We start from the raw sequence: 230686 nt of genomic DNA, 5'->3' as shown, positions 1-230686 counted from the left end.
ATGCCGTGATTCGGCCAGATCGGATCCCAGTTGATCAGGCCTTCCGTATAGTGCCACATGCGGTCGCGGTTGATCACGGCCGCGCCGGATGCCTCGGCAATGTCGATCATCCGGCCATCGACATGCGCCGGCACGCCGCAGACCATATGCTCGGGCGGGGCACCAAGCCGTTCCTGCGGCCAGTTGCGCCGCACGCGTTCCAAATTGCCGCCGATACCGCCCGACGCAAGAATGACGGCGCCGGCAGACAGTTCGAAGGCGCCCACCGCGGTGCGCGAACTGGTCTGGCCGCGCGGCACCGCATCCTCCTGCAGCAGGCTGCCCGCAATGCCAGTGATGCGCCCGCCCGTCGATACCAGCCGGTCCACCTGATGACGGTAGCGGATCGTCAGCCGCCCGGCGGCCTGCTCTTCGCTGGCGCGCTGCACGAACGGCGCCAGCACGCCCGGCCCCGTGCCCCAGGTGACATGGAAGCGCGGCACGGAATTGCCGTGACCATGCGCATGGCCGCCGCCACGCTCCGCCCAGCCGACCACCGGAAACCAGCGCAGGCCGAGCCCGTGCAGCCAGCTGCGCTTTTCCCCGGCGGCGAAATTCAGATAGGCCTCGGCCCAGAGTCTCGGCCAGTGATCCTCCGGCCGGTCGAACCGTGCGGCCCCCAGCCAGTCCTGCCGCGCCAGATCCAGGCTGTCGCGGATGCGCATGCGGCGCTGTTCCGGGCTGTCGACAAGGAACAGGCCACCCAGTGACCAGAAAGCCTGCCCGCCAAGATTCTGCGGCCCTTCCTGATCAACAAGGCAGACCCGCCTGCCCCTTGCCGCCGCCTCCGTTGCCGCAACCAGGCCGGCCAGACCGCCGCCGACCACGATCACATCGAATTCTTCCATGCTGCCCCTCCCAAGGTCTCGGAATTTACTTTTACGCAAAGGTAAGACTTCGGCAAGTCATGGCTGCAGGAAGACGCGCGGCGAACAACCGGCATGGGCAAGAGAATGAGGCAGGAGAGGAACAGCTATGCGCAGAGGCAGAAGCGCCGGGCGAACCGGGCGCCGGAGCACGTGCGACGAACGCGGGTTCCCGGATGCACCTTCCCCTGCGGTTTGCACCGGTTTGCGGATGGAAGGGGCGCCGCGGCGGCCGTCCTGGGGATGCGCAGGCTGCGCCTGCGCCGGCGAAGCGCGCCTGCTGCGCGCCGCAAGGCATGATCCCTTTCCCGCACGACCGCCTGCGGTAGCCATGCAGCAGGACGGACTGGAAGCGACTTGCGCCGCTCAGCGTTCCGTCAGTTTCAGCTCGATGCGCCGGTTCTGAGAACGGGCCTCGGGTGTATCGCCCTCGGCGATCGGCTGATACTCGCCAAAGCCCGCCGCCACCAGGCGGTTGGCGGGAACGCCCTTGGAGATCAGGTACTTCACCACCGAGGTCGCGCGGGCGGAGGAGAGTTCCCAGTTGTCGCGATAGCGGCCGGTTCCGGAAAGCGGCGAATTGTCCGTATGGCCGTCGACGCGCAGCACCCAGTTGATTTCCGAGGGAATTTCCTGGGCAAGTTCGATCACGGCGCTGGCGAGCTTGTCCATTTCCGCGCGGCCTGCCTCATCCAGCTCCGCGCCGCCCACCGGAAACAGCACCTCGGACTGGAAGACGAAACGGTCGCCGACGATGCGGATGTTCTGGCGGTCGGAGAGAATCTCGCGCAGGCGGCCGAAGAAATCGGAGCGATAGCGGTTCAGTTCCTGTACACGCTGGGCAAGCGCAACGTTGAGCCGTCGGCCGAGATCGGCGATCTTTGCCTGCGAGGCATCGTCCTTGGCTTCGGAGGCCTGAAGGGCGGCCTCCACTGCGGCAATCTGCGCGCGCAGGGCGGCAATCTGCTGGTTTAGCAGTTCCACCTGGCTCATGGCACGCGCACTCACCTGCTTTTCCTGATCCAGCTGCTCGGAGAGCGTGCCGATGCGCTGGTTGGCGGCGTCGCTGGTGCCGGCACCACGCTCCAGCAGTGCCTGCAGACGCGAGCGCTCGCTTTCCGATTGCGCCAGCGAGGCCTGCAGGTTGGCCAGCGCGTCATCGGAATCCTGCTTGCCGCTCTTTTCCAGCGCCAGTAGCTGCGTCAGTTCGGCGATCTGGCTGTTCAGCCGGTTCAGCACCTCGTCACGGCCGGAAATCTCGCGGCCCAGGATGAACTGGGCCAGCACGAAGACCGTGAGCAGGAACATGATGGCGAGAAGCAGCGTCGACAGGGCATCGACGAAACCGGGCCAGTAATCGACGCCGCGTTCACGCCGGCGGTTGCGGCCGAGCGCCATGGATCACTTCCCCCCGATCTTGTCGGAGAGACGGTCCAACGTGCGCCGCATGGCCTTGGATTCCTCCTGCTGCGCCTCGATCCAGTCGCGCAGCATCTGCTGCTCGTTGCGCATGTTCTTGACCAGACCCTGGATGCCTTCCGCAAGATTGCTCATGGCGGCCAGCGATTTCTCATGCTGGGCGGCCTCGCCCTTGGTCTGGGCAGCGATCAGCTTGCGCAACTGGTCGGCGACGCGGCGCAGCTCATCGGAGGCGCTGTCGCCGGCAACCGGACCGGCAACGGGCAGCTCGCTGCCGACCTCGGTCACGGAAGACAGCCAGTTTTCCAGTTCCGTATAGAAGCGGTTCTGCGCGCGGCCGGCCTGCAGGTCGAGAAAGCCGAGGATCAGCGAGCTGGAGAGGCCGAGCAGCGAGGAGGAAAATGCCGTGCCCATGCCCGCAAGCGGCGCCGTCAGGCCGCTCTTCAGCGCAGAGAGGATGTCGCTGTTGTCGCCGGAATTCGGGTCCAGCCCCTGGATGACCTCGCTGATCGAACCGATGGTGCCGATCAGGCCCCAGAAAGTGCCGAGCAGGCCGAGAAAGACGAGAAGGCCGATGAGATAGCGCGAGATATCGCGCGATTCGTCGAGCCGCGTGCCGATCGAATCGAGGATGGAGCGGAGCACGGTGGCAGACAGCGCCACCCGCTGGCTGCGGCCGAGCAGCGAGGCCATCGGCGCCAGAAGCCGCGGCTGGCGCCCCACCCGATCGGCACTGCCGGCGGCCCGGAAGGAATTGAACCAGCGCACTTCCGGGATGAGGCTGATGACCTGGGTGAAGATCAGCAGAACGCCGATCGCCAGAACGCCGAGAATCAGGCCGTTCAGCCCCGGATTGGTCATGAAGGCGGTGTGGGCCTGCCGGTAGAGGATCGCCACGATGAAGCCCACGATGATCAGGAAGATCAGCATGGTCCACAGGAAAGGCACCGGATTCGACAGCTTGTACCCTTGAGGCCGGGGTGCCAATTCAGAACCGTTCACATCCCCGAGGGTGTCATTCGCCATGGGTTACGCAAGCCTCCGCATCACAATGCGCCGGAGGCTAGTGCAAAAATGAGACGAATTGAAGTGATGCAGGCTCGCAAACCTCCAAGATTTCCAAGCCTTTCATCAATCATTCACGAAGAGCGACCCGGCCAGACCGGCAGGGAGTGCCGGCAAGGCGCATCGGGCCGCCGTGGAACCGTTCCGGCTCAGCGGGTCGGGATCGGGCGGTTCGCCACCTCGAGAAGCTGCTTGTGAATCAGCTCATTGCCGGCTGCCACGCTGCCATCGGCAAGCATGTCGTTGCCGCCCTTGAAGTCGCTGACGAAACCGCCGGCCTCGCGGATCAGGATCAGACCTGCCGCCATGTCCCAGGGGGAAAGACCGGTTTCCCAGAAGCCATCGAGGCGGCCGGCCGCCACATAGGCAAGATCGAGCGCAGCCGCGCCGAAACGGCGCACGCCGGCCACTTCGCCCATCACATGGCGCAGTTCGACGAGAAACTTGCCGTGATTGCCGCGGCCGAGATGCGGCACGCCGCAGCCGATCACGCAATCGGACAGCACGCGACGGGCGGCCACGCGGATGCGACGGTCGTTGAGGAAGGCGCCGCCGCCCTTTTCGGCGGTGAACAGCTCGTCGGTGGCCGGATTGAAGATGACGCCGGCCACCATTTCCCCATGGCGTTCAAGGCCGATCGACACGGCGAACTGCGGAATGCCGTGCAGGAAGTTTGTGGTGCCGTCGAGCGGATCGACGATCCAGCGATGCGCGCCGTCGGTGCCCTTCTCCTCGTCCCCCTCCTCGCCGAGGAAGCCATAGGTGGGGCGCGCCTTCATCAGCTCGTCATGCACGATCTTCTCGGCCTTCAGGTCGGCCTGGGAAACGAAGTCGCTCGGGCCCTTCACCGATACCTGGAGGTTCTGCACTTCGCCGAAATCACGCGCGAGCGACTTGCCGGCCTTGATGGCGGCCTGAACCATGACATTGAGAAGGGCTGAACGAGCCATAGAGGCAATCCTTGGGGTATGGGGCGGCTGTCCCTGTCCGACAGGAACGAACGACGATCTGAACTTTTATGAGTAGGGGCGTTCAGAACCACAAAACCCCGAGGAATTCAAGTCGCGACGGCCCGTGCGAGGCCGGAAAGGTTGACGGACAGCGACCACGGCAGCGGTCAGCTGGGACGAAAGCGGTTTGCCGCCTCGATCGCCTTCTTCTGCTGATCGTCCTCGATGCCGAGATAGAAATCCTCCAGCACAGGGTCCGGCAGGCCGGCACGGCGCGACAGCACATACCACTTGGCCGCCTCGACCGGATCCGGCCGGGTGCCGAGCGCGTTGATGTAGAGATGGGCAAGCTTGTTCTGCGCCACGACATTGCCGCGCATCGCCGCCACCTTCAGCCACTGGAAGCCTTCGTCATAGTCGCGCGGGCCACCGACGCCGTTGACGAGCCAGATGCCCATGTCGAGCTGCGCCGTGTCGTAGCCCGCCCGGGCGGCGCGCTGCAGCCATTCGCGAGCCTTGGCCTTCTTGGCCGGTTCGAGATCCTTGATCGCGATGTAGAGCTGGGCAACCGCATATTGCGAATCGGCCACTCCCTGCTCGGCCGATTTCTCATAGAAGGGCAGCGCCAGCTTCAGGCCCTTGTCGCCCGGATGGTCGGCGATCAGGATCTGCGCCCAGTTGAACTGCGCGGATGCATTGCCCGCCTCCGCTGCGCGGCGCATGTAGTCATCCGCCTTGGTCTTGTCGCGCTGGACGTAGCGCCCCTCCATCAGAAGCAGCGCATACTGGAACATGGCGGCGGGATCGCCGCGCTGGGCGGCCTGCCCGTACCAGAAGGCCGCCTCCTTCGGATCGTGCAGGATGCCGAGGCCGCGGCTCATCATCTCGGCAACGAGTGTCTGCGCCGCCGCATCGCCCGCCTGGGCGCGCGGCAGCGCCTTGTCGAGGGCGGTCACGTAAAGGCCGCGCTGGAAGGCGCCATAGGCCTCGTCGATCGGGCCGTGATAGGGTTTTTCGCGCGGGGCCGGCGGAAGGGTGGAGCCCATGCGCTCGTAAAGCGTGATGCCGGACGAGGGAAAGGGATCATCGCCAGGCCGCGCCGACTTGTCGTCTGCCGTCGTTCCGGAACCGTCTTCGCCTGCGGGCGGCTTCTGGAAGCCGCCGGTGGCGGGTGCCACGGGCCGCGTTACAGCCCGCTCCACGCCGTCAGCGGCGGCAAGGCGCGCCAAAGGCACCGCCGCAAGCGCGGTGGACAGGACGACAAGGGACAGGTTCAACAGACCGGGTAGACGACGCATGCCGCTCTTCAAGCGCCAAACCGTGGCGCTTTTTCGTCCAGGATCGCATTGATTTCGGAAACCGCAGCGGCGGTGCCGGCCGGATGCTCGAAGACGGCCCGGCAGAGCGCGACGAATTCCGCTCCGGTTTCGGCAACCGCCAGGGCGGATTCGAGAGACGCCCCGCCCATGACGATGCAGGGAATTTCCACCAGGGCTGCCCACCACTCGCCGAGATCGAGGTTCTTCGGATGCGCCTCGGGCTTGATGTCGCCGTCGAACTTGCCGAAGAAGATGTAGTCCGGTCGCACCTCGCCCACCTCGAGCGCCGTGTGGCGATCGGCGGCGGAGCCGGCACCGACGATCAGCTTCGGCGTGAACTTCTCGACGGCCTCAGCCAGGTCCTCGACCTTGCCGGTCACGTGCAGGCCGTCTGCCCGGGCGCGGCCGGCAACGCGGCTGTCGCCGGCAATCAGCGCCGCGGCTCCGGCCGCCTGCACCAGTGGCACCAGCCGCTCGGCGCGTTTCTGGAAGTCGGTATCGTTCGACGCATATTGCGGCAGGATGACGGATGCCACGTCACCACCGCGCAGCGCATGTTCCAGCTTTTCCGCCAGGGCGGCCTCGTCGGCATCGTCGGGCACGATCAAAACGAGGCGGCAGCGATCTTCCGGCAGTGTCATGGGTCTTGTCCTCTTCGCGCCGTCACGCCGTCGCGCCCAGGGCGCATCCGGTTGCGGCATCCTCTTCGGGTGACATCCGATCAGGTTCCTGCAGCAGATGAAATGCAAGTTGATCCGGTTCGGGCTCGTCTTCCCGTCCCAAGTCCGATAGACCGGTCGGGCCTTTCGATCAACTCTCCTCAGTGCGCATGTTCGGCTTCGACATCCCCAGCCTCACCTTCTTTGCCGCCGCCATACCGGCCGTTGCGCTTGTCGGCCTGTCCAAAGGCGGCCTCGGCGGCGCCTTCGCGCTGATCGGCGTGCCGCTGATGGCGCTGGTGGTGAGCCCCGTCGATGCCGCGGCGATCTTCCTGCCCATCCTCATCCTGATGGATCTGGTGGCGCTGTACGCCTGGCGGCATCACAACGACCGCAAGCTGCTGCTGAAATTCCTGCCCGGCGGCCTGATCGGCGTTGCCCTCGGCTGGGCCACCTCGGCGCTGGTGCCCCCGGATGCGTTGCGCTTCGTCATCGCCGTGTCGATGATCCTGTTTGCGGGGCGCTATTTCTACCAGACCTATGGCCCGCATGCCGGAACCCCGGTGCCGGCCGCGCAGCACCGCACCGGCCCCGCCCTGTTCTGGGGAACGCTGTGCGGCTATGGCAGCTTCGTCGCCCATGCGGGCGGCCCGCCCTTCCAGATCTACGCGCTGCCGCTGAAACTCGATCCCAAGGCCTATACGGGCGCCAGCGTGCGCTTCTTCGCGCTAATCAATGCCATCAAGGTCGTCCCCTATGTGGCGCTCGGCGCGCTGGACATGCACAACCTGAAGGTTTCCCTCACCCTGCTGCCGGTCGCGCTGGTGGCCACCATGGCCGGGGCGGTGGTGGTGCGGCACATGAAGCCGGCTGTCTTCTATCCGCTGGCCTATGGTCTTGGCCTGATCGCGGCACTGAAGCTGTTGTGGGATGCTCTGCCTTTTTAAGTAACGCGAAAAATACGCACTGGATATTGCGGCGCACAAAAATATTGTTGCCGCCGTTCCTTACTTAGCGTAAGTTGTGCTCATGACGAGCTTTGACCCCTTTGCAGCCATTGCTGATCCGAACCGGCGTCATCTGCTGGAAGAGCTTCGTCGTGCGCCGCGCACGGTGAATGAACTGGCCGAAGGGCTGCCGATCAGCCGTCCGGCGGTGTCACAACACCTGAAGGCACTGCTCGACAGCAACCTCGTCAACGTGACGGCAGAGGGAACCCGGCGCATCTATTCACTGAACAGCAAGGGCTTCCACAAGCTCAACCTGTGGCTGGATCAGTTCTGGAAATAGACCGGACGACGAAGCCAGACTTCTTCCCCGCCAGAACCTGCCCGCCTGCTGCAGCACGGTCGCGCCGACCCTGCCTTGACCTGCAGGCCGGCATGGCCGACTTGCCGGACTTCCGCCGCCGGTGGCGCCCTGCGCCCCTCCGTTCCGGCGACGGACTGTGCTTCAGACATTCGTGTCAGAAACTCATAAACGCGTTCGAAAGCACTAGTGGCGCGTGGCCTCTCTCAGGCGCTCCATCTGATCCTTGATCTTCAACTTGCGGCGCTTGAGGTCCGCGATCTCGCGGTCGTCAGAGGATGGGGACGCAAGTACGGCCTGGAGCTCCTCCTCAAGAGCGCCATGCTTCTTTTCGAGCGATGCGATATGAGCCTGAATGGTCATGTGGCACGTCCTTCCCTTTTTCCCGCCACCGGCTCCCCATGAGCCCGCAGCTTCAGGTTTGCGAAGGAATTGTGACACGAAGAAGCCCCTTTGTCGAAGGCGAAATCGTGACATCTCGAAGGCCTTTCGTTGGAACTCCTTAAGCGCGCATGAAGGCGGGGCCCCGCTGCACCGTCACAGAACAGCGCGCATGCAGGCCGCAGGATGCGATTAGGCGTTGATTAATCGGCTTCTTTCTGGCTCGATTGGCGGCGGAGATTTGCCGTTCACCGCTCTAGTCGTTCGCAAGGTTTGATGGTAGGAGCTTGCGGGCATTCCCCGGCGATACAAAGACCGGAATTTAGAATGGGGACGAAACACATGGCCGATCAGGAACAGGCGGACATCAGGCTGGCGCTGGCACGGCTCCGTCAGGAGCACGAAGACTACGATGCGGCCATCAACGCCATGATCGAGACCGGCTGCGAGGCCTTGCGTATCCAGCGCATGAAGAAGAAGAAGCTCGCCATCAAGGACAAGATGAGCCAGCTCGAAGACCAGATCGTTCCAGACATCATCGCGTGAGGACGGAGGACGCAAGATTGCCGCAGGAGAGACCGCCGGTTGCCATCATCATGGGAAGCCAGTCCGACTGGGAAACCATGAAGAATGCCGCAGACACGCTGGATGCGCTGGATGTGGGGTATGAGGCCAGGATCGTCTCCGCGCATCGCACGCCCGATCGCATGGTGGCCTTTGCCAAGGGCGCGCGCGAGGAAGGTTTTCAGGTGATCATTGCCGGCGCCGGCGGCGCGGCCCACCTGCCCGGCATGGTCGCGGCGCTCACCCCCCTGCCCGTCTTCGGCGTGCCCGTGCAGTCGAAATCCATGTCCGGCCTCGACAGCCTCTATTCCATCGTGCAGATGCCGGCCGGCATTCCCGTCGGCACGCTTGCCATCGGCCGCGCCGGCGCCGTCAATGCAGCCCTGCTGGCTGCCGCCGTGCTGGCGCTCTCCGACGACGATCTCGCCGACCGGCTGGACGAATACCGCACCCGCCAGACGGCATCCGTTGCAGATTACCCCATAGACGAGGCGCCATGACGCTTTCCACCATTGGCATCATCGGCGGCGGCCAGCTGGGCCGCATGCTGGCGATGGCCGCCGCCCGGCTGAACTTCCGCACCATCATTCTGGAACCGCAGGCCGATTGCCCCGCAGCCCAGGTGGCGAACCGGCAGATCGTCGCCGCCTATGACGACCCGCAGGCCCTCGACGAACTTGCCGCGGCCTGCGACGTCATCACCTACGAATTCGAGAACGTGCCGGTGGCCGCCGCCGCGCATCTGGCGCTCAGCCGGCCGGTCTATCCGCCACCGAAGGCGCTCGACGTCGCGCAGGACCGCCTGACGGAAAAGCGCTTCCTGAACGACTGCGGCATCGAGACGGCACGCTTCCATGCGGTCGATTCCCAGCAGGCTCTGGAGCGGGCGCTCGCCGATTTCGGCGGCCGCGGCGTACTGAAGACCCGTCGCCTCGGCTATGACGGCAAGGGCCAGCGCGTGTTCCGCGCGCACGAGGACGATCCGGCCGGCGCCTTTGCCGCGATGGGCGGCGTGCCGCTGATCCTCGAAAGCTTCGTCGCCTTCGAGCGCGAGGTGTCCGTGATTGCCGCCCGCGGCACCGACGGCACGGTGAAGGCCTTCGACGTGGCGGAGAATGTGCACCGCAACGGCATCCTGCACACCTCCACCCTGCCGGCCCGAATCGGCGCCGCAACCGCCGGGGCCGCCTTCGGCGCGGCCGAGCGCCTGCTGGCCGCGCTCGATTATGTTGGCGTGATCGGCATGGAATTCTTCGTGATGGCGGACGGCGCGCTGATCGCCAACGAGATTGCGCCCCGCGTCCACAATTCCGGCCACTGGACGGAGGCTGCCTGCGTCATTTCGCAGTTCGAGCAGCATATCCGCGCAGTGGCCGGCCTGCCGCTCGGCAATCCTCGGCGCCATTCCGACTGCGTGATGACGAATCTGATCGGCGACGACATGGCCGAGCTGCCGCAATGGCTTGCCACCCCGGATGTGCTGGTGCATCTCTACGGCAAGACCGAGGCCAGGGCGGGCCGCAAGATGGGCCACGTCACCCGGCTTTTGCGGTGAAATGCCCTGCCCCGCCGGGCTCCTGCGGTTGACAGAGGTGTGACGAACCTGTATCAGCCTCCCATCCTAAAGAAGGGCGCCTCAGGCGCTCTTTTGATTGTCAGAGACATGAGTGGGCCAAGCGCCCGTCGAATACGCGGATCAGAACAATGAAGATCAAGAACTCGCTCAAAGCGCTTAAGGCCCGTCATCGCGATAACCGTCTGGTTCGCCGCAAGGGCCGCGTTTACATCATCAACAAGCAGAACCCGCGCTTCAAGGCTCGCCAGGGCTGATTGCAGGTTGAGCTTCGGCTCGCCGGATCACTTTGTCGAAACCTGTTGAATTTGGGTTTCCCATCAGGCGCATGCGGTTTAATCTAACCGCATGCGCTTTTTCCGTTTGCCTGCCCTGCTGATTCTTGCCGCCCTCTCCTCGGCCCCTGCCCTGGCGCAGGATGCCGGAACGGAAACAGGCGCGAGTTCCACGCCGACGCCCGAAAGCACCGAGCAGACGCTGTTCGAGGCGCTGAAGCGCGAGCGCGATCCCGACAAGGCACGCAGCATTGCCAGCCAGATCATGAGTGACTGGAAGGATTCCGGCAGCGCCACCATCAATCTGCTGATGCAGTGGGCCGACCGGTCCATCGACCAGAAGAAGAACGCCGCCGCTCTGGATTTCCTCGACCAGGTGACGGTGCTGCAGCCGGACTATGTCGAGGCCTGGAACCGCCGGGCCACGCTGCACTACGCGATGGGTGACACGCGCAAGTCCATGGCCGATATCAACGAGGTCCTGAAGAAGGACCCGCGCTATTTCCCCGCCATCGCCGGCATGGCGACGATCCTGACCGAAGCGGGCGAGGATGAACCGGCCCTGCGGGCCTGGGAGCGTTTCCTGGACATCTATCCCGCCGACCGCGACGCGCAGGAGGCCGTGGAAAAGCTCTCCGAAAAGCTGGCCGGCAGCCGCACCTGACGCCCGGATGCCGCTCGTGCTGCCGCTCCTCCTTTCCCTAACCGGACTTCTCCTCGCCTGCGCCTTCGGCTTCACCGCCTGGCAGGCCGCCCGCATCGAGCGCCGCTTCCCCAATATCGGCGACCTTACCGATATCGGCGGCTACCGGCTGAATGCCCTGCACGTGCCGGAGGGCCCCGCATCCGACCTTCCTCCGATTGTCTTCATCCACGGCGCGAGCGGCAATCTGCGCGACCAGGAGGCGGCGTTCCTGGCTCCCCTGAAGGACCGCGCAGAACTGCTCTTCGTGGACCGTCCCGGCCACGGATATTCCGAACGCGGCGGCAAGGCGAATGCCACGCCGGACGGACAGGCTGCGGCGATCGCGCGCCTGATGGAAAAGCGAGGCATCGAGCGGGCGATCATCGTCGGCCATTCCTTCGGCGGCGCGATTGCGGCGAGTTTGGCCCTCTTCCACCCGGACAAGGTGATCGGAACCCTGTTCCTTGCGCCCGCCACCCATCCCTGGCCGGGCGGCATCGACTGGCATTACCGGCTGGCCTCGACGCCGGTGCTCGGCTGGCTGTTCAGCCACACGCTCGTGATGCCCGCGGGCCTTGCGATCATGGACAAGGCCACCCGCGGCGTGTTTTTCCCCAATCCGCGCCGGGACAGCTATCTCGAGGAAGGCGCGCCCGCACTGGTGCTGCGCCCGGCAACCTTCCGCCATAATGCCCGCGATGTCGCAAGCCTGCTCGCCTATGTGACCCGTACCGCGCCACGCTATCGCGAAATCGGCAGCCCCGCCGTGATCGTGACCGGCGACAGCGATCCGGTCGTGCTCGCCAATATCCATTCGACCGGGCTCAAGCGGGACCTCGCCCGCTCCGAACTCGTCTGGGTAAAGGGGCTCGGCCACAAGCCTGATTACATGGCGACGGATCTGGCCATTGCTGCCATCGAAAAGCTCGCCGGCCGGGAGCGGAATCTGGACACAATGGCGCGGCAGGTGGAGGAACGGATCGCCGCGGAAAACGCCGTTCGCTGACAGGTATCGGCACCGGGCCCCTCAGCCCGGCCAACAAAAAAGGGAGCCGAAGCCCCCTCTTCCATTGCATCCTGATGCTGGCGGCAATCACACGCCCGACTGGCCGTCCGGGCCGATATAGGCGATGCGCAGCATGTTGGTGGCACCCGGCGTGCCGAGCGGAACGCCGGCCGAGATGATGATGCGGTCGCCCGGCTTGCCAAAACCTTCGGAGGCTACGATACGGCAGGCCTTGTTGACCATGTCGTCGAGATCGGTCGGCTCCTGCGCCACCACGCAATGCATGCCCCAGCAGACGGACAGGCGGCGCGCGGTCTGCACGATCGGCGAGAGCGCTATGATCGGCACCTGCGGACGCTCGCGCGAGGCACGCAGACCGGTGGTGCCGGACGAGGTGTAGGTGACGATGGCCGAGAGGTTCAGTGTCTCGGCGATCTGACGCGCGGCAAGCGAAATCGCATCGGCGCCGGTTGCTTCCGGCTGCGGGCGCTGCGCATAGATGATGTTGGAATAGTAAGGATCGCGCTCGACGGTGCTGGCGATCGAGGCCATGGTCGAGATCGCTTCGACCGGATACTGGCCCGAGGCCGATTCGGCCGAGAGCATGATCGCATCGGCGCCTTCGAACACGGCGGTGGCCACGTCCGACACTTCGGCGCGGGTCGGAACCGGGGCGGTGATCATCGATTCCAGCATCTGGGTGGCAACCACCACCGGCTTGCCGGCGCGGCGACATGCGCGCGTCAGCTGCTTCTGCAGGCCGGGAACGGATTCCAGCGGCATTTCCACGCCCAGATCGCCGCGTGCCACCATCAGCGCGTCGGACAATTCGATGATTTCCTCGATCCGGTCGATCGCCTGCGGCTTTTCGATCTTCGACATCAGGCCGACGCGACCGCGCGAGATCTTGCGCACCTCGGCCAGATCTTCCGGACGCTGCACGAAGGAAAGCGCAACCCAATCCACCTCTTCGGTGGCAAGCACGGCATCGAGGTCGGCACGGTCCTTGTCGGTGAGAACCCCGACGCCGAGCAGGGTGTCGGGCAGGCTGACGCCCTTGCGGTCGGAGATCGAGGTGCCGGCAATCACGGTGCAGACGATGCTCTTGCCGTCGCACTGTTCGGCGCGCAGCTGCAGCTTGCCGTCATCGATCAGCAGGCGATGGCCGGGCTTCACGGCTTCCAGGATTTCCGGATGCGGCAGGAAGACGCGCGTTTCATCGCCCAGCGTCTCGTTATTGTCGAGCGTGAAGGTCTGGCCGGGCTCCAGCGTCACCTTGGTGTTGGCAAACTTGCCCACACGCAGCTTCGGTCCCTGCAGGTCGGCGAGAATGCCGATCGGGCGACCGTTGCGGGCCTCGACGGAGCGGATACGGGCAATCAGCGTGCGCATCACGTCATGGCTGGCATGGCTCATGTTGATGCGGAAAAGATCGGCGCCGGCCAAATGCAGCTTCTCGATCATCGCCTCTTCGGAAGATGCCGGCCCGAGCGTTGCGAGGATCTTTACTTTGCGGTTGCGCTTCATCAGTTCTGGCCTTCTTGCGTGCCCGGCGTATCGGACAGCTGGACCATCCAGCTCCCCTGGCGACCGGTGTCATATTCCTTGAATCCCATGCGCTGGTACCCCCGCGCGAAGCAGTCGCCGACACCCACGATCTTGAACTCGTTTTCCGCGACGCACATGTTCACGTCACCTGTCCAGCGGCCGCCGCGCGCGGCGTCCTCGGCATAGAGATAATAATAGCGGGACTGCAGCTCACCCTCGATCAGCGTGGCACAGCTGGAGGCGGGAACCTGCCACCAGCCTTCCGACACCCAGCCATCGCCGGCGCGATAGCCGATCGCCACGCCGACGAGATTGGGTGTGCCATTGCAGACACGGAAATCCGCATGCGCAACATTGGCAAACAGGATGACGGGGGCACTGACCACGGCAAGGGCAAGCGACGGCAGCAATCTCAGAGAGATTTTCGACAATAGGCTTTTCGACACGGCTTCCGTTGGGACTCCATGAGATTTGATATGCACTGTCTTCGCCCGCCGCCTCTCGAAAGTCAATGAAATCTAATCGATTATAATCGCTTGGTTACCGGTTGACTTCGCTCGGTTGCGGCTTGCGCCGGCCCCCTGCGACATGCGAACAGCAAGGCCAGACACATGCAAATTCGGGCAAGCGAATGGCAATGCAGACTTTCCCTTCTCACGAAATCATAGCCGGACATCATGACAGGGGCATGGTGCTGCTCGCCGATCATGCAATGAACCGGCTGCCGCCCCAGTATGGCACACTCGGCCTCGACCCCGCTGCCTTCGCCCGCCACATTGCCTATGATATCGGTGTGGAGGGGCTTACGCGCCGGCTTGCCGAACGTCTTGGCGTGCCGGCTGTGCTTTCCTGCTTCTCGCGCCTGCTGATCGATCCCAATCGCGGCGAGGACGATCCGACGCTGATCATGCGCATTTCCGACGGCGCGATCATTCCGGGCAATCACCCGCTGTCCGCCGACGAATGGCAGAACCGGCTCGACACCTACCACCGGCCCTATCACCGCGCGGTGGAAGCAGAGATTGCGGCCGTGGCAGCGGCCAGCGGCAGGGCGCCGCTGGTGCTGTCGCTGCATTCCTACACGCCGGCCTGGAAGGGCGTGCCACGCCCGTGGCATGCCGCCGTGCTGTGGGACACGGATGACCGCGCCGTGCTGCCGCTGCTTCGCGCCCTTCGCGCGCCGGGCGACATCCTTGTCGGCGACAACGAGCCCTATGACGGGGCGCTGAAGGGCGATACCATGTATCGTCACTGCATGATGAAGGGCATTGCGCATGCACTGCTGGAGGTGCGTCAGGATCTGATCGGCGACGAGGCCGGCATCGATGCCTGGGCCGAGCGGCTGGCGCCGGTGTTTTCGACGCTGAATGCCGATCCGGCCCTGCACGAATACCGTATTTTTGCCTCACGCACCGGGCCCTATGCCTGAGAGACACCACCCCGCACGGAGGACACCGATGAGCGACCTGACCGAACAGCAGCGCCTGGAACTGGAAGCCGCCGCCTTCCGCCGTCTCGTCGCACATCTGCGCGAGCGCACCGACGTGCAGAACATCGACATGATGAACCTCGCCGGCTTCTGCCGCAACTGTCTGTCCAACTGGTATCGCGAGGCGGCCGAGGCACGCGGCCTGCCCGTCAGCAAGGATGCCTCACGCGAAATGGTCTATGGAATGGCCTACGAGGACTGGAAGCGCCTCTACCAGACCGAGGCGAGCGACAGCCAGAAGGCCGCCTTCGCCGATAGCAAACCGCACAAATGACCTTACGCCGCCGCGAAACGCCTTGACCTTGCCTTCCGTTCGCGGCAGGTGACTGCACCCACTCAAATTGTCAGAAAGACAGGAGGCCCCGATGTCTGATGCCCATGGCGTCGCCCGCGACCAACTCCGCGCCTTTGTCGAGCGCATCGAAAGACTCGAAGAGGAAAAGAAGACCATCGCCGACGACATCAAGGATGTCTATGGCGAGGCGAAATCCATGGGCTTCGACACGAAGATCCTCAAGAAGGTGATCGCGCTGCGCAAGAAGGACGAACAGGAGCGGATGGAAGAGGACCTTATCCTCGACACCTATCTGCAGGCGCTCGGCATGGTGGTGGCCCCGGACGAAGACGCCGCCTGAGCCGCGACGGCCGAACCGGAAACGCAAAAAATCCCGTCCTCGCCTGCCGGTGTGGACGGGATTTTCGTTTGAAGGCTGCCGGCAGGGAGGGACCCGGGCGCCTCAGGGCTTGGCCGGGTTTGCGCCACTGAAGCGGTTGGGATCGATGTTCGCGGTCGTCGAGACCGGCTTGAACCCTTCGCTGTAGGCTGCGGAATAATCGCTGCTGATCGCACGGGTGATCAGGCGCGGTGCCTTCATCGAGGCAACCGCATCCGTGCGCCTGGTCGCCGTCGCCCAGGCCGCCAGCATGTTGCCGGTCAGCACCTTGGTGCCGGGATTGGCGGGTGTTCCGCCAAGCTTCGTCACCGCACCGCCCTTGACCACCTTGCCGGGCGCGCCGACGCCCGAAGCCTTGGGCGGATCGAAGCCGTCGTTGAAGATCATGCGGCCGACCTCGTCATTGGCGGAGGGTTGCTCGGCCGAGGCGACCTCGACGCTGGGCTCGGCGGGCGCGGGCTGATGCGCGGCCGTACGGTAATAATTGGCGCTGCGTGCCACCTCGACCAGCATGGTGGGTGTCAGCACCGGCTGGCGCGACAGAGGCGGAACGGGCTGCGGACCGGAGGCGGCAGCGGTTGCCACGGACGGTGCCGGCGGCGCGACAGAGTCCGGACGATGCGCCGGAACCGGAACGGAGGCCAGCAGCACGCCCGCCGCCTCCCCCCCATTGACGGATGCGGTCACGATGCCGCTCGGCTCGGCATCGCCCTGCATGCGACGCGGGCCAAGCAGGGTCGGTACAGGCACCGCCACGCCTGCCAGATCGACGGGCTGGGCAGCACCGTCATCCGGACGCGCCATCGGCATTGCCGGCGCAACCGGCAGAGCCGCCTGCAGCGCTTCCTGGGCGGCGTTGCGCGACGACGGCAGCAGCGCGGTGGCAAGCCCGCCATTGGCGGCCGCATCCCTGAAGGCAGGCCGGGCCAGCGGCACCGGCGCGGTCACGTCCGGCGCAAGCGCGGCAACCGCGACGGGTGCCGTGGCAACGGGAGCGGCAGGCGCCGTTTCCTCTTCCGGTTCGGCGGCCTGCTGCACCGGCGCACGAACGGCCGGGCGCTGCGGCGCAGCCTCCGGCGCGGCGATGGATTCGGCATCCTCGTCTTCGTCGCCGCTGCCGCCGAACAGCATGGCCATCAGGGTATCCGGCCGCTTGCGCTGGCTGGACGAGGCCGCACCGCCGGCCGTGCCGGCGATCTGGATCGATTCGGAGCCGACGCGACGCTTGTAATCGGCAACCGCCTGTTCGTAGCCGGGCAACGGCTTGCCATCGGCGGGAATGTGCATGGTATTGCCGTTCGGGAAGAGCTGCACCAGCTCGTCACGCTGCATGCGCGGCCAGGCGCGCACGCTGCCGACATCGAGATGCACGAAGGGCGAGCCGGAGGTGGGATAGAAGCCGACACCGCCCACCTGCATCTGCATGGCGGTGCGGCGCAGGGTGGCAAGCTTCACGCCCGGGATGAAGAAGTCCATGGCCTTGCCCAGCATGTGCTGGCTGTTCTTCGCCACGCCCTTGGTGCGCGAACGCAGCATGCCGTTGGTCGTGGGCGAACGATAGGCGGAGACGACATGGATGTAATCGGTGGCGCCGACGCGGCGATAGACCTCCCACACCAGATCGAACAGGCGCGGGTCCATGCGGGTCGGCTCGTTGCGCCGCCAGTCGCGCAGGAAGCGGTTCAGTTCCTGCAGACCCTTGGGGTCGAAACGACCATTGCGCTTGAAGGTGATTTCGGCACGCTCGCCGGTATGGACGAAATAAAGCTTCAGTGTGCGGGTCTCGCCAGCCGCGGCGGCGGAACGCACCTGCATGGAAACGGCCGAGACACTGAGCGCCAACGAGAGGAAGGCAACCGCGACGCGCTTCAGGAATTCCTGAGCCAAGCGCCTTGCCGGCCGCCATCCGCTGTCACCCGAAGGCGTTGAAACTGCATACTGATACGGCAAGTCGTTCCCCGTCTGACAGACAACATCAGGCGTTGTCTCACATGACCGTGAATTGCGGTTACACGATGGCAAATCTGCCACACGTGCACAAGTCCTTCCTTCATAGTCAACAAATCCCTACTGAAAGGTTGACGAAGGGTGACCGACCATACTTGCCCGAAGATGAATATGCGAATTTTCGAACGGCCAGATCAATAGGAGCGAGGCGGCGTGGGGGTTACGCCGCCTCCTTCAAAGGGTCGTCAGGATCGATCCCGTAATCCTTGAGCTTGCGATAGAGCGTCGAACGGCCGATGCCGAGCTTGCGCGCCACCTGGCTCATCTGGCCGCGATAGAATTTCAGCGCGAAGCGGATGAGTTCCTCCTCCACATCGGCAAGCTTGCGAACCTCTCCCGTCTCGTCGGTGCTCACGATGATGTTCTCAGGTCCCCCGAACATCGGATGCGCGAGCGCCGAATCGGCGCGGGATTGGCGATAGGCTTCGGCAAAACCGGCATCTGCCTCGTCGGCATCCTCCGCCCTGGCCGGCTCCACGGCGGTGGCCAGAAGTTCCGGGCTCTGGAAGTCCGGAATCTGGGCCGCGATCTGCGGAAAGTCCTTCTCCGTCAGTTCCGGCCCTTCGGCCAGCACCACGGCGCGGAAAATTGCGTTTTCCAGCTGGCGGATATTGCCCGGCCAGTCATAGGCGGTCAGAAGCGCAAGCGCGCCCGGTCCGACCTGCAGCGCATGTTCCAGCTTCTGTTCGGCCGAGAAGCGCTCGGTGAACACGCGGGCGAGATGCGGAATGTCCTCCTTGCGCCGGCGCAGCGCCGGAATGGTGATCGGGAACACGTTGAGCCGGTAGTAGAGATCCTCGCGGAAGCGACCGGCGCGCACCTCCTCGATCAGATCCTTGTTGGTGGCGGAGACGAGGCGCACATCCACCTTCTGCGTCTTTCCGGCCCCGACGATCTCGATCTCGCCCTGCTGCACGGCGCGCAGCAGCTTGACCTGCACGTCGAGCGGCAGATCGCCGATCTCGTCGAGGAAGAGCGTGCCGCCATCGGCCTCGACGAACTTGCCCACATGGCGTTCGGTCGCACCGCTGAAGGCGCCCTTCTCATGGCCGAACAGCACGCTTTCAACCATGTTGGAGGGGATTGCGCCGCAATTGACGGTGATGAAGGGCTTGGCCGCCCGCTCGCCGCCGGCCTGGATGGCGCGTGCGATCATTTCCTTGCCGACGCCCGATTCGCCTTCCAGTACCACGGGAATGTTCGACTGGGCGGCGCGCTGGGCGAGATCGATGACCCGCAGCATTTCGGGGCTTGCCGAGACGATATCGCCGAAGCTGACGCTGGTGCTGCGGTCGCCGCGCACGGCACGCACCTTCGCCTCGCGATGATCGACCTTCAGCGCATTGGAGATGGAGGCGGCGATTCGCTCCGGGGAGACGGGCTTGACAACGAAATCGAAGGCGCCGGCCCGCATGGCCTGCACGACGGTATCGATGCCGCCCTGCCCGGTCTGCACGATCACCGGAATATCGATGCCCATTTCGCCGGCCGCCTGCAGGAAGCCGAGGCCATCGAGCTCCGGCATCATCAGGTCCAGCACGATCACGTTGAACTGGCTCGGGTTCCGCTTGAGGAACTCCAGCGCGATCCGGCCGTTCTCGGCCAGGTGGGCCGCATGCCCATAGCGCTCCACGGCGTTCTTCAAGAGGCGCCGCTGAACGGGATCATCGTCGACAACAAGAATATGGGCCGTCATGCTCGCTCCAGAATCATGTCTTTGTCCCACAGCGGGACCCAGTATGCAAGGTTGTCTCAGGCAGGCTTAAACATCCCGTTTTGAGAAATGCTTGCATTTTACCCGCCAGCCATGAAAACAACCAGACACCTGAATATATCAGAGATTACAAGGGAGCCAGATCGTGCCATCCGCCTTTTCCGCCAGTCGCAGCAACCTTTTCAGGCAGATTCCCTTTGTATCGAATGGAGCCAGCGCCGCAAGTCCGTCCGATGCCGATCTTGGCGATTTGCCGGTCTGGAAGCTCGAGGACCTCTACCCTTCGCGCGACAGTACCGAATTCGTTAACGATCTTTCCCGCGCCATGGAGATGGCGCTTGCCTTCGAAACCAGGTGGAAAGGCAGGCTTTCGGATGCTGCGGCCCGCACGGGCGACGAAGGGCTGGGGGCTGCGATCGCCGCATACGAGGCGCTGGACGACCTGGTCGGCCGCATCGGCTCGTTTGCCGGCCTTACCTACTATTCAGATACCGCAAGTCCCGCCAACGGCAAGTTCTTCGGTGATGTGCAGGCAAAACTGACGGATCTTTCCGCCCACCTGCTGTTCTTCCCGCTCGAGCTGAACCGCATTGATGATTCGCAGATCGACGCCTGCCTGAAGGCCGACGAGCGGGCCGCCCATTACGCGCCCTGGCTGCTCGACCTGCGCAAGGACAAGCCCTTCCAGCTGGACGACCGGCTGGAGCAGTTGTTCCTCGAAAAGTCCATGACCAGCGCCGGCGCCTTCAACCGTCTGTTCGACGAGACCATGGCGGATCTGCGCTTCGACCTCGACGGCGAGAAACTGCCGCTGGAGCGCACCCTGAACCTGCTGCAGGAGCCCGATGAGGAAACCCGGCGCAAGGCAGCGGCCGCCCTGTCGAAGACCTTCGGCGAAAACCTGCGCGTCTTCACGCTGATCACCAACACGCTGGCGAAAGACAAGGAAATCGGCGACCGCTGGCGCGGCTTCGAGGACATTGCCGATTCGCGCCACCTCGCCAACCGCGTCGAGCGCGAGGTGGTGGATGCGCTCGCGGCGGCCGTGCGCGAGGCCTATCCGCGCCTCTCCCATCGCTATTATGCGATGAAGGCCAAGTGGCTCGGCATGGAGCAGATGAATTTCTGGGACCGCAATGCCCCGCTTCCGGAAAGCCCGAACGCGCTCATTCCCTGGAACGAGGCAAAGGAAACGGTGCTGGCCGCCTATGGCCGGTTCGCGCCGGAAATGGCCGCGATTGCCGGCCGCTTCTTCGACGAGGGCTGGATCGACGCGCCCGCCCGCGCCGGCAAGGCGCCCGGTGCCTTCGCCCATCCGACCGTGCCTTCCGCCCATCCTTACGTGCTCGTCAACTATCTCGGCAAGCCGCGCGATGTCATGACGCTCGCCCATGAACTGGGGCATGGCGTGCATCAGGTGCTGGCCGGCGAGCAGGGCGCGCTGATGTGCCAGACACCGCTGACGCTGGCCGAAACCGCCTCCGTGTTCGGCGAGATGCTGACCTTCCGCGCACTTCTGGAGCGCACCACCGACCGGCGCGAGCGCAAGGCCATGCTTGCCCAGAAGGTGGAGGACATGATCAACACCGTCGTGCGCCAGATCGCCTTCTATGATTTCGAGCGCAAGGTGCACACGGCGCGCCGCGAGGGCGAACTGACCGCCGAGCAGATCGGTGAACTCTGGCTTTCGGTGCAGAGCGAGAGCCTTGGCCCGGCCATCCGCATCTCGGAGGGCTATGAAACCTGGTGGACATACATCCCCCACTTCATTCATTCGCCCTTCTACGTCTATGCCTATGCCTTCGGCGACTGCCTGGTGAACTCGCTCTACGCAGTCTACCAGAACGCCGAAAGCGGCTTCCAGCAGAAGTATTTCGACCTGCTGAAGGCCGGCGGCACCAAGCACCACTCGGAACTGCTTGCCCCCTTCGGCCTCGACGCCACCGATCCCGCCTTCTGGAGCAAGGGGCTTTCGATGATCGAGGGGCTGATCGACGAGCTTGCGGCGCTCGACCAGGTGTAACGCTCCACGAGAACCCGCCAGCGAGCCGGCGCCAACAACGACGAGGCCGGCCCCCTCCATTGGCGGCCGGCGCTTCTCTTGCTTGTTGACCTTGCCGCCATCTCTCGCCAAGGGAAGACCGCAAGCAACAGGAAACCGCACGATCGCCCGCATGACAGACGACCTCCGCTACGCCCTGTTTCGCGATGACCGGGACGAGAAGAGCCTGCTGTTCACCAGGCCGGTGGAGGTCGTCACCGCGCACCGGGCGGACGAGATCCTGCCGGCGCTCGAACGGCTGGAGGCGGCGCGACGCCGGGGCCTCTGGCTTGCCGGCTATATCTCCTATGAGGCCGGCCATATCTTCGAGGAGAAGCTGCGGCATCTGATCGTGCCCGATCGCGAGACGCCGCTGATCTGCATGGGCCTGTTCGAAGGCCCCGAAGCGCCCGGCCATCCGCTGGCCGTGCCGCCCGAGGGGGTGAGCGGCGAGGACGAAGCCGCCCCCTTCCTCACAGAGCCGCGGGCCGCCTGGGATTTTCCGGCCTACCGGGCGCGCTTCGACCGCCTGCACCGCCATCTCAGACAGGGCGACTGCTATCAGGCGAACCTCACCATGCCGATCGCCGCCCGCTTTCGCGGCGATCCGCGCCACGCCTTCTGGTCGCTGGTCGAGCGGCAGCCGGTGCGTTACGGCGCGCTGATCGATCTTGAGGCGGCACGCGGCGGCCCGGTGATCCTGTCCCGTTCGCCGGAGCTGTTCTTCAAGGTGGACGACAGGCGGATGATCGAGACCCATCCGATGAAGGGCACCGCCGCGCGCGGCGCCACGGCTTCAGAAGACGAGGCAATCATTGCCGCCATGCTGGCCGACGAGAAGACCCAGGCCGAAAACCGCATGATCGTCGATCTTTTGCGCAACGACATCTCGCGCATCACGGAGGTCGGCACGCTCTCGGTGCCCAGGCTGTTTGCCATCGAGACCTATCCGACCGTGCACCAGATGGTCAGCCATGTGCAGGCCAGGCTGCTGCCCGAAACAGGCCTGCCGGAGATCCTTGAGGCGCTGTTTCCCTGCGGCTCGGTCACGGGCGCGCCCAAAATGTGGGCCATGCAGATCCTCGGCAGACTGGAAACGGGTCCGCGGGATGTCTATTGCGGCGCCATCGGCTGGTGCGATCCGGCCGGGCCGATGCGTTTTTCGGTGGCCATCCGCACGCTGACCCTTTTCAAGACGGGCAATGCCGTCTTCAATGTCGGCGGCGGCATCGTGTTCGATTCGAAGGCCGAGACGGAATATGAAGAATGTCTGCTAAAAGCGCGCTTCGCAGTAAACCGGCAGCGGATTTCTCGCTGATCGAAACGTTGCGCTGGGAACCGGATCAGGGCTTTCTCAGGCTCGACCAGCATGTGCGGCGCCTGACCCGCTCGGCCGATGCACTGGGTTTTCGTGCGCCGCAACAGGTACTGGAACAGCTGAAGGAGCATGTGAGCGGCAGCGAGCCGCTGCGCGTGCGGCTCACCATGACCTATCGCGGCAAGATCGAGGTGGCCGCAACACCCTTCGTGCCGGAACCCGAGGGCAGGGTGTGGCGCCTGCGGATCGCCAGCCACCGGATGGTGTCCGATGATGCGCTCTACCGTCATAAGACGACGCGGCGCGAGCCTTACGAGGCGGCGCGCGCCGAATTTTCGCCGGAGGAAGCCGACGAGGTTCTGCTGCTCAACGAGCGCGGCGAGGTCTGCGAAGGCACCATCACCAACGTGTTCGTGGAAGCGGCCGACGGGCAGCTGGTCACCCCGCCACTCAGCAGTGGTCTTTTGCCCGGCGTGCTGCGCGCCGAACTGATCCGCGAGCGCAAGGCCCGCTCGGAAGTGCTCCTGCCGAAGGACCTGGAGGGTGCAAGGCTCTTCGTCGGCAATTCGCTGCGCGGGCTGATTGCTGCCGAGCTTGTCGGCGCCGGCTGACGACACGGCTGCCGCCGGAGGAACGCCATGCCCACCTATACCCCCTATGACGGCTCCGCGACGCCCTTCACCATCGGGCTTGCGCAGCTCGATCTGGCCGACTGGATCGAGCCGGATGGCGATCTTGCCGCCTATCTCGCAGAAAAGCGCCGGCTGCTCGAAAGCCACCGGGAGATGATCTTCAAAGCGGAAGCCGGCACGGAGGAGGCGCAGGCCGAGGTGCTCGCGCTGCTGGCCGCCTACCTGCCGGAGCGCCACCCCGATCTTTACCGCAGGATCGGCAACCGCATCGAGATCGAGGCCGCACCGGCGGTGAACCTTGCCGACGAAGCCCGCCCCGCGCTCGAGATGGCAGGACTTCTGGTGCAGGACGATCTTGTCCTGATGCGCCGGGGAGATGCCGGCTGGCGCATCGCCGCCGCCTTCGTCGCCTTCCCCTCCTCCTGGTCGCTTGAAGAGAAATTCGGCCGGGTGATGGACGAAGTGCATGCGGAGGTGCCGGATTTTCAGGGCGGCAGCCGCAATGCGGAACTGATCAACCGCATGTTCGACCGCCTGCCGGTCGATCGCGCGGTCAAGCGCCTCAACTGGTCGCTGAACTGGACCGACCGGCTGTTTCTGCCAAAGGCGAAGAGCCAGCGCGTGATGCCGGACCTGCCGCCGGAACAGGCGGTGCTGCGCGTCGAGCGCCAGACGCTGCGCAAGCTGCCCGAAAGCGGCGACATCCTCTTCACCATCCGCATCTATCTCGATCCGATCACGGCCCTTGCCCGCGAGCCGGACGGCGCTGGCCTGATGCGCGCGCTCGCCCGCCAGCTTGGCGAACTGACCGAGGAACAGGCAGCCTACAAGGGGCTTTCCCGCAAACGCGAGGCGCTGATTACGCGACTGAGCGGGGCGGCCGACAGGCTTCAACTTTCACAGGTTCTGCCATAGCCCTGTTGTGTTCGCCCTCTTTATTGTGGGCGCGATTTGTGGTCTAGGGTCGAAACCCGATGAGGATGGGTCTCGACCCCGCCGAAAGCGCACGCAACCATTGCCGCAACACGGCCCTCACTGCTTGATCATCCGAGGGGCCGAAGGAGCTCAACATGACTGAAACCACCCATCCGGTTTATGCCGAAATCACCGGTCCGATCGTCATGATCGGCTTCGGCTCCATCGGTCGCGGCACGCTGCCGCTGATCGAGAGGCACTTCAAGTTCGACAAGAGCCGCATGGTGGTCATCGATCCGCGTGACGACGACAAGGCGATCCTGGAAAAGCATGGCGTCAAGTTCATCCAGGCGCATGTCACCAAGGACAATTACAAGGAACTGCTGAAGCCGCTTCTGACCGAAGGCGAAGGCCAGGGTTTCTGCGTCAATCTTTCGGTCGATACCGGCTCGCTCGACCTCATCAAGTTCTGCCGCAAGCTGGACGTGCTCTATATCGACACCGTCGTCGAGCCCTGGCTCGGCTTCTACTTCGACAAGAGCATGAAGAATGCCGACCGCACCAACTACGCGCTGCGCGAGACCGTGCGCCAGGAAAAGAAGAAGAACCCCGGCGGCACCACTGCCGTTTCCTGCTGCGGCGCCAATCCGGGCATGGTTTCCTGGTTCGTCAAGCAGGCCCTGCTGAACATCGCCAGGGATGTCGGCATCGACGTAGAAGAGCCGGCCTTCGATGATCGCGAAGGCTGGGCCAAGCTGATGAAGAAGGTCGGCGTCAAGGGCATCCACATCGCCGAGCGCGATACCCAGCGCACCAAGAACCCGAAGCCGCTCAACGTGTTCTGGAACACGTGGTCGGTCGAAGGCTTCATCTCGGAAGGCCTGCAGCCCTCCGAACTCGGCTGGGGCACGCACGAGAAGTGGATGCCGAAGAACGCCAAGAAGCACAAGAAGGGCTGCAAGGCGGCGATCTATCTGGAGCAGCCGGGCGCCAATACCCGCGTGCGCACCTGGTGCCCGACGCCCGGCCCGCAATACGGCTTCCTCGTCACCCACAACGAATCGATTTCCATCGCCGACTTCTTCACCGTCGAGAAGGATGGCGAAGCCGTCTACCGCCCGACCTGCCATTATGCCTATCACCCGGCCAATGACGCGGTTCTGTCGCTGCACGAAATGTTCGGCAATGGCGGCAATGCGCAGCCGGTTCTGCATGTTCTCGACGAGAACGAACTGGTCGACGGCGTCGACGAACTCGGCGTGCTGCTCTACGGCCACGAAAAGAACGCCTACTGGTATGGTTCGCGCCTGTCGCTGGAAGAGACCCGCCAGATCGCTCCCTACCAGAACGCAACCGGCCTGCAGGTAACCTCCGCCGTCCTCGCCGGCATGGTCTGGGCGCTGGAAAACCCGAAGGCCGGCATCGTCGAAGCCGACGAGATGGATTACAAGCGCTGCCTTGAAGTGCAGTCGCCCTATCTTGGCCCGGTTGAAGGCCACTATACCGACTGGACGCCGCTCGACGGTCGCCCGGGTCTCTTCCCGGAAGATCTGGACGAGAAGGACCCGTGGCAGTTCAAGAACATTCTGGTGCGCAACTGATGCATGCGCCCGCCGGCCGAGCCTTCGGGAAGCGGTCGTGAGTGCCCGCAGGGCGGCCCCTGTCAAAGCGGCCGCCTTGCATTAGATTAGCGTTCGCGCCATCGTCGGTTCCTGATGATGCTTGCGTCCGAATCGCGGGAGACGAAAGAATGAAGACAAAAGGGAGCCTCGCGCTCGTTGCCGCCGCCATGATGCTGTCGGCCTGTGTATCCTCGCCGGAGCCGCGCCCGCTGCCACCCGCGCAGCCGCAGGGCGTCGAAGGCAGCTGGGTCGATCCGAACGGCATCGTGTCCACCTTCCAGGGCGGTACGTTCAACACCCGCTCGACCGACAACAACGCGCTGCTTGCCACCGGCACCTACATCAACACCTCGCCGACGCTGGTGGAAATCAACATGACCTCGATCGTCCGGCAGACCCAGTCGCGCGTCAACTGCGCGCTCGTCACGCCGAACCAGCTGAACTGCACCTCCGATACCGGTTCGCAGTTCTCGCTGATGCGCCATCAGGGCTGAGACAACCTTCAGAGGTTATCCACAAGCCGACCTGCAGCAAAACCCCGCTCCGGCGGGGTTTCCTGTATCAGTTGCAGCACATGGAAGATGCACCTTTGTCATATTTCTCTTGAAGTCGCCTGACGCCGATGAAAACATGGCTTATGACATGCGTGTCACAAAGCACAATTATAAGCAGGCGGAACGGGCGCAAGGGACGTCGCCCAAGCAACAGGAGAAAACCAGGATGATCAGAAGAGTCGGTTTCAGTGTCGTCGCCGCGGCGACCTTTGCCCTGTCCGCAGGCGTTGCCTTTGCGGACTACCAGCTCGACATCCTCCACATCAACGATCTGCACTCGCGCATCGAGGCGATCAACAAGTACGATTCGACCTGCACCGCCAAGGAACAGGACGCCAAGGAATGCTTCGGCGGCATCGCCCGCGTGAAGAGCGCCGTCGATGGCTTCCGCAAGGACAATCCGGGCGCCAACCTGCTGGTTCTCGATGCCGGCGATCAGTTCCAGGGCTCGCTGTTCTACAGCACCTTCAAGAGCGCCCCGGTGGCCGATTTCATGAACGGCATCGGCTTCGACGTCATGGCCATCGGCAACCATGAATTCGATGATGGCCCGCAGGAACTCGACAAGTTCATCGGCGCACTGAAGTTCCCGATCATTTCCGGCAACACGATTCCGGCCAAGGGCTCGCTGCTCGACGGCAAGTACAAGGGCTATGTGATCAAGGAGATCGGCGGCCAGAAGGTGGCCGTGGTATCCGTTCTGGCAACAGACACCGCCGAAACCTCCTCCCCCGGCCCGGACATCAAGTTCGAAGACGAGATCACCTACCTGAAGGCTGCGGTGAAGGAGATCCAGGCGCAGGGCGTCAACAAGATCATCGCGCTGACCCATGTCGGCTACAACAAGGACCAGGAAATCGCCGCTGCCGTGGACGGCATCGACGTCATCGTCGGCGGCCACAGCCACACCTACCTCTCCTCCACCGATCCCAAGGCCTCCGGCCCCTATCCGACCCTCGTGAAGAACCCGTCGGGCGTCGAGGTTCCGGTCGTCACCGCCTATGCCTATTCCAAGTATCTCGGCGAGCTGAAGGTCACCTTCGACGACAAGGGCGTGGTGAAGTCCGCGACCGGCGCGCCGAAGCTGCTCGATGCCTCCGTCACGCCGGACGAAGCCTACAGCGCCAAGGTCAAGGAACTCGGCGCTCCGCTGGAAGAGCTGAAGAAGAAGGTGGTCGGCTCGTCCGAAACCACGATCGATGGCGATCGCAAGTCCTGCCGCGCCGTGGAATGCACCATGGGCAATCTGGTGGCCGATGCCTCGCTTGACCGCGTCAAGGGCCAGGGCATCACCATTGCCATCGTCAATGGCGGCGGCCTGCGGGCTTCGATCGACCAGGGCGACGTCACCATGGGCGAAGTGCTGACCGTGCTGCCGTTCCAGAACACGATCGCCACCTTCCAGATCAAGGGTGCCGACATCCAGGCCGCGCTCGAAAACGGCGTCAGCCAGATCGAGGACGGCGCCGGCCGCTTTGCCCAGGTTGCCGGCCTGAAGTACACCTTCGACCGTTCCAAGCCGGTCGGCAGCCGCGTCAGCAACGTCATGGTCAAGGAAGGCGATGCCTTCGTGCCGCTCGATCCGGCCAAGACCTACGGCGTCGTCACCAACAACTATGTCCGCGGCGGCGGCGACGGCTTCAAGATGTTCGCCACCAATGCCATCAACCCCTACGACTTCGGGCCGAACCTGGAACAGGCCGTGGCCGAGTATCTGACGGCGCACAACCCCTACAAGCCCTACACCGACGGCCGCATCACTGATGCCACGCCGGCCGGTTACGTGGCTCCGAAGAAGTAAGACCTTTTGTCACGACATTGCCGTCGGCCCGGGGCTTCCCCGGGCCGTTTTTTGTTTCTAGATAGAACCATTCGCATCCGTTGCGCGTAGTGAAGCCGGATAGACCACATGCTCCCAGGAAAACCGAAATGATGAACGCCCCCGCCACCCATCTGCCCGCCGATCATCCGGAGGTCCGCTTCGGCAAGGTGGGCGTTCTGCTCGTCAACCTCGGCACGCCGGACGGCACGGACTACAAGTCCATGCGCCGCTATCTGGAAGAGTTCCTGACCGACAGGCGCGTGATCGAGTGGTCGCGGCTGTTCTGGTATCCGATCCTCTACGGCATCGTGCTGAACAAGCGGCCGCAGAAGGTGGGCAAGGCCTATGAATCGATCTGGAACAAGGAACTCGACGAGAGCTTCCTGCGCACCTACACGCGCAACCAGGCGGAAAAGCTCGCCGAGCGCTTCCGGGACATGCCGCATGTGCATGTGGACTGGGCAATGCGCTATGGCCAGCCGGCGATCCAGGCCAAGATGAACGAGATGCAGAAGGCGGGCTGCGAAAAGATCCTGCTCTTCCCGCTCTATCCGCAATATGCGGCGGCCACCACTGCCACCGTCAATGACGAGGCCTTCAAGGCGCTCCTGAAGATGCGCTGGCAGCCGGCGCTGCGCACGGTGCCGCGCTATCACGACGACCCGGTCTATATCGACGCGCTGGCAACCTCGATCGAGAAGCATCTCGCCACGCTCGACTGGGAGCCGGAGATCGTGCTGACCTCCTATCACGGCATTCCGATGTCCTACTTCAAGAAGGGCGACCCCTATCACTGCCAGTGCTACAAGACGACGCGCCTGCTGCGCGACCGGCTGGGCTGGCCCAAGGAGAAGCTGATGGTCACCTTCCAGTCCCGCTTCGGACCTGAGGAATGGCTGCAGCCCTATACCGACAAGACCGTCGAGAAGCTGGCGAAGGAAGGGGTCAAGCGCATCGCCGTTCTGAACCCCGGCTTCGTCTCCGACTGCCTGGAAACGCTCGAGGAAATCGCCGAGGAAGCCGGCGAGGATTTCCTGCACAATGGCGGCGAGAAGTTTGCCCACATTCCCTGCCTGAACGACAGCCAGGAAGGCATGGCGGTGATCGAGCATGTGGTGCGCCGCGAACTGATGGGCTGGGTGTAAAGGCCACCCGCCGCCCTCATGCGGAGAGGTAGTGCGTGAGCCGCAGGAATTCGGTGAGCCCCAGAGCACGGGCGAGCGCCAGCGATGGCCCGTTGCTCTCCTCCACCACATAGCGCCCCTGATATCCGCGCGCATCGAGTTCGGCAAAGGCGGTGCGCACGATCCGCGCGGCAAGGCCCCGCCGTCGCGCGGCCGGATGGGTGGCAAGACCGCCCACCTCCCAGATGCCCGGGCTGTTTTCGAAGGCAAAGCAGACCGACAGCGTCTCGCCAGCCTCCCCTGCCTCCACCACGAAGGCCTGCCCCCCATCGATCAGCCGCCGCAGCCACTCGGCCGCATAGCCGCGCTGCTCGAACAAGCGCCAGCCGGCGGCACTCGGCGCCATTCGGACGAGATCGCGCTCCGCCTGCCAGCCGCAGCCGGAAGGCAGGCGGAAGCTGTGGAAGCAGGTGGTGCGTGTCAGGGCGAAGTAATCGGCGACCACCGCATGATCGGCCGCCCGCGACAGCTTGAAGACAAGGGGGGCGCCGCGCGGCACATGGCCGAGCAGCCGGCGCGTGAGGCCCGGACCGTCACTTGCGATGAAACAGACGAGCCGGGCGCCCGGATAGGTCGAGCGATCATAGGCGCTGGCGGCCACCTGCAGCATCACCAGAACCGCCTCGCCCTCCTCTCCGCGCACATGAAAGCTCTCGGTATGCTCCGGATGGGACTGGAGATATTTCAGGAGGGAAATCGACTTGAGCCGATCACGGCTCAGATAGGCGTGAACGTCGTTCATGATGGGTCCCGGCATGGCTTTGGGGCAGACTGCGCCGGACGCCGTTGATGCACCAATCAAGAGATGGAATGAGAGCGCGTTCACACGCCGCGCCGGTTTCCCCACAGCAGCACATGCAGTTGCGGCAGAACGGTCGCCGTAAACCAGCCCTCCGCCATCACCCGGTCCACCAGCCAGTGCATGCGGCCCATGATGCCGTCGAGGTCGATCACCGCATCCTCCGCTTCCGGCGGCGGTGGTGTGTGGTTGCCGGGCTGGAGATAGACAGGCAGCGCCGGACAGAGGCCTGCCACCTGCCGGGCAAAGGCAAAATCCGCCTCGTCGAAGATCACGAATTTCAGCACCGTGCGCGGACCGCTTGCCGCCGTCTCGACACAGGCCTGCAGCGCCTGCGCGTCAAAGGCCATGCCGCTGGAGGGCGGCTTCGGCGAAAGCACAAGCACGTCGAGATCGGCAAACCACGCGCGTGCGACGGAGCCTTGCGTTTCCAGCGCGAAGCGATAGCCGCGGGCGTGGCCGTGGGCGATCAGGCCCCCCAGCGGCTGAATGGCTGGATTGCCGCCGGAGAGCGACACCATCAGCGGCCTGCCGTTCGACAGCGCCTCAACCTCCGCCCAGATCGCCTCCACCGTCATCGGCTGCCAGTCGGCGCGGAAGCGGCTTTCCACCGCATGCAGGCTGTCACACCACGAACAGCGAAAATCACAGCCGCCGGCGCGCACGAACACCGTCGGCTGGCCGATCAGCACGCCCTCGCCCTGGATGGTTGGCCCGAAAATCTCGCTGATGCGGATCAGCGATCCTTCCGCTGTCGTCACGGGCGATACTCCGCCCAGGTCTTGGGCGTCTCGCTGACCCGCACGGCCGCCGTTTCCGGAAAGCGCGCCTTGCACCAGTCGTAGAAATGCCGGGCGAGGTTTTCCGCCGTGCTCATCGTGGAACCCAGCACGTCGTTCAGATGCCGGTGGTCGAAGTGGTCGTCGATATAGGCCTTCAGCACCTTCAGCTCGTGATAGTCGCGCACGAAGCCGTCGGCATTCAGCGTCTCGCCGGCCAGTTCCACCACCACGATGTAATTGTGGCCGTGCAGGCGGGCACACTGGTGATCGGCCGGCAGGTGGCCAAGCTGATGCGAGGCGGAAAAGTGAAATTCCTTGGTGATGCGGTACATGGGCTGTCAGACCTCATCCGCCCGGAAGCCGGCGGTTGCCGCTTTCCAGAAATCCGGATCGTCATAGACGGTCGGATCTTCGACGCCGGCCAGATGGAAGGCCTCGCGCCGCTCGACGCAGGTGCCGCAACGGCCGCAGTGCCGCTCGCCGCCCTTGTAGCAGGACCAGGTTTCGGCAAAGGGCGTGCCGACGCTGGCGCCTTCGGTCACGATGTCGGCCTTCGAGCCCATCACGAAGGGGGCATGCAGCACCACATCGGCATAGCCTTCCAGCGCATGGTCCTGCATCACCTGGAAGCTGTCGATGAAACCGGGGCGGCAGTCGGGATAGATGAAGTGGTCGCCGCCATGCACGGCAATCGCCACCGCTTCCGCCTGGCGGGCGGCGGCAAGACCGAAGGCAATCGCCAGCATGATGGCATTGCGGTTCGGCACCACGGTGATCCGCATGGTCTCTTCCGCATAATGCCCGTCCGGTACCGCCACGTCATCGGTGAGTGCCGAGCCGGACAGATGCCGGCCGATGTTGGAGATGTCGATGATCTCATGCGGCACGCCGAGCCGTTTCGCCGCCAGCGCGGCAAATTCCAGCTCCTTGCGGTGACGCTGACCGTAATCGAAGGAGATCAGGCCGATAAGGGTATGTTCCGCCGCGACCTTGTAGGCCAGCGAAACGGAATCCAGTCCGCCGGAGCAGACGACGAGGGTTTTCATGACAGGTATCCTTGTTTTGACCGGGTAGGCTGCGACCGGAGGGTGACCCGAGCGGCTGATAGCGGAATTCCGCAATCCGCGCAATTCACGATGGGGATGTCGATTGGCTCTGGTGCCGGGCAGTTGGAGACCATACATCTCTGGCACCCACAGGAACCCTTGGAGGGACACATGGATCTGTCCGGCTTCGACATTCTCGTCATTGCGCTCGTGGTCTTCGTCATTCTGGTGCTGTTTGCCGGGATCAAGACGGTGCCGCAGGGCTATCGCTATACGGTGGAACGCTTCGGCCGCTATACCCGCACGCTCGATCCCGGCCTCAACCTGATCGTCCCGTTCATCGACCGCGTCGGCGCGCAGATGAACGTGATGGAGCAGGTGCTGGACGTGCCGACCCAGGAGGTCATCACCAAGGACAATGCCAGCGTCTCGGCCGATGCGGTGGCCTTCTACCAGATCCTCAACCCGGCCCAGGCAGCCTATCAGATCGCCAATCTGGAAAATGCGATCCAGAATCTCACCATGACCAATATCCGCTCGGTGATGGGCTCGATGGATCTCGACGAACTGCTGTCCAACCGCGATCTGATCAACGAGCGCCTGCTCAGGGTGGTGGACGAGGCTGTCGGCCCCTGGGGCATCAAGGTCACCCGCGTCGAGATCAAGGATATCCAGCCGCCGCGCGATCTGGTGGAGGCCATGGCCCGCCAGATGAAGGCCGAACGCGAGAAGCGTGCGCAGGTGCTGGAGGCGGAAGGTTCGCGCAATGCGCAGATCCTGCGCGCCGAAGGCGCCAAGCAGGCCGCGGTGCTGCAGGCCGAGGGCGAGCGCGAAGCCGCCTTCCGCGAGGCGGAAGCGCGCGAGCGCCTGGCCGAGGCCGAGGCCAAGGCAACGCTGGTGGTTTCGCAGGCGATTGCCGGCGGCGACGTCAACGCCATCAATTACTTCGTCGCCCAGAAATACACCGAGGCAATGGCCGCAATCGGCACCGCCGCGAATGCCAAGATCGTGCTGATGCCGATGGAGGCCTCCTCGCTGATCGGGTCGCTCGGCGGCATCGGGGCGATTGCCCGCGAAGTGTTCGGCGAGCCGGCGCAGGCCGGCCAGCCATCGCCGCCGCGCGGCGTGGCTGCCCCGCGCAGCACGCCGGCCGTCAATCCGTTCAACCGGCCGGGCAGCGAGAGCTGAGGCGATGATCCAGCAGCTGGTCATCACCCTCGGCCCGTGGAGCTGGTGGATCCTCGGACTGATCCTGCTGGCGGCGGAACTGGCCGCCCCCGGCGTCTTCCTGATCTGGGTCGGGCTTGCCGCCATGGTGGTTGGGGCCGCCTCGCTGTTGCTGTGGGATCAGGCCGCCTGGAGCTGGCAGGTGCAGCTCATGCTGTTTGCCGCGCTTGCCGTCGCAATCACGCTGGCCGGCCGGCGTGTGTTTGCCCGCACGGATGGCGAAAGCGACGAACCCTTGCTGAACCGGCGCGGCGAGAGCCTTGTCGGCCGCACCGCGACGCTTGCCGAGCCCATTCGCGAAGGCCGCGGCCGCATCAGGCTGGATGATACCTGGTGGTCGGTTTCCGGACCGGACCTGCCGGCCGGCATGCGGGTCAGGGTCGCCGCCTGGACGGGCAACGAACTCATCGTGGAGCCGGTGGCCGGCTGACCCTTGGGCTTTGCGAGACGACGTCGCCGTCAGGCGACGCCGATCCGGAGCAAATCGTGGAAATGCACGAGGCCGATCGGCCTGCGCGCCTCGTCAACGACGATCAGCGCGCCGATATTGTGCTTGTTGATGAGGCCGAGCGCGGCCGTTGCCAGCGTGGTGGGGGCAATGGTCTTCGGCGTTGTCGTCATCACGTCATCGACGCAGAGTTCGCCGAGATTGCGGTGCAGGTTGCGCGCCATGTCGCCTTCGGTGACGATGCCCGCCAGCGTGCCGTCCTCATCGAGAACCACGACGCAGCCGAAATGCTTGCGGGACAGCGTGCGCACCGCCTCCGGCATCGGCGTGCCGCGCGGGACCAGCGGCAGACGCTCGCCGGTATGCATGATGTCGCTCACATGGGTGAGGCTCGCGCCCAGCTTGCCGCCCGGATGGAAGACGTGGAAATCCGTCGCGGTAAAGCCGCGCGCCTCCAGCAGTGCAACGGCCAGCGCATCGCCCAGCGCCAGTTGCATCAGCGTCGAGGTGGTGGGCGCCAGCCCGTGCGGGCAGGCTTCCTGCTCGGCCGGCACCAGCAGCACCACATCGCTCTGGCGCGCCAGCGAGGACTGCGGCGCGCAGGTGATCGACACCAGCGGAATGGAGAAGCGGCGCGTATAGGCGATGATGCTCTTCAGCTCCGCGCTTTCGCCGCCCTTGGAGATCGCCAGCACCAGATCATTGCCGGCAATCATGCCGAGATCGCCGTGATTGGCTTCGGCCGCATGCACGAAGGAGGCGGGCGTGCCGGTGGAGGCAAAGGTCGCGGCCATCTTAGCGCCGATATGGCCGCTCTTGCCGACGCCGGTGACGATGACGCGGCCGGTAATGCCTGCAATGAGCGCAATGGCCTGGCGCATGGGCTCCGCCAGGCCATTGCCAAGCGCTGTCTCGAGCGCGGTCAGCCCGCGCTTTTCGATGGAGATGGTGCGCAGCGCCGAGGCAATCACATCGGCCTGATCGGGAAGAATGGCTTTGCTGTTCATGCGGCCTGCCATAGCGCGGCCGGCGACGGAAGTCCATGCGGCACCCGGTCCCGCCGGTGCAAGGAACCACAAGCGGCCCGCAACCAAGGATTAACCCTGTTCCTTTAGCCTTTGCTCATCATGGCATTCCGCCAGGATCCGCATCGCATAAGGCCGTTCATGTCCCGCATCCCTCTCCGTCACGGCAAACCGGACCGGCGCGCACGGCCGGCGGCGCTGGTCGTGACGGCGGCGGTGCTGCTGGTGCCGATGCTTGCGCCCGCACAGTCTCTCGTGACGGAGGGCAGCGACATCGTCACCACGGACGAAGCCGCAACGTCGGCCGCCGGGCGCAACCCGAACCCGATTGGCGCCGCCACCCTGCGCACCGGCCTGCGGCAGGACGTGCCACTGGGTGTGGACGGCACCGATGCCGACGATCTGAACACGCTGATCGAGGGACCGCAGAACCTGCCGGAGGCGGCTATTGACGGCGGCGATGCAGCGCCTCGCTTCTCCGACGATGGCAGCGGCATCCGGCTTGGCAGCTTCATGTTGCGCCCGACGATCAACGAGAGCATCAACGGCGAGCGCACCCGAAGCGGCGGCAGCGAGACCCGCCGCACCTATGCCGCCACCGCCGTCAACGGCACGCTGACATCCGACTGGTCCCGTCACGCCCTGACGGTGACGGCGGAAGGCACGCATGAGCGCAATCTGAGCGGCAGCGCCAGCACGAAACCGGAGGGCCGCATCGATGCCGATCTGAGGCTCGATCTGGCCGACGAAACCGTCGCGCATCTGACCGGCGGCTACGCCTTCGAGCGCGAGGATACCAGCGACCCGAACGCCATCAGCGGCGCCACCACCCAGGCCGGCGTCAACCGCTACAGCACGGGCGCCTCCATCGCCCGCGACTTCGGCATCCTGCGCGGCACGGCCAGCCTTGCCGCCGTACGTTCCACCTATGGCGCGGCCCGATTTGCCGATGGCAGCCGCCTTTCGCTCGGCGACCGCGACCGCTGGGCGGTGGAAGGCCGGCTGCGTCTCGGCTACGAACTGTCCCCCGCCCTCATCCCGTTCATCGAGGCAAGCCTCGGCCGGGCGATCTATGACGAGACGCGCGACGTCTCCGGCTATGCCCGTTCCTCGCACAGCTATGGCGGCCGCGGCGGTCTTCAGGTCGATTTCGGCGAGAAGCTGCGCGGCGAATTGGGCCTCGGTTATGCCGTGGTCGACTACGAGGATGCGCGCCTCGCCTCGCTCGGCGCCATCACGCTTGATGGAAGCCTCTTCTGGTCGCCGCACCGGGGCACCGACGTCGATTTCGGCCTGCGCACCACGCTGCAGGATTCGACCACCGCCGGGGTCAACGGCTGGCGGGAATATCAATGGACCGCCGGCCTGTCGCATCAGGTGATGAGCCGCCTGACGGCACGCCTCACCGGCTCCGTCACGCAAAGGGATTTTTCCGCTGGTCCTGACGAAACCGACTGGCAGACCGGCTTCGGCCTGATCTGGAACCTCAACCGCTGGTTCGATGTCACCGCCAATCTCGGCTATGAGCATACAGGCAATGCAAGCGGCCCTGACAGCAATCTGGTGCGCGCCGGCCTTGGCGTGAGCCTGCGGCGGTGACAGGCGCGCCCTCATCCGGCGCGACCGGCAGGGCAGCAACAGAAAACCCCGCGGCGCAAGCCACGGGGTTTGAAAATCGACCAGACGATTCCGATCAGAGGCCGGAGGTCAGGGCCTTCAGCGGGCCTTCGATCAGCGGGCGGATATCGCCGCGCTTCAGCGCGAAAGCGAGGTTTGCCAGGATGAAGCCGTCCTTGGCACCGCAGTCGTAGGTCTCGCCCTTGAAGTGATAGCCGGCGAACTCCTGCGACTTGGCGAGCGTCAGCATGCCGTCGGTCAACTGGATCTCGTTGCCGGCGCCACGCTCCTGGGTCTCCAGGATCTTGAAGATTTCCGGCTGCAGGATGTAGCGGCCGTTGATGAAGAAGTTCGACGGTGCGGTTCCCTTGGCCGGCTTCTCCACCATTTCGGTGATCTTGAAGCCTTCCTCGCCAACCTTCTCGCCGACGCCGACGATGCCATACTTGTGCGCCAGTTCCGGTGCACATTCCTCGACGGCCAGAACATTGCCGCCGGTCTTGTCGTAGAGTTCGACCATGCCCTTGAGGCAGCTCTTCTCCGACGACATGATCATGTCGGGCAGCAGGACGGCGAAGGGCTCGTCGCCGACGATGTCACGCGCGCACCAAACGGCGTGGCCGAGACCGAGCGGAACCTGCTGGCGGGTGAAGCTTGCCGTGCCTGCCTTGGGAAGAAGATCCGCAAGCAAGGTCAGCTCGGCATTCTTGTTGCGCTCGCGAAGCATCTGTTCGAGTTCGAACTGAATGTCGAAATAATCTTCGATGACACCTTTGCCGCGACCGGTAACGAACACGAAATGCTCGATCCCTGCTTCCGCGGCTTCATCGACAACGTACTGGATGACCGGCTTGTCGACGACCGTCAGCATTTCCTTCGGTACAGCCTTCGTGGCTGGAAGGAAGCGGGTTCCCAGTCCAGCGACGGGGAATACGGCCTTACGGATTTTCTGTTGTCCCACTCATGCCTCCTAAAGCACTTACAATCATTGCGGTGCGGAATCGCTGTTATCCGAAAATCACCACATATTCACAAACAATGACAGAGCAGTGTAGTGATGGTAAAGAATTTGTTGACACTGTCTGCCGTATCCTGCCGTGACGGCCAGGGCGTGGTTCCCGATCCTGGCGAATTTGAGACCGGAAAGCACAAGGAACACGACAGCCGATGAGATTTTTCAGCCCACATCGTTTCGCCGGACTTGCCCTCTCCGTGATCGCAGCCATGACGCTGGCGAGCACTCCATTAGATGCCAGAGCCGATAACGGTTTCAAGACATGGGTCGCCAATTTCTATCGCACCGCAGCAGAAAACGGCATCACGCGCTCCACCTACAACAAGGCCTTTGCGGGCGTGAAGGGTCCGGATGAGGACGTGTTGCGCAAGGCCAACTACCAGCCGGAGTTCAAGACCGAGATCTGGCAGTATCTGGATTCGCGCGTCAATCCGTTCACCGTGCGCAACGGTCGCGAGATGCTGGCGCGCCACGGCCGGCTGCTGGAGGCGCTGGAGCATCGCTTCGGGGTGGACAAGCACGTGCTGCTCGCCATCTGGTCAATGGAATCCAATTACGGCGCCGTTCTCGATCAGCCGGAGCGGCTGCACCACATTCCACAGGCGCTTGCCACGCTGGCTTGGGCTGATCCCCGGCGGGCGAAGTTCGCTCGCACGCAGCTGATCGCCGCCCTGAAGATCCTCCAGACCGGAGAAATCTCGCCGAAGCACCTGACTGGCTCCTGGGCGGGCGCCATGGGCCATACGCAGTTCATTCCGACGAGCTACCTGCTCTATGCCGTCGATGCCGATGGCGACGGGCGGCGCGACATCTGGAGTTCGGTTCCGGATGCGCTGGCGACGGCCGCCAATCTTCTGGCGGAAAACGGCTGGCAGGCGGGCAAGACCTGGGGCTACGAGGCGGTGCTGCCGCCTGGCGCCGCACGCTATGCAGGCCAGACGAAGACGCTCGGCCAGTGGGCAGCGCTCGGCTTCATCCGGCCGAACGGCAAGGATTTTCCACGCCCCGGCGATCGAGCGGAGCTGAAGCTGCTGGCCGGCGCCGAGGGACCGGCCTTCCTGATGCTGCGCAACTTCTTCGTGGTGAAGCGCTACAACGCCGCCGACAGCTATGCGCTGGCCGTCGGCCTTCTCGCGGACGAGATCGCCGGCTATGGCGGCATGGTGCAGCCCTGGCCGCGGCCGCATGGAACGCTGGACGTACGGGAAAAGCTCGAACTGCAGAGCCGCCTCAAGGCCATGGGCTATTACGACGGCGAAATCGATGGCAATCTGGGTTCCGGTTCGCGCGCCGCCATCAGCGCCATCCAGTCGCGGCTCGGCATGGAAGCGGACGGGGAGCCGTCCCAGACGCTGCTGAAACGGTTGCGCAACTGACATCGTGGAACGGGCGGTCCGGCTGCCCGTTTCCGCCTCCGATCTGCGGGACGCGGTTCGGCCGGCATGCTGGATACGGAAAGATGGGCACATGACACAGGGCGGCAGAGGCGGGCAGCGGACATGCATCATGATGCTGTGCGCCCTCATGATGCTGCCGCTCGACGGCGCCCCCGCCGCCGCCCAGGAACGCCGCACCCTGATGGACATGCTGTTCGGCGACCGCCGGCAGGTTGAGGAGCGGGTGATCGTCAAGCCGGAAAACCAGAGGCAGCGCCGCCGCCAGCCGGCCCGGGTCACCGCGCCCGAGGCGGCACGCACCGTCGCCCCCGCCCCGCGCGCCGAGGAGCCTGCGCCGGTGGAGAAGATGGAAAACGCCCGCAAGATCCTGGTGATCGGCGACTTCACCGCCATGAGCCTCGGCAAGGGGCTGAACGCTGCCTTCTCGCAGGATCCGTCCGTCGCCGTGATCGAACAGGGCTCCGGCTCCTCCGGGCTGGTGCGCGAGGATCATCTGAACTGGCCGCAGCGGCTGCAGCAACTGCTGGCGGAGGAACGGCCGAAGCTGGTCGTGGTGATGATCGGCGCCAATGATCGCCAGGCCATGCAGGTCGAGGGCGGGCGCGAGCGTTTCCGCACCGATGCCTGGCTTGCAGCCTATGAGGCGCGCGTCGCGCGCCTTGCGGCCATGGTCACCAAGGCGGGCCTTCCCCTGCTCTGGGTCGGCCTGCCCGCCTTCGAGTCCCCGTCGCTCACCACCGATGCCGTGACGCTGAACGGCATCTATCGCCAGCAGGTGGAGAAGGCGGGCGGTGAATTCGTCGACATCTGGGACGGCTTCGTCAGCGAGGGCGGCAAGTTCATCGTGACGGGATCCGACATCAACGGCCAGCCGGTCAGGCTGCGCAGCGCCGATGGCATCGGCTTCACGGATGCGGGCAAGCGCAAGCTCGCCTTCTATGTGGAAAAACTCGCCCGCCGGCATCTGGGCGATCTCAGCATTGCCGACATCATCCGCGGCGATGCCGCCGACCTGCCCCAGCTTTCCAGTCTGCCGCCGGAGGCGGAGACCAGCGTGAAGACCCAGCCGATCAGCCTGACGGACCCGGATCTGGACGGCGGAGAGGAACTGCTGGGCAAGGCCCCTTCCCCGCCGGCCCCGGCCGTCGACAAGGAAACGCCGCGCGACCTTCTGGTGAAGCGCGGCGAGCTGCCGGAAGCGCCGATCGGCCGCGTCGACTATTATCGCACGGAGATCACCGGCGCGACGCGCTGACGCCCTGCCTCACGCCGCCTGCCCGTCGCGTCGGCTCGCAAGCACCGCAAGGCACTGCTCGAAGGCCGCAAGGTCGGTGTAGAGGGCATCGGCCGGTGCCGCATGGATGGCAATGTGACCGCCGCGCCGCTCGATGCCGCCATGCAGCATCAGGTTTTCGATCATGTCGAAATCTTCGAGCGACATGCCGTCCGGCCCGCGCTTGCGGCCATCGGCGCCTTCGCGCACCTCGTCGCCGTAGAAGCCGGCGGTGCGGGCGTAATGATTGGCGGTCACATTGGTATAGGCCGCCACCAGCTTGCCCTGTGCGCACATGTAGCCGAGTTCGAAGGCGGTTCCGACATCGGCGGCAATGCCGCGAAACGGCGTCAGGTTGGCGATCACTCCATCGGCGCGGTTCATCATGCCTTCGTCCACCGCGCTGATCTTCAGGCCGAATTCATGGCGGGTCGGCGCAGGCTCGATGAAGATGTCGCCGGGGCAGATCGGCTCGAAACCATGCGCGCGGGTGAGCGCCGCCTTGGCATCCAGAATATCACGGGCATTGGGGAGAAAGACCTCCGGCCCGGCAAGATAGAGTTTCAATGTCATTGGCCGTCAGTCCGGTAAATTTCACGCAGAAACGGATCGGCCCGGTTTCCCGGGCCGATTTCGCTGTTGCATCTCAGGCCGGCAGAACCGTGCTGCCCATCAGGGCCTCGTCCACGGCGCGCGCCACCTGGCGGCCCTCGCGGATCGCCCAGACGACCAGAGACTGACCACGACGCACGTCGCCGGCCGCCCAGAGCTTGTCGACCGAGGTCTTGTAGTCCTTTTCGCTGGCGACAACATTGGTCGAGCCGCGACGGTCGACATTGAGGTTCAGCTTGTCGCCCAGATCCTTCAGAACGCCATCCTGGAACGGACCGGAAAAGCCGATGGCGATGAAGGCGAGATCGGCCTTGATGATGAAATCCGTGCCGGCGATCGGCTTGCGGCGCTCATCGACCTGGCAGCAGCGCACGCCGGTCAGCTGACCGTCTTCGCCGACGAATTCCAGTGTCGCGACCTGGAATTCGCGGATCGCTCCCTCGGCCTGGGAGGAGGAGGTGCGCATCTTGGTGGCCCAGAACGGCCAGACGGCGAGCTTGTCTTCCTTTTCCGGCGGCATCGGGCGGATGTCGAGCTGGGTCACCTTCACGGCACCCTGGCGGAAGGCCGTGCCGACGCAGTCGGACGCGGTGTCGCCACCGCCGACGACGACGACATGCTTGGCACCGGCCAGGATCGGTTCGGACGGCCAGCCGACGCTGTCGATGTTCTCGCGACCGACACGGCGGTTCTGCTGAACGAGATAGGGCATCGCATCATAGACGCCGTGCAGGTCGACGCCGGGAATGCCGGCAGGGCGCGGGGTCTCGGAGCCGCCGCAATAGATGACGGCATCATGCGCGTCGAGCAGCGTCTGCATCGGGATGTCGACGCCGATATTGGCGCCGTAATGGAAGGTGACGCCCTCGCCCGTCATCTGCTCGACGCGGCGGTCGATGAAGTTCTTCTCCATCTTGAAGTCCGGAATGCCATAACGCAGCAGGCCGCCGGCCTTGCTCTCGCGCTCATAGACATGCACCTCGTGACCCGCACGCGCCAGCTGCTGCGCAGCCGCCATGCCGGCCGGACCGGAACCGATCACGGCAACCTTCTTGCCGGTCTTCACGGTCGCCGGCTGCGGCACGATGTAACCAAGCTCGTAGGCCTTGTCGGCAATCGCCTGTTCCACCGTCTTGATGGCGACGGGCGCATCTTCGAGGTTCAGCGTGCAGGCTTCCTCGCAGGGAGCGGGGCAGACGCGGCCGGTGAATTCCGGGAAGTTGTTGGTGGAATGGAGGTTGCGGATCGCCTCTTCCCACTTGTTGTTGTAGACGAGGTCGTTCCAGTCCGGGATCTGGTTGTGCACCGGACAGCCGGTCGGGCCATGGCAATAGGGGATGCCGCAGTCCATGCACCGCGCCGCCTGCTTGGTGACTTCCGCATCCGACATCGGGATGAGAAACTCGCGGAAATGGCGAATACGGTCAGAGGCCGGCTGATACTTCGCCACCTGCCGGTCGATTTCCATGAAACCCGTAACCTTGCCCATCTTTCATCCCTCAATCTTCGCCGCTAGCGCAGCCAATTTTCAACCTTCAACCCCGGCACGCGGGAAAACTCACTCTCGTCGTTCGTCACCAGCACAGCGTCCAGTGCCAGTGCATGGGCAGCGATCCATAGGTCGTTTGGCCCGATATTCTTTCCTTGCCTCAACGCCAGCCGGACCTCGGCATACCGCTGATCACCCGGAAGCTGCAGCGGCGCCACATAAAGCCGCCGCGTTACCGCTGAAACCTTGCGCGCCAACTCCTCGGAGCCGTTTTTCTTCACGCCGTACCAGATCTCCCCATGGGTGATGATACTGATGAAGGCATTTTCTTCCCCGATCTCAAGAAGCCGTTCGAGGACCGTTCCACGCGGATCCCTGACCATCGCCGAAACGACGTTGGTATCAAGCATATACCGCATCAGATCTCGACCTCGTGGAGCGGTTCCAGATCGTCGTCGTTGCCAACGAACTCTTCTCCACTCCAGGCTTCCGCCTGATTGAGATACTCGATCAGGCCCGCAGTCACCGCGGTTCGCATCAGGATCGAGCCATCCGGCTGCTGCACCAAGACGGCACGATCACCATCGAACTCGAATTCCTTCGGTATGCGAACCGCCCGGCTTCGGCCGTTTTTGAAGATGGCTGCTGCGACCTCGCCATCTCCAATTGCGTCTTTCACATGCTCGTTCATATTTGCCTCCACTATTGGCATATGCTGGCAGCATATCACAAAGGTGGAACATGTCGAACTATTCCGCCGCAACGCCCATGCGCATGCGTTCCATTTCCTCCAGCGCACGGCGGTACTCGACCGGCATGACCTTGCGGAACTTCGGACGATACTCGCTCCAGCGATCCAGGATCTCCTTGGCGCGGGTAGAGCCCGTGTAGTGGAGATGGTTGGAAATCATCTGGTAGAGGCGCTCCTCGTCGTGGCGCGTCATGTCTTCGGAAACGTCCACACGTCCCTTGTGCATGAGGTCGCCACCGTGATGGTGAAGCTTCTCCAGCATGTCGTCTTCTTCCGGCACCGGCTCCAGCTCGACCATGGCCATGTTGCAGCGCTTGGCGAAATCGCCCTTCTCATCGAGAACATAGGCCACGCCGCCAGACATGCCGGCTGCGAAGTTGCGGCCTGTTTCTCCGAGAACCACCACAATGCCGCCCGTCATGTATTCGCAGCCGTGATCGCCCACGCCTTCGACAACGGCAATCGCACCGGAGTTGCGCACCGCAAAGCGCTCGCCCGCCACGCCGCGGAAGTAGCACTCGCCGGTGATCGCACCGTAGAGCACGGTGTTGCCGACGATGATGGAGTGCTCTGCGGCGAGCTTCGAGTTTTCCGGCGGACGCACGATGATGCGGCCACCCGAAAGCCCCTTGCCCACATAGTCGTTGCCGTCACCCACCAGATCGAAGGTGATGCCGCGTGCGAGGAAAGCACCGAAGGACTGGCCAGCCGTGCCGCGCAGCGTCACGTGGATGGTATCGTCCTTGAGACCCTTGTGACCCCAACGCTTGGCGAGCGCGCCAGACAGCATCGCGCCGGCAGAACGGTCGACGTTCTTGATCGGCACTTCGAAGACAACCGGCTCCTTGTTCTCCAAGGCAGGCAGCGACTTCTCGATCAGCTTGCGGTCGAGAATATCGTCGATCGGGTGCTTCTGGCGCTCGGTCCAGTAGGTTGCTTCCTTGGGAGCCTCGACCTTGTGGAAAATCCTCGAGAAATCGAGACCCTTGGCCTTCCAGTGTGCCAGCATCTCATCCTTTTCGAGCAGTTCGGAAGCGCCGATGATCTCATCCAGCCTGGTGAAGCCAAGCGAAGCGAGGATTTCACGCACTTCTTCGGCCACGAAGAAGAAGTAGTTGATGACGTGCTCCGGCGTGCCCTTGAAGCGCTTGCGCAGAACGGGATCCTGCGTGGCAACGCCCACCGGGCAGGTGTTGAGATGGCACTTGCGCATCATGATGCAGCCGGCGGCAATCAGCGGCGCGGTGGCGAAGCCGAATTCGTCGGCCCCCAGAAGCGCACCGATGATGACGTCGCGGCCGGTCTTCAGACCGCCATCCACCTGAAGGGCAATGCGGGAACGAAGGCCGTTCAGCACCAGCGTCTGCTGGGTTTCGGCAAGGCCGATTTCCCAGGGGCTGCCGGCATGCTTCAGCGAGGTGAGCGGGGACGCCCCGGTGCCGCCATCGAAGCCGGCCACCGTGATATGGTCGGCGCGCGCCTTGGCAACGCCGGCGGCAACCGTGCCGACACCCACTTCCGACACCAGCTTGACCGAGATATCGGCGGCCGGGTTGACGTTCTTCAGGTCGTAGATCAGCTGCGCCAGATCTTCGATCGAATAGATGTCGTGGTGCGGCGGCGGCGAAATCAGGCCGACGCCCGGCGTGGAATGGCGGGTCTTTGCAACCGTCGCATCCACCTTGTGACCGGGCAGCTGACCGCCTTCGCCGGGCTTGGCACCCTGCGCCACCTTGATCTGCAGCATGTCGGCATTGACGAGATATTCCGTCGTTACACCGAAGCGGCCGGATGCAATCTGCTTGATGGCAGACCGTTCCGGGTTCTGCGACCCGTCGGCAAGCGGCATGTAGCGGTCGCTCTCTTCGCCGCCCTCACCCGTGTTCGACTTGCCGCCGATGCAGTTCATGGCGATGGCGAGCGTGGTATGCGCCTCGCGGCTGATCGAGCCGAAGGACATGGCACCCGTCGAGAAGCGCTTGACGATATCGACCGCCGGTTCGACCTCATCAATGGAGACCGGCTTGCGGCCAATCGCTTCCGCCGACTTGATCTTGAACAGGCCGCGAATGGTGTTCATGCGCAGCGACGTCTCGTTCACCATGGCCGCGAATTCGCGGTAGCGATCCTGGCTGTTGCCGCGCACGGCATGCTGCAGCGAGGCCACCGCATCCGGCGTCCAGGCATGGCTTTCGCCGCGCATGCGGTAGGCATATTCGCCACCGATATCGAGCGTGGATGCGAGAATCGGGTCCTTGCCGAAGGCAGCCGTATGGCGGGCAACGGTTTCCTCGGCGATTTCCTTCAGGCCGACCCCTTCGATGGTGGTGGCCGTGCCGAAGAAATACTTGTTGACCAGTTCCGACGACAGGCCGATGGCATCGAAGATCTGCGCGCCGCAATAGGACTGGTAGGTCGAGATGCCCATCTTGGACATGACCTTCAGGATGCCCTTGCCGACCGCCTTGATGTAGCGATAGACCACTTCGCTCGCATCGACTTCCTTGGGGAATTCGCCACGGGCATGCATGTCGGTCAGCGTATCGAAGGCGAGATACGGGTTGATCGCCTCGGCACCGAAGCCGGCAAGGCAGCAGAAGTGATGGATTTCGCGCGGCTCGCCGGATTCCACCACCAGACCGACCGAGGTTCTGAGGCCCTTGCGGATCAGGTGATGGTGCACGGCAGCCGTCGCCAGCAGTGCCGGAATGGCAATGCGATCCGGGCCGATCTGGCGGTCGGAGAGCACGATGATGTTGTAGCCGCCCTTGACGGCCGCTTCCGCCCGCTCGCACAGACGGTCGAGCATTTCCGGCATGCCTTCGGCGCCGCGCTCCACATCATAGGTGAAGTCGAGCGTCTTGGTGTCGAAATGGTCTTCCATGTGGCCGATGGAGCGGATCTTTTCGAGATCGCCATTGGTCAGGATCGGCTGGCGCACTTCCATGCGCTTGGCCTTCGCCATGCCTTCATGGTCGAGAATGTTCGGGCGCGGGCCGATGAACGACACGAGGCTCATGACGAGTTCTTCGCGGATCGGGTCGATCGGCGGGTTCGTCACCTGGGCAAAGTTCTGCTTGAAATAGGTGTAAAGCAGCTTCGACTTCGACGACATGGCCGAAATCGGCGTATCGGTCCCCATGGAGCCCACGGCTTCCTGACCGGTCGTTGCCATCGGCGACATCAGGATCTTGGTGTCTTCCGAGGTGTAGCCGAAGGCCTGCTGGCGGTCGAGCAGCGATACGTCGCGGCGCAGCGCACGCGGCTCCACCGGCTTCAGCTCTTCCAGAATGATCTGGGTGCGATCCAGCCAGTTGCGGTAGGGATGCTTGGTTGCGAGCTCGCTCTTCACTTCCTCGTCGGAAACGATGCGGCCCTTCTCCATGTCGATCAGCAGCATCTTGCCGGGCTGCAGACGCCACTTCTTGACGATGGTTTCCTCCGGAACCGGCAGAACGCCGGCCTCAGACGCCATGATCACCCGGTCGTCCGAGGTGACGACATAGCGGGCCGGACGCAGTCCGTTGCGGTCGAGCGTCGCGCCGATCTGCTTGCCATCGGTAAAGGCAACGGCTGCCGGACCATCCCACGGCTCCATCAGCGCGGCGTGATATTCGTAGAAGGCCTTGCGTTCCGGGCTCATCGACTGGTTGCCGGCCCAGGCTTCCGGGATCAGCATCATCACGGCATGCGCCATGGAATAACCGCCGCGCACGAGGAATTCGAGCGCGTTGTCGAAGCAGGCGGTGTCCGACTGGCCTTCGTAGGAAATCGGCCAGAGCTTGGAGATGTCATCGCCGAAGAAGGGCGAGGAGACGGATGCCTGGCGCGCCGCCATCCAGTTGACATTGCCGCGCAGCGTGTTGATTTCGCCGTTATGGGCGACCATGCGGTACGGATGCGCCAGCTTCCACGACGGGAAGGTGTTGGTGGAGAAGCGCTGGTGCACGAGGGCGACCGCGGATTCGAAACGCGGATCCGACAGGTCCTTGTAGTAGGCGCCGACCTGATAGGCCAGGAACATGCCCTTGTAGACGATGGTCGAGGACGACAGCGAGACCGGATAGAAGCCGGTTTCCTGGCCGCCGAACTGGTCGTAGATGCGGTTGGAGATCACCTTGCGCAGCAAAAACAGCTTGCGTTCGAAATCGTGGTTGGTCGCCGCATCGCGCCCAGCCCCGATGAAGACCTGACAGTGATAGGGTTCGGTTGCAGCAATATCCGGCGCCTTCGACAGCGAGGAATTGTCGACCGGCACGTCGCGGAAACCGAGGAACTGCTGCCCCTCTTCCGCAATCACATCGACCATCACCTTCTTGAAGTGCTCGATCTGCTCGGGATCGCGCGGCATGAAGACATGGCCGACCGCATATTCACCGGCCTTCGGCAGGGTCACGCCCTGCTTGGCCATCTCCTCGCGGAAGAAACGGTCCGGGATCTGCACCAGAATGCCAGCACCATCGCCCATCAGCGGATCGGCACCGACGGCGCCGCGATGGGTGAGGTTTTCAAGAATGAACAGACCGTCCTTGACGATCTGGTGCGACTTCTGCCCCTTCATATGAGCAATGAAGCCCACGCCGCAGGCATCGTGCTCGTTGCGCGGATCATAAAGCCCCTGCGCGAACGGCATGCCCGAGGCAGAGAGACGGGCCGGAATGACGGCCTTCACGGTCTCGCCTTCGGCACCATGGGGTCTTTCAGCCTGCGTCATCATTCTTCCTCCTTATCGGCCGCCGAAGCGGGCAAGGGTTGATCTCATTCACCGCCCGGAGGCGGCCCGTAGCCATACACAGCGCAAGTGAACCGCAGACGACAATACCTCCCGGAGCGGGAGGTTAACAGTTCCTTGCAGCCATTCTCGACAAATTAGGACAGGATGACTGTCCTAGTTCGCAATTTCTATGACAGAAAACCGGTTCCCGCGCAAGGGCGCCCACGGGAAAAACAGCACCACCTTAAGCCGGAAAATTGCCTTTTCCGCCACCATTGGCGCAAGAATATTATCGAAAGCGGAGCGGTTCTTTCCACTTCATGCGGCAAAATCGGGTCCGCCGGCGCACGCGCGAAAAGTCTATTGATCGGCAGGCTGTTCGGCTTAATCTGCCGCACCTATCCTGACCCATCTTGCGAGAAATCCCTCATGTTCTTTGCCTCGGACAACTGGGCTGGCGCTCACCCCGCCATCAACGAACGCCTGCTGAAGGAATCAACACGCTTTGCCGCCGCCTATGGCACCAGCGAACTCGACCGCACCATCGAGCAGCGTTTCAACGAGATCTTCGAGCGCGAGGTCGCCGTCTTCTTCGTCGCCACCGGCACGGCGGCCAATTCGCTGGCGCTTGCCAGCCTTGCCAAGCCCGGCGGCGTGACCTTCGCCCATTCCGAGGCGCATGTGATCGAGGACGAATGCGGCGCACCGGATTTCTTCAGCGGCATGCGCATGTCGCCGGTCGAAGGGCCACGCGGCAAGATGGATCCGGCCCATCTGAGAAGCCGCATTGCACGCTATCCGCAGGATGCCGTCCATCATGGCCGCGCCACGGCTGTAACGATGACGCAGGCCACCGAAGTCGGCACCATCTATTCCCTGCAGGAAATCGAGGCCATTGCGGCGATCGCCCACGAACACGGCCTGCCCTTGCACATGGATGGCGCCCGCTTTGCCAACGCGCTGGCGCATCTCGATGCCACGCCGGCCGAGATGACGTGGAAGCGCGGCGTCGACGTTCTGTCCTTCGGCGGCACCAAGAACGGCTGCTGGTGCGCGGAAGCGATCATCTTCTTCGATCCGGCCATGGCCAGGGAACTGCCCTTCCTGCGCAAGCGCTCCGCCCAGCTGTTCTCAAAGTCGCGCTTCATCGCCGCCCAGTTCGAGGCCTATCTGCAGGACGGGCTGTGGCTCGACCTTGCCCGCCATGCCAACACCATGGCCGATCGTCTGCGGGCCGGCCTCGATGCCTCCAACAATGCAAGGCAGGCCTGGCCGACCACGTCCAATGAAGTCTTCGCCGTCATTCCGAAGACGACGGCCCGCGCTGCGGAGGCCAAGGGCGCAAAGTTCTACGACTGGCTGGAACCGCACGACATGCCGGAACCGGTTGGCGACAACGACATGCTGATCCGTCTCGTCACCAGCTTTGCCACCGAACCGCAGGATGTCGACGCATTCCTCGACGTGATCGCCGCCGGCTGAGGATCCGGCAACGGAGGCGCCGGCCATCCGGCCCGGCGTCTCCGCTCTCCAGAACAAGGAACCGAAGCACGCGCGCCTCAGACCGTGCCGTGCGGCCGGATTCGCTGGGAAATCAGGCTGGAGAGCGCCTCTGCCAGCGCCGCATCGGCACCCCGGCGCTGAACCAGCACGAATTCCACATCCTCGAGCACCGGCAGGCGGTCGCCCGTCACTTCCTTCAGCCCTTCCGGCGCCATGCTGCGCGGCTGCACCAGGACGCCCATGCCGGCCCGGGCGGCCGCCGTCAGGCCGGCTAGGCTGCCGCAGGTGCAGACGATCCGCCAGGGCAGCTTTGCTCCGTCGAGCGCATCCTGCGCCACCTTTCGGGTGATACTCGGTGCCGGAAAGGCAATCAGCGGCACCGGATACCCCGGTCCGAACTGCAGGAGATCCGGGTCGCGCGCCAGCCAGACCAGCGGTTCGCGATAGAGCAGACGGCCATGCGCCTCGCCGATGTGGCGCTTGGCGAGCACCAGATCCAGATCGCCCACATCCTGCATCCGGTAGAGCTCGACACTGAGCGCCACGGTCAGCTCCAGGTCGACCAGCGGATAAAGCCGGATGAAATCCTCCAGGATGCCCGTCAGGCGATTGGCGACCACATCCTCGGAGACACCGAGGCGAAGGCGACCGCGCAGGCGGCTTTCGCCGAATATCGACATCACCCGGCCATTGAGGTCCAGCATGCCGCGCGCATAGCTGAGCAGCGCCTCGCCCTCCGTCGTCAGCTTGACCCGATGCGTGGTGCGATCGATCAGCTGGCGCCCCAGGCTCTGCTCCAGCCGCTGGATGTGATGCGTCACCGTCGACTGGCCGATGCCGAGCTGCTCCGCGGCAAGCGTGAAACTGCCGGTTTCGTGCAGGCGCACGAAGCTGGCCAGGTGGACAAGATTGAGCATTTTATCATGAACCGTGATAACTGTTAGTCTTTGCATTCTGTTTCATGATGGCGCATGCGTAAAGGCCATATGAGATCACAGGACCGACCATGCGCCGATTTTTGCCCGACTCCTTCACCCTGATGCTGGTGACGACGGTCATCATCGCATCCCTGCTGCCCGCCCAGGGCATGTTTGCCACCTATTTCGGCTATGCGACCGATTGCGCCATCGCGCTTCTCTTCTTCCTGCACGGCGCAAGGCTGTCGCGCGACGTGGTGATCGCCGGCATCCTGCACTGGCGCCTGCACCTGACGATCCTTCTCGTCACCTATGCGATCTTTCCGCTGCTGGGGCTCGGCGCCGGCTTCATTCCGCAGACAATCCTGAAGCCGGAACTCTATGCCGGACTTCTGTATCTCTGCGTGCTGCCCTCCACGGTACAATCCTCGATCGCATTCACCTCGATTGCCGGCGGCAATGTGCCGGCCGCAATCTGCTCGGCCTCGGCCTCCAACCTGTTCGGCATGTTCCTGACGCCACTGCTCGTCGGCCTGCTGATGACGACGAGCGGCAGCGCCGGCTTTTCGCTTGATGCGCTGGAAACCATCCTGCTGCAGCTGCTCGCGCCCTTCATCCTCGGCCAGTTGCTGGAGCCGTGGATCGGCGGCTGGGTGCGTGGCCGCAAGAAGCTGCTGATGCCGGTCGATCGCGGATCGATCCTGATGGTGGTCTATCTCGCCTTTTCCGAATCCGTGAACGAGGGCCTGTGGCACACTTTCTCCGTCACCGATATCGGCGTGGTTATCGTCATCGACGGGCTGCTTCTGGCGCTGGTTCTGTGCATCACCATGTTCGGCAGCCGCCTGCTCGGCTTCAACAAGGAAGACGAGATCACCATCACCTTCTGCGGTTCGAAGAAGAGCCTCGCCTCCGGCGTGCCGATGGCCGGCGCCATCTTTGCCGGCCAGAGCATCGGCGCAATCGTGCTGCCGCTGATGCTGTTCCACCAGATCCAGCTGATGACCTGCGCGGTGATTGCGCAGAAATATGCCGCCAAGCGGGCGGCGCGCCAACAGGCAGACGCCGTCACGGCCGCCGCCTGAGGCCGCCCCCTTCGACACCAGACGGAAAGGCCCCTCCCGAAACGCTCGGGAGGGGCCTTTTCATTCACGGGGTCACGTCAGGCGGACGATGAGGCCGTGCTGCAATCCGCTCAGTTGACCTTCTGCGGATCCGGCTGGGCCTCGATCGTCTTCGGCGTGCTGACGGCATCGGCGGCAATCGCGATGCGGCGCGGCTTCAGCGTTTCAGGGATGTTGCGCAGCAGGTCGATGTGCAGCAAACCGTTCTTCAGCGAGGCGGCGCGCACCTCGACATGGTCGGCCAGCTGGAAGCGGCGCTCGAAGGCGCGCTTGGCAATGCCGCGATAGAGATATTCGGACTTCTCCGAGGTTTCCTCCTCGGATTTCTCGCCCTTGACAGTCAGCATGTGGGCATGGGCCTCGATGCTGAGTTCCTTCTCATCGAAACCGGCCACAGCCATGGTGATGCGGTAGGTGTTTTCGCCGGTACGTTCGATGTTGTAGGGCGGATAGGTCTGGGCCTGCTCCGGCTGCCCGACGCCGTCCAGCATGGAAAAGAGACGGTCGAAGCCGACGGTGGAGCGATAGAGCGGCGAAAAATCGATGTGACGCATGGTGTCCTCCTGTGAAGCGACGTTTGCGGTTTTCTCAGTTCGGGCCCGGTGCCCCGTCTGGCTGCACCGGCCCCTGGTGCGGACCCTTGCGGCGTCCGTGCCCCTGAGATGGGAGCGGCAAAAATGCGCTTCAAGACCTGCGCCATCGAAAAACGACAGGGGTGCCAGAGCGCGAAACAACATCGCTGAACGCGGCCTGAACGACCGGTTCCACCACCATTCAGGCGCCGGCTGCCAGATTGGCGACCGTCGGCAAGGCCCGGTGCCTGTCGGCGGCTGAAGTCCCGTCCCTTCTCTTCAGCCTTGCTGCCGGTGCCGGAAAACCCTCCGGTTCCGGCTTTTTTCTTTGACGCGGACGGATGCAGATCCTATCCGTTGACGGCACAGCAGATGGCGAGCCGATGGACGACATTCTCTTCCCCACGCCGGACAATCCGCTGCCGGAGCAGTTCAGCGCCGGCTTCCTGACGGCCCATGACGGCGTCCGGTTACGCTATGGCCTGTTCCGCTCGGCCGTGTCGCCCGCGCATGGCACCGTGGTGCTGCTGCAGGGGCGCAACGAGTTCATCGAGAAATATGCCGAGACGATCCGCGATCTCAACGCCATGGGGCTTTGGGTCGCGACCTTTGATCTGCGCGGCCAGGGCGGATCGGGCCGGCTGCTGAAGGATCCGCGCAAGGGCCATGTGCGGCGCTTTGCCGATTATGAGCGCGATCTCGAACTGTTCCTGCATAAGGTCGTGCTGCCGGATGCACGCCTGCCGTTCTTCCTTCTGGCCCATTCGACCGGTGCGCTGATCGCCCTTTCGGCCGCCCCCCGGCTTGCCAACCGCATCGATCGCATGGCGCTGCTTGCCCCTTACGTGGCGCTGGCGAACCAGCAGCTGCCGGAACCGTGGATCCGCCGCATCGCAGCCGGACTTTCCACCATCGGTCTCGGCAGAAAGTCGATGGGGCAGGATCGCAGCCGGCGCCCCTTCCCGGACAATCCGTTGACGGGCGACGCGCGCAGGTTTGCCCGCAATGCCGCCATCATCGCCGCGCATCCGGAACTGACCATCGGTGCGCCGACCGCGCGCTGGCTGCATGAGACGCTGACGGCGGCAAGCCGCGTCAGTCAGCAGGCGCACCTGACGCACATCACCATTCCAACTCTGCTGATTGCGCCGATGCGCGATGGCGTGGTGCCCTATCTGGCGCAGGAGAACCTGTCGCGCAATTTCCGCGCGGCACAGCTGATCCCGGTCACCGGCGCCCGTCACGAGATCCTGCAGGAACGCGATGTCTACCGCGCCCAGGCGCTCGCCGCCATCAGGGCCTTCATGCCCGGCAGCGAGACCATGCCGCCGCTCTCCGACGCGGTTGCCTGAAGGCGCGGATCAGGCGAGCAGCGCGCGCGCCTCCTCATAGACCTTGCGGCTGCCGGCGGCGATGATATCGCCGCCCTGTTCCGGCCGGCCGCCATCCCAGGTGGTGATGATGCCACCCGCCTGCTCGATGAGCGGGATCAGCGCCCCGACATCATAAGGCTTCAGGCTGTTTTCGATGACGAGATCCACATGACCGGCCGCCAGCAGGGCATAGGCATAGCAATCCACGCCGTAACGGAAGAGCCGCACCTTTTCCTCCACGGCGCGGTAGCGCGCCAGCGCCTCGGCCTCGAAGATATGCGGCGAGGTGGTGAACAGGATGGCATCCGAGAGGCTGCCGCAATCGCGGGTGCGAAGCTGGCGCTCGCCATCCGGCCCGCGATACCAGGCGCGCTCGCCATCGGCGAAATAGCGCTCGCCGGTGAAGGGCTGGTCGACCATGCCCATGTGTCCGCGGCCATTGGAATAGAAGCCGATCAGCGTGCCCCAGACGGGAACGCCGGAGATGAAGGCCCGCGTACCGTCGATCGGATCGACCACCCAGACATGCTCGCGGTCGAGACCGAAGCTCTCATGTTCCTCGCCCAGCATGCCATGCTCGGGAAAGCGGCTCGCAACCTTGGCCCGGATGGCCAGTTCCGCGGCACGATCGGCCTCGGTCACCGGATCGAAGCCGGCGGCAAGCTTGTTGGTTATGGAGGTGCCGGTGCGGAAACGTGGCAGGGTCTCCTGGCTGGCGGCATCGGCAAGGTCATCGAAAAAGGCGCGATCAGGCAGCATGAACATTTCCGCAGGCGGTGAGACACTCCTCTCCTTCTAGAGTTTGTCGAGCAAAAGTGGAACCCGGTTTCCCCGAAAAGACAACCTTCGGGACATCGAAAGCCGGCCGGCTTCCGATGCAGCGCTTCGGCAATATGCCTGCCGAATAATCAATGCGATTCATTGCTTGACATTTGGGCAATTCGATTTTAACAATTTGGTTACAGTCGTTTGACTGTAAATACCCTCCTTGGGTGTTTCCTCCCTAGACTTAGCCGCGCCCACAGGCGCGGTTTTTTTTGCCCGCGCACAGGGTTGCGAGGCGAAAAGGCCTTGGGATTCAGGGAGAAAGGAAGCGCCTATTCCGCAGCGAGCGCCGAATCCAGGCTGAAGCCGATGGAGAAATCCACCATCTGCCGGATGAAGGTGGAGAGTGCGGCGGCGATCAGATCGAATTCCGGCTTCTTGTCCAGCGTCATCTCGTCCACGTAGAGCGCGCGGTTCACCTCGATCTGCAGCGCATGCAGCCCGCGCACCGGGCGACCGTAATGCTCGGTGATGAAGCCGCCCGCATAGGGCTTGTTGCGCACCGCGTTGAAGCCCATGTCCTGCAGGAAATGCAGGGCCGCGCGCGACAGCTCCGCCGAAGCGCTGGTGCCGTAACGATCACCAATGATGAAATCCGGCCGGACATCGGAGCCGGACAGCCGGATGCTGCCCGGCATGGAATGGCAATCGATCAGGATCGCCAGTCCGAAACGGGCATGGGTGCGGGCAATCAGCCGGCGCAGGCAGGCGTGATAAGGCTTGTAGATGCCTTCGACTCGCGCCAGCGCCTCATCCACCGGCAGGCGACGCGCATAGATCTCCATGTTTTCGGCCACGATGCGCGGCACGGTGCCGAGACCGCCGGCAACGCGCATCGAGCCGATATTGGCATAGGAGGGCAGCGGCCCCTCGAACATGCGCGGATCAAGCTCATAGGGCTCGCGGTTGACATCGAGATAGGCGCGCGGAAAATGGGCCAGCAGGAACGGCGCCCCGAAGGCGGGCGCATCGGCAAACAGCTCGTCCACGTAATGGTCTTCCGAGCGGCGGATCGAGAGCGAATCCAGCCGCGACGCAGCCAGAAACTGCGCCGGATAAAGGCGTCCGCTATGCGGCGAGTTGAAGACGAAGGGGATGGACTGCGTTTCAGGCTCCCGCACCTCAAAGGGGTCAAAATCGCCCGTCACCCAATCCATGCGGCCTTTACCATGTCGTGAACTTGTCGTAACGCCATGTTGCCAGTTGCACGCTGGGAAGTCCATACTATCTAACAGCCCCATTCCGCGTTGCTGGCGGCCCGCCATTCACCGGTTTTTTACGGCGAATGGGCTAGGGCTCGACCAGGCATAACCAAGAGAACCCACAAACGGTCCTGACGATGCACAAAATCCTTCTTGCCGAAGATGACAATGACATGCGCCGCTTCCTTGTGAAGGCGCTCGAAAAGGCCGGCTACAACGTGGCGTCCTTCGACAATGGCGCAAGCGCCTATGACCGCCTGCGCGAAGAGCCCTTCGCCCTGCTCCTCACCGATATCGTCATGCCGGAAATGGATGGTATCGAACTGGCACGTCGCGCCACCGAACTCGACCCGGACCTGAAGGTGATGTTCATCACCGGCTTTGCAGCCGTGGCACTGAACTCCGATTCGAAGGCTCCGAAGGACGCCAAGGTGCTGTCCAAGCCCTTCCACCTGCGCGACCTCGTGGACGAGGTGAACAAGCTTCTCGCCGCCTGAGCCCGGATTTCCGGGCTTTTTCGTGGGGCCTTCAAAAAACAGTCACACGAGGCGAAAAAACTGGTTGACGGGCCGACCGCATTATGGTCTATCCGCCGCCACGGAAGGGCGTGTAGCTCAGCGGGAGAGCACTACGTTGACATCGTAGGGGTCACAGGTTCAATCCCTGTCACGCCCACCATTCCATTCTAAACGTTGAGAAATCCGCTTCGGCGGATTTTTCCGTTTCTGGGGCATGCCGCTCTCGGGCACCCCCTTTTTCCACCAGCTGCAAGCCGCGAATCAGAAGGCGTCCGCGCCTGATCCGGGCACGTGCCGCAAGCCGCCGCAGCAGCACTGCCCCCACTTCCTTTTCGGCCGGCGCTTCCTACATGCACCGAAGCATCGAAAGGGAGACAACGCCGATGGGATTGTTCGACGGCTTGCTGGGACATGGATCCAGCGTCGATCCGGCCGACCTTGGCCGACGCCTGCACGACATACTGATCGAGGGCGAGGAAGCGCGGCTGGCCTTCCGCATCGTGCGCGATTTCTTCGTCTTCACCCAGCACCGGCTGATTCTGGTGGACATTCAGGGCATGACGGGCAGCAAGGTGGAATATACCACCATTCCCTACCGGGCGATCACGCGCTTTTCCATCGAAACCGCCGGCACATTCGATCTCGATTCGGAACTGAAGATCTGGGTTTCGGGCAGCAGCACGCCGATCCAGCGCACGCTCGGCAAGGGCAGCGATGTGCGCGGCATTCAGCGGGCGCTTGCCACGGGAATCTGCCGCTGATGGGCGGAGCCAGCCCGACGGATCGACACGGCGTCGCGATGCCTCACGTCCTCCCCGCAGTTGCAGTCGCGGCGAGCGGCGGCGCCTGCCGGCCGTCACGTTTGCGTGAAGTTCCATCACGACCGAAACAAGAAGAAGCACGGCTTTCCTCTCCTGCACGATATGCAAGATGGGGGAGACCATGCGTAAATCCCTGATCCTGTTGATGATCCGCTGTCGCTCGGTCGATGCGGCAAGCTATGACCCCGGTCTGGTCAATCTCTGTCGCCTGATGCGGCAGACCGCATCACGCTGACGATCGTGCAGCACCCCGGCTGCCCTGTGTGGCCGGGGCCGGCATGTCCGGCGAGGGCGGCGGCCCCGCGCCCGCTTCGGGCCAAGAGACTACCAGCGCGGCCCACCCCAATGCGGTGGCGGCGGTGGAGGCGGGCCCCAGCCCCAGGCGGGCGGCGGGGGCGCGCGCCAGTGGCGGGGCGGCGGGCCCCAGCCCCAGGCCGGCGGCGGGGGTGGCGGCGGCGGACGATAGTAGCGGGGCGGCGGCGGCCGGCGCGGCACGCAATCGCCCCAGCTGTTCAAACGCCAGCCGGGACCGCAGGCATAATCGACCTGCTGGACCAGTCCCGGCGCTGCCTGCGGCAGCGGGATGGCAGAGGGCGCGACGGGACCGGCAAGCGCCCCACCAGCACCAGCCAGCGACAGGAGGAAGGCAGACACGACTATCTTCATGGAATGGACCTCAACTCGGAGATGGCAGGCGGAGAATCCGCGCCCTCGCCTGAACATCCGCTGAACCGTCCGTTCATCAGATTGCAGCCTTTCCTCCTCTATAAGGAGGCATGCCTATGGCTGCTTCGGCACAAGACCAAAGGCCGGCACCGACCGACCGGAAACCGGGGCCAGCGGCGCAGGCCGGCCTTTCGAATTGCAATCAGGCTTGAAACGACGACGCCCTTCATGCTTTTACCCGCTGAGGATATTCCGGGCGAGACGCCCCCGAACCACACCGCCTCGCCGGCGGATGCGGACCGCAGCCCGTCGCGGTCCCCGTTCGCCGAAGATCACAGCAGGAGGGCACGACGCCCGATGAAGACCCTCTCCCACATGCCGCTGCTGCGCCTGTTCCATGCGTGGGGCAAGCTCGCCAAGAAGAAGGCGTTTGCGCGCGGCAGCGAGGTGGGGCTGATCTTCTCCGCCATGCTGATCGGGCTTGCGGCCGGTGCGGCCGTCAGCGGCATGAGCTGGATCTCGCGCAGCCTGCACAGCCTCATCTTCGGCATCGGCAAGCTGGACTGGCTGAGCGCCTCGACGATCGAGAACAAGCTGATCGTGCTGACAGCGCCGATCATGGGCGGCGTTCTGCTCGGTATCGTCCTCTTCATCCTGGCGCGGCGACGCAAGCGCGCCATCGTCGACCCGATCGAGGCCAATGCACTCTATGGCGGGCGCATCTCGCTGACCGACAGTTTCATCGTGGCCGGCCAGAACCTGATCTCCAACGGCTTCGGCGCCTCGGTGGGCCTGGAAGCAGGCTACACGCAGCTTTCGGCAGGCCTTGCCTCCAAGCTCGGCAGCAAGCTGAACCTGCGCCGCGAGGACATGCGCATTCTCGTTGGCTGCGGCGCAGCCGGTGCGATTGCCGCCGCCTTCAACGCGCCGCTGACCGGCGCATTCTATGCCTTCGAACTGATCATCGGCACCTACAGCATGGTGGCGCTGGCACCGGTGGTGATCTCCGCCATCATTGCGACCTTCGTGGCACGCGCGCTCTCCGGCAACAGCTTTGTCATCGAGGTGGGCGAGATCGGCGTCATCACGCCGGCCGACTACGTACCGGCCATCGTGCTTGGCGCCATCTGCGCCGGCGTCGGCATCGTCATCATGCAGGGCGTGGCCTTCATCGAGGAACTGGCGCGCAAAAGTTCGATCCCGCCCTATGTGCGCCCGGCGCTCGGCGGCATCGTCGTCGGCCTGCTCGGCATGGTGACGCCGCAGGTGCTGTCGGCCGGCCATGGCGCGCTGCATCTCAATCTGGACAGCGACGCACCGGCACAGATCCTGATCGGCATCCTCCTGCTCAAATCGCTTGCCTCGGCCGTCTCCATCGGCTCCGGTTTCCGCGGCGGCCTGTTCTTCGCCTCGCTGTTCATGGGCTCGCTGATCGGCAAGATTTTCGGCACGCCGGCCGACATGATCACCACCGGCTCGCTGACGCCGACGGTGCTGGCCGTGGTCGGCATGAGTGCGCTCGCCGTCGCCATCATCGGCGGCCCGCTGACCATGACCTTCCTGGCACTGGAGATCACCGCCGACTTTCCGATCACCGCGCTGGTGCTGGCCGCCGTCATCACCTCCTCGCTCGTGGTACGCACCACCTTCGGCTATTCCTTTGCCACCTGGCGCTTTCACCTGCGCGGCGAGAGCATCCGCAGCGCCCATGACGTGGGATGGATCCGCAATCTCACCGTCGAGAAGCTGATGCGTGCCGATGTGAAATGCGCAAAACTCGGCGTCTCGCTCGACGAGTTCCGCGAGGCCTTCCCCCTCGGAGCCGCCAAGCGCGTCATCCTGCTCGATGCATCCGATCGCTATGCCGGCCTCGTCTCGCTGCCCGACGTCTATGCCGAGGAGGCCGATGCGCCGCGGCCCCGCACGCGGCTGGAGGAATTCCTCGTCCACCAGAACGATTTCCTGCTGCCGCAGATGAACGCGAAGCAGGCGGTGGAGATTTTCGACCAGTCCCGCGCCGAAGCGCTGCCGGTGATCAACAACCTGATCGACCGCCGCGTCATCGGCCAGTTGAGCGAAGCCCACACGCTGCGCCGCTACAGCGAGGAACTGGACCGCCGCCGCCGCGAGGCCGTGGGGGAAGCCTGAGCGTCTGCGAGGGCATCCGAAGGCCTCGTGCCCAACCTGCCGCTGCCGCCCGATTTGCGAAGAACCATTACCCATACGAAAACGGCACCGGATCGCTCCGGTGCCGTTCGTCATTTCGGTGATGCCAGGGCTCAGGCGGCGGCGGAAGCAGCCGTCGGGACTTCGGCGATCGTGGCGAGAACGCGCGAGGCGATCGCGTAGGGGTCGCCCTGGGAGTTCGGACGACGATCTTCCAGATAGCCCTTGTAGCCGTTGTTTACGAAGGAGTGCGGAACGCGGATCGAGGCGCCGCGGTCAGCCACGCCGTAGGAGAACTTGTTCCACGGAGCGGTTTCGTGCTTGCCGGTCAGACGCAGGTGGTTGTCCGGACCGTAAACGTCGATGTGCTCCTTCCAGTTCTTGGCGAAGGCGGCCATGAGGGCTTCGAAATATTCCTTGCCGCCCACTTCGCGCATGTACTGCGTGGAGAAGTTGCAGTGCATGCCCGAGCCGTTCCAGTCGGTGTCGCCGAGCGGCTTGCAGTGGAATTCGACGTCGATGCCGTACTTTTCGCAGAGGCGGAGCAGCAGGTAGCGTGCCATCCAGATCTGGTCGGCGGCCTTCTTGGAGCCCTTGCCGAAAATCTGGAATTCCCACTGGCCCTTGGCCACTTCGGCATTGATGCCTTCGTGGTTGATGCCGGCAGCGAGGCAGAGGTCGAGATGCTCTTCGACGATCTCGCGGGCAACCGAACCGACGTTCTTGTAGCCGACGCCGGTGTAGTAGGGGCCCTGCGGGGCCGGGTAGCCCTGTTCCGGGAAGCCGAGCGGACGGCCGTTCTCGTAGAAGAAGTATTCCTGCTCGAAGCCGAACCAGGCGCCTTCGTCGTCGAGGATCGTGGCGCGGCTGTTGGACGGATGCGGCGTGACGCCATCCGGCATCATGACTTCGCACATGACGAGCGCACCGTTGGTGCGGGCCGGATCGGGATAGATCGCAACCGGCTTCAGGACGCAGTCGGAGCTATGACCCTCGGCCTGCATCGTGGAGGAACCGTCGAAGCCCCACAGCGGCAGCTGCTCCAGCGTCGGGAATTCGTCGAATTCCTTGATCTGGGTCTTACCGCGAAGATTCGGCACCGGCTTGTAGCCGTCGAGCCAAATATACTCGAGCTTGTATTTCGTCATAGTCATCTCTCGTTTCTATGCTGCGAGGTGTGAGCACATCCCAACCCGCAGCGCCGCCTCATGGGCGCCACCGCCGGGACTGCCAGATGAAATGCATTTTGCGTGCCAGATGCGCATGGTTCGGCAAAATCGCCGCTTGCCGGTCTTGCGGCGCCCGCACCCGCCGCGTCCGACGCCCCGAAGACCCGATCCGGAATCCGGAACCCATCCGCGTCGATTGTGTTGTGAGAGAACGGCAAGCGACGCGCGCGCCCGCCAGCCCTTAATCCTCAATCCTCAGTTATCGCAGTTGCGGATTGACCAGATTCTAGGCATAATGCACACACAGTAACCAGACGATAAGATGCAATTTAATGCATCAAGCACAATATGTAGGCATATTAGCGCCTGGAATGGACGAATGAACAAAGGATAAGACCATGACCCCAGCAACCGAACGACCCACGGCCCAGATCATTCCCTTCCCCGTCGGCGGCATCCGTCGCCTGCGCGAACGCGCGGACCGGCAGGAGGCGAAACGCCCGGAGGAAGCGGCACGCTACTCCGACCTGGCCTTTGGCGGATGCTGGTATCATGAGGAAGCACTCACGCCGCCGCCCCAGCCGAACGGCAAGATCAGCTGAGCCCTTCTGCACAGCAGGCAGGCATCGACGCACAAATATTAGGCGAAAGCCTCAGCGATAAGCAGCATGGACGGCGCCATATAAGGCGCCGCCTTTTCAGGGGCGGTTGCCAGCCTGTTTAAGGGGCAGCACGAAGCAATATCAGGCAGCCAGGACGCCCCGGCAAGGATTGACCGCCGCGGCGGAAATGCAGCGAAGCCTGTCGCGGGCCGCATTTCTGCCTCTCTCTTCGACATTGCTTTATCAGCATTTTCCGGCACGGCGGGATAAGCACGAAACCGCCTTGCTTTATTCCCGTGCATTGCACAAACTCCGGTCCTTCGTGCGCGCCGGATCCATGAGAGCGGGTCCGACTAGGAGTTCCATGTCGATCAAGGCCAGTATTTATCACCTGACGCATTACAAATATGACAGGCCGGTCCGCCTCGGGCCCCAGATTATCCGGCTGAAGCCTGCCGCCCATTCCAGAACCCGCGTCATCAGTCATTCATTGAAGGTCTCGCCGGCCAATCACTTCGTCAACCTGCAGCAGGATCCCTACGGCAATTACCTTGCCCGCTATGTCTTTCCCGATCCTGTGACCGAACTGAAGATCGAGGTCGATCTTGTCGCCGACATGACGGTGTACAATCCCTTCGACTTCTTCGTGGAGGAAGAGGCCACGAAATGGCCCTTCGACTATCCGGAGACGCTGGCCGAAGATCTGTCGATCTATCGCAGGCCCGAACCGGCCGGAGAGAGGCTGAAGGCCTTCCTCGATACGCTGGACATGAGCCCTGAGCAGCCGACCGTCGACATGATCGTCGGCTTGAACGCCCGCCTGCAGCGCGAGATCGGCTATGTCATCCGCATGGAACCCGGCGTGCAGACGCCGGAGGAAACGCTTGAAGCCGCCCGGGGCTCCTGCCGCGACACCAGCTGGCTTCTGGTGCAGGCGCTGAGGCATCTCGGCCTTGCCGCCCGCTTCGTCTCCGGCTACCTGATCCAGTTGACGCCGGACCTGAAGGCGCTCGACGGCCCCTCCGGCACCGAGGTGGATTTCACCGACCTGCATGCCTGGGCGGAGGTCTACCTGCCGGGCGCCGGCTGGATCGGGCTCGACCCGACCTCCGGCCTGCTGACCGGCGAAAGCCACATTCCGCTGGCGGCCACCCCGCATTTCCGCAATGCCGCGCCGATCTCCGGCGGCTATTACGGCGAGGCGGAAACCGAATTCGCCTTTGACATGAAGGTGGAGCGGGTTGCCGAACATCCGCGCATCACCAAGCCGTTTTCCGATGACAGCTGGCATGCCCTGAACGAGCTTGGCGAGCAGGTCGATGCGGTTCTGGCGACAGAGGATGTTCGCCTGACCATGGGCGGCGAGCCGACCTTCGTGTCGATCGACGATTTCCAGTCCGACGAATGGAACACGGCGGCCGTCGGCCCCACCAAGCGCGACCGCGCCGACGTGCTGATCCGCCGGCTGCGCGAACGTTTTGCGCCGGGCGGCTTCCTGCATTACGGCCAGGGCAAGTGGTATCCGGGCGAAAGCCTGCCGCGCTGGACCTTCTCGCTCTACTGGCGCAAGGACGGCCTGCCGATCTGGAGCGATCCCTCGCTGATTGCCGTGGAAGGCCGCCGCTATGAGGTGACGGAGGACGACGCCGGCCGCCTGCTGACCGCCATTGCCGGCGAACTGGACATCACGCCCGACATGGTGGTGCCGGCCTTCGAGGATCCGGCCGAATGGATCCTGCGAGAGGCGGACCTGCCGGAAAATGTCGATCCGGCCAATTCGAAGCTGAAGGACCCGGAAGAGCGCAACCGCATCGCCCGCGTCTTCGAACGCGGCCTTACCCGGCCATCGGGCTACGTTCTGCCGGTACAGGCCTGGAACAGCCGGGCGAGCGGCCGGCGCTGGATCAGCGAGAAGTGGCGCACACGCCGCGGCCGCATCTTCCTGGTGCCGGGCGACAGCCCGGTCGGCTATCGCCTGCCGCTCAATTCGCTGCCGTGGATCCCGGCCTCGCAATATCCCTACATCAATCCGATGGATCCGAGCATCCCGCGCGATCCGCTGCCGAATTTCCAGGAGGATGCCGGGCGCCCGCTGCAGGCGGCGCATTTCGAGCCCTTCGCACCGGATCACCAGCCGCAGCAGCGCAGCACGGAAGAGATCGGCGGTTACGTACGCACCGCCATGTCGGTGGAGCCGCGCGACGGCCGGCTCTGCGTCTTCATGCCGCCGACGGTGTCGATCGAGGATTATCTCGATCTCGTCGCCTCGGCTGAACGCGCCGCCGCCCAGCTCGGCCTGCCCGTGCATATCGAGGGCTATGCGCCGCCGCATGACGAACGCATCAACGTGATCCGCGTGGCGCCCGATCCCGGCGTGATCGAGGTCAACATCCATCCGGCTTCCAGCTGGAAGGACTGCGTCGACATCACCACGGCGATCTATGAGGAGGCGCGCCAGAGCCGCCTCGGCGCCGACAAGTTCCTGATCGACGGGCGCCATACCGGCACCGGCGGCGGCAACCACGTGGTGGTGGGCGGCGCCAACCCGAATGACAGCCCCTTCCTGCGCCGGCCGGACCTGTTGAAGAGCCTGGTGCTGCACTGGCAGCGGCATCCCTCGCTCTCCTATCTGTTCTCCGGCCTGTTCATCGGCCCGACCAGCCAGGCGCCGCGCATCGACGAGGCAAGGCATGACAGCCTCTATGAGCTGGAGATCGCGCTCGCCCAGGTGCCGGCGCCGGGCGAAGGCCTGCCGCCCCTGCCCTGGCTGGTGGACCGCCTGTTCCGCAACCTTCTGACCGACGTCACCGGCAATACCCACCGCTCGGAAATCTGCATCGACAAGCTGTTTTCGCCGGACGGGCCGACGGGCCGCCTCGGACTTGTGGAATTCCGTGGTTTCGAGATGCCGCCGAATGCCCGCATGTCGCTGGCCCAGCAGCTTCTGGTGCGCGCGCTGATCGCCCGCTTCTGGAAGAACCCGGCCAAAGGCTCCTTCGTGCGCTGGGGCACGGCGCTCGCCGACCGTTTCATGCTGCCGCATTACGTCTGGGCCGATTTCCTCGACGTTCTGCGCGACCTGCGCGAAAACGGCTTCGACTTCCGTCCGGAATGGTTCGCCGCGCAGCTGGAATTCCGCTTCCCCTTCTTCGGCGAGGTGGAATACGAGGGCGCGAAGCTGGAACTGCGACAGGCGCTGGAGCCCTGGCACGTGATGGGCGAACAGGGCGCCATCGGCGGCACGGTGCGCTATGTCGATTCCTCCGTCGAGCGCCTGCAGGTGAAGCTCGAAACCAGCAATCCGGAGCGCTACCGGGTGGCCTGCAATGGCCGCGCGGTGCCGCTTGCCGCCATCGGCGCCTCCGGCACGGCGGTGGCGGGCGTGCGCTTCAAGGCCTGGCAGCCGGCCTCCGGCCTGCATCCCGTGCTGCCCGTTAATTCGCCGCTCACCTTCGACATCTATGATGCATGGTCGCAGCGCTCCATCGGCGGGTGCGTCTACCATGTGGCCCATCCCGGCGGGCGCAATTACGAGACTTTCCCCGTCAATGGCAACGAGGCGGAAGCCCGCAGGCTTGCGCGTTTCGAGCCGTGGGGGCATAGGGCGGGCCGATATGCACTGATGCCGGAACAGGTCTCGCCGGAATTCCCGATGACGCTCGACCTGCGCCGGCCGATAGGAGTCTGACGTGGCAGTAAACCCGGCAAGCGATATCCGCGAGGAAGACGAGGCCATCGGCGACGATCCGATCCTCGGCTACCACGCCCTGCCGGGTATTTCCGACGAGATGCTGGATCGCGACGGGCAGATCCGTCCGGTGTGGCAGCACCTGATCGATTCGCTCGGCCACATGTCGGAAGCGGAACTGCACGAGCGCTTCGCCCGCGCCGACCGTTACCTGCGCGATGCCGGCGTCTTCTATCGCAGCTATGGCGGCCAGGGCAGCAGCGAACGCAACTGGCCGATTTCGCATATTCCGGTGCTGATCGACGGCAAGGAATGGGAGAAGGTCTCCGCCGGCCTCGTGCAGCGCGCCGAACTGATGGAGAAGATCGTCGCCGACATCTATGGCGACAACATGCTGGTGCGCGAGGGCATCCTGCCGCCGGCGCTGATCGCCTCCAATCCGGAATTCCTGCGGCCGCTGGTCGGCGTGAAGCCGGCCAACGGCCATTACCTGCACTTCTGCTCCTTCGAGATCGGCCGCGGGCCGGACGGCAACTGGTGGGTACTGGCAGACCGCACCCAGGCGCCCTCCGGCGCCGGCTTTGCGCTGGAAAACCGCGTGGCCACCACCCGCGCCTTTTCCGACATCTACGGCGAAAGCCATGTGCACCGGCTTGCTTCCTTCTTCGGTGCCTTCCGCAACGCGCTGCAGGCACACAAGAAGAGCCCGGACGATCGCATTGCCGTTCTGACCCCCGGCCCGGCCAACGAAACCTATTTCGAACATGCCTATATCGCGCGCTACCTCGGCTTCATGCTGCTGGAGGGCGAGGACCTGACGGTGGTCAACGACCGCGTGATGGTGCGCACAGTGGCGGGCCTGAAGCCGCTCGGCGTGCTGTGGCGCCGCCTCGATGCCTCCTATGCCGATCCGCTGGAACTGAACCAGAATTCGCATATCGGCACGCCCGGAATGGTGCAGGCGCTGCGCGCCGGCACCGTCACCATCGTCAACGCGCTGGGCTCCGGCGTGCTGGAAACCCGCGCACTGCTTGCCTTCACCCCCACCATCTGTCGCCGGCTGCTGGGAGAGGACCTGAAGCTTCCTTCGATCGCCACCTGGTGGTGCGGCCAGAAGGCGGAGCGCCAGCACGTCGCCGACAATTTCGAGCGCATGGTGATCGGCCCCGCCTATTCCTGCGCACCCTTCTTCGATGACAACGGCCAGTCTGTGCTCGGCACCCGCCGCAAGGGCACCAAGGCGAGCATCGAGGAATGGCTGGCGAGCGAGGGCAACCGCCTGGTCGGCCAGGAGGTGGTGACGCTTTCCACCACGCCGGCTTACGTGGACGGCAGGCTGCGGCCACGGCCGATGTCGCTGCGCGTCTTTGCCGCCCGCACGGAGAAGGGCTGGCAGATCATGCCGGGCGGCTTTGCCCGCATCGGGTCGGGCGACGACGTGGCGGCGATCGCCATGCAGGCCGGCGGCACCGCCGCCGATGTGTGGATCGTCTCCGACAGGCCGGTGGAACGCCAGACGCTGCTGCCGCCGGAGGAAAGCTTCTCGCGCAACATGCCGGGCAGCCTGCCGAGCCGCGCGGCCGACAATCTCTACTGGCTCGGCCGCTACATCGAACGCGCCGAAGGGGCACTGCGCATCCTGCGCTCCTGGCACATGCGCTATGCCGAAAGCGCCGATCCCGACCAGCCGCTGCTGGCCGACGTGACGCGCTACCTGAAGAGCATCGACATGGACATGGCCAAAGCCGTGCCCGAACCGCTGATCCGCAACATCGACAGCGCCATCTATTCCGCCAGCAATATCCGCGACCGCTTCTCGCCGGATGGCTGGCTGGCGCTCAACGATCTCGCCAAGACCGCCAAGCGCTTCCACGAGGCGGTGCAGGCCGGCGACGACGCCGCGCATGCCATGACGGTTCTGTTGCGCAAGCTCGCGGGCTTTGCCGGTCTCGTGCATGAAAACATGTACCGTTTCACCGGCTGGCGCTTCCTGTCGATTGGCCGCTATCTGGAACGCGGCCTGCATATGACGCGCCTGCTTGGCCACATGTCCGGCCCGGATGCCCCGGACGGCGCGCTCGACATGCTGCTGGAGATCGGCGACAGCGTGATGACCCATCGCCGCCGCTACAATGTCAACACCGCGCGGCTGACCGTCACCGACCTTCTGGCGCTCGACCCGCTGAACCCCCGCTCGGTTCTCTTCCAGCTGAACGAGATCCGCACCGAGGTCGAGCAGCTGCCGCACCCCTATGGCACCGGCCAGATGTCGGCGCTGGACCGGGAGGCCATGCGCCTGCATTCCGGTCTGGCCGTGATGACGCCGGAAGCCATGAACGAAGAGATTTACCGCAAGCTGGAGACGGAGATGGAAAAGCTTTCCGATCTCATCGGCCAGACCTATTTCGGATAGCCCATGCTTTACGACCTTTCGCTGCACATGGGTTATGTCTACGACGTGCCTGCCTCCGGGGCGCGCCACCTGTTGCGCGTCATGCCGCTGTCGCTCACCGACCGCCAGCGGCTGATCGCCGGTTCGCTGAGCGTCTCGCCGACCGCCGACGAAAGCGGCACCTTCACCGATTTCTTCGGCCAGCAGACGACGTCGATCCTGTTTCGCGGTCCGCACGAGGCCCTCGACATCCGCATGCAGGCGCGAGTGCAGGTGGACAGCACGCCGCTGACGGCCGATCTTTCGCCGGAACTGCCGAAACTCGGGCAGGAACTGGCCGATCTGTGGTCGATCGATCCGGATTCGCCGCACCATCTGGCGGGGCCAAGCCCGCGGCTTCCGAACAATCCGGATATCGCAGCCTATGCGCGCGAATGCGCAAGGCCCGGCCGAACGGTGCGCGAGATCGCGATCGCGCTTTGCGCCCGCATCCACAAGGAATTCAAGTACGATCCGGAGGCGACGACGGTCGATACCAGCCCGCGCGAGGCCTTTCAGCTGAAGCGCGGCGTGTGCCAGGATTTCAGCCATGTGATGATCACCGCGCTGCGCAGCCTCGGCATTCCCGCCGGCTATGTCAGCGGTTTCCTGCGCACCATTCCGCCGCCCGGCAAGGAGCGGCTGGAAGGGGCGGATGCCATGCATGCCTGGGTGCGCGTCTGGTGCGGCAAGGCGGCCGGCTATATCGAACTCGATCCAACCAACAACATCCCCGCCAGCTCCGATCACATCGTCGTCGGCTATGGCCGCGACTATTCCGATGTCGCCCCCGTCATCGGGGTGCTGAAGAGTTATGGCAGCCACCGCACCGTGCAGGCGGTGGACGTGATCCCCGTCAAGGGGTGAGGCCGCGCCGGCCGGCGCACCGTGCCGCCCCGCTCTGTCGCCCCGCTTTCGGGCGCTTCGCTCAAATGCCACCGGTTTTCCTGAGGTTTCGTCAAGGGATGCCGCTTATCCAGAAGCCCGTGTGCTGACGCGATGGAACGGGTTCGACGACGATGACCGGCTTTTCCCTGACCCGGCTGCTGCGCGATCGCAGCGGCAATTTCGGCATGATGACGGCCATTCTGGTGCCCGTGCTGATCGGCGGCGCGGGCATTGCTGTCGATCTGACCAATGTGCTGCAGAAGAAGGCCGCGCTGCAGGCCGTCGCCGATTCCGCCACGCTGGCCGCTGCGTCCAGCATGTCGAACGACGATATCAGCGAGGCGGAGGCCATGGCGCTGGCGCGTCATTTCCTGATCTCCCAATATATCGAAGACATGCGGCGCAGCGGCGCCGGCCAGACGGAGATCGATACAGCAAGGGCCGCCATCGAGGACAATACCGAGGCGCTTGCCACCACCACCGCCAGTTCCGGCGCCACCAAGGCCTTCGAGGTGACGCTCGACACCACCACGCGGGTGGAACTGAGCGCGCTGACCCGCATCCTCGGCTTCGAGAGCGTCCCCGTCAGCGTTCACAGCGTCGCCCAGAGCGCACGCGAAGGCCATGCGCTGTCGATGTATCTGGTTCTCGATGAATCCGGCTCCATGGGCGAGGACACGACCACCGTCGATCCGGTCCTCCCCACGACGACCAGGACCCGGACCGTGGTGGGCTATTACGATTGCGGCCGCCGGTACCAGTGCTACGGCCAGCACGTCGAAACAGTCACGGAAACCAATTACGTGACGAAGATCGCGGCGCTGAAATCGGCGGCCGCCGTCATGTTCAGCGAGTTGAAGGCGGCGGCGGCGCCGGATGCGACTGTCCCGTCCGCGCAGGAAGCGGCGGCCCGCGAGATGATCCGCATCGGCGCCGTCTCCTATACGCACGAGACGAAGACGCCGCAGCGGCCGGCCTGGGGCACGACGGCTGCGGCAGACTACGTGAACGCTCTGCCTCCCCTGCCCTCCGGCGGCACCGATGCCCGCGGCGCCATGGCCATCGCCAGCACGGATCTCGCCTCGACCAACCCGACGGAAGCCGATGCGCACAAGGCGAAAGGCAATGCCGGCTTTGCGCGCTTCATCGTGCTGATGACCGATGGCGAGATGACCGGCTACAGCGCCAGCTGGAACAAGTCGATCGATGATGCGGTGCGCTCGGCCTGCGCCGCAGCCAAGAAGGACGGAATCACCATCTTCACGGTCGCCTTCATGGCGCCGGATCGCGGCAAGGCGCTGCTCAAGGCCTGCGCCAGCAGCAACGAAAACTATTACGAATCCGACGACATGAGCGATCTCGTCACCGCCTTCGGCGAGATCGGCCGCAAGGCCGCCAAGAGCGCGGTGCGCCTGACCAACTGAGGCCGGGCCTGCCCCCGGCACGACAGCCCAGAGCACGCCGAGTGCCCAAGCTTTGGCCAGGGCCGCATTTTGCCTTTTTCTCCAGCGGCTTGCCGACAAGCCATGCACTGGACGCAGGAAGTCCGCAAAGATTGCACAGGATGATTGCATGTGTCTGGGAACGATGCATAAACTGTAATCCGACAGAGTGCCGCATCGTTTTCAAAGACCATTCCCTTCTCGTTCAAGACAGCAAAGTGGGCGACCTTATGAACAACACTCTTTCCCCGGTCGATATTCCTCAGCCGGCCCCCCGCAGTTCGAACCCCAAGATCATGGCGGAAGAGATCATCGAGCGGCTGACCTACCGGATCGGCAAGGATGCCAAGGTTGCCAAGCCGCATGACTGGCTGACCGCCACCATTCTGGTGGTGCGCGACCGCGTCATCGACCGCTGGATGGAATCCACCCGCAAGGTCTACCGAACCGGCGACAAGCGCGTCTATTACCTCTCGCTGGAATTCCTGATCGGCCGCCTGATGCGTGATGCCGTCAGCAATCTCGGGCTGATGCAGGAAATCAAGGATGCGCTCTCCTCGCTCGGCGTCGATATCGAGGTGATCGCCGGGCTGGAGCCCGATGCGGCGCTCGGCAATGGCGGTCTCGGCCGCCTCGCAGCCTGTTTCATGGAAAGCATGGCAACCGTCGACATTCCCGCCTATGGCTACGGCATCCGCTATGTCCACGGCCTGTTCCGCCAGCAGATGGCCGATGGCTGGCAGGTGGAACTGCCGGAGACCTGGCTCGCCCATGGCAATCCCTGGGAATTCGAACGACGTGAAAGCTCCTACGAGATCGGCTTCGGCGGCTCGGTGGAAAGTGTGGGCGCCTATGACGAGCCGCCGCGCTATGTGTGGAAGCCGGCCGAGCGTGTCATCGCCATGGCCTATGACACGCCGATCGTCGGCTGGCGCGGGGCGCGCGTCAACACGCTGCGCCTCTGGTCGGCCCAGCCGATCGACCCGATCCTGCTCGATGCCTTCAATGCCGGCGACCATATCGGCGCGCTGCGCGAAAGCAACAAGGCCGAGACGCTGACCCGCGTTCTCTATCCGGCCGATGCGAACCCGGCCGGACAGGAACTTCGCCTCAGGCAGGAATACTTCTTCTCCTCCGCCTCGCTGCAGGACATCCTGCGCCGCCACCTGCAGCAGTATCCGGACTTCACCAATCTGCACGAAAAGGTGTCGATCCAGCTGAACGACACCCATCCGGCCGTATCCATCGCCGAAATGATGCGCCTGCTGTCGGACGTGCACGGGATGGATTTCGACGAGGCCTGGAACATCACCCGCCAGACCTTCTCCTACACCAACCACACGCTTCTGCCCGAAGCGCTGGAAAGCTGGCCGGTGCCGCTGTTCGAGCGGCTCCTGCCACGTCACATGCAGATCATCTACACGATCAACACCAAGATCCTGCTCGATGCGCGCAAGGAAAAGAAGTTCGGCGACCAGCAGATCCGCGCCATCTCGCTGATCGACGAGAATGGCGATCGCCGCGTGCGCATGGGCAACCTCGCCTTCGTCGGCTCCCACTCGATCAACGGCGTCTCGGCGCTGCACACGGAACTGATGAAGGAAACCGTGTTCGCCGACCTGCACGCGCTCTATCCGGCGCGCATCAACAACAAGACGAACGGCATCACGCCGCGCCGCTGGCTGATGCAGTGCAATCCGGGCCTCACCGAGCTCATCCGCGAGGCGATCGGCGACGCCTTCGAGGACGATACCGAAAAGCTGACGGCACTCGATGCCTTTGCCGGCGACACGGCCTTCCAGGAAAAGTTCGCCGCGGTAAAGCGCGCCAACAAGGTGAAGCTCGCCAACCTGATCGGCAGCCGCATGGGCATCCGGCTCGATCCCTCGGCCATGTTCGACATCCAGATCAAGCGCATCCACGAATACAAGCGCCAGCTGCTCAACATCATCGAGGCGGTGGCGCTCTACGACCAGATCCGTTCGCATCCCGAGCTGGACTGGGTGCCGCGCGTGAAATTCTTCGCCGGCAAGGCGGCGCCGAGCTATCACAACGCCAAGCTGATCATCAAGCTGGCCAATGACGTGGCGCGCGTCATCAACAACGATCCGGCCGTGCGCGGCCTGCTCAAGGTCGTCTTCGTGCCGAACTACAACGTGACGCTGGCCGAGACCATGGTGCCCGCCGCCGACCTGTCCGAGCAGATCTCGACGGCCGGCATGGAGGCTTCCGGCACCGGCAACATGAAGTTCGGCCTCAATGGTGCACTGACCATCGGCACGCTCGACGGCGCCAATGTCGAGATGCGTGACCATGTCGGCGCCGACAATATCGTCATCTTCGGCATGACGGCGGAGGAAGTGTCGCGCGCCCGCGCCGATGGCCACAATCCGCGCGCCATCATCGAGGCCTCGCGCGAGCTGTCGCAGGCGCTGTCGGCGATCGCCTCCGGCGTGTTCTCGCCCGACGACCGTTCGCGCTTCGCCGAACTGATCGACGGTCTCTACAACCACGACTGGTTCATGGTTGCCGGCGACTTCGATTCCTATGCGAAGGCACAGCGGGACGTGGACCAGATCTGGTCCGACCCGGCTCTGTGGTACGAAAAGACCATTCGCAACACCGCACGCATGGGCTGGTTCTCGTCCGACCGCACCATCCGCCAGTATGCCTCGGAGATCTGGAGAGCCTGATGAACCAGACGCCCAAGGAACTCGGCACGGACGGACAGAACAGCCTGGAACTTCCGCTTGCCGAGATCGAGGCGATCATCGGTGGTTCTCATGGCAATCCCTTTGCGGTCCTCGGCCCCCACAAGATCGGCGGCGGTACCATTACCCGCTGCTTCATTCCCGGCGCAGACGGCGTAACCGCCCTTGCGCTGGACGGTTCGGAAATCGGCGAGCTGACGCTGCGCCACGAGGCAGGCTTCTTCGAGGGCATCGTGTCTCTCGCCCAGCCGAAACCCATCCGCTACCGCGCCCGCCGCGGCGATGTGGAATGGGCGCTGACCGACCCCTACAGTTTCGGCCCGGTTCTCGGGCCGATGGACGATTACTTCGTCCGCGAAGGCTCGCATCTGCGGCTCTTCGACAAGATGGGTGCCCACCCGATGAAGCATGAGGGCGTCGAGGGCTTCCACTTCGCGGTCTGGGCCCCCAATGCGGCGCGCGTCTCGGTGGTCGGCGATTTCAACGGCTGGGATGGCCGCCGGCACGTGATGCGGCTGCGCGTCGATACCGGCATCTGGGAAATCTTCGCGCCGGATGTACGCGCCGGCGCCACCTACAAGTTCGAGATCATCGCCGCATCGGGCGCCATGCTGCCGCTGAAGGCAGATCCTTACGCCCGCCGCGCCGAGCTTCGCCCGGCCACAGCCTCCGTCACAGCGCCGGACCTCACGCAGAAATGGGAGGATACGGCGCATCGTGAATTCTGGGCCAAGGCGGATCACCGCCGCCAGCCGATCGCCATCTACGAGGTGCATGCCGGCTCCTGGCGCCGGCGCGAGGATGGTACCTTCCTGAGCTGGGACGAGCTCGCCTCCGAGCTGATCCCCTACGTGGTCGACATGGGCTTCACCCATATCGAATTCCTTCCCGTTACCGAACACCCATACGACCCCTCCTGGGGCTACCAGACGACCGGGCTTTATGCACCTACGGCCCGCTTCGGCGAACCGGAAGGCTTTGCCCGCTTCGTCAATGGCTGTCACAAGGTCGGCATCGGCGTGATCCTCGACTGGGTGCCGGCCCACTTCCCCACCGATGCGCACGGGTTGAAGGAGTTCGACGGCACTGCGCTTTACGAACATGCCGATCCGCGCCAGGGCTTTCACCCGGACTGGAACACGGCGATCTACAATTTCGGCCGCATCGAGGTTCTCTCCTACCTCATCAACAATGCGCTCTACTGGGCGGAGAAATTCCACCTCGACGGGCTGCGGGTCGATGCGGTCGCCTCCATGCTCTATCTCGACTATTCCCGCCGCGACGGGGAATGGGTGCCGAACGAATATGGCGGGCGCGAAAATCTGGAGGCCGTGCGCTTCCTGCAGAAGCTGAACACGCTGAGCTACGCCACCCATCCGGGCGTGATGACAATTGCCGAGGAGAGCACCTCCTGGCCAAAAGTCTCGCAGCCGGTGCATGAAGGCGGCCTCGGCTTCGGCTTCAAGTGGAACATGGGCTTCATGCACGACACGCTGAGCTACCTGAAGCGGGAGCCCATTCACCGCAAGCATCACCACAACGAGCTGACCTTCGGCCTGCTCTATGCCTATTCGGAGAATTTCGTGCTGCCGCTCTCCCATGACGAAGTGGTGCATGGCAAGGGATCGCTGATTGCCAAGATGGCCGGCGACGACTGGCAGAAGTTCGCCAACCTGCGCGCCTATTACGGCTTCATGTGGGGCTATCCCGGCAAGAAGCTGCTGTTCATGGGCCAGGAATTCGCGCAGTGGAGCGAGTGGAGCGAGGCGCGCGGTCTCGACTGGAACCTGCTGCACTACCATCCGCATGAGGGCATGCGCCGCCTGGTGCGCGACCTCAATTTCACCTACCGTTCCAAGAAGGCGCTGCACCAGCGCGACTGCGAGCCGGAAGGCTTCGAATGGCTGATCGCCGACGATGCGGAAAACTCCGTCTATGCCTGGCTGCGCAAGGCGCCCGGCGAAAAGCCGGTGGCGGTGATCACCAATTTCACGCCTGTTCTCAGGGAAAGCTACCGCGTGCCGCTGCCTTCGGCGGGACGCTGGCGCGAGGTGCTGAATACGGATGCGGAAATCTATGGCGGCAGCGGCAAGGGCAATGGCGGCCGGGTGCAGGCGGTTTCGGCCGGCGGCAGCATCCATGCCGAGGTAACCCTGCCACCGCTTGCAACGATTATGCTTGAACCGGAAACTTAATGGCATAGAGGGAGGATATTCCATGACGACAAAGAGAGTTCAGCCGCTGGCGCGCGATGCCATGGCCTATGTACTGGCCGGCGGCCGCGGCAGTCGCCTGAAGGAACTGACGGACCGGCGCGCCAAGCCTGCCGTCTATTTCGGCGGCAAGGCCCGCATCATCGATTTCGCCCTCTCCAATGCCCTGAATTCCGGTATCCGCCGCATCGGCGTCGCAACCCAGTACAAGGCCCACTCGCTGATCCGCCACCTGCAGCGCGGCTGGGACTTCTTCCGCCCGGAACGTAACGAAAGCTTCGACATCCTGCCCGCCTCGCAGCGCGTCTCGGAGACGCAGTGGTATGAAGGCACCGCCGATGCCGTGTTCCAGAACATCGACATCATCGAGCCCTACAATCCGGAATACATGGTCATCCTGGCCGGTGACCACATCTACAAGATGGACTACGAGCTGATGCTGCAGCAGCACGTGGATTCCGGCGCCGACGTGACGATCGGCTGCCTGGAAGTGCCGCGCATGGAAGCCACCGGCTTCGGCGTCATGCATGTGGACGGCACCGACCGCATCATCGACTTCGTGGAAAAGCCGGCCGATCCGCCAGGCATGCCGGACAAGCCGGATTTCGCGCTGGCCTCCATGGGCATCTACGTCTTCCACACCCGGTTCCTGATGGAATGCCTGCGCCGTGACGCGGCCGACCCCAATTCCAGCCGTGATTTCGGCAAGGACATCATTCCGTGGATCGTCGCCAACGGCAAGGCAGTGGCGCACCGCTTCACCCAGTCCTGCGTGCGCTCGGACTTCGAGAAGGAAGCCTACTGGCGCGACGTCGGCACGATCGACGCCTACTGGCAGGCCAATATCGACCTGACGGCGATCGTTCCGGAACTCGACATCTACGACAAGTCCTGGCCGATCTGGACCTATGCCGAAATCACCCCGCCGGCAAAGTTCGTGCATGACGACGAGGACCGCCGCGGTTCCGCCGTCTCCTCCGTCGTCTCGGGCGATTGCATCATTTCCGGCTCTTCGCTCTACAACAGCCTGCTGTTTACCGGCGTGCGCGCCAATTCCTATTCGCGCCTGGAAGGGGCGGTGATCCTGCCCAATGTGCGCATCGGCAGGCGCGCCCAGCTTCGCAATGTCGTCATCGATGCCGGTGTAACCATTCCGGAAGGACTGGTGGTTGGCGAGGATCCGGACCTTGATGCCAAGCGCTTCCGGCGCACCGAGAATGGCATCTGCCTGATCACCCAGCCGATGATCGACAAACTGGACCTCTAGGGTTTGTCTGGCAAACGCGGAAACCGGGTTTCCCGAACAGGCAAACGACAACAAAGGAAACCAGAGTCTGCCCGGTTCAGATTGAACCTGACAGACTCGAGGACGGGCAGCAGACACACGATGAAGGTTCTCTCGGTCGCCTCCGAAATCTACCCCCTCATCAAGACCGGAGGGCTCGCCGATGTGGCGGGCGCTCTGCCACTCGCGCTGTCGGGCCAGGGGGTGGCGATGCGAACCCTCGTGCCCGGCTACCCGGCGGTCAAGGCGGCACTTGCCACGACACGGCATGTCCTGCACATCAAGGACCTGCTCGGCGTGCCGGCCGATGTGCTGGAGGCGCATGTGGCGGGGCTCGATCTGCTGGTTCTCGATGCGCCGGCCCTTTTCGACCGGCCGGGCGGGCCCTATCTCGATACCGATGGCAAGGATTACAGCGATAACTGGCGGCGCTTTGCGGCCCTTTCGCGCGTCGGCGCCGAGATTGCCTGGGGGGCGCTCGGCGACTGGAGCCCCGATCTCGTGCATGTGCATGACTGGCAGACGGGCCTCGTGCCCGCCTATCTGCGCTATGGCGAACGACCGGCGGTGCCGAGCGTGATGACCATTCACAACATCGCCTTCCAGGGCAATTTCTCCGCTGCCATCTTTCCCGCACTCGGACTGCCGCCACATGCCTTCGCCATGGAAGGCGTCGAATATTACGGGCAGGTCGGCTATCTCAAGGCCGGCGTGCAGACCGCCTGGGCGGTCAGCACCGTCAGTCCCTCCTATGCCGAGGAGATCCTGACCCCGGAATTCGGCATGGGGCTGGAAGGCCTGCTGAACCGCCGCGCCTTCGAACTGCACGGCATCGTCAACGGCATCGATGCGGATGTGTGGAACCCCGGAACCGACAGCCTGATCGCCGCCAACTACACGGCGGCCGACTTCAAGAACCGCAAGGCCAACAAGCGGGCGGTCGAGCGGCATTTCGGCCTCGTGGAGGATGACGGGCCGCTGTTCTGCGTGATTTCCCGCCTCACCTGGCAGAAGGGCATGGACTTGGTGGCCGCCGTCGCCGATGACATCGTGGCGCAGGGCGGCAAGCTTGCCGTGCTGGGGTCCGGCGATGCGACGCTGGTGGCTGCGCTGCAGACGGCGGCGGCGCGCCATCCCGGCCGCGTGGCGATCACCGTCAGCTACAACGAACCGCTCTCGCATCTGATGCAGGCGGGTTCGGACGCCATCCTCATTCCCTCGCGCTTCGAACCCTGCGGGCTGACGCAGCTTTACGGCCTGCGCTACGGCTGCGTGCCGGTGGTCTCCCGCACCGGCGGCTTGAACGATACGGTGATCGACGCCAATCCGGCCGCGATTGCCGCCAGATCCGCCACCGGCATATCCTTCGGGCCCGTCACGCTCGACAATCTGAGACGCGCCATCCGCCGCACAATTCGTCTGTATGGAGATGCCAGAATCTGGACGCAGATCCAGAAACAGGGCATGAAGTCCGATGTATCCTGGGACAAGAGTGCCGCCCTTTACGCAGACTTATATTCCAGCCTTCTACCGAAAGGTGAGTATTGACCATGAAGACCGTTTCCACCACGCCGTATAACGACCAGAAGCCGGGCACGTCTGGCCTGCGCAAGAAGGTCCCGGTGTTCCAGCAGCCGAACTATGCCGAAAACTTCATCCAGTCTATTTTCGATAGTCTGGAAGGCTTCGAGGGCAAGACGCTGGTGATCGGCGGCGACGGCCGTTACTACAACCGCGAGGTGATCCAGAAGGCGCTGAAGATGGCCGCCGCCAGCGGCTTCGGCAAGGTGATGGTCGGCAAGGGCGGCATCCTGTCGACGCCGGCGGCCTCGCATGTCATCCGCAAGTATGGCGCCTTCGGCGGCATCGTTCTCTCCGCCAGCCACAATCCCGGCGGCCCCACCGAAGACTTCGGCATCAAGTACAATATCGGCAATGGCGGTCCGGCCCCGGAAAAGATCACCGACGCGATCTTTGCCCGCACCAAGGTGATCGACAGCTACAAGATCGTCGAGGCCGACGACATCGACCTCGATACCGTCGGCAGCATCGATCTCGCCGGCATGACGGTCGAGATCATCGATCCGGTCGCCGACTATGCCGATCTCATGGAAACCCTGTTCGACTTCTCGGCGATCCGCGCCCTGATCGGCTCCGGTTTCCGCGTGGTGATCGACAGCATGAGTGCGGTCACCGGCCCCTATGCCGTGGAAATTCTCGAAAAGCGTCTCGGCGCGCCGCAAGGCTCGGTACGCAATGCCGAACCGCTGCCGGATTTCGGCCACCACCATCCCGATCCGAACCTGGTGCATGCCAAGGAACTCTATGACGATGTGATGAGCGCCGACGGCCCGGATTTCGGCGCCGCCTCCGATGGCGACGGGGATCGCAACATGGTCGTCGGCAAGGGCATGTTCGTCACGCCCTCCGACAGCCTGGCGGTGATCGCCGCCAATGCGACGCTGGCGCCCGGTTATGCGGGCGGCATCGCCGGGATCGCCCGCTCCATGCCGACGAGCGCCGCCGCCGACCGCGTGGCCGAAAAGCTCGGCATCGGCATGTACGAGACGCCGACCGGCTGGAAGTTTTTCGGCAACCTGCTGGATGCCGGCAAGGCCACCGTCTGCGGTGAGGAAAGCTTTGGCACCGGCTCGAACCACGTGCGCGAGAAGGACGGCCTGTGGGCCGTGCTGTTCTGGCTGAACATCATTGCCGCCCGCAAGGAAGGCGTGAAGGAGATCATCACCAGGCACTGGGCGGAATACGGCCGCAACTATTATTCGCGCCACGATTACGAGGAAGTGGATACGGATGCCGCCAACGGCCTGATGGCCAACCTGCGCGACAAGCTGGCAAGCCTTCCGGGCCAGAGCTTCGGCGCCCTGACCGTCGCTGCCGCCGACGATTTCGCTTATAACGACCCGGTCGACGGGTCCGTCTCCAAGAACCAGGGCATCCGCGTCCTGTTCGAGGGCGGCAGCCGCGTGGTGTTCCGCCTGTCCGGCACCGGCACGTCGGGCGCCACGCTGCGCGTCTATGTCGAGCGCTACGAGCCGGACGCTGCCCGCCACGGCATCGAGACGCAGGAGGCGCTCGCGGACCTTATCGCGGTGGCCGACGAGATTGCCGAGATCAAGGCGCGTACCGGCCGCGACGCACCGACGGTCATTACCTGATCAATCTGATGGGGGAGGTCTTCGGGCCTCCCCTTTTTTTCATCGGCTCAGCGAATCTCCGGCTCCACCAGCAAGGCGAGCAGGTTAAGCGATTCCTGCCAGCCGAGATAACAGGCGGCTTCCGGGATGACGTCCGGAATGCCCTCCTGCGTCACGGTCAGTTCCGTGCCGACGGAGACTTCGTGAAAGGTGATGGTGGAGATCATTTCGCCGGGCAGCGCCGGATCGTCGAACTGGTCGGTGTAGCGGATCGTCTGGTTCGGCACGATCTGAAGGTAGCGCCCGCCGAAGGAATGCGTTTCCTGCGTGGTGAAATTGGTGAAGGACATGCGGAATTCGCCGCCCTCCACCGGATCGAAGACATGCATGCGGGCCGTGAAGCCATGCGGGGGGTTCCATTTCACCATGGCATCCGGATCCATGAAGGCGCGGAACACGCGATCGACCGGGGCCTTCAGCACCCGATGCAGACGAACTGTGAAAGGCACGGCTTTTCCTCCTCGTTAAGCGCGTCACTCTATCGTCGCCAGATAGGGCGAATGCCGGCAAAGTCCCTGCCCCAGCGGCCAGAAAGAGACCAGAATCGGACCAGACGCGCGCAAGCCGTCCCCCCATTGCCGGAGTGTTCATGACCGAGCCGAGACAGGATGCCATGCCAGGCGCCACGCCCCATGCCGGAGGCGTGTTCTTTGCCGTGCACTCCGCCCATGCCGAGGCGATCGATCTCTGCCTGTTCGAGGCAGAAACAGAGACCCGACTGCGGCTTGAAAGAACCGGGACGGATCTCTTCACGCTCGACGTGGCGGGCCTGAAACCCGGCGCCCGCTACGGTTTTCGCGCGCACGGCGTTTACGATCCGGATCGCGGCCTGTGGTTCGATCCGTCAAAGCTTCTGGTCGATCCCCATGCCCGCGAACTCGATAGACCGTTCCGCCACGATGCGCGCCTTGCGGCCTTCGGCGTGGACACCGCATCGCTGGTGCCGAAAGCGATCGTCACCAAAGACCGCCCGGTTGAGCATACGGCGGCGCGCCTGAAAAAAGGTGGCTTCATCTATGAACTGGCCGTGCGACCGTTCACCATGCTGCATCCGGAGGTGCCGGCTGCGCTGCGCGGCACGGTCGGCGCGCTCGCGCATCCCGCCGTGATCGCCCATCTGAAGCGCATCGGCGTCGATGCCGTGGAGCTTCTGCCGATCACCGCCTGGATCGATGAGCGGCATCTGCCGCCGCTGGGGCTCAGCAATGGCTGGGGCTACAATCCCGTCGCCATGATGGCGCTCGATCCGCGCCTCGTGCCGGGCGGCATGGCCGAGCTGGCGGCAACCGTCGCCACCCTGCATGACAACGGCATCGGCGTCATTCTCGATCTCGTCTTCAACCATAGCGGTGAAAGCGACCGTTACGGCGCGACCCTTTCCATGCGCGGGCTGGACAACCTCACCTATTATCGCCACGTGCCGGATGCGCCGGGGCAACTGGTCAACGACACCGGCACCGGCAATACGCTTGCCTGCGACCATCCGGTGGTCCGCCGGCTGATCCTCGATACACTCCGCCACTTCGTGCTGCATGCCGGCATCGACGGTTTCCGCTTCGATCTCGGCACCATTCTCGGCCGCAGCGCGCAAGGCTTTTCGCGCGACAGCGACACCCTGCGGGCAATCCTCTCCGACCCACTGCTGGCCGACCGGGTGATGATTGCCGAGCCCTGGGACATCGGCCCCGGCGGCTACCAGCTCGGGCACTTTCCGCCCCCCTTCCTCGAATGGAACGACCGCGCCCGCGACGACCTTCGGCTCTACTGGCGCGGCGACGGCTGGAAAACCGGCAGGCTTGCCCATGCGCTCGCCGGCTCCTCGGAGATCTTTTCCGCGCATGGGCTGACGGACACGCGCAGCGTCAACTTCCTTGCCGCGCATGACGGCTTCACGCTGATGGACCTCGTCTCTTACGCCCACAAGCACAACGAGGCGAATGGCGAGGACAATCGCGACGGGCATAACGACAACCACTCTTGGAACAATGGCACGGAAGGCGAGACCCGCGATCCGACGGTGCTCGCCAACCGCCGCCGCGATGTCAAGGCCTTGCTCGCCACGCTGTTTGCGACGCGCGGCACGGTGATGCTGACGGCCGGCGACGAGGGCGGCCGCAGCCAGCAAGGCAATAACAATGCCTATGCGCAGGACAATGCCATCACCTGGATCGACTGGGCGTGGATGGATGACGACCTGATCGCGCATACCGCCTGCCTTGCCGCGCTGCGCCGCCGCTTTGACGTATTTTCGCACAGTAGCTTCTTCACCGGGCAGGATGGCGATGTGCTCTGGCTCAACGAAAAGGGCGAGCCGATGACGACGGCGGACTGGGAGCAGCCCGACAGGAACCAGCTGACCATGATGTTGAAAACCCGTGATCGCAAGGAGGATTACCCTACCCGCCTCGTCGTGATCTTCAACCGCAGCCATGGCGCCCTTACCGTGCATCTGCCGGACGGTGCATGGCAGGATCTCTTCTCAGGCGAACAGGGGAGCAGCCGGCAGGTGCCGCCGCGTTCCGTCATCTGGTGCAGGGAGCTTGCCGATCCCTCCCCACGTGCTAAGGAAGCGAGCGAAAGCTGACGCAACGTTGGCTGCAATGCAGTGTCAGGGGTATTCATGCCGCGTGAGATCTCTCTGAGGGACGTGAAGGATCTGGTCGGGCAGGAAATCGGGGTATCGGACTGGATCACCGTCGACCAGACGATGATCGACCAGTTCGGCGATGCAACTCTCGACCACCAGTTCATCCACACAGACCCGGCGCGAGCCGCGGCGGAAAGCCCGTTCGGCGGCACAATTGCCCATGGCTTCCTGACGCTGTCGCTGCTCTCAGCGATGAATTTCGGCTCGCTGCCGCGTATTCGCGAACAGACCATGGGGCTGAACTATGGTTTCGACAAGGTCCGCTTCGGTTCGCCGGTGCGTACCGGGCGACGCATCCGCGGCCGCTTCACGCTGACCGAAGCCCGCCTGCGTGGCGCCGGCATGCTGATGACCACCTATGACGTGACCGTCGACATCGAGAACGAGCGCAAGCCGGCCTTGACGGCGCACTGGATCACCATCGTGCAGTTCGATCCGAAGGACCGGCCGGACGACTGGTGACACCGCCGCCCCGCACGGTGTCGCCCCGCCGCTGGCGGATAGCCGCCACGCTCATCTGCCGACGGCTGGCCAGCGCAGACGGCAAAAGACCAACCGGGCGCTGCAACCATTTCCAGCCCCACACGCGATAGCGAAATTTTTTTCTGGGACTTAAGTCTAAAGACGGCGGAAACCATCGCCTGCCCGCAGGCAATAAAAGCCCTCAAAAACAAGGGGTTCCGTGCAGTTTCCCGTGGTCGGCCTGACATTTGTCAATTAACGATCGCTAAAACATAAGTACCTGAAATCTGCACCAGACAAACCATGGGGCAGACACAATGCAATTTCGTTCCATCAAGATGAAGATCGCGGTGCTTTCGGGCCTCAGCGTTCTGTCCGCCGTCGGTGGACTGCTGGGCTATGGCATCCTGGCCGCATCCAACAGTCAGCAATTCGTCAGCCAGAACATGTCCGAACTGACGCGATCCATGACGATCAAGAGCCTGAAAAGCATCGCCGCCACCCAGGCCGGCGCGATCCAGGGCACTCTCAACGAGGCCTTCGATGCGGCACGAAACATGGGCCGCAGCTTCGAGGCGATGGCCGCCAGCGGCGCCATCCCGGCCGAAGAGCGGCGCAGGCAGTTCAACGCCGTTCTGCTGAAGGTGCTGCAGGACAATCCGCAGTTCAACGGCACCTACAGCGCCTGGGAGCCGAACGCGCTCGATGGGCAGGACGAGGCCTATCGCAACAACCGGAAGGCCGGCTCCGATGCAACGGGCCGCTTCCTGCCTTACTGGACGCGCGGCGCCAATGGCGGCATCGAGATCCAGCCGCTGGTGGAATATGACAGCCGCGATCTGCACCCGAACGGCGTGATGAAGGGCGGCTGGTACATCGGTCCGCAGACGGGCCAGGGCGAGAGTATTCTCGATCCCCTGCCCTATATCGTCCAGGGCAAGAATGTCTATCTCGCCACCATGTCGGTGCCGCTGACGATCAACGGCAGGTTCGCCGGCGTCGCGGGCGCCGATTTCGATCTCTCCTTCGTGCAGAAGCTGGCCGAAACGGTGAAGGCCGGCCTGTTCGGCGGCAAGGCCTCCGTCAGCATCATCAGCCACAAGGGACTGGTCGTCGCTTCCAGCGAGCGGCCGGATCTGGTCGGCGCCTCCATGGACAGGATCGATCCATCGTTGAAGAACCTGCTGCCGAAGATTCAGTCGGGCAGCGAGGAAGCCTCGGAGGACGGAAAGATCTTCCGCGCGCTGGCCCCGATCAACCTCGGCCGCACGAAGACGCCATGGTCCGTGCTGATCGAAGTGCCGGCCGAGATTGCACTTGCCCAGGCAACGGCACTCGATCACGCGCTGATTGCCCGCAACACCTCCGATGCCTGGACGCAGACCGCCGTTGGCCTTGGCGTGCTGCTGGCCGGCGTGATCGCCATGTGGCTCGTCTCACGCTCGATTTCGCAGCCGATCGCCACCATGACCGGCGCCATGCAGAAGCTGGCGGAGGGAGATCTCGGCGTGGACGTGCCGGGCACCGAGCGGGTGGATGAAATCGGCCGGATGGCCGCCGCCGTGCAGATCTTCAAGGACAACGGCCTTCGCGCCCGCGCTCTGGAGCAGGAAGCGGAGCACAACCGCCATCTGAGCGAGGAAGAACGCAGCCGTGTGGCGGCCTTGGACCGCAAGCGCGCCGACGAGATGCAGCATGCAACGACGAGCCTTGCACATGGGCTGAAGCGCATTTCCTCCGGCGATCTGACCTTCAGCTTCCAGGAGGCCTTCGCCCCGGATTTTGAAAGCCTGCGCAACGATTTCAACGCTGCCGTCCTGCAGCTTCGCAATGCCATGAACTCGGTCGCGACCACCACGTCGGCGATCGACAGCGGCTCGCGCGAACTGAGCCAGGGGGCGAACGACCTTTCCAAGCGCACCGAGCAGCAGGCGGCAGCGCTGGAGGAGACGGCGGCGGCCCTCGACGAAATCACCGCCAACGTGTCGAACTCCACCAGGCGCACCGAGGAGGCACGCAGCGTGGCGCAACGGGCAACCCGCGCCGCCACCGAATCGGCCGAGGTCGTCTCGCAGGCGGAAGTGGCCATGTCCAAGATCGAGGACTCCTCGCAGCAGATTTCCAACATCATCGGCGTGATCGACGAGATCGCCTTCCAGACCAATCTGCTGGCATTGAATGCCGGCGTGGAGGCGGCACGGGCCGGAGACGCCGGCAAGGGCTTCGCCGTCGTCGCCCAGGAAGTGCGCGAGCTTGCGCAGCGGGCGGCCACGGCGGCGCGGGAGATCAAGGGGCTGATCCAGAACTCGTCGGCGGAGGTGGAAAACGGCGTGGATCTGGTGCGCAATGCCGGCAGCGCGCTGAAGACCATCGGCGCGTTCATCCTGGAGATCAACGGCCATATGGAAGCGATCGCCACCTCCTCGCGGGAGCAGTCGACCGGCCTGATGGAGGTCAACCAGGCCGTCAACGCCATGGACCAGACGACCCAGCAGAATGCCGCCATGGTCGAACAATCGACGGCAGCCTCCACTGCGCTTGCCGCCGAGGCGGCGAGGCTGCGCGGGCTGGTGGAGCAGTTCCAGCTGACGGATCAGCACGGCGACGCACAGGCCCTGCGGGAGGCGGGGCGCAGCATGGCGGCCGCCACAGGCAGGACCACGCCCAACCGGGCGCCCCGCCGGCTTGCCGCCACGGGCACCGGGGGTGCGCAGGCGCAGGAATGGGCCGAATTCTGATCGGCACAAGGGGCGCCGGCCGTTCACGACGGGCGCCCCTGCGATGGCGTCAGGCGGAGAAGAGGCCCTGTCTCAGGCCTCGGCATCCCGCGCCGCCTCGGCCAGCAGGCCGAAGGCATAGTCGGAGAAGGAGCGCCAGCACTCCAGCCGGAACGCATCCGTGCCGGTGCGCAGCAGTACCACCTCGATCTTGCCGAACAGGGTGCGGGCGCAGGCGCCGACCGGAAAGGCCTTCAGCGACAGGTCGAGCGGGCAGCCGGCGTTCAGCGCATTGGCTGCCCCCGGACCGGAAACGAGAATGGCCGTGTTGCGGTGGGAGACGTCGGTCGCCGAATGCACGGCGCCGGAAGCGGCGGCCGCCGCCTGCATCAGGCCGCCATCGCCTTCATCGATCACCAGCCATTCATCCGGGCCGAGCCAGAGGGCCGTGCGGCCACCAGCCGTGGCCGAGGTTTTCGGCGCGGTCGGCAAGGAAAGCCCGAGAGCGACCGAAAGGGCCTCAACGGCCTCGGCACGGGCGCGCAGCGAAATGCGCTCGGCCGGACGTGCGGCCTGCAGCTGCACGGTGGCAGAGCCGCCATAGGCGCCGGCAAGCGGCAGGGTGCGGGTGGCAAGCTCAGCCATGGATGCGGCCTCCTTCCTTGTCGAAGAACACCATGTCGGTCACTTCGACGGCAATCGTCCTGTCCTTCATCGGCACGTAGAGCGTCTCGCCCATGCGCGCCCGGCCGTTGGCCACAAGGCCGATGGCAATCGAACGGCCGAGATTTTCCGACCAGTAGGCGGAGGTGACGTGGCCGAGCATGGTCATCGGCTTGACCTGGTTCGGGTTCTCGACGATCTGGCCGCCCTCTTCCAGCACCTCCGTCGGGTCCGTCGTCAGAAGGCCGACCAGTTGCTTGCGGCCCTCACGCATCAGGTCGGGGCGCTTCAGGCCGCGAATGCCGACGAAATCCGTCTTCTTCTTCGAGACAGCCCAGCCATAGCCGGCATCGTCCGGTGTCACCGTGCCGTCCGTGTCCTGGCCGACGATGATATAACCCTTCTCGGCGCGCAGCACGTGCATGGTTTCCGTACCGTAGAGGCAGGCGCCCAAGGCCTGGCCTCGCTCCCAGATGGCCTTCCAGACAGCCGCACCGTAGTCGGCCGGCACGTTGACCTCGAAGCCGATTTCACCGGTGAACGACACACGGAACAGCCGCGCCGGCACGCCCATCACCGTGCATTCGGCCACACTCATATGCGGGAAGGCCTCGTTGGAGAGATCGAGCCCCTCCACCAGCGGTGCGATGATCTCGCGCGCCTTCGGCCCCTGTACGGCAATCACCGCCCATTGTTCGGTCGTGGAGGTGAGCCAGACCTTCAGATCCGGGAATTCCGTCTGGAGATAATCCTCCATGTGATGCAGCACGCGCGGCGCACCGCCCGTCGTCGTCGTCACATGGAAACGGTCTTCCGAGAGCCGCCCGACGACGCCGTCGTCATAGACGAAACCGTCCTCGCGGGTCATGATGCCGTAGCGGCATTTGCCGGGCTTCAGGTTGTCCCAGGCATTGGTGTACATCAGATTGAGGAACTTCGCCGCATCGGGACCGACCACCTCGATCTTGCCGAGCGTCGAAGCGTCGAAAATCCCGGCCACCTCGCGCGCGGTCCTGCACTCGCGGTTGACGGCGGCATGCATATCCTCGCCGCGACGCGGGAAATACCACGCGCGTTTCCAGTTGCCGACATCCTCGAACTCGGCACCCTGCTTCACCAGTTCAGCATGCAGCGGCGTCTTGCGCGCCGGGTCGAACAGGTCGCCACGCGAATGGGCAATCAGCGTGCCATAGGTCACCGGCGTATAGGGTGCCCGGAAGGTGGTGAGGCCCACCTGCGGGATCTCCTTGCCGAGCATTTCCGCAGCAATCGCCAGACCATGCATGTTGGAGAGCTTGCCCTGGTCGGACGCCATGCCGTTCGTCGTGAAGCGCTTGATATGCTCGATCGAATGCATACCCTCGCGCACGGCAAGACGGATGTCCTTTGCCGTCACATCATGCTGGAAATCGACGAAGGCCTTGACGATCTTGTCCTTGCCGGCGCCTTCGGCCGCGCCGATCATGCCGCCGGTCCAGGCGAAGGCCACCTCGCCCGATACGGAGAACTCGCCGCCGCCGGCGGCGGCCGCTTCGGAAAGCAGCGCATTGAGGTCATCCGTGCCGTTGCAGGCGCCGACAGAGACACAGTCCTGCACATGGACATCCGGCAGGAAGCGTTCGCTCGCCGCATCGAATTTCAGCTTGCCGCGCGACTGCGAGAAGAGATGCACCGAGGGCGTCCAGCCGCCGGACATCAGCAGCGCATCCACCGGGATCTTGCGGTTGTTGCTGGAGCCGTTGCGCGCAACGGTCATCGAGGAGATGCGCAGGCGGCCGCCCGTATCGATCACCGAATAGCCGGTCAGCACCTCGATGCCGAGGCTGCGGGCGGCAGAGACCACCGCCTCGCCCGGCTTGGCGCGGCAATCGACAATCGCCACCACGTCCACGCCGGCGCGCTTCAGGTCGATTGCCGCTTCGTAGGCGGAATCATGGGCGGTATAGACGCCGACCTTCGAGCCGACGGCAACGCCGTAATGATTGAGATAGAGGCGCGCTGCCGAGGCCAGCATGATGCCGGGGCGGTCATTGTTGGCAAACACCATGTGGCGCTCGATGGCGCCGGTGGCGAGCACCACCTTCCTGGCCCGCACCTGCCACAGCCTTTCGCGCGGCAGCGACGGATCAGGATTGGCCAGATGGTCGGTCACCCGTTCCACGAGGCCGAGGAAATTGTGGTTGTAATAGCCGAACACGGTTGTGCGGGTAAGCACGCGCACATTGGGCATGGCCTTCAGCTGCTGGAACACATCCTGCGCCCAGTCATAGCCCGGCTTGCCGTCAATGGTCGTGGCCGTATCGAACAGCAGCGCGCCGCCGACCTCCGCCCGCTCGTCGACGAGGATCACCTCGGCACCGGTCTTTGCTGCCGAAAGCGCCGCCGCGAGGCCCGCCGCGCCGGCACCTGCCACCAGCACGTCGCAATGGGCAAAACGGTTGGCATAATGATCGGGATCGGCCTCCTTCGGCGCCACACCGAGACCGGCGGCCCGACGAATGATCGGTTCGTAAAGCTTCGCCCAGGCCTCGCGCGGCCACATGAAGGTCTTGTAGTAGAAGCCGGCCGGGAAAAAGGCGGACAGCAGGTTGTTGAAGGCGCCGATATCGAAGGACAGGAAGGGCCAGCGGTTCTGCGAGCGGATGATCGCGCCGTCGAACACGTCCTGCACGCTGGCGCGCACGTTCGGCTGCCGGCGGGCGGCATCGCGGGAGACATCGAGCAGCGCATTCGGTTCTTCCGGCCCCGCCGTCAGGATGCCGCGCGGACGGTGATACTTGAACGAGCGGCCCATCAGGTGCACGCCGTTGGCAAGCAGCGCAGAGGCGACCGTATCGCCTTCCAGCGCCGTATAGATCCTGCCGTCGAAGGTGAAGCGGGCGGTGCGGGCCGGCGTCAGGCGTCCGGCACCCTTGATGCGGAAGTTGCTCATGCGGCACCTCCTTCCACGACAGACGCGACGGAAGGCTCGGCGACAGCCTCGGCGCCGGGCACCGGCTGGCGCGGCAACCCGGCCTTGTAGGTCAGCAGGAACTTGTCGCTGACGGTATCGCGGATCGCGTTGAAGAAGCGGCCGCAGCCATGGATATGGCGCCAGCGCTCCCAGGCAATCCCCTTGGTATTATCACGCATGAAGAAATATTCGGCAAATTCCTCGTCGGAGATCGCGGAAATGGTGTCCGGCCGCGCGATGTGCGCTTCGCCGGCCCAGCGGAACTCCAGTTCGGAGCGGTTCTCGCCACAGTAGGGGCAGTGGATCAGAAGCATCGTGGTCCCCTCGTCAATGCGCGACGGCGGCAGCGGCCGCTTCGTCGATCAGGCGGCCGGTGCGGAAGCGGTCAAGCGTCAGGCCGGCGGCCAGCGGGTGCGGCTCGCCGCGAGCAATCAGGTGGGCAAACAGGTTGGCCGAGCCCGGCGTCGCCTTGAAGCCGCCGGTGCCCCAGCCGCAATTGACGAAGAGGTTCGGCACGGGCGTCACACTCTGGATCGCCGAACGATCCGGCGTGTTGTCGGTGATGCCGCCCCACTGGCGCATCATCTTGACGCGGCGGAAGATCGGAAACAGCTCGCAGATCGCATCCAGCGTGTGGGTGATGATCTGCAGGCCGCCGGTCTGCGAATAGGAGTGATACTGATCGGTGCCGGCGCCGATGACGAGTTCGCCCTTGTCCGACTGCGAGATATAGGCATGCACCGTGTTCGACATGACCACGCAGGGGAAAATGGGTTTGAGCGGTTCGGAGACCAGCGCCTGCAGCGGATTGCTGGTCAGCGGCACGCGAACCCCCGCCATCTGCATGACGACGGAGGAATGGCCGGCAGCGGAAACGCCGATCTTCTTGGCGCCAATGAAGCCGCGACTGGTCTCGACGCCGGTGACTTCGCCGTTCGGGCCGCGGCGGATGCCGGTGACTTCGCAGTTCTGGATGATGTGCACGCCGCGATCGGAGGCGGCGCGGGCATAGCCCCAGGCCACCGCATCGTGACGCGCCGTGCCGCCGCGCTTCTGCAGCGCCGCACCGTTGATCGGGTAGCGGGCGGTCTTGGAGATATCGAGCGGCGGACAGAATTTCTTCGCCTGTTCAGGCGTCAGCCACTCATTGTCGATGCCATAGAGCCGGTTGGCATTGATGTGCCGCTTGAAGCTCTGCATGTCGTGCGTGTTGTGCGACAGCATCATCACGCCGCGCGGCGAATACATGACGTTGTAATTGAGATCCTGGCTGAGCCCCTCCCATAGTTTGAGGGAGTGCTCGTAGATGTCCATGCTCTCTTCATAGAGATAGTTGGACCGGATGATCGTGGTGTTGCGGCCGGTATTGCCGCCGCCAAGCCAGCCGCGCTCGATCACCGCGATATTGGTGATGCCGTGTTCCTTGGCGAGATAATAGGCGGCGCCGAGGCCATGTCCGCCACCGCCGATGATGATCACATCGTAGGAGGACCGCGGTTCGGGCGAGACCCAGTGCGGCTCCCATCCCTTGTGGCTGCGCATGGCCTCTTTGACCAGCGCGAAGACCGAATATTTGCGCATATGTGCCTATAGCTCCGTCGAACCCAAGCCCGTGGGTAGAGCCATACTGATCGCAAATCAACTGGCGTCGCAATGGCTGCTTTGCGACGCATTCAAGCCCTTGTTTCGACACGCGGCACCTTTCCTCCGCGCGCCGGCCGATCGCACTCAGTCGCCGAGGCGCAGCAATACCTTGCCCTTGCGGCCACTCTCGGCGGCGGCGCGCATGGCATCCGCCGCGTCGGCCATGGCAAACACGGCGTCGGTCTGCAGCCTCATCTCGCCGCTGGCAGCGCGCGCCACCAGTTCGCCCACCAGGCGACGCATTTCTTCCGGCGGCATGGTCTCCATCATCTTTCCCAGCCAGAAGCCCTTGACCACCGCCTGCTTGAAGATCATCTCGCCGGCGGAAATCTGCATCGGCTGACCGGACATGGCGCCGAAGGCGATCAGCTGGCCACGCTCGCCCAGCACGGAGAGCAGATCGCCCGATGCCGCGCCGCCGACGCCATCGACGGCCACCGCAACCGGCGCACCGCCGGTCAGCGCAGCCACCTCCTTCTTCCAGTCCCCCGCGGTCACCACGACATTGCCGATGCCGAGCGCCTCCAGTTCCGCCACCGCCTCGGTGCGCCGCACGAGATTGACGACATGCACGCCGCGCACCCGAGCAAGCTGTGCCAGCACCTTGGCGACGGCACCGGTCGCCGCATTCTGCACCAGCCAGCCTCCCGGCTGGATGCCGGTGAACTCCAGCAGGGTGAGAGCGCTGAGCGGCATCGCGATGAGCTGCGCGGCCGTCTCGTCGTCCACCGCATCCGGCAGCGGCACCAGCGAGGCGGCGCGGGCAACGACATCTTCCGCCCAGGCGCCCTTCAGCCCGCTGACCGCCACGCGCTGGCCGGGCGCCAGGCCGGAAACGCCCTCGCCCAGCTGCTCGATGACGCCGAACCCCTCGCTGCCACCGATCGCGGGCAGCGGCGGCCTGTATCCGTAATTGCCGGCAATGGTGATGAGATCGTGATTGTGGATCGGCGACAGGCGCATGCGCAGCCGCACCTCGCCGGGTCCCGGCTCCGGACGCCGGGTCTCGGCAAGGTTCAGCACCTCATCCGGCTTGCCGAAACGGGAATAGGACAGGACACGCATGACAGGCTCCTTCAGACTCGGGGTTTCCGTGTGCCGGAAACATGGGGAAGACTGCGCGAAAAGCCAATGGAAAAGCAGGGCGAACGGGTGCTGGCGGCAGCGCGGAAAGCCCGGTTTGCAAGGCTTCCGGCGGTTTTCAAAGAATTTCGGCAGCCCCGCTTTCAGCCCGCTGGACTTCACCAAAACCTTCTGTTATGTGCCTTCTCCAATTGCACGGCTGTTGGCCGCGCTTAACCCCTTATTGTTTCGTTCTGGACTGGACAGTTCCGGGGCGGTCAACTCGAAAAAACCAAAGGATCGGGATTCACGTGCAGGTACTTGTCCGCGACAATAACGTCGATCAGGCTCTCCGCGCTCTCAAGAAGAAGATGCAGCGCGAAGGCATTTTCCGTGAAATGAAGATGCGCGACTACTACGAGAAGCCGTCTCAGAAGCGCGCCCGCGAGAAGGCTGAAGCCGTTCGTCGCGTTCGCAAGCTGGCCCGCAAGCGCGCCCAGCGCGAAGGCCTGATCGCAGGTCCCCGCGCCGGCCGCTAATTGGCCGTCTTTTCGACGTTTTTTCGTGCTTTCAAGGCGGGGGCGAATTATTTCGCCGCCGCTTTTTTGATGTTCCGGACCTGACCTTCCGCCGATTGACACGAGGATCTGCGCCTGATGGCCGTCACGACCACAGCACTTTCGCCTGCTGCCCGCTTCCTGCCCACGCCTGCCAGCCGCGGCCGGCAGACCACCACCATGCGATCGGGTGTCGCCCTTCTTCTGGCGGGACTGGCGCTTGCAGGCTGCCAGACGCAAGGCTCGACGGACCTCATCCGTCTCGACCGCGCGCAGGGCTCGGAGCAGAACATCGCGTCGCTGTCCTCGGTGATCAATTCCAATCCGCAGGATCCGGAAGGCTACAATGTGCGCGGCACCGCCTATGGGCGCGCCGGCGAGTTCCGCAAGGCCGTGGATGATTTCAACCGGGCCATCCAGCTGAACCCGCGCTTCTACCAGGCCTATGCCAACCGCGCCCTGGTCTATCGCAACATGGGCAAGCCGGCCGATGCGGTGAACGACTACAACACCGCCCTGCAGATCAACCCGAACTATGACGTGGCCCTGATCGGGCGCGGCAACATCTATCGGCAGGCCGGCCGCATCAACGATGCCTTCAGCGATTTCAACCGGGCGATCCAGCTGGAAACGACCGATGGTCGCGCCTTCCACAATCGCGGCCTGATCTACCAGATCCGCGGCCAGCACAGCCAGGCGATCGAGGACTTCTCCAGGGCGATCTCGCTGTCGCCCTCCTCGCCGGAACCCTATAACGGCCGGGGCGTCTCCTATCTCGCGCTGAATGACGACGAGAACGCCTTCGCCGATTTCAACCATGCGATCGAACTGGATGACAAGCGGGCGGAATCCTGGACCAACCAGGCGCTGGTCTATGAGCGGCGCGGCGATCTGGTGAAGGCCTTCAAGTCCTACAACCATGCTGCCCGTCTCGACCCGAACTACAAGCCGGCACAGGACGGCGTGGCACGGACGCGTTCCGCCGTCAGCAACGGCGCCTGAGCCGCGGGAAAATCCCAGACGGAACCCGCGCCCGCCTGCAGCGTTGGCTCTCCAAACGATGGAGAGCCGGATGCAGAAGCGGATGTCGCCCACGATCATCACCCTGATCGCCCTTGCCGGACCGGGGCTTTTTTCCTCGGCCGGCGCGCAGATGGAGCCTCAGCTTCAAGATAGCGGTCGCGTCGCGGTCGGCACGCTTGTCTGCACCTCGCCGGATGCCGAGGCGCAGGCCTTCGATCCGGGCACGCCGCTGATGTGCAACTACACCCCTGCAGGCAGCAATGACCGCCAGACCTACACGGGCACGATCCGGCAGACCTCGTCCGATGCTGCCCCGCAGGGACGCGGCGTGATGAGCTGGTCGGTTCTGGCAAGAAGCGAGGCCGGCGTGGCCGGGCTGGCATTGGCCGGCACCTATACCCGCGCAAACGACGCGCAACAGGGCAAGGGCCCCGCCTCCGGCAGACAGGCTCTGGTCGGCGGCACCCAGGGGGCCTTTGAACTGCAGCCGCTGAATGCACAGGGCGCCGAAGGCACGGATCTCGATCCGGCAATCGAACGCCTGATTCTCGAACCTGCGCCATAAACGCCGCATCAGAGGGCGGCCGGCATCATCCGGATATCAGGGCAAGACATGCGCGGCGGTTTGCGTCAGCGCAGCAGATAGAAGCCGGCGGCATTCAGGATGATGAACAGCAGGAGGCCGCCGAGCAGCCCGCCGCCGGCATAGAAGCCACCCACCATGGCCAGAAGCAGCACCACGACGATCATCGTGCCCCACTTGGCGCCGGCCAGGAACAGGGCATAGGTCTTCTCATGCTCCCGGTAGTCCATGGGTGCTCCGGTCTCGACCGGCCCGCCGTGATGATGATCCATTTCGCTGCTCTCCCCACAGTCTAGCATGCCCAGGCGCAAGCCGCATGCCACAACGATCCTACCTCGCCGCCAGAATTACACAAACCGGCCGGAAAGCGCAATGCGGCAGCGCCACGCCGGCCTCCCCCGATTTCCAGCATCCCCGAAAAACAGGGATATACGCCAGATTGCTTTTCTTTCCTTGCGCGCCTAGACGATTAGGCGAAAGGAACGACAAAAGGCGTGACCCGCGACGTTCGTAGCGTTGCGCCAGAAGGCGTTTTAGACTTAGAGAAGATACAACAAGACAAAAGGTTTCGGGGGAAAAGACATGAGCGCTCTGCTTGCCTTGAGCCGCATCATCGATGCGGTGACGGGCTTTGTTGGCCGGTGGGTATCCTGGCTGCTGCTGGCCGCGGTCCTGATCAGCGCCGGCAATGCCATCATGCGAAAGGCATTCGACATCTCGTCGAACGCGTGGCTGGAAGTGCAATGGTATCTCTATGGCACCGTCTTCATGCTGGCGGCTGCCTATGCGCTTCTGAAGAACGAACATGTGCGCATCGACATCCTGTCATCCAGCTGGAGCAAGCGCACGCGCGACATCGTCGATCTCGTCCTGCACATCCTGTTCCTGCTGCCCTTTGCCAGCCTGATGACCTATCTCGCCTGGCCCTGGTTCTGGCTGTCCTACCAGTCCGGTGAAATCTCCTCCAATGCCGGCGGCCTGATCATCTGGCCGGCCAAGCTCGTCGTGCTGATCGGCTTCGCCCTGCTGCTTGCCCAGGCCGTTTCGGAGATCATCAAGCGCTTCGCCGTCGTGACCGGCCGCATCGCCGATCCGCGCGAAGCGCCCGACGTCGACACCAACCAGGCTTCGGAGGCGTAAGATGCTGGCGGAAATCATCCACCTCGTTGCGCACAACCTGCCCTTCGTGATGTTCACGACGGTCATGGCCATGCTGCTCCTCGGCTATCCGGTTGCCTTCACGCTGGCGGCCGGCGGCCTGATCTTCTTCGTCTTCGGTGTCGAGCTATCGCATATCTCGCCGGATATCCGGTTGTTCTGGCCGCTGCTGCAGTCGCATCCCGAGCGCATCTACGGCATCATGTACAATGACACGCTGCTGTCGATTCCCTTCTTCACCTTCATGGGAATCATCCTGGAGCGGTCGCGCATGGCCGAGGACCTGCTCGACACCATCGGGCAGCTGTTCGGTCCCATTCGCGGCGGCCTCGCCTATGCGGTCATTCTGGTGGGCGCGCTGCTCGGCGCCACCACCGGGGTCGTTGCCGCCTCGGTCATGGCCATGGGCCTGATCTCGCTGCCGATCATGATGCGCTATGGCTACAACCGCCCGCTCGTCTCCGGCACGATCGCCGCCTCCGGCACGCTGGCGCAGATCGTTCCGCCCTCGCTCGTCCTCATCGTGATGGCCGACCAGCTCGGCCGGTCGGTCGGCGACATGTATGTCGGCGCCCTCTATCCCGCCCTGCTGATCGTCGCAACCTACTGCCTCTACATCTTCGTCGTCACGCTGGTGAAGCCGGAATGGGCGCCTGCCCTGCCGCAGGAGGCCCGTACGCTCGGCAGCGGCGTCACCTCGCTCATCGTGATGATCGGCATATCGGTGGCGCTCTATTTCCTCGGGATCGAGCTGCTGTTCACCGGCATCCAGAGCCCGGAATGGCGCCTGGTGGCCGCTCTGGCCTTCAGCGTCTTCGCCTGCTACGGCGTGGCGATCCTCAACAGCCGCATGGACAAGAAGATCATCTCGCGCCTGGCGGAACAGGTGATCATCGTGCTGATCCCGCCGCTGGCGCTGATCTTCCTGGTGCTCGGCACCATCTTCCTCGGCATTGCCACTCCGACGGAAGGCGGCGCGATGGGCGCCACCGGCGCGCTGCTGCTGGCGCTTGCCAAGGGCCGCCTGACGCTCGGCTCGATCAAGACCGCGCTGGATTCGACGACCCGCCTCTCGGCCTTCGTCATGATGATCCTGATCGGCGCCCGCGTCTTCGGCCTCACCTTCTACGGCATCAACGGCAATGTATGGATCGAGGAGCTGCTGCTGGCGCTGCCGGGTGGCGAATACGGCTTCCTGTTCGTCGTCACCATCATCGTCTTCATCCTGGGCTGCTTCCTCGATTTCTTCGAGATTGCCTTCATCATGGTGCCGCTGCTTGCGCCGGTGGCTGACAAGCTCGGCATCGACCTCGTCTGGTTCGGCATCATCCTCGGCATCAACCTGCAGACCTCGTTCCTGACGCCGCCCTTCGGCTTCTCGCTGTTTTTCCTGCGCTCCATTGCCCCGACGGGCAACTGGGTGGACAAGGTGACGGGCAAGACCATGCCGCCGGTGAAGACGACAGAAATCTACCGCGGCGTCTTCCCCTATATCGTCATCCAGTTTGTCATGATCATGGTGGTCATCGCCTTCCCGGGCCTGGTGATGCACTACAAGGCGGAAGAGCAGAAGGCCGATCCGGCCGACATCCAGATCCAGCTGCCGGGTTTCAATCCGCAGGGAAGCCAGACGCCGGCCAATGGCGGCCTGCCGCCGCTCGGTCTGCCGCCGCTCAATCCGGGTGGAGCAAGCGGTGGCGCAGCCCCGCAGATGGGCCTGCCGCCGCTGAATTTCGGTGGCCCGGCCGCTTCCGGCAGCGGCGCGGCGCCTGCGGCACCCGCCTTCGGCCTGCCGCCGCTCAACGGCCTGCCCGGGCAGCAACAACCGCAGACACCGGCAGCCCCTGCCGCCCCTGCCGCCAAGCCGCAACCAGATCTCAGCCAGCCGCCGAAGTTCTGAGAACCGTCTGCGTCCTTCGCAGCACTGCAATCGCAAAGCCCCGCACCCTGCGGGGCTTTGTCGTTCAGGCCCTCGCTTCCGCAGAGGCCGGGATGGCAACAAAAAGCCCCCGGCGTTCACGAACGCCGGGGGCCTGGCAATGCCGAAAGCTGGCGAAACGGCTCAGAGCTTGCCGTTGCGCTGCTGGATCATCATGAAGGTATCGTAGGTATATTCCGACAGCTGGGTCCAGAGATAACCTTCGCGCTTGTAGGCCACCTGATCCTCGTAGATCTTCTTGAACCACTCGTTCTTCGAGCTGATATCGGCATAGACTTCCATCGCCGCCTTGAAGCAGGCCTCGAGGATTTCCTGGCTGAAGGGGCGCAGAACAGTGCCCTGCGAGACGAGTTCCTTGATCGCGATCGGGTTCTTCGTGTCGTACTTCGCCATCATGTTGGTGTTGGCAAATGCGCATGCATCTTCGATGACGGCCTGATAGGCCTTCGGCAGGGCCTCGAACTTCTGCTTGTTGACGAAGGCATGGATGACCGGGCCGCCTTCCCAGAAGGCCGGATAGTAATAGTACTTGGCAACCTTGTAGAAGCCGAGCTTCTGGTCGTCATAGGGACCGACCCATTCGGCCGCGTCGATGGTGCCCTTTTCGAGCGAGGGATAGATGTCGCCGCCGGCGATCTGCTGCGGCACGACGCCGAGCTTTTCCACCACGCGGCCGGCCAGGCCCGCAATGCGCATCTTCACGCCCTTGAAGTCATCGACCGTATTGATCTCCTTGCGGAACCAACCGCCCATCTGCACGCCGGTATTGCCGGCGATGAAGCCCTGCAGGCCATGCGTGGCGTAGAATTCGTTGAGCAGCTTGTTGCCATTGCCCTGATAGAACCAGCCATTGGTCAGGCGGGCATTGAGGCCGAAGGGAATGGCGGTGCCGATGGCAAAGGTCGGGTCCTTGCCGACATAGTAATAGGAGCAGGTATGGCACATCTCCACCGTGCCGGCGGAGACGGCGTCCGCTGCCTGCAGGCCCGGCACGATTTCGCCAGCCGCAAACACCTGGATCTGGAAATTGCCGTCCGTTGCCGCGGAAACCCGCTTGGCAATGTCTTCCGCGCCGCCGAAGATCGTATCGAGCGATTTCGGGAAAGACGAGGTCAGACGCCAGGTGATCTTCGGCATCGACTGGGCAATGGCCGGAGCCGCGAGCGTGGTGACAGCGGCGGCACCCGCACCGGTGGCAGCCGCTTTCTTGAAGAATGAACGACGATCCATGAAAAACCTCCCGTTGTTGCAAGCCGCAGGCAGTCCCGTTCCCCTATCCCCGGCCTTGAACCGAAGTAATCATGCCGACACACGCCATGCAAGCAGGCGGACAATATTCCTGCGCAGGTAACGCCTCCGAATGTCCGCTACTTTCGTCTAATAAGCCTTTCCTGTTCGAAAGATACGCGCCGGCGCGACACTGCTCTGCCGGCCGCCGGCACCCTCCCGCCACAACCGTTCGGCGCTTGACTTGGTTGTCACGGAGGATCAAGAACGCGGCGCCCGTTCTGGAGAAGCCCGATGTCTGCCCCGATCATTGCCATTCCCGCCGATATTCGTCATCTCGACAAGGCCGACTGGCACGCGGCGCAAACGCAGTATGTCAATGCGGCGGTAAAGGTTGCGAAGGTCATCCCGCTGATCGTGCCGGCCCTTGAGGAAGGGCACGATCTCGACGCTGTTCTCGACCGGGTCGATGGGGTGCTGGTTTCCGGCTCCGCAAGCAATGTGCACCCCTCGCTCTATGGCAAGGCCGCGACCGAGGCAGACGGCCCCTTCGATCCGGCCCGCGATGCGACCAGCCTGCCGCTGATCCGCAAGGCGATCGAGCGCGGCATTCCGCTGCTGGCCATCTGCCGCGGCCTGCAGGAACTCAACGTCGCGCTCGGCGGCACGCTGGCAAGCGAGATCCAGGAACAGCCCGGCATCTGGGACCACCGCAAGCCGCCGGTGGAAAACCGGGACGAGATGTATGCGATCCGCCAGCCGGTCTTCGTGCAGGAGAATTCCTGCATTGCGCGGCATCTCGGTCTGTCGGGCGAGGTGCAGGTCAACTCGCTGCATCGCCAGGCGATTGCCGAGACTGCACCGCGCCTCCAGGTGGAAGCAACCGCCGCAGACGGCACGATCGAGGCGGTTTCCGTCATCAATGCCAAGGGCTTTGCGGTGGGCGTGCAATGGCATCCGGAATACTGGGCGGAGACGGATTCACCATCCCGCGCCCTGTTCGAGGCCTTCGGCGAGGCTGTGCGGGCCTATGCGACCCGCCGCTGAGGCTCAGCCCTTCACCGGCGTTTCCGCGACCGGCGTCAGCACTTTGCCATCCGTGAACCAGCCGATCAGATTGTCCACCACCAGATCGGCCATGTCGTTGCGCGTCGGCACGGATGCCGAGGCGACATGCGGCAGCAGCGAGACATTCGGCAGATCGAGCAGGCCCGCCGGCACCTTCGGTTCGTGATAGAAGACATCGAGGCCGGCGGCGGCAATCGTGCCGGCCTTCAGCGCCGCCTCAAGAGCCGCCTCGTCCACGCTGGTGCCGCGGCCGACATTGATGAAGACGCCGTTCGGCCCGAGCGCTTCGAGCACCCCGGCATTGATGATCTTGTGGGTTTCGGGCGTCGCCGGCACGATCGAGATCAACGTATCGACCGAGCGCGCCAGATCGATCAGCGAGGCGGCATAGGTATAGGACACACCGTCGCGCGGCGTGCGGGTGTGGTAGCTGATCTTCACCTTGAAAGGTTCCAGCCGCTTGGCGATCTCAAGCCCGATGCGGCCAAGCCCCAGAAGGCCGACATGGCGGTTCTTGAGCGAGAGCGGCGTCAGCGGGAAAGGACCTTCCTTTTCCCAGCGCCCCTCGCGCAGCCAGCTTTCGGCCACGGGCAGCCGGCGCACCGTGTTGAGCAGCAGGCCGATCGTGGTGTCCGCCACCTCGTCGTTCAGCACGTCCGGCGTATTGGTGACGAGGATACCCTTCGATCCCGCATGACCGGCATCGACACCATCATAACCGACGCCGAAATTGGCGATCACCTCGAGCGCCGGCAACTGGTCGATCCAGGCGGCCGGCATGCGGTTCAGCGTCGCCACCCCGCGAATGCGGCCCTTCTGCTCGTCTGACAGGTCCATTTCCGCACCGGCTGCGGTCTGGATGATGTCGAAGGCCGCCTGAAGGCGTTCCAGAGCGCGCGGATGCATGCGGCCCGGAACGAGCACGGTGATCTTGGTATCGGTCATCTGTCTATCCTGTCGTGTCAGGCGCGGGGATGGCAGGGCCCGGTGGACTGCCGGATGCGCATTTCGGGCTTGATGAGGTGGATGCCATCGGGTTCGTGGCTTCCTGCCAATCTATCCAGAAGTGCGCGCGCGGCAAGACGTCCAACCTCCGTCTGGCCGTTCCAGACGGTGGTGAGCGCCGGCGTGGCGATGGAGGCCTCCTCCAGATCGTCATAGCCCGTCACAGAAATGTCGCGACCCGGCTGCAGGCCTGCGCGCGCGATGCCGTTCATCAGGCCGATGGCGACCAGATCGTTCCAGCAGACAGCGGCCGTCGGCTTCTGCGGCAGCGAGAGGAAGTTGACCGCCGCCTCGAAGCCGCCCTGCTTGGAGCGCGGACCGGGAATGCGCAGGTTCGGATCCACCTCGATGCCCGCCTTGCGCAGCGCGTTGACATAGCCCTGGTAGCGGTCTCGGCCGGTCGACGTCTGGTCGGTGCCGCCGATCATCGCGATGGTGCGATGCCCGAGCCCGATCAGGTGGTTGGTGGCGAGCGAAATGCCGTAGGAATCATCGCCGCGATAGGTCGGCAGGTCGACGCCATCCATGGAACGGGCCACGAGGATGGCCGGCATGCCATTGGCTTCCGCAAGCTTCACATCCTCCAGCGGCGTGCCGATCGCCGGCGACATGATCACGCCATCGCCGCCAAGCTGCAGCAGCGTCTCGATGAAGGTGCGCTGCTTGTCGACCGAATCATAATGATTGGACAGGATGAAGGTGTGGCGGCTGCGGTCCAGTTCGCTTTCGATGGCTTTCAGGATTTCGCCGTAGAACGGGTTCATGATGTCGTGCACAACGACGCCGATGATGCCGGAGCGCGAGGTTCTGAGACTGGCGGCCCGGCGATTGTAGATATAGCCGAGCGCGCGCGCCTGCTCCTTGATCTTCTCGCGCGTGTCGACCGCCACCAGCGGGCTGTCGCGCAGGGCGAGCGAAATGGTTGCCGTCGAAAGCCCGAGGCTTTCGGCGATGGTGGAAAGCTTGACCTTTTGAACCACGACCCCTCCCTGGTGGATCCGTCCTGCTGTTCTTAAATTTTATTTAAACAGTTTAATCAGAGGAGGCAATCCTTCGTCACAATTGCGTCACGATTTGAAAGGCGCGGGCAAGACGGCTCAATCTTCCTCCGGCTCCGGCCCCTCCAGGCCATGCAGGTTGCGGTCCAGCGCCTTGAGGAGCTTCAGAAGCGTGCGCACTTCCTTGTCGGAAAAGCCCTGCAGCGCCAGCTGGCTGCTATCATCGATCGCCCGGTGAATGCGCTCGACGCTCTGGCGCCCCGTCTCGGTCAGATGCACCTTGATCAGGCGCCCGTCGCTGCCATCCGGCTTGCGCTCGAGAAAGCCCTGCGCCTCCATGCGCCCGACCGTCCGGGTCATGGTGGGAGCCTTCACCCCGAGGCGCTGGGCCAGCTGGCCGGGCGTGAGCCCCGGTTCCTGCGACAGCTGAAGAATGACGCCGTCCTGCCCGGCATAGAGCCCGCCATCGGCGAGATTGCGTGACAGGGCCGTGCGCAGCGAGCGGGCCGCCTGTGTCAGCACCGGTGCCAGTTCGCCAGCGGAAACGGGTTCCTTCTTCCGGGCGCCCTTGTCCTTCTTCTCGTCCTTCTTGTCGCCCTTCTTCTTGCTCATTCGCTCCGCCCGGGTTTTCCGCCATGCCCTGGACCGCTATATGCTGTCCCTATGCCCATCCATAGCGAATGCAGGACATGACCGCCAGATGCCGTTGCCCAGCCCCCGCTTCGACGACAACGACCGCCAGCTGACGCCGGACGACCGGGCCGACTGGATCGCCGTCCTGCCGCTTGGCGCGCACGAGCAGCACGGCCCGCACCTGCCCTTCGAGACCGACAGCCTGATCGCCGCTGGCCTGGTGGCGCGGTTGATCGCGGCAAAGCCGCAGCACCTGCCGGTCACCTTCCTGCCGGTGGAGCGCATCGGCTATTCCATCGAGCACATGGATGTGGCAGGCACCCGCACGCTCAGCTTCGCGCAGGCCGTCAACCGCTGGCTTGCGATTGCCGAAAGCCTTTCGGAACTCGGCATCCGCAAGCTGGTGATGCTGAACGCCCATGGCGGCAATGCACCGCTGATGACCATCGTGGCGACCGAAGCCCGCGTGCGCTTCGACATGCTGGCTGTCGCCACCAGCTGGACCCGGTTCGGCCAGCCGGAAGGCTGGATAGGCCCGCAAGACAAGGCAATCGACATTCATGGCGGCGACATCGAGACCTCGGTGATGCTGGCACTGTGGCCGGAGAGGGTGGATATGTCGAAAGCCGCCGCCTTCTCGTCGCGCCAGTCGGACTTTGCTCAAAACTTCAAGCATCTGCGCGCCTATGGTCCGCATGCCTTCGGCTGGAAGATGACCGATCTCAACCCGCTGGGAGTCGCCGGCAACGCTTCTGCGGCGACCGCCGAACGCGGCGAGGCGCTGGTCGCGCATGCTGTCACCGGCATTCTGGAATTGCTGGACGACGTGCATCGGTTCGATGTGAGAACGCTGAGCAAGACATGATCAGCAACCACGGAAAGCTGGCGAGTTCACACTCTCATGAAGGCACGACATCGGGGCGAATTGGTTGCAGTTACAGCCTATTTCACTGATAATATGCCGAGAACCACCAAGGAAACCTGTCATGCGCATATCGGTAGCGGAACAGCGGAGCGCTTAACGGAGCTGACCCAGAGCGTGCCGATCGGGGCGAGGAAATCGTGCTGACTGAAAATGGCCGACCGGCATTCCGGTTGGTGCCCCTCGCACGGACACCTCTGCCTCCGGAAGAGAGAAAGAAGGTGTTTGACGAGATCCGCAACAAGCCGCCAGCATGGTCCTCTGCGTTTGACACCGATGCCGCACGGAGCCAGGACTTTCTCTACGACGAGTTCGGCCTGCCGAAATGTTCGTCGTCGATACCTCTGCGCTGATTGCAATCATCAAGCAGGAACCACTCGGAGACCGGTGTGCTGCAATCCTGACAGCGGCGCCTTGCGCCATCATATCGGCGGGGACATTGGTGGAGGCGCGCATCGTGGCCCATTCTAGCGGCAGAATCGAGGATCTCGACAGGATTGTCGCTGCCTCGATTTCAGAGATCGTACCAGTCACGGAGGAAAGATCACGGCTCATCTCTGCCGTCTATTCCTGCTGGGGCAAGGGTATTCATCCCGCCAGCCTCAACTTCGGCGATTGCTTCGCCTATGCGACCGCCAGGGAATTCGGCTGCCCGCTGCTTTACATCGGCGATGACTTCGCAAAGACCGCTATCGTCTCCGCCCTGGCGTTTGCCCAGCCGTGATCTTATAACATATAATTGCCCTTTGAACTGCCGCGGCGTTGGCCTTATATGATCGCCAACCGCTGCCGCTCCATTCGTCGAGCGCACCCACTCCCGGAGGTTCCCATGGCCGATACCGCCCCCCATAAGCCCATTCCCGTGACCGTTCTGACCGGCTATCTCGGCGCCGGCAAGACGACGCTGCTGAACCGTATTCTCTCCGAAAGCCACGGCAAGAAATACGCCGTCATCGTCAACGAGTTCGGCGAGATCGGCATCGACAACGACCTGATCGTCGAGTCGGACGAGGAAATCTACGAAATGAACAATGGCTGCGTGTGCTGCACGGTGCGTGGCGACCTGATCCGCGTCGTGGAAGGCCTGATGCGCCGCCCCGGCCGTTTCGACGGCATCATCGTGGAAACCACCGGCCTTGCCGATCCGGTGCCGGTCGCCCAGACCTTCTTCATGGATGACGATGTCCGCTCCAAGACCGAACTCGATGCGGTCGTGGCGCTCGTCGATGCCAAGCACCTGCCGCTGCGCCTGAAGGACAGCCGCGAGGCCGAGGACCAGATCGCGTTTGCCGATGTGGTCGTGGTCAACAAGACCGATCTCGTGACGCCGGAGGAACTGGCGACGATCGAGGAGATCGTCCGCGCCATCAACCCGACCGCCCGCATCTACAAGACCACCCGCTCGGGTGTCGATCTTGCCCGCGTGCTGGATCAGGGCGCTTTCAACCTGGAGCGCGCGCTGGAAAACGATCCGCATTTCCTCGAACATGGCCACGAGGATCATGTCTGCGGCCCGGATTGCGACCATCACCACCACGATCACGACCACCATGATCATGATCACCACCATCACGACCATGATCATCACCATGACCACGGGCACGACCACCATCACCATGCGGCGCCCTCTGCAATCCATGACGTGACGGTGAAGTCGATCTCGCTGCGCGGCGGCGAGATGAATCCGGATCGCTTCTTCCCCTGGATCCAGAAGGTCACCCAGACGGACGGCCCGAACATTCTGCGCCTCAAGGGCATCATCGCCTTCAAGGGCGACGAGGAGCGCTACGTCGTGCAGGGCGTGCACATGATCATCGAGGGCGATCACCAGCGCCCGTGGAAGGACGGCGAGAAGCGCGAAAGCCGCCTCGTCTTTATCGGCCGCGACCTCGACCGCGAGAAGATCGAAAAGAGCTTCCTCGCCTGCCAGGCAGACCAGACCTGATGCCGACGGTTGCTCCCCTGGATCTGGAGGGCCATGTCGTCGCGGTTCACTTCCTCGGCGACACCCCCTTCTTTGCCACCGCTGCCGGAGAGATCCGCCGCCTGGATGGCGGCGAGAAGGTCACCGAAGCGCATAACGGCCTGCTGACCTGCATCAAGGACCCCTTCAGTGCCTCGTTGCTGACCGGCGGCGAAGACGGCCGGGTGATGCGCATTGCCGCCGACGGCAGCACGACGCAGATCGCCGACGCGCCGCGAAAGTGGATCAATGTCGTGGCCGGCGGCCCGCAGGGTGCGGTTGCCTATGCGCACGGCAAGTCGAGCGTCGTGGTTCTTGCCGACGGAACGGTGAAGGAATTCGCAGAGGAACGCACGGTGGAGGCGCTGGCCTTTGCGCCGAAGGGCCTGCGCATTGCGGCCGCCCGTTATAACGGCGTCTCGCTGCACTGGGTCAACACCCAGCTGCCCGCCGCCGATCTGGACTGGAAGGGCGCCCATACCGGCGTGACCTTCTCGCCGGATGGCCGTTTCCTCGTCACCACCATGCAGGAAAACGCGCTGCACGGCTGGAAGCTGGACGGCAAGGCCGGCGAAGCGCGCCACATGCGCATGACCGGCTATCCGGCCAAGGTGAAATCCTATTCCTGGTCGCCCAAGGGCAAGTGGCTTGCCACCTCCGGGGCGCCGGCCGCCATCGTCTGGCCGTTCTCGGCCAAGGACGGCCCGATGGGCAAGGCACCGCTGGAGCTTGGCACCCGCGCCAATATTCTCGCGACCTGTGTCGCCTTCCATCCGGTGGAAGAGGTGCTCGCCATCGGCTTCATCGACGGCATGATTCTCGGGGTCCGGGTGGGCGACGGCAAGGAAGCGCTGCTGCGCCGCCCCGGCAAGGGCGCTATCACATCGATGAGCTGGAGCGGCAACGGCAAGCTCGTCGCTTTCGGCTCCGAAGCCGGCGATTGCGGCGTGATCGACATTTCGGCGTAACGGCAATTCGGCTGTTGGGTAGAATTGCCATTCGGGGCCTGTTCGGGCGGAGCTTCCCCCTCTGGCTGCCGCCATCTCCCCCACAAGGGGGGGAGACGGATGGAGCCTGCTCCCTGCCCCGTCTCAACACGCGCGCTGACAGATACCTGTCAAGCGGTGAAGGTGAGGGAATAACCTCCAACTGTTGTGATCCCAGACTCCGCTGACTGGGCGAAGGTCCTGCCGTTCTGCGGTCTCCCCCCTTGTGGGGGAGATGGCGGCAGCCAGAGGGGGCCGCCCCCGACGCTCAAGACGCCCGCTATGCCGCGTAGATCATCTTCTTGGTCATGCCGCCGTCGAGCACCAGAACCTCTCCGGTCATGAATCCGGCACCGGCAAGATAGAGCACCGCCTCCGCGACATCCTGCGGGCGGCCCACCCGGCCGGTGGGGTGCTGCGCGTGATCCTCCGGCCGGAGTTCCCCGTCACCGGATATCCAGCCCGGCGCGATGGCATTGACGCGGATCGTCGGTCCGAGGCTGATCGCCAGCGCATGGGTGAGCGCCACAAGCCCGCCCTTGGCCGCCGCATAGGCTTCCGTCTGCGGCTCGGACATGAAGGCGCGGGTAGAGGCCATGTTGACGATGCTGGCCCCCTCACCCATCAGCGGCACCGCCGAACGGGTCATCAGGAAGGCCGCCGTCAGATGGCTGTCGGTAACGCGCCGCCAGTCGTCGAGCGACAGATCCTGGATCGGCCCATTCGCCGGCCCGGCGACGCCGGCATTGTTGACGAGCAGATCGAGGCGTTCCCAGCCGAGTTCGGCAAAGGCCCCTGCAACCGAGGCTTCGTCGCCGACATCGCAAAAGATGTGCCGCACACCCTCTGCCTGCAGATCCTCGGCCGTATCCTTCATGTCGAAGGACGCCACCTTCCAGCCGGCCTCCGACAAGGCCCGGCAGATCCCCGTGCCGATGAGGCCGGCACCGCCTGTGATGATCGCGTGTCTCATGCGCAAAGAGATAGGAAGCTTCGCATCCATGTCCAGCCATTCACCCCCGGCGCACCGCCGCGATGATATCCGCCAGTAGAGCGTGCAACTGGTCGCGATAGCCGTTGGCGGCCGATGGCGAATCGGATTCGGAGGTCATGGTGACGGTGAGCGCCAGCGACGGCACGATGTAGAGCATCTGCCCGCCATAGCCCCAGGCAAAGCGCACCGGCTCGCCGCCGATATCCTTCAGGAACCAGCCGTAGCCATAGCCATCGCCGGAATAGCGGGAGGTGGTACGGGGTTCCCAGGAGGTCCGCACCCAGGTCTCGGGCACCACCTGCACGCCGTCAGCCGTGCGGCCGCCGCGGCGATAGAGTTCGCCAAAGGCATGCAGGGAACGCGTTGTCATGGCCATCTGGTTGCCGCCGATCGGGATACGCTGCGGATCGCGCGACCAGGCGCCGATGCGAAACCCCTCGACAGGTTCGAACCAGTCCTCGGCGAGTTTTTCCGTCGACCTCCCCCCGACGCGCATCAGGATCGCGGACAGCAAATGCGTGGAGGCGGTCGCATAGACCATGGGGCCGCCGGGGTCTTCCACGAAAGGTTCGGACAGCGTGAAGCGCACCCAGTTGCGGCTTGCGGTGAGCCGGCCATAGCTCGGGCCGAGCCCCGATTGCATGGACAGGAGATGGCCGATGGTGACCCGCGACAGGCGCGGATCCGGCCTCTCCGGCAAGTCGCGGCGAAGCAGGGGAGCGATCGGCTGGTCGCCCCCCTCCAGCAGCCCGCGCTCGATCGCGATGCCGACCATGGCGGAAATGATCGATTTCGACGCGGATTTGATGTTGGTGGACCCGCCCGGCGAATAGCCATGGTATCCGCGTTCGGCCAGCAGAGCCCTTTCCCGCGAAACGATGACCGCCTTCAAGGGCGCCAGCCCTTCCGCCCGGGTCAGGACGGTCTGCAGCGTATCGTCCCCGGCAGACGATGCGGCCTGTCCTTCCCACACCTGTGGGCCGCCCGCAGGCGGATCTTCGGCGAGGGCAAGGCGTGCGGCAGCCAGGAGGGGAGCGGCGGCAAGGATATGGCGGCGTGTCAGCATACCTGTTCAGATAGGGCAGCACGCCGCCGCTGCGAGACACGCAACGGCACCCTCACGGGCATGTGAGAGAGGCGCCCGCATGCAAACGGGGACCAGTGCGGTCGAAGCACTGGCCCCCGTCTCTTTCCCTCATTCGAAGAAACCTGCCACGGTGCCGGATGCCCCCATCCGGACGATCCTTCGAAGAGGTATCGCTGCGGCTTCGATCAGAAGCGGTAGGTCACGCCGGCGCCGATCAGCCACGGATCGAGCTTGGCCTTGCCGGAAATGGGCGTGCCGCCCATGTTGGCGCTCCAGTCGGTTTCCAGGAACAGCTTCTTGACGTCGAAGTTCACACCCCAGTGCTCGTCGATCATGTAGTCGAAGCCGACCTGCAGGGCGGCACCGACATGGCCGTCGACCTTCAGGTTGCTGAAGCCGGCGCGCTCCGATTCGTTATAGAAATAGGTGTAGTTGATGCCGGCACCGACATAGGGCTTGAAGGCGCCGAAATCGGTGAAGTGATACTGCAGCGTCAGCGTCGGCGGCAGCAGCCAGGCCTTGCCGACCGGGGTGCCGGCCAGCGAACCGTCGCCGGAAATCTTCGAGCTGGTCGTGCCGAGGATGAGTTCGGCTGCGATGTTGTCGGTGAAGAAGTAGGAGATGTCGAGTTCGGGAGTGACCGAGTTCGAATAGCTGAGGTCGGAGCCGGCCACGCCGTTGACCGAACCCTCATCATTCGGCACCACGCCCAGCGCACGCACGCGGATCTGCCACGGGCTCTTGCTGGATGCCGCCTCCTGGGCAACCGGCGCCTGCGGCGCGGCAGCCGTCAGGTCGGCCGCCTGGGCAGCGCCCGACAGAAGGACCGATGCGGCACCCATGAGGGCGGCGAAGACGGGTCCGTTCTTGATCATGTCACTCTCCTTGAAAGATCATCTGCACTTGATGACGCAAGGGGTAGCAACCGGGCCGGACGGTTCCGTTGATCTCGATCAAATCGTCCTGACGTTGGTCACCACAATGACATGATCGCGTCACGAATGCTGCGCACCCATGCACAAATGTCACATTTCAGACCACCCTAAAACAAACGACCCTCCCCCGCGTGGATGCGGAGAAGGGTCACGACTGGAGACGTCGAAGAGGGATCAGGCGGCGCGGCGCAGCACCGGACGCGACAGCTTGCGACCGCTCGCAACCAGCATGCCGGCGGCACCGGACAGCCAGCCGGGCGTGAGTTCGAGTGCGAGGAAGCGGTCGCGCGCGAAGGGGCCCGGCATCATCAGATGCTGCGTCTTTTCGGCAAAGAAGCCGAAGCGCTCGTAATAGGGCGCGTCCCCCACCAGGAGGATCGCACCATGGCCGCGGGCCTGTGCCTCGGAGATCGCCGCACGCATCAGCGCGCCGCCGATGCCCTTGCCTTCATGCGCCGAATCGACGGCGAGCGGGCCGAGCAGCAGCGCATCGATCGGCGTGCCGGAGGCGGAAACGCCGGCCTCGACATTCCACAGGCGCACCGTGCCGATCACGTGGCCGTGCGAATCGCGCGCCACCAGCGCCAGGCCCTCGGCCGGCACACGGCCGCGACGGAGCTTTTCCGACGACTTCTTGCGACGATCGGCGCCCATGGCGCGATCGAGCAGGGCCTCGCGGGCAACGACATCAGCCGGGGTTTCCTCGGTGATGGTGAAAGTATTGGGCGCAAACAGAGCGCGCACAGCGTCAAGAACAGCGGCCATCTTGGCCTCCGAAGCTCAAAACCGTTCAAGCGGCACGAGAGAAAGGGGTGGTTTGCGGCTCCGGTCAAAGGACCGGAGCCGGCAGAACGTCAGATGACGTAGGCCTTCAGCGGATCGAAGCCGTTGAAGGCAACCGCCGAATAGGTCGTCGTGTAGGCGCCGGTGCCCTCGATCAGAACCTCGTCGCCAACCGTCAGCGTGATCGGCAGCGGATACATGTTCTTCTCGTAGAGCACGTCGGCCGAATCGCAGGTCGGGCCGGCGATCACGCAGGGCTCCATCGCATCGCCGTCCCGCTCGGTGCGGATCGGGTAGCGGATGGCCTCGTCCATGGTTTCGGCCAGACCGCCGAACTTGCCGATGTCGAGGAAGACCCAGCGATGCTCGTCATTGTCCGACTTCTTCGACACCAGCACGACTTCCGCCTTGATGACGCCGGCATTGCCGACCATGCCGCGACCCGGCTCGATGATCGTCTTCGGCAGGTTGTTGCCGAAATGCTTGCGCAGCGAGGCAAAGATCGCCTGGCCGTATTCCTCGGCCGACGGGATGTCGCGCAGGTAACGGGTCGGGAAACCGCCGCCCATGTTCACCATCTGCAGGTAGATGCCCTGCTTGGCGAGCTGTGCGAAGACGCGCTTGGCATCGGCGAGCGCCGAATCCCAGGCATCGACCTTGGTCATCTGCGAACCGACGTGGAACGAGACGCCGTAGGATTCCAGGCCCAGCTGATGCGCATAGACCAGAACATCGACGGCCATCTGCGGCACGCAGCCGAACTTGCGCGACAACGGCCATTCGGCGCCTTCGCCATCGGTCAGCACGCGGCAGAACACGCGGGCGCCGGGGGCTGCGCGGGCAACCTTCTCGACTTCCTCGTGGCTGTCGACGGCAAAGAGACCGACGCCCAGCTCGAAGGCACGCGCAATGTCGCGCTCCTTCTTGATGGTGTTGCCGAAGGAAATGCGGTCTGCCGTTGCACCGGCAGTCAGCGCCATCTGGATTTCGGCAACCGAGGCGCAGTCGAAGTTGGAGCCGAGCGATGCCAGCAGCTTGAGGATTTCCGGCTCGGGATTGGCCTTGACCGCATAGTAGATCGCGCTGTCCGGCAGGGCGTGACGGAAGGCAGTGTAATTGTTGCGCACGATGTCGAGGTCCACGACGAGGCACGGGCCTTCCGGACGTCGGGTGCGGAGGAAATCGAGGATGCGAGCGGTCGTCATTGGTCTAATCCCTATGGAGCTTCTCCGGCGAACCGAAGGACAAAGACGCGCAGACAGGTGAGCGAGGCCCGGCCGGTGGAAATCCCGGAGCATCGTTCGCGCCTGATAGCGCAGGGTTTGGACCAACGCCCTGCCAAGAGCATTGATCCGGCTTTGTCTGCCATGGATTGGAGGGGATTATCCCAACCGCACTTCCGGCAATGATGGTGTGCCTCTTCAGTATTGCAGGCTGATGGAAAGCCTGCAGAGACCAGAAAGGCCCGCACCGTCGTTGCTTCAAGATGTCCTCGCATTTTCCGGTTGGCCGGAATAGCGACTGGAGGGGTTAGTTCCAGGTACCTTACCGATTTTCCTCACCACTCGAGGGTCGGCGGACACCCACAGGCACGTGCGACTTTGGGCAGCCACGGAGATAAGAGCATCGCCCTTCACAATCAAGCGGTTTTTTTGGCTGAACGCAAATTTTGCATTGCAGAAGATGTCGCCCCGTTCCACCTAGGACGGGCAACAGGAAAAGGGGCCCGACATGGATACTCTGACGCGCATGCGTGCCTTCATCGACGTGGTGGAAGCGGAGGGCTTTTCGGCGGCGGCGCGCCGCACCGGCCGCTCGAAGGCCCTGCTGTCCAAGTATGTCCGCGAGCTGGAGGATGATCTCGGCGCGCTGCTTCTCAACCGCACCACGCGGCAGTTTTCGCTGACGGAAGCCGGCCATACCTATTTCCGCACCGCCTCCGACATCCTGAAGGAGATCGACAACCTGGCCGATCTCGTGCGCGAGAACAATGCGGACTTGAAGGGGCGGCTGCGCGTTTCCGTGCCGCGCACCTTCATCGATGCCGATGTCGGCCAGTCGCTGATCGACTTTGCCAAGGCCCATCCGGATGTCTCGCTCGATATCGTCGCCGAGGATCGATTCGTCGATCTGATCGAGGAAGGCTTCGACCTTGCCATCCGGATCACCAAGCTCGAAGATTCGGCCATGATTGCCCGCAAGCTCTGCGATTTCAGGGTCTACGCCTGTGCCACGCCGGATTATGTCGCCCGCTACGGGCCACTGGCGCATCCGCAGGATCTTTCCGGCAAACCGGTCATCATCGACACCAATCTTCGCTCGCACAACAATATCCGCTTTCAGGAGCCGGGCGGCGGCATGATGAGCGTGGCCGTCAGCGGTCCGATCGAGGTCAACACACCGCATGCGACGCTGAAGGCAGCGCGGGCCGGGCTTGGCGTTGCCATGGTACCGGATTTCATTGCCCTGCCCTTCATCCGCTCCGGCGAACTCGTCACGCTGTTCGACGATTATGTCCTGAGGGACCGCGGCATCTATGCGGTCTATCCGCACCGCCGCTATCTGCCGGCCAAGGTGCGCGTCTTCGTCGACTTCCTGTCCGGCTGGTTCCGGCGCTCCCCACTTCAGTCGGATTGACGCGAGGTCGAATTTCCGTCCCATTTACAGGTCAGAGCGGGACAAACGGGATCAGGATTCGCCGATGCGCATCAAAACATGGCTGCTGACAGCCCTTCTGGGCCTGGCGCCGCTGCCGGCAATGGCCCATCCGCACATCTTCGTCGATGCGCGCCTCGAAGTGCTGTCGGACGATCAGGGCAATCTGGTGGAACTGCGTCATGTCTGGCGATTCGACGAGATGTTCTCCTCCAGCGTGCTGCTGGACTTCGACAAGAACGGCGACCTGAAGCTGGACGAGCACGAACTGGCGGAACTCGGCGAGACGATGCGCACCTCGCTTGCCGACTTTCATTACTTCACGACGATCACCCAGGACGGCAAGACGATCCCGATTGCCAAGCCCGACGTCATCCACGTCACCTATCAGGACCAGCAGGTGCTCGCCTTCTTTGCGGTAAAGCCGCAAAAGCCGCTGCATCTCAAGGGCAAGCTCACCTTCGGCGTCTATGATCCCTCGCTCTACACGGCGATCGACTTTCCCGACGACAAGGATCTGGTGGCGGAAGGCAAGGGTTTTGCCGCCTGCAAGCACAGGGTCGTGCGCCCCGACCCCGACGAGGTGATCGCCGAAAACAAGGATTCGCTGACGGCTGCCTTCTTCAACGATCCGACAGGAACCGACATGACCAAGCTGTTCGCCACGAAGCTCGAGGTGACATGCTGACGCGCCGGACGACGTTTCTCATTCTGCTGGCTATTCTCGGCAGCGCGGTTGCAGCGCATGCACAGTCGCCGCTTGGCGTGGGCGCCGCCGAACCCTCCTTCGATACCAGCGGCTTCTTCGGCCCGCTGCTTGCCTGGGTGAACGTCTACCAGCAATCCTTCTACCGGGCGCTCACCGCCTCTCTGCGGGCCATGCGGGAGGATCCCTCTGCGATCAAGGGGCTGGTCGGACTGTCCTTCGCCTATGGCGTCTTCCATGCCGCCGGCCCCGGCCACGGCAAGGCGGTGATCTCCTCCTACATGATCGCCAACGAGACGGCGCTCAAGCGCGGCATCGTGATCTCGCTTCTCTCGGCGCTGGTGCAGGGGCTCGTCGCAATCCTGCTGGTGGCGGCCGCCTTCTTCATCCTGCGCGGCACCGGCATCACCATGACCAAGGCCACCTGGGCCATGGAAATCGCCAGCTTCGCGCTGGTGGCGCTGTTCGGCGTCTGGCTTCTGGGGCGCAAGCTCTACGAGATCCGGCCGCGCTTCTCCTCGCTGCCGATCTTTGCCGGAACCGGCAGCAGCGCCGGCTCGACGGGCCTGCGCTTCGAGGCGGTCGAGGTCGACCATGATCACCGGGACATCGCGCCCGGCGGCTACTGCGCCGATTGCGGCGAACTGCACATTCCCGACCCTGCAACGCTGAAGGCCAAGGATTTCAGCGTGCGCGAGGCCTGGTCCGCCATCATCGCCGTCGGCCTTCGCCCCTGCTCCGGCGCCATTCTGGTGATGAGCTTTTCGATCCTCAACGGGCTTTATCTGGCCGGCGGCCTTTCCGTGCTCGCCATGTCGCTCGGCACCGCGATCACCGTGTCGATCCTCGCCATCATCGCCGTCACCGCCAAGGATCTCGCCGTCCGGCTTTCCGGGCCGCGCACGCGCCTTGCCCGCCACGTCACCACGGCAATCGAGATCCTCGGTGCGCTGTTCATCATCGTGGTCGGGCTGGTCCTGCTCGCCGCCTCGCTCGAAAGCGGCAATCTGCAGACGCTCTGGTAAGGCAAGCCTCAGCGCCGGCCGCGCTGGTGGCGGGCGCGCAGCCAGAACACCAGGAAGAAGGACAGCACCGCCAGAAGGCCGAAGGCAGCGGCAAGCCAGGGCGAGAAGCCGCCAAGCCAGATCATGATCTGCGGCATGGCGAGAAACAGGAGCATGAAGCCGATCATGATGATGGCCGCGGCAATCGCCGGCGAACGCCCGGATGGCCCGCTCATGCCGCCTCGCTCATCAGCGCGGCGCGGATGTCCTCCAGCCGGCGTCTCTGGTGGCCGTGATCGTCGAAATTGTCGGGCGACAGCCAGGTTTCGAAGGCCTTCGCCAGCAGCGGCCATTCGCCGTCGATCATCGAGAACCACGCCGTGTCGCGATTGGCGCCCTTGGAGACCATGTGCTGGCGGAACACGCCTTCGAAGGTGAAGCCCAGGCGCCGTGCCGCAACCTTGCTCGGCTCGTTCTGATTGTGGCACTTCCACTCATAGCGACGATAGCCGAGAGCGTCGAATACATGGCGCGCCATCAGGTAATGCGCCTCGGTGGAGAGCGGCGAGCGCTTCATGCCGGGGCCATGGGCGACCGAGCCCACCTCGATGACGCCATTGGCCGGATCGGCGCGCATGTAGCTTGCCATGCCCACCACCTCGCCATCCTCCTTGTCGCGGAAGACGAGCGTGATCAGGCGGCCGTCGCGGTTCATGCCGTCCAGCCAGTCGGCAAACTGCTCGGGCGCGTGATAGAGCGGATTGGGAAAGAAATGGATCAGGTCGTTGATGCCGTCCGCTCCGCCCAGCGCCTCCCACAGCGTCTGAATGTGGACCGCCCGTTCATAGGGCTCGAGAATGACATGATGGCCTTCCAGCCGCACCGGTTGCGGCGGCGGGCATCCCTTGAAGCTTTTCAGATCGCGCATGACGTCCCCCTCTTTTGTGACGAGGATTACGAGAGGCGGCGGGCAAAGGCAATCGTCGCCTTGTCGCACCACCGCCAATTCTCTCAGAGGGAAATTTTTGCGGACGACACGGTCGCCTCGATATGGTCGACCAGCGCATCGGGAAGCCGCAGCCGCCCGGCAAGCAGGTCCAGATAGCCGCGCTCGGCCCGGGTATCGGGATCGATGGCAAGCCGCGAGGCCGTGTAGATCTCCACCCGCTGCTCCTCGGTGCGGCCCGCCGCAACCAGGGCGTCGAGATCGATCGGATCAGCCAGTTCGCGTGCCAGGAAGGCCTCCGCCTCGGCGCCGAGATCCACCGCATGCACCTTCTGCATGATGTTCTGCCGCTCGAAGGCGTCGATATGGCCGTCTGCCTTGGCCGCGGCAATCATGGCGCGCAGCAGCGTCAGGGCGAAGTCATTGCTGAGGGTGGCCGATTGCGGATGAAAGGGAGAATCAGTCGGCGGCTCCAGCGACGCCGGATCCTGGGGCATGCCCTGCGGCTTGGTTCCCGACTGGTAGTTCCGGTAGGCGAGATAGCCGAGGCCGGCGATGGCGGCGATGCCGCCGAGCGTCGCCACATTGCCGGCGAGCTTGCGGCCGGTCTTGGTGCCGAGAATCGCGGCGGCAAGCGCGCCGGTCTTCAAAGGATTGTTGCGGGCGAGATCGCCCATCTGCCCGGCGCGATCCTTGACCGATCCTCCGGACAGTCCGGGGACCTGCGATCCCAGGAACTGGTCAAGAAGCTTCTTGGCGTCGAACATGCACTGTCTCCCTGTTGCTGTCAGGGAGACAGATAGGAAGGCGACGGCAAATTACAAAGCCGATCAGGCCCTGAGCGCCGCCGCTTCCGATGCCAGTTTCGTGATGCCCGCCCAGTCGCCGGCGGCAACCAGATCCTTCGGCGCCACCCAGGAACCGCCGACGCAGACGACATTCGGCAGCGACAGGTAGTCATGGGCGTTCTTCAGCGAGATGCCGCCGGTCGGGCAGAAGACCGTGCCGGCAAGCGGTGAGGAGAGCGCCTTGAGATAGGCTGCGCCGCCCGCCTGCTCGGCGGGGAAGAACTTCAGGACCTCGTAGCCCGCTTCACGCAGCGTCATCACTTCGCTGGCAGTGGCAGCACCCGGAAGAAGCGGCACGGGTGAATCCTTGGCGGCAGACAGCACGCCCGGCGCGACGCCGGGGCTGACGATGAAGGTGGAGCCGGCCTTGACGGCGGCTTCATAATCGCGGGCATTGAGGATGGTGCCGGCGCCGACATGCGCGCCTTCCACTTCGGCGGCAACCGCCTTGACCGCATCGAGCGCGGCCGGCGTGCGCAGCGTGATCTCGATCGCCCTCAGGCCGCCCGCGACAAGCGCACGCGCCAGCGGCACGGCAGAGGCGGCGTCCTCGACGATCAGCACCGGCACGACCGGCTGCAGCTTCAGGATGGACAGAAGGGTCTCGGTCTTGGCACTCATCATCAAACTCCCGTTCAGGACGGATTGAACCGATTGAAACTCCTCGGCTGACATAACGCGCACCGCAAGGAGTGTCGAGGGAAAAGCAACGGCGTCGGCAGGATGGGCTCTGGCCCTTTCCGAGCCTTTGACATAGTTTAGCCGGACAACATGCACACGGGGTGCGGATGGCGAAGGAAATCGAGCGCAAGTTTCTGCTCCGGTCCGAGGACTGGCGGCGCATGGCGACCGCCCGCCTGCGTTTCCGGCAGGGCTATGTGGCAATCGGCGATGATCGCAGCGTGCGCGTGCGCTTGCTGGAGGGCCCTGAGGGCGCCACGGCACGCCTGACCGTCAAGGTCGGCCGCCAGCTTCTGGCGCGGGACGAATACGAGTACGAGATCCCCGTTTTGGATGCGGAGGAACTCATGGTCTCGGCCATCGGCATCGTGATCGAGAAGACCCGTCATTTCGTTCCGCATGCCGGCTTCACCTGGGAGGTGGACGAGTTTTCCGGCGCCTATCAGGGACTTGTTCTGGCCGAGGTGGAGCTTGCAAGCCTGGAAGAAAAGCCGCCCATGCCGTTGTGGATCGGCCGGGAGGTAACGGGCGACCGGCGCTTCTCCAACATGGTGATGGCGACCGAGACGATCAGCCTGGAGCAGATGCATGGCCTTTCGCATCAAAGCGTCTGACCCCTTTCCGGGGGAGTTTCGCCGCGTGGCGCGGGAACAGTTGCTGAAGGCGATCCACGTGCTGGCAGAACAGCCGGACGGAGCGCATGCCGCCGTCCATGCCGCCCGCAAGCGGTTCAAGCGGCTGCGGGCCCTTTATCGCCTGATCGAACCGGATGCGAAGGCCTTCCGGCAGGCCGAGAATGCCCGCATCCGTGACATGGCCCGCAGCCTTTCGGCCGTTCGCGATGCCACCGCACTGGTGGAGACCGTGGATTATCTGGCCGGGCTTGCGGCATCGGCGGAGGAATTTGCCGCCCTCGGCGCGGCCTCGCGCGCGCTTGTCGAGCGGCGGGATCGCATCGCCTCTTCGGAAATGGACCTGCCGCGAAAGATCGAGGCGGCAATCGCCACCTGTCATGCCGCCATCGCGGCCCTCGATACCCTCGACCTGCCGGAAGGCAATGGCCGCACCGCAAAGCGGATCGCCAGGGCCTGGCGCCGGCAGGGGCTGAAGGCACGGCGCGCACTGGCCGCATGTCGGGAGATGCCGGCCGCAGAAGCCTTCCACGACCTGCGCAAGTGCGGCCAGGTCGCGTGGATGCACCTCACCCTTCTGGAAGACCTCTGGCCCGCATCCCTGCAGGCCCGCCGGCGCGAGATGAAGCATCTTGTCGACGAGCTGGGACATGAGCACGACCTCAGCGTGCTGACTGAGGCGGTCAACGAAAGCCCCGACCTGTTCGGCGACAGCGATACCCTTGCCCTGCTGCTCGGCGCGATCATCACCCGGCAGCAGGCGGTGCGGGCAGACGCGCTGGCACTGGCGGAGAATGTCTTTGCCGGAGACGCCGAATGGGAAGCCGAAATCGTGCGGCTTCTCTGGCAGAAGGCCGCCCGGCGGCTCGATGCATGAGCGGGCACGACACAGAATCTGACACTGTGTCTTTCAATCAATCTTAAGGAGCCTGGGTGAGTTTTCCCTGTAGTTTCAGGGGAGAGTACCGGTGTTGAAGCACAGCATTCTTTGCGCCATGGCGCTGGCCGCAAGCTGCCTTTTCAGCGGCGCCAAGGCCGCCGACAAGCTGGAAATCTACTACAATTCGGCCGGCGGCAAGGAAAAGACCCTGGGTTACCAGGTTCTGCAACTGGCCATCGAGAAATCCGGCAAGTCCTATGTGCTGAAGCCCTCGCCGACGGGCTACAGCTCCAATGCCGGCATGGTGGACGCGATCGCCAATGGCGCGCAGATCGACATCGGCTGGGTCAATGCCGCCAAGGCGGTCTCGGCCAAGCTTCTGTCCGTGCCCTTCCCGATCGATCGCGGCCTTGGCGGCTATCGCCTCTTTCTCATCGATGGCGCGCGACAGGGCGAGTTCAGCCGGGTGAAGACGCTGGACGACCTGAAGTCCTTCATTGCGCTGCAGGGCACCGGCTGGGCGGACGTGGACGTGATGCGCAAATCCGGCCTCACGGTGCGCACCGGGCCGCAGAAGAACCTCTACCGCATGACCATGGGCCGTCGCGGCGATTATTTTGCGCGCGGCGTCAACGAGGCACTGAACGAGCAGGCAAAGCAGGTGGCCGATGTTCCGGGGCTTGCGGTGGAAAAGACGCTGGTGCTGCAATATCCCTCCGCCTCGATCTTCTACGTCTCCAAGTCCCGTCCGGAACTGCGCGACGACCTGATGCGCGGCCTGGAACAGGCCTGGAGGGACGGCTCCTTCGAGGAGGTCTTCCTCTCCAATCCCGACATTCGCCTCGCCCTGGAGAAGGGCGACCTGAAGACCCGCACCATCCTCAAGATCCCGAACCCGAACCTGCCGGAGGACATCCTTGCGATGGATGCCCGATACTGGTTCGACCCGCAGAAATGACCGGCGGCCAAGCCTGCCCGCATACGACAGCCCTCTCCCCGATTTCAGGACTTTGATCATGTTCAAGAGCAAATCCATTCGCATGCAGGTGATGCTGCCGTCGCTTGCCCTCATCCTGGCGGGCTCGGTGGCCCTCAGCCTCTATTCCGGCTGGTCACAGGCCCAGTCGACGCAGGAGATGTTCGATCGCAAGGTCAGCCTTACCACCTCGATGACCACGTCCGGCGCCTCCACCGCCATGTGGCAGTTCGACAAGGGGCTGGCGCGCGATACCTTCGATCCGGCCGGTGCCGATCCGGATTTCCGCGCCGCCATCGTGCTCGATGGCACCGGCAAGCCCTTCTATACCTCCGGAGAAGCCGGCGCCGTGGCGGCCGGCACCACGGCCGGCGCCTCGGGCAAGTCGACGGATGACAGCAGCAGGCTGCGCTTCTCCGTGGTGCCGCTGAAGCATACCGAGGAAGGCAAGGAGATGAACATCGGCACCATGGTGCTGGTCTTCGATACCCAGTCGATCATGCGCAACACCTGGCAGTCACTGACCGGCCTTGGTGCCATCGCCGGCCTGACGCTTCTCGCCTCGGCGCTCGCGCTTTTCTTCCTGATGCGTTCCATCACCCAGCCGCTTGTCTCGCTGTCCGGCGTGATGAACCGCCTGTCTTCCGGCGCCCTCGATACGCCGGTGCCGAACCAGGATCGCGAGGACGAGATCGGCGAAATGTCGCGCGCGGTCCAATACTTCAAGGACAGCGTGGCGCAAACGGCCAGGCTTCAGCAGGATGCCGACGCCAATCGCGACCTTCTGGAGGCCGAGCGCCGCGCCAAGCAGGAAGCCGACCGCGTACGGGTCGAGGCGATGATGCAGGCCAATGGCGCACTCGCCGGCGGCCTGAAGGCCCTGTCGCTCGGCGACCTGACGGTACAGATCGAAGAGCGCTTCGCTACCGAATACGAGGAACTGCGCGACAACTTCAATGCCGCCGTGCGCCAGCTGCGCCAGACCCTGACGGTGGTGGTCGACGCCGCCATGAACATCGACGGTGGCACCCGCGACATCGCGGAAAACACCAACGACCTGTCGCGCCGCACCGAGCAGCAGGCCGCCTCGCTGGAGGAAACCGCGGCAGCGCTGGACGAGATCACCACCAATGTCACCGCCTCGCTGCGGCTGACCGAAGAGGCGCGCCGCGTGGCGACGCAGGCAAATGACAGCGCCGTCAAATCCGGCCAGGTTGTGGCCGAGGCCGTCGAGGCAATGAGCCGCATCGAAAGCAGCGCCTCTCAGATCTCCAACATCATCGGCGTGATCGACGACATCGCCTTCCAGACCAATCTTCTGGCGCTGAATGCCGGCGTGGAAGCCGCACGCGCCGGCGAAGCCGGCAAGGGGTTTGCCGTCGTTGCCCAGGAAGTGCGCGAGCTTGCCCAGCGCTCCGCCAATGCCGCCCGCGAGATCAAGGCCCTCATCCAGAACTCCACCAACGAGGTGGAAGCCGGCGTGCAGCTGGTTTCCAACACCGGCACGGCGCTGACCGGCATCGGCCAGCTGATCGTCACCATCAACCAGCACATCACCTCGATTGCCACCGCCGCCCGCGAGCAGTCGACGGGCCTTTCCGAGATCAACACCGCCGTCAACCACATGGACCAGAGCACGCAGAAGAATGCGGCCATGGTGGAGGAAACGAGTGCGGCTTCGGCCGCCCTTGCCGCCGAAGCCGCACGCCTGCGCGACCTGATGGTGCAGTTCACGCTGGACGGCAGCGCCACGAGACCGCGCATGGCGCATGCGGCCTGATCGACGCCCTCCTCCTCACCCTGCAAGCCAACCCTTCCGCCCGCCGGCGGAAGGGTTTTTTGATGGGCCGCACGGCCCCGGACGCGACATGCCGCACCGACTTGACAAAAGTCAAAGTGCAGCAAAGGCGCCGAAATCCGTTGCGTCCGGCCTGCAGAGGCAGTATTTCGCGAAACCATGACCGACAGATCCGAAAACGCCGCCGGCACCGCGTCCGGCTCCTTCCTCGTGGCCGCGCTCTATCACTTTGCGCGGTTCGACCGCTATCAGTCCGTGCGCGAGCCGCTGCAGGCGCTGTGCGAGGAGAATGGCGTGAAGGGAACCCTGCTTCTGGCCCGAGAAGGCATCAACGGCACCATTGCCGGGCCAGATGAAGGAATTGCCGCCGTGCTCTCCTTTCTGCGCGCCCAGCCGGAATTCTCCCATCTGGAACACAAGGAAAGCCGCGCCTCCAAGATGCCCTTCCTGCGCATGAAGGTGCGCCTGAAGAAGGAAATCGTCACCATGGGCGTGGAGGATATCGATCCGAACCGTATCGTCGGCACCTATGTCGATCCGAAGGACTGGAACGCGCTGATCACCGATCCGGATACCATCGTCATCGACACCCGCAACGATTACGAGACGGCGATCGGCATCTTCAAGGGCGCGGTCGATCCGAAGACCAAGACCTTCCGCGAATTTCCCGACTGGGTGAAGAACAATGGCGGCCTGCACAACAAGCCGAAGATCGCCATGTACTGCACCGGCGGCATCCGCTGCGAAAAGGCGACCGCCTTCATGAAGGAGCAGGGTTTCGAGGAGGTCTATCACCTCAAGGGCGGCATTCTGAAATATCTCGAGGAAGTGCCGCAGGAAGAAAGCCTGTGGGAAGGCGCCTGCTTCGTCTTCGACGAGCGCGTCTCCGTCACGCATGGCCTGAAGGAAGGCGATCACAAGCTCTGCCATGCCTGCCGCGAGCCGCTGACGGCCGAAGATCGCGCCTCGCCGCAGTTCGAGGAAGGCGTTTCCTGCCCGCATTGCTTCGACAAGCGCAGCGAAGCGGACCGCGAGCGCTATCGCCAGCGCCAGCGGCAGATCGAACTTGCCCGCAAGCGCGGCGAAAGACACCTGGGCAGCTGACGCCAGTCACCCGCACCGCCCTTTATGCTGCCTGATGGCGGAACCTTCCCTCTTGGGGTCAGGCCATTCCGGACAGGCGTGCGAGCGACGTCCGTGCGCGCAGGCTGTCGATCTCGCAGGCCGGCATCGGCTTGCCGAACAGATAGCCCTGCAGTTGATCGCATCCGGCGATCCTGAGTGCTGCGGCCTGTGCATCGTTCTCGATTCCCTCGGCGGTCACCGGAATATCGAGCGAACGGGCGAGCGCCACTGTAGCCTGCAGCATGTCGACGGCCCGGCCCCCCTCGTCGGCCGCAGAGACCAGCGAGCGGTCGATCTTCATGCGGTCGAAACCGAACTGGCGCAGATAGCCGACGCTGGAAAAGCCGGCGCCGAAATCGTCGAGCGCGATCTTCACCCCGATGGCCTTCAGCCGGTCCAGCGTGTCGCGCGCCCGGGCCGGGTTCTGAATGAAATAGGTTTCGGTCATCTCCAGCGTCACGCGTGACGGGTCGGTTCCCGTTTCGCGCAGCAGATCGGCCACACGCCCGACAAAGGACGGATCGCGGAACTGGCCCGGCGAGACATTGACCGCCAGCGTCAGATCCGGCCAGCGGACCAGCGCCTCGCAGGCGATCCGCAGAACGCACAGACCGAGCTGATCGATCAGGCCGGTGCGTTCTGCCACAGGAATGAATACGTCGGGCCGCACAGGCCCATAGCCGGGCCGCGTCCAGCGCGCCAGGGCCTCGACACCGCGCAATGTCAGGCGCTGCGCATCCACAACCGGCTGGAAGGCAACCATGATCTCGTTCTGCTCGATGGCACGGCGCAGGTCGATCTCCAGGCGATTGCGCTCCTCACGCTCGACATCCATTGCCTCGTCGAAGACACAGCAGCGACCGCGCCCCTCTTCCTTGGCACGGTACATGGCCATGTCGGCCCGGCGCAGGATTTCCTCCCCGGACACCGACCCGCGCGGCGAAACGGCGATGCCGATGCTGCAGCCGATGACGGCGATGCGTTCGCCGATCGACAGTGGTTCGCCGAGGAAGCTCTGGATGCGTCGCGCCAGCATGTTAGCGCTATCTGAAACATGACGACTCATGATGCCGATGGCGAATTCATCGCCTCCCAGCCGGGCCAGCACCGCATCTTCCCCGACCAGAACCGAGAGACCGGCGGAAACGCTGCGGATCAGCTGATCGCCAGTCGCATGGCCATAGGCATCGTTGACCTCCTTGAAGCCGTCGAGGTCGAGATAGAGCAAGGCCACGTCTTCTTCGGCCGCCCGCGCCATGTTCACCATCTCGGACAACCGGACGAAAAGACCGCTGCGATTGACGAGCCCGCTCAGCCGGTCGGTGAGCGACAGCCGGATGGCGGCTGCCTCGTCCGCAGCCAGGCGGGACAGCGCCTGACTGCCGCTGACGAAGAGCAGTACGAAGTAGATTGCCACCATGGCAACCGCACACCAGACCAGCGGGCGCACCTGCGCCAGACTGATATCGCCCGGCTGGCGCGGCATCCAGGCGAGCGCGGCCACGGTACGGCCGGTGGGAGAAACGATATCGACCCGGTGGCTTCGTCCGGCCTCCGGCGTCTCGAGTTGCAGACCCGGCAGGACATAGGCGCCGGAGAGACGCTGCAACACGCTCTGCTTCAGGTGACGCATGAACAGGACGTAGCGTCTGTCATTGCCGAAGGCGACACGCTCACCCGATTTCATGCGGATCAGTCCGATGCCGAAGGCAGCCGTTCCGTCATTCGTCTGGGTAAAGCCTGTGAGTTCCGGATACTCGTCCGCACCGCCATTACGGATGCGGTTCAGCAGATACCAGACATCGGGTGTGACATAGCCTTCCAGCCCGGCGCCGACCGGATCTCCATCCGCATGGGCAGTGATGACGCGCCCGGAGGGATCCATGATGATGGCGACGTCATAGAGCGTGCTGTTCTGCGTCATCTTGCCGAAATTGCGCACGACCCAGTCCAGGTCCTGCTTCCGGTACAGATGATCGGCGGCATCATCCCAGGCGGCATAGTCATGGAGCGTCGCGGCCAGCTGATCCTCGAAGGTGCGGATGGCCCCGCTGACCGCCTGGCGCGAACGCTCCTCGTCCAGATGATTGGCATACTGCCCCACCCGGTCCAGGGCGGTGAACACCATGCCGGTCACAGCGATCACCACGGCCGCAAAGATCAGCAGCATCGAGCGCACTGCCGAGCGTCGATCAACCTTTGCGGCAGAATGTTTCAAATTGGTTGGCACGAACCGCATATATCAGCCCCGGCATGTTCCCGCACCATGCCCGCCAACTGTTTACGTTTGATTAACAACAAAGAAGTGCAGAGTTCTTGCAAAATAAAAAAGCCCTTTCCCCGCAGGAAAAGGGCCACTCCTCATAGTCTATCCGCAAATCACCAGGCTGCGATCACCGCTCCCTTGAACTTGGTGGCCACGAAATCCTTCACGTCATTGCTGTGATAGGATTCGACAAGCGTCTTGACCCAGGGCGCATCCTTGTCGGCGGCGCGAACGGCGATCACGTTGATATAGGGAGCCTTTTCGCCTTCTCGGGCAATCGGATCCCTGGCCGGATCAAGGCCCGCCTCCAGAGCGTAGTTGGTGTTGATGACCGAGGCATCCACGTCATCCAACGCGCGCGGCAGCTGGGCGGCATCGAGTTCCGCGAAGGAGATGTTCTTCGGGTTTTCAACCACGTCGGCCGGCGAAACCTTGAGACCGGCACCGTCGCGCAGCTTGATCAGCCCCTTGTCGGCGAGGATGAGAAGTGCGCGGCCACCATTGGTCGGATCGTTCGGAATGGCAATCGAGGCGCCGTCCTTCAGTTCATCGAGGCTCTTCACCTTTTTGGAGTAGACGCCCATCGGGAAGTTGACGGTCTGGCCGACGCTGACGAGGTCGAAGCCGCGATCCTTCACCTGATTGTCCAGATAGGGCTGGTGCTGGAAGGAATTGGCCTGCAGGTCGCCATCGGCCAGCGCCTGGTTCGGCACCACATAATCCGAGAATTCGAGGATTTCGAGATCGAGTCCCTTGCCGGCGGCAACCTTCTTGACCTCTTCCATGATCTGGGCGTGCGGACCGGGGGTGACGCCGATCTTGATGGTCTCAGCGAAAGCGGCGCCGGCCGACAGAAGCGCGGCAAGCGAGGCCGCGAGAATGATCGTCTTCATGGATGTTTCTCCTAGGCGATTGATGATGATGACAGGGAGTGGGTCAGTTTTTACGGCCGCGCTTGTCGAACCGCCGGGCAAGTGCATCGCCGGCGCTCTGCACCGCCTGCACCAGAAGGATCAGCACGACGACGACGGCCAGCATCACGTCCGGCATGAAGCGCTGGTAGCCGTAGCGGATGCCGAGATCGCCGAGCCCGCCGCCGCCGACGGCACCGACCATGGCCGAGTAGCCGATCAGGCTGACGAGGGTGAGCGTGAGGGCAAGCGTGATGCCGGGTCTGGCTTCGGCGACGAGCACCTTGGTAACGATCTGCCAGCGGCTGGCACCCATGGCGCGGGCCGCCTCGATCAGCCCGCCATCCACCTCGCGGATGGCCGCCTCGATGAGGCGCGCGACGAAGGGGATGGTCGCGATCGTCAGCGGCACGATGGCGGCATTCGTGCCGATCGAGGTGCCGGCGATCAGCCGCGTGAAGGGAATGATGGCCACCACCAGAATGATGAAGGGCGTCGAGCGCGTGGCATTGACGACGAGACCGACGATGCGATTGACGAGCGGCGCGGCAAAAAGCTCGCCACGGCCGCTGGTCGCCAGGAAGACGCCGATGGGAAGGCCGATCAGCGTGCCGATGAAGCCGGCAACCGCCACCATCTGAACCGTCTGGACGAGTGCCTTCCACAGAAGGGCAAGCAGCATATCAGGCGCCATGGCCAAGCACCTCCGTGAAAAGGCCGGTCTCGCCATAGAAGGCGTCGGCGCGGGCAATGATCGCCGGGTCGGCGGGATAGGACACCACCAGCGAGCCGTAAGGTTCGCCGGCAATCTCGTCGATGGTGCCGGTGATGATGTTCACCTCAGCGCCGAGTTCGCTCATCAGGCGCGCGATCAGCGGCTGCTCGGCGGTGGCGCCGAAGAAGGTGAGCCGTGTGTAGATGCGTCCGCCCGGCACGGGCTCCGGCCTCAGGCGGCGGGCAATGGCCTCGGGCAGCTTCGTTCCGAGCAGGCCGGACAGCAGCGCCCGCGTCGTGTCATGGCGCGGACGGGTGAAGACGTCGAAGGTGCGGCCGGCCTCCACGATCAGGCCCTTGTCGATCACCGCCACCTCCGACGCGATCGCCTTCACCACTTCCATTTCGTGCGTGATGAGCAGGACGGTCAGGTCGAGTTCGCGGTTGATGCGACGGATGAGATCGAGGATCGACTGCGTGGTTTCCGGGTCGAGCGCCGAGGTGGCCTCGTCCGACAGCAGCAGTTTCGGTTCAGTGGCAAGCGCACGCGCAATGCCGACGCGCTGCTTCTGCCCGCCGGAAAGTTCGGCCGGATAGCGGCTTGCCTTGTCGGCAAGACCGACGAGGTCGAGCAACGGGGCGACGCGGGCGCGGATTACCTTGGCCGGAACGCCGGCAATTTCCAGCGGCAGCGCCACATTGTCGAACACGGTGCGCGACGCAAGAAGGTTGAAGTGCTGGAAGATCATGCCCACCTGGCGGCGCAGATCGCGAAGGCCGCGCTCCGGCAGCGCGCCGACATCGACACCATCCACCAGAACCTTGCCGGAGGTCGGCCGTTCGAGCCCGTTGACGAGACGGATCAGCGTGGATTTGCCCGCCCCCGAACGACCGATGATGCCGGTGATGGCGCCTTTCGGCACGGTGTAGTCAATGCCGGCAAGGGCGGTGAACGCGCCCTCACCACCGCGATCGGCAAAACGTTTCGTCACGCGCTCGAAGGCGACCATGGCCGGAGGCGCGGACGGTATGGAAGACACGTCTGGCACGGCGTCGCCGGCCTGCGACGGGGTGTCGGGAATGGACAGCATGGGAAAACTCGTTGGTGGTGCCGCGACGCGGCAAGATCAGGGCGTGGCTCGGTTCAGATCGAGCGACACATTCGACGCATCAGACGCCGTTTCAACATCCCTGACACTTCCCTCTTTTCACGGGCGGGACATGAGCCTGCCCGCACGTTGATGACGCTCTGCTTATCGCACCGCCGCAACGGGAATCCGAGAAACAAAATTCCAGATATGCAAAATTACTGGAAAAACCTTGCGGGACGGTGCTGCATCGCCTGCGACGCAGCACCGCAGCGACTTAGCGGACGGTGGAGACGAAGTCTTCCTGCGCGCGGCGGACCTTCTTCAGGTTCACCAGCCAGTCGCCGTCCGGCTGGCGATAGCCGAGCGGCAGCAGCGTGACGGAACGCAGGCCGCGGGCGCGAAGACCGAGGATCTCGTCCACCTTGGCCGGCTCGAAACCTTCCATCGGGGTCGCATCGACGCCTTCGAAGGCCGCCTGGGCAATCGACATGCCGAAAGCGATGTAGGCCTGGCGGGCGGCATGCTCGAAATTCACCTCGGCGTCGCGGGGCGGATAGGTGTTGAGCAGCATCTGGCGGTAGTTTTCCCAGCCCTCGCTGGTGAAATTGCGCTCCTTGTTGACAAGGTCGAACATCGTGTTGATGCGCTCGACCGTGTAGTTGTCCCAGGCGGCGAAGACCAACAGATGCGACCCCTCGGTGATCTGTGCCTGGTTCCAGGCGACCTCGCGGATCTTCGCCCGCACGTCATCGTTGGTCACGACGATGACTTCGAAGGGCTGCAAGCCGCTGGAGGTAGGCGCCAGACGGGCGGCCTCGACGATGCGTTCGACCTTGTCTTCGGACACCGTCTTCGACGGATCCATCTTCTTGGTGGCGTAGCGCCAGTTGAGCTTTTCGAGAAGCATGATCTCTTCACTTTCCGACTTGACGTGAGGGCGCGCCCTCGATGGGAGGGTGAGGACGCCAGGCCCCGGTTGGCCATGTCTAGATAAAGAGCTTCCATGCGGGCACAAGAGGGCACCGAAAGGTAACCGCCGACAGAAGGAGCGCCACGGCCCGCCGCTCAAGCGGCAGGAAAGGCGGGATCCGCAAAGGCTTCGAAGGCCGGACGGGCCAGCGCATAGCCTTGCACGAGGTTCACGCCGAAATCGCGAAGCACCGCCAGTTCGCCTAGGGTTTCAACCCCTTCGCAGACCGGCGCAATGCCGAACTCCTCCAGCATGGCCAGCGTGTGGCGCACGACGACACGCTTGGAGCGGTCCCGGTCGATCTCGCGGATCAGGTCCATGTCGAGCTTGACGATATCCGGCTGGAAGCGGGCCAGAAGATTGAGCCCGGCATGGCCGGCGCCGAAATCATCGATGGCGGTACGAAAGCCGATGGAACGGTAGGTGCCGAGAATGTTGAGCAGATGATCGGTATCGATCTGTTCGCTTTCGGTGAACTCGAAGATGATGCGATCGGCCGGAAAGCCGACCTTCTCCGCCGTCTGCAGCGTAAGGCGGATACAGGCGCGCGGCTCATAGACGGCATTGGGCATGAAGTTGATCGAAAGGCTCTCGCGACCGGCGGCCGGGGACAGGCGAGCGGCAAGCTCGATGGCACGCACCCGGCACTGCTGGTCGAAGGCATAGCGGTTCTCCTCGGTCACCCGCGCAAGAATGCTGCCGGCGGCCTCGCCCGAGGGACCGCGCACCAGCGCCTCGTGCGCAAAGACCCGTCGCTCCTTGAGGTCGACGATCGGCTGAAAGGCCATCGAGAATGGGATCTCGAACGCCTGTCCTTCCCGACATCCCGCACATGCCATCGCGATTGCTCCTTTCAGCCTTCGCAACGGACTTATCGCAGCTTTGCTAAAATTCCATGCCGCGCCATCATGCTCAAGCGGATTTGTGGTTGCCCCTCGGGAACTGAAGCGCAAGGTCGCGATACCACTGGCCGCTCTTCTTGATGGTGCGCTGCTGGGTATCGTAATCCACATGCACGAGGCCGAAGCGCATGCGATAGCCTTCCGCCCACTCGAAATTGTCCATCAGGCTCCAGGCGAAATAACCCTTCAGCGGATAGCCGTCGCGGATCAGATCAGCGGCCACCGCCAGGTGCTCTGCATAGTAATCGAGGCGCGGCTGATCATCGACGGCGCCATCCACCAGGTCCATGTTGTAGCAGGCGCCGTTTTCGGTGATGTACATCGGCGGCAGGTCATAGCGCCGGTAGAGATCGGCAACCAGATCGCCCATGGCCGAGGGATAGATCTCCCAGCCGATATCGGTCTTTTCCGGATTGACGAAGGGAGCGGGTACCGTTGCCGGGAATTCCGCACCTTCGGCCGGATCGTCTGCAACGCGCATCGGCGTATAGTAGTTGAGGCCCCACCAGTCGAGCTTCTGGCTGATGATGGCAAGGTCGCCCTCTTCCACCGCCGGCATCTGCTCGCCCAGCGCCGACAGCAGGCTTTGCGGATACTGGCCCTTGAAGACGGGATCGAAGAAGGCACCGTTGTGGAAATCGAAGGCGCGTTGCGCCGCCGCCTTGTCTTCGGCGCTGTCGGAGCCCGCCACGACGGCATGGGCGTTCAGCACCAGCCCGACCGGCACCGTGGGGGCCACGTGGCGTATCGCCTCGACCGCCAGCCCGTGCGCGAGGTTGGTATGGTGCATGGCGTGCAGAGCCGCCTGCATGTTGCGCTCGCCCGGCGCATGCACGCCGTAGAGATGCGAGAGCCAGACCGAGCACCAGGGCTCGTTGAAGGTCGCGACCGCATCGAGCCGATCGCCGAGACGCGCCATCACCACTTTCGCATAGCGCTGGAAGGCATAGGCGGTGGAACGCGCCGTCCAGCCGCCGTCTCCCATCAGCGAGAGCGGCAGATCCCAGTGGTAAAGCGTGGCAAAGGTCTTGATGCCGCGCGCCTTGCAGCCGTCGACCAGGCGGTCGTAGAAATCGAGCCCCGGCTCGTTGATGCGCCCGACGCCCTCCGGAATGATGCGCGGCCAGGCTATGGAGAAACGGTAGCCCTCGACGCCCATCTCCTTGATGAGATCAAGATCCTCCTCCAGCCGGTTGTAGTGATCGCAGGCGACATCGCCATTATGCCGGCCGAAGACGCGGCCCGGCATGTTGGAAAATGCGTCCCAGATCGACGGCTTGCGGCCATCGGCTTTCGAGGCACCCTCGATCTGGAAGGCGGCGGTGGCGACGCCGAACAGGAAATCGCCCGGAAAGCGCTCGGCAAGGGTCTTCGGATCGATCATCTGGCGTCCCTTCAATCAATGGATGGATGACGCCCCCCGGCGCCCGCAAAAATTCCATGCAGGATTTAGAACAATCGCCGGCTGCCGGAAAGACGGTGTCGCCAGAAAAGCTGCAACGTTGCAGTGAGGGAACATGCGGCCCGCCTTGCGTCAGGCAAGCGGGCCGCGCCGTCTGCGCGCGTCCTAGACCTTCACCCAGGCGCCGTTCTGCCGGCCGCTTTCGATGCAGGCCGTGACGAAGGCAACGCCCTTCACCCCGTCATCGACCGTCGGATAGGTGACGACCGGATCGAGCGGCGTGCCGTTTCGCCGGGCCAGAATGGCGGCGGCGGCCTCCGAATAGATGGTGGCAAAGGCTTCGAGATAACCTTCCGGATGGCCGCTCGGAATGCGGGTGACACGGGCTGCGGCCGCCCCTGCCCCGGCACCGGCGCGGGTGATCAACTGCTTCGGTTCGCCGAGCTTTGTGAACCAGAGATAGTTCGGATCGGCCTGCGTCCACTCAATGCCGGCGCGGGTCCCGTAGATGCGCACCTTCAGGCCGTTCTCGTTGCCGGTCGCCACCTGGCTGCACCAGAGGAGACCCTTCGCAGGCATTGCGCCATCCTTGGCCTTGAAGCGCAGCATCACATGCGCATTGTCATCCAGCCGACGGCCTTCGACAAAGGTGTGGACGTCGGCGGCCAGTTCATCAAGTTCGAGGCCCGAGATAAACGAGCCGAGATTATAGGCATGCGTGCCGATGTCGCCCGTCGAGCCGCCAACGCCGGATTGCGCCGGGTCCGTGCGCCACACCGCCTGCTTGGCACCGGTCTGCTCCACCGGTTCGGCCAGCCAGTCCTGCGGATATTCCATCTGCACCAGCCGGATATCACCCAGTTCGCCTGCCTGCACCAGTTCGCGGGCGTGACGCACCATCGGATAACCGGTGTAATTGTGGGTGAGAATGAACAGGGCGTTGGCCTTGTCCGCCACCTCTTTCAGCTTCTTCGCATCCTCCAGATTGGAGGTGAGCGGCTTGTCGCAGATCACGTGGATTCCGCGTTCCAGAAAGGCTTTTGCCGCAGCGTAATGCACATGGTTCGGCGTGACGATGGAGACGGCTTCGATGCCGTCCGGCCGGGCCGCTTCCTTTTCCGCCATCTCCGCAAAGGAGCCATAGGAGCGGGAGAGGTCGAGCCCGAGATCCCGCGCCGAGGCGTGCGCCTTTTCCGGCGTCGATGACAGGGCCCCCGCCACGAGATCGTAATGATCATCCAGCCGGGCCGCCATGCGGTGGACGGCGCCGATAAAGGCGCCCTGCCCGCCGCCCACCATGCCGAGGCGGATTTTCGCCGCGCGCAGTTCCGATTTGCTGGCTTCGATGGTCATGAAATGTCTCCTCCTCGATATATGTGCGCAAATTCCCCCTCTGGCTGCCGCCATCTCCCCCACAAGGGGGGAGAGATCAGGCGGCACCGTCTCTGGCAATCGCACTGGCAGCGACCGGGTTAAGCCCCTCCCCCTTGCGGGGAGGGGGGTGGGGCGGGGTCTTCGTATTCGTTACAGCCCCAGCATCCGCCGGTTTGCAGCCTCGTCCGTGCCGCCGGCGGCGAAATCGTCGAACGCCTTATCGGTAACCCGGATGATGTGCGCCTTGACGAATTCGGCGCCTTCGGCGGCACCATCCTCGGAATTCTTCAGCGCGCATTCCCATTCAACCACGGCCCAGCCATCGAAATCATTGGCCGTCAGCTTGGAGAAGACGGCGCCGAAATCCACCTGGCCGTCGCCCAGGGAACGGAAGCGGCCGGCACGGTTGACCCAGCCCTGATAACCGCCATAGACGCCCTGCCGCCCGGTCGGATTGAACTCCGCATCCTTGACGTGGAACATCTTGATGCGGTCCTTGTAGATGTCGATGTTGTCCAGATAATCCAGGCACTGCAGCACGTAGTGCGAAGGATCGTAGAGCATGTTGGCGCGCGGGTGGTTCTTAACCCGCTCCAAAAACATCTCGAAGGTCACGCCGTCATGCAGGTCCTCACCGGGATGGATCTCGTAGCACACGTCCACGCCCTGCTCGTCTGCGAAATCGAGGATCGGCTGCCAGCGCTTTGCCAGTTCATCGAAGGCGGTTTCGACAAGACCCGCCGGACGCTGCGGCCAGGGATAGATGTAGGGCCATGCGAGTGCGCCGGAGAAGGTGGCGTGCGCCGCAATGCCGAGATGGCGCGAGGCTTTCAGCGCCATCTTCACCTGCTCGACGGCCCAAGCCTGCCGTGCCTTCGGATTGCCACGCACTTCGGGAGCAGCAAAGCCGTCGAAGGCTTCGTCATAGGCCGGATGCACCGCCACCAGCTGGCCCTGCAGATGGGTGGAGAGCTCGGTGATCGCGATGCCGTTTTCGCGCGCGACGCCGGCGAACTCGTCGCAGTAATCCTTGGATTCGGAAGCCTTCTTCAGATCGAACAGCTGGCCGGCCCAGGTCGGCACCTGCACGCCGATATAGCCCTTGTCCGCCGCCCATCGGGTGATCCCGTCCCAGGAATTGAACGGCGCGGCATCGCCGGCGAACTGGCCGAGGAAGATGGCGGGACCCTTGATCGTCTTCATGAATATCTCCTCCCTGAGAATTCCTGTAACGTTGCAGTAACGGCTACCCGACTTTGTGTCGGGAAACAACTGCACATTGGTGTGTCATTGCGCCGCTTGGGATCGGCGCAGGAGAAAAACGGCTTCGCAGCGGTCCCGCCCGGCGTGGTGCGGGCGAGACCTCCTGCCTGAGGTAGAGCGGAAAATCAGAAGGGCGAATCCGGGAAATAGTAGTTCTTGGCGTTGTCCTTCGTCACGAGCGTCGCATCCAGCGTGTAGGTGCCGTGGACCGGGATCTGGTCGTAGATGGCGGCTGCCGTCAGTTGCATGGCGGTACCGACCATCGACGGCGGATAGAGCACGTCGACCGGGATCATCTTGTCGCCGTCCATCACCTTCTTGATCATGTCCTTCGAGCCGGCGCCGCCGATGACATATTTGATGTCGGTGCGCTTGGCCTGCTCGATGGCCTGCAGGACGCCGACCGCCATGTCGTCATCCTGACACCAGACCACGTCGATCTTCGGATATTTGGTCAGGAAGTCCTGCATCACCTTGAAGGCATCGTCGCGGTTCCAGTTGCCGAACTGGCGGTCGAGGACCTTGACCTTGGAACCGGCAATCGCCTTGTCGAAGCCGTCCTGGCGCTGCTGGTCGATCGGGATCGGCAGACCGCGGATGACCACGACCTGCGCCTCCGGCGAATTCGCCTTGATGTATTCGCCGGCCACTTCGCCCAGCGCCGGATTGTTGCCCGCGACATAGAGATCGCGCACGGAATTGTCGTTGGAAGACGGCGCGCGGTCGACGATCGAGACGAACGTGCCCTTGCCCTTCACCTCCTTGATGGCATTGACCAGCGGATCCGGATCGGTCGGCAGGATGACGAGGGCGTCGATGCCCTGGATTTCCAGATCCTGCAGCGCGTTTGCCTGGGTCGCCGGGTCCGGCGAGGTCTTGACGATGACCTTGAGGCCCGGATGCTCCTTCATCAGAAGCTGCGCCACGCGGTTGGCATGATAGACGACACCCGCCGTCCAGCCATGATCGGCCGCCGGAATGGAGACGCCGATGGTCTTCGTATCGGCAGCCTGCGCCGTTCCGGCGATCGCCGCGAGGGCAAGCGCCAGGCCGAGAATTGTCTTGTGCATGTTCTTCCTCCCAGAAGACGGGGAATTGAGGCAGACGGAACCGGGCGCCCCCATGACACGCCCGGAACCCGATCAGGCCCTGCGCGTCAGCGAACGCTGCACGAGCATGGCAATGATGATGATCGAGCCCTGGATCGCCCCGATCAGATATTCGCTGATGAAGTTGGACAGCAGCATGATGTTGCCGACCAGTTCGAGGATGAAGGCGCCGCAGATGGTGCCCCAGACACGCCCCGCGCCCCCTTTCAGCGCCGTTCCGCCGACCACGACGGCGGTGATCGCCTGCAACTCCCACAGAATGCCGGTGGTGGCCGAGGTGGAGCCGAGGCGCGGCACGTAGAGCAGCACGGCGATTGCCACGCAAAGCCCCTGGATGATGAAGGCGACGGTGCGCACGCGGTTGACGGCGATGCCCGAATAGCGCGCCACGTCACGGCTGGAGCCGACCGCCGTGACATGCCGGCCGTAGCGGGTGCGATAGAGAATGAAGGCGGCAATGGCGGTGACGATCAGGATGACGAGGATCGGCACCGGCAGGCCGAGAACGGAACCGAAATAGGCCGGCCGGTAGAGCGCCTGCTGCTCGGCGGAGCGAAGCGTAATCGCGCCGCCCTGCGACAGCCATGTGGTCAGCCCGCGATAGATGCCCATCGTGCCGAGTGTGGCGATGAAGGGTTCGATGCGCCCGACCGTGGTGATGAGGCCGTTCGCCAGGCCGCAGAGCGAGCCGATCACCACCGTCAACCCCATGGCGGCAGCCAGCATCAGCGCCGGATCGGCAATCACGCCGGAATTCATGAACAGGATCATCAGGCTGGCAACGAAGGCCACCATCGATCCCACGGAGAGATCCAGATCGCCCGCCGAGATGACGAAGGTCGCACCGACGGCAATGATTGCGATGAAGGCCGAGCGGGTCGCCACATTGGCAAGGTTGGTGATGCTGATGAAATTGGGATTGACCAGCGCGCCGATCACAATCAGCAGCGCCAGCGCCGCAAAGGGTGCGACCGCGCGCAGATCGACATCGCGCCAGCTGCGCCGGCGGATGGTGGTGGCGCCTTCACTGCCCGAATGGATGCTCATGGCCAAATCTGTCCTCCCCGCGGTCTGTTGCCGCCTTCCCTGCCATGCCGTGTCTGCCATTGCCGCGCCTCAGACGGCGGCCTGCCTCTTCAGGCCCGCCGCATAGCGCATGATGGTCTGTTCGTTGATGTCGTCGCCTTCCAGCATGCCGACCAGATGCCCCTCGCGCATCACCGCAACGCGGGTGCACAGGCCAATCACCTCGGGCATTTCCGAGGAGACGACGATGACGGAACATCCTTCGCGGGCAAGGGCTGCGATGAAATGATAGATCTGCTGCTTGGTGCCGACATCGATGCCGCGCGTCGGCTCATCGATGATGATGATCTTAGGTCCCGTCTCCATCACCTTGGCCAGCATCAGCTTCTGCTGGTTGCCGCCGGACATGCGCCCGACCCGCACCCGGTCGTCGCGCACGCGGATATCGAAACGGCGCTTCGCACGCGCCATCGCCTCGCGCTCACGCGCCGGATCGAGATAGCCGAAGCGCACATGCCGCTCCAGCGACTGCAGCGTCAGATTGGGTGTCATGCCCTCGTCCAGCAGCAGGCCGCGCCCCTTGCGATCCTTGGTCATGTAGGCAAGGCCGCGGCGCACCGCCTCGCGGAAATCCTCGGGGGCAAGCGGCGCGCCATGCACCAGCACATCGCCGGCAAGCCGTGGCCGCAGACCGGTAATTGCCTCCATGATCTCCGTGCGGCCGGAGCCGATCAGGCCGGAAAAGCCCAGCACCTCGCCCTTGCGCAACTCGAAGCTGACATCCTTCACATAGGAGGTGGAAAGCCCGCGCACGGATAGAACGACATCCTCGTCCACGTCCGGCTCCTGCTTGGCGGGGTAAAGGCTGGAGAGTTCGCGTCCAACCATCAACTGGGCGATGGAATCGCTATCAAGGAGCGAGGTCGGCGCCGTCTTGATCCACTGCCCGTCGCGCAGCACGGTCACGCGGTCGCTAAGCTCCATGACCTCGTTCAGCTTGTGGGTCACGAAGACGAAGCTGGTGCCGGCGGCGCGCAGCTTGCGTACCTGATCGAACAGGATGTCCGTCTCTTCACGCGAAAGCACCGCGGTCGGCTCATCCATGAAGATCACACGCGCCTCGCGGCTGATCGCCTTGGCGATTTCCACCATCTGCTTGTCGGCGACCGCGAGCGTGCCGATCAGTGCATCCTCGTCCACATGCGAGCCCAGCATGTCAAGGATGCGGCGGGTTTCCGCCCGCATGAAGCGGCGGTCCAGAATGCCGAAGCGGGTGACCTCACGGCCGAGGAAGAGGCTCTCGGCAACGGTCAGATGTTCGGCAAGATTGAATTCCTGGTGAATGAGGATGATGCCGAGGGCTTCCGCGTCGCCATTGGCCGGCAGCGAAACCGGTTCGCCATCCAGCAGCAGCCGCCCGGAACTCGGGCTTTCGAAGCCGGACAGGATCTTGACCAGCGTCGACTTGCCGGCGCCGTTTTCGCCGACCAGCGCATGCACCTCGCCGGGCATCACGTCGAAATCGACGCTGAACAGAACCTGGACCTCGCCAAAGCTCTTCGACACGCGCTCAGCCGAAAGCACCGGCGTCTGCGCCCCCTCCCCAGTGGTCGTCATGCGTTCCTCCCAGCGGCTCCTCAACCGCATGGCAGCAGTATGTAAACCTTTACATGAGCGATGTAAAGGTTTACATGATCCAATCATTGGGGATTATGCGGTCCGTTCCGCACTTGCCTGTTGCGACGCGGGCCGGATCGCTTCAAGCCATTCGCAGAGATGCCGAAACCGGATTGCGACCCTTGTCCAATGCAGCGCCTGCCACGATCGAAGACGTTGCCCGCCTCGCGGAGGTCTCGATCGCGACCGTCAGCCGCGCCATCCACACGCCGGACAAGGTGGCGAAATCGACGCGGCAGCGCGTGAACCAGGCGATCGCGATTACCGGCTACACCACGAACGCCATGGCGCGCTCGCTGCGCATGGGCCGCTCCAACATGATCCTGGTGCTGGCGCCCGATATCGGCGACCCGAACTTCTCCTCCATCCTGATCGGCATCGAGAACGAGGCGCGCGCCCATGGCTATGGCGTGCTGATCGGCCATACCCAGAACGATCCCGAACGGGGGCTCGACTATCTGAAGTTTCTCAACTCCAACCAGGCGGCGGGCCTCGTGCTGTTCACCGGCCACGAGCCGTTCGGCCACCAGGAACTGTCCCAGCGCCTGCCGCCGACGGTTGCGGTGTTCGAACCGGTGTTTGGCGCGCGCGTGTCCTATGTCGGCGTGGATGATACCGCCGGCGCCCGCAAGGCGGCAGAGTATCTGCTCGCCTCCGGTCACCGCTCCATCGCCTTCATCGGCGATTCCCGAACGAAGCTCGGCCATGTGCGCCGCCGCAAGGGTTATGATCTGGCGCTCGATGCCGCCCGGATCCCGCCCGAAAAGCGGATCGTGATCGAAGGCGAAGGCTCGGTCGAAAGCGGCCGGCTTGCCGTCGAGCAGCTGTTCATGCGCGATACACTGCCGAGCGCCTTCATGTGCGTCAATGACGCGACCGCCATCGGCGTGATCAACGGCCTTGCGGCGCGCGGCTATGATCTGCCCCGCGACTTTTCCGTCATCGGCTTCGACGACGTGGCGCAGGCGACCTATCTCAACCCGCCGCTCACCACCGTGCGCCAGCCACGCTCGGCGATCGGCCGGCAGGCCATGGCGCTTCTTCTCAAACAACTCGCGGAGCCAGGTGCCGGCACGGAAGAGATCCTCATCATGCCGGATCTGATCGTGCGCGGTTCCGTCACCTCGGCGATGCGGTCGAGGTGAGGCAGGCCCACCCCGACCGGTTCTTCATCAGACGTAGCGGTTGACCACGTTTTCCAGAAGCTCCTGCTTGCCGGACTTCGGCTGCGGGTTGATGTTCTGGCTTTCCACGCGGGCCGCAATCGCATCGAGGCTTTCCTCGCCGCGCAGCATGGCCTGGTTCTCGGGCTTGTCCCAGCCGGCATAACGGGCAGACAGCGGGCCGGACAGGGCCTTGTCCTCGATCATCTTCGCCGCGGCCTTCAGACCACGCGCGCAGCAATCCATGCCGCCGATATGGCCGATCAGCAGGTCTTCCGGATCGAGCGACTGACGGCGCAGTTTGGCATCGAAGTTCGTGCCGCCCGTCGTGAAGCCGCCGCCGGCGAGCACCTGGTAATAGGCGAGCGCCATTTCCGGCACGTTGTTCGGGAACTGGTCGGTATCCCAGCCGGACTGGTAGTCGTTGCGGTTCATGTCGATCGAACCGAAGATGCCAAGCGCATTGGCCAGCGCCAGTTCGTGCTCGAAGGAGTGGCCGGCCAGGATCGCATGACCCTGTTCAATGTTGACCTTCACTTCCTTCTCGAGGCCGTAGTTCTTCAGGAAGCCGTAGACGGTTGCGACGTCATAGTCATACTGGTGCTTGGACGGCTCCTGCGGCTTCGGCTCGATCAGGATCGCGCCCTTGAAGCCGATCTTGTGCTTGTATTCGACCACAAGGTTCAGGAAGCGGCCCATCTGGTCCATTTCCTTCTTGAGATCGGTGTTGAGCAGGGTCTCGTAGCCCTCGCGGCCGCCCCACAGCACGTAGTTCTCGCCGCCCAGACGCTGCGTCGCATCGATGCAGGTCTTCACGGTCGCCGCAGCAAAGGCAAACACATCCGGATCCGGATTGGTCGCCGCACCCGACATGTAGCGGCGATGCGAGAACATGTTCGCCGTGCCCCACAGGAGCTTCACGCCGGTGGCCGCCTGCTTTTCGGCGAAGTAATCGACGATCTCGTTGAGGTTCTTCGTGTTTTCCGCGAAATTCGCGCCTTCCGGACGCACATCGGCATCGTGGAAGCAGTAATAGGGCGTGCCGAGCAGCTGGAAGAATTCGAAGGCCACGTCGGCCTTCAGCTTGGCGGCGTCCATCGTGTCCTTGAACCACGGACGCTCAAACGTGTTGCCGCCGAACGGGTCGGTGCCCGGCCAGACGAAGGTGTGCCAGTAGGCAATGGCAAAGCGCAGATGGTCTTCCATCCGCTTGCCGAGCACCACTTCATCCGGGTTGTAGTGGCGGAAGGCGAGCGGATTGGTGCTGCCTTCGCCTTCATACTTGATCTTCTGGATATCGCCGAAAAAGCCTGTCGACATGGGTCGTCCTCCTTGGTTGGTGTATTGTCTTCGAACAGTGTGCGGATGAGGCTCCCTCACCCTGCCCTCTCCCAGAGGGGAGAGGGCAATGCCGGCGCGTGCCGCTTGTCCCTTCTCCCCCGCGGGGAGAAGGTGCCGGCAGGCGGATGAGGGGGGCGCGCCTCCTTCAAATCCCCCGGATCGCCGGATAGAGCGCCCGGTAGCGGTGGTAGGCGGTGTCATACGCCGATGTCAGCGCAGAGACCGGCTCCACCGTCTCCGCCGTCTGCGGCGCAGTGCAGACGGCAAGCGGATCGGCGCCGGTCGCGGCAATCAGCCCGAGACGGGCCGCGCCAAAGGCTGCACCGAAATCGCCATCGGCCGGAATGTCGACGGGAAGGCCGAGCGCGGTGGCAATCGAGGCCAGCCAGTAGCGCGAACGCGAACCGCCGCCGATTGCCGTCACCCGTCCGATGCTGGTGCCAGCGGATTTCAGCGCTTCCAGACTGTCCCGGATGGCAAAGGTCACGCCTTCCATCACCGCCTGCGTCAGCTCTGCACGACCGGTTTCATGGCCGAGCCCGATGAAGGCGCCACGGATTTTTGCATCATTGTGCGGCGTGCGCTCGCCGGAGAGGTAGGGCAGGAAGGTGACGCCCGTCGGCGCCTTCAGATGGTCGCCCACCTCTGCGGCAAGGTCGCCGGCCGAGCGGCCCGTCACCCGCGCATGCCAGTTCAAGGCATCGGTGGCAGACAGGATGACACCCATCTGGTGCCAGGTGCCGGGCAGCGCGTGGCAGAAGGCGTGCACGGCACTTTCCGGCTTCGGCAGATAGGAACCGTTGGCGGCAAACAGCACGCCGGACGTGCCGAGCGAGACGAAGGCCTGGCCTTCGGCCACCGTGCCCATGCCGCAGGCCGAGGCTGCGTTGTCGCCGGCACCGCCGGCAATGACGACCCCCTGCTGCATGCCCCAGGCCGCAGCCAGTTCGGCGCGCAGCGTGCCGGCCTGCTCGGTGCCTTCCACCAGATGCGGCATCTGGCCTTCATCGAGATCGGTCGCTGCGAGTAGCTCCGGCGACCAGGCGCGCTTGCCGGTATCCAGCCAGCTGGTGCCGGCGGAATCGGACATTTCGGAAATGTGCTCGCCGGACAGCCAGAGCCGAAGGTAATCCTTGGGCAGCAGAACCTTGGCGACGCGGGCAAAGATGTCCGGCTCGTTGTGCTTTACCCAGACGAGCTTCGGCGCGGTGAAGCCGGGGAAAACGATATTGCCGGTCAGCGCCCGGAAGCGCGGATCGGCATCGAGTACCGCGGCTTCCGCGAAGGAGCGGGTGTCGTTCCAGAGGATGCAGGGGCGTAGCACCTTGTCGTCCGCATCGATGAGGGTGGCGCCATGCATGTGACCGGACAGGCCGATGCCACGCACGGCGGCGAGTGCTGCGGGATGCGCCGCCTTCAGCGCCGCCACCGCTTCCTCAGTCGCCGCGATCCAGTGGGCCGGATCCTGTTCCGACCAGCCGGGATGCGGACGCGAGACATCGAGACTGCCGGTGGCCGAGCCGATAACGCGCTGGTCGCCGTCGATCAGCATGGCTTTGACGCCGGACGTGCCGAGATCGAGACCGAGATACATCAGGTTTCCTCCTTTGCTGCCCTGTTGTTCAGGGCAGATTGTCCTTCAAGAAGATGTCGATACGAATGCGCTCCTGGGCCGCAACCACCGCCGAGCCATCGGCTTCGGCCTTCAGCACGCGGATGGCACTGCGCACCTCATGGCCGGCATCCTGGTTCAGCACGCAATCGATCCGCTCGCGCGACAGGGCCTCGCGGGTGGCGCCGGTCAGTTCGTGCACGATGACGACGGGACGCGGGCCTGCCCCTTGCGCTTCCAGCGCCCGAATGAGGCCGCGATTGCCGGCACCGGCGCTGTAGATGCCGGCGAGATCCGGATGCGCGCGAAGCGCCTCCTCCACCAGCCGGCCGGTCTCGGCCGGATCGTCGCGCCCTTCCCGAACGGGCAGGATGCGGCGGGCGGCAAACTGCTGCGCCATCACGGCGCCGAACCCTTCCAGGCGCTCCCGGTGGTCGCGCACCATCAGCGAGCCGGCAAGCGGCAGAACCGGCCCCGGCCGGCTGCCGAGAAAGCGGCCCAGCAGCGTTCCCGCCGTGCGCCCGGCCGCGATATTGTCGATGCCGGCGAAATGCACGCGCCGCGAACCGCTGAGATCGGAGACGAGGGTCACCACGGCGATGCCCTGCTCCATCAGCCTGTCCGCCGCGGCGCGAACCTCCGGTGCATCGATGGCGACGAAGGCGACGCCATCCGGCCTCTCCCGCTCCGCCCTCTCCAGAGCCGCCACGAGAGCGCCAACGTCGAAGGCCGGAACATCTTGGGTGGCAAGCGACATGCGCTCGCGCAGCCCCCTTTCGGCAGCGGCCCGAACCTCGGCCCGAAGGTTCTGCATGAAGGAATTGTCGTTGGCGGGCAGGATGAAGACGAAGCTGTAGACGCGCCCCTTGGCGAGATTGGCGGCCGCCACGTCACGCACGAAGCCAAGTGCCTCGATGGCCGCCTCCACCTTCTGGCGGGTCACCGGCCGCACGCCCGCGCGCCCGTTCAGCACCCGGTCGACGGTTGCCAGGCTGACGCCCGCATGGGCTGCGATGTCATGGACGGTTGGCTTCATGTCTCCTCCGCCGGGAGACATAGCGCGACTTCTGAGGTACGTAAATCAGAAATCGCGACGGAGGCAGAAAAAAGGGCCGCCGCTTGCGCGACGGCCCAAACCCTTCTCGGCGGTGGATTGGCGGGGGGATGCGAGAAGGGATAGGGGTTAGTGGCCACCTCCGGCAGGCGCAGCCGCACGCGGCTTGGAAATCAGCATGACCAGCAGGATCAGCGAGGCAAACAGCACGGTCAGGGCCATGAAGACGTCGATGAAGGACATGACGGTTGCCTGCTGCGTGACGATGCCGGACAGCTTGCTGAGTGCCGCCGTGGTGCCATCGATGCCATAGGCATTGTAATTGGCCTCGACATTGCTCAGCCAGTCGAGTGCTGCCGGGTTGCCGTAGTTCACATGCTCGGAAAGCCTCGCATAATGCTCGTCGGCCCGCTGGGTCAGCATGGTGTTGATGATGGCAAGGCCCACGGCGCCACCGAGGTTTCGGGTGAGGTTGTAAAGGCCGGAGGCGTTCTGGATGCGCTGCGGCGGCAGGGTGCCGAGCGCCACGTTGTTGATCGGCACCATGCACAGCATCAGCGAGCAGCCGCGCAGGATCTGCGGAACCAGCAGCTCGTAGAAATCCCAGTCCGCCGTCAGTCCCGTCACCATATAGGTGCCGAGCGCGAAGCCGAAGAAGCCGATCGCCATCATCACGCGCGGATCGAGCTTGTTCGACAGGAAGCCGGCCACCGGCGCGGTGAAGAACATCGCGAGACCCGAGACGAACATCGTCTCGCCGATCATCAGCGCATCATAGCCGCGAATGCGGGCGAGATAGAGCGGATAGATATAGGTGAGACCGTAGAGGCCCACACCCATGATGAAGGAGAACAGCGAGCCGAAGGCGAAATTGCGGTTGGTGAAGGCCTTGAGGTCGACCACCGGGAAATCCACCCGGAAGGCACGCCAGAAGAAGATCACCGCACCAACGGTCATGGCCACGGCACCGGCGACGATGTGCTCGTCGCTGAACCAGTCCTTGCTGTTGCCCTCTTCCAGCACATATTCGAGCGACCCGAGGAAGACGGCCATGGAGGCAAGCCCCAGCCAGTCGAACCGCTTCATCAGCTCATGCTGCGGCTTGTCGAAGTTGATGAAGGTCCAGGCCAGCACGGTGACGATGATCCCGGGCACGATATTGACCAGAAACAGCCAGTGCCAGGAAAAGGCATTGCTGAGATAGCCGCCGACGGTCGGGCCGATGGTCGGCGCCAGCGTGGCGATGAGGCCGATGATCGGCGATACCACCGAGCGCTTGGACGGCGGAAAGATGGTGAAGGCCGCGGCGAAGACGGAGGGGATCATGCCGCCGCCGATGAAGCCCTGCAGCGCGCGGTAGATGATCATCTGCTCGATATTGGTCGCCGTGGCGCAGAGTGCCGAGGACAGCGTGAAGCCGGCCGCGCAGACGGTGAACAGCACCCGGGTCGAAAGGATGCGCGCCAGCGTGCCCGACAGCGGGATCATGATGACCTCGGCGATCAGGTAGGAGGTCTGGACCCAGGCCACCTCGTCGGAGCCGGCGGAAAGGCCGGCCTGGATTTCCGACAGCGAGGCCGACACGATCTGGATGTCGAGAATGGACATGAACATGCCGACCACCATCGCGAAGAACGCGATCAGCTTGCGTCTGTCCATCGGGGGATCGGCGGGAATGGCGCCCGCCGTGGCAGTCGTGGCGGCCATGGCTGTACTCCTTCGCGCGGCTGAGGCGCCGCCCCGTCAGGAGCGGCGGCCGTCGCGGATCTTAATTGTTCGGCGCCGTGCGGGTATCGACCTCGGTCACCACGCTGAGGCCGGCGCGCAGGTGGCCCTTCTGCAGTTCCTCCTTCGGGATGGCGATGCGCACCGGAACGCGCTGCACCACCTTGGTGAAGTTGCCGGTGGCATTTTCCGGCGGCAGCAGCGAGAAGACGGCGCCGGAGGCCGGGGCAATCGACTGGACGGTGCCCATCACGGTTTCGTCGTCAAAGGCGTCCACATGAATGCGAACCTTGGAGCCCGGCACGATATGGCCGATCTGCGTCTCCTTGTAGTTCGCCTCGATGTAGAGGTCGCTCAGCGGAACGAGCGAGGCGAGCCGCTTGCCGCTCGATACCAGATCGCCGGTCTGGACGGACAGGTTGCCGATCGTGCCGTCATAGGGCGCCTTCAGCACGGTGAAATCGAGATCGCGCTTGGCCTGCTGAACGGCCAGCTCCTGCAGGCGAACGGTATTGACCGCCTCGTTGCGCTGCGCCTTCAGAAGGTCGATATTGGCCTGGGCGGAGGTGACCGCCGCCTCGCCGGCCTTCAGGTTGGCCTGCGCCTGTTCGAGTGCGATCTGCGCATTGTCGAGTTCTGCCGTGGTGCCGACATTCTTGGCGGCCAGTTCGCTGGCGCGACGCTGGGTGATTTCCGCACCGCGCAGCGCCGCCTGCAGCGCGCCGAGCTGGGCCTGGGACTGTTTCAGGCTGGCCTCGCCACCGGCAATCTGTGCATCGATGCGCAGGACGGCAAGCCTGGCGCTTTCCACATTGGCCAGCGCCTGATCATAGGCGATCTGGTAGTCGCCCTGGTCCAGAGTCACCAGCGGATCGCCCGCCTTGACCGTCTGGTTTTCCACCACGTTGACCTTTTCCACATAGCCGGACACCTTCGGCGAGATGACGGCGATATCGCCCTCGACATAGGCGTCATCCGTCGAGACGAGGAAGCGTCCGTCGGTCCACCAGTTGTAACCGTACCAGCCGCCGCCGGCGAGGAGTGCGATCAGCAGGACAGGCAGTACCGGATTGCGCTTCTTTTTCTTCGGCTGCTCGCTGCCGCCCCTGGCATCCGCCCCGACCGGCTGCGCGGACGAGGGCTTCTCGGCCACAGGCGCATCGGTGCGGGCCTCCACCCGCTCGGCAGTGCCCTGTTGCGCGGTAGCATCCTCGGCCGCAACGAGGCGCAGGGAGCCTGTGTTTGAAGAAGCAGTCATCGTGATCACCAGCTGGATAGGGAATGCAATCCGGATCGAACCGATCGGTTCAGTTGACGATTGACATAATCCCTTCCTTCGCACATATCAAGAGGAGATCGAACCACTCGGTTCGAAAAGATGAACAAACAGGGTGGAGAATGCAGGAGAAGAAATGCCCCCCCGCCGAGGCTGGCTGTTCCCCCGGGCGCTTTGCCGCGGGCGCCGACCCGGCGAAGCGGGAGCAGATCATGGAGGGCGCCAAGGCGGTGTTCATGCGGCTTGGCTTCGACGCCGCCAGCATGAACGACATCACGCGGGAAGCCGGCGTCTCGAAGGGAACGATTTATGTCTACTTCGACAGCAAGGACGATCTCTTCGCGGCCATGATGGAGCAGGAGCGGACACGGCTGGCCGAATCCATGCGCGACATTCTCGATGGCAGCGAAGAGGTTGAGGAAGGGCTCTACCGCTTCGGCGTGGCCCTCACCCGCAAGATCACCACCGAGGGAACGATTTCGGCCATGCGCACGATGATCAGCGTGGCACCGCGCATGCCCATCCTGTCGCAGCGCTTCTTCCAGGATGATTCGATGAACATCCGCTTCTTTCTGGAGCGTTTCCTGATCCGGCAGGTCGCCAAGGGCGCGCTGCTGGTCGATGACGTCAGCCGCGCCGCCCGCCATTTCATCGAACTGTCCAGCGGCACCTTCCTGAAGCTGCGCCTGTTCGGCCACATGACGGAACCGCCGCCGCTTGAGGAGATCGAAAAGCAGGTGGAAAGCGCGGTGCGTCTGTTCATGGCCGGCTATGGACGCCGGGACAGCCGGGGCGGTTGATCCACACCCTTTGCGCCGCTCCGGCCCGCCGGTCGGATCTGGCGCTTGATTCCTTCGGGCGATGTTCTAGTTTCCCGTTGCCGGGCTTCCTCCGGCATGGGGAATTCGAATCATGCAGGATATCGTTCAGCTCGTGCAGGACCCGGCGGCCTGGGTGGCGCTTGTAACGCTCGTCGTCATGGAGGTCGTGCTCGGCATCGACAACCTGATCTTCATATCCATCCTGACCAACAAGCTGCCGGCGGAAAACCGGGAAAAGGCCCGCAAGATCGGCATCGGCCTTGCCCTTCTGATGCGGCTTGGCCTGCTCGGCACCGTGGCCTGGATCGTGCAGCTGACGGAACCGGTCTTCGAGGTCTTCGGCCAGGGCTTCTCGTGGAAGGACATGATCCTGATTGCCGGCGGTCTGTTCCTGGTGTGGAAGGCGACGAAGGAAATCCATCACAGCGTGGATCCGGAGGACCACAAGGACAACATGGTCGGCAATCCCGTCACCGCATCCTTCGCATCCGCCATCGGCCAGATCCTGCTGCTGGACCTCGTCTTTTCGATCGACAGCATCATCACCGCCGTCGGCATGACGCCGCATCTGCCGATCATGGTGGTGGCCGTTATCGCCGCCGTGACCGTGATGCTGGTGGCCGCCACGCCGCTGGCCAATTTCATCGAGAAGAACCCGACCATCGTGATGCTGGCGCTCGCCTTCCTGCTGATGATCGGCACCACGCTGATTGCCGAAGGCATGGGCTTCCATGTGCCCAAGGGCTATGTCTATGCGGCCATGGCGTTTTCGGCGCTGGTGGAAGTCCTCAACATGCTGGCCCGCAATGCCAGGCAGCGCAAGCGCCAAGCGGGCCAGAGCGGCACGACGCTTCATTGAGCCGCACCATCCGCCTTGCGGCTTGGAACTTTGTCGATGACAATGTAATTAGGTGCATCGCAAAGTTCCTCCACCCGGCGCCACGTCAGCCGGCACCCCCGCCCGGAGCGACATGACCACCCAGCAAATCCTCGCCTTTTCCGTGATCGCCGGCATGATGGCCGTGTTCATCTGGGACCGTTTCCGCTACGATGTCGTTGCCTGCTGTGCACTGGTCGTGGCGGTGGCACTCGGCGTGGTGCCGGTGGAACACGCCTTTTCCGGCTTCTCCGACGATATCGTCATCATCGTCGGCAGCGCACTGGTCGTGAGCGCCGGCGTTGCCCGATCCGGCATCGTCGACACGCTGATCAAGCGGATGTTTCCGCACCTCACCTCCATGCGGGCGCAGCTGGCGCTGCTGATGATCTCGGTCGCGGTTCTGTCGGCCTTCATCAAGAATATCGGAGCGCTGGCAATCATGATGCCGGTCGCCTTCCAGTTTGCCCGGCGCGCCGGTGTCTCTCCTTCGCGCTACCTGATGCCAATGGCCTTTTCCGCCCTGCTCGGCGGACTGATGACGCAGATCGGCACCTCGCCCAACATCGTCGTTTCCCGCCTGCGCGGCGAGATGACCGGCACGCCCTTCACCATGTTCGATTTCACGCCGGTCGGCGGCGTGCTGGCGCTGGTCGGCATCACCTTCCTGCTGTTCTTCTACTGGCTGGTGCCGGAGCGGCGCAAGCAGACCAGCAGCATCGAGGAAGCGGTGGAAATCTCCAATTACGCCTCCGAGGCCATGGTGACCGGCCAGTCTTCGGTAATGGGCAAGCCGCTCAGCGAATTGCTGAAGCTCGGCGATGGCGAGGTGGTGGCAACCGCCGTGCTGCGCGGCCCGACCCGAATGTCGCCCTTTCCCGATCTCATCCTGCGCGAGGATGATTCCGTGGTGCTTGAAGGTCGCTCGGCGGTGCTGGACCGGGTGATTTCCGGCGGCCGGCTGAAACTATCCGGCAAGGCGCTGCACGAAGGCGGCCGCACCCAGCAGGACCTGATTTCGATCGAGGCGGTCATTTCGCGCCAATCGGTGCTGGCCGGGCTGTCCGCCCGCGAACTGGCGCTCTCCTATACCCGTGGCGTCAACCTTCTGGCCGTCAGCCGCCGCGGCGAACGGCTGCGGGAGCGCCTGCGGGACCTCGTTTTGCAGGAAGGGGACGTGATCGTGCTGCAGGGCGGACGAAAGACGCTGCCCATCGTGCTGCAGGATCTGGCGCTTCTGCCGCTGGCCCAGCAGGAGGTGATGCTCGGCACGCAGCGGAAAGCGCTGATCCCGATCATCATTCTTGCTCTGGCCATGACCGCGACCGCACTCGGCTATGCACCGGTGGCGGTTGCCTTCTTCGCGGCGGCCCTCGGCATGGCCATCTTCGGCGCCGTGCCGCTCAACGATCTCTACAAGGCCGTAGACGGCCCCATCCTGATCATGCTGGGCGCACTGATCCCGGTGTCGGACTCGCTGCGCACCAGCGGCGGCAGCGAACTGATCGCCGACTGGCTGGGCCATGTTGCCCATAGCCTGCCGCCCTACGGGGCCATCGGTCTCATCATGCTGGCGGCGATGGCGGTGACACCCTTCCTCAACAATGCGGCCACCGTGCTGGTCATGGGCCCGATTGCCGCAAGCTTTGCCGCCACCCTGCACTATCGGCCGGAAGCCTTCCTGATGGCGGTGGCGATCGGCGCCGGATCGGACTTCCTCACGCCGGTCGGGCACCAGTGCAACACGCTGGTGATGGGACCGGGGGGCTATCGCTTCTCCGACTATCCCCGCCTCGGCCTGCCGCTCTCCTTCCTCATCCTGGTGGTGAGCGTGCCAACCCTGATGTGGTTCTGGCCCGTGAACTGATGGGTGAACCGGCCCGCCGACCGCATAAATCTTGACGCTTCCCGCAGAATATGCGCTAAGGCCTGCAATCCAAGCACGGCAGTCTGCGCCCGTTTTGCGGCGCGTTTTTCCAAGTTCGAGCAGGCACTCATGACCACTTCCGGCGTCCGCGTCCGTATCGCACCCTCACCCACCGGCGAGCCGCATGTCGGCACCGCCTATATCGCGCTGTTCAACTATCTCTTCGCGAAGAAGCACGGCGGCGAGTTCATCCTGCGCATCGAGGATACCGATGCGACCCGCTCCACCCGCGAGTTCGAGGAAAAGGTGCTGGACGCGCTGCGCTGGTGCGGTCTGGAATGGAAGGAAGGCCCGGATGTCGGCGGCCCCTACGGCCCCTATCGCCAGTCCGACCGCAAGGACATGTACCAGCCCTATGCCCAGGAACTGCTGGACAAGGGCCATGCCTTCCGCTGTTTCTGCACGCCCGAACGGCTGGAAAAGATGCGCGAGGAGCAGCGCGCGGCCGGAAAGGCGCCGGGTTATGACGGGTTGTGCCTGCGCTATTCCGCCGAAGAAGTGACGGCCAAGATGGAGGCGGGCGAAACCTCCGTCATCCGCATGAAGATCCCGACCGAGGGCGCCTGCGAATTCAACGATGGCGTCTATGGCGATGTGTCGATCCCGTGGTCGTCCGTCGACATGCAGGTGCTGATCAAGGCCGACGGCATGCCGACCTATCACATGGCAAACGTCATCGACGACCATCTGATGAAGATCACCCATGTGGCACGCGGCGAGGAATGGCTGGCCTCGGTGCCGAAGCACATCCTGCTCTATCGCTATTTCGGCTGGCAGGAGCCGAAGTTCATGCATCTGTCGCTGATGCGCAATGCCGACAAGTCAAAACTGTCGAAGCGCAAGAACCCGACCTCGATCTCCTACTATTCGGCACTCGGCTATCTGCCGGAAGCACTGATGAACTTCCTCGGCCTGTTCTTCATCCAGATCGCGGAAGGCGAGGAACTGCTGTCGATGGAAGAACTGGCGGAGAAGTTCGATCCGGAGGCACTCTCCAAGGCCGGCGCCATCTTCGACATCCAGAAGCTCGACTGGCTGAACGGCCGCTGGCTGCGCGAGAAGCTTTCCCCGGAAGAGTTCATTGCCCGCACCCTCGAATGGGCCTCGGAAAACCAGCGCCTGACGGAAGGGCTGAAGCTGGCCCAGAGCCGCGTGTCGAAGCTCGGCGAACTGCCGAACCTGGCGGGCTTCCTGCTGGCCAGCGATGTGGGCCTGACGCCCGCCTCCTTCGGGGGGCTGAAGACCTCGCCCGCCGAGACACTGGAGATCATCAACACCGTGCAAGCCGATTTCGAGAAGATGCCGGAATGGACGGTGGAAAGCATCGACCAGGAACTGCGCGCCGTTGCCGACAAGCTGGGCAAGAAGCTGCGCGTCGTCACGCCGCCGCTTTTCGTCGCCATGTCCGGCAGCCAGCGCTCGTTGCCGCTGTTTGACTCGATGGCGCTGCTCGGCCGCTCCGTGGTGCGCCAGCGCCTGAAGATCGCAGCAACCGTGGTGGCATCCATGGTGGGGGCAGAGAAGTAAAGACGGACAGGCGGGTCTCCATCAGAGACACCGTTGACGCCTTCTTCCGTCCTCCTCGGGCTTGACCCGAGGATCCAGGACCAGACGCGATAAGGTCAGATCCTGGAAGGCTCCTCAAGCCGATGAATGGATCCTCGGGTCAAGCCCGAGGATGACGAATGCAGGGCCGCTCGGAGCGCCATCACCAGGCAGCCGCGCCGGCAAACAGACAACACGGCCCCAAAAGGCGATAACCGATGACCGAACAGAAGACCGAAACCGCCCTCTCCTCCGACGCCACCGAAGTGCGCCGCCAGAAACTGGCACTGCTGCGCGACAAGATCGGCGACGTGTATCCCGCCCATTTCCACCGCACGATGACCAATGCGGAGCTGGCCGAGAAATACGAGGGGCTGGAACCGGATGTGGAAACGCAGGACATCGTGACCGTTGCCGGCCGCGTCTATTCCTCGCGCAATTCCGGCATGTTCATGGATATCCGTGACGCCTCGGGCAAGGTGCAGATCTTCTCCCACAAGGACACGACGCCGGAAGCGGCCCGCGAGATGCTGTCGATGATCGACATCGGCGACATCATCGGCGTGACCGGCCTTGTCCGTCGCACCAAGCGCGGCGAGCTCACGATCAACGCGCATGAGATCACCATGCTGACGAAGTCGCTGCTGCCGATGCCGGAAAAGTGGCACGGCGTATCCGACATCGAACTGCGCTACCGCAAGCGCCATCTCGACATCATGTCGAACGACGAGAGCAAGCTGCGCTTCCAGCAGCGCTCGAAGATCGTCTCCGGCTTCCGCCGCTTCCTGGAGAGCGAAGGTTTCCTCGAAGTGGAAACCCCGATGCTGCAGACGGTCTATGGCGGGGCGACGGCCGATCCCTTCAAGACCTTCCACAACACGCTGAAGATGGACATGTATCTGCGCATTGCGCCGGAACTTTTCTTGAAGCGCACGCTGGTTTCGGGCCTCTCCGACAAGGTGTTCGAGATCAACCGCAATTTCCGCAACGAAGGCGTCTCGACCCGGCACAATCCCGAGTTCACCATGATGGAGTGCTACTGGGCCTATGCCGATTACGAGGACATGATGGCGCTGGTCGAGCGCCTGTTCGAAAACCTAGCCACCACCATTCACGGCACGACGGACGTCACCTTCGGCGACAAGGTGCTCTCCTTCAAGGGGCCGTTCAAGCGCGTGCCGATGCCGGATGCCGTGAAGGAAGCAACGGGCATCGACTTCCTCGCGATCAAGACGGACGAGGAAGCGCGCGCCGCCGCCAAGGCTGCCGGTTTCGAGGTGGAGAAGGACTGGACCTGGGGCGAATGCCTGGCCTTCATCTTCGAGGAGAAGGTGGAAGGCACGCTGATCCAGCCGTCTCACGTCACGCATTTCCCGAAGGACATCTCGCCCTTTGCCAAGGAAGTGCCGGGCGAACCGCGTCTCGTGGAGCGTTTCGAAACCTATTGCAACGCCTGGGAAGTGGGCAATGCCTTCTCGGAACTCAACGATCCGGAAGAACAGCGCCGCCGCATGGAAGAGCAGCTCGAACAGGCACATGCCCGCGGCGAAAAGGACAAGCAGCTGGATGACGAATTCCTTGATGCCATCGACCAGGGCATGCCGCCCGCCGGTGGCCTTGGCATCGGCGTCGACCGCCTGATCATGCTGCTCACCAATGCGCCCTCGATCCGCGACGTGATCCTGTTCCCGGCCCGCCGCAACAAGGCGGACTGAGCCCGGCAGCATTGCCCGCAATCATTCACGGCCCGCCCCCGGCGGGCCGTTTGCGTTCCGGCAAGGCATGGTCGCGAGGATCGAAACCGCGCTGCAAGTTTCGGGTGGCATCCGGCAGCGGCCCGTGGTGAACTCATCGTCATCGAGAGGATCTGCCCCATGAATGCCTTTGCCCCCACGCCCGCCTGCGCCACAGACATCACCCCGGATGGCGCCGACTACGCCATCGTCAAGCAGGTGATCGAGCGGATCACCATCGACTATCGCGACCAGCCCTCGCTGGAGCGGCTGGCAGCGGAGCTTGGCCAGTCGCCAACGCAGCTGCAAAAGGTGTTCACCCGCTGGGCGGGGCTCTCGCCGAAAGCCTTCCTGCAGGCGGTGACGCTGGATCACGCCAAGCGGCTGCTCGGCGAGGAACAGCTGCCGCTGCTCGAAACCTCCTACGAAGTCGGGCTTTCAGGGCCGGGACGTCTGCACGATCTCTTCGTCACGCATGAGGCGATGAGCCCTGGCGAATGGAAGGCGAAGGGCGGCGGGCTCATCATCCGCTACGGCTTCCACCCCTCCCCCTTCGGGCTTGCGCTGGTGATGGCGACCGAGCGCGGTCTTGCCGGCCTTGCCTTTGCCGATGACGAAGGCGGCCGCGACGCCTGCTTTGCCGACATGGCAACACGCTGGCCGAATGCGGATTATGTGGCCGATCAGCAGGCGACCGCCCCCTACATCACCCGCATCTTCGATCCCGCCCGCTGGCGGTCGGAGGAGCCGCTGCGCGTGGTTCTGATCGGCTCCGATTTCCAGGTGCGCGTCTGGCAGAGCCTGTTGAAAATCCCTTTCGGCAGGGCCGTGACCTATTCCGACGTTGCCCGCGACATCGGCCAGCCGACCGCAAGCCGCGCCGTCGGCGCCGCCATCGGCCGCAATCCGATCTCCTTCGTCGTTCCCTGCCACCGGGCGCTCGGCAAAAGCGGCGCGCTGACCGGGTACCACTGGGGCCTCACCCGCAAGCGCGCCATTCTCGGCTGGGAGGCGGGGCGGGTTTAGGCTAAAGATGAAGGAAGGCTTGGCAGATGATGCCACCGACCTTTATGATAGGGGTCTATGGAGGCCTTGAAGATGCCCACCCGCAACGTTGTACTGACCAAGCATCAGCAGGACATAATCGATCGACTGGTCCAGTCGGGGCGCTATCAGGACGCCAGTGACGTGTTGGGCGACGGCCTGCGGCTGATCGAGCAGCAGGAAGAACGTGAGACGGCAAAGCTTAAGGCGCTGCGGGAGGCGGCAGCGGTCGGTTTCTCCGACATCGACGAAGGACGCTTTGTCGATGTGCCCATGGGCGAACTCGACACCTACATCGCAAGGCTCAGTCAAGAGGCTAGCAACAAGCGGAACGACCTGGCATAACAGGACATGGCCGAGATCCGTCTCTCCTTTGCCGCAATAAACGACATCCGTGACATACTGGCGAAAAGCCGCGAGGACTTCGGTCCGGAAGCCACCCAGCGCTACGAGCGTCTGATCGTCACGGCCCTGCAGGATCTGGCAGCGGACAGCCGCAGAGCTGGAGCAACCCTTCGCCCGGACATAGCCCCTGATGTGCTGAGTTACCATCTGCGTTACAGCCGCGAGCGCGCACGCATCGAAAGCGGCATCGTCCGCAGACCACGGCACCTGATCCTGTTCCGGCAGATCCGGTCAGACCTCATCGGAATAGGCCGCGTCCTCCATGATACGATGGAACTCAGCAGACATCTTCCGCCGGATTTCGGCGATGTCTAACCAAACAGACATCAAGCCTCCGCCAGCCGCAAAAGTTCCCGCGCCGCGCCCTCGTCGGTGATCAGCGTGTTGCAGCCGATGCGGCGGATGGTGGCGCGGATCGCTTCGGCGCGGTGCGCACCGCCGGAGGAAAGCACGATGTGCTTCGCCTTTTTTAGCGTATCGAGATCGATGGACATCACCCGCTCGTTGATCGGGTGATCGATGGTGTTTCCGGCCGCGTCGAGGAAATTGAACATGGTGTCGCAGACGCACCCGCGGCGAACCAGTTCCTGCAGCGTCTCGCGCGTGATGAAACCTTCCGACAGCGAGGTCGAATGCGGGCCGATGTCGCCGCAGGACACGATGGCGAGATCGAGGTTTTCGGCGAGATCGTAAAGCGTCTTGAGGCCGCACTGCTCGATCAGGGCCCGTTTCGTTGCGACCGAATCCACCAGAAGCGGCGCAAGGAACATGTAGCATTCGGCGCCAAGCTGGCTCGCCAGCCGCCAGGTGTAATCGATGGGATTGGTCTGATGCACGGCAACGATGCCGCCGAGCAGCGAGACGACCTTGCAGTTCTGCCGCCGCGGAGGACGGAAACCGGCGAGAGAGGCGGTCATCGTGCGTCCCCAGCCAACGCCGATCGTCATGTCGTCCGCCACCACTTCCGTCAGGAACTGGCCGAGCGCCAGCCCGACGGCCCTTGCAATGGAACCGGCATCCGGTTTTTCCGGGGAGGGAACCACAACGGCCTCGTCCAGCCGGTAGGCCTTTTCCAGCTTCACCGCAAGATCGACGCAGTCATCGATCCCCTCGCTGATCCAGATCTGCACCTCGGCGCGCTTCACCGCCTCGTCCAGCATGCGGATCACGGTGGAGCGGCTGATGCCGAGCTTCTCCGCCACATCCTTTTGCGTCAGGCCCTGATTGTAGTAGAGCCAGGCCGCCCGCAGGCGCAGGGAGGCTGCCTCCGAATAGGCGACATGGGTTTCGCGTCTGAGCTTTGCCAAGGCGGTCGCCACCTCCGTTTCATGGGCTTTCACTATCGACAGGGATGGAACAAATGTCAAATGTGATGGGCAAATGTCCTTGACATTCGCGCGGGCGCGCGCAGATAGTGAGGATGACGGAGGACGACTGCCGTCCTTCCACCAGATCGAAAACCCTGAGGAATTCCGATGGCCTCCAAGCTTGAACAACTGCGTTCCATGACCACGGTGGTTGCCGATACCGGCGACATCGAGGCTGTTGCACGCCTGAAGCCGGTGGATTGCACCACCAACCCGACAATCGTGCTGAAGGCGCTCGGCACGCCCGTCTTTGCCGATCGCGTCAAGGAAGCCGTCACCTGGGGCAAGAGCCAGAACGGTTCCTCCGAGGCGGTGATTGCAGCGGTTGCCGATCGTCTGGCCATCTCCGTCGGCGCGGCACTCGCCGAACTGGTTCCCGGCCGCGTCTCCACTGAAGTGGACGCCGACCTCTCCTTCGACACCGAAGCCTCGATCACCAAGGCACGCGGCATCATCGCCGCCTACAAGGAGCGCGGCATCGAGCGCGACCGCATCCTGATCAAGCTTGCCTCCACCTGGGAAGGCATCAAGGCAGCGGAAGTGCTGCAGACCGAAGGCATCGACTGCAACCTGACGCTGCTCTTCTCCAAGGCCCAGGCGATTGCCTGCGCCGATGCCAAGGCCTTCCTGATCTCGCCCTTCGTCGGCCGCATTCTCGACTGGTACAAGAAGTCGACCGGCCAGGACTACACGTCCGAGACCGATCCGGGCGTCATTTCGGTGCGCCAGATCTACAATTACTACAAGGCGAACGGCATCAACACGATCGTCATGGGCGCCTCCTTCCGCAATGCCGGCGAAATCGAAGCGCTGGCCGGCTGCGACCGCCTGACGATCAGCCCGGCACTGCTGGACGAGCTTGACAAGGCCGAAGGCACGCTGGAGCGCAAGCTCTCGCCGGACAACATCACCGAGGATCCGTTCCAGCCGATCGACGAGAAGACCTTCCGCTGGATGCTGAACGAGGATGCGATGGCTACCGAAAAGCTGTCGGAAGGCATCCGCGCCTTCGCCAAGGATCTCCTGGCGCTGCGCGAAATGGTCAAGAAGGAACTGGCTGCCGCCTGATCTCCGCGCCAGCCTCGTTTCCGGAAAACGGCTCGCCTCCCTGCGGCGGGCCGTTTTTTTTGTTTCAGGCCGCCAGTCGTCTGGCCGTCGCAAGCAGATAGTCGATGTCGGAGGGCACGGGGACGGTGTCGAGCTGTCCGTGGGCGAGAGCGTTGCGCATTCGTGCGAGGCGCCGCATTGGCTCCCCATCCTGCTGTTCCAGGTGTCCACTCGAAATCAGCAGTTCCACCAGAGAAGCAGGTGGCAAGCCACGATCCGCAAGGTCCGGTTCAAGACGCCGCGTCGCAGCCTCGATCACGCTCCATCCCAGAAGGACGGCTGCGCGGGGCTCGACCGAGGCAAGAGCTTCCAGACTGTTGATGGCGCTTTTCAGTTCGCCTGGCGCTACGCGTTCAAGCTCTATGGTCTCCTGCGTGTCATACACGACCTCCATCTGCCACTCGGGATGAGCCTCGAAGACGGTTCGCATTTGGCCGAGCCTGATGTCGCTGTTCTGGTTCTGCGTCCGCATGACGAAAATCGCGAGCCTGGGTAACCGGTTGATGGCGATCGCCTGCGGTTTCAGTGGACGGAGGAAATCCGGTAAGTCATTTGGATCCGGCGCGATGACAAGTTGGTAACCGAGCTTTTCCCACCGGCCCGACATAACGGACAGGGCACGCGTGTCGCTGGAAGCTATGCTACCCATGTTGCCAGTTCCTCATGTAGGTTATCCGTCACCCGAATATAGACGACAGGCAGATGTGCGTCCAACGCCTCAGCCAGGATCGCCGATGGATTGCGAAACGCGAATATCCGCTGCGGCTCAAATTTCTGAACCACGATGCGCTCCACGAGTGCATCGTCGCTATAGACGCAGGCAATCATGGCGTCGAGGATCGGCTTCACCCGATTGTCTATGTCTCCCTGCATCTCGGCCTGAGGGAACAGGAATATTGTGACGGCGACCGGATCGGTGACCAGCCATGAACCTTCCGGCAGCGCGCGCCGTGCTGCCTGCCGAATGGACATCTTCCAGTTTTCCTTCGCCTGCGGCGATCCTTGCTGGCTGACGGCAGTTCCTTCGACGATGAACTCGAACGGAAGATCTGGCCACATCCCGCCGCTATCCTGATGTCTCGTCCCTGGATTGCAGAGACGATAGCCATGTTTGACGCACAAACGCTACCAGAAACACGCCCGTCATCAGCAGCACGATGGTGGGCGCCGGGGCGCTGTCGATGAAGAAGGCGAACAGGATGCCGAAGATGGTGCAGCCGGTGGCGATGGCGATGGCGGCCATCAGCATGGCAGCGAACCGCCGCGTCAGCAGAAAGGCGATGGCGCCGGGGGCGACGAGGAAGGCGACGGAGAGGATGATGCCGATCGCGCTCAGCGCGCCGACCACTGTCAGCGAGAGAACCGCCAGCAGTCCGTAATGCAGGAGGCGCACCGGCAGGCCGATGGCGCGGGCGTGCTGTGCATCGAAGGCGTGCAGCAGGAGGTCCTTGCGCAGGATGCCGAGGAAGAGAGTGCTGGCCAGCGCGATCAGCCCTGTTTCGATCAGATCCTGCGGCGCGATGCCGAGCATGTCGCCGAACAGGATGTGGTCGAGATGCACGTCGCTTTGCACCGCGACGAACATCACGAGGCCGAGCCCGAACATGCCGGAAAAGACGATGCCGAGCACCGTATCCTCCTTGATGCGGCTGTTTTCCTTGAGGTATCCGGTGGCAAGCGCGCAGGCGAGGCCAGCCACAAAGGCGCCGAGGCTGAGCGGCAGCGAGAGCATGTAGGCGAGCACGACGCCTGGCAGCACGGCATGCGAGACCGCATCCCCCATCAGCGACCAGCCCTTCAGCACCAGAAGGCAGGAGAGCATCGCCATCGGCACGGCGATCATCAGCGTCACAAGGAAGGCGTTCTGCATGAAGGGAAGCTGGAAGGGCAACAGAGCCATGGCAAGCAGATCGCTCATGCGGCCTCCTCCAGCGCCAGAGCCCGCTTGCGGCGGGCCGCGAGCAGACCATGCTTCGGCGCAAGAACGAAGGCTGCCAGAAAGATCAGCGTCTGCAGCACGACGATGATGCCGCCTGTCGCGCCGTTGAGGAAATAGCTTGCATAGGCGCCGAGGAAACTTGTCGCGGCACCGATGGCGGCGGCGAGCAGGATCAGCCGCTCGAAACGGTCCGTCAGCAGATAGGCGGTGGCACCCGGAGTGACGACCATGGCCACCACCAGAAAGGCGCCGACCGTCTGCAGCGCGGCCACGGTCGAGGCGGCGAGCAGCGTGAAGAACATCGCCTTCAAAAGGTCGGGTCTGAGGCCGATGGTGCGGGCATGGTTCTCGTCGAAGAAGGCCACCATCAGATCCTTCCATTTCAGCGCCAGCACGACAAGGCTGATGCCGCCGATCAGTACCAGCTGCAGCGTATCCTCCGGGGTGATGGCGAGAATATTGCCGAGCACGATGGTCTGGATGTTCACCGAGGTCGGCGAGAGCGAGACCATGAACAGGCCGAGGCCAAAGAAGGAGGTGAAGATCAGCCCGATGATGGCGTCCTCCTTCAGCCGCGTGCGCTGGTTGAGGAACAGCATGGCGGCCGCGGCCAGCCCACCGGACAGAAAGGCGCCGAGCGCGAAGGGAAGACCCAGCATATAGGCGCCGGCAACACCCGGCACGATGGCATGCGAGAGAGCGTCACCGATCAGCGACCAGCCCTTCAGCATCAGATAGGCAGAGAGAAAGCCGCAGACGCAGCCGACGAGCGTGCTGACCCAGATCGCATTCAGCATGTAGCCATAGGTGAAGGGCTCAAGAAGCGTCTGGAGCATCGGCCCTTTCCCGCGACTTTGCCTTCACCGTGCCGGTCGTGCCATCGCCATAGGTCACGAAGGGCCGCTCGTCATCGGTGATGACCCGCACATGGCGGGCGTCGTCGTCATCATGCAGTTCGGCGCCGCCGAGGATGAAATGGCGCAACACGCCGCCGAAGGCTTTTTCAAGATTCTGTTCGTTGAAGGTGTCTTCCGTGCGGCCATGGGCAATCACGGTGCCCTTGACGAAGACGGTGCGATCACAAAAGTCCGGCACGCTGCCGAGATTGTGAGTGGAGACCAGCATCACCCGGCCCTCGTCGCGCAGTGATTTCAGCAGCGCGATGATCTGTTCCTCGGTCGTCACGTCAACGCCGGTGAAGGGCTCGTCCAGCAGGATGACCTGACCCTCCTGCGCCAGCGCCCGGGCGAGGAACACGCGTTTGCGCTGGCCGCCGGAAAGCTCGCCGATCTGGCGCTTGCGGAAGGCCTCCATGTTCACCCGGCGCAGCGCCTCGGTCACCATCTGGTGGTCGCGGCGGGAGGGAATGCGCAGGAAATTCATGTGGCCGTAACGGCCCATCATCACCACGTCTTCCACCAGAACCGGAAAATTCCAGTCCACCTCTTCCGCCTGCGGCACATAGGCGACAAGATTCTTCCGCAGCGCCTCGCGGGCCGGCATGCCGAGGATCTCGACCGAGCCACCGGACAGCGACACGAAGCCCATGATGGCCTTGAACAGCGTGGATTTGCCGGCACCGTTGACGCCGACCAGTGCGGTGATGGTGCCCTTCGGCACGGAAAAGCTGGCATGACGCAGGGCGGTGTGGCCGTTGCGATAGGAAACCGTCACATCCGTGACGACAAGCCCCTGCGACTGCCGTTTCACCTTTCCCATCATCATGACGCAAGCCCCTTTGCGATCGTCTGCGTGGTGACCTTCAACAGTTCCAGATACGTGGGAACGGGGCCATCCGGATCGCTGAGGCTGTCGACATACAGCACGCCGCCATAGGTCGCGCCGGTCTCCCGCGCCACCTGCCTGGCGGGATCGGGCGAAACCGTGCTTTCGGAGAAGATCACGCCGATGCGGTTGTCGCGCATGGCGTCGATCACCGCCTTCACCTGCTGCGGCGTGCCCTGGCTGTCGGCATTGACCGGCCAGAGATAAAGCTCCTTCAGACCGAAATCGCGGGCGAGGTACGAGAAGGCGCCCTCGCTCGTCACCAGCCAGCGCTGGTCCTGCGGCAATGTCGCCAGCAGATCGCGGATCGGCTGGACCGTCGCGCGGATCTGGTCGGAATAGGCCTTCGCATTGGCGGCATAGACATCGGCATGGGCGGGATCGATCCGGCTCAGTGCGGCGCGGATGTTTTCCACATAGATCAGCCCGTTGGCAGGCGACATCCAGGCATGCGGATTGGGCTTGCCCTGATAGGCGCCGCCGGCAATCGCCATCGGCTCCACGCCGTCCGACACAGTGACGCTCGGCACCGTGCCGAGATTGACGAGGAATTTCTCGAACCACTGCTCGAGGTTCAGCCCGTTGCGCAGCACGAGGTCTGCATCGCGGGCGCGCAGGATATCGCGCGGGGTCGGCTGGTAATTGTGGATCTCGGCACCAGGCTTGGTGATGCTTTCCACCTCCGCGGCATCACCCGCCACGTTCTTCGCCATGTCGGCGATGATGGTGAAGGTCGTGACGACCTTCGGCTTTCCGGCAGCCAGGGCCGGCGCGGCCAGAAGGCCGGTTACCGCCAGCGACAGGGCAGCAAGCAGGCGTATTCGCACGGCATTAACCCTCTCTTGCAACTCATTTGCAATATAAGCTAACGCCTTTGCCAGCGTTGTCAACGCTATTGCAAATCATTCGCAAAAACTTGAGACCATAAAGCAAGGGCAGCCCGAACCGACGGGCAAGAAAAGCGCCGGCTTAAAGCTTCTTCAACGCTCATGGGCGAGGATGACCGCCACTACCATGGTCCCTGTTTTGCGTTGAGTGGAGTTCAGCATGCCGGAGTTCCGGGCGTGAAAGGCCTCAAGATACGGCTGTCACGAAAGCTCGTGGTCGTGCTGGGCGGCGTCATCCTGCTGGGTGGCGGCAGCGGCGCGGTCGCCCTGTATATTGGTGCGGACACGATCCTGGGGCCTCCCTATGAAGAGATCAACGGCCTGGAATGCACGACGCTGCAACTGGTCAAGATCAAGCGCGACCATCGGTACTGGGTCCGCAAATATGTGTTCACCCAGGGCGGCGACGGCCCCGCGCGGCTGAAGACGGCGCTGCGGGTGGCAAAGGCGGTGCAGGAAGGCGAAAAAGCCGATCTGGTTCAGGTCACCGTGCTGGACAAGGCAGGCCCCACCCAGCGCGCGGCCATGCGCGGCCGGGCGATCGGCGCACAGGTGGTCTACATCCCCGATCTGTCCAAGGCACCCGATCCTTCCGACATCACCTATTCGGCCTTCTATGTGGACGGACATGCCACGGCCAATGGCGAATTCTTCGGCACGCGGATCGATCCGCCGCCGGAAGAGGTGGAGAGGCTGTCGGCCGCCCTCACAGACAGGGCCGACTGCGTATCGCCGGTGACCGAAGACGCCGGTGACGCGCACGGCGCCGGCAAGGGCAAGAAAAACGATGCGCATGGCGGTGGCCATGGCGCGGCAGACAGCCATGCCGGCGAAGCGGGCGAAGCCAAGAAGACCGGGGACGGACATGGGGAAGCCGGCGGCGATCACGCCCCGGCGGCCGGTGGCGAGCACGGCAGCGAACCTGCTGCCAAGGCGCCCGAGGGTGAGGTTGAAGACGGCGGCCTGCTCGGCTCGCTGACCAGCATGATCTTCGGCGCGGAAAAGAAGGAAGATGGCCACGCCGGCGGCGACGGCGCCCCTGCGCCGGCGCCCGAGGCTGCCGGTGCGAACGCTCCGCCACAGGCAGAGCCGCCCGGTCTGTTCGCCCGCGTGACCTCCATGGTTTTCGGGAGCGAGGAGACGGCCGTGCTGGCGCAGCCCGCAGCCAAGCCTGTCGCGACGGAACCGCATGGACCGGGACAGGACGGCATCGACCCGATCAAGGTTGCCGCCCCGAGCCAGGAAAAGCCTGCGCCTGGCCCGAAGCCGGACCAGCAGGCAGCGCCGTCAAAAGCGGAACAGGTCGCGCATTAAGGCTGGTCACATGCCTGAGGCCCTGGGCTGCGGGATGCTGAACTCCGTTCAATCCCCAGGGCTTGCCGACGGGCCTTGCGATCTCTGTCGTGCCTGCCGCCGCGAAACGACGGAGCGGTACCGTATCAGATCCGTTGCCTGACGGTTGCCAGCGCGCCGCGAAATGCCTTGGCGAAACTTTCCCGGTCATCCGGATTGAGGAAGGAGCCGATGTCGGTGCGCCGGCCCTCACCGGTCACATGCATGGAGGTGATGCCGAATTCCTGGTGCCGGCGCACGCGAAACCGTGCCCAGAACGGGTTGAAGTGATGCTCCACCATCCGCCCCGCCGGGGAGAACTTGCGGATCGACACATCGGTGCGCGATACCGTCACCTCCTCGCGAGCGCGCCCGGAGCGATAGTTCAGCCAGAAGGCACCCCAGAGCAGCAGGAAATCCAGCCCGAAGAAAAAGACAACCGGCCAGGCACCGGTCGTGACGAAAAACAGGGCATGCAGCAGGCAGAAGACACCGGTCATGCCAAGCAGCACGCGAAATCCCTGCCGCCCCAGCGAACGATAGGGCGTCAGTTCGGCTGCGAAAACCGGTGGTTCGTCGTCTCTCTCCACGTTGCCTTCCATCCCGTGGCTTGTCATAGAAGTGCATATGGCAACTGATAAACCGCAATCCCACATGCAAACTTCGCAAAAGTCAAATGGCGCGGCGAGAGGCCGCACCCGGCATGCCCGCAGCGCCTATACGAAGGCGGAGATGCAGGAGATCTTCCGACGCTTTTCGGTACAGCGGCCCGAGCCGAAGGGCGAACTGGAGCATGTGAACCCGTTTACGCTCGTCGTGGCGGTGGCGCTTTCGGCACAGGCAACGGATGTCGGTGTCAACCGCGCCACGCGCGGGCTGTTCCAGATCGCCGATACGCCGGAAAAGATGCTGGCGCTCGGCGAAGAGGGTGTCATTGAACACATCAAGACCATCGGGCTTTACCGCAACAAGGCAAAAAACGTCATCGCGCTGTCGAAGATGCTGATCGAGGAGTTCGGCAGCGAAGTGCCGAAGACGCGCGAGGAGCTGATGCGGCTGCCGGGCGTGGGGCGCAAGACGGCCAATGTGGTGATGTCCATGGCCTTCGGCATTCCGACGCTCGCCGTCGACACCCATGTCTTCCGCATCGCCAACCGGCTGAAGATGGCGCCGGGCACCACGCCGGATGCGGTGGAGGAGAACCTGCTGCGGGTCATCCCGAAGGAATATCTGTTCCACGCCCATCACTGGCTGATCCTGCACGGGCGCTACACCTGCAAGGCCCGCAAGCCGGAATGCGAACACTGCGTGATCGCCGATCTCTGTCGCTATCCGGCAAAAACCTGCGACGTGCCGGCGCCGCTGAAGGAACTACCCGCGCAGATGATCGGGGCGGCGGCGCTCTCCGAGGGCGAATGAGGGATCGCGGGCGCTGACCGCCTTGTGCAGATGCACCATCAGCCCGGCCGCAAACAGCGGCGTCAGCAGGTTGAGAATGGGAATGGCCAGGAAGCAGGCAATCAAAAGGCCGGCGAGAAACACCGTGCCCTTGTGCTTCTGGCGAAAGGCCTTGGCCTCTTCCGGCGGGCGAAAGCGCATGGCCGCGAACTCGAAGAATTCCCGCCCCAGCAGATAGCCGTTGACGAGGAAGAAGGCGACGAGATTGACGCCCGGCACCAGCAGCAGGAAAAGCGCCACCAGGTTACCGAGGATGACAACGCCGAGAAACTGCACCGATTCCAACAGCGCGCGCGCCATCGGCATGGCGGAACCGGGCGGATCGACCGGGTAGTCGCGCCTTTCCACCACTTCCGCCACGTCATCGAGGAACAGGCCGGCGATCAGCGCCGTGACCGGCGCGATCAGAAGCGCAAGGCCGAGCGCCAGTCCGATGCCGGCGGCGATGGCGAAGACGAAGCCCAGCCAGCCGGCCCAATCCGGCACCGTCGGCAGAAGGTCCGCGAAATAGGGCCAGACATAGCCGATGAACACCCCGCGCAGCGCAAGCCAGAGGCCGATCAGCACCAGGATCGTCAGACCCAGCACCTTCCAGAACACCCGGCGCGTTTCCGGCGCAAAGAGATTGACGAGGGAAAGGCGTGCGGCGTCGAGGATCATCAGAAGTCCGGCTCCGTAGGTCCAGAACGTTTCAGGCGGACACGCCCGAAACGCTCTGTCCGATTGTTTTGACGCAATTCCGGACGAAAGCCGGTTGCCGTTTTCGCCGGAATTGCTTTCCGCTCGATGTAGGTGCGGCAAACCGGCGGCACAAGGAGATGCTCGCGAGAGCATCGTGCAGACAACCGAAGCCGGCACGATGCACTCTATTTCTGTTTGCGCATCGCCTGTCTGCGCATCGGCTCTGTTTGAAAACCGGCTGCCACTTTTCGGTCCGAAGCTTTAGCGGATCGCTTCCAGCTCGGCCCGGTGGCGCTGCATGGCGAGAAAACGGCGATAGTCCCGCTCGTAGTGCGGATGCGCCCGTCCTTCCGGCTGGCGCACCGTGCCGCCCTGATCCATGGCGGCGGCGGCGCAGGCGAGGTCCGTGTGCAGGGCACCCGCCACCGAGGCGGCCATTGCTGTTCCCAGAAGCACGGCATCCGGCGCCGAAGGCAGCCGCACCGGATAACCGGTCACGTCGGCATAAAGCTCCACCAGATGCGGATTGAGCGCGTGACCGCCCGCCACATGCAGCATCTCCACCGCATGCCCGGCGGCCTTCATCGTTTCCAGTATGTGGCGGATGCCGAGTGCCAGCGCCACGCAGGTGCGCCAGTAGAGCTGGCAGAGCCCGTCGAAAGAGGTGTCGAGCGTCAGGCCCGAAATCGTGCCGGTGGCGCGCGGATCGGCCAGCGGCGCGCGATTGCCGTGGAAATCCGGCAGGATGTTCAGCCGCTCGCCCAGCCGATAGGGTTCCCCCTCGCGCAGCACGCGGATGCGGTCGATGATGCGCTGGTGGAGGATCGATGTCGGATCCCCGCCCGCAGCATGCATGCGCACCACATGATCGAGCAGCGCGCCGGCCGCCGACTGGCTGCCCTCGACCAGCCAGAGATCCGGCAAAAGCGCGCCGCGAAATGGCCCCCACAGGCTGTCGGTGAAGATCGGCGTGGCAGACAGCGCGACCAGGCAGCTGGAGGTTCCACCAACCAGCGCCAGATCTCCGCTTTCCCCCGCCCGGCCGACGGTGGTGCCGAGCGCGCCGAGCGCCCCCGCATAGGCATCGATGATGCCGGGCGCCACGAGGCAACCCGTGGTCAGGCCAAGCTCTGCGGCAGCCGTTTCGCTTAACCGGTCGACCAGACCGCCGACGGGCAGCGTCGTCAGCGGCAGGGCACCGCGCCCCACCACGTCGTCGAGCCCGGCCAGTGCCAGGAAATCCCGCTGCCAGCCGGCCGTTTCATGGGCAAGGAAGTTCCACTTGGCCGTCAGCGTGGAACGGGAGCGTGCCGTCGACCCCGTGGCGCGCCAGGTGAGGAAATCGGCGAGATCGAAGAAGTAGCCGGCCTTCTGCCAGCTGCGCGGCATGTGGCGCTTGATCCAGGCAAGCTTCGGCAGCTGCATTTCCGGCGACAAGGCGCCGCCGCAGAAATCCAGCACCGGATGGCGGCTGGCATTCAGCCGCTCGGCCTCTTCCACGGCACGGTGGTCGAGCCAGACGATCGTATCGAGACGATCATCACCGGTGGCGGACACGCTGAGCGGCTTGCCGTCCCGGTCGCGCAGCACCAGCGAACAGGTCGCGTCGAAGCCGAGACTTGCCACCTGGTCCGGTTTCACCCCGGCCTCCGCCATCGCGGCCCTCACCGCATGGCAGGTGGCGCGCCAGATGTCCTCGGAATCATGCTCGGCAATATGGTCGCCGTCGCGCCGCATCAGGATCGGATGACGGCTGCGCGCCAGAAGCCTGCCGTGACGGTTGAACACGCCCGCGCGTGCGCTGGTCGTTCCCACATCGACCGCCACCACCAGTTCCCGCATCAGGTCCTGTTTCCCATCCTTGAAGGATCACCGTTCGGGTTTGCCACCGGGCGCTCAAGGCGCCGCAACGGCCGGCCGGCCCGCAGGATCCGATATGTAGTTGGCAATAAGGTGGAGCAAATCCGGCATGGCGTCAAACACGACATTCGGCGAAAGCGCGGCGATTTCCGTCCGGTATTCCTCCCGGTCCGCATGCGATCCGCCGGTGAAGGCAAACACCGCCATGCCGGCGCGCTGCGCCGCCTGGATGCCGGCAGGGCTATCCTCGATGACGATGCAATCGACCGGATCCACTCCCATTTCACGAGCGGCATGCAGGAAGAGATCCGGCGCCGGCTTGCCGTTTGCCACCATGGTGGCGCTGTAGACATGCGGTTCGAAGAAGCCGAGAAGCCCGGTGAGACCGAGCGACAGACGGATGCGCTCCGGCTGGCTGGAGGATGCCACGCAGCAGCGCCAGGGCATGGCGGAGAGCGCATCCGCAATCCCCTTGATCGGCTGGAGATCCGCTTCGAAGCTGCGATAGAGATCCTGGCGCATGCGCTCCAGGAAGGCGGCATCCGCATGGATGCCGAAATCCGCGTCCAGCACCGACACCATATGCGCCATGCTGCGGCCAAGGAAGCGCTGGTAGGCCTGCTGCTCGCCAAGTTCACCGCCGTTCGCCTTCACCGCATCGATAAGAACGCGGATGGACAAGGGCTCGCTGTCTACCAGCACGCCGTCGCAGTCGAAGATCACCAGGGGTTGCCGCATCTGTTCCATGGCATGACTCTAGCCCGCCAGACGGTCATCAAGATAGAGCTGCAGCGTGCGGGCGGTCCCCTCCGTCCACAGGGTTTCAAGCGCATGCGCAAAGCGGTTGCGGAAATGTTGCGAACCGGACACGGCACCGAAGATCTCGTCGAAGGCGAGGAAGGCCGCCGGATCCTGACGCGCCTGAAGCGCCGCCGCCTGCAGCTTCTCGGCACTCGCATCGTTGAAGACAATCGCCTTGCCGCTGTCGCTGGTGCCGGCAAAGTAGCGGCACCACAGAGCCGAGACGAGCGACAGGCCGACGATATCCTCGCCGCGGGCCAGCCGGTCGGCGGTGGAGGGCAGGATGAATTTCGGCTGGCGGTTCGAACCGTCCTGCGCCAGACGCGGAATCGTGTCGCCGATCTTCGGATTGAGGAAGCGCCGCTCGATCAGTTCGAAATAGGCGTTGAGATCGGTATCCGGCACCGGCGGCACGATCGGGATGATTTCTTCCTTCTCGAGCTTGGCGAGGAAGGCGCGGATCAGCGGATGCTCCATCGCCTCATGCACGAAATGGATATCGAGAAGTGCCGCCGGATAGGCGATCGCCGCATGGCCGCCGTTCAGGATGCGGATCTTCATCAGTTCGTAGGGGGCGACATCCGGCACGAACTGCACGCCGGCCCGCTCCAGAAGCGGGCGGCCGGCCGGGAAGCGGTCTTCCATCACCCACTGCTTGAATTCCTCGCAGAATACCGGCCAGTTGTCCTCAACCCCGAAATCCTGTGCCAGAATGTCGATCTCGCGGCTGCCGGTGGCCGGCGTAATACGGTCGACCATGGAATTCGGGAAGCTGACGTTCTCGTGGATCCAGTCGGCAAAAGCCGGATCGGAGAGACGGGCGAGCCCGCAGACCGTATTTTCCGTCACGTGGCCATTGCCGGGAATGTTGTCGCAGGACATCACGGTGAAGGGCGCAATGCCCTTGTCGCGGCGTGCCTTCAGCCCCGCGATGATCAGCCCGAACACCGTTTTCGGCTGGTCAGGCGTTGCGGCATCGGCCTGGATGGCGGGATGGGCCGGGTTGAAATGCCCTTCCGCATCGATGAAATAGCCGCCCTCGGTGATCGTCATCGAGACGATGCGGATCTTCGGGTCGCCGAGGGCCGCAATGATCGCACCCGCATCGCCGACCGGCAGGATGTCGATCATCGGCGCGGTGACGCGCGCGGCGGTGCGGTTGTTGTCCTGCTCCACCACCGTCGTCAGGAAATCCTGTGCCGCAAGCTTGTCGCGCATGGCCTGGTCGGAGGGCAGAACGCCGGCGCCAACGATGCCCCAGTCGTGGTCCAGTCCCTCGTTGAAGAGATCGTCCAGATAGACCGCCTGATGGGCACGGTGAAAATTGCCGACGCCGAAATGTAGGATGCCCGGCGACAGCGTCTTCTGGTCATAGGCCGGCACGGCCGCCGTGGCGGCGATCTCGGACAGGGTGGCGCGGGAAAGCTTGATGGTCATGGGGTCACGTCCTGAAAAGTGAACGGCAGAAACGGGTCGGAGGCTCCAACTCAGCTCATCCAGTTGCCGCCATCGACATTGTAGGTCTGGGCGACGATGTATTGGGCCTCGGTGGAGGCAAGGAACACGGCCATGCCGGTCAGATCCTCGGCCGTGCCCATGCGGCCAAAGGGAACGGCCTCACCGACGAGGCGCTTCTTTTCGCCGAGAGGGCGGTTCTCGTAGCGGGCAAACAGCGCATCCACGCCATCCCAGTGTTCGCCGTCCACCACGCCGGGCGCAATCGCGTTGACATTGATGCCGTGCTTGATGAGATCGAGCCCCGCCGACTGGGTGAGCGAGATGATCGCCGCCTTGGTGGCGCAGTAGATGGCCACCAGCGCTTCGCCGCGCCGGCCCGCCTGGCTTGCCATGTTGATGATCTTGCCACCCTTACCGCGCGCGATCATGGAGCGCGCGGCCGCCTGCAGCATGAACAGGGAGCCTGCGACATTGATCGAGAACAGCCGCTCGTAGCTGTCGCGGGAAATCTCGACGATCGGCGCCATGTCGAAGAGTGCGGCATTGTTGATGAGAATGTCGACGCCGCCCGTCTTCTCCTCGACCGCGCGGATCGCCGCATCGATGGACGCCTGCTGCGTCACGTCGAGTTCCACCGCATAGGCTTTCGGCCCGATCTCGTCCGCCGTCTGGCGCGCGCGCGCGAGGTTGATGTCGGCGATAGCGACGGTGGCGCCCTCCCGCACATAGGCCTCCGCGAAGGCGCGGCCGATGCCGCGGGCAGCACCGGTGATGATGGCGGATTTGTCCTGCAGTCTGCCGGTCATAGGGCCAGTCCCTTGTCGTCGAAGCGGTGCAGCTTGGTTTCGTCAGGCGTGAGGAACACGCGGTCGCCATGCCGGCAGCCGAATTCGCCGCCGGCGCGCACGGTGACGGTGCCGATGCCGGAGACCTCCACATGCATGAAGGTGTCGGAGCCGAGATGTTCGGCGATGGTGACGACACCCTCCCAGGTGCCTGCCTCGCGCGACAGACCGATATGTTCCGGCCGGATACCGGCCGTCTTTGCCCCCTTCGTGCGGGCATAATCGCCCTCGATGAGGTTCATGCGCGGCGAACCGATGAAGCCGGCGACGAAGAGATTGGCGGGCTTGCGGTAGAGATCGAGCGGCGAGCCGACCTGTTCGATGCGGCCGCGGTTCAGCACCACGATCTTGTCGGCCATGGTCATGGCCTCCACCTGGTCGTGGGTCACGTAGATCATCGTCGTCTTCAGCGTCTGGTGCAGCTCGCTGATTTCGAGGCGCATGTTGACGCGCAGCGCGGCATCGAGGTTCGACAGCGGCTCGTCGAACAGGAAGGCCTTCGGCTGGCGCACGATGGCGCGGCCGATCGCCACGCGCTGGCGCTGGCCACCGGAGAGCTGGCGCGGCTTGCGGTCGAGATAATCGGTGAGGTTCAGCACACGCGCCGCATCCGCCACCTTGCGGTCGATCTCCGCCTTGTCGATGTTGGCCATCTTCAGCGGAAAGGCGATGTTGGAGCGCACGCTCATATGCGGGTAGAGCGCATAGGACTGGAAGACCATGGCCAGCCCGCGTTTTGCGGGCGCAGCCTCCGTCGCGTCCTGCCCGTCGATGACGATCTGGCCGCCGGAGACATCCTCCAGCCCGGCAATCAATCGTAGCAGCGTGGATTTTCCGCAGCCGGACGGGCCGACGAACACGACGAATTCGCCGTCATTGATGTCGAGATCGATCGAGGGGATGACCTTCGCTTCGCCGAAGACCTTGGAGACATTGCGCAGGGTGATACTGCCCATCTTCGTTTTCCTTTTGTATCCGCTGCCTATTTCACCGCGCCGAAGGTCAGGCCGCGCACGAGCTGCTTCTGGCTGAACCAGCCGAGGATCAGGATCGGGGCGATCGCCATGGTCGAGGCGGCCGAGAGCTTGGCGTAGAAGAGACCTTCCGGGCTGGAATAGGAGGCGATGAAGGTTGTCAGGGGTGCGGCCTTCGACGTGGTGAGGTTCAGCGTCCAGAAGGCCTCGTTCCAGGCGAGAATGATGTTGAGGAGCAGCGTCGAGGCGATGCCGGGCACCGCCATCGGCGTCAGCACGTAGACGATTTCCTTGGCAAGCGAGGCTCCGTCCATCCGGGCTGCCTCGAGGATCTCGCCGGGGATTTCCTTGAAGTAGGTGTAGAGCATCCACACGATGATCGGCAGGTTGATCAGCGTCAGCACGATCACGAGCCCGATGCGGCTGTCGAGCAGGCCCATGTCGCGAAAGATCAGGTAGACCGGGATCAGCGCGCCGACCGGCGGCATCATCTTGGTGGAGAGCATCCACATCAGGACGTCCTTCGTCCGCCTGGTCGGCGAAAAGGCCATGGCCCAGGCAGACGGGATGGCGATCAGAAGCCCGAGCAGTGTCGAGCCGACCGACATGATCACCGAGTTCCAGAAGTGCAGGGCATAATCCGAACGGCTCTGCACCTCGGTGTAGTTTTCCGTCGTCCAGTGGAAGAACAGGAAGACTGGCGGCGAGGCGATTGCGTCACCTTCCGATTTGAAGCTGGTGAGGACCGTCCAGAGGATCGGGAAGAAGATCAGCAAACCGAGCGTCCAGGCGATCGCCGTCATGACGAGTTTTCGTTTTGTGGAAACCTTGCGTGCCATGGTGTCAGGCCTCCAGATTCTTGCCGATGAGGCGCACGAGGAAGATGGCCACGATGTTGGCGAGGATGACCGCCACGATGCCGCCGGCGGATGCCCCGCCGATATCGAACTGCAAAAGCGCCTGGGCATAGACGAGATAGGTGAGGTTCGTGCTCTGCGTGCCCGGCCCGCCATTGGTGGTGACGAGGATCTCCGCGAAGACGGAGAGCAGGAAGATGGTTTCGATCAGGATGACGACGGTGATGGCGCGTGCCATGTGCGGCAGCACGATGTAGATGAAGCGCGAGACGAACCCGGCGCCATCCATTTCCGCGGCTTCCTTCTGCTCCTCGTCGAGTGATTGCAGCGCGGTCAGCATGATCAGCGTCGCAAAGGGCAGCCACTGCCAGGCGACGATGATGATGACCGAGAGCAGCGGAATGGTCGCCAGAAAATCGACAGGCTGAAAGCCGAGGCTGCGGGCGATCCAGGCAAGCAGGCCGTTCACCGGGTTCATGAACATGTTCTTCCACACCAGGGCCGACACGGTCGGCATGACGAAGAAGGGCGCAATCACCAGGATGCGCACGATGCCCTGCCCGAAGATCGGCTGGTCGAGCAGCAGCGCAAAGGCGATGCCGCCGATGATGGTGATGGCGAGCACGCCGCCGACCAGCAGCAGCGTATTGGTCAGCGCATCGAAGAAAGCGGGGTCGCTGAGGAAGAAGGAATAGTTCAGGAAGCCCGTGAACTCTTCCATGCCCGGCATCAGCAGATTGTAGCGCAGGAAGGAGAAATAGATGGTCATGCCGAGCGGCACGATCATCCAGGCAAACAGCAGGATGACGGAGGGTGCCATCATCAGGCGTGCTGCCGAACGGGTGTGGGTCGTCGCCATGGAAGCCCGCCTCTTGTTTTGTTGAACTTAGTCAGAACCTCCCCCTCTGGCTGCCGCCATCTCCCCCACAAGGGGGGAGAAACCTCGCGGCATCCGCCTGCCCCAAACGGAGAAGTGCGGTGAGTGCTGCGGGTTAAGCCCCTCCCCCTTGTGGGGAGGGGTTGGGGAGGGGTCTTCTCTGCAAAACCAGGATCTTTGCCGGTCCCCTCTCCCCGTTCACGGGGAGAGGGCTAGGGTGAGGGGCAAGCGCCCCCTCCAGCCCGGTAGTCTTACTTCTTCGGATAGCCCGCCTTTGCCATTTCGCGCTCGGTCAGCTGCTGCGCGTTCTTCAGCGCCTGATCGACCGAGACCTGGCCGGCAAGGGCTGCGGAGAACTGCTGGCCGACCGCCGTGCCGATGCCCTGGAACTCCGGGATCGCCACATACTGCACGCCTTCATAGGGCACGGGCTTCACCGTCGGGTGCTTCGGGTCGGCGCTGTTGATCGAGTCGATCGTCATCTTCGCGAAGGAGGCGGCCTTCTGGTATTCCGGGTTCTGGTAGAGCGAGGTGCGCGTGCCCGGAGGAACATTGGCCCAGCCATCCTTTTCCGCGACGAGGTTCAGATAGTCCTTGCTGGTTGCCCAGGCGATGAACTTCTCTGCCGCCTCGACCTTCTTGGAGCCGGCCGGAATGGCGAGGTTCCAGGACCACAGCCAGTTGCCGCGCTTGCCAAGCCCGTTGTCCGGCGCGAGCGCAAAGCCCACCTGATCGGCAACCTTGGATTCCTTCGGATTGGTGACGAAGGAGGCCGCAACGGTCGCGTCGATCCACATGCCGCACTTGCCGGTCTGGAAGAGTGCCAGGTTCTCGTTGAAGCCGTTGGAGGAGGCGCCCGGAGGGCCGGCGTCCTTCATCAGCTTGACGTAGAAGTCGAGCGTGTTCTTCCATTCGGGCTGATCGAACTGCGGCTTCCAGTTCTCGTCGAACCAGCGGGCGCCGAAGGAATTGGCGGTCGCCGTCAGGAAGGCCATGTTCTCGCCCCAGCCGGCCTTGCCGCGCAGGCAGATGCCGTAGGTCTCGGAGCCCTTGTCGGTGATCTTGCGGGCGGCGTCGGCAATGAAGTCCCAGGTCGGCTTTTCCGGCATCTTCAGGCCGGCCTTGTCGAACAGGTCCTTGCGATACATCACCATCGAGCTTTCGCCGTAGAAGGGCGCGGCATAGAGCTTGCCGTCCACCGTCAGGCCGGAGCGGATCGGCGGAAGCAGATCGTTGGCGTCATACTTTGCATCGCTGGTCAACTTGTCCAGCGGTGCCAGCCAGCCCTGCTTGCCCCAGATCGGCGTCTCGTAGATGCCGATGGTCATGATGTCGTACTGGCCGCTCTTGGTGGCAATGTCCGTGGTCACGCGCTGGCGCAGCACGTTTTCTTCCAGCGTCACCCACTGCAGGTCGATGCCCGGATTCTTCGCCTTGAAGTCATCGGTCAGCTTCTGCATGCGGATCATGTCGCCATTGTTGACGGTCGCAATGGTCAGCGTCTCGGCCGAGGCAATACCGGACAGGGCCAGCGCAGAAACTGCGCCGAGCAAAATGGTCTTCAATGTCATCTCTTCCTCCCAGAAGATCGAAAACGAGCATTCGCTTTGCTCGCGGGCAATTACTCATTTAATGCCGACAAATGTCAAGCAGCATTCGTCGCTGCAGCGCAGCGACGACCGGTCAAGCTTTTGATTTTAAGATAAAATTATTTTGCTCAGACTGAGAGCATATGCTCAGCAGTCCGCTCATCGGTGATGAGACCGTTGATCATGCGGCCGCGCAGGGCCGCCGCGAGCGCGGTTTCCTTGCGCCGCCCCAGCGCCACGCCGATGACGACGCCGCGATCGCGCGGCGGGATCGGCACGCTGGCAACGCGGTCGTTGACGGGGTTGTCGAGCAGCCTTCCGTCATGGTCATACATCCAGCCGCAGATCTCGCCGGCAGCTCCCGCCTGCATCAGCGCCGACATCTCGTCGGGCGCCAGGAAGCCGTCGAGGCAAAGCGGCGCATCAGCGCCGAGCTCGCCGACGCCGACAAAGGTGACATTGGCCGTCGCCCCCAGTGTCAGCGTGGATTTGACGATCGGCTGGCCGTGCAGCAGGTCACGCTCCTCCGCGGACGAGCAGAGAACCGGCAGCGGCATGGGGAAATGCCGCGCCTTGATGGCATCGGCCATCGAGAAGATGACGTTGTAATAGGCCGCCGATCCGTCGGGGGCGATGTTACCGGTCAGCGAGACGATGCGGTGCTGCGGGCATTCCATCGGCGGCAGCTGGTCCACCGCCGCCTTCAGCGTGCGGCCGGTGCCGATGGCCAGCACGATCGGCTCCGGGCTCTTCAGCCATCGCTCGATTTCGGCTGCTGCCGCCTCGGCGATACCAACCGTCGAGGACGTGCCGGCGGGATCGGACGGCACGACGTCCGCATGCTTCAGGTCGAATTTTTCGCGCAAAGCCAGGGAAAGCTCAAGGCAGGCGGAGATGGGATGATCGAGCCGGACCTTGATCAGCCGTTCCGCCACGGCAAGCGAGACGAGGCGCTGCGCGGACTGGCGCGAAATGCCCATGGCGGCGGCGATTTCATCCTGCGTGCGTCCGGCGACGTAATACAGCCAGCCGGCGCGCGCGGCATCATCCAGTCGTCCCTGCGTGTCACTGCGTCTTGCCATCGACCACCCTTGAAGCCAGATCCTGCTTCGGTTGCTGCCATGACTGGCCGGGAGCTGTCAAATCACGCCCGGAACGGAAAAGGCCCGGCGACAGCAGAACTGCCGCCGGGCCACATCACGCTCCGAAACAAAGGCTTTCCCGCCTCAGGCTTCCACCTGCACCATATGGCCGGGCGAAACCTCGCGATACTGGCGCTGCGGCGGCACATAGCCTGCCGCCCGCACCGGGCTCTTGATCTCGTCGGTCGACAGGTTGCGCTTGATGCTGCGGCGCGCCGGATCCGGTACGGGAACCGCCGCCATCAGCTTTTTCGTGTAGGAATGCTGCGGATTGTCGAACACGGCGGCACGCGGACCGATCTCGACGATCTCGCCAAGATACATCACCGCCACCCGATGGCTCACCCGCTCCACGACAGCCATGTCGTGGCTGATGAACAGGTAGGCGAGCTTCAGGCTCTGCTGCAGGTCGAGCAGCAGGTTGCAGACCTGCGCCTTGATCGACACGTCGAGCGCCGAGACCGCCTCGTCCGCCACGATCACCTTCGGATCGAGCATCAGGGCGCGCGCAATCGCCACGCGCTGGCGCTGGCCGCCGGAAAACTCGTGCGGATAGCGCCGCATCATGTCCGGCGACAGCCCCACCTTGGCCAGCAGGTCGGCGGCCTTTTCCCTGGCTTGCTTCTTCGAGCCCAGCCGGTGCTCGATGAACGGCTCCATCACCGCCGACCCGACGCTCATGCGCGGATTGAGGCTGGCAAAGGGATCCTGGAACACCATCTGGATCGAGCGGCGCATGGTGCGCAGCGTCGAACGGTCGAGGTTCATCACGTCGTAGCCGTCGAGCGTCACCTTGCCGCTGTCGGGTTCGACGAGACGGGTGACGGAGCGGCCCGTGGTGGACTTGCCGCAGCCGGATTCGCCAACCAGCGACAGGGTCTCGCCCTCGAACAGCTGGAAGGAAACATTCTCCACCGCATGCACCGCGCCCGTCTGGCGGCCGAGAATGCCGGAGCGGATGGCAAAGCGGGTCGTCAGGTCCTTGACATCGAGGATCGGCGTCTTGCCCTTGGCCACGGTATCGGTCACCGTTTCCAGCGGCTGCGCCTCGCCCGATTGCACGTCGATGATGGGAAAACGCAGCGGAAGCGCGCTGTCCTTCATCGATCCCAGCCGCGGCACCGCCGCAAGAAGGGCGCGCGTATAGGGGTGCTGGCCGCGATGGAAGATGTCGGCCGTGGCACCTGTCTCCACCTGCTCGCCGCGAAACATCACGATGGTGCGGTCGGCGATTTCCGCCACCACGCCCATGTCATGGGTGATGAAGAGCACCGACATGCCCTCCTCATCCTGCAGTTCCTTGATGAGATCGAGGATCTGGCCCTGGATCGTCACGTCGAGCGCAGTGGTCGGCTCGTCGGCGATCAGAAGTTTTGGCCTGGAGGCGAGCGCCATGGCGATCATCACGCGCTGGCGCATGCCGCCGGAAAACTGATGCGGATATTCGTCGAAGCGACCCTTGGCATTCGGGATGCGCACCTTGTCGAGAAGCCGCAGCACCTCCGTCTTGGCCTCGGCGGCCGAGATGTTCTGGTGCACCGTCAGCGCCTCGGCGATCTGCTTGCCGATCGGGAAGATCGGGTTGAGCGAGGTCATCGGCTCCTGGAAGATCATCGAGATATCGTTGCCGCGCACCTGGCGCATCTGCTCTTCCGGCAGGGCGATCAGATCGCGGCCGCCGAGCATGACCCTGCCCTCGATGCGGCTGGAATTCTTCGGCAGCAGCCGCATGATGGAGAGCGAGGTGACGCTCTTGCCCGAGCCGGATTCACCGACGATCGCCACCGTTTCGCGGGGCGCAATCGAGAAGTTCATGTTGCGCACGACCGACTTCCACTCGTCGTTGACGCGGAAGGAAGTGGTCAGATTCTCGACCGAAAGCACGGGGGTCACCGCTCCTCCAGTCTGTTCCGAAAGCGTTGCGGAAAGAAGCACGGGTTTCTCCTTGTCTGGCGCAAATTGTCTGTCGCGAACCGATCAGGCCGCAAGCGCGGTTTCGGCCAGCGTCACCCAGTAGCTGATCCCGTAGGGAATGGCCTCGTCATTGAAATCATAGGCCGGATGGTGGAGATTGGCCGTCTCGCCGACGCCAAGGAAGATGAAGGCGCCAGGCCGGGCTTCCAGCATGTAGGAAAAATCTTCCGCGCCCATCTTCGGCGGCGCATTGGTTTCGACGCGGGTATTGCCAACCACCTGGGCTGCAACGGAGGCGGCGAAATCGGTCTGCTGCGGATGGTTGACCGTGACCGGATAGCCGCGATGGTAATGCACCTCGGCCACCGCGCCATGCGCCATCGCGGTGCCCTGCGCCACCTCGACAAGCCGCCTGGCCGCCAGCTCGCGCACCTCCGGATCGAGTGTGCGTACCGTGCCGGTCAGCTTCACCTCCATCGGGATGACGTTGTAGGCATCGCCGCCATGGGTGGTGGTGACCGACACGACCACCGATTTCAGCGGATCCGTTTCGCGCGAGGCGATCGACTGCAGCGCGATGATCACATGCGCAGAGGTCAGCACCGGATCGACCGAAAGATGCGGCTGGGCGGCATGGCTGCCCTTGCCCTTGATGATGATGTCGAAACTGTCGGCCGCCGCCATCAGGCCACCCTTGCGCAGCGAGAAGTCGCCGAGCGCCAGCCCCGGCGCATTGTGCATGCCGTAGACCTCCTTGATGGAATATTTCTCCATCATGCCGTCCTGGACCATCGCAAGGCCGCCGCCGCCGCCCTCTTCCGCCGGCTGGAAGATCACCGCGACGGAGCCTGCGAAGCGACGGGTCTCGCACAGATACTGCGCGGCACCCAGCAGCATGGCCGTGTGCCCGTCATGGCCGCAGGAATGCGCCTTGCCCGGATTCTTCGAGGCCCAGGCCTTGCCGGTATCCTCCATGATCGGCAGGGCATCCATGTCGGCGCGCATGCCGATCACCGGGCCATCGCCGAGCGACCCCTTGATGATGCCGACGACGCCCGTCTTGCCGATGCCGGTCTCCACGATGTCGCACCCGAAGGCCTTCAGCTTCTCCGTCACGAAGGCGGCGGTGTGGTGGACATCGAACAGAAGCTCCGGGTTTTCATGGAGATGACGTCTCCAAGCCGCGACTTCGTCCTGCATTTCGGCGGCCCGATTGAGAACTGGCATTGATGCAACCTCGTTATATTTCAGCTGTTTCCCTTTTGGTTGGGCGGGATATTGCGCTGTCCCGCCACGTTTTTGCAAGCTTCAATTTTCATTCTTGAACGCAAAATAGGCCTGTGCTTAAGTGGCCCAAATTTTGATCAGGCAGGCCCTGCCGGACGCGATGCAATCCGCCAAGCATCGGACAGAATTGAGAAATTTTCATCGGTTGCGCATAAAGGGCAAGCCCGGCTGCGCCGGAGACGTTACACAATGCCCGCACGCGCCAGCCGGTTCGGCCAATCCCAGACACTCCTTCGGACAAGGCGACGGATAATGACCAACAAGATGCTTCTGCTGGCGGCCACGGTGGCCGGCCTCAGCCTGACAACGACGCCCTCCCATGCCGCACGCGGCAGTGACGGCGAGGTGAGGATCCTGTTCTGGCAGGCCGTTTCCAGCATGAACCCCTATCTTTCGGGCGGCAGCAAGGAAGTCTATGCCGCGTCCATCGTCATCGAGCCGCTGGCGGGCTTCGACGAAAAGGGCAACATGTTTCCGCGTCTGGCCGCGAACATTCCGACCAAGGCGAACGGCGGCGTTTCCGCCGACGGCCTCTCCATCACCTGGAAGCTCAAGGATGGCCTCAAGTGGTCGGACGGCAGCGAGGTGACCGCCGAGGACGTGGCCTTCACCTGGCAATATTGCACCGCGCCTGGCGGCGGCTGCGCCCAGAAGGCCAAGTTCGACGGCGTGGCCAAGGTCGAGGCGATCGACCGGCTGACCGCCAGGGTGACGTTCGAAAAGCCCTCTCCCTATCCTTACGGCCCCTTCGTCGGTGCGCTGTCGCCGATCATCCAGAAGGCGCAGTTCAAGGATTGCCTGGGCGACAGGGCACCGCAATGCACGGCCGCCAATTTCGGCCCGATCGGCACCGGCCCCTTCGTCGTGAAGGATTTCAAGGCCAATGACGTGGTCACCTTCGCAGCCAACCCGAATTATCGTGATCCCGCCAGGCCGGCCTTCGCCTCCGTGACCCTGAAGGGTGGCGGCGATGCGGCATCGGCAGCCCGCGCGGTGCTGGAAACCGGCGAATACGATTTTGCCTGGAACACGGTGGTCGAGCCGGAAGTGATGGACGCCATGCTGAAGGCCGGCAAGGGCCAGATCGCCAGCGCCTTCAGCACCACGGTCGAGCGCATCCATCTCAACCCCTTCGCGGTCGATCCGTCGCTGGGCGCTGCGCGTTCGACGAAGGAGGCCGGGCCGCATCCGGCCCTTTCCGACCCGGCGGTGCGCCGCGCGCTGTCGCTTGCCATCGACCGCGACATCCTGGTGGAAGCCGGCTATGGCGCCGGCGGCAAGCCCACCTGCAACGTCATTCCCAGCCCGGAGGACTTTGCCTCCACCGGCGTCGACTGGTGCCTGAAGCAGGATCTGGCCGCCGCCAACAAGCTGCTGGATGACGCCGGCTGGAAGAAGGGAGCCGATGGCATCCGCACCAAGAACGGCGTGAAGCTTTCCTTCCTCTACCAGACCTCGACCAATTCGGTCCGCCAGGGCACGCAGCAGCTGGTGAAGGAATGGTGGAAGGAGATCGGCGTCGAAACGGAGCTGCGCAACATTCCCGCCTCCGTCTACTTCGGCAGCGATCCGGCAAGCCCGGATACCTACAAGAAATTCTTTGCCGACGTGGAAATGTATGCCTCCGGCTTCGAGACCACCGATCCGGCCAAGTTCCTCGCCGATTTCCGGTGCGACAAGATCCCCTCGCCGGCCGATGGCTGGCAGGGAGGCAATGTGGCGCGCTTCTGCGACCCGGCCTATGACGCGCTGGTCGGCGAGCTGAACAATGCCGAAGGCCGCGAGAAGCGCGGCGCCATCATCAAGAAGCTGAACGACATGCTGGTCAACGGCGGCTATATCCTGCCCCTCGTCGTGCGCGGCGAACCCTCTGCGATTTCCAACACGCTTGTCGATGCCAAGATCAATCCCTGGGACACCCAGCTGTGGAACATCGACGCGTGGCACCGGGCGAAGTGAAGCTCAATCCGGAAAACAATCGAACCGCGTCAAGGGGTTAGCACAGGTTTTCCGGACAATGCGCCCTTCACGACAATGCGTGAAGGGCGACAAAACTCCGGCTTGAACGTAAAATAGGCCTGTGCTTAGATGGATTAAATTTTGATCAAAGCAGCCGCAAGAGCCGAACACGGCCGGTGGCGAACTGCGGATGACGGGAGACGAAATCTCAGAAATTCACCACCGAACTGGGAGGAAAACAGTGAGGGTGGCGATGTGGTCTGGCGACCATGGCCGTGTGGGCCGAAACGCAAAAACATCTCTAAGGGGAAAAGCATGAAGAGATTCAAAATCCTGCTGGCCGGAACGGTTGCCGCTTTGGCTGCGGCAAACTCCGCCTATGCCGGCCGGGGGACCGACGGCGACGTGAAGATCCTGTTCTGGCAGGCGGTTTCGACCCTCAATCCCTATCTCTCGGGCGGCACCAAGGAAGTCTACAGCTCCTCGATGATCATCGAGCCGCTGGCGCGCTATGACGAAACCGGCTCGCTGGTTCCGTGGCTGGTCACCGAAATTCCGACCGTGCAGAACGGCGGCGTCGCGGCCGACATGAAGAGCATCACCTGGAAGCTGAAGCCGGGCGTCAAGTGGTCGGACGGCACCGACTTCACCGCCGACGACGTGGTCTTCACCTGGCAGTATTGCACCGCGCCCGATGGCGGCTGCGCGCAGAAGGCCCAGTTCGAAGGCATCACCAATGTGGAAGCCGTCGACAAGCAGACGGTGAAGGTCAGCTTCTCGGAGCCGAAATACTACCCGTACGGCGCCTTTGTCGGCGCACAGCAGCCGATCCTGCAGAAGGCGCAGTTCAAGGATTGCGTCGGCGCCAAGGCTCCGGGCTGCACCTCGGCCAATTTCGGCCCGATCGGCACCGGCCCCTTCGTCGTGAAGGAATTCAAGCCGAACGACGTGATCACCCTGACCGCCAACCCGAACTTCCGCGATGCCGACAAGCCGGCGTTTGCCAGCGTAACGCTGAAGGGCGGCGGTGACGCAGCCTCGGCGGCGCGCGCCGTTCTGGAAACCGGCGAATACGACTATGCCTGGAACATGCAGGTGGAGCCGGAAGTGCTGGAGACCATGCTGAAGGCCGGCAAGGGCAAGCTGGTCAATGCCTTCGGCACCCAGGTCGAGCGCATCAACATCAACTGGACCAACCCCGATCCGGCGCTCGGCGACAAGCGCTCCACCGTCGAAGGCGGCAAGCATCCGTCGCTTTCCGACCCGGCCGTGCGCAAGGCCCTGTCGATGGCGATCGACCGCGACATCATCAACGAAGCGGGTTACGGTGCCGCCGGCAAGCCGACCTGCAACATCGTTCCCGCCCCGGATGTCTACATCTCGACCACCAATGACTGGTGCCTGAAGCAGGACATTGCCGGCGCCAACAAGCTGCTCGATGATGCCGGCTGGAAGAAGGGTCCCGATGGCATCCGCGCCAAGGACGGCGTCAAGCTTTCCTTCCTCTACCAGACTTCGACCAACTCGGTCCGCCAGGGCACGCAGGCGCTGGTGAAGGACTGGTGGAGCCAGATCGGCGTGGCCGCCGAACTGCGCAACATCTCGGCCTCCGTCTTCTTCGGCGGCGACCCGGCAAGCCCCGACACCTTCCAGAAGTTCTATGCGGACCTGGAAATGTACACCAACAACTTCGACGGCACCGATCCGGAAAAGTATCTGACCGAATGGCTGTGCGACAAGATTCCCTCTCCGGCCAACGGCTGGCAGGGGCAGAACATGCCGCGCTACTGCAACCCGGACTACGACAAGATCGTTGCCGAACTGTCGAAGACCGGCGACCTTGCCAAGCGTGCCGAACTGGTCAAGAAGGCCAACGACATGCTGACCTCGGAAGGCGCCCACATTCCGCTCATCCACCGCGGCCAGGTTTCGGCGATCTCCGCCAAGCTTGACGGGGTCCGGATGAATGCGTGGGATTCCGAACTGTGGAATATCGCAGACTGGTCTCGTAAGAAGTAATGAAGTTCAAGCCGGCTCGCCCTCTTCCGGGGCAGGCCGGCGATTGCTTCTCCGCGACCGTCTGGAGACCGTTGAATGTTCACCTATACGATCCGGCGACTGATGTTCGCCGTACCGACGCTGCTTGTCATCAGCTTCGTCATCTTTGCACTTCTTGATCTTGCCCCGAACGATCCGCTCGGCGACCTGCCGCTGACGATTCCGCCGGAGGTGCGCGAACAGATCCGCGCCGCCATGGGCCTCGATCAGCCCTTCTTCATCCGCTACCTGCACTGGATGCACCAGTTCTTCGTCAACGAGCCGCTCAACATCTTCGAGCAGCTGACGGGGATCACCATCGGCGATGGCGAGCGCATGCGCGTGCTCTCCTGGGCGACCCGCAGCCCGGTGGTCGATCTCATCGTGCAGCGCCTGCCCCAGACGCTCTGGGTCGTCGGCATGGCCTATGTGTTCGGCATTCTCATCGCCATTCCGGTGGGCGTCATCTCCGCCTACCGGCAATACTCGATCTTCGACCAGATCGGCACCTTCGTCACCATGGTCGGCTATTCCGTGCCGACCTTCTTCACCGGCGTGCTGCTGATCGTAATCTTTTCGTCCTGGCTGCAGTGGTTCCCGTCGATCTACGACACGAACCTGGTGGTCAACGACTGGTCGAGCTTCGTCCTGCAGATCAAGCAGATGGTGCTGCCGGTCACGGTTCTGGCGCTTTACAACGCCTCGCAGATCGCCCGTTTCGTCCGCGCCTCCATGCTGGACAATCTCAGCCAGGATTACGTGCGCACCGCCCGCGCCAAGGGCGTCAAGGAAAAGGCGGTCCTGCTGGTGCATGTGCTGCGCAACAGCCTGATCCCGGTCGTCACCGTGATCGCCCTCGGCGTGCCGACGATCTTTTCCGGCGCCATCATCACCGAACAGATCTTCCGCGTGAACGGCCTCGGCCAGTTGCTGATCACCGCCGTGCAGGGCGCCGACATTCCGCTCGTCCAGACACTCACCTTCATCTTTGCCGTGCTGATCGTGCTCTTCAACCTGATCGCCGACGTCCTTTACGGCATCCTTGACCCGAGGATCCGCTATGACTGATGCAACCGCAACCCTTGCCGCACCGAAGACGGCAGAGGTCGAAACGCCGATGGCGCTGTTCTGGCGACGTTTCCGTCGCCACAAGGGCGGCGTGGCGGGCCTGGTGATCTTCATCGCCATCCTCCTCATCGTCTATGTCGGCCCCTTCATCCATACCGTCGACCCGAACAAGATCGACATCCGCGCCAAGAACCAGGGCCCGTCGTTGCTGCATCCCTTCGGCACGGACAATCTGGGCCACGACATGCTGGCGCAGGTGATGGCCGGCGGGCAGATCTCGCTGGCTGTCGGCATGACCGCCATGCTGCTGGCGCTGTTCCTCGGCACGCTGGTCGGCGTGCTGGCGGGCTATTTCCGCCGCCTCGACGGACCGCTGATGCGCCTGACCGACCTGTTCCTGGCGCTGCCGCTCCTGCCGTTGCTGCTGGTCATCATCATGCTGTTCCGCGATACGTTGCGCTCCGCCTTCGGTCCGGAAACCGGTATCTTCATCCTGATCGTCTTCGTCATCGGCATCACCAGCTGGATGCACACTGCCCGCATCGTGCGCGGCGACGTGCTGGCGGTCAAAAGCCAGGAATTCATCACCGCGGCGCAGAGCAGCGGCATGCGGGAATACCGCATCGTGCTGCGGCACATCCTGCCGAACGTGCTGTCTTCGATCATGGTCTCGGCCACGCTCGGCATCGCCTCGGCGATCATCACGGAATCGGCACTCAGCTTCCTCGGCCTCGGCTTTCCCTCGGATTTCCCCACCTGGGGACGCCTGCTGTTCGACGGGGCGAACTTCCTGCAGATCACGCCCTCGCGCGTGCTGTGGCCCGGGCTGGCGATCTCGCTGACGGTTCTCAGCGTCAACTACATGGGCGACGCAGTGCGCGACGCGCTTGATCCGCGCTCCCTGTCACGCTGAACGGGATCAGAACGACCACTCATGCCCCCATTGCGGGGCATGAGGTTCATCCCCACGACCGGTGAGGAAGGGGCCGACGATTTTTTCGGTCATCTGCTTTTTTTGCAAAGGAGGCGGAACCAATCCTGCGGCCGGCCGTTCTTGATACATCTGGAAGCGCCCCCGTCCCCCGCCCTTCAAAGCTTCCAGATACCTCTTCATCCCCCTCGAAGAGACCAACGGTCTCGATTTCTCCGGAAATCGAGACCGTTTTTTTGCGGCAGGACTTCCGGTATCCCTGTTGAGAACGACAGGCTTCGTCAGCGGGCGGCAAGCTCGCCAGCAGCCTCTATTCCGATGCATGCTCGACGGGAAAGACGAGGCTGTAGCTGATGCGATCCGCGCTGATGACGTAATGCGCCTTGCCGTTGACCGAGGCCGGCACGACGCGCTCCAGCACCGTGCTGCCGAAATGCGCCTTCAGGTTCTCATCCTCGCGCGCCTCCAGCCGGCTGGCCTGCGGCGCAAGCCCTTCGTCCCAGCGCACTTCCAGCGCCTCCTGCCCGTTCGCATGGACACGGTTGCAACTGACGCTGATGGCCCGGCCGTTCTTGATCAGCGAGCCGTGGCTGACGGCATTGACGATCAGTTCATGCAGGGCAAGGCCGAGATGCAGCGAGGCGTTCGGCGATAACAGCACGTCATCGCCCGTCACCCGCACGAGCTGCTGGTTTTCCGGCAGGTATTTCTCGGTCTGCTGGCGCACCAGCTCGAAGAAATAGGCGCCGCGCCAGCTGGAATCGGTGATCAGATCCTGCGATTGCGACAGCGAGTAGAGCCGGCCGCGGAACTTGTTCAGGAACATGTCGAGCGTGACGGAATAGCGCGCCGTCTGCAGCGCAATGCTCTGGATGATGGCGAGCAGGTTCTTCGACCGGTGGCTCACCTCACGCAGCAGGGCCCTGAGCAGACGCTCGCGATGGCGCTCCTCCGAGCGATCGACAATGGTGGTGACGAGATGGATGCCCCCCGCCCCCATGGCCACGGCCTGGACCCTGAACTCGTAGATTTCGTCGGAATTGACGGAGATCTCGATGTGCTTCTTCTGCCCGGGCTCTGTCAGCCCGTCCTTCAGAAGACGCAGCTTTTCCGCAATATCGGGGCCGAACAGCGACAGATCGCTTGGAGCCTCCGACAGCCCGCCGGACCAGACATCGGGAAGATTGGTCACGAACAGGTAGTTGCGGTTCAGGTTCTGGATGATGACGCTGGCGCCCAGATCCACCAGCGCCGGCATGAAGAACTCACGCAACTTGTCGTCACTTTCACCAGCCTGTTGCCATGTCAGCTGATGCGACAAGGATTCCACTCCGCCTTGCTGTTGGCCTCGGTATGATCCTGCAAAGACATGCGGATCCGCCAATGACACGCCCGTTATAGGGCCTAACCCAGATGGGGACAACCCGACTGGTCACGAAATTACCGCAATCGGACAGACGCCTTTTCCGCAGGAGAAGACACCGGTGCGGCGCCCGGACGCCCGGCCTTGCCGGGCCTCCGACCGGCACCCTGCGGCAGCCCGTACGGGTTGCGCTGTCACCGATTGGCAGCGCCGACGGAACGCATCCGCACAGCGAATGTTCCCGCCGGATTCGGGCAGACCGCGAGGCAGGCCTGCCCGTGTGCCGGTTCAGGCCGCCGCCTTGACGGCGTCGTTGAAGAAGAGAGCCTGGCTGATGAGCGCCTTCACCATGTCCGGGTTGAAGGGCTTCGTCACCAGGAAGGCCGGCTCCGGCCGCTCGCCGGTCAACAGGCGCTCCGGGAACGCGGTGATGAAGATCACCGGCACGCTGGAGGACTTCAGGATCTCGTTGACGGCATCGATACCGGAACTTCCATCGGCCAGCTGGATGTCGGCAAGAACCATCTTGGGGCCCGAGGCCTGGAACAGCGACACGGCTTCCTTGTGGGTGCGGGCAATGCCGGTGACCCGGTGGCCAAGATCCTGCACCATCTGCTCGATGTCGAGCGCGATCAGCGGCTCGTCCTCGATGATCATGATGTCGGTCGCCACCTGGCGGGAAATCTCGCGCGAGGCCTCGTCGAGCAGGCGCGTCGCCTCATCCACGTCCACTTCGAGAATCTCGGCGGTCTCTTCCAGTGTGAAACCTTCGACCGAAATCAGCAGGAAGGCATGGCGGGCCTGGGAGGGCAGATTGGCCAGATTGGCAACGGCCCGCTGTTCCCAGGCGAAGGGGGAATCGATCGGGCGGATCTCGATGGATGTGGAACCAAAAATCTGGACGAAGAGTTTGTAGAGCGAAACGCGGTCCTTGGACGTTTCCGGAAAGATGGAAACATCTGCAATGAGCGCCTCCAGGACCGCCGCGACATATGCGTCCCCGGAAGTCTGCGAGCCGGTAACAGCGCGGGCGTAGCGGCGCAGATAAGGAAGGTGGGACGCAACGCGTGTGGTGAGTGACATTCAGAATCTCCCCTGATGCCCTGCGGGCAATGAACGTGATATCAACGTCAGCCGGAAAAAAAAGTTCCAAATGCGGGGAACTTTTTTTTCAGCTGTGCATTTCCCTCCACGATATCGCAACAGGCGCCTGCGTGATGAGTGACGACGAGATCAGAAAAAAAGAAAAGATGACGACAGCACAATCGAACAACTTCCGGCCAGGCGCAATGCTGCCGAACGCGTCGATTTCCCGCAAGTTGCGGGAGTTCTACGACGCGGTTCAGGAAGAAGGGATCCCCGACAGGTTCCTTGAACTTCTCGAGCGCCTCGAGGAAGCCGAAAAGAACGCCAAATCGGTGAAAGCGAAATGAGCACGACGTACAGGGACGTCGATCGCGCCTTCAAGCGTGATCTGCTGGCATCTTTGCCCAATCTGCGCGCCTTCGCCGTGTCGCTGACCGGCCGCCACGACAAGGCGGACGATCTGGTACAGGACACGATCATGAAGGCCTGGGCAAACCAGGGCAGTTTTACCGCCGGCACGAACATGCGCGCATGGCTGTTCACCATCCTGCGCAACGAGTTCTACAGCCAGATGCGCAAGCGCGGCCGCGAGGTGCAGGACAGCGACGGCCTGTTCAGCGAACGGTTCTCGGTGCATCCGGAACAGTATGGACGGCTTGATCTGCAGGACTTCCGCAAGGCGCTCGACACGCTGCCGGATGACCAGCGAGAAGCGATCATCCTGGTGGGGGCCGCAGGCTTTGCCTATGAGGAAGCCGCCTCGATCTGCGGATGCGCGGTGGGTACGATCAAGAGCCGCGTTTCGCGCGCCCGCACAAGGCTTCAGGAACTGCTCGGCGTTTCCGGCGAAGGCGATTTCGGGCCGGATCCGGGCGATGCCGCCATCACCGCACGCGCCTTCGGCAGCTGACCTGCCAAAGTCATCTTACATCTTCGCCGCCCGGCGAACGATCTCCACCAGCTCATCATCATCAAATGGTCGCGAAATGACAGGAATGCCGAAGAAACCCGGCAGTCCGCGACGATGTGCGCTGTCAACGGAGGAGAACACGATCCCGGTGCCTGCATCCTGCAGGCGCCGGACGCGGGCGGCCGCGGTATCGGACAGCAGGGCGGCGTCGAGAAAGAGAATGTCGAAGCGCAGCGTTTCGAGCGCCAGGTCGATATCGCGGGGAACGGCGATCTCCACCGTGCAAGCCAGCTGGTCGGTCAGTACCTGTTCGGCTTCCAGAGCCACGAGATATTCGACGTCGATGACGAGGACGTGCACAAATGCGGCTCCCGATGAATGCCGTGAGCAATGCCGTAGATCATTGCCCGCAGGTGCCGTCATTTAAAAAAGACACACCTGTTCCCGTTTCCTGTATCATTTTCTGCCAGCGATGGGAGCGCTCCGGATGACCATGACACAGGCCAAGACGCTGACGCCGCCGCGCATCCCCTGCGACCTCTGTCCGTTGCGGCGCCGGGAGGCCTTTCGCGACTTCTCCGGCGAGGAACTGCAATTCGTGGCGAACTTCAAGTTCGGCGAGCATCTGGCCGAACCCGGCACCACCATCATTGCCGAGGGCCAGCGCCACCCGCAGCTCTACACGGTGCTGGCCGGCTGGGGTTTCCGCTACAAGATCCTCGAGGATGGCCGCCGGCAGATCCTCAACTATCTGCTGCCGGGCGATCTGGCCGGGCTGCAGGGCAACCTGATGTCCGAAATGCTGCATTCGGTGGAGGCGCTGACGCGCATGTCGCTGTGTGTGTTCGAGCGCCAGCGGCTGACCGCCCTCTTCCGCCAGCATCCCTCGCTCGCCTATGACCTGACCTGGATCGCCTCCCGCGAGGAATCGATGCTGGACGAGCATCTGCTCAGCATAGGCCGCCGCACCGCGCTCGAGCGCGCCGCCTATCTCCTGGCCTTCCTCGATCACCGGGCGCATGTGACCGGCGTCTTCGGCGAGGAGGGTCCCTTCGTCCTGCCCCTGACGCAGCAGCATGTGGCCGATACGCTCGGCCTTTCGCTGGTCCACACCAACAAGACGCTGCGCAAGCTGCTGGATGCCGGCGTGTTGCGATGGCTCGACCGCGGCTCGGAAGTGCTCGACCCTGCCCGTTTGCGCGAGATAGCCGGCTGGCAGCCGACAAAGGAAGGACGGCGCCCCTTCATCTGAAGGCGCGCCAGACAATGTACTGAAATCATTGACTTTTCATCATTTGCTCACCCTTAAGGACAGCGAATTTATGCTAGCTCAGTAGCGCATAGACTTCGGAATTCTTCAATGATTTCAATGTAGCGTTTCCGGGCACGGACGCTGCGCTAGCGCAGTTTCAGCGCAGCGCTCCGACCGAAGTAACTGCATTGGAGCCCTGATTATGTTGCAGCGTAACGAGTGAGCAAACAGCATCCCGGAAGATCGAGCACATCGGCTTCATGTTTGGGGGGCCGCCTCTCCCACCGCCAAGGCAAGCATGCGGCTGAGGCGCATCGTCTTTTGCCACTTGCCGCGATCTATGAGGGTGGCTTACGCTCGAAGGCTGCGCGGCTGGGGCAATGTGGCGCTGCAGATCGCGTGCTACTGGCCTTGCGGTTCAATGCCACTGGCCCGGAGGGGCTGATCGATAGCAAAGCTCCAGGAAAAGGGCCATGCTTGTGCTCCGGTCTGCCAGACATGTATCCGAGCCCCGTTAACATTCAGGGGCCATAAAGGGCTAAGACATGGAAGTTCGCCAACTTCGGTATTTCGTAGCGGTCGCAACCGAGCGCAATTTTTCGCGCGCAGCAGAACTCCTGCACATTGCCCAACCCCCTCTCAGCCGACAGATCCAGCAACTGGAGGAGGAGCTTGGTGTCATCCTGATTGATCGCACGAAGCGGCCGCTGACCCTCACGCAGGCGGGAGGCTTCTTCCTGGAGCAGGCATCGCAGATCCTAAGGCGACTGGAGCATGTGCGCGATCAGACGCAGAGGATCGGAAAATCGCAGCGTGAGCGCTTCGTCATCGGATGCGTCGGCTCGACGCTCTACGGCGGCATTCCCGATCTCGTTCGGCGGATGCGCCAGCACTGGCCCGATCTCGACATCGAGATCCGTGAAATGATGTCCACCGAGCAGATCGCGGCGCTCAAGGAGCGCCACATCGATGTCGGTTTCGGTCGAGTGCGCTTCAATGACAAAGAGGTGGAGCGCCTGACACTCCGGGACGAACGGCTGGTCGTCGCCCTGCCCCTTGGCCATCCCAGGGCTGGCGAGACAGAGCCAGTGGCGCTTCGCGATCTCGCTGGCGAAACGCTGATCGTTTACCCCTCCATGCCCCGACCGAGCTTCGCGGATGAAGTCCTCAACCTTTTCGAGGAGATCCGGGTGCGCTTCCAGGGCATCGAAGAAGTGCGCGAGATCCAGACGGCACTGGGCATGGTGGCCGCTGGCGCCGGAATCTGCCTCATCCCGGCAGCCTCCCAGCGTCAGCGCCCCGATGATGTCGTCTACCGCATGGTCGCGGATGAAAACGCCACCTCGCCCATCATCATGAGCTACCGGCGAGACAATGCCAATGGCCGCACAGAGGCGATCAAACAGCTCATTCGCGAAATGTATGCGGATAATCCCCCTTGGCTCCAGCTATCCAGCGTGCGCCTCGACAAGGGCGCGGCCTGAGGCATTCCCGGGCGCCGGCACTCAAGTACTCAAGTACTAAAGAGCGTCCGGCCACACGCCATACCGGAAAGGTATGGATTGATACTTGAACGGTTCTGGCTGGAGGCACGCTCCGGCGCTAGCTTGCCAGCCGGTGAGGAGACCGAGCAGCCCCGGCGCAAAACCGACGGACGACGGTACAATTTTCCTCGCCCTCGCGGCAAAAACGGAGGAAAAGCATGCCGGAACCCCAACTCCTTCAACAGGAACATTTGGACGGTCACGTCTATGACGGGGGCTGGCGACCCTCGACCACAGTTCGTGATGTCTGCGAACCCGCGACGGGCAGGAAACTTGCAAGCGTCGGTATGGCCACCCCGCAGGAGGTGAGCCGGGCGGCGGAGGCGGCCCGGCTCACGCAGCCGGCCTGGGCCGCAACCGGCTATGAGCGCCGCGCCGAAGTTCTTCGCGCCGCCGCGCGCATTGCGGAAATCCATTCCGATGAGATCGCCAACTGGCTGGTGCGCGAAGCCGGCTCCATTATTCCCAAAGCTCAGTTCGAAGTGTCGCTGACAATCAAGGCGCTCTACGAGGCCGCGTCCATGCCCTCGCAGGCAACGGGCCAGGTTCTGCCCTCCGAGCCGGGCCGCATCAGCATCGCCCGTCGTCGGCCGATCGGCGTGATCGGTGTCATCTCGCCCTTCAACTTTCCGCTCTATCTGGCCATGCGCGCCGTCGCACCGGCCATCGCCGTCGGCAACGCCGTCGTGCTGAAACCGGATCCTCGCACGGCCATTAGCGGCGGTCAGGTCATCGCGCGCCTCTTCGAGATGGCCGGCCTGCCGACCGGCTGCCTGTCCGTTCTTCCGGGAGACGGGGCGGCAGGGGCAGCGTTGTGCGAAAATCGCGACATTGGCATGATCCAGTTCACCGGCTCGACGGCCGCCGGCCGCAAGGTGGGTGAAACCGCCAGCCGAAATCTGAAGAAGGTCTCGCTGGAACTTGGCGGCAAGAACTCCTTCATCGTGCTTGATGACGCCGATCTTGACCTTGCAGTGAAGAATGCAGTCTGGAGCGTCTACCTGCACCAGGGCCAGATCTGCATGTCGGCGGGGCGCGTCCTCGTCCATTCCGCAGTTGCCGCAGAGTTTACCCGCCGCCTGGCCGCGCATGCGCGCAATCTGCCCGTCGGCGACCCCGCCTCCGGTCAGGTCGCGCTCGGCCCAATCATCAATCAGGTGCAGGTCGATCACGCCCTGAAGGTCGTCTCCGCTGCCGTGGAGGCAGGAGCCACCCTGGAGACCGGCGGCAAGAGCAACGGTCTGTTCTTTGAACCGACGGTGCTCACCGGCGTGAAGCCCGGCAATCCCGCCTTCGAGGAGGAAATCTTCGGCCCCGTCGCCGTCGTCACCACCTTCGATACGGATGACGAAGCGGCAGCACTCGTTAATGCAACGGATTACGGCCTGTCCGCCGCCATCGTCTCCCGCTCGGTCGGCCGGGCCATGGCGCTTGGCGAGAAGCTTCGCGTCGGGCTGCTGCACATCAACGATTCCACCGTCAACGACGAGGTCGTCAATCCCTTCGGCGGCGTCGGCGCATCCGGGAACGGAACCAGCATCGGCGGCCCCGCCAACTGGGAAGAATTCACGCAATGGCAATGGGTCACGGTCAAGTCCGAAGCGCCCGCCTATCCCCTGTGAGGTCAAGAGAGATGAACCAGACTTTCCGCTGCACCGAAATCACCGCCGCCGTAACCCGGGCACAGGGCGCGCCCTTCACGCTGGAAAAAGGGCGCATCCGGGCGCCCGAGGGCACGGAAGTGCTCGTGCGCATCGTCGCCACCGGCCTTTGCCACACCGACCTGATCGTGCGCGACCAGTATTATCCGGTTCCGCTTCCTGCCGTGCTCGGCCATGAAGGGGCTGGCATCGTCGAGGCGGTCGGCCCGAACGTCACCACGCTGCAACCGGGCGACCATGTCGTCCTCACCTTCGGCTCCTGCGGCCATTGCGACCTCTGTGCACAGGGTCATGTCTGCTACTGCCAGAACTTCTTCGGCCTCAACTTCGGTGGCGCCGACAAGGACGGCAAGACCGCCATCGAGGACATGGATGGCAAGCCGCTGCACGACCACTTCTTCGCCCAGTCGTCCTTTGCGACCTATGCCATTGCAACCGAAGGCAATACGGTGAAGGTGCCGAAGGATGCCCCTCTGGAGATACTGGGCCCGCTCGGATGCGGTATCCAGACGGGCGCAGGCGCGGTCATGAACTCGCTGAAGGTCGGCCCCGGAACCGCTTTCGCAAGCTTTGGTGCCGGCGCCGTCGGCCTGAGCGCCGTGATGGCGGCAAAAGCGGTGGGTGCCACGACCATCATCGCCGTCGATGTGGTGGCATCGCGGCTTGAACTGGCAAAGGAGCTGGGCGCCACCCATGTGGTGAACAGCCGCGAGCAGGACATGGTCGAGGCCGTCCGGAAGATCACCGGCGGCGGCGTCGATTTCGCTCTGGAAACCACCGGGCGTGCCGAGGTTCTGGCACAGGCGGTCGAATGCCTCGGTTCGCTCGGCACGATCGGCGTCGTCGGAGCACCGAAGCTCGGGACCAAGGCCGAATTCGACATCAACAACCTGCTGCTGCTGGGACGCAGCATTCGCGGCATCGTCGAAGGTGACAGCGTTCCGCAGATCTTCATCCCGCAATTGATCGAACTCAACCGCCAGGGGCGTTTTCCCTTCGACAAGCTGATCAAGTTCTATCCGTTCGACAAGATCAACGAGGCAGTGAAGGACAGCGAAAGCGGCGTGACGCTCAAGGCTGTCCTGAAGATCGCAGACATCCCGGCATAATGACCTGCCCCATCTTGTCGGCGGGATCCGACGATCTTCGCCGTCAAGATGGGGCTGCGGTGCCAATAGGTCCGCGCGGAGTTGAGGACGCTGCCATGCGGCCCGGAGGGTGGCACCTCCAACAAAAGAAGCAGAGCGATTAATGACCCAATCAGATGACCTAACCATAGAGACCCGTTCCGGCCCGGTGAAGGGGCAGATCCGTGACGGCGTGCGCACCTGGTTTGGCGTTCCTTACGCCGCAGCGCCCGTGGGGGTATTGCGTTATCGAGCGCCGGAACCGCCCCCTGCCTGGGACAGTGTGCGGAACGCCGACAGCTTTGGCCCGCTTCCTCTTCAGAAAAGAGGCTTCGAGGCCATCGGAGGCGCCGGCACAAACACGCCCATGTCCGAGGACTGCCTGACGCTCAACATATCGGCCCCTCTGAAGATTTCGGGCAAGTTGAAGCCCGTCGTCGTCTGGATCTATGGCGGTGGCTTCACGCTTGGCGGTTCCCGTTCACCGCTCTATCGCGGCAATCATCTTGTCGAGGACGGCGACGTCGTCTATGTCAGCTTCAACTATCGGGTCGGCATCTTCGGCTTTGCCGACTTCAGCCGTTGGGGGATGCCCGGCTCTCCCATCGACACCAACCTGGGTCTGCGCGACCAGATCGCCGCACTCACATGGGTTCAGCAGAATATCAGGGCGTTTGGCGGCGATCCGGACCGTGTGACAATTTTCGGCCAGTCCGCCGGCGCGGCCTGTGTCATCTACCTGATGTGCGTTCCGGCCGCGCAAGGCCTGTTCCACCGCGCCTTTGCCATGAGCCCGTCGGCGCAGAGCGTCTTCGGCAGTGACCGCCATGCCCTCTTCGCCCGCGATCTGGTCAGTCTTCTGGGTGTCGACCCCGACAACCGGGAGGCCACGAACCACGCGTTGAAGACTGAGGATGGCGCACGCCTGATCGATGCGGCCAGCCAATACTATTACGACATCGCGCCGGACAAATATCCGGGCATGCTGCCCTCTTCGCCGGTCATCGATGGCGATATCCTGCCCAAACATCCGATCGAAGCCTTCCAGGATGGCTCAGCCATGAAGATTCCGCTCGTTATCGGAACAATGTCTCGGGAAGGCGCCATGCTGGACAAGGCGCTGCCTGTCATTTCCACACGGGTAAACCGGCTGGAAGCCATGTTTGCCGAGACGGCCTCCGGCAGTGTCCGAAATCGTATCGCAGACGTCTATCGGGGCTTTCCGTCGAAGAAACGCGCCATCGATATCGGCGGCGACTTCACCTTCTGGCTTCCGGCCCTGCGGATTGCAGAGGGCCATTCCAAGCATGCCGATTGCTGGTCCTACCGTTTCGACTACGCGACCCTGCTGACGCGCCTCGTCTTTGGCGAGGCAACCCACGGCCTTGATCTGCCGATGGTGTTTGGCACGACGGGAGAAGGCGAACTTGGCCGCCTCGATCTGTTTTATCGCCGCCGATCGAAAGCTGTCGGCGACCGTTTTAGAACCCTCTTCACCCAATTTGCGCATGGCAAGAGCCCGGACTGGGACCGCTATGATGCAGCCAGTCGCATGACCAGGATCTTTGACCATCAGGATCGCACCGAGGGCGACCCGCGGCAGGAGCGGCGTCTTGCCTGGGGGACTTACCGCGGCCCCGCCTGAAGCGACCTCACGCCTGCGGCCTGCCTGGAAGGCTCAAAGTCAATCCGCCTCCGTGCCCAAAAAACCAGAGAGCGCTTCATTGAACCGCTCTGCGGATTCGATGTTGACGATGTGGCGTCCCGGCAGGCTGAGGTGACATCCATTTGCAACCCCTGTTGCGATCCTTTCAAGATCCGACGGAGGGCATACCGGGTCGTCCGCACCGGAAATTGCCAGCACAGGGCAGGAGATCAAAGAGAGGTTTTCGTGGAAATCGGCGTCGGCAAGGGCAGCGCAGCCTCCGAGATAGCCGTTAATCGACGTTGCCTGAAAGGCTGCAACACACGCCTCGATCACGTCCGGCGCTTCGGCGACAAAAGCAGGCGTAAACCAGCGCTCCACCGTTGCCGCCCGCAAGGGGGCAAGGCCATGGGCGGACACGGCCTTCATGCGCTCGGTCCAGGATTGCGTCGTGCCGATCCGGGCGGCCGTGGCGCACAGCACGATCTTGTCAAATCTGTGGGCCACATTGATTGCCAGCCACTGTCCCACCAGTCCGCCGATGGAGAGGCCGCAGAAATGCGCCCGTTCTATGCCAAGATGCTCCATCAAATGCAGGACGTCGGCACCGAGATCGGCCATGGAAAACGGCGGTGGCGGCGAAGACGACAGGCCATGGCCGCGCCGGTCGTAGCGCAGAATGCGGAACTGCCCTTTCAGGGCCTCGGCCTGCCGATCCCACATGGAAAGATCGGTGCCGAGCGAGTTGCAGAAGACAAGCCACGCCTTGTCATGGCCGCGTGCATCGACGCGGTAGTGCAAACGATGATGCGGTCGTTCCAGATACGGCATTTGCGTGACTTTCGAAAAGAGACAGAGAAAGGAGGCCCGGGTGCCGGGCCTCCTTGGTGATCTTTTCAGGCCGGCGTGAGTTCGCGAAAGGCCTTGCGAGTGCTGAGCACGGAATAGGCGATCATGGCGAAGGTGGAGACGACCGCCGGCACCGCAAACAGCATGAAGTTCTGCTGGAGCGGCAGTTCCTGCGCGAGCAGATAGCCGCCGAAGGTCGGGCCGACGATCGCGCCGATCCGGCCGACGCCAGACGCCCATCCAAGGCCGGTCGAGCGTATGGAAAGGCCGTAGAGCTGCGCAACGCTGGCATAGAGAAGGATCTGCGTGCCGATCGTCGTGGCGCCTGCCACGAAGACGCTGAGGAACAGCAGGCTTGCCGGCAGGCCTGTCCCGATGAGCGCAATCGAAACAGCGGCCGCAGCAAAGAAGCAAACCACGACCTTTGGCAGGCCGAAGCGGTCTCCCAGACGTCCGCCAGCAATGGCCCCGACCATGCCACCAAAGTTCAGCGAGAACAGACTGAGCAGACTTGCCCTTTCGGCATATCCCGCTTCTTGGAGAACCTTCGGCAACCAGGACGACAGGAGATAGACAAGCAGCAGACAGCAGAAGAAGGAGACCCACACCATGGCCGTGCGGCTGCCGCGATCCTGCCGGAACAGTTCTGCCACCGAAACCGAGGTGACTTTCGTTTCGGTGAAGACGAGCCGGTCGCCATCGGCGATGGGCTGGGCCGGATAGAGCCTGGTATAAATCGCCCGCGCCTCCGTCTGCCGGTCCTGGCGGACCAGGAAACCGAGCGATTCCGGCAGGTGCCACAGGATGAAGGGCAGGATGGCGAGCGGCACTGCCGCAACAAAGAACATCCACTGCCAGCCGAAGGCGGGAATGATGGTGATCCCGAGGCTTGCCGCCACCATGCCGCCAATGGAATAGCCCGAGAACATCAGGGCGACCATCGTGCTGCGCAACCGCTTCGGCGCATATTCGTTCATCAGCGCCACCGCATTCGGCATCAGCCCGCCGCAGCCGAGCCCAGCCAGAAAGCGAAGGATTTCGAACTGCCGGGGCGACTGGGCAAAACCGGTGGCGATCGTTGCCGTGGTAAACAGCAAGAAGCTGATAGCAATGCCCTTCTTGCGGCCGAACCTGTCTGCAAGCGGGCCAAAGATCAACGCGCCGAACATCATGCCGAACAGTGCCCATGCTTGCAGTGCTCCGGCCTGAGGCTTGGTCAGCCCCCATTCGGCGATCAGCTTGGGCAGTACGGTGCCGGCCACGAAGACATCGTAGCCGTCGATGATGAGCAGCAGCCCGCATAGGCCGACGATCATCCACTGGAAACGCCCGAACGGTCCCTCGTCTATGGCCTCATTGATATCGATTGTGCGCATGTTCACTCCTCCCAGGTGTCTGCGTGATGGGTTCGTCTCAGCCGAGGTCGCCTCCTGCGACCGGCAGGACGGACCCGGTGATGTAGGATGCTTCGTCGGACGCCAGGAACAGGATCGGCCCGACCTGCTCGGACAAGGTGCCGTAGCGCTTCATGAAGCTCGACTGCTTCACCTGCGTCACGACATCGCGCATCCAGCCCTGCTCCTGCGCCGTATCTCCCTCGGCATTGCGCGGCACGCGCCGTGGCGGCGCCTCCGTTCCGCCCGGTGCCGTCGCGACGACGCGGATGTTGCGCGCGGCGACTTCCATGGCGAGTGACTGGGTCAGCGCGTTGATGCCGCCCTTGGCCGCCGAATAGGGCACACGGTGAATGCCGCGCGTGGCATTGGACGAGACATTGACGATGGTTCCGGCCCCTCGCTTGAAGAGGTGCGGCAGAACCGCATGGCAGCAATAGAGCGTAGGCATCAGCGAACGGCGGATCTCGGCTTCGATCTGCCCCGGCTCGAAGGCCTCATAAGGGCGCATCCGGATCGCGCCGCCAACATTGTTGATGAGGATGTCGATGCGTCCGAACTGTTCCGCTGCATGCCGCATCGCCGTCTCAGCGCCCGCATGAGTTTCAAGATCGGCGACGCAGGCCGCCGCCCGCTCGGTGCGCAGGGCAGCGACAGCCTCACGCACGATCTCGGCGCGATCGACGAAGAGCACTTCTCCCCCTTCCGCGACCACGCGGGAGGCAGCCGCAAGCCCGATGCCCTGGGCGGCCCCAGTGACCACCACGACCTTACCGCGAAACCGGCCTTCGAAGACGGGCGTGTTCATGCGCTTTCCTTCAGCGGCAGGTTCGGCGTGAACTTTTCGTAGTGGAAACTGCCAGGCGTGATCCCCGTCTGTGACAGCCAAGCCCTGACCGCATCGACCATCGGCGGCGGGCCGCAGAGATAGATATCGACCGTGCCACCCGCGAGCAGGTCCTGCGGCATGTGTTGCGTCACCCATCCCTTGCGCGGGTGCGACGAGGCTGCGTCTGCGACAACCGTCGTGAAGCTGAAACCGGATACGCGCTCGGCATAGGCTTCCAGGACATCGACCAGAACGAGATCCTCATCCCGCGTGACACCGTAGACGAGATGGACCGGCGGGCCCGGCTCTCCCTGCGCCAGTACTTCCAGCATGGAGAGGAAGGGAGCGAGCCCCGTCCCGCCGGCGAGAAACAGCAACGGACGCTGCCTCTCGCGCAGATAGAAGCTCCCCATGGGCCCCGTGAACGTCAACTGGTCCCCCGGCCTGGCATGAGCAAGCCAGCCGCTCATCAGCCCGCCGGGTTGCCGCTTGATAAGGAACCCGAGGCGGCTTTGCCCCGGTGCGGTGGTGAAGGAGTAGGACCGCGTGGCACCGTTGCTGCCGGGCACATCGATGTTGACGTATTGGCCCGGCAAAAACTGCGGCGCGACGGCGGCATCCACATCAAGTTCCAGCACGATGGCGGCATCACTGTGTGCAGCGATCTCAACCACGGTGGCTGAAAGCTTCTGCTGCCCCGTCTTGCAAGCCGAAGATCGGGTTGGAACCGAGACGATACCATCGCTGGTCGGGCGCATCTGGCAGGTCAGCACCAGCCTGTCAGCCGCTTCGTCCTCGCTCAGCGCGTCCTCGATATAGTCATCGCCAAGATCGTAGCTGCCAGCTTCCGAACGGCATTTGCAAGTGCCGCAAACACCGTCCGAACAGTCCATGGGCAGGTTGATCTGGCTGCGATAGGCTGCGTCAAGAAGCTTCTCTCCCGCGTGGCATTCGACGAAACGCGTTATGCCGTCTTCGAAATTCAGTGCGATCCGATAGCTGGCCATAGATCCTCCTCCCTTGGAAATGCGAGCCTTCCGCTCCTGTCAGATGTGGTAGATGTCGATCACCTGCCGGATGTAGTCGTTCTTCAGAACCACCTTCTTCGCCGCAATCAGGAACCCATCGCCGCTTCGACGCAGCGTCACGAAGGTGGCGCCGAAGAAATGGTCGGTGACCTTGTAGCGATGGTTGAGCGTGTGGAAGTTGTAGCGAAGCTCGATCTCCGTCTCGCCTTCCGCCAGAATCTCGATATTTGCGATCATGTGGCAGGTGCGCGGTTCCGGCGTCGAGGCGCCCGAGCGCTCGGTCTTGATGCGAAAGACGCGATCTTCCAGGCCGCTGCGGTCCGGATAATAAATCAGCGAAATCTCGCTTTGTGGATCCTCCGTCAGCCGGTCGTCGTCATCCCAGGCGGGCATCCAGAAGCTGGCATCCTGCGCATAGCAGTTCAGCCAGCCATCCCAGTCCCGGTCGTCGAGAAAACGGGCTTCCCGGTAGAGGAAGGCGCAGATGCTTTCGAAGGTCGCGCTCATGCCGCAGCTCCCTCCTGCTCGAGCGCCAGGGCCTGGCGCATGACAGAGGCCCAGTATTCGTGCTGGCGCACGAAGAGCCCCTCGTCCTCGCTGCGTTCTCCCGACAGAAGCGGCTTGAGGCCCATCCGGGATGCGTTCTCGTCCGGCCCTTCTATCCAAAGCGGTGCGCCCCGCGACAGGTCGTTCCAGAGCGCGGCAGTGCCCGCATAACCCGACTGGCAGGCGCGGAACTCCTCGAGATCGTCGGCCGTGCCCATGCCCGATACGTTGAAGAAGTCCTCGTACTGACGGATACGCAGCGTCCGGTCAGCCACACTTTCGGCCTTCGGCGCAAAGCAGAAGATGGTGATTTCCGTCTTGTCGACGCTTAAGGGACGCGTCACGCGGATCTGCGTGCTGAACTGGTCCATCAGGAAGACGTTCGGGTAGATGCACAGATTTCGCGTCTGGTTGACGATGAAGTCCGCCTTGTCGCCGCCCAGTCGCTCTCTGATCTCCTCGCGACGATTGTAGACCGGACGAACCTCCGGGTTCATCGTGTTGGTCCACAGCAGGATATGGCCGTTATCGAAGCCATAGACACCGGCGATCGACCGGCTCCAGCTGTTGGCGTCGACCGCCTTCGTACCCTCTTCCTTGCGTCGGCCCATCGTGGCCGCATAGTTCCAATGAACGGAACTGACGTGATAGCCGTCGCAGCCGTTCTCCATCTGGAGCTTCCAGTTGCCGTCGTAGATGTAGGAGGAGTTGCCGCGCAGCACTTCCAGCCCCTCGGGTGCCTGATCGACGATCTGGTCGATAATGACCTTTGTCTCGCCGAGGAAATCCTCAAGCGGCGCGACATCCGGATTGAGACTGCCGAACAGGAAGCCGCGATAGTTTTGGAAGCAGGCGACCTTTGTCAGGTCGTGCGATCCGTCCTTGCCGAACTGTTCGGGATACTGCGTCGTCTTTTCGTCCTTGACCTTCAGAAGCTTGCCCGTGTTGGAAAAGGTCCAGCCATGGAAGGGACAAGTGAAGGAGCCCTTGTTTCCGTGCTTGCGGCGACACAGCATGGCGCCGCGATGCGCACAGGCATTGATGACCGCATTCAGGGCGCCGGTCTTGTCACGCGTGATGACGACGGGCTGGCGGCCGATCGACGTGGTGTAGTAGTCGTTGACGTCAGGGATCTGGCTTTCATGCGCAAGATAGACCCAGTTGCTCTCGAAGATATACTTCATCTCCAGTTCGAACAGGTCGGGATTGGTAAAGATGTCGCGGCGACAGCGGAAGACGCCTCGCTGCTTGTCATCCTCGACGGCATTGGCCAGCAGATCCTGCAGGGCCGCGTATTTGTTGATCACTTTGGACATGGTTTCTCTCCCGCCCCGGAGGGCCCTCCGGCCGTTCCCCGGCCGATCCATTGCAACGATGTCGATGACGTTTGAGAGCAAAGACGGCGGTCCGCCCGATGCTGGACCGCCGAATGCTCACGCAGCGGCGCGCTTGCGCAGGGCGTTCAACTGGTTGTCGACTCCATTCACCAGCGCGGTCAGCTTGATATCGAAGACAATCTCGGCGAACGGGCCATTCAGTCCATTGGCCTTGATGCTGGCATCATCCGTGCGCTCGATCACATCCGGAACAAGACCATCACGGGTGGCATAGGCGAAATCGTCGTTGATCAGCGGATCGCCGGCGATGTTGATCTGCGTCGTCAGCTTGCGGTGACCATCCGCGCTGATGAAGAAATGGATATGGGCCGGTCGCTGGCCGTGACGGCCAAGTGCGGAAAGCAGTTTTTCCGTGGGGCTGCCCGGAGGAACACCGTAGCCATGCGGAACGATGCTTTGGAACTTGTAGCGCCCCTGGTCGTCGGCAATGATCGTGCGACGCATGTTGAACGGTGCCTGCTGGCCTGTCGGGTCGAAATGCGAATAGAAGCCGCGCGTATCGCAGTGCCAGACTTCCACCTTGGCACCGGGCATCGGCTTGCCATCCGAACCATAGACGGTGCCGTGCATGATCAGCGTGTGACCATCCGTATCCCGGCCGTCGTCCAGACGGGCAAAGCCATGACATTCCGGCGCGCCTGCCACGTAAAGCGGCCCTTCGATGGTGCGCGGCGTCTCGTTCTTGATGCCCAGCGCCTCGTCGATAGCGTCGAGGCGCTCATCGAGGAAGTGATCAAGCCCGAGACCGGGCGAGATGAGACCGGCCTGGCCGGCTGCACCGATCTCGTTCAGCCAGGCCACGGCAATCCAGTATTCATCCGGGGTGATGTCGAGATCGTCGATGGCCTTGAACAGATCGGACACGATCCGGTGGACGATCTGCTTGACGCGCGGATTGCCGTTCGTCTGGTCGAGGCCGCTCAACACCTTCAGGAAATCCTGAATGTCGGGACGATTGAAAATGGTTACAGTCATGTCATGTCCTCCTCACATGGGTCTGGTGCGCGCCCGGCGAAACCGGGCGCGAGGGATCAACTGTCGTCAGCACGAACAGCCGAGGGATGGCGAAGCAGCGGCGTCACCTGGATGTCCATGAACTTGAAAAGCGGAAGGCCACAGAGCAGCTGATGCAGCTCGTCATTATCGGTCACATCGAAAATGCTGATATTCGCGTACTGTCCGGCGATCCGCCAGATATGTCGCCACTTGCCGATCTGCTGCAGCTCCTGCGAATAAGCCTTCTCCCGCTGCAGGATCTCCGCCACGACGTCTTCCGGCAGATCGTGAGGCAGCTCGACATTCATTGTGACGTGAAAGAGCATGGTGATCGCCTCCTCAATCCGCAGCCTGGGTGACCGTGAGCGAACCGTCGCGGGTGAAGTGGGCGAGCTTGTCCTCGTCCAGCGAGATGCCAAGGCCCGGCCCCTGGGGAACGAGCAGCGAGAAATCGCTATAATCGAGAGGCGTCTCCAGGATCTCCTCGGTGAGGAGAAGCGGGCCGAACAGTTCGGTGCCCCATTGCAGGTTGGCAAATGTCGAAAACACCTGCGCGGAGATGATGGTGCCCACCGCCCCTTCGAGCATGGTGCCACCGTAGAGTTCGACACCGGCCGCATCGGCAATCGCCGCCACCCGTTGCGCGTTGAACGCGCCGCCGTTCTGCTCCACCTTTACGGCAAAGACATCGGCGCTGTTGTTGCGCGCCATCTCAAAGGCACTTTCCGGCCCCTGCAGGGATTCGTCCGCCATCAGGGCAATCGGGAAGCGACGGACGAGACGGCCAAGCGCTGCCGCAGACTGCACCGGCTGCTCCACCAGTTCGCAGCCAGCGTCTGCAAGCGCTGCGATGCCGAGACGCGCATCTGTCTCTGTCCAGGCCATGTTGACATCGACGCGCACCGTTCCATGCTCGCCGATCGCACGTTTGACCGCGGCGACATGGGCCACATCCTCACGCACCGACCTCAGCCCGATCTTCAACTTGAAGATCGAATGGCGGCGGAGAGACAGCATCTTTTCCGCCTCATCGATGTCGCGGCCGGTGTCGCCGGAAGCCAGGGTCCACGCAACCGGCAGCCGGTCACGCCGACGTCCGCCCATCAGTTCGCTGACTGGCAAACCCACGCGCTTGCCTTGCGCATCGAGAAGTGCCGTCTCGACAGCACTCTTGGCGAACCGATTGTCCTTGATCATCTTGCCGATCCTCGCCATCAGCGCCTGGACGCGGCTCACGTCCTGACCGATCATGACGGCGGAAAAATAGCGGTCGATTGCAAGCTTCATGCTCTCCGGGCTCTCGCCTCCATAGGCAAGCCCGCCGATCGTCGTGCCCTCGCCAATGCCGACAATGCCGTCGCTGCAACAGATCCGAACGATCATCAGCGTCTGGCCGTTCATGGTCGCGACCGAAAGCCTGTGCGGTCGGATCGTCGGCAGGTCGACCAGCATCGTTTCAATGCGTTCAACCGTCGGAGCTGCGGCAAGCGCCGCCAATGGGGGAGGAAAGGTCGCGTTCATGCCGAAGATAATGCACAGCGACGCCGCGGACGTCCAAGACCATGTCGGTTCCGCTCAATACCCAATAGGTATGATGGAAAGCTACAGCAATGCTCAGGGCGAGGTCATGCGCCGGACCACCGACGACCTCAAACGCAAAAATCCCGCAGCGTTTTGCGCTACGGGATGTGAGGGGATTTTGGTTGCGGGGGCTCGCTTCAACGATTCCCGCGATTGGTTGAAAAGCCTCTCCCGAGGATAGCGGCATAGGCTCTCGACTAGGCCCAGTTCGATCCCTACCGGCCCGGCAGATGGCACCACTGTGCCCGCCGGGCCACGCGGGATTCGAACCATGCTTAAAGGAGGGCTATAGCGTAGACATAGTTCTCGTCTTCACCCGGCGCGGCGCGCCGCCACATGTTCCGGTCTGTTCGGGCGGGATCTGCCCGGCTATTCGGCGATGATCGCCCGCAGCATCCACAGCGCCTTTTCGTGGAAGGTCAGCCGGTCGGTCAGCATGTCGGCGGTCACCACATCGCCTGCTTCGTCGGCGTTCTCGGCCGCCTTGCGCATCGTCTTCACCGCCGCTTCGTGGTCGGCCACCAGGTCGTTGACCATGGAAACGGCCGTCAGCTTGCCGACATCGCCGGCCTTGGGCGCAAAGGCGGCCGCCTCTCCCAGCGAGGCCGGCGCCAGATGACCGAGGGCACGGATGCGCTCGGCGATGATGTCGGCGGCCTCGAACAGTGCGCCGTAATGCTCCTCGGTCAGTTCATGCAGCGGCTTGAACAGCGGGCCGACGACGTTCCAGTGGTAGACATGGCTCTTGATCGTCAGGCGATAGGTGGCGGCGAGGATCTGCGAGAGGCTCTCCGCCATCGTCTCGCGATAGGCCTTGTTGAGCCCGATATTGATGTTCTCGTCATGGGACTTCGGCTTGAGGACAGCAGAGGCTTGCGCCATGGTCGGTCTCCTTCTTGGGCTTCGGGAAAATCAGGTCTGGGGCGGATCATTCTCTCCGGCAGAACCGCCCATCATGCGCAGGGCAAACAGCGCCAGGCCGCCCGTCACGGCGGCCGCCATCAGCGGACGCGATTTCATCATGACCGGCAGCAGCGACACCGCCGTGGTCATCAGCAGCGCGCGGTGGTTGGCAGCGGCCTCGCGGCGGCGCCGTTCATCCGCCCGGTTCTTGACCATCAGGATGATGACGACGAAAAGTGCGATCGCCAGCGCCAGTGCGGCGACGAGGCCGAGTGCGGCAACCGGGCTCATCATCGCGGAAAGCCAGACCGCAAGGGCCGCGACGCCTGCGCCATAGGCGGTCAGCACGAAAAGGGCGATGACCGCATAAAGAAGCGCGTTGCGCCGCGTCTGCTGCACGAGAAGGCTGACATCGATCGACAGCAGGGATGTCAGCAGGGGCAGAAGCCGCGCCATATCAGCGGCGCGACAGAAGCGCGAAGAGGAAGCCGAGGCCTGCCGCAATCGCCACCGACTGCAACGGCTTGGTGCGGATCTGCCGCTCCAGATCCTTTTCCATCGACATCGCCTGGGCGCGCGCCGCATCCATCATCTGGGCCGAGGCATCCATCGCCTCGTTCGAGGCGCGCCACGCCCTGCTCTTCAGATCATCCGCCTTGGTGCTTCCCGCCGCCGCAACGGCCCTGGCCAACGCCGCGATATCCTCGCGCAATTGCTGCAGCTGCAGTTCGATATCGGCCTGAGAACCGGATCGCGGGGCGTCATTCGGCGAATTCATCGACATCGCATTCTCCTTGAGGAACTGGGATGGGCCCGAAGGCGGGCATGAGAAGCCGGCGCGAACATTGCCCCGCCGCCCATTCGCCGGGTCAACGAGCATCGCGCCCATTTGTTCCATAGAGCCGGCAGGGCCGGATTTCGTTGAGGGAAATCAAGGATAAGGCAAAGTTGATCACCCTGCCCTGCCGCGCGGCGGAATGAAGCGACGCAAAAGGGCGCCGGTTGCCCGGCGCCCTCCGACATTGGATGGGATTTCAGAAGCTCAGTTCATCTGGCTGACGAAGCGGGTTTCGAGATAGGCCTCCACAGCCTCCGAACCGCCTTCGGTGCCGTAGCCCGAATCCTTGACGCCGCCGAACGGTACTTCCGGAATGGCAAAGCCGTTGTGGTTGATCGTCAGCATGCCGGCTTCCATGCGCTGGCCAAGGGCGTGCGCGGTCTTGACCGAGGAGGTGAAGGCGTAGGACGCAAGGCCGAACGGCAGGCGGTTCGATTCCTCCATCGCCTCGTCCAGCGTCGAGAAGCGGTTGACGATGGCGATGGGGCCGAAGGGCTCCTCGTTCATCATCTTGGCCGAGGTCGGGACGTCGGTCAGCACGGTCGGTTCGAAGAAATGGCCCTTGTTGCCGATGCGCTTGCCGCCGGTCTTCAGGACAGCACCCTTGGAAACGGCATCGTTGATCATGTCTTCCATGGCCGGAATACGGCGCTCGTTGGCGAGCGGGCCCATGGTCACGTCGGCTTCCAGGCCGTTGCCGACCTTCAGGTTTTCCGCATACTTCACGATGCCTTCGATGAACTGGTCGGCGACACCGTCCTGGATCAGGAAGCGGGTGGGCGCAACGCAGACCTGGCCGGCATTGCGGAACTTGGCCGCTGCCGAGACTTCGATCGCCTTGTCGAGATCGGCATCGTTGAACACGACGACCGGCGCATGACCGCCGAGTTCCATCGTCGCACGCTTCATGTGCTTGCCGGCGAGTGCTGCCAGATGCTTGCCGACCGGGGTCGAGCCGGTGAACGAAATCTTGCGGATGACCGGGTGCGGGATGAGATATTCGGAAATTTCCGCCGGAACACCGTAGACCAGGTTGACGACGCCTGCCGGAACGCCCGCATCGGCAAAGGCGCGGATCAGTTCAGCAGGCGAAGCGGGGGTTTCTTCCGGCGCCTTGACGATGATGGAGCAGCCGACGGAGACGGCAGCCGAAAGCTTGCGCACGACCTGGTTGATCGGGAAGTTCCACGGCGTGAAGGCTGCCACCGGGCCAACCGGGAACTTGATCGCCATGTTGGAAACGCCGCCAAAACGGGCCGGAATGATCTGGCCATAGGTGCGGCGGGCTTCTTCGGCGAACCAGTCGATGGTGTCCGCGGCATTGATGATTTCCGCCTTCGACTGGGCGATCGGCTTGCCCTGTTCGCGCGTCATCAGCCAGGCGATGTAATCGATACGCTCACGCAGCAGGTCAGCGGCCTTGCGCATGATCTTCGAGCGTTCGAAGGCAGAGGTGTCGCGCCAGATCTTGAAGCCCTTGTCGGCAGCTTCGAGCGCGAGGTCGAGATCAGCCTTTTCCGCATGGGCGATCTTGCCGATGATCTCCTGGGTCGCAGGATCTTCCACGGGAATGGTCTTGCCGCTGATGGCATTGCGCCATTCGCCTGCGATGAAGAGTTGGACGTCGGGATAGCTGTGCATGATGACCTCGTTAGGCTCGGGAAGTCGCGGACCGGGAGGATGGCCTGGGAGAAGGCTGCGCCGCGACGGATGGTTCGATCCCTGACGTAGGACAATTGGAACCGACAATCAACGGCACGTCGAAAAAGTATGATTAAATAAATATGACGGCAGGTTGAGCTGCCGTCATCGCTGCCATCGGGCTGAAAGGAGACCTCAGAAGAAGGCCTGTATGCCGGTCTGTGCACGACCGAGGATCAGCGCATGCACATCATGCGTGCCCTCGTAGGTGTTGACCGTTTCCAGGTTCTGGGCGTGGCGCATCACGTGGTATTCGATCTGGATGCCGTTGCCGCCATGCATGTCGCGGGCCTGACGCGCGATGTCCAGCGCCTTGCCGCAATTGTTGCGCTTGACGATGGAGATCATTTCCGGCGCCATCCTGTGCTCGTCCATCAGGCGGCCGACGCGAAGCGAGCCCTGAAGCCCAAGCGCGATTTCGGTCTGCATGTCGGCGAGCTTCTTCTGGTAGAGCTGGGTGCCGGCGAGCGGCTTGCCGAACTGCTTGCGGTCGAGGCCATACTGGCGGGCGCGCAGCCAGCAATCTTCGGCGGCCCCCATCACGCCCCAGGAAATGCCGTAGCGGGCACGGTTGAGGCAGCCGAACGGACCCTTGAGACCCGACACGTTCGGCAGAAGCGCATCTTCCGAAACTTCGACGCCATCCATGACGATTTCGCCGGTGATCGAGGCGCGCAGCGACAGCTTGCCGCCGATCTTCGGGGCGGAGAGGCCCTTCATGCCCTTTTCCAGCACGAAACCGCGGATTTCGTTGTTGTGGGCTTCGGACTTTGCCCAGACGACGAAGACATCGGCGATCGGTGCGTTGGAGATCCACATCTTCGAGCCGCGCAGGCGATAACCGCCATCGATCTTTTCGGCGCGGGTCTTCATGCCGCCCGGATCGGAGCCGGCATCCGGTTCGGTGAGGCCGAAGCAGCCGATGAGTTCGCCCGAAACGAGGCCCGGCAGGTACTTCTGCTTCTGCGCGTCGGAGCCATAGGCGAAGATGGGGTAGATGACGAGCGAGGACTGCACGCTCATCATCGAGCGATACCCGCTGTCGATGCGCTCGACTTCGCGTGCCACCAGACCGTAGGCGACGTAGGAAGCGTTTGCCGCGCCATATTCTTCCGGCAGCGTCACGCCCAGCAGACCCGCCTGACCCATCAGCGGAAACAGCTCCGGCGCGCTGGTTTCCGACAGATAGGCCTCGTTGACGCGCGGCAGAAGCTCGGCCTTGGCAAAGGCTGCGGCGGCCTCGCGGATCATCCGCTCGTCCTCGGTCAGCTGGTCATCGAGCAGGAAAGGGTCTTCCCAGGAAAAGGCGGCACGGTCGCTCACGTCGAAATCCTCCATCAGAACTGTGGAGCGGACTATCGGGCAGTCGGGTCCCGGCGTAAAGCGCCGTTTACTCACGGCGATATGAGCTATAGGAATGCGGCATGAGCAATCTGAGCCGTCGACTTCTTCCCTCCACCAGCGCGCTGGCCGCCTTCGAATCGGTCGCTAGGCTTGGCAGTTTTTCCGCTGCTGCCGAGGAGCTGTCGCTGACGCAAGGGGCGATCAGCCGGCAGATTTCCGGGCTGGAAGAACAGCTTGGCCTGTCACTGTTCGATCGCAGCAGCCGCGGCGTTTCGCTGACGGAACCCGGCCGCGCCTATGCCAGGGCGATCGGCGCCGCGCTGTCGCAGATCCGCGACGCCTCGCTGAAGGCCATGACCAAACGGCATGGCGATACGCTGAATCTGGCCATGCTGCCAACCTTCGGCACGCGCTGGCTTCTGCCGCGCATTCCGCGTTTCGTGGCCGCCCATCCGGAAATCACGCTGAACTTCGCCACCCGCATCGGAATTTTCGATTTCGAGCAGGACGGGCTGGATGTGGCCATCCATATCGGCCAGCCCAACTGGCCGGGGGCGGACTGCACCTTCCTGATGGACGAGATGGTGGCGCCCGTGGCAAGCCCCGCCTTCCTGCAGCAGAACCCGGTTGCCGCCTCGCAGGATCTCATGTCGCTGCCGTTGCTGCACATGGCCTCGCGCCCCGGCGCCTGGGCGCATTTCTTCGAGACGCAGGGCGTGTCCGGCACACCTTCGCCCGGCATGCGGTTCGAACAGTTCGCAAGCGTCGGCCAGGCCTGCAGCGCGGGCCTCGGCGTGGCGCTGATGCCGCTCTTCCTGATCGAGGCGGAATTGCAGGCGGGCGAGCTTGTCCAGGCCCTGCCGCTGCAGGTGAGAAGCCCCAGTTCCTATTATGTCGTGGCGCCCATCACCCGCATGGAATTTCGCCCCGTCGCGCTCTTCCGCAGCTGGCTGATCGAGGAAGTCGGCCGCTGGCGGGACGAACCCTATTATGCCTGATGCCGGAGTTTTCGCGTGCCCTCCCCCCTGCAGCCTCATGATTTCTGGCAGGAGCTTCACCCTGCCGGCACCTTCTCCTCCGATGGTCCGTTTTCCGGCTTTTTCCCGGCACGGCTCGCCGATGGCCGGCAACTCTGCCTGCCCATCCGGCCTCTCTCTGACGGACGCCATGCGCTGGCCTCGCTGATCATCAACCAGGCGAGCTTTCCCGTCGTGGAGGCGCTGGCCGGCGATCTCGCAGCCCGCCTCTCGGACTTGAAGCCGGATGTGGTGGTGGGCCTGCCGACGCTCGGCCTGACGCTCGCCGCCGCCGTTGCCCGCCATCTCGGCCATGCGCGCTACGTGCCCTGCGGTACCTCGCGCAAGTTCTGGTATGACGAGGCGCTGTCGGTGCCGATGTCCTCCGTCACCACGCCGGAACAGGTGAAGCGCCTCTATGTCGATCCGCGCATGCTGCCGCTGCTCGCCGGGCGACGTGTGGTGCTGATCGATGACGTGATCTCCAGCGGCACCTCGATCGTGGCAGGCCTCGGCCTCCTGCAGGCCGTCGGGGTGGAGCCGGTCGCCATCGGCGCGGCCATGCTGCAATCGGATCGCTGGCGCGCCGCTCTGGAAACCTTTGGCGCGCCGTGGTCGGGCCGGACCCATGGCGTGTTCGCAACACCCCTTCTGACCCGAAGCGACGAAGGGGGCTGGGTCGCCTGAGCCTTGGCGGGCTCGGGCAGCGATCTTGTGCGCCGCGGCACTTTCCGTCTTGCCCGCGCTTTCCGGATCAGCCTAGGATCGGCGAAGACGTGTATTCGCGAGTTCGGAAATTCATGATGCAACCCATTTTCGACGGCCACAATGATGTTCTCCTTCGACTGTGGCGCAACATGCGCAACGGCGCCGATACCGTGGCCGAATTCGTCAAGGGCACGCAGGAAGGCCATATTGACGGACCGCGCGCCCGGGCCGGCGGTCTCGTCGGCGGGTTGTGCGCCATCTACATTCCCTCCGGCGACCTGATCCTGAAGGAGCCGGATGCCAGCGGCCATTACTACACGCCGCTCGCCGCACCGCTGGAACGCTCGCCCTCGCTCGATATCGCAATGGAAAAGCTCGCGCTGGCACTGCGGCTCGACGCGGCCGGCGCCTGGCGCATCTGCCGTTCCACCGATGCGATTCGCGAGGCCGTGGCAGAAGGTGAATTCGCCGCCGTCCTCCACATGGAGGGCTGCGAGGCAATCGATCCCGACCTGTCGGCGCTGGAAGTGTTCTACGCCGCCGGCCTTCGCTCGCTCGGGCCGGTCTGGAGCCGGCACAACATCTTCGGCCATGGCGTGCCCTTCGCCTATCCGGTCTCGCCGGATACCGGACCCGGCCTTACCGATCTCGGCTTTGCACTGGTGAAGGCCTGCGACCAGATGGGCATTGCCATCGATCTTGCCCACATCACCGAAAAGGGCTTCTGGGACGTGGCGAAGACCTCCGACAAGCCGCTGATCGCCAGCCATTCGAACGTGCATGCCCTGACGGCCGTTGCCCGCAACCTGACCGACCGGCAGATGGACGCCATCCGCGAACGCCAGGGCCTCGTCGGCCTGAACTATGCGGTGACCATGCTGCGTCCCGATGCGCGCGATGACGCCCATACCGGCCTAGACCTGATGGTGAAGCACATCGATTATATGGTGGAGCGCATGGGTATCGATTGCGTGGCGCTCGGCTCGGATTTCGACGGCGCCACCGTGCCGCAGGAGATTGCCGACGCCGCCGGCAATCAGAAACTGGTTGCGGCCCTCAAAAACGCGGGATACGCTTCCGACGATCTCGCCAAGCTGTGCCGGGAGAACTGGCTGAGGGTTCTTTCTCAGTGCTGGCACGAAGCAAGCTGACGAATCCTTCCTTCGACCTGCCATTCAGACACACAAAAATCAGGGGACCATCATGATGAACGCGTTCAATCGCAGCCTCCGTATTCTTTCGACCGGCGCCGCCCTTTCGCTGGTGATGATTTCGGCTCCGCAGGCCTTTGCCGCAACGCCGGCCGACACGCTGGTGGAAGCGCTTGCGATCGACGACATCATCTCGCTCGACCCGGCCGAGGCCTTCGAACTGTCGACAGCCGAGGTGACGGCTAACAGCTACAGCCTTCTCGTGATGCTCGATCCGGCAGACACCTCCAAGGTTGTCGGTGACATCGCACAGAGCTGGACCGTTTCCGACGACGGCATGACCTACACGTTCAAGCTGAAGCCGGGCCTGAAATTCGCTTCCGGCAACCCGATCACCGCCGATGATGTGGCCTTTTCCTTCGAGCGCGCCGTCAAGCTCGACAAGTCGCCCGCTTTCCTGCTCACCCAGTTCGGCCTGACCGGCGACAACATCACCGACAAGGCGAAGGCGGCTGATCCGCAGACCTTCACGCTGACCGTCGACAAGCCTTACGCGCCGAGCTTCGTCCTCAACGTCCTGACGGCCTCGGTTGCCTCCATCGTCGACAAGAAGGTGGTGATGGAAAAGGCAAAGGCCGTCACGCCATCGGCCGACTACAAGTGGAACACCGATTTCGGCAATGAATTCCTGAAGACCGGCTATGCCGGCTCCGGCCCCTATAAGGTTCTCGCCTGGCGCGCCAACGAGGCGGTCATCATGGAGGCCAACCCGAATTATTACGGCGAAAAGCCGAAGCTGAAGCGCGTCGTCTACCGCCATATCAAGGAAAGCTCCAGCCAGCGTCTGGCGCTGGAAAACGGCGATATCGACGTGGCGCGCAACCTGCAGCCGGGTGATCTGGCCGCCATCGAGGGCAAGAGCGGCCTGCAGGTCACGTCTGCACCGAAGAGCACGCTCTACTACTTCAGCCTCAACCAGAAGAATCCGAACCTCGCGAAGCCGGAAGTGGCGGAAGCCTTCAAATATCTCGTCGATTATTCGGCAATCGGCGACAAGCTGATCAAGGGCATCGGCAAGATCCACCAGAGCTTCCTGCCGGAAGGCCAGTTGGGCGCGATCTCCGACAATCCCTATACGCTCGACGTCGCAAAGGCCAAGGAACTCTTGGCCAAGGCCGGCCTGAAGGACGGTTTCACCGTGACCATGGACGTGCGCAACACGCAGCCGGTTACCGGCATTGCCGAAAGCGTGCAGCAGACGCTGGCCCAGGCCGGCATCAAGCTGGAAATCATTCCGGGTGACGGCAAGCAGACGCTGACCAAGTACCGCGCCCGCCAGCACGACATCTATATCGGCCAGTGGGGTTCGGATTACTTCGATCCGAATTCGAATGCCGAAACCTTCACCTACAATCCGGACAATTCCGACGAGGGCAAGAACAAGACGCTCGCCTGGCGCAATGCCTGGGACGTTCCGGAACTGACAAAGCAGACGCAGGCCGCTCTTCTGGAGAAGGATTCCGAAAAGCGCGCGGCAATCTATCAGAACCTGCAGAAGGAAGTGCTGGAAAACAGCCCCTTCGTGATGCTGTTCCAGCAGATCGAAACGGCTGGCTATTCCTCGAAGCTGAAGGACTTCAAGCTCGGTCCGAGCTTCTCGACGAACTTCGTCTACACCGTCTCGAAGTAAGTTCGGGCAGGGATCGGGCTCGTGAGCCTTACGCAAACCAATGCAAGCCGGAGGCGTGGCAGAAGCCGCGCCTCCAAGCGGACGCTTGCCGTGCTGCGGTTTCTGGTGACGGTTGTCACCACCTTCCTCGGCCTCCTCGCCGTCACCTTCTTCATCGGTCGTGTGGTTCCCATCGATCCGGCGCTTGCCATTGTCGGCGACCGGGCGCCCGCCCATGTGGTGGAGCGCGTGCGTGAGGAACTCGGCCTCAACCTGCCGCTCTGGCAGCAGTTCTTCTACTATATCCGCGATGCGCTGACCGGCAATTTCGGCACTTCGGTGCTGACCACCAATCCGGTGATGACCGATATTGCCCGCGTCTTTCCGGCCACCATCGAGCTTGCAACGCTCGGCACCGTGATCGGCGCCCTGTTCGGTGTGCCTCTGGGGGTTCTGGCGGCGGTGAAACGCAACAGCATCGCCGACCAGATCGTGCGCGTCATCGGTCTCATCGGCTATTCCGTGCCGATCTTCTGGCTGGGCCTTTTGGCGCTGGTGGTGTTTTACGCCAAGCTCAACTGGGTCGCCTATCCCGGCCGCATGGATATCGTCTACGAATTCACCTTTACGCCGCAGACCGGCTTCTTCCTGGTGGAGGCGCTGATACTTGGCCAATGGGATGTGTTCTGGGATCTGTTCCGCCACATCGTGCTGCCGGCCTGTCTGCTCGGCTATTTCTCGCTTGCCTATATCAGCCGCATGACGCGTTCTTTCATGCTGAACGAACTCAGCCAGGAATATATCGTGGCGGCGCGTGCCAAGGGCCTGTCGGAAAGCCGCATCATCTGGTTCCACGCGCTGCGCAATGCCGCAGTGCCGCTGGTGACCGTAATCGCGCTCTCCTATGCCGGCCTGCTGGAAGGTTCGGTGCTGACAGAAACCATCTTCTCCTGGCCGGGACTTGGCCTTTACATCACCAATTCGCTGCAGAATGCCGACATGAACGCTGTCCTTGGCGGCACCATCGTCATCGGCGCCGTCTTCGTCGGCATCAATTTGCTTTCAGATGTGCTCTACCGCACGCTTGATCCAAGGACACGCAGCCGATGAGCATGCTTTCCGATCCAAAACCCTATAGCCGCGCCTGGCTGCTCTCCGACCGGCCGGCCTCGCGCCGGCAGGCCAAGCTTGGCCGCGCCTATGTCGTCTGGCGCCGCTTTTCCGAAAACCGGCTGGCTCTCCTCGGCCTTTTCATCCTGCTGGCGCTGCTGTTCGTGGCAGCCTTTGCCGATCTTCTCGCCCCGCACAGCGCGGTGCAGGGGGATCTGCGCAATGCCCAGCTCCTGACCCCCGGCACACCCGGTTACTGGCTCGGCACCGACGATCAGGGCCGCGACATCCTCTCGCGCCTGATCCACGGCTCGCGGCTGACGCTGATGGTTGTCGTGCTGGTGGCGATCATTGCAGCGCCAATCGGCCTCATCGTCGGCACGGTGTCCGGCTATGCCGGCGGCTGGGTGGATGCGGTGCTGATGCGCATCACGGATATTTTCCTGGCCTTTCCAAAGCTCGTTCTGGCGCTGGCGCTGGTAGCCGCACTCGGTCCCGGCATCGAAAACGCGATCCTTGCCATTGCCGTTACCTCCTGGCCGCCTTATGCGCGCATCGCGCGGGCCGAGACGCTGACATTCCGCAATTCGGAATTCATCGCGGCGGTGAAGCTGATGGGGGCCTCGCCCTTCCGCATCGTGCTGCGCCATGTCATGCCGCTCTGTACCTCCTCGCTCATCGTGCGCGTCACGCTCGATATGGCCGGCATCATCCTGACGGCTGCGGGCCTCGGTTTCCTCGGTCTTGGCGCCCAGCCGCCGCTTCCCGAATGGGGCGCGATGATCGCCTCCGGGCGCCGCTTCATCCTCGACCAGTGGTGGGTTGCCGCCATGCCGGGTTTTGCGATCCTCATCGTCAGCCTCGGTTTCAACCTGCTGGGTGATGGTCTGCGTGATGCGCTCGATCCGAAGGAGGCCGGACAATGACCCCGCTTCTGACGGTCGATGACCTGCGCGTTTCCTTTCCCACCCGCACCGGCACGGTGGAGGCGGTGCGCGGTGTGTCGTTTACGCTCGGCAAGGAAAGGCTCGGCATTGTCGGAGAATCCGGTTCCGGCAAGTCGCAGACGGGTCGCGCCATCATGGGGCTCACGCCCGGCCATGCGAAGATCACCGCAAAGACGCTGAATTTTGACGGTATCGACCTTTTGTCGGCCTCTGCCGCCAAACGCCGAAGCCTGCGCGGCAAGCGGGTGGCGATGATCCTGCAGGATCCGAAATACTCGCTGAACCCGGTGATGCCGATCGGCCGGCAGATCATCGAAACCTTGAAGACGCATGAAAGCGTGTCCTGGGGCGAAGGGCGGCAGCGGGCGCTGGCCATGCTGGAGGCGGTGCAGATCCACGATCCGGAGCGTGTCTTCGATCTTTATCCGCACGAGGTCTCGGGCGGCATGGGCCAGCGCATCATGATCGCCATGATGCTGGTCTGCGGGCCGGAACTCCTGATCGCCGACGAACCGACCTCGGCGCTCGACGTGACGGTGCAACTGGAAGTGCTGGCGATCCTCGACCGGCTGGTGGCCGAACGTGGCATGGGTCTGATCTTCATCAGCCATGATTTGCGCCTCGTCTCCTCCTTCTGCGACCGTGTTCTCGTGATGTATGCCGGCCGGGTGGTGGAGGAACTGCCCTCTGCCAATCTCGCTGCGGCCCAACATCCCTATACGCAAGGACTTTTGAATTGCCTGCCGACGATCGGCTCACATCGCCATCCGCTGCCGGTTCTGGAGCGCAAGCCGGAGTGGGCCCTATGACACGCGAGGTTCTCTCCGTCCGCGACATGGTCGTGGTCTTCGACGAATTCGTGGCGCTGAACGGCGTCAGCCTCAGCGTGGCCGAGGGTGAATCCTTCGGCCTCGTCGGCGAATCCGGCTCCGGCAAGTCCACCCTGCTGCGTGCCGTTGCCGGCCTCAACGTTTTCGAAAGCGGAACCTTGACGGTCTCCGGCAAGCGGTATGAAGGCCACCGGCGCGACCGGGATTTCTATCGTACCGTCCAGATGGTGTTCCAGGATCCCTACGGGTCGCTGCATCCGCGCCAGACGGTGGACCGGCTGCTGTTGGAGCCTTTGGCGATCCACGGTTTTACGGATGTCGATGCCCGCATCGCCCGCGCGCTCGACGAGGTGGGGCTTGGCTCGGGTTTCCGGTTCCGGTATTCGCACCAGCTCTCCGGCGGCCAGCGCCAGCGCATCGCGATTGCCCGGGCGCTGATCCTGGAACCGAAAATCCTGCTGCTCGATGAGCCGACCTCGGCGCTCGATGCCTCGATCCAGGCGGAAATCCTCAACCTGCTGGAACAGGCGCGCAAGGAGCGCGGCCTCACCTTCGTGATGGTCAGCCACGATCTCGGCGTCGTCTCGCACATGTGCGACCGGCTGGCGGTGATGCGCAAGGGCGAAATGGTCGAGACCGTGTCCGTCGAGGCTCTGGAAAAGCGTGCCTTTTCGCAGGATTATACGCGCCAGTTGCTGGTGGCGAGCGAGGGCTTTCGCCGGACCTGACGCTGAACCCGACGACCCTGGCAGCCATCGTTTCACCGTGCAGGACTTTTCATGCAGCTTCGTGCCCTTATGTATTTCGACGAGCTCGTGCGCACCAATTCGATGCGCGCGGCCGCCGAAAACCTCAACGTGGCCCCGACCGCCGTCAGCCGGCAGATCGAAAATCTCGAGCATTACTTTGGGACGGCGCTGGTGGAGCGGTCGAATCGCGGCATCAAGCTGACGGCGGCGGGCGAACTGCTGGCGGCACGCGCCGGGCGCACCTTCCGCGAGCTGGAACATGTCCACCAGTTGATCGATGACCTGCAGGGCCTGCAGCGGGGCCGGGTGGTGATCTATGCCAATGGCGCGACGGTTGCCAATCTGCTCGCGCCGGTGCTCGCGCAATTCTCCTTGCGGTATCCGAAACTGCGTTTCGAGGTGATGATCACCAGCGCACGCCAGGCGATCGAAGCGCTGGCGGCGGCGGAGGCCGATCTGGTGGTCACCCTGTTTGCCACCAAAATGCCCGGTGTGAAGGTGCGGCTGCGGTCTGAAATCACCTATGACGTGATCACCTGGGCCAGCCATCCGGCAGCGGAGCGACCGGAGATCACGTTGAAGGAAATCGCGGCGCTGCCGCTGGCGCTGCCGGACAAGAATTTTGGCGCACGGCAGGCCTTTGAAGAACAGTTCGCCAAGATCGGCGTCGAGCTCGATCCGGTCTTCGTCACCGGTTCGCTGGAAATGCTGAAGGAACTCGTGCTGCAGCAGGCGGCCGTGACGTTTTTGCCGGCGCTTGCCGTGCAGCGCGAGGTGCAGTCCGGCATGATGGCGGCGATCCCGGTGGCCGCCGGCAAGGGCGTGCGCACGGCAATCGACCTCTGTGTGGCGCCAGACCGGCAGCTCTCCTTTGCCGCCGGCAAGCTGGTGGATTTCATCGAGGGCTTCATGCGTGGCGCCGACCGGCCGAAGCCACGCAAACCGAAGAATTCCGTGTAGCGATTTCGGCTACACAGGGAACACAAAAATGGTAATTGTGTGTGCGCCTGCGAAGTGCCACTCTCTTCGCATAACCACGTTCCCGCCGGGCTTTTCCGGCCTTGCGGCAGAGCGAGAACAAGGGGAATGCCACCTATGGGAAGCCAGTTTCTTTCCGCATCCACCGCGCTGACGCGCCGGGCCGTTCTTGGCCTTGCCATGGCCGCCGGGCTGGTGCTTGCCGCCGGAATGCCGGCCGAAGCCGCGCCGAAGACGAGCCTGACGCTCGGCATGGCCGTCGAGCCGACGGGGCTTGATCCGACGATTGCCGCACCGGTCGCGATCGGCCAGGTGACCTGGCAGAATATCTTCGAGGGCCTGACGACCATTGACCGCGACGGCAAGGTTAAGCCGCAGCTCGCCGAAAGCTGGACGATCTCGCCGGATGGGCTGACCTATACGTTCAAGCTGCGCCAGGGCGTGACCTTCCACAATGGCGAGGCCTTCGATTCCTCGGTGGCGAAATTCTCCATCGACCGGGCGCGCGGTGCCGATTCCGTCAATCCGCAGAAGCGCTATTTCGCCTCGATCGATACGGTCGAGACACCGGATGCGCAAACGCTGGTTCTCAAGCTGAAGCAGCCGGCCGGCAGCCTGCTCTATTGGCTCGGCTGGCCGTCCTCCTCCATCGTCGCACCGAAATCGGCTGCCGACAACAAGACCACCCCCATCGGCACCGGGCCGTTCAAGTTCGTCAGCTGGACCAAGGGGGCATCCGTCGAACTGGCCCGGAACCCGGATTACTGGAACAAGGCCGCCGCCGCCAAGCTCGAAAAGGCGACCTTCCGTTTCATCGCCGATGCGCAGGCGCAGGCCGCGGCGCTGAAGGCCGGTGATGTCGATGCCTTCCCGGAATTCGGCGCGCCGGAACTGATCGAAAGCCTGAAGACGGATGCGCGGCTTGCCACCGTCATCGGCAATACCGAACTCAAGGTCGTGGCCGGCATGAACAATGCCAAGAAGCCGTTCGACGACAAGCGCGTGCGTCAGGCGCTGATGATGGCCGTTGACCGCCAGGCCGTCGTCGATGGTGCCTGGTCCGGTTTCGGTACGCCGATCGGCAGCCATTACACGCCGAACGACCGGGGTTACGTCGATCTGACGGGCACCTATCCCTATGATCCGCAAAAGGCCAAGGCCCTGCTTGCCGAAGCCGGTTACCCCAACGGTTTCTCCTTCACCATGAAGGCACCGCAGATGGCCTATGCCCAGCGCTCCTCGCAGATCCTGCAGGCAATGCTGGCGGAAATCGGCGTGACGATGACGATCGAGACCACCGAATTCCCGGCAAAATGGGTGGCCGATGTCTTCAAGGGCGGCAATTTCGACATGACCATCGTCGCCCATGCCGAGCCGATGGACATCGATATCTATGCCCGCGACCCCTACTACTTTGCCTACAAGAACCCGGCCTTCAACGAGATCCTGAAGAAGGTGGAAGCGACGTCGGATGCGGCCGAGCAGGAAAAGCTTTACGGCGAGGCGCAGAAGATCCTCGCGACCGACGTGCCGGCGCTCTACCTCTTCGTCATGCCGAAGCTCGGTGTGTGGGACAAGAAGGTGGTTGGGCTCTGGGAAAACGAGCCGATCCCGTCGAACGTGCTCTCCGAGGTGCACTGGACGGAGTGAGGCGCTTGGGCGCTAAACCCCTCCCCACAAGAGGGAGGGGCTTACCCTGCCCCGAGCGAACCCGATAGGCTGGGCGAGCCGTTGCCTCTGGTGGTCTCCCCCCTTGTGGGGAAGATGGCCGGCAGGCCAGAGGGGGTCTGACCCCCGTCCTCGAATTTCATTGCATGCCGGTTGCCGGCACTTCATCCTTCGCTCTTGCGAGCCAGAAGGCACAGGACATGATTGCGCTTATTTTTCGCCGGGTTGCCGGCCTCATCGTCACATTGCTCCTGGTCTCCGCCATCCTCTTTGCGGTCATGGATCTTCTGCCGGGTGATCCGGCCTCGGTCATTCTCGGAACCTCGGCGAGCCCCGATACGCTGGCAGCACTGCAGAAGGAGATGGGTCTCGACCGGCCGCTCGTGGTGCGTTACGTCGCCTGGCTCGGCGGGGTGCTGCAGGGCGATCTCGGCCGCTCTTATACCTATGGCGTGCCGGTGGCCGGGCTGATTGCCGAGCGGCTGGCGGTGACGGTGCCGCTGGCGCTGATGGCGGTTGTGCTCTCCATCGCGCTGGCCATTCCGCTCGGCGTCCAGGCCGCTCGCCACCAGAATGGTGCCTGGGACGTGTTTTCCGGCCTCTTCTCGCATGTCAGCATCGCGGTTCCCGCCTTCTGGGTCGGGTTGCTGCTGATCATCCTGTTCTCCACGACGCTCGGCTGGCTGCCGGCCGGCGGTTTTCCCGGTTGGGATGTGGGCGTGGCGGACGGCTTGAAGGCGCTGTTCCTGCCGGCGGTGGCACTCGCTTTGCCGCAGGCGGGTGTCCTGATGCGCGTCACCCGTTCCGCCGTGCTGGAGGTGATGAACGAGGATTTTGTCCGCACCGCCCGCGCAAAAGGCCTGTCCGAGCAGACCGCACTCTGGCGACATGCCGTGCCAAACGCGCTGATCCCGGTCGTCACCATGCTCGGCCTGCAGTTCACCTTCCTGATTGCCGGTGCCGTCCTCGTGGAAAACGTCTTCAACCTGCCGGGCCTCGGGCGGCTTGCCTTTCAGGCGCTGTCCCAGCGCGATGTGGTGGTGATGCAGGATGTCGTCCTGTTCTTCTCCGGTCTTGTGATCCTCATGAATTTCCTCGTTGATCTTGCCTATCTCGTCATCGATCCCCGGCTTCGGGCGGGAGTGCGCTGATGAGCTTCCTTCTGCGCCGTCCCATTTTCTCGATCGGCCTTGTGATCACGTTGACACTGGTTGCCATCGCGCTCGTCTCGCTCGTCTGGACGCCACTGCCGCCGACGAAGATGCAGATCGTCCATCGCCTGAAGCCGCCGATGGCGCAGGGCTTGCTCGGCACGGACCAGTTCGGCCGTGACGTCGCCTCGATGCTGATGGTGGGTGCCTGGAATTCGCTCTCCACCTCGCTTCTGGCGGTGGCGATCGGCGCCACGCTCGGCACCGGTGTCGGCGTCATCGTCGCGGCGATCCGCGGGCTGACGGAAAGCGTCGTCATGCGCATCTGCGACATCATCTTCGCCGTGCCGCCCATTCTGTCGGCCATGCTGCTCGGTGCCTTCATCGGCTCCGGCCGCTTCACAGCGATCATCGCTATCGCGGTCTTCATGGTGCCGGTCTTTGCCCGGCTGACGCTCGGGGCCGCCCAGCAGATCTGGACGCGCGATTACGTGACGGCGGCCATCGGCATGGGGCGCAACCGGGCGAAGATTACCATCGTGCATGTGTTGCCCAACATTGCCAATCAGATCATCGTGCAGGTGACGATCCAGCTCGGTCTGGCGATCCTGACGGAAGCCGGGCTCAGTTTCCTCGGTCTCGGCATGCCGCCGCCCGCACCCACCTGGGGCCGCATGCTGTCGGATGCGCAGACCTTTCTCGGCCAGGCGCCCTGGCTGGCACTCTTGCCGGGCCTTGCCATCGCACTCGCCGTGATGGGCCTCAACATGCTGGGCGACGGCTTGCGCGACCTGCTCGATCCTCGCGACCAATCCTGATTTTTCACCAGAACGAAGACATCGCCATGAATGAATTGCTGACGCTGACCATCCGGCAGGTCCGGGATCTCTATGCCCGCAAGAGCCTTTCGCCGCTCGAATACTGGCAGGCGGTGGAAGAGCGGATCGACGCGTTTGAACCTTATGTGCAGGCGCTCTATCTCTACGATCCGGAAAACGCCCGCGCCCAGGCGAAGGCCTCGACCGAGCGCTGGCAGAAAGGCGAGACGCTCGGCGTCCTCGACGGTATTCCGGTGACGCTGAAGGAGCTGATCGCCACCAAGGGTGATCCGGTGCCGCTTGGCACAAAGGCGGTCGAACTGGTCCCGGCGGCGGAGGATGCGCCGATTGCCGCTCGCTGCCGCGAGGATGGGGCGGTAATCTTCGCCAAGACCACATGCCCGGATTACGGCATGCTCTCCTCCGGCCTCTCCAGTTTTCACAAGCTCAGCCGTAACCCGTGGGACCTGAGCCAGAACCCCGGCGGATCGAGTGCCGGGGCCTCTGCGGCGGCAGCGGCCGGTTTCGGCCCTCTGCATATTGGCACCGATATCGGCGGTTCGGTGCGGCTTCCGGCCGGCTGGACCGGCATTTTCGGCTTCAAGCCCAGCCAGGGCCGCATTCCGGTCGATCCCTATTATGTCGGCCGCTGTGCGGGTCCGATGACGCGTTTCGTCGAGGATGCGGCGCTGTCCATGGAGCCGCTGTCGCGGACCGATTGGCGCGACGGCACCTCGCTGCCGCCGAATGCCTTCGACTGGCTGGATCTCGACATCGACGTACGCGGCCTGAAAATCGGCCTGATGCTGGATGCGGGGACCGGACTTGCGGCGGAAGACGAGGTGAAGGAGGCGGTGATGGCGGCAGCGCGCCTGTTCGAACAGGCGGGCGCCGAGATCGTGCCCGTCGGGCCGGTCATCACGCGGGCGATGCTCGACGGCCTCGACAATTTCTGGCGTGCGCGCTTCTGGGGCGATATTGCCGGCATGGACGAGGAACGCCAGAGCCTCATCCTGCCTTATATCTTCGACTGGGCAAAGGGTGGCGCGCATGTCTCCGGTGTCGATGCGGTGCGTGGCTTCAACCAGACGATCGAGATGCGCAAGACCTGCGGAAAACTGTTCACCACTGTCGATGCGGTGATCTCGCCCACCAATCCGGTCGTCTCCTATCCGGCGGACTGGGCGTCGCCGACCAATGATCCGGCCGCCCCCTTCGAACATATCGCCTTCACCGTGCCGTGGAACATGTCGGAACAGCCGGCCTCCTCCATCAATTGCGGTTTCTCCAAGAGCGGCATGCCGATCGGCCTGCAGATCGTCGGCCCCCGCTTTGCCGATCCCTTCGTGCTGAAACTGTCGAAGGCGTTCGAGACCTGGAGCGGCGGCGTGGCGCGCTGGCCCGAACCGCCGGTCGACTGATCGCACCGCAGCGGGCCTGCCCCACAGGGCTCAGGCCGGGTTTTCATCCAGCGCGAACACCTTCGCACGGCGCAGCGTGACGAAACCGGCCTGCCCGGCCGCGATGTCGCGCTCCGGTTCGACGTCGAATTCCAGTGCCTCGCCGGTTACCGCCTGCACCATGACGCGGCGTTCGCCAGGACGATCGAGGACGCGCGTCACCGTCGCCGCCACGCCGGGCCCCTCGGCGGACCAGTCGAGATCGCGCGGGCGGGCATAGATCTCCGCCGGACCATCAGCAAGGCCCGGCGCATCGATCACGGCACCGCCCGCCATTGCTCGCCCTGCCCTCACCTCGCCTGTAAGCCTGTTCGCATCGCCAAGGAATTTCAGCACGAAGGCATCCTTCGGATCGCGGCACACCGCCTGCGGCGTGCCCTGTTGCACGATCTTGCCTTCCTTCAGGATCACGACGCGATCGGCGAGATCGAGTGCCTCCTCCTGGTCATGCGTCACGAAGATCGTGGTGATGCCGAGCTCCTGGTGGATCTCGCGCAGCCAGCGGCGCAGGTCGTGGCGCACATTGGCGTCGAGCGCACCGAAAGGCTCGTCCAGCAGCAGCACCTTGGGATCGACGGCAAGCGCACGGGCCAGCGCCACGCGCTGGCGCTGACCGCCGGAGATCTGGCCGGGAAACCGATCGCCGAGCCCCTCCAGCCTGACGAGTTTCAGGAGCTGCTGAACGCGGGCGACAATCTCCGCCTTGCTGCGCTTCACCTTCGACACGCTCATGCCGAAGCCGATATTTTCCGCCACCGTCATATGCGGGAAAAGCGCATAATGCTGGAAAACGAAACCGACGCCGCGGTCGCGTACCGGAATATCGGTTGCATCCTGGTCGCCGAAATAAATGTGCCCCCCATCGGCATATTCGAGGCCGGCGACCATGCGCAGGATCGTCGTCTTGCCCGAACCGGAGGGACCGAGGAGCGCCACCAGTTCACCGCTTTCGATCTCCAGCGAAACGCCGTGCACGGCGCGAAACGTGTCGAAGGTCTTGATGACGTTGTCGAGGCGGATCTTCATGGACGGGTTCCTTGGGAGGCAGGCAGGCTTGCCAGTGCCTTGCGGCGGCCGGCACCGCGACGCTCCAGCGCGACCTTGGCAATGATGGTGAAGACGGCAAGTACCGCCAGGATGGAGGCGGAGGCAAAGGCGCCGGCCGCCTGATAATCGTGATAGAGAAGCTCGATATGCAGCGGCAGCGTGTTGGTCTGGCCGCGAATATTGCCGGAGACGATGGAGACTGCGCCGAATTCGCCCATCACGCGGGCATTGCAGAGCACGACGCCATAAAGCAACGCCCACTTCACATTCGGTAGCGTGACGGCGAGGAAAGTGCGCCAGCCGGAGGCGCCGAGCGAGGTGGCGGCCTCTTCCAGATCACGCCCCTGCGCCTGCATCAGCGGGATCAGTTCGCGCGCCACGAAGGGGGCGGTCACGAACATCGACGCCAGCACGATGCCCGGCAACGCAAACAGGATCTTCACGTCATAGGCATCCAGCAGCGGGCCGAATATGCCCTGCAGACCGTAGACGAAGAGATAGGCAACCCCGGCGACGATCGGCGAGACCGAGAACGGGATTTCGATCACGACCAGGAGCAGACGCTTTCCTGGAAAATCGAACTTGGTGATCGACCAGGCTGCGGCAATGCCGAAGACGGTATTGACCGGCACGGCAATCAGCGCGGTGACCACGGTCATCATGATCGCATGGCGAGTGTCCGGATGATCGAGCGTCGCGACATAGGTCTGCCAGCCCTGGGAAAAGGCCTCGACGCCGATGACGATGAGCGGCGCCAGGATCAGAAGCGCGCCGAGGATCAGCACGATTGCGATCAGGCTGTTGCGAAACAGCGGGCGGTCCCCCACACGCGGCGGTTTGCGGCGATGATGTGTCTGGCTCATGGATCTATCCCTTCACCGTATAACGCAGCGCACGTGCCTGCAGCCAGTTGGTGATGGCCAGCGTCACGAAAGCGGTGATCAGCAGCACGGAGGCAATCGCGGCGGCCGCCTGGTAATCATATTCCTCCAGGCGGATGAAGATCAGAAGCGCGGTGATTTCCGTCTTCATCGGCTGGTTGCCAGCAATGAAGATGATGGCACCGAACTCGCCCAGCGACCGCGCAAAGGAGAGCGAGGTGCCGGCCAGCAGCGCGGGGCTGAGAAGCGGCAGGATGACCTTGCGGAAGATCGTCCAGTCCGAACCGCCGAGCGATTGGGCTGCTTCTTCCAGAGCCGGATCGAGATCCTCCAGCACCGGCTGCACCGTGCGCACGATGAAGGGCAGGCTGGTGAAGCACATGGCAATCATGATGCCAAGCGGCGTGTAGGCGACCGTGATGCCGAGATGGGAGAGCACCGAGCCGAACCAGCCATTGGCGGAAAACAGCGCCGTCAGCGAAATGCCGGCAACCGCCGTCGGCAGCGCAAACGGCAGATCCACCATGGCATCGACCAGCCGGCGGCCGGGAAAGCGGTATCGCGTCAGAACCCAGGCCAGCGCCAGACCGAAGAACAGGTTGAAAACGGTGGCGCCGAGCGCCGCCAGCACCGTCACCCGGTAGCTGGCCACCGCGCGCGGCGAGGAGACGATCGACCAGTAGTCGACCGGTCCGAGACTGGCAGCCTTGACCGCCAGCGCCGCCAGCGGCAGCACCACGATCAGGCCGACATAGAAGAGGGTGAGCCCGAGCGACAGGCGCAGCCCGGGCAGGACATTGCGTTTCACGAATGCGGTTCCCGTCATCAACAGTCGGACCCGGCGAGGAAAACTCGCCGGGTCCGGGGCCCTGGGAGGCTTGAAGCCTTAACGATTGCCGTAGATCTGGTCCAGTTCGCCGCCGGAAGCGAAGTGCTCCTTCTGCACCTTGTCCCAGCCGCCGAAGACATCCTCGACCTTCACGAGGCGAACCTCCGGAAACTCGCTGGCGAATTCGGCCTTGATCTTCGGATCATGCACGCGGTGGCCGAACTGGGCGGCAACCCGCTGGCCTTCCTCGCTGTAGAGGAAATCGAGATAGGTCTTGGCCAGCGTCTCGGTTCCATGCTTCTTGGCAACCTTGTCGACAACGGCAACCGGGAATTCGGCCAGCAGCGAAACGGACGGAATGACGCTTTCCACCTTGTCGGCACCGTACTGCTTGGCAATGCCGCGCGTTTCGGCCTCGAATGTGATCAGCACATCGCCGATCTGACGCTCGACAAAGGTGGTCGTGGCGGCACGGCCGCCGGTATCGAAGACCGGCACGTTGTCGAAGATCTTCTTCACGAAGGCCTCGACCTTCTCCTCGTCGCCGCCAAAGGCTTCCTTGGCATAGGCGGTTGCCGCGAGATAGGTATAGCGGGCATTGCCCGAGGTCTTCGGGTTCGGGAAGATCACCTTCACGTCGTCGCGGACGAGATCGTTCCAGTCCTTGATGTTCTTCGGGTTTCCGGCGCGCACCAGAAAGGACGGAAAGGAGTAGAAGGGGGAAGCCGCATTGGGGAAGTTCTTCTGCCAGTCCTTCGAAACGAAGCCCTGCTTCACCAGGAAATCGATGTCGGTCACCTGATTGAAGGTAACGACATCCGCCTCCAGGCCTTCGACAATGGCGCGGGCCTGCTTGGAGGTCCCGGCATGCGACTGGTCGATGGTGACACCCGGATGAACCTTGACGAAGGCTTCGTTTTCGGCGGCAAACAGTTCGCGCGCGATGTCGTAGGACGCGTTCAGCAGCTTGTTCGGCTGTTGGGCCAGCACCGGCCCGGCGACGAGAGCGGCCAGCGCGGTGCCGATGATCAGGAGGCGGTTCATGCAATTCTCCGGTCAGGTTCGATTGACCGGAATTCTAGCGGTCCGCAACCGCCCGGACGAGAAACCGCAAACCTGCCACAAATGGCGAAACGGGAAATTTCCACTCATTCCGCCGTGGAACGGCGATGCCCATTCCAACCGGTTGAAACGGGCATCGGCCATGTGGCGGGACGGCAGGGGTGCACCGTCCGCGCCGAAAGTCATTCGGCCGCCGGATTGAGGCCCGGCGACAGCGGCTCGTCCCGCCGGTCGTCATTGTCACCGGAGGACGGCTTTGCGGCCTTCGGCTCGCGGCCGAAGAATAGGGCATAGCCTGCCGGCAGCACGAGGATGGTCAGAAGCGTCGCGACCAGGATGCCGCCCATCATCGCATAGGCGAGCGGCCCCCAGAACAGTCCGCGCGAGATCGGGATGAGCGCCAGAACCGCCACCAGCGCCGTCAGCATGATCGGCCGGAAACGGCGCACGGCAGCCCCGACAATCGCCTCGCGCCGCGCCATGCCGGCCGCGATATCCTGGTCGATCTGGTCAACGAGAATGATCGAGTTGCGGATGATGATACCGAGCAGCGCAATCACGCCGAGGATGGCGACGAACCCGAACGGCGCTCCGGTAATCAGAAGCGCTGCTGCTGCCCCGATGATGCCGAGCGGGCCGGTGGCCAGCACCAGCATGGCCTTGCCGAAATGCTGCAGCTGGATCATCAGAAGCACCAGAATGACGAAGAGCATGACCGGTGCCTTGGCGGCAATCGACATCTGGCTCTCGGCGGCATCCTCCGCGCCGCCCTGGATCTCGACCTTGTAACCGGCCGGCAGTCTGTCGCGCAGCTCCGCCATGCCCTGGTACATCTTCAGCGCCAGATCATTGGGCTCGACGCCATCCGGAACCGTCGCCTTGACGGTGACGGTCGGCAGGCGATCACGCCGCCACTCGATGCCGTTTTCCTGCACCGGCACCACACGGGCGATCTGCGAGACCGGCACGAAGGCGCCGCTATCGGTCGGGATATAGACGCTGTCGACGGCATCGAGCAGCTTGCGTGTCTGATCCGGCTCGCGGGCGACGATCGAGACGGTTTCCTCGCCATCGCGGAACTGGCCGAGTTCGGCACCGGACACGGCGGCATAGAGCATCTGCCGGACCCGTTGCGAGGAAACGCCGAGTGCGCGAGCCCGGTCCTGGTCGATGACGAGCTTCATCGTCGCCACCGGCTCCAGCCAATCGTCATGGATAGTGCCGAGGAGCGGGTTCTCGTGGAAGCGCTGCTTCACCTGATCGGCGATCCTGCGTACCTCCTCCCGGTCCGGACCGGAGACACGCATCTGCACCGCCCAGCCGACCGGCGGCCCGAGGAACAGGCGGTCCACCTTGCCGCGCACGGTCGGGAAATCCTCCGCCAGGATCTTGCGCAGCTTGATGATCATCCGTTCCCGCTCCTCAAGCCCGTTCGACATCACGAGAAGCTGGGCGAAGTTCGGGTTGCGCAGCTGCTGGTCAAGCGGCAGGAAGAAGCGCGGCGCGCCCTCGCCGATGAAGGTCGCGACGAACTTCTTGTCCGGATCGTCGATGATCTTGGCTTCGAGAGCCTTGGCCTGGCGTTCCACCTCCTCGATGGCCGTGCCCTCCGGCAGCCACATGTCGACCAGGATTTCCGGGCGCGAGGACTGCGGGAAGAAGCTCTGCGGAATGAACTGGAAGGCCCAGAGGCTGGTGCCGAAGGTGAGGAAGGTTGCCATCAAGACGATCAGCCGGTGGCGCACGCACCAGGCGACGGTGGCGCGCAGGCCGCGATAGAAGCGCGTGTCGTAGACATCGTGATGCGTGCCGGCATGCGCCCGCTGCTTCAGGATCATGTAGCCGAGCCAGGGCGTGAAGTAGACCGCCACGAACCACGAGGTGACGAGTGCGATGCCGACCACGTAGAACAGCGAGCGGACATATTCGCCGGCGGTGGAATCCGCAAAGCCAACCGGAATGAAACCGGCTGTGGTGATCAGCGTTCCTGTCAGCATCGGAAAGGCGGTGGAGGAATAAGCAAAGGTGGCGGCATCGAGCTTCTCCAGCCCCTCCTCCAGCTTGCGTTCCATCATCTCCACCACGATCATCGCATCATCGACCAAGAGACCGAGCGCGATGATGAGCGCGCCCAGCGAAATGCGCTGCAGCTCGATGCCAAGCTCGTACATGATCGCAAGCGTGGCGGCGAGCACCAGCGGAATGGAGATGGCGATCACGATGCCCGACCGCCAGCCGATCGACAGAAGCGAAACGACCAGCACGATGACGAGCGCTTCCAGCAGCGCCTGCGTGAACTCGCCGATCGCCTCGTGCACCACTTCCGGCTGGTTGGCGATCTGCTCGACGGACACGCCGACCGGCAGCGCGTTTTCGAAGCGCCTGTAGGTCTCGTCCACCCAGGTGCCGACATCGGTCACCTTGTAGCCGTTCTGCATGACGACGCCGACTTCCACCGCATCCTTGCCGTTGAAGCGGAACTTGCGATCGTAAGGCTCGATCAGCCCGCGGGAAACGGTCGCGATATCGCCGAGACGAAACACCTGGTTGCCGCTGCGGATGCGCAGTTCGCGCACGTCTTCCGGCGTGCGCACGCCGCCTTCCACGGTGATGCGCACCGAACGGGTGGCGGTCTGCACGGTGCCCGCCGGGTCCATGTCGTTCTGGCCGTCAAGCGCGCTCTTCACGTCGTTCAGCGTCAGCTTGCGCTCGGCCAGCGCCTTGGAGGAGATGTCGATATAGATGCGCTCCGGCTGGTCGCCGAGGATCGACACCTTTTCGACACCCCTCGTGGCCAGCAGCATGTCACGGGCCTGGATGGCGAACTGCTTGAGTTCCGGATAGGAATAGCCGTCGCCGGTAATGGCATGCAGCGTGATATAGGTATCGCCGAACTCATCGTTGAAATACGGTCCGAGCAACCCGCTCGGCAGGTCCTGCTCGATGTCGCCGATCTTCTTGCGCACCTGATAGAAGGCATCCTTCACCTCGGCGGCATTGGTGTCGCCCTTGATCTGGACGGTGGTGATCGAGAAACCGGCGCGGGTATAGGATTTCACCCAGTCGAGGTGCGGGGTTTCCTGCAGCTTGCGCTCGATCTTGTTGACCACCTGGTCCTGCATCTCCTTGATGGAGGCGCCCGGCCAGACGGCCTGCACCACCATGACGCGGAAGGTGAAATCGGGATCTTCCTTCTGGCCCATGTTCATGATGCCAAGACCGCCGATGATGATGATCAGGCCGAACAGGAAGCGGCCGATGCTCGGATGGGCGATCGCCCAGCGCGACAGGTTGAAGGGCTTCTTGCCGGAAGCCGTGGTGTGAGAGGCGCTCATGGCTGGCGTTTCCTGTTCTGGACGACGAGTCAGGACTGCTTCGGCAGACCGGCGACGGCCGGCTCTTCGGCGTTTTGCACCTCGCGGTCGGAGAGGCGAACCTTCATGTCCTCGCGCATGAACTGTGTGCCGGCGGCAACTACCAGATCGCCGGCGGCAATCCCGTCCGTCACCCGCACACCATCTCCGGCAAAGCCCGCCACGGTCACGGCACGCGGATGCACCGTCTGCGTCTGGCGGTCCACCAGCCAGACGACCGGCTGATCGGACTGGCGGGACAGCGCCGACAGCGGCAGCACATAGGCGGGCCTCGCATCATCCGCGCGCACGGTGACCGTCGCCGTCATGCCGAGGCGGATATTCGGATCGTCCGGCAGGCTGACACGCACGGCAAAGGTGCGCGACTGACTGTCGGCGCTGCCGGCAATCTCGCGGACCTTGCCCTCCAGCGACAGATCGCGGTTCGACCAGAAGCCGGCCCTGACCAGCTTGCCGGGCCGGAATTCGGCAATGTCGCTTTCCGGAACGGCAATCGCCACCTCCTTGGCTCCGTCGCGGGCAACCGTCACCACCGGCGTGCCGGCGGCCAGCACCTGACCGGCCTCGGCGCTGGTCGCGGTCACGATGCCCTCGACATCGGCGGTCAGCACGGTGTAGGCGACGCGGTTCTGCGCCTGTTCCAGCGCCGATCTGGCCGCATCGCGGGAGGCAACCGCCTGCTCATGGGCAAGCTGGCTCTGTTCCAGCGTCGACTGCGAGGTGACGTTCTTTTCCTGCAGCACCTGGGCGCGGTTCAGCGCCAGGTGGGAAATTTCCACCTGCTTCTCGGCCGAAGCCAGCTGCGCCTCTGCCTGGCGCACGGAAAGTTCGTAATCGACCGGATCGAGGCGGGCGAGGACATCGCCCGGCTTGACGCGCTGGCCGACATCCACCAGCCGCTGCGTGACCTTGCCGTCGACACGAAAGCCCATGGCGATCTCGGTGCGGGCACGCACCGCGCCGGAATACTGCATCCGGCGCCCTTCATCGGGCTGCGCAACCTCGACGACCTTCACCGGGCGGATGACCGTTTCCGTTTCCGCCTTTTGCTCGCTGCAGCCGGCAAGTCCGACAAGCCCGACAAGGGCAAGGCCCTGCCCGAAACTCTTCCAGTTTGCCAGTCCCCTGATCAACATGTTCGGCTCCTACCGAAAGAATGCCCCTCTGAGGGTCGAAATGACTATTTCAATGCGCGGATCATGTAATCGGCGAGCACGGCAGGCTCGACCTCGCCCTCGCCCGTGCACTTCTTGGCCACCAGTTGCGGATGGCACAGCGTCACGCCGAAGCACATGAAGCATTCGGCGGCGACCATCGGGTCCTGCTGGCGAAACTCGCCGGCTTCGATGCCCTGGCGGATGATGCCGGCGAGAAGGTGCCGGATGCGGGTGAGGTGCTCCTCGATCACCGCCCATTGCTGGTCGAGGGCAACGAGGACCATTTCGTGCACCCGCTCCTCCTCAAGCATGGTCTCGATGGTGATCCGGTGCATCAGGGCGAGATGGCTCTTCAGGCGCTGCTCGGCAGAACCGGAACCGGCCGCATTCTCCTTCAGCGCGGCATATTGCACGCCCAGCATGCGCCTTGCGAGCGCCTGGTGGATCTCCGCCTTGGAAGAGAAGAAGCGGTAGATATTGGCCGGCGACATCGACAGATCGCGCGCAATGTCGGCCACATTGGTCTTCGAGTAGCCGTAATGCTTGAAGAGGCGCTCCGCCGCATCGAGAATCCTCTCGATGTTGTCGGTCCGGGCGGCCTCGCCGGCCTGGCTGGAAAGATCGTTCATGACGCGTGCCAAATGATGACTGACGAATTTTGAATTTCGTCAGTCGTATCATGTCAGCATTTTCTGTCAATCCCGCCGGAATTTTCCGCAACGCTGGAACCTTTGCCCGTGTCGCAAGTTCGTTGAGGCCGCGAAGTGCTTGTGGGGACCCCATCATGGCCGATGGCCAATTGCTGCAACTGGAAACGGACGACCGCTACCGGCTGCTGATCAACGCGATCACCGATTATGCAATCTATATGGTGGACCCGCAGGGCTATGTGGCCAGCTGGAATCCCGGTGCCGAGCGCATGAAAGGCTATGTCGCCAGCGAAATTCTCGGGCAGCATTTTTCCCGGTTCTACACCCCGGAGGACCGGGCGGCGGGCGAGCCGCAGCACGGCCTCGATACGGCGCGGCGGGAGGGCCGCTTCGAGAAGGAAGGCTGGCGACTGCGCAAGAATGGCGAGCGCTTCTGGGCCAATGTCGTGATCGACGCCATCCGCGACCAGCACGGCACGCTTCTCGGCTTTGCCAAGATCACCCGCGACATCAGCGAGAAGCGCACCGCGCAGATCGAGCTTGCCCGGGCGCGCGAGGAACTGTTCCAGGCCCAGAAACTGGAGGCCATCGGCCAGTTGACGGGCGGCGTCGCGCATGACTTCAACAATCTGCTGATGG

206 protein-coding genes, 1 tRNA gene and 2 pseudogenes (2 of these 209 running past the window's edge) are annotated in these 230686 nt (G+C 63.6%); 99 read left to right on the top strand and 110 right to left on the bottom strand.

The genetic code is table 11. The features are described from left to right. The 6 genes from KLP42_RS05405 to KLP42_RS05380 form a co-directional block, all read right to left on the bottom strand. Positions 1 to 887, bottom strand: partial view of an FAD-binding dehydrogenase gene (locus KLP42_RS05405; RefSeq protein WP_215565156.1) — the 5' portion only. The gene continues 754 nt to the left of window position 1, outside the view; only the first 887 of its 1641 coding nucleotides appear in the window; the start codon lies at positions 885 to 887; the stop codon falls past the left edge of the window. Between the two features lie 384 nt (positions 888 to 1271). Next, positions 1272 to 2303 (bottom strand): peptidoglycan -binding protein, encoded by a 1032-nt coding sequence (locus KLP42_RS05400; protein WP_215565155.1) that lies wholly within the window; start codon positions 2301 to 2303, stop codon positions 1272 to 1274. 3 nt (positions 2304 to 2306) lie between these two features. After that, positions 2307 to 3350, bottom strand: a complete 1044-nt coding sequence (locus KLP42_RS05395) for a flagellar motor protein MotA (RefSeq protein ID WP_215565154.1) — start codon at positions 3348 to 3350, stop codon at positions 2307 to 2309. 188 nt (positions 3351 to 3538) lie between these two features. After that, complete coding sequence (locus tag KLP42_RS05390; RefSeq protein ID WP_215565153.1) at positions 3539 to 4339, bottom strand: inositol monophosphatase family protein; 801 nt, start codon at positions 4337 to 4339, stop codon at positions 3539 to 3541. Between the two features lie 167 nt (positions 4340 to 4506). Further along, a complete protein-coding gene (locus KLP42_RS05385) occupies positions 4507 to 5637 on the bottom strand; it encodes a tetratricopeptide repeat protein (RefSeq protein ID WP_215565152.1) in 1131 nt (376 codons plus the stop codon). A gap of 8 nt (positions 5638 to 5645) precedes the next feature. After that, complete coding sequence (locus tag KLP42_RS05380; protein ID WP_215565151.1) at positions 5646 to 6299, bottom strand: thiamine phosphate synthase; 654 nt, start codon at positions 6297 to 6299, stop codon at positions 5646 to 5648. Positions 6300 to 6487: 188 nt separating this feature from the next. Between KLP42_RS05380 and KLP42_RS05375 the strand changes: the two genes are divergently transcribed. Continuing rightward, positions 6488 to 7264: a sulfite exporter TauE/SafE family protein gene (locus KLP42_RS05375; RefSeq protein ID WP_215565150.1), complete on the top strand. Its 777-nt coding sequence runs from the start codon at positions 6488 to 6490 to the stop codon at positions 7262 to 7264. An 82-nt stretch (positions 7265 to 7346) separates the two neighbouring features. Continuing rightward, a complete protein-coding gene (locus KLP42_RS05370; RefSeq protein ID WP_215565149.1) occupies positions 7347 to 7607 on the top strand; it encodes an ArsR/SmtB family transcription factor in 261 nt (86 codons plus the stop codon). A 204-nt stretch (positions 7608 to 7811) separates the two neighbouring features. On the opposite strand, the gene KLP42_RS05365 is transcribed toward KLP42_RS05370, so the two are convergent. After that, complete coding sequence (locus tag KLP42_RS05365) at positions 7812 to 7988, bottom strand: YdcH family protein (protein WP_215565148.1); 177 nt, start codon at positions 7986 to 7988, stop codon at positions 7812 to 7814. 360 nt (positions 7989 to 8348) lie between these two features. On the opposite strand from KLP42_RS05365, the gene KLP42_RS05360 reads away from it, so the two are divergent. The 6 genes from KLP42_RS05360 to KLP42_RS05335 all read left to right on the top strand — a co-directional run bounded on the left by KLP42_RS05360 (position 8349) and on the right by KLP42_RS05335 (position 12109). Then, complete coding sequence (locus KLP42_RS05360; protein ID WP_215565437.1) at positions 8349 to 8552, top strand: YdcH family protein; 204 nt, start codon at positions 8349 to 8351, stop codon at positions 8550 to 8552. A 50-nt stretch (positions 8553 to 8602) separates the two neighbouring features. Next, positions 8603 to 9070, top strand: a complete 468-nt coding sequence (gene purE / locus KLP42_RS05355) for a 5-(carboxyamino)imidazole ribonucleotide mutase (RefSeq protein WP_215565436.1) — start codon at positions 8603 to 8605, stop codon at positions 9068 to 9070. Further along, the gene (locus KLP42_RS05350; protein ID WP_215565147.1) at positions 9067 to 10125 is read left to right on the top strand and encodes a 5-(carboxyamino)imidazole ribonucleotide synthase; all 1059 of its coding nucleotides are present in this window, start codon (positions 9067 to 9069) and stop codon (positions 10123 to 10125) included. Before purE ends, KLP42_RS05350 begins: the two co-directional genes overlap by 4 nt. A 149-nt stretch (positions 10126 to 10274) precedes the next feature. Beyond that, positions 10275 to 10400, top strand: a complete 126-nt coding sequence (ykgO, locus tag KLP42_RS05345; protein WP_003497670.1) for a type B 50S ribosomal protein L36 — start codon at positions 10275 to 10277, stop codon at positions 10398 to 10400. Between the two features lie 91 nt (positions 10401 to 10491). Beyond that, positions 10492 to 11082, top strand: coding sequence for a tetratricopeptide repeat protein (locus KLP42_RS05340; protein ID WP_215565146.1), 591 nt, complete (start codon positions 10492 to 10494; stop codon positions 11080 to 11082). A gap of 7 nt (positions 11083 to 11089) precedes the next feature. After that, positions 11090 to 12109, top strand: coding sequence for an alpha/beta fold hydrolase (locus KLP42_RS05335; protein WP_215565145.1), 1020 nt, complete (start codon positions 11090 to 11092; stop codon positions 12107 to 12109). 87 nt (positions 12110 to 12196) lie between these two features. Here KLP42_RS05335 and pyk read toward each other — a convergent pair whose 3' ends face one another. Continuing rightward, positions 12197 to 13636: a pyruvate kinase gene (pyk, locus tag KLP42_RS05330; protein WP_215565144.1), complete on the bottom strand. Its 1440-nt coding sequence runs from the start codon at positions 13634 to 13636 to the stop codon at positions 12197 to 12199. Continuing rightward, the gene (locus KLP42_RS05325) at positions 13636 to 14067 is read right to left on the bottom strand and encodes a DUF1036 domain-containing protein (protein ID WP_252192813.1); all 432 of its coding nucleotides are present in this window, start codon (positions 14065 to 14067) and stop codon (positions 13636 to 13638) included. Before KLP42_RS05325 ends, pyk begins: the two co-directional genes overlap by 1 nt. Positions 14068 to 14294: 227 nt before the next feature. On the opposite strand from KLP42_RS05325, the gene KLP42_RS05320 reads away from it, so the two are divergent. The 3 genes from KLP42_RS05320 to KLP42_RS05310 all read left to right on the top strand — a co-directional run bounded on the left by KLP42_RS05320 (position 14295) and on the right by KLP42_RS05310 (position 15781). Then, positions 14295 to 15086 carry an N-formylglutamate amidohydrolase gene (locus KLP42_RS05320; protein ID WP_215565143.1) on the top strand — a complete coding sequence of 264 codons (792 nt, stop codon included), beginning with the start codon at positions 14295 to 14297 and terminating at the stop codon, positions 15084 to 15086. Between the two features lie 28 nt (positions 15087 to 15114). After that, positions 15115 to 15420, top strand: coding sequence for a DUF1244 domain-containing protein (locus KLP42_RS05315; protein WP_215565142.1), 306 nt, complete (start codon positions 15115 to 15117; stop codon positions 15418 to 15420). 91 nt (positions 15421 to 15511) lie between these two features. Continuing rightward, positions 15512 to 15781 carry a DUF2312 domain-containing protein gene (locus KLP42_RS05310; RefSeq protein WP_149745303.1) on the top strand — a complete coding sequence of 90 codons (270 nt, stop codon included), beginning with the start codon at positions 15512 to 15514 and terminating at the stop codon, positions 15779 to 15781. 102 nt (positions 15782 to 15883) lie between these two features. On the opposite strand, the gene KLP42_RS05305 is transcribed toward KLP42_RS05310, so the two are convergent. The 3 genes and pseudogenes from KLP42_RS05305 to KLP42_RS05300 form a co-directional block, all read right to left on the bottom strand. Continuing rightward, positions 15884 to 17770, bottom strand: a complete 1887-nt coding sequence (locus KLP42_RS05305; protein WP_502941266.1) for a peptidoglycan L,D-endopeptidase MepK — start codon at positions 17768 to 17770, stop codon at positions 15884 to 15886. A 217-nt stretch (positions 17771 to 17987) separates the two neighbouring features. Further along, positions 17988 to 18164: pseudogene (locus KLP42_RS27385) on the bottom strand (helix-turn-helix domain-containing protein); the annotation flags it as partial. A gap of 173 nt (positions 18165 to 18337) precedes the next feature. Beyond that, positions 18338 to 19523 (bottom strand): annotated as a pseudogene (locus KLP42_RS05300) (sigma-54-dependent transcriptional regulator); the annotation flags it as partial. A gap of 208 nt (positions 19524 to 19731) precedes the next feature. Between KLP42_RS05300 and KLP42_RS05295 the strand changes: the two are divergent. The 8 genes from KLP42_RS05295 (at position 19732) to hemH (ending at position 29590) form a co-directional block, all read left to right on the top strand. Next, positions 19732 to 21564: a M3 family oligoendopeptidase gene (locus KLP42_RS05295; RefSeq protein WP_215565433.1), complete on the top strand. Its 1833-nt coding sequence runs from the start codon at positions 19732 to 19734 to the stop codon at positions 21562 to 21564. 151 nt (positions 21565 to 21715) lie between these two features. Continuing rightward, a complete protein-coding gene (locus tag KLP42_RS05290) occupies positions 21716 to 22900 on the top strand; it encodes an aminodeoxychorismate synthase component I (protein WP_215565140.1) in 1185 nt (394 codons plus the stop codon). Beyond that, complete coding sequence (locus KLP42_RS05285; RefSeq protein WP_215565139.1) at positions 22849 to 23511, top strand: aminotransferase class IV family protein; 663 nt, start codon at positions 22849 to 22851, stop codon at positions 23509 to 23511. Before KLP42_RS05290 ends, KLP42_RS05285 begins: the two co-directional genes overlap by 52 nt. A gap of 27 nt (positions 23512 to 23538) precedes the next feature. Beyond that, on the top strand, positions 23539 to 24447 hold the full coding sequence (locus tag KLP42_RS05280; RefSeq protein ID WP_215565138.1) for a heme-dependent oxidative N-demethylase family protein: 909 nt from the start codon (positions 23539 to 23541) through the stop codon (positions 24445 to 24447). A 155-nt stretch (positions 24448 to 24602) separates the two neighbouring features. Continuing rightward, complete coding sequence (locus KLP42_RS05275; protein WP_215565137.1) at positions 24603 to 26048, top strand: homospermidine synthase; 1446 nt, start codon at positions 24603 to 24605, stop codon at positions 26046 to 26048. Between the two features lie 149 nt (positions 26049 to 26197). After that, positions 26198 to 26563: an outer membrane lipoprotein Omp10 gene (gene omp10, locus KLP42_RS05270; protein ID WP_215565136.1), complete on the top strand. Its 366-nt coding sequence runs from the start codon at positions 26198 to 26200 to the stop codon at positions 26561 to 26563. A gap of 226 nt (positions 26564 to 26789) precedes the next feature. Further along, positions 26790 to 28424 carry a bifunctional metallophosphatase/5'-nucleotidase gene (locus tag KLP42_RS05265; protein WP_215565135.1) on the top strand — a complete coding sequence of 545 codons (1635 nt, stop codon included), beginning with the start codon at positions 26790 to 26792 and terminating at the stop codon, positions 28422 to 28424. 131 nt (positions 28425 to 28555) lie between these two features. Further along, entirely contained in the window at positions 28556 to 29590 is a 1035-nt protein-coding gene (hemH, locus tag KLP42_RS05260) for a ferrochelatase (RefSeq protein WP_215565432.1), read from the top strand. A 16-nt stretch (positions 29591 to 29606) separates the two neighbouring features. Here hemH and KLP42_RS05255 read toward each other — a convergent pair whose 3' ends face one another. From KLP42_RS05255 to queC, 4 genes are all read right to left on the bottom strand, one after another. Continuing rightward, positions 29607 to 30371, bottom strand: coding sequence for a GNAT family N-acetyltransferase (locus KLP42_RS05255; RefSeq protein WP_215565134.1), 765 nt, complete (start codon positions 30369 to 30371; stop codon positions 29607 to 29609). A gap of 80 nt (positions 30372 to 30451) precedes the next feature. Continuing rightward, complete coding sequence (gene queE / locus KLP42_RS05250) at positions 30452 to 31207, bottom strand: 7-carboxy-7-deazaguanine synthase QueE (protein WP_252192812.1); 756 nt, start codon at positions 31205 to 31207, stop codon at positions 30452 to 30454. After that, complete coding sequence (gene queD, locus KLP42_RS05245; RefSeq protein WP_215565133.1) at positions 31186 to 31542, bottom strand: 6-carboxytetrahydropterin synthase QueD; 357 nt, start codon at positions 31540 to 31542, stop codon at positions 31186 to 31188. The genes queE and queD overlap by 22 nt, the downstream gene beginning before the upstream one ends. 6 nt (positions 31543 to 31548) lie before the next feature. After that, positions 31549 to 32256 (bottom strand): 7-cyano-7-deazaguanine synthase QueC, encoded by a 708-nt coding sequence (queC, locus tag KLP42_RS05240; protein WP_215565132.1) that lies wholly within the window; start codon positions 32254 to 32256, stop codon positions 31549 to 31551. A gap of 171 nt (positions 32257 to 32427) precedes the next feature. Here queC and KLP42_RS05235 point away from each other — a divergent pair, with 171 nt between their 5' ends. Together KLP42_RS05235 and KLP42_RS05230 are read left to right on the top strand one after the other, a co-directional pair. Next, a complete protein-coding gene (locus KLP42_RS05235) occupies positions 32428 to 33444 on the top strand; it encodes an SPFH domain-containing protein (protein WP_215565131.1) in 1017 nt (338 codons plus the stop codon). A gap of 4 nt (positions 33445 to 33448) precedes the next feature. After that, positions 33449 to 33913: an NfeD family protein gene (locus tag KLP42_RS05230; protein ID WP_215565130.1), complete on the top strand. Its 465-nt coding sequence runs from the start codon at positions 33449 to 33451 to the stop codon at positions 33911 to 33913. 29 nt (positions 33914 to 33942) lie between these two features. Here the strand turns inward: KLP42_RS05230 and KLP42_RS05225 are convergent, their stop codons facing one another. Further along, positions 33943 to 34938 (bottom strand): KpsF/GutQ family sugar-phosphate isomerase, encoded by a 996-nt coding sequence (locus tag KLP42_RS05225; protein WP_215565129.1) that lies wholly within the window; start codon positions 34936 to 34938, stop codon positions 33943 to 33945. A gap of 159 nt (positions 34939 to 35097) precedes the next feature. Here KLP42_RS05225 and KLP42_RS05220 point away from each other — a divergent pair, with 159 nt between their 5' ends. Beyond that, positions 35098 to 36555, top strand: coding sequence for an outer membrane beta-barrel protein (locus KLP42_RS05220; protein ID WP_215565128.1), 1458 nt, complete (start codon positions 35098 to 35100; stop codon positions 36553 to 36555). A gap of 94 nt (positions 36556 to 36649) precedes the next feature. On the opposite strand, the gene galU is transcribed toward KLP42_RS05220, so the two are convergent. After that, positions 36650 to 37534, bottom strand: a complete 885-nt coding sequence (galU, locus tag KLP42_RS05215; RefSeq protein WP_215565127.1) for a UTP--glucose-1-phosphate uridylyltransferase GalU — start codon at positions 37532 to 37534, stop codon at positions 36650 to 36652. A 263-nt stretch (positions 37535 to 37797) separates the two neighbouring features. On the opposite strand from galU, the gene KLP42_RS05210 reads away from it, so the two are divergent. Both KLP42_RS05210 and KLP42_RS05205 read left to right on the top strand, forming a co-directional pair. After that, positions 37798 to 38964, top strand: coding sequence for a lytic murein transglycosylase (locus KLP42_RS05210; RefSeq protein WP_252192810.1), 1167 nt, complete (start codon positions 37798 to 37800; stop codon positions 38962 to 38964). Positions 38965 to 39094: 130 nt separating this feature from the next. Then, positions 39095 to 40240: an SGNH/GDSL hydrolase family protein gene (locus KLP42_RS05205; protein ID WP_252192771.1), complete on the top strand. Its 1146-nt coding sequence runs from the start codon at positions 39095 to 39097 to the stop codon at positions 40238 to 40240. A 9-nt stretch (positions 40241 to 40249) separates the two neighbouring features. Here the strand turns inward: KLP42_RS05205 and KLP42_RS05200 are convergent, their stop codons facing one another. The 5 genes from KLP42_RS05200 to gltB form a co-directional block, all read right to left on the bottom strand. Continuing rightward, complete coding sequence (locus KLP42_RS05200; protein WP_215565124.1) at positions 40250 to 40831, bottom strand: nucleoside 2-deoxyribosyltransferase; 582 nt, start codon at positions 40829 to 40831, stop codon at positions 40250 to 40252. 73 nt (positions 40832 to 40904) lie between these two features. Then, positions 40905 to 42359: a glutamate synthase subunit beta gene (locus KLP42_RS05195; protein ID WP_215565123.1), complete on the bottom strand. Its 1455-nt coding sequence runs from the start codon at positions 42357 to 42359 to the stop codon at positions 40905 to 40907. A gap of 23 nt (positions 42360 to 42382) precedes the next feature. Next, entirely contained in the window at positions 42383 to 42769 is a 387-nt protein-coding gene (locus KLP42_RS05190) for a type II toxin-antitoxin system VapC family toxin (protein WP_252192770.1), read from the bottom strand. An 8-nt stretch (positions 42770 to 42777) separates the two neighbouring features. Next, positions 42778 to 43050 (bottom strand): antitoxin, encoded by a 273-nt coding sequence (locus KLP42_RS05185; RefSeq protein WP_215565122.1) that lies wholly within the window; start codon positions 43048 to 43050, stop codon positions 42778 to 42780. Between the two features lie 58 nt (positions 43051 to 43108). Next, on the bottom strand, positions 43109 to 47824 hold the full coding sequence (gene gltB / locus KLP42_RS05180) for a glutamate synthase large subunit (protein WP_353844826.1): 4716 nt from the start codon (positions 47822 to 47824) through the stop codon (positions 43109 to 43111). A gap of 429 nt (positions 47825 to 48253) precedes the next feature. Here gltB and KLP42_RS05175 point away from each other — a divergent pair, with 429 nt between their 5' ends. Further along, on the top strand, positions 48254 to 49306 hold the full coding sequence (locus KLP42_RS05175) for a threonine aldolase family protein (protein ID WP_215565121.1): 1053 nt from the start codon (positions 48254 to 48256) through the stop codon (positions 49304 to 49306). 77 nt (positions 49307 to 49383) lie between these two features. Here the strand turns inward: KLP42_RS05175 and KLP42_RS05170 are convergent, their stop codons facing one another. Further along, positions 49384 to 50244 (bottom strand): LysR family transcriptional regulator, encoded by an 861-nt coding sequence (locus KLP42_RS05170; protein WP_215565120.1) that lies wholly within the window; start codon positions 50242 to 50244, stop codon positions 49384 to 49386. A gap of 89 nt (positions 50245 to 50333) precedes the next feature. On the opposite strand from KLP42_RS05170, the gene KLP42_RS05165 reads away from it, so the two are divergent. After that, a complete protein-coding gene (locus KLP42_RS05165; RefSeq protein ID WP_215565119.1) occupies positions 50334 to 51329 on the top strand; it encodes a bile acid:sodium symporter family protein in 996 nt (331 codons plus the stop codon). Between the two features lie 110 nt (positions 51330 to 51439). On the opposite strand, the gene KLP42_RS05160 is transcribed toward KLP42_RS05165, so the two are convergent. Continuing rightward, on the bottom strand, positions 51440 to 51922 hold the full coding sequence (locus KLP42_RS05160) for an Hsp20 family protein (RefSeq protein WP_215565118.1): 483 nt from the start codon (positions 51920 to 51922) through the stop codon (positions 51440 to 51442). A 401-nt stretch (positions 51923 to 52323) separates the two neighbouring features. On the opposite strand from KLP42_RS05160, the gene KLP42_RS05155 reads away from it, so the two are divergent. Beyond that, complete coding sequence (locus KLP42_RS05155) at positions 52324 to 53292, top strand: alpha/beta fold hydrolase (protein ID WP_215565117.1); 969 nt, start codon at positions 52324 to 52326, stop codon at positions 53290 to 53292. Between the two features lie 9 nt (positions 53293 to 53301). Here KLP42_RS05155 and hisN read toward each other — a convergent pair whose 3' ends face one another. Together hisN and KLP42_RS05145 are read right to left on the bottom strand one after the other, a co-directional pair. Beyond that, the gene (gene hisN / locus KLP42_RS05150) at positions 53302 to 54072 is read right to left on the bottom strand and encodes a histidinol-phosphatase (protein WP_215565116.1); all 771 of its coding nucleotides are present in this window, start codon (positions 54070 to 54072) and stop codon (positions 53302 to 53304) included. A 338-nt stretch (positions 54073 to 54410) separates the two neighbouring features. Further along, positions 54411 to 55295 (bottom strand): N-formylglutamate amidohydrolase, encoded by an 885-nt coding sequence (locus KLP42_RS05145; RefSeq protein ID WP_215565115.1) that lies wholly within the window; start codon positions 55293 to 55295, stop codon positions 54411 to 54413. A 182-nt stretch (positions 55296 to 55477) separates the two neighbouring features. On the opposite strand from KLP42_RS05145, the gene cpdR1 reads away from it, so the two are divergent. The 3 genes from cpdR1 (at position 55478) to KLP42_RS05130 (ending at position 56619) form a co-directional block, all read left to right on the top strand. After that, on the top strand, positions 55478 to 55837 hold the full coding sequence (gene cpdR1 / locus KLP42_RS05140) for a response regulator CpdR1 (RefSeq protein ID WP_215565114.1): 360 nt from the start codon (positions 55478 to 55480) through the stop codon (positions 55835 to 55837). Between the two features lie 106 nt (positions 55838 to 55943). Next, positions 55944 to 56018, top strand: a tRNA-Val gene (locus KLP42_RS05135). Positions 56019 to 56241: 223 nt separating this feature from the next. Then, the gene (locus KLP42_RS05130; RefSeq protein ID WP_215565113.1) at positions 56242 to 56619 is read left to right on the top strand and encodes a PH domain-containing protein; all 378 of its coding nucleotides are present in this window, start codon (positions 56242 to 56244) and stop codon (positions 56617 to 56619) included. Between the two features lie 384 nt (positions 56620 to 57003). Here the strand turns inward: KLP42_RS05130 and KLP42_RS05125 are convergent, their stop codons facing one another. Then, positions 57004 to 57345: a hypothetical protein gene (locus KLP42_RS05125; protein ID WP_215565459.1), complete on the bottom strand. Its 342-nt coding sequence runs from the start codon at positions 57343 to 57345 to the stop codon at positions 57004 to 57006. A 357-nt stretch (positions 57346 to 57702) separates the two neighbouring features. Between KLP42_RS05125 and KLP42_RS05120 the strand changes: the two genes are divergently transcribed. Continuing rightward, positions 57703 to 59493, top strand: coding sequence for a chloride channel protein (locus KLP42_RS05120; protein ID WP_215565112.1), 1791 nt, complete (start codon positions 57703 to 57705; stop codon positions 59491 to 59493). Positions 59494 to 59624: 131 nt separating this feature from the next. Here KLP42_RS05120 and KLP42_RS05115 read toward each other — a convergent pair whose 3' ends face one another. Then, the gene (locus KLP42_RS05115) at positions 59625 to 60659 is read right to left on the bottom strand and encodes a glutamine synthetase beta-grasp domain-containing protein (RefSeq protein ID WP_215565429.1); all 1035 of its coding nucleotides are present in this window, start codon (positions 60657 to 60659) and stop codon (positions 59625 to 59627) included. 419 nt (positions 60660 to 61078) lie between these two features. Between KLP42_RS05115 and KLP42_RS05110 the strand changes: the two genes are divergently transcribed. The 10 genes from KLP42_RS05110 (at position 61079) to KLP42_RS05065 (ending at position 79116) form a co-directional block, all read left to right on the top strand. Further along, positions 61079 to 61282 (top strand): DUF2735 domain-containing protein, encoded by a 204-nt coding sequence (locus KLP42_RS05110; RefSeq protein WP_149745277.1) that lies wholly within the window; start codon positions 61079 to 61081, stop codon positions 61280 to 61282. Between the two features lie 364 nt (positions 61283 to 61646). Further along, on the top strand, positions 61647 to 64970 hold the full coding sequence (locus KLP42_RS05105) for a transglutaminase family protein (RefSeq protein ID WP_215565111.1): 3324 nt from the start codon (positions 61647 to 61649) through the stop codon (positions 64968 to 64970). 25 nt (positions 64971 to 64995) lie between these two features. Further along, positions 64996 to 67383 carry a circularly permuted type 2 ATP-grasp protein gene (locus tag KLP42_RS05100; protein ID WP_353844825.1) on the top strand — a complete coding sequence of 796 codons (2388 nt, stop codon included), beginning with the start codon at positions 64996 to 64998 and terminating at the stop codon, positions 67381 to 67383. 3 nt (positions 67384 to 67386) lie between these two features. Beyond that, entirely contained in the window at positions 67387 to 68268 is an 882-nt protein-coding gene (locus KLP42_RS05095; protein WP_215565110.1) for a transglutaminase family protein, read from the top strand. A gap of 152 nt (positions 68269 to 68420) precedes the next feature. Next, positions 68421 to 69713, top strand: coding sequence for a VWA domain-containing protein (locus KLP42_RS05090; protein ID WP_215565109.1), 1293 nt, complete (start codon positions 68421 to 68423; stop codon positions 69711 to 69713). A 248-nt stretch (positions 69714 to 69961) separates the two neighbouring features. Further along, a complete protein-coding gene (locus tag KLP42_RS05085) occupies positions 69962 to 72424 on the top strand; it encodes a glycogen/starch/alpha-glucan phosphorylase (protein WP_215565108.1) in 2463 nt (820 codons plus the stop codon). Continuing rightward, positions 72424 to 74637, top strand: coding sequence for a 1,4-alpha-glucan branching protein GlgB (glgB, locus tag KLP42_RS05080; protein ID WP_215565107.1), 2214 nt, complete (start codon positions 72424 to 72426; stop codon positions 74635 to 74637). Before KLP42_RS05085 ends, glgB begins: the two co-directional genes overlap by 1 nt. A gap of 22 nt (positions 74638 to 74659) precedes the next feature. After that, positions 74660 to 75922: a glucose-1-phosphate adenylyltransferase gene (gene glgC / locus KLP42_RS05075; protein WP_215565106.1), complete on the top strand. Its 1263-nt coding sequence runs from the start codon at positions 74660 to 74662 to the stop codon at positions 75920 to 75922. Between the two features lie 120 nt (positions 75923 to 76042). Further along, positions 76043 to 77488, top strand: coding sequence for a glycogen synthase GlgA (gene glgA / locus KLP42_RS05070; protein ID WP_215565105.1), 1446 nt, complete (start codon positions 76043 to 76045; stop codon positions 77486 to 77488). Between the two features lie 2 nt (positions 77489 to 77490). Next, positions 77491 to 79116, top strand: a complete 1626-nt coding sequence (locus KLP42_RS05065; protein ID WP_215565104.1) for an alpha-D-glucose phosphate-specific phosphoglucomutase — start codon at positions 77491 to 77493, stop codon at positions 79114 to 79116. 47 nt (positions 79117 to 79163) lie between these two features. On the opposite strand, the gene KLP42_RS05060 is transcribed toward KLP42_RS05065, so the two are convergent. Then, positions 79164 to 79604, bottom strand: a complete 441-nt coding sequence (locus tag KLP42_RS05060) for an SRPBCC family protein (protein ID WP_215565103.1) — start codon at positions 79602 to 79604, stop codon at positions 79164 to 79166. Between the two features lie 140 nt (positions 79605 to 79744). On the opposite strand from KLP42_RS05060, the gene glgX reads away from it, so the two are divergent. The 3 genes from glgX (at position 79745) to KLP42_RS05045 (ending at position 85002) form a co-directional block, all read left to right on the top strand. Next, positions 79745 to 81739, top strand: coding sequence for a glycogen debranching protein GlgX (glgX, locus tag KLP42_RS05055; protein WP_252192768.1), 1995 nt, complete (start codon positions 79745 to 79747; stop codon positions 81737 to 81739). Between the two features lie 36 nt (positions 81740 to 81775). Beyond that, a complete protein-coding gene (locus KLP42_RS05050; protein ID WP_215565102.1) occupies positions 81776 to 82264 on the top strand; it encodes a MaoC family dehydratase in 489 nt (162 codons plus the stop codon). A 317-nt stretch (positions 82265 to 82581) separates the two neighbouring features. Next, positions 82582 to 85002, top strand: a complete 2421-nt coding sequence (locus tag KLP42_RS05045) for a methyl-accepting chemotaxis protein (protein ID WP_215565101.1) — start codon at positions 82582 to 82584, stop codon at positions 85000 to 85002. A 72-nt stretch (positions 85003 to 85074) separates the two neighbouring features. On the opposite strand, the gene KLP42_RS05040 is transcribed toward KLP42_RS05045, so the two are convergent. The 5 genes from KLP42_RS05040 to KLP42_RS05020 all read right to left on the bottom strand — a co-directional run bounded on the left by KLP42_RS05040 (position 85075) and on the right by KLP42_RS05020 (position 91306). Beyond that, positions 85075 to 85626, bottom strand: a complete 552-nt coding sequence (locus KLP42_RS05040) for a sarcosine oxidase subunit gamma (RefSeq protein WP_215565100.1) — start codon at positions 85624 to 85626, stop codon at positions 85075 to 85077. After that, a complete protein-coding gene (locus tag KLP42_RS05035; RefSeq protein WP_215565099.1) occupies positions 85619 to 88576 on the bottom strand; it encodes a sarcosine oxidase subunit alpha in 2958 nt (985 codons plus the stop codon). The genes KLP42_RS05040 and KLP42_RS05035 overlap by 8 nt, the downstream gene beginning before the upstream one ends. Beyond that, positions 88573 to 88911, bottom strand: a complete 339-nt coding sequence (locus KLP42_RS05030) for a sarcosine oxidase subunit delta (RefSeq protein WP_215565098.1) — start codon at positions 88909 to 88911, stop codon at positions 88573 to 88575. Before KLP42_RS05030 ends, KLP42_RS05035 begins: the two co-directional genes overlap by 4 nt. Before the next feature lie 13 nt (positions 88912 to 88924). Beyond that, positions 88925 to 90178 (bottom strand): sarcosine oxidase subunit beta family protein, encoded by a 1254-nt coding sequence (locus KLP42_RS05025; protein ID WP_215565097.1) that lies wholly within the window; start codon positions 90176 to 90178, stop codon positions 88925 to 88927. Between the two features lie 147 nt (positions 90179 to 90325). Continuing rightward, positions 90326 to 91306, bottom strand: coding sequence for a zinc-binding dehydrogenase (locus KLP42_RS05020; protein WP_215565096.1), 981 nt, complete (start codon positions 91304 to 91306; stop codon positions 90326 to 90328). Between the two features lie 308 nt (positions 91307 to 91614). Between KLP42_RS05020 and rpsU the strand changes: the two genes are divergently transcribed. The 3 genes from rpsU to KLP42_RS05005 all read left to right on the top strand — a co-directional run bounded on the left by rpsU (position 91615) and on the right by KLP42_RS05005 (position 93448). Beyond that, complete coding sequence (gene rpsU, locus KLP42_RS27095) at positions 91615 to 91842, top strand: 30S ribosomal protein S21 (RefSeq protein WP_215565095.1); 228 nt, start codon at positions 91615 to 91617, stop codon at positions 91840 to 91842. Positions 91843 to 92040: 198 nt separating this feature from the next. After that, positions 92041 to 92862, top strand: coding sequence for a tetratricopeptide repeat protein (locus tag KLP42_RS05010; protein ID WP_252192807.1), 822 nt, complete (start codon positions 92041 to 92043; stop codon positions 92860 to 92862). A 70-nt stretch (positions 92863 to 92932) separates the two neighbouring features. After that, on the top strand, positions 92933 to 93448 hold the full coding sequence (locus KLP42_RS05005; RefSeq protein WP_215565093.1) for a DUF992 domain-containing protein: 516 nt from the start codon (positions 92933 to 92935) through the stop codon (positions 93446 to 93448). A 65-nt stretch (positions 93449 to 93513) separates the two neighbouring features. Here KLP42_RS05005 and KLP42_RS05000 read toward each other — a convergent pair whose 3' ends face one another. Beyond that, entirely contained in the window at positions 93514 to 93738 is a 225-nt protein-coding gene (locus KLP42_RS05000; protein ID WP_215565092.1) for an aa3-type cytochrome c oxidase subunit IV, read from the bottom strand. A 310-nt stretch (positions 93739 to 94048) separates the two neighbouring features. Between KLP42_RS05000 and KLP42_RS04995 the strand changes: the two genes are divergently transcribed. After that, positions 94049 to 94606 (top strand): TRAP transporter small permease subunit, encoded by a 558-nt coding sequence (locus tag KLP42_RS04995; RefSeq protein WP_215565091.1) that lies wholly within the window; start codon positions 94049 to 94051, stop codon positions 94604 to 94606. A 13-nt stretch (positions 94607 to 94619) separates the two neighbouring features. Beyond that, entirely contained in the window at positions 94620 to 96524 is a 1905-nt protein-coding gene (locus KLP42_RS04990) for a TRAP transporter large permease (RefSeq protein WP_215565426.1), read from the top strand. A gap of 162 nt (positions 96525 to 96686) precedes the next feature. On the opposite strand, the gene KLP42_RS04985 is transcribed toward KLP42_RS04990, so the two are convergent. Then, positions 96687 to 97793: a TRAP transporter substrate-binding protein gene (locus KLP42_RS04985; protein ID WP_215565090.1), complete on the bottom strand. Its 1107-nt coding sequence runs from the start codon at positions 97791 to 97793 to the stop codon at positions 96687 to 96689. Between the two features lie 291 nt (positions 97794 to 98084). Here KLP42_RS04985 and KLP42_RS04980 point away from each other — a divergent pair, with 291 nt between their 5' ends. After that, on the top strand, positions 98085 to 98837 hold the full coding sequence (locus tag KLP42_RS04980) for a gamma-glutamyl-gamma-aminobutyrate hydrolase family protein (RefSeq protein ID WP_215565089.1): 753 nt from the start codon (positions 98085 to 98087) through the stop codon (positions 98835 to 98837). A gap of 3 nt (positions 98838 to 98840) precedes the next feature. On the opposite strand, the gene KLP42_RS04975 is transcribed toward KLP42_RS04980, so the two are convergent. From KLP42_RS04975 to KLP42_RS04965, 3 genes are all read right to left on the bottom strand, one after another. Continuing rightward, positions 98841 to 99803, bottom strand: coding sequence for a 2-hydroxyacid dehydrogenase (locus tag KLP42_RS04975; RefSeq protein ID WP_215565088.1), 963 nt, complete (start codon positions 99801 to 99803; stop codon positions 98841 to 98843). A gap of 17 nt (positions 99804 to 99820) precedes the next feature. After that, positions 99821 to 100843: a LacI family DNA-binding transcriptional regulator gene (locus tag KLP42_RS04970; RefSeq protein WP_215565087.1), complete on the bottom strand. Its 1023-nt coding sequence runs from the start codon at positions 100841 to 100843 to the stop codon at positions 99821 to 99823. Between the two features lie 117 nt (positions 100844 to 100960). Then, on the bottom strand, positions 100961 to 101473 hold the full coding sequence (locus tag KLP42_RS04965) for a MarR family winged helix-turn-helix transcriptional regulator (protein WP_215565086.1): 513 nt from the start codon (positions 101471 to 101473) through the stop codon (positions 100961 to 100963). A gap of 88 nt (positions 101474 to 101561) precedes the next feature. On the opposite strand from KLP42_RS04965, the gene KLP42_RS04960 reads away from it, so the two are divergent. The 4 genes from KLP42_RS04960 (at position 101562) to KLP42_RS04945 (ending at position 105347) form a co-directional block, all read left to right on the top strand. Then, positions 101562 to 102359: a creatininase family protein gene (locus tag KLP42_RS04960; RefSeq protein WP_215565085.1), complete on the top strand. Its 798-nt coding sequence runs from the start codon at positions 101562 to 101564 to the stop codon at positions 102357 to 102359. 382 nt (positions 102360 to 102741) lie between these two features. Beyond that, entirely contained in the window at positions 102742 to 103140 is a 399-nt protein-coding gene (locus KLP42_RS04955) for a type II toxin-antitoxin system VapC family toxin (RefSeq protein ID WP_215565084.1), read from the top strand. Between the two features lie 105 nt (positions 103141 to 103245). Beyond that, on the top strand, positions 103246 to 104361 hold the full coding sequence (locus KLP42_RS04950; RefSeq protein WP_215565083.1) for a CobW family GTP-binding protein: 1116 nt from the start codon (positions 103246 to 103248) through the stop codon (positions 104359 to 104361). After that, positions 104361 to 105347: a WD40 repeat domain-containing protein gene (locus tag KLP42_RS04945; protein WP_215565082.1), complete on the top strand. Its 987-nt coding sequence runs from the start codon at positions 104361 to 104363 to the stop codon at positions 105345 to 105347. The genes KLP42_RS04950 and KLP42_RS04945 overlap by 1 nt, the downstream gene beginning before the upstream one ends. Positions 105348 to 105645: 298 nt before the next feature. Here the strand turns inward: KLP42_RS04945 and KLP42_RS04940 are convergent, their stop codons facing one another. The 5 genes from KLP42_RS04940 to odc2 all read right to left on the bottom strand — a co-directional run bounded on the left by KLP42_RS04940 (position 105646) and on the right by odc2 (position 110369). Next, the gene (locus KLP42_RS04940) at positions 105646 to 106338 is read right to left on the bottom strand and encodes an SDR family oxidoreductase (RefSeq protein WP_215565081.1); all 693 of its coding nucleotides are present in this window, start codon (positions 106336 to 106338) and stop codon (positions 105646 to 105648) included. 40 nt (positions 106339 to 106378) lie between these two features. Next, positions 106379 to 107407: a serine hydrolase domain-containing protein gene (locus KLP42_RS04935; RefSeq protein ID WP_502941274.1), complete on the bottom strand. Its 1029-nt coding sequence runs from the start codon at positions 107405 to 107407 to the stop codon at positions 106379 to 106381. 224 nt (positions 107408 to 107631) lie between these two features. Then, complete coding sequence (locus KLP42_RS04930) at positions 107632 to 108321, bottom strand: OmpW/AlkL family protein (protein ID WP_215565079.1); 690 nt, start codon at positions 108319 to 108321, stop codon at positions 107632 to 107634. Between the two features lie 234 nt (positions 108322 to 108555). Next, on the bottom strand, positions 108556 to 109146 hold the full coding sequence (locus tag KLP42_RS04925) for a GNAT family N-acetyltransferase (protein WP_215565078.1): 591 nt from the start codon (positions 109144 to 109146) through the stop codon (positions 108556 to 108558). Positions 109147 to 109235: 89 nt separating this feature from the next. After that, positions 109236 to 110369 carry an ornithine/lysine decarboxylase gene (gene odc2, locus KLP42_RS04920; RefSeq protein WP_215565077.1) on the bottom strand — a complete coding sequence of 378 codons (1134 nt, stop codon included), beginning with the start codon at positions 110367 to 110369 and terminating at the stop codon, positions 109236 to 109238. Positions 110370 to 110895: 526 nt separating this feature from the next. Between odc2 and KLP42_RS04915 the strand changes: the two genes are divergently transcribed. From KLP42_RS04915 to KLP42_RS04905, 3 genes are all read left to right on the top strand, one after another. Then, positions 110896 to 111801 (top strand): LysR family transcriptional regulator, encoded by a 906-nt coding sequence (locus KLP42_RS04915; protein WP_215565076.1) that lies wholly within the window; start codon positions 110896 to 110898, stop codon positions 111799 to 111801. Between the two features lie 64 nt (positions 111802 to 111865). Next, the gene (locus tag KLP42_RS04910) at positions 111866 to 112507 is read left to right on the top strand and encodes a DUF1007 family protein (RefSeq protein ID WP_215565075.1); all 642 of its coding nucleotides are present in this window, start codon (positions 111866 to 111868) and stop codon (positions 112505 to 112507) included. After that, positions 112501 to 113550 carry a nickel/cobalt transporter gene (locus KLP42_RS04905; protein WP_215565074.1) on the top strand — a complete coding sequence of 350 codons (1050 nt, stop codon included), beginning with the start codon at positions 112501 to 112503 and terminating at the stop codon, positions 113548 to 113550. The genes KLP42_RS04910 and KLP42_RS04905 overlap by 7 nt, the downstream gene beginning before the upstream one ends. A gap of 8 nt (positions 113551 to 113558) precedes the next feature. On the opposite strand, the gene KLP42_RS04900 is transcribed toward KLP42_RS04905, so the two are convergent. The 4 genes from KLP42_RS04900 to KLP42_RS04885 all read right to left on the bottom strand — a co-directional run bounded on the left by KLP42_RS04900 (position 113559) and on the right by KLP42_RS04885 (position 115944). Then, positions 113559 to 113765, bottom strand: a complete 207-nt coding sequence (locus tag KLP42_RS04900; protein WP_215565073.1) for a hypothetical protein — start codon at positions 113763 to 113765, stop codon at positions 113559 to 113561. Then, positions 113762 to 114457, bottom strand: a complete 696-nt coding sequence (locus KLP42_RS04895) for a GNAT family N-acetyltransferase (RefSeq protein WP_215565072.1) — start codon at positions 114455 to 114457, stop codon at positions 113762 to 113764. The genes KLP42_RS04900 and KLP42_RS04895 overlap by 4 nt, the downstream gene beginning before the upstream one ends. A gap of 83 nt (positions 114458 to 114540) precedes the next feature. After that, a complete protein-coding gene (locus KLP42_RS04890) occupies positions 114541 to 115242 on the bottom strand; it encodes a tellurite resistance TerB family protein (RefSeq protein ID WP_215565071.1) in 702 nt (233 codons plus the stop codon). 63 nt (positions 115243 to 115305) lie between these two features. Then, positions 115306 to 115944: a 2-dehydro-3-deoxy-phosphogluconate aldolase gene (locus tag KLP42_RS04885; protein WP_215565070.1), complete on the bottom strand. Its 639-nt coding sequence runs from the start codon at positions 115942 to 115944 to the stop codon at positions 115306 to 115308. Between the two features lie 167 nt (positions 115945 to 116111). Here KLP42_RS04885 and KLP42_RS04880 point away from each other — a divergent pair, with 167 nt between their 5' ends. The 5 genes from KLP42_RS04880 (at position 116112) to trhO (ending at position 121394) form a co-directional block, all read left to right on the top strand. Next, on the top strand, positions 116112 to 116618 hold the full coding sequence (locus tag KLP42_RS04880) for a CYTH domain-containing protein (RefSeq protein WP_215565069.1): 507 nt from the start codon (positions 116112 to 116114) through the stop codon (positions 116616 to 116618). Further along, a complete protein-coding gene (locus KLP42_RS04875) occupies positions 116593 to 117513 on the top strand; it encodes a CHAD domain-containing protein (RefSeq protein WP_215565068.1) in 921 nt (306 codons plus the stop codon). The genes KLP42_RS04880 and KLP42_RS04875 overlap by 26 nt, the downstream gene beginning before the upstream one ends. Positions 117514 to 117604: 91 nt before the next feature. Continuing rightward, positions 117605 to 118474, top strand: a complete 870-nt coding sequence (locus KLP42_RS04870) for a type 2 periplasmic-binding domain-containing protein (protein ID WP_215565067.1) — start codon at positions 117605 to 117607, stop codon at positions 118472 to 118474. A gap of 58 nt (positions 118475 to 118532) precedes the next feature. Continuing rightward, positions 118533 to 120272: a methyl-accepting chemotaxis protein gene (locus tag KLP42_RS04865; RefSeq protein ID WP_215565066.1), complete on the top strand. Its 1740-nt coding sequence runs from the start codon at positions 118533 to 118535 to the stop codon at positions 120270 to 120272. 177 nt (positions 120273 to 120449) lie between these two features. Then, the gene (trhO, locus tag KLP42_RS04860) at positions 120450 to 121394 is read left to right on the top strand and encodes an oxygen-dependent tRNA uridine(34) hydroxylase TrhO (RefSeq protein WP_215565065.1); all 945 of its coding nucleotides are present in this window, start codon (positions 120450 to 120452) and stop codon (positions 121392 to 121394) included. Positions 121395 to 121452: 58 nt separating this feature from the next. Here trhO and KLP42_RS04855 read toward each other — a convergent pair whose 3' ends face one another. The 12 genes from KLP42_RS04855 to KLP42_RS04800 form a co-directional block, all read right to left on the bottom strand. Beyond that, entirely contained in the window at positions 121453 to 123654 is a 2202-nt protein-coding gene (locus tag KLP42_RS04855; RefSeq protein ID WP_215565064.1) for an EAL domain-containing protein, read from the bottom strand. A gap of 140 nt (positions 123655 to 123794) precedes the next feature. Continuing rightward, the gene (locus KLP42_RS04850) at positions 123795 to 124574 is read right to left on the bottom strand and encodes a MetQ/NlpA family ABC transporter substrate-binding protein (RefSeq protein ID WP_215565063.1); all 780 of its coding nucleotides are present in this window, start codon (positions 124572 to 124574) and stop codon (positions 123795 to 123797) included. A gap of 43 nt (positions 124575 to 124617) precedes the next feature. Then, entirely contained in the window at positions 124618 to 125286 is a 669-nt protein-coding gene (locus KLP42_RS04845; protein ID WP_215565062.1) for a methionine ABC transporter permease, read from the bottom strand. After that, entirely contained in the window at positions 125276 to 126394 is a 1119-nt protein-coding gene (locus tag KLP42_RS04840; protein WP_502941273.1) for a methionine ABC transporter ATP-binding protein, read from the bottom strand. Before KLP42_RS04840 ends, KLP42_RS04845 begins: the two co-directional genes overlap by 11 nt. 277 nt (positions 126395 to 126671) lie before the next feature. Continuing rightward, positions 126672 to 127304 carry an NAD(P)H-dependent oxidoreductase gene (locus KLP42_RS04835; RefSeq protein WP_215565061.1) on the bottom strand — a complete coding sequence of 211 codons (633 nt, stop codon included), beginning with the start codon at positions 127302 to 127304 and terminating at the stop codon, positions 126672 to 126674. 158 nt (positions 127305 to 127462) lie between these two features. Next, positions 127463 to 128155, bottom strand: coding sequence for an EAL domain-containing protein (locus KLP42_RS04830; RefSeq protein WP_252192765.1), 693 nt, complete (start codon positions 128153 to 128155; stop codon positions 127463 to 127465). Positions 128156 to 128279: 124 nt separating this feature from the next. Continuing rightward, positions 128280 to 129653 carry a GH1 family beta-glucosidase gene (locus KLP42_RS04825; RefSeq protein WP_215565059.1) on the bottom strand — a complete coding sequence of 458 codons (1374 nt, stop codon included), beginning with the start codon at positions 129651 to 129653 and terminating at the stop codon, positions 128280 to 128282. A 183-nt stretch (positions 129654 to 129836) separates the two neighbouring features. Then, on the bottom strand, positions 129837 to 131024 hold the full coding sequence (locus KLP42_RS04820) for a Gfo/Idh/MocA family protein (RefSeq protein ID WP_215565058.1): 1188 nt from the start codon (positions 131022 to 131024) through the stop codon (positions 129837 to 129839). Between the two features lie 171 nt (positions 131025 to 131195). Beyond that, positions 131196 to 132248 (bottom strand): sugar phosphate isomerase/epimerase family protein, encoded by a 1053-nt coding sequence (locus KLP42_RS04815; RefSeq protein ID WP_215565057.1) that lies wholly within the window; start codon positions 132246 to 132248, stop codon positions 131196 to 131198. Positions 132249 to 132433: 185 nt separating this feature from the next. Further along, positions 132434 to 133378, bottom strand: coding sequence for a substrate-binding domain-containing protein (locus KLP42_RS04810; RefSeq protein ID WP_215565056.1), 945 nt, complete (start codon positions 133376 to 133378; stop codon positions 132434 to 132436). 72 nt (positions 133379 to 133450) lie between these two features. Then, positions 133451 to 134464: an ABC transporter permease gene (locus KLP42_RS04805; protein ID WP_215565055.1), complete on the bottom strand. Its 1014-nt coding sequence runs from the start codon at positions 134462 to 134464 to the stop codon at positions 133451 to 133453. Positions 134465 to 134533: 69 nt separating this feature from the next. After that, positions 134534 to 136060, bottom strand: coding sequence for a sugar ABC transporter ATP-binding protein (locus KLP42_RS04800; RefSeq protein WP_215565054.1), 1527 nt, complete (start codon positions 136058 to 136060; stop codon positions 134534 to 134536). A 182-nt stretch (positions 136061 to 136242) separates the two neighbouring features. On the opposite strand from KLP42_RS04800, the gene KLP42_RS04795 reads away from it, so the two are divergent. Beyond that, positions 136243 to 137265, top strand: a complete 1023-nt coding sequence (locus KLP42_RS04795) for a LacI family DNA-binding transcriptional regulator (RefSeq protein WP_215565053.1) — start codon at positions 136243 to 136245, stop codon at positions 137263 to 137265. Between the two features lie 27 nt (positions 137266 to 137292). Here the strand turns inward: KLP42_RS04795 and xylA are convergent, their stop codons facing one another. The 5 genes from xylA to KLP42_RS04770 all read right to left on the bottom strand — a co-directional run bounded on the left by xylA (position 137293) and on the right by KLP42_RS04770 (position 144273). Beyond that, the gene (gene xylA / locus KLP42_RS04790; RefSeq protein ID WP_215565052.1) at positions 137293 to 138603 is read right to left on the bottom strand and encodes a xylose isomerase; all 1311 of its coding nucleotides are present in this window, start codon (positions 138601 to 138603) and stop codon (positions 137293 to 137295) included. A gap of 166 nt (positions 138604 to 138769) precedes the next feature. Beyond that, entirely contained in the window at positions 138770 to 140218 is a 1449-nt protein-coding gene (gene xylB, locus KLP42_RS04785; RefSeq protein ID WP_215565051.1) for a xylulokinase, read from the bottom strand. A gap of 28 nt (positions 140219 to 140246) precedes the next feature. Next, positions 140247 to 141272 (bottom strand): LacI family DNA-binding transcriptional regulator, encoded by a 1026-nt coding sequence (locus KLP42_RS04780; protein WP_215565050.1) that lies wholly within the window; start codon positions 141270 to 141272, stop codon positions 140247 to 140249. A 147-nt stretch (positions 141273 to 141419) separates the two neighbouring features. Next, positions 141420 to 142997 (bottom strand): DHA2 family efflux MFS transporter permease subunit, encoded by a 1578-nt coding sequence (locus KLP42_RS04775; protein ID WP_215565049.1) that lies wholly within the window; start codon positions 142995 to 142997, stop codon positions 141420 to 141422. A 61-nt stretch (positions 142998 to 143058) separates the two neighbouring features. After that, entirely contained in the window at positions 143059 to 144273 is a 1215-nt protein-coding gene (locus KLP42_RS04770; RefSeq protein WP_215565048.1) for an HlyD family secretion protein, read from the bottom strand. Between the two features lie 140 nt (positions 144274 to 144413). Between KLP42_RS04770 and KLP42_RS04765 the strand changes: the two genes are divergently transcribed. From KLP42_RS04765 to KLP42_RS04730, 8 genes are all read left to right on the top strand, one after another. Next, on the top strand, positions 144414 to 145091 hold the full coding sequence (locus KLP42_RS04765; protein ID WP_215565047.1) for a TetR/AcrR family transcriptional regulator: 678 nt from the start codon (positions 144414 to 144416) through the stop codon (positions 145089 to 145091). Positions 145092 to 145203: 112 nt separating this feature from the next. Continuing rightward, a complete protein-coding gene (locus tag KLP42_RS04760; protein ID WP_215565046.1) occupies positions 145204 to 145971 on the top strand; it encodes a TerC family protein in 768 nt (255 codons plus the stop codon). A 112-nt stretch (positions 145972 to 146083) separates the two neighbouring features. Further along, positions 146084 to 147856, top strand: coding sequence for an SLC13 family permease (locus tag KLP42_RS04755; protein WP_215565045.1), 1773 nt, complete (start codon positions 146084 to 146086; stop codon positions 147854 to 147856). Between the two features lie 129 nt (positions 147857 to 147985). Further along, the gene (gltX, locus tag KLP42_RS04750) at positions 147986 to 149443 is read left to right on the top strand and encodes a glutamate--tRNA ligase (protein WP_215565044.1); all 1458 of its coding nucleotides are present in this window, start codon (positions 147986 to 147988) and stop codon (positions 149441 to 149443) included. A 236-nt stretch (positions 149444 to 149679) separates the two neighbouring features. Next, positions 149680 to 151176, top strand: a complete 1497-nt coding sequence (gene lysS / locus KLP42_RS04745) for a lysine--tRNA ligase (protein ID WP_215565043.1) — start codon at positions 149680 to 149682, stop codon at positions 151174 to 151176. A gap of 159 nt (positions 151177 to 151335) precedes the next feature. Beyond that, positions 151336 to 152220, top strand: a complete 885-nt coding sequence (locus KLP42_RS04740) for a methylated-DNA--[protein]-cysteine S-methyltransferase (RefSeq protein WP_215565042.1) — start codon at positions 151336 to 151338, stop codon at positions 152218 to 152220. Between the two features lie 72 nt (positions 152221 to 152292). Continuing rightward, positions 152293 to 152583: a type II toxin-antitoxin system ParD family antitoxin gene (locus KLP42_RS04735; protein ID WP_215565041.1), complete on the top strand. Its 291-nt coding sequence runs from the start codon at positions 152293 to 152295 to the stop codon at positions 152581 to 152583. 6 nt (positions 152584 to 152589) lie between these two features. Next, positions 152590 to 152958 carry a type II toxin-antitoxin system RelE/ParE family toxin gene (locus tag KLP42_RS04730; protein ID WP_215565040.1) on the top strand — a complete coding sequence of 123 codons (369 nt, stop codon included), beginning with the start codon at positions 152590 to 152592 and terminating at the stop codon, positions 152956 to 152958. 11 nt (positions 152959 to 152969) lie between these two features. Here KLP42_RS04730 and KLP42_RS04725 read toward each other — a convergent pair whose 3' ends face one another. Further along, positions 152970 to 153950: a sugar-binding transcriptional regulator gene (locus KLP42_RS04725; RefSeq protein WP_215565039.1), complete on the bottom strand. Its 981-nt coding sequence runs from the start codon at positions 153948 to 153950 to the stop codon at positions 152970 to 152972. Between the two features lie 168 nt (positions 153951 to 154118). Here KLP42_RS04725 and tal point away from each other — a divergent pair, with 168 nt between their 5' ends. Then, on the top strand, positions 154119 to 155078 hold the full coding sequence (tal, locus tag KLP42_RS04720) for a transaldolase (protein ID WP_215565038.1): 960 nt from the start codon (positions 154119 to 154121) through the stop codon (positions 155076 to 155078). Between the two features lie 64 nt (positions 155079 to 155142). Here tal and KLP42_RS04715 read toward each other — a convergent pair whose 3' ends face one another. The 6 genes from KLP42_RS04715 to KLP42_RS04690 are packed head-to-tail and all read right to left on the bottom strand — an operon-like array spanning position 155143 to position 159668. After that, complete coding sequence (locus tag KLP42_RS04715; RefSeq protein ID WP_215565037.1) at positions 155143 to 155766, bottom strand: hypothetical protein; 624 nt, start codon at positions 155764 to 155766, stop codon at positions 155143 to 155145. Beyond that, positions 155754 to 156176 (bottom strand): RusA family crossover junction endodeoxyribonuclease, encoded by a 423-nt coding sequence (locus KLP42_RS04710; protein WP_215565036.1) that lies wholly within the window; start codon positions 156174 to 156176, stop codon positions 155754 to 155756. The genes KLP42_RS04715 and KLP42_RS04710 overlap by 13 nt, the downstream gene beginning before the upstream one ends. Positions 156177 to 156183: 7 nt before the next feature. Continuing rightward, positions 156184 to 157035 (bottom strand): metal ABC transporter permease, encoded by an 852-nt coding sequence (locus KLP42_RS04705; protein WP_215565035.1) that lies wholly within the window; start codon positions 157033 to 157035, stop codon positions 156184 to 156186. After that, complete coding sequence (locus KLP42_RS04700) at positions 157032 to 157892, bottom strand: metal ABC transporter permease (RefSeq protein ID WP_215565034.1); 861 nt, start codon at positions 157890 to 157892, stop codon at positions 157032 to 157034. The genes KLP42_RS04705 and KLP42_RS04700 overlap by 4 nt, the downstream gene beginning before the upstream one ends. Continuing rightward, a complete protein-coding gene (locus tag KLP42_RS04695) occupies positions 157873 to 158781 on the bottom strand; it encodes a manganese/iron ABC transporter ATP-binding protein (protein WP_502941265.1) in 909 nt (302 codons plus the stop codon). Before KLP42_RS04695 ends, KLP42_RS04700 begins: the two co-directional genes overlap by 20 nt. After that, complete coding sequence (locus KLP42_RS04690) at positions 158778 to 159668, bottom strand: metal ABC transporter substrate-binding protein (RefSeq protein ID WP_353844813.1); 891 nt, start codon at positions 159666 to 159668, stop codon at positions 158778 to 158780. Before KLP42_RS04690 ends, KLP42_RS04695 begins: the two co-directional genes overlap by 4 nt. A 237-nt stretch (positions 159669 to 159905) precedes the next feature. Between KLP42_RS04690 and KLP42_RS04685 the strand changes: the two genes are divergently transcribed. Beyond that, complete coding sequence (locus tag KLP42_RS04685) at positions 159906 to 161042, top strand: hypothetical protein (RefSeq protein WP_215565033.1); 1137 nt, start codon at positions 159906 to 159908, stop codon at positions 161040 to 161042. Positions 161043 to 161167: 125 nt separating this feature from the next. Here the strand turns inward: KLP42_RS04685 and KLP42_RS04680 are convergent, their stop codons facing one another. Next, a complete protein-coding gene (locus KLP42_RS04680; RefSeq protein WP_215565032.1) occupies positions 161168 to 161662 on the bottom strand; it encodes a DUF2244 domain-containing protein in 495 nt (164 codons plus the stop codon). A gap of 25 nt (positions 161663 to 161687) precedes the next feature. Here KLP42_RS04680 and nth point away from each other — a divergent pair, with 25 nt between their 5' ends. Next, positions 161688 to 162479: an endonuclease III gene (nth, locus tag KLP42_RS04675; protein ID WP_215565031.1), complete on the top strand. Its 792-nt coding sequence runs from the start codon at positions 161688 to 161690 to the stop codon at positions 162477 to 162479. Here the strand turns inward: nth and KLP42_RS04670 are convergent. The 12 genes from KLP42_RS04670 to KLP42_RS04615 form a co-directional block, all read right to left on the bottom strand. Further along, positions 162432 to 163178: a sulfate transporter family protein gene (locus KLP42_RS04670; RefSeq protein ID WP_215565030.1), complete on the bottom strand. Its 747-nt coding sequence runs from the start codon at positions 163176 to 163178 to the stop codon at positions 162432 to 162434. The two genes, nth and KLP42_RS04670, sit on opposite strands and share 48 nt — an antisense overlap. 282 nt (positions 163179 to 163460) lie before the next feature. Beyond that, on the bottom strand, positions 163461 to 165041 hold the full coding sequence (locus KLP42_RS04665; RefSeq protein WP_215565029.1) for an FGGY-family carbohydrate kinase: 1581 nt from the start codon (positions 165039 to 165041) through the stop codon (positions 163461 to 163463). A 54-nt stretch (positions 165042 to 165095) separates the two neighbouring features. Further along, positions 165096 to 165806 carry an HAD family hydrolase gene (locus tag KLP42_RS04660; protein WP_215565028.1) on the bottom strand — a complete coding sequence of 237 codons (711 nt, stop codon included), beginning with the start codon at positions 165804 to 165806 and terminating at the stop codon, positions 165096 to 165098. A gap of 9 nt (positions 165807 to 165815) precedes the next feature. Continuing rightward, on the bottom strand, positions 165816 to 167297 hold the full coding sequence (locus tag KLP42_RS04655) for a mannitol dehydrogenase family protein (RefSeq protein WP_215565027.1): 1482 nt from the start codon (positions 167295 to 167297) through the stop codon (positions 165816 to 165818). A gap of 50 nt (positions 167298 to 167347) precedes the next feature. Continuing rightward, entirely contained in the window at positions 167348 to 168124 is a 777-nt protein-coding gene (locus tag KLP42_RS04650) for an L-iditol 2-dehydrogenase (protein ID WP_215565026.1), read from the bottom strand. Then, positions 168121 to 169119, bottom strand: coding sequence for an ABC transporter ATP-binding protein (locus tag KLP42_RS04645; protein WP_215565025.1), 999 nt, complete (start codon positions 169117 to 169119; stop codon positions 168121 to 168123). The genes KLP42_RS04650 and KLP42_RS04645 overlap by 4 nt, the downstream gene beginning before the upstream one ends. A 26-nt stretch (positions 169120 to 169145) precedes the next feature. Continuing rightward, positions 169146 to 169976, bottom strand: coding sequence for a carbohydrate ABC transporter permease (locus tag KLP42_RS04640; RefSeq protein WP_215565024.1), 831 nt, complete (start codon positions 169974 to 169976; stop codon positions 169146 to 169148). Positions 169977 to 169980: 4 nt separating this feature from the next. Beyond that, on the bottom strand, positions 169981 to 170853 hold the full coding sequence (locus tag KLP42_RS04635) for a carbohydrate ABC transporter permease (protein ID WP_215565023.1): 873 nt from the start codon (positions 170851 to 170853) through the stop codon (positions 169981 to 169983). Between the two features lie 269 nt (positions 170854 to 171122). Next, on the bottom strand, positions 171123 to 172442 hold the full coding sequence (locus tag KLP42_RS04630; RefSeq protein ID WP_215565022.1) for an ABC transporter substrate-binding protein: 1320 nt from the start codon (positions 172440 to 172442) through the stop codon (positions 171123 to 171125). A 146-nt stretch (positions 172443 to 172588) separates the two neighbouring features. Then, on the bottom strand, positions 172589 to 173542 hold the full coding sequence (locus KLP42_RS04625; RefSeq protein WP_215565021.1) for a sugar-binding transcriptional regulator: 954 nt from the start codon (positions 173540 to 173542) through the stop codon (positions 172589 to 172591). 144 nt (positions 173543 to 173686) lie between these two features. Further along, entirely contained in the window at positions 173687 to 175537 is a 1851-nt protein-coding gene (locus KLP42_RS04620; RefSeq protein WP_215565020.1) for an ABC transporter ATP-binding protein, read from the bottom strand. 42 nt (positions 175538 to 175579) lie between these two features. Beyond that, positions 175580 to 176743 (bottom strand): M20 aminoacylase family protein, encoded by a 1164-nt coding sequence (locus KLP42_RS04615; protein WP_215565019.1) that lies wholly within the window; start codon positions 176741 to 176743, stop codon positions 175580 to 175582. Positions 176744 to 177055: 312 nt separating this feature from the next. Between KLP42_RS04615 and KLP42_RS04610 the strand changes: the two genes are divergently transcribed. From KLP42_RS04610 to KLP42_RS04595, 4 genes are all read left to right on the top strand, one after another. Beyond that, positions 177056 to 178762 (top strand): peptide ABC transporter substrate-binding protein, encoded by a 1707-nt coding sequence (locus KLP42_RS04610; RefSeq protein WP_215565018.1) that lies wholly within the window; start codon positions 177056 to 177058, stop codon positions 178760 to 178762. A gap of 315 nt (positions 178763 to 179077) precedes the next feature. Beyond that, on the top strand, positions 179078 to 180781 hold the full coding sequence (locus KLP42_RS04605; RefSeq protein WP_215565017.1) for a peptide ABC transporter substrate-binding protein: 1704 nt from the start codon (positions 179078 to 179080) through the stop codon (positions 180779 to 180781). A 75-nt stretch (positions 180782 to 180856) separates the two neighbouring features. Then, positions 180857 to 181867, top strand: a complete 1011-nt coding sequence (locus KLP42_RS04600; protein WP_215565016.1) for an ABC transporter permease — start codon at positions 180857 to 180859, stop codon at positions 181865 to 181867. Then, positions 181860 to 182780, top strand: coding sequence for an ABC transporter permease (locus tag KLP42_RS04595; RefSeq protein ID WP_215565015.1), 921 nt, complete (start codon positions 181860 to 181862; stop codon positions 182778 to 182780). Before KLP42_RS04600 ends, KLP42_RS04595 begins: the two co-directional genes overlap by 8 nt. Positions 182781 to 183108: 328 nt before the next feature. Here the strand turns inward: KLP42_RS04595 and KLP42_RS04590 are convergent, their stop codons facing one another. Further along, positions 183109 to 184119 (bottom strand): sensor histidine kinase, encoded by a 1011-nt coding sequence (locus KLP42_RS04590; protein WP_252192764.1) that lies wholly within the window; start codon positions 184117 to 184119, stop codon positions 183109 to 183111. Positions 184120 to 184449: 330 nt separating this feature from the next. Further along, entirely contained in the window at positions 184450 to 185244 is a 795-nt protein-coding gene (locus tag KLP42_RS04585; RefSeq protein WP_215565014.1) for a response regulator, read from the bottom strand. 167 nt (positions 185245 to 185411) lie between these two features. Here KLP42_RS04585 and KLP42_RS04580 point away from each other — a divergent pair, with 167 nt between their 5' ends. Both KLP42_RS04580 and KLP42_RS04575 read left to right on the top strand, forming a co-directional pair. After that, complete coding sequence (locus KLP42_RS04580; protein WP_143127247.1) at positions 185412 to 185594, top strand: NepR family anti-sigma factor; 183 nt, start codon at positions 185412 to 185414, stop codon at positions 185592 to 185594. Continuing rightward, positions 185591 to 186157: an RNA polymerase sigma factor gene (locus KLP42_RS04575; RefSeq protein WP_215565013.1), complete on the top strand. Its 567-nt coding sequence runs from the start codon at positions 185591 to 185593 to the stop codon at positions 186155 to 186157. The genes KLP42_RS04580 and KLP42_RS04575 overlap by 4 nt, the downstream gene beginning before the upstream one ends. Before the next feature lie 15 nt (positions 186158 to 186172). Here KLP42_RS04575 and KLP42_RS04570 read toward each other — a convergent pair whose 3' ends face one another. Next, on the bottom strand, positions 186173 to 186580 hold the full coding sequence (locus KLP42_RS04570; protein ID WP_215565012.1) for a hypothetical protein: 408 nt from the start codon (positions 186578 to 186580) through the stop codon (positions 186173 to 186175). Between the two features lie 70 nt (positions 186581 to 186650). On the opposite strand from KLP42_RS04570, the gene KLP42_RS04565 reads away from it, so the two are divergent. From KLP42_RS04565 to KLP42_RS04545, 5 genes are all read left to right on the top strand, one after another. Continuing rightward, positions 186651 to 187409 (top strand): Crp/Fnr family transcriptional regulator, encoded by a 759-nt coding sequence (locus KLP42_RS04565; protein ID WP_215565421.1) that lies wholly within the window; start codon positions 186651 to 186653, stop codon positions 187407 to 187409. 545 nt (positions 187410 to 187954) lie between these two features. After that, positions 187955 to 188893: a LysR family transcriptional regulator gene (locus KLP42_RS04560; RefSeq protein WP_215565011.1), complete on the top strand. Its 939-nt coding sequence runs from the start codon at positions 187955 to 187957 to the stop codon at positions 188891 to 188893. Between the two features lie 218 nt (positions 188894 to 189111). Then, the gene (locus KLP42_RS04555) at positions 189112 to 190575 is read left to right on the top strand and encodes a benzaldehyde dehydrogenase (protein ID WP_215565010.1); all 1464 of its coding nucleotides are present in this window, start codon (positions 189112 to 189114) and stop codon (positions 190573 to 190575) included. 11 nt (positions 190576 to 190586) lie between these two features. Beyond that, positions 190587 to 191723, top strand: a complete 1137-nt coding sequence (locus KLP42_RS04550; RefSeq protein WP_215565009.1) for an NAD(P)-dependent alcohol dehydrogenase — start codon at positions 190587 to 190589, stop codon at positions 191721 to 191723. Between the two features lie 142 nt (positions 191724 to 191865). Beyond that, entirely contained in the window at positions 191866 to 193386 is a 1521-nt protein-coding gene (locus KLP42_RS04545; protein WP_215565008.1) for a carboxylesterase/lipase family protein, read from the top strand. A gap of 39 nt (positions 193387 to 193425) precedes the next feature. On the opposite strand, the gene pcaD is transcribed toward KLP42_RS04545, so the two are convergent. The 14 genes from pcaD to KLP42_RS04475 form a co-directional block, all read right to left on the bottom strand. Further along, positions 193426 to 194217 carry a 3-oxoadipate enol-lactonase gene (gene pcaD / locus KLP42_RS04540; protein WP_215565007.1) on the bottom strand — a complete coding sequence of 264 codons (792 nt, stop codon included), beginning with the start codon at positions 194215 to 194217 and terminating at the stop codon, positions 193426 to 193428. A gap of 65 nt (positions 194218 to 194282) precedes the next feature. Continuing rightward, complete coding sequence (locus KLP42_RS04535) at positions 194283 to 195611, bottom strand: MFS transporter (protein WP_215565006.1); 1329 nt, start codon at positions 195609 to 195611, stop codon at positions 194283 to 194285. A 37-nt stretch (positions 195612 to 195648) separates the two neighbouring features. Beyond that, positions 195649 to 196437, bottom strand: a complete 789-nt coding sequence (gene benD, locus KLP42_RS04530) for a benzoate diol dehydrogenase BenD (RefSeq protein WP_215565005.1) — start codon at positions 196435 to 196437, stop codon at positions 195649 to 195651. Continuing rightward, complete coding sequence (gene benC / locus KLP42_RS04525; RefSeq protein ID WP_215565004.1) at positions 196434 to 197465, bottom strand: benzoate 1,2-dioxygenase electron transfer component BenC; 1032 nt, start codon at positions 197463 to 197465, stop codon at positions 196434 to 196436. Before benC ends, benD begins: the two co-directional genes overlap by 4 nt. 39 nt (positions 197466 to 197504) lie before the next feature. Further along, positions 197505 to 197993, bottom strand: coding sequence for a benzoate 1,2-dioxygenase small subunit (benB, locus tag KLP42_RS04520; protein ID WP_215565003.1), 489 nt, complete (start codon positions 197991 to 197993; stop codon positions 197505 to 197507). Continuing rightward, a complete protein-coding gene (locus KLP42_RS04515; protein ID WP_215565002.1) occupies positions 197990 to 199348 on the bottom strand; it encodes an SRPBCC family protein in 1359 nt (452 codons plus the stop codon). The genes benB and KLP42_RS04515 overlap by 4 nt, the downstream gene beginning before the upstream one ends. A 117-nt stretch (positions 199349 to 199465) precedes the next feature. Beyond that, complete coding sequence (gene catA, locus KLP42_RS04510; protein WP_215565001.1) at positions 199466 to 200404, bottom strand: catechol 1,2-dioxygenase; 939 nt, start codon at positions 200402 to 200404, stop codon at positions 199466 to 199468. A gap of 56 nt (positions 200405 to 200460) precedes the next feature. After that, on the bottom strand, positions 200461 to 200751 hold the full coding sequence (gene catC / locus KLP42_RS04505) for a muconolactone Delta-isomerase (RefSeq protein ID WP_215565000.1): 291 nt from the start codon (positions 200749 to 200751) through the stop codon (positions 200461 to 200463). A gap of 13 nt (positions 200752 to 200764) precedes the next feature. After that, positions 200765 to 201946 (bottom strand): muconate/chloromuconate family cycloisomerase, encoded by a 1182-nt coding sequence (locus KLP42_RS04500; protein ID WP_215564999.1) that lies wholly within the window; start codon positions 201944 to 201946, stop codon positions 200765 to 200767. 429 nt (positions 201947 to 202375) lie between these two features. Further along, positions 202376 to 202888: a Dps family protein gene (locus tag KLP42_RS04495; RefSeq protein ID WP_215564998.1), complete on the bottom strand. Its 513-nt coding sequence runs from the start codon at positions 202886 to 202888 to the stop codon at positions 202376 to 202378. A 30-nt stretch (positions 202889 to 202918) separates the two neighbouring features. After that, the gene (locus KLP42_RS04490) at positions 202919 to 203365 is read right to left on the bottom strand and encodes a hypothetical protein (RefSeq protein ID WP_215564997.1); all 447 of its coding nucleotides are present in this window, start codon (positions 203363 to 203365) and stop codon (positions 202919 to 202921) included. Position 203366: 1 nt separating this feature from the next. Further along, a complete protein-coding gene (locus tag KLP42_RS04485) occupies positions 203367 to 203693 on the bottom strand; it encodes an ElaB/YgaM/YqjD family protein (RefSeq protein WP_215564996.1) in 327 nt (108 codons plus the stop codon). A 258-nt stretch (positions 203694 to 203951) separates the two neighbouring features. Next, positions 203952 to 205388 (bottom strand): NAD-dependent succinate-semialdehyde dehydrogenase, encoded by a 1437-nt coding sequence (locus KLP42_RS04480; RefSeq protein WP_215564995.1) that lies wholly within the window; start codon positions 205386 to 205388, stop codon positions 203952 to 203954. 195 nt (positions 205389 to 205583) lie between these two features. Then, positions 205584 to 206786 (bottom strand): acyl-CoA dehydrogenase, encoded by a 1203-nt coding sequence (locus KLP42_RS04475; protein ID WP_215564994.1) that lies wholly within the window; start codon positions 206784 to 206786, stop codon positions 205584 to 205586. 86 nt (positions 206787 to 206872) lie between these two features. Here KLP42_RS04475 and KLP42_RS04470 point away from each other — a divergent pair, with 86 nt between their 5' ends. The 13 genes from KLP42_RS04470 to KLP42_RS04410 all read left to right on the top strand — a co-directional run bounded on the left by KLP42_RS04470 (position 206873) and on the right by KLP42_RS04410 (position 221008). Then, positions 206873 to 207790: a LysR family transcriptional regulator gene (locus KLP42_RS04470; protein WP_215564993.1), complete on the top strand. Its 918-nt coding sequence runs from the start codon at positions 206873 to 206875 to the stop codon at positions 207788 to 207790. 15 nt (positions 207791 to 207805) lie between these two features. Then, complete coding sequence (locus KLP42_RS04465; protein ID WP_353844811.1) at positions 207806 to 208495, top strand: phosphoribosyltransferase; 690 nt, start codon at positions 207806 to 207808, stop codon at positions 208493 to 208495. Positions 208496 to 208611: 116 nt separating this feature from the next. After that, positions 208612 to 209667, top strand: coding sequence for a dipeptidase (locus tag KLP42_RS04460; RefSeq protein ID WP_215565419.1), 1056 nt, complete (start codon positions 208612 to 208614; stop codon positions 209665 to 209667). 52 nt (positions 209668 to 209719) lie between these two features. Continuing rightward, entirely contained in the window at positions 209720 to 211357 is a 1638-nt protein-coding gene (locus tag KLP42_RS04455) for an ABC transporter substrate-binding protein (RefSeq protein ID WP_215564992.1), read from the top strand. Between the two features lie 21 nt (positions 211358 to 211378). Continuing rightward, complete coding sequence (locus tag KLP42_RS04450; protein ID WP_215564991.1) at positions 211379 to 212446, top strand: ABC transporter permease; 1068 nt, start codon at positions 211379 to 211381, stop codon at positions 212444 to 212446. After that, entirely contained in the window at positions 212443 to 213372 is a 930-nt protein-coding gene (locus KLP42_RS04445) for an ABC transporter permease (RefSeq protein WP_215564990.1), read from the top strand. The genes KLP42_RS04450 and KLP42_RS04445 overlap by 4 nt, the downstream gene beginning before the upstream one ends. Further along, a complete protein-coding gene (locus KLP42_RS04440; protein WP_215564989.1) occupies positions 213369 to 214202 on the top strand; it encodes an ABC transporter ATP-binding protein in 834 nt (277 codons plus the stop codon). The genes KLP42_RS04445 and KLP42_RS04440 overlap by 4 nt, the downstream gene beginning before the upstream one ends. Further along, complete coding sequence (locus KLP42_RS04435; RefSeq protein ID WP_252192762.1) at positions 214199 to 214951, top strand: ABC transporter ATP-binding protein; 753 nt, start codon at positions 214199 to 214201, stop codon at positions 214949 to 214951. Before KLP42_RS04440 ends, KLP42_RS04435 begins: the two co-directional genes overlap by 4 nt. A 51-nt stretch (positions 214952 to 215002) precedes the next feature. Further along, positions 215003 to 215932: a LysR family transcriptional regulator gene (locus KLP42_RS04430; RefSeq protein ID WP_215564988.1), complete on the top strand. Its 930-nt coding sequence runs from the start codon at positions 215003 to 215005 to the stop codon at positions 215930 to 215932. A 135-nt stretch (positions 215933 to 216067) separates the two neighbouring features. Next, positions 216068 to 217600, top strand: a complete 1533-nt coding sequence (locus tag KLP42_RS04425) for an ABC transporter substrate-binding protein (protein ID WP_215564987.1) — start codon at positions 216068 to 216070, stop codon at positions 217598 to 217600. 218 nt (positions 217601 to 217818) lie between these two features. Then, positions 217819 to 218769, top strand: a complete 951-nt coding sequence (locus KLP42_RS04420) for an ABC transporter permease (protein ID WP_215564986.1) — start codon at positions 217819 to 217821, stop codon at positions 218767 to 218769. After that, complete coding sequence (locus tag KLP42_RS04415; RefSeq protein ID WP_215564985.1) at positions 218769 to 219587, top strand: ABC transporter permease; 819 nt, start codon at positions 218769 to 218771, stop codon at positions 219585 to 219587. The genes KLP42_RS04420 and KLP42_RS04415 overlap by 1 nt, the downstream gene beginning before the upstream one ends. A gap of 26 nt (positions 219588 to 219613) precedes the next feature. Then, entirely contained in the window at positions 219614 to 221008 is a 1395-nt protein-coding gene (locus KLP42_RS04410) for an amidase (protein WP_215564984.1), read from the top strand. A gap of 30 nt (positions 221009 to 221038) precedes the next feature. Here the strand turns inward: KLP42_RS04410 and KLP42_RS04405 are convergent, their stop codons facing one another. From KLP42_RS04405 to KLP42_RS04375, 7 genes are all read right to left on the bottom strand, one after another. Continuing rightward, positions 221039 to 222073, bottom strand: a complete 1035-nt coding sequence (locus KLP42_RS04405) for a sulfate/molybdate ABC transporter ATP-binding protein (protein ID WP_215564983.1) — start codon at positions 222071 to 222073, stop codon at positions 221039 to 221041. After that, positions 222070 to 222957 (bottom strand): sulfate ABC transporter permease subunit CysW, encoded by an 888-nt coding sequence (cysW, locus tag KLP42_RS04400; RefSeq protein ID WP_215564982.1) that lies wholly within the window; start codon positions 222955 to 222957, stop codon positions 222070 to 222072. The genes KLP42_RS04405 and cysW overlap by 4 nt, the downstream gene beginning before the upstream one ends. 4 nt (positions 222958 to 222961) lie before the next feature. Continuing rightward, complete coding sequence (cysT, locus tag KLP42_RS04395; protein ID WP_215564981.1) at positions 222962 to 223801, bottom strand: sulfate ABC transporter permease subunit CysT; 840 nt, start codon at positions 223799 to 223801, stop codon at positions 222962 to 222964. A gap of 60 nt (positions 223802 to 223861) precedes the next feature. After that, complete coding sequence (locus KLP42_RS04390; RefSeq protein ID WP_215564980.1) at positions 223862 to 224848, bottom strand: sulfate ABC transporter substrate-binding protein; 987 nt, start codon at positions 224846 to 224848, stop codon at positions 223862 to 223864. 200 nt (positions 224849 to 225048) lie between these two features. Then, on the bottom strand, positions 225049 to 228201 hold the full coding sequence (locus KLP42_RS04385) for an efflux RND transporter permease subunit (RefSeq protein WP_215564979.1): 3153 nt from the start codon (positions 228199 to 228201) through the stop codon (positions 225049 to 225051). A gap of 29 nt (positions 228202 to 228230) precedes the next feature. Next, positions 228231 to 229376: an efflux RND transporter periplasmic adaptor subunit gene (locus KLP42_RS04380; RefSeq protein ID WP_215564978.1), complete on the bottom strand. Its 1146-nt coding sequence runs from the start codon at positions 229374 to 229376 to the stop codon at positions 228231 to 228233. A gap of 44 nt (positions 229377 to 229420) precedes the next feature. Beyond that, a complete protein-coding gene (locus KLP42_RS04375) occupies positions 229421 to 230026 on the bottom strand; it encodes a TetR/AcrR family transcriptional regulator (RefSeq protein ID WP_215564977.1) in 606 nt (201 codons plus the stop codon). A gap of 155 nt (positions 230027 to 230181) precedes the next feature. Here KLP42_RS04375 and KLP42_RS04370 point away from each other — a divergent pair, with 155 nt between their 5' ends. Further along, positions 230182 to 230686: the 5' end (the start) of a PAS domain-containing hybrid sensor histidine kinase/response regulator family protein gene (locus KLP42_RS04370; RefSeq protein ID WP_252192761.1), read on the top strand. 1052 nt of this gene lie beyond the right edge of the window; the window shows 505 of its 1557 coding nt (coding positions 1-505); its start codon is at positions 230182 to 230184; its stop codon lies beyond the right edge, outside the window.

Origin of the sequence: Rhizobium sp. CSW-27 (assembly GCF_018760785.1) — a bacterium.
Lineage (GTDB): Bacteria > Pseudomonadota > Alphaproteobacteria > Rhizobiales > Rhizobiaceae > Neorhizobium.
This window is presented reverse-complemented; position numbering and strand designations above follow the sequence as displayed.

Bases quoted from the DNA above. Each gene is read 5' to 3' on its own strand.
- KLP42_RS04490 (WP_215564997.1), bottom strand. From the start codon at position 203,365: ATGGCGCGGCTTCTGCCCCTGCTGACATCCCTGCTGTCGATCGATGTC.
- KLP42_RS04600 (WP_215565016.1), top strand. From the start codon at position 180,857: ATGTTCACCTATACGATCCGGCGACTGATGTTCGCCGTACCGACGCTG.
- KLP42_RS04815 (WP_215565057.1), bottom strand. From the start codon at position 132,248: ATGAAGACGATCAAGGGTCCCGCCATCTTCCTCGGCCAGTTCGCCGGC.
- KLP42_RS05390 (WP_215565153.1), bottom strand. From the start codon at position 4,339: ATGGCTCGTTCAGCCCTTCTCAATGTCATGGTTCAGGCCGCCATCAAG.
- KLP42_RS05165 (WP_215565119.1), top strand. From the start codon at position 50,334: ATGCGCCGATTTTTGCCCGACTCCTTCACCCTGATGCTGGTGACGACG.
- KLP42_RS04715 (WP_215565037.1), bottom strand. From the start codon at position 155,766: ATGGGTAGCATAGCTTCCAGCGACACGCGTGCCCTGTCCGTTATGTCG.
- KLP42_RS04415 (WP_215564985.1), top strand. From the start codon at position 218,769: ATGAGCTTCCTTCTGCGCCGTCCCATTTTCTCGATCGGCCTTGTGATC.
- KLP42_RS05230 (WP_215565130.1), top strand. From the start codon at position 33,449: ATGATCCAGCAGCTGGTCATCACCCTCGGCCCGTGGAGCTGGTGGATC.
- KLP42_RS04670 (WP_215565030.1), bottom strand. From the start codon at position 163,178: ATGATCCTCGACGCCGCACGCCTTTCCCTCGTCAATCTCTTTGCGCCG.
- KLP42_RS05045 (WP_215565101.1), top strand. From the start codon at position 82,582: ATGCAATTTCGTTCCATCAAGATGAAGATCGCGGTGCTTTCGGGCCTC.
- benC (WP_215565004.1), bottom strand. From the start codon at position 197,465: ATGGCCAGCTATCGGATCGCACTGAATTTCGAAGACGGCATAACGCGT.
- KLP42_RS05200 (WP_215565124.1), bottom strand. From the start codon at position 40,831: ATGACATTGAAACTCTATCTTGCCGGGCCGGAGGTCTTTCTCCCCAAT.
- KLP42_RS04485 (WP_215564996.1), bottom strand. From the start codon at position 203,693: ATGTCGATGAATTCGCCGAATGACGCCCCGCGATCCGGTTCTCAGGCC.
- KLP42_RS04605 (WP_215565017.1), top strand. From the start codon at position 179,078: ATGAAGAGATTCAAAATCCTGCTGGCCGGAACGGTTGCCGCTTTGGCT.
- KLP42_RS04610 (WP_215565018.1), top strand. From the start codon at position 177,056: ATGACCAACAAGATGCTTCTGCTGGCGGCCACGGTGGCCGGCCTCAGC.
- KLP42_RS04755 (WP_215565045.1), top strand. From the start codon at position 146,084: ATGACCACCCAGCAAATCCTCGCCTTTTCCGTGATCGCCGGCATGATG.
- KLP42_RS05005 (WP_215565093.1), top strand. From the start codon at position 92,933: ATGCAGAAGCGGATGTCGCCCACGATCATCACCCTGATCGCCCTTGCC.
- KLP42_RS04615 (WP_215565019.1), bottom strand. From the start codon at position 176,743: ATGCCAGTTCTCAATCGGGCCGCCGAAATGCAGGACGAAGTCGCGGCT.
- KLP42_RS05310 (WP_149745303.1), top strand. From the start codon at position 15,512: ATGTCTGATGCCCATGGCGTCGCCCGCGACCAACTCCGCGCCTTTGTC.
- queD (WP_215565133.1), bottom strand. From the start codon at position 31,542: ATGTACCGCATCACCAAGGAATTTCACTTTTCCGCCTCGCATCAGCTT.
- KLP42_RS05170 (WP_215565120.1), bottom strand. From the start codon at position 50,244: ATGCTCAATCTTGTCCACCTGGCCAGCTTCGTGCGCCTGCACGAAACC.
- KLP42_RS04880 (WP_215565069.1), top strand. From the start codon at position 116,112: ATGGCGAAGGAAATCGAGCGCAAGTTTCTGCTCCGGTCCGAGGACTGG.
- KLP42_RS04855 (WP_215565064.1), bottom strand. From the start codon at position 123,654: ATGCGGTTCGTGCCAACCAATTTGAAACATTCTGCCGCAAAGGTTGAT.
- glgC (WP_215565106.1), top strand. From the start codon at position 74,660: ATGACGACAAAGAGAGTTCAGCCGCTGGCGCGCGATGCCATGGCCTAT.
- KLP42_RS05370 (WP_215565149.1), top strand. From the start codon at position 7,347: ATGACGAGCTTTGACCCCTTTGCAGCCATTGCTGATCCGAACCGGCGT.
- KLP42_RS04560 (WP_215565011.1), top strand. From the start codon at position 187,955: ATGGAAGTTCGCCAACTTCGGTATTTCGTAGCGGTCGCAACCGAGCGC.
- KLP42_RS04565 (WP_215565421.1), top strand. From the start codon at position 186,651: ATGACACAGGCCAAGACGCTGACGCCGCCGCGCATCCCCTGCGACCTC.
- KLP42_RS04965 (WP_215565086.1), bottom strand. From the start codon at position 101,473: ATGAGCAAGAAGAAGGGCGACAAGAAGGACGAGAAGAAGGACAAGGGC.
- cysW (WP_215564982.1), bottom strand. From the start codon at position 222,957: ATGAGCCAGACACATCATCGCCGCAAACCGCCGCGTGTGGGGGACCGC.
- KLP42_RS04495 (WP_215564998.1), bottom strand. From the start codon at position 202,888: ATGGCGCAAGCCTCTGCTGTCCTCAAGCCGAAGTCCCATGACGAGAAC.
- KLP42_RS04780 (WP_215565050.1), bottom strand. From the start codon at position 141,272: ATGAAGCCAACCGTCCATGACATCGCAGCCCATGCGGGCGTCAGCCTG.
- KLP42_RS04845 (WP_215565062.1), bottom strand. From the start codon at position 125,286: ATGGCGCCTGATATGCTGCTTGCCCTTCTGTGGAAGGCACTCGTCCAG.
- KLP42_RS05375 (WP_215565150.1), top strand. From the start codon at position 6,488: ATGTTCGGCTTCGACATCCCCAGCCTCACCTTCTTTGCCGCCGCCATA.
- xylB (WP_215565051.1), bottom strand. From the start codon at position 140,218: ATGTATCTCGGTCTCGATCTCGGCACGTCCGGCGTCAAAGCCATGCTG.
- glgX (WP_252192768.1), top strand. From the start codon at position 79,745: ATGACCGAGCCGAGACAGGATGCCATGCCAGGCGCCACGCCCCATGCC.
- KLP42_RS04770 (WP_215565048.1), bottom strand. From the start codon at position 144,273: ATGACTGCTTCTTCAAACACAGGCTCCCTGCGCCTCGTTGCGGCCGAG.
- KLP42_RS04580 (WP_143127247.1), top strand. From the start codon at position 185,412: ATGACGACAGCACAATCGAACAACTTCCGGCCAGGCGCAATGCTGCCG.
- KLP42_RS05130 (WP_215565113.1), top strand. From the start codon at position 56,242: ATGGGATTGTTCGACGGCTTGCTGGGACATGGATCCAGCGTCGATCCG.
- KLP42_RS04545 (WP_215565008.1), top strand. From the start codon at position 191,866: ATGACCCAATCAGATGACCTAACCATAGAGACCCGTTCCGGCCCGGTG.
- KLP42_RS04630 (WP_215565022.1), bottom strand. From the start codon at position 172,442: ATGACATTGAAGACCATTTTGCTCGGCGCAGTTTCTGCGCTGGCCCTG.
- KLP42_RS04435 (WP_252192762.1), top strand. From the start codon at position 214,199: ATGACACGCGAGGTTCTCTCCGTCCGCGACATGGTCGTGGTCTTCGAC.
- KLP42_RS04980 (WP_215565089.1), top strand. From the start codon at position 98,085: ATGTCTGCCCCGATCATTGCCATTCCCGCCGATATTCGTCATCTCGAC.
- KLP42_RS05380 (WP_215565151.1), bottom strand. From the start codon at position 6,299: ATGACACTGCCGGAAGATCGCTGCCGCCTCGTTTTGATCGTGCCCGAC.
- KLP42_RS04500 (WP_215564999.1), bottom strand. From the start codon at position 201,946: ATGAACGCGACCTTTCCTCCCCCATTGGCGGCGCTTGCCGCAGCTCCG.
- KLP42_RS05235 (WP_215565131.1), top strand. From the start codon at position 32,428: ATGGATCTGTCCGGCTTCGACATTCTCGTCATTGCGCTCGTGGTCTTC.
- KLP42_RS05035 (WP_215565099.1), bottom strand. From the start codon at position 88,576: ATGAGCAACTTCCGCATCAAGGGTGCCGGACGCCTGACGCCGGCCCGC.
- KLP42_RS05360 (WP_215565437.1), top strand. From the start codon at position 8,349: ATGGCCGATCAGGAACAGGCGGACATCAGGCTGGCGCTGGCACGGCTC.
- KLP42_RS04695 (WP_502941265.1), bottom strand. From the start codon at position 158,781: ATGATGATGGGAAAGGTGAAACGGCAGTCGCAGGGGCTTGTCGTCACG.
- KLP42_RS04800 (WP_215565054.1), bottom strand. From the start codon at position 136,060: ATGACGACCACTGGGGAGGGGGCGCAGACGCCGGTGCTTTCGGCTGAG.
- KLP42_RS05160 (WP_215565118.1), bottom strand. From the start codon at position 51,922: ATGCGTCACATCGATTTTTCGCCGCTCTATCGCTCCACCGTCGGCTTC.
- KLP42_RS05110 (WP_149745277.1), top strand. From the start codon at position 61,079: ATGACCCCAGCAACCGAACGACCCACGGCCCAGATCATTCCCTTCCCC.
- KLP42_RS05265 (WP_215565135.1), top strand. From the start codon at position 26,790: ATGATCAGAAGAGTCGGTTTCAGTGTCGTCGCCGCGGCGACCTTTGCC.
- KLP42_RS04645 (WP_215565025.1), bottom strand. From the start codon at position 169,119: ATGGGCAGTATCACCCTGCGCAATGTCTCCAAGGTCTTCGGCGAAGCG.
- KLP42_RS04735 (WP_215565041.1), top strand. From the start codon at position 152,293: ATGCCCACCCGCAACGTTGTACTGACCAAGCATCAGCAGGACATAATC.
- KLP42_RS04895 (WP_215565072.1), bottom strand. From the start codon at position 114,457: ATGCGCGATCTGAAAAGCTTCAAGGGATGCCCGCCGCCGCAACCGGTG.
- KLP42_RS04915 (WP_215565076.1), top strand. From the start codon at position 110,896: ATGGATACTCTGACGCGCATGCGTGCCTTCATCGACGTGGTGGAAGCG.
- KLP42_RS05225 (WP_215565129.1), bottom strand. From the start codon at position 34,938: ATGAACAGCAAAGCCATTCTTCCCGATCAGGCCGATGTGATTGCCTCG.
- KLP42_RS05205 (WP_252192771.1), top strand. From the start codon at position 39,095: ATGATGCTGTGCGCCCTCATGATGCTGCCGCTCGACGGCGCCCCCGCC.
- hemH (WP_215565432.1), top strand. From the start codon at position 28,556: ATGAACGCCCCCGCCACCCATCTGCCCGCCGATCATCCGGAGGTCCGC.
- KLP42_RS05025 (WP_215565097.1), bottom strand. From the start codon at position 90,178: ATGCGCAAATATTCGGTCTTCGCGCTGGTCAAAGAGGCCATGCGCAGC.
- KLP42_RS04585 (WP_215565014.1), bottom strand. From the start codon at position 185,244: ATGTCACTCACCACACGCGTTGCGTCCCACCTTCCTTATCTGCGCCGC.
- KLP42_RS05190 (WP_252192770.1), bottom strand. From the start codon at position 42,769: ATGCTTGATACCAACGTCGTTTCGGCGATGGTCAGGGATCCGCGTGGA.
- KLP42_RS05385 (WP_215565152.1), bottom strand. From the start codon at position 5,637: ATGCGTCGTCTACCCGGTCTGTTGAACCTGTCCCTTGTCGTCCTGTCC.
- KLP42_RS05340 (WP_215565146.1), top strand. From the start codon at position 10,492: ATGCGCTTTTTCCGTTTGCCTGCCCTGCTGATTCTTGCCGCCCTCTCC.
- KLP42_RS05255 (WP_215565134.1), bottom strand. From the start codon at position 30,371: ATGAACGACGTTCACGCCTATCTGAGCCGTGATCGGCTCAAGTCGATT.
- KLP42_RS04955 (WP_215565084.1), top strand. From the start codon at position 102,742: ATGTTCGTCGTCGATACCTCTGCGCTGATTGCAATCATCAAGCAGGAA.
- KLP42_RS04760 (WP_215565046.1), top strand. From the start codon at position 145,204: ATGCAGGATATCGTTCAGCTCGTGCAGGACCCGGCGGCCTGGGTGGCG.
- KLP42_RS04515 (WP_215565002.1), bottom strand. From the start codon at position 199,348: ATGTCCAAAGTGATCAACAAATACGCGGCCCTGCAGGATCTGCTGGCC.
- KLP42_RS04380 (WP_215564978.1), bottom strand. From the start codon at position 229,376: ATGTTGATCAGGGGACTGGCAAACTGGAAGAGTTTCGGGCAGGGCCTT.
- KLP42_RS04995 (WP_215565091.1), top strand. From the start codon at position 94,049: ATGAGCGCTCTGCTTGCCTTGAGCCGCATCATCGATGCGGTGACGGGC.
- queC (WP_215565132.1), bottom strand. From the start codon at position 32,256: ATGAAAACCCTCGTCGTCTGCTCCGGCGGACTGGATTCCGTTTCGCTG.
- ykgO (WP_003497670.1), top strand. From the start codon at position 10,275: ATGAAGATCAAGAACTCGCTCAAAGCGCTTAAGGCCCGTCATCGCGAT.
- KLP42_RS04820 (WP_215565058.1), bottom strand. From the start codon at position 131,024: ATGACCATCGAAGCCAGCAAATCGGAACTGCGCGCGGCGAAAATCCGC.
- KLP42_RS04925 (WP_215565078.1), bottom strand. From the start codon at position 109,146: ATGGCCGCTGTTCTTGACGCTGTGCGCGCTCTGTTTGCGCCCAATACT.
- KLP42_RS04805 (WP_215565055.1), bottom strand. From the start codon at position 134,464: ATGAGCATCCATTCGGGCAGTGAAGGCGCCACCACCATCCGCCGGCGC.
- lysS (WP_215565043.1), top strand. From the start codon at position 149,680: ATGACCGAACAGAAGACCGAAACCGCCCTCTCCTCCGACGCCACCGAA.
- KLP42_RS04985 (WP_215565090.1), bottom strand. From the start codon at position 97,793: ATGGATCGTCGTTCATTCTTCAAGAAAGCGGCTGCCACCGGTGCGGGT.
- KLP42_RS04850 (WP_215565063.1), bottom strand. From the start codon at position 124,574: ATGAAGACGATCATTCTCGCGGCCTCGCTTGCCGCGCTTCTGTCGGCC.
- KLP42_RS04445 (WP_215564990.1), top strand. From the start codon at position 212,443: ATGAGCATGCTTTCCGATCCAAAACCCTATAGCCGCGCCTGGCTGCTC.
- KLP42_RS04555 (WP_215565010.1), top strand. From the start codon at position 189,112: ATGCCGGAACCCCAACTCCTTCAACAGGAACATTTGGACGGTCACGTC.
- KLP42_RS05350 (WP_215565147.1), top strand. From the start codon at position 9,067: ATGACGCTTTCCACCATTGGCATCATCGGCGGCGGCCAGCTGGGCCGC.
- KLP42_RS04390 (WP_215564980.1), bottom strand. From the start codon at position 224,848: ATGAACCGCCTCCTGATCATCGGCACCGCGCTGGCCGCTCTCGTCGCC.
- KLP42_RS04700 (WP_215565034.1), bottom strand. From the start codon at position 157,892: ATGCTCCAGACGCTTCTTGAGCCCTTCACCTATGGCTACATGCTGAAT.
- KLP42_RS04930 (WP_215565079.1), bottom strand. From the start codon at position 108,321: ATGATCAAGAACGGACCCGTCTTCGCCGCCCTCATGGGTGCCGCATCG.
- KLP42_RS04455 (WP_215564992.1), top strand. From the start codon at position 209,720: ATGATGAACGCGTTCAATCGCAGCCTCCGTATTCTTTCGACCGGCGCC.
- KLP42_RS05125 (WP_215565459.1), bottom strand. From the start codon at position 57,345: ATGAAGATAGTCGTGTCTGCCTTCCTCCTGTCGCTGGCTGGTGCTGGT.
- KLP42_RS05115 (WP_215565429.1), bottom strand. From the start codon at position 60,659: ATGACGAAATACAAGCTCGAGTATATTTGGCTCGACGGCTACAAGCCG.
- KLP42_RS04375 (WP_215564977.1), bottom strand. From the start codon at position 230,026: ATGAACGATCTTTCCAGCCAGGCCGGCGAGGCCGCCCGGACCGACAAC.
- KLP42_RS04635 (WP_215565023.1), bottom strand. From the start codon at position 170,853: ATGGCGACGACCCACACCCGTTCGGCAGCACGCCTGATGATGGCACCC.
- KLP42_RS05185 (WP_215565122.1), bottom strand. From the start codon at position 43,050: ATGAACGAGCATGTGAAAGACGCAATTGGAGATGGCGAGGTCGCAGCA.
- KLP42_RS05395 (WP_215565154.1), bottom strand. From the start codon at position 3,350: ATGGCGAATGACACCCTCGGGGATGTGAACGGTTCTGAATTGGCACCC.
- pyk (WP_215565144.1), bottom strand. From the start codon at position 13,636: ATGAAGCGCAACCGCAAAGTAAAGATCCTCGCAACGCTCGGGCCGGCA.
- KLP42_RS05210 (WP_252192810.1), top strand. From the start codon at position 37,798: ATGACGCTGGCGAGCACTCCATTAGATGCCAGAGCCGATAACGGTTTC.
- KLP42_RS05095 (WP_215565110.1), top strand. From the start codon at position 67,387: ATGCTTTACGACCTTTCGCTGCACATGGGTTATGTCTACGACGTGCCT.
- KLP42_RS04480 (WP_215564995.1), bottom strand. From the start codon at position 205,388: ATGCACAGCTATCCCGACGTCCAACTCTTCATCGCAGGCGAATGGCGC.
- cpdR1 (WP_215565114.1), top strand. From the start codon at position 55,478: ATGCACAAAATCCTTCTTGCCGAAGATGACAATGACATGCGCCGCTTC.
- KLP42_RS05145 (WP_215565115.1), bottom strand. From the start codon at position 55,295: ATGGATTGGGTGACGGGCGATTTTGACCCCTTTGAGGTGCGGGAGCCT.
- KLP42_RS04440 (WP_215564989.1), top strand. From the start codon at position 213,369: ATGACCCCGCTTCTGACGGTCGATGACCTGCGCGTTTCCTTTCCCACC.
- KLP42_RS04680 (WP_215565032.1), bottom strand. From the start codon at position 161,662: ATGGAAGGCAACGTGGAGAGAGACGACGAACCACCGGTTTTCGCAGCC.
- KLP42_RS04900 (WP_215565073.1), bottom strand. From the start codon at position 113,765: ATGAGCGGGCCATCCGGGCGTTCGCCGGCGATTGCCGCGGCCATCATC.
- KLP42_RS05105 (WP_215565111.1), top strand. From the start codon at position 61,647: ATGTCGATCAAGGCCAGTATTTATCACCTGACGCATTACAAATATGAC.
- KLP42_RS05065 (WP_215565104.1), top strand. From the start codon at position 77,491: ATGAAGACCGTTTCCACCACGCCGTATAACGACCAGAAGCCGGGCACG.
- KLP42_RS05335 (WP_215565145.1), top strand. From the start codon at position 11,090: ATGCCGCTCGTGCTGCCGCTCCTCCTTTCCCTAACCGGACTTCTCCTC.
- KLP42_RS04775 (WP_215565049.1), bottom strand. From the start codon at position 142,997: ATGGCCGCCACGACTGCCACGGCGGGCGCCATTCCCGCCGATCCCCCG.
- KLP42_RS04550 (WP_215565009.1), top strand. From the start codon at position 190,587: ATGAACCAGACTTTCCGCTGCACCGAAATCACCGCCGCCGTAACCCGG.
- xylA (WP_215565052.1), bottom strand. From the start codon at position 138,603: ATGTCGACAGGCTTTTTCGGCGATATCCAGAAGATCAAGTATGAAGGC.
- KLP42_RS04405 (WP_215564983.1), bottom strand. From the start codon at position 222,073: ATGAAGATCCGCCTCGACAACGTCATCAAGACCTTCGACACGTTTCGC.
- KLP42_RS04835 (WP_215565061.1), bottom strand. From the start codon at position 127,304: ATGCTTCTCGAAAAGCTCAACTGGCGCTACGCCACCAAGAAGATGGAT.
- KLP42_RS04650 (WP_215565026.1), bottom strand. From the start codon at position 168,124: ATGACCGGCAGACTGCAGGACAAATCCGCCATCATCACCGGTGCTGCC.
- KLP42_RS05275 (WP_215565137.1), top strand. From the start codon at position 24,603: ATGACTGAAACCACCCATCCGGTTTATGCCGAAATCACCGGTCCGATC.
- KLP42_RS05000 (WP_215565092.1), bottom strand. From the start codon at position 93,738: ATGGATCATCATCACGGCGGGCCGGTCGAGACCGGAGCACCCATGGAC.
- KLP42_RS04765 (WP_215565047.1), top strand. From the start codon at position 144,414: ATGCAGGAGAAGAAATGCCCCCCCGCCGAGGCTGGCTGTTCCCCCGGG.
- cysT (WP_215564981.1), bottom strand. From the start codon at position 223,801: ATGACGGGAACCGCATTCGTGAAACGCAATGTCCTGCCCGGGCTGCGC.
- hisN (WP_215565116.1), bottom strand. From the start codon at position 54,072: ATGCTGCCTGATCGCGCCTTTTTCGATGACCTTGCCGATGCCGCCAGC.
- pcaD (WP_215565007.1), bottom strand. From the start codon at position 194,217: ATGCCGTATCTGGAACGACCGCATCATCGTTTGCACTACCGCGTCGAT.
- KLP42_RS04960 (WP_215565085.1), top strand. From the start codon at position 101,562: ATGCCGTTGCCCAGCCCCCGCTTCGACGACAACGACCGCCAGCTGACG.
- KLP42_RS04740 (WP_215565042.1), top strand. From the start codon at position 151,336: ATGAATGCCTTTGCCCCCACGCCCGCCTGCGCCACAGACATCACCCCG.
- KLP42_RS05280 (WP_215565138.1), top strand. From the start codon at position 23,539: ATGCCCACCTATACCCCCTATGACGGCTCCGCGACGCCCTTCACCATC.
- KLP42_RS05085 (WP_215565108.1), top strand. From the start codon at position 69,962: ATGAACAACACTCTTTCCCCGGTCGATATTCCTCAGCCGGCCCCCCGC.
- KLP42_RS04535 (WP_215565006.1), bottom strand. From the start codon at position 195,611: ATGCGCACAATCGATATCAATGAGGCCATAGACGAGGGACCGTTCGGG.
- glgB (WP_215565107.1), top strand. From the start codon at position 72,424: ATGAACCAGACGCCCAAGGAACTCGGCACGGACGGACAGAACAGCCTG.
- gltB (WP_353844826.1), bottom strand. From the start codon at position 47,824: ATGACGCAGGCTGAAAGACCCCATGGTGCCGAAGGCGAGACCGTGAAG.
- KLP42_RS05365 (WP_215565148.1), bottom strand. From the start codon at position 7,988: ATGACCATTCAGGCTCATATCGCATCGCTCGAAAAGAAGCATGGCGCT.
- benD (WP_215565005.1), bottom strand. From the start codon at position 196,437: ATGAACACGCCCGTCTTCGAAGGCCGGTTTCGCGGTAAGGTCGTGGTG.
- tal (WP_215565038.1), top strand. From the start codon at position 154,119: ATGGCCTCCAAGCTTGAACAACTGCGTTCCATGACCACGGTGGTTGCC.
- KLP42_RS05400 (WP_215565155.1), bottom strand. From the start codon at position 2,303: ATGGCGCTCGGCCGCAACCGCCGGCGTGAACGCGGCGTCGATTACTGG.
- KLP42_RS04420 (WP_215564986.1), top strand. From the start codon at position 217,819: ATGATTGCGCTTATTTTTCGCCGGGTTGCCGGCCTCATCGTCACATTG.
- KLP42_RS04710 (WP_215565036.1), bottom strand. From the start codon at position 156,176: ATGTGGCCAGATCTTCCGTTCGAGTTCATCGTCGAAGGAACTGCCGTC.
- purE (WP_215565436.1), top strand. From the start codon at position 8,603: ATGGGAAGCCAGTCCGACTGGGAAACCATGAAGAATGCCGCAGACACG.
- trhO (WP_215565065.1), top strand. From the start codon at position 120,450: ATGACCGACAGATCCGAAAACGCCGCCGGCACCGCGTCCGGCTCCTTC.
- KLP42_RS04865 (WP_215565066.1), top strand. From the start codon at position 118,533: ATGTTCAAGAGCAAATCCATTCGCATGCAGGTGATGCTGCCGTCGCTT.
- KLP42_RS05195 (WP_215565123.1), bottom strand. From the start codon at position 42,359: ATGGGCAAGGTTACGGGTTTCATGGAAATCGACCGGCAGGTGGCGAAG.
- KLP42_RS04475 (WP_215564994.1), bottom strand. From the start codon at position 206,786: ATGGAGGATTTCGACGTGAGCGACCGTGCCGCCTTTTCCTGGGAAGAC.
- omp10 (WP_215565136.1), top strand. From the start codon at position 26,198: ATGAAGACAAAAGGGAGCCTCGCGCTCGTTGCCGCCGCCATGATGCTG.
- KLP42_RS04625 (WP_215565021.1), bottom strand. From the start codon at position 173,542: ATGGCAAGACGCAGTGACACGCAGGGACGACTGGATGATGCCGCGCGC.
- gltX (WP_215565044.1), top strand. From the start codon at position 147,986: ATGACCACTTCCGGCGTCCGCGTCCGTATCGCACCCTCACCCACCGGC.
- KLP42_RS04830 (WP_252192765.1), bottom strand. From the start codon at position 128,155: ATGGCCTTTCAGCCGATCGTCGACCTCAAGGAGCGACGGGTCTTTGCG.
- KLP42_RS04595 (WP_215565015.1), top strand. From the start codon at position 181,860: ATGACTGATGCAACCGCAACCCTTGCCGCACCGAAGACGGCAGAGGTC.
- KLP42_RS05175 (WP_215565121.1), top strand. From the start codon at position 48,254: ATGTTCTTTGCCTCGGACAACTGGGCTGGCGCTCACCCCGCCATCAAC.
- KLP42_RS04575 (WP_215565013.1), top strand. From the start codon at position 185,591: ATGAGCACGACGTACAGGGACGTCGATCGCGCCTTCAAGCGTGATCTG.
- KLP42_RS04570 (WP_215565012.1), bottom strand. From the start codon at position 186,580: ATGACGGCACCTGCGGGCAATGATCTACGGCATTGCTCACGGCATTCA.
- KLP42_RS05285 (WP_215565139.1), top strand. From the start codon at position 22,849: ATGTCTGCTAAAAGCGCGCTTCGCAGTAAACCGGCAGCGGATTTCTCG.
- KLP42_RS05155 (WP_215565117.1), top strand. From the start codon at position 52,324: ATGGACGACATTCTCTTCCCCACGCCGGACAATCCGCTGCCGGAGCAG.
- KLP42_RS04410 (WP_215564984.1), top strand. From the start codon at position 219,614: ATGAATGAATTGCTGACGCTGACCATCCGGCAGGTCCGGGATCTCTAT.
- KLP42_RS04730 (WP_215565040.1), top strand. From the start codon at position 152,590: ATGGCCGAGATCCGTCTCTCCTTTGCCGCAATAAACGACATCCGTGAC.
- KLP42_RS05320 (WP_215565143.1), top strand. From the start codon at position 14,295: ATGCAGACTTTCCCTTCTCACGAAATCATAGCCGGACATCATGACAGG.
- KLP42_RS04430 (WP_215564988.1), top strand. From the start codon at position 215,003: ATGCAGCTTCGTGCCCTTATGTATTTCGACGAGCTCGTGCGCACCAAT.
- KLP42_RS04885 (WP_215565070.1), bottom strand. From the start codon at position 115,944: ATGAGTGCCAAGACCGAGACCCTTCTGTCCATCCTGAAGCTGCAGCCG.
- KLP42_RS04825 (WP_215565059.1), bottom strand. From the start codon at position 129,653: ATGATCGATCCGAAGACCCTTGCCGAGCGCTTTCCGGGCGATTTCCTG.
- KLP42_RS04910 (WP_215565075.1), top strand. From the start codon at position 111,866: ATGCGCATCAAAACATGGCTGCTGACAGCCCTTCTGGGCCTGGCGCCG.
- KLP42_RS04875 (WP_215565068.1), top strand. From the start codon at position 116,593: ATGGCCTTTCGCATCAAAGCGTCTGACCCCTTTCCGGGGGAGTTTCGC.
- catC (WP_215565000.1), bottom strand. From the start codon at position 200,751: ATGCTCTTTCACGTCACAATGAATGTCGAGCTGCCTCACGATCTGCCG.
- KLP42_RS04425 (WP_215564987.1), top strand. From the start codon at position 216,068: ATGGGAAGCCAGTTTCTTTCCGCATCCACCGCGCTGACGCGCCGGGCC.
- KLP42_RS04665 (WP_215565029.1), bottom strand. From the start codon at position 165,041: ATGCGGGAACTGGTGGTGGCGGTCGATGTGGGAACGACCAGCGCACGC.
- KLP42_RS05030 (WP_215565098.1), bottom strand. From the start codon at position 88,911: ATGCTTCTGATCCACTGCCCCTACTGTGGCGAGAACCGCTCCGAACTG.
- KLP42_RS04940 (WP_215565081.1), bottom strand. From the start codon at position 106,338: ATGAGACACGCGATCATCACAGGCGGTGCCGGCCTCATCGGCACGGGG.
- KLP42_RS04905 (WP_215565074.1), top strand. From the start codon at position 112,501: ATGCTGACGCGCCGGACGACGTTTCTCATTCTGCTGGCTATTCTCGGC.
- KLP42_RS04950 (WP_215565083.1), top strand. From the start codon at position 103,246: ATGGCCGATACCGCCCCCCATAAGCCCATTCCCGTGACCGTTCTGACC.
- KLP42_RS05315 (WP_215565142.1), top strand. From the start codon at position 15,115: ATGAGCGACCTGACCGAACAGCAGCGCCTGGAACTGGAAGCCGCCGCC.
- KLP42_RS04385 (WP_215564979.1), bottom strand. From the start codon at position 228,201: ATGAGCGCCTCTCACACCACGGCTTCCGGCAAGAAGCCCTTCAACCTG.
- KLP42_RS04460 (WP_215565419.1), top strand. From the start codon at position 208,612: ATGCAACCCATTTTCGACGGCCACAATGATGTTCTCCTTCGACTGTGG.
- KLP42_RS04705 (WP_215565035.1), bottom strand. From the start codon at position 157,035: ATGAGCGATCTGCTTGCCATGGCTCTGTTGCCCTTCCAGCTTCCCTTC.
- KLP42_RS05040 (WP_215565100.1), bottom strand. From the start codon at position 85,626: ATGGCTGAGCTTGCCACCCGCACCCTGCCGCTTGCCGGCGCCTATGGC.
- KLP42_RS04945 (WP_215565082.1), top strand. From the start codon at position 104,361: ATGCCGACGGTTGCTCCCCTGGATCTGGAGGGCCATGTCGTCGCGGTT.
- KLP42_RS05050 (WP_215565102.1), top strand. From the start codon at position 81,776: ATGCCGCGTGAGATCTCTCTGAGGGACGTGAAGGATCTGGTCGGGCAG.
- glgA (WP_215565105.1), top strand. From the start codon at position 76,043: ATGAAGGTTCTCTCGGTCGCCTCCGAAATCTACCCCCTCATCAAGACC.
- KLP42_RS05010 (WP_252192807.1), top strand. From the start codon at position 92,041: ATGCGATCGGGTGTCGCCCTTCTTCTGGCGGGACTGGCGCTTGCAGGC.
- KLP42_RS04890 (WP_215565071.1), bottom strand. From the start codon at position 115,242: ATGTTCGACGCCAAGAAGCTTCTTGACCAGTTCCTGGGATCGCAGGTC.
- KLP42_RS04655 (WP_215565027.1), bottom strand. From the start codon at position 167,297: ATGACCATCAAGCTTTCCCGCGCCACCCTGTCCGAGATCGCCGCCACG.
- KLP42_RS05220 (WP_215565128.1), top strand. From the start codon at position 35,098: ATGTCCCGCATCCCTCTCCGTCACGGCAAACCGGACCGGCGCGCACGG.
- KLP42_RS05020 (WP_215565096.1), bottom strand. From the start codon at position 91,306: ATGCGTGTCCTGTCCTATTCCCGTTTCGGCAAGCCGGATGAGGTGCTG.
- KLP42_RS04810 (WP_215565056.1), bottom strand. From the start codon at position 133,378: ATGCACAAGACAATTCTCGGCCTGGCGCTTGCCCTCGCGGCGATCGCC.
- KLP42_RS04640 (WP_215565024.1), bottom strand. From the start codon at position 169,976: ATGGCACGCAAGGTTTCCACAAAACGAAAACTCGTCATGACGGCGATC.
- odc2 (WP_215565077.1), bottom strand. From the start codon at position 110,369: ATGACGACCGCTCGCATCCTCGATTTCCTCCGCACCCGACGTCCGGAA.
- KLP42_RS05290 (WP_215565140.1), top strand. From the start codon at position 21,716: ATGACAGACGACCTCCGCTACGCCCTGTTTCGCGATGACCGGGACGAG.
- KLP42_RS04975 (WP_215565088.1), bottom strand. From the start codon at position 99,803: ATGACCGATACCAAGATCACCGTGCTCGTTCCGGGCCGCATGCATCCG.
- KLP42_RS04660 (WP_215565028.1), bottom strand. From the start codon at position 165,806: ATGGAACAGATGCGGCAACCCCTGGTGATCTTCGACTGCGACGGCGTG.
- catA (WP_215565001.1), bottom strand. From the start codon at position 200,404: ATGACTGTAACCATTTTCAATCGTCCCGACATTCAGGATTTCCTGAAG.
- nth (WP_215565031.1), top strand. From the start codon at position 161,688: ATGGCAACTGATAAACCGCAATCCCACATGCAAACTTCGCAAAAGTCA.
- KLP42_RS05090 (WP_215565109.1), top strand. From the start codon at position 68,421: ATGACCGGCTTTTCCCTGACCCGGCTGCTGCGCGATCGCAGCGGCAAT.
- KLP42_RS04470 (WP_215564993.1), top strand. From the start codon at position 206,873: ATGAGCAATCTGAGCCGTCGACTTCTTCCCTCCACCAGCGCGCTGGCC.
- benB (WP_215565003.1), bottom strand. From the start codon at position 197,993: ATGAGCGCGACCTTCGAAAGCATCTGCGCCTTCCTCTACCGGGAAGCC.
- KLP42_RS05120 (WP_215565112.1), top strand. From the start codon at position 57,703: ATGAAGACCCTCTCCCACATGCCGCTGCTGCGCCTGTTCCATGCGTGG.